General features: G+C 48.3%; 213 protein-coding genes, 2 pseudogenes and 1 riboswitch (1 of these 216 cut by a window edge). Of the genes and pseudogenes, 157 read left to right on the top strand and 58 right to left on the bottom strand.

Annotated features, from left to right (window positions below; translation table 11 throughout):
• Nucleotides 1–122: 122 nt before the first annotated feature.
• Together ACFRAM_RS13280 and ACFRAM_RS13275 are read left to right on the top strand one after the other, a co-directional pair.
• A complete protein-coding gene (locus tag ACFRAM_RS13280; RefSeq protein ID WP_379466246.1) occupies nt 123–629 on the top strand; it encodes an RNA polymerase sigma factor in 507 nt (168 codons plus the stop codon).
• 1 nt (nt 630) lies between these two features.
• Nucleotides 631–2,052, top strand: a complete 1,422-nt coding sequence (locus ACFRAM_RS13275; protein WP_379466245.1) for a DUF4179 domain-containing protein — start codon at nt 631–633, stop codon at nt 2,050–2,052.
• Nucleotides 2,053–2,143: 91 nt separating this feature from the next.
• On the opposite strand, the gene ACFRAM_RS13270 is transcribed toward ACFRAM_RS13275, so the two are convergent.
• Nucleotides 2,144–2,671, bottom strand: coding sequence for a type 1 glutamine amidotransferase domain-containing protein (locus tag ACFRAM_RS13270; RefSeq protein WP_379466380.1), 528 nt, complete (start codon nt 2,669–2,671; stop codon nt 2,144–2,146).
• Nucleotides 2,672–2,877: 206 nt separating this feature from the next.
• Here ACFRAM_RS13270 and ACFRAM_RS13265 point away from each other — a divergent pair, with 206 nt between their 5' ends.
• The 3 genes from ACFRAM_RS13265 (at nt 2,878) to ACFRAM_RS13255 (ending at nt 5,713) form a co-directional block, all read left to right on the top strand.
• On the top strand, nt 2,878–3,330 hold the full coding sequence (locus ACFRAM_RS13265; protein ID WP_379466244.1) for a hypothetical protein: 453 nt from the start codon (nt 2,878–2,880) through the stop codon (nt 3,328–3,330).
• A 295-nt stretch (nt 3,331–3,625) separates the two neighbouring features.
• Nucleotides 3,626–4,636, top strand: coding sequence for a catabolite control protein A (gene ccpA / locus ACFRAM_RS13260; protein WP_066370851.1), 1,011 nt, complete (start codon nt 3,626–3,628; stop codon nt 4,634–4,636).
• Nucleotides 4,637–5,017: 381 nt separating this feature from the next.
• Nucleotides 5,018–5,713: a 5'-methylthioadenosine/adenosylhomocysteine nucleosidase gene (locus ACFRAM_RS13255; protein ID WP_379466243.1), complete on the top strand. Its 696-nt coding sequence runs from the start codon at nt 5,018–5,020 to the stop codon at nt 5,711–5,713.
• A 13-nt stretch (nt 5,714–5,726) separates the two neighbouring features.
• Here ACFRAM_RS13255 and ACFRAM_RS13250 read toward each other — a convergent pair whose 3' ends face one another.
• Nucleotides 5,727–6,359, bottom strand: coding sequence for a GNAT family N-acetyltransferase (locus tag ACFRAM_RS13250; RefSeq protein ID WP_379466242.1), 633 nt, complete (start codon nt 6,357–6,359; stop codon nt 5,727–5,729).
• A 163-nt stretch (nt 6,360–6,522) separates the two neighbouring features.
• Here ACFRAM_RS13250 and acsA point away from each other — a divergent pair, with 163 nt between their 5' ends.
• On the top strand, nt 6,523–8,247 hold the full coding sequence (gene acsA, locus ACFRAM_RS13245) for an acetate--CoA ligase (protein WP_379466241.1): 1,725 nt from the start codon (nt 6,523–6,525) through the stop codon (nt 8,245–8,247).
• A 111-nt stretch (nt 8,248–8,358) separates the two neighbouring features.
• On the opposite strand, the gene ACFRAM_RS13240 is transcribed toward acsA, so the two are convergent.
• Both ACFRAM_RS13240 and rpsD read right to left on the bottom strand, forming a co-directional pair.
• Entirely contained in the window at nt 8,359–11,334 is a 2,976-nt protein-coding gene (locus ACFRAM_RS13240; protein ID WP_379466240.1) for a transglycosylase domain-containing protein, read from the bottom strand.
• A 376-nt stretch (nt 11,335–11,710) separates the two neighbouring features.
• A complete protein-coding gene (gene rpsD / locus ACFRAM_RS13235; protein ID WP_066370830.1) occupies nt 11,711–12,310 on the bottom strand; it encodes a 30S ribosomal protein S4 in 600 nt (199 codons plus the stop codon).
• 395 nt (nt 12,311–12,705) lie between these two features.
• On the opposite strand from rpsD, the gene ACFRAM_RS13230 reads away from it, so the two are divergent.
• The 5 genes from ACFRAM_RS13230 (at nt 12,706) to ACFRAM_RS13210 (ending at nt 18,133) form a co-directional block, all read left to right on the top strand.
• A complete protein-coding gene (locus ACFRAM_RS13230) occupies nt 12,706–14,700 on the top strand; it encodes a sensor domain-containing diguanylate cyclase (RefSeq protein WP_379466239.1) in 1,995 nt (664 codons plus the stop codon).
• 337 nt (nt 14,701–15,037) lie between these two features.
• The gene (locus ACFRAM_RS13225) at nt 15,038–15,910 is read left to right on the top strand and encodes a hypothetical protein (RefSeq protein ID WP_379466238.1); all 873 of its coding nucleotides are present in this window, start codon (nt 15,038–15,040) and stop codon (nt 15,908–15,910) included.
• Between the two features lie 97 nt (nt 15,911–16,007).
• On the top strand, nt 16,008–17,123 hold the full coding sequence (locus ACFRAM_RS13220; protein ID WP_379466237.1) for an aminopeptidase: 1,116 nt from the start codon (nt 16,008–16,010) through the stop codon (nt 17,121–17,123).
• 102 nt (nt 17,124–17,225) lie between these two features.
• Nucleotides 17,226–17,471 (top strand): HPr family phosphocarrier protein, encoded by a 246-nt coding sequence (locus ACFRAM_RS13215; RefSeq protein ID WP_175374537.1) that lies wholly within the window; start codon nt 17,226–17,228, stop codon nt 17,469–17,471.
• 371 nt (nt 17,472–17,842) lie between these two features.
• On the top strand, nt 17,843–18,133 hold the full coding sequence (locus ACFRAM_RS13210; RefSeq protein ID WP_066370804.1) for an Fpa/YlaN family protein: 291 nt from the start codon (nt 17,843–17,845) through the stop codon (nt 18,131–18,133).
• A 126-nt stretch (nt 18,134–18,259) separates the two neighbouring features.
• On the opposite strand, the gene cax is transcribed toward ACFRAM_RS13210, so the two are convergent.
• Nucleotides 18,260–19,330: a calcium/proton exchanger gene (gene cax, locus ACFRAM_RS13205; protein WP_175374538.1), complete on the bottom strand. Its 1,071-nt coding sequence runs from the start codon at nt 19,328–19,330 to the stop codon at nt 18,260–18,262.
• 153 nt (nt 19,331–19,483) lie between these two features.
• Between cax and ACFRAM_RS13200 the strand changes: the two genes are divergently transcribed.
• A complete protein-coding gene (locus ACFRAM_RS13200) occupies nt 19,484–19,849 on the top strand; it encodes an Asp23/Gls24 family envelope stress response protein (RefSeq protein WP_175374539.1) in 366 nt (121 codons plus the stop codon).
• Nucleotides 19,850–20,062: 213 nt separating this feature from the next.
• On the opposite strand, the gene ftsW is transcribed toward ACFRAM_RS13200, so the two are convergent.
• Together ftsW and ACFRAM_RS13190 are read right to left on the bottom strand one after the other, a co-directional pair.
• Nucleotides 20,063–21,301 (bottom strand): putative lipid II flippase FtsW, encoded by a 1,239-nt coding sequence (ftsW, locus tag ACFRAM_RS13195; RefSeq protein ID WP_379466236.1) that lies wholly within the window; start codon nt 21,299–21,301, stop codon nt 20,063–20,065.
• Nucleotides 21,298–21,645 carry a YugN family protein gene (locus ACFRAM_RS13190; RefSeq protein ID WP_175374540.1) on the bottom strand — a complete coding sequence of 116 codons (348 nt, stop codon included), beginning with the start codon at nt 21,643–21,645 and terminating at the stop codon, nt 21,298–21,300. Before ACFRAM_RS13190 ends, ftsW begins: the two co-directional genes overlap by 4 nt.
• 238 nt (nt 21,646–21,883) lie before the next feature.
• Here ACFRAM_RS13190 and ACFRAM_RS13185 point away from each other — a divergent pair, with 238 nt between their 5' ends.
• The 10 genes from ACFRAM_RS13185 to ACFRAM_RS13140 all read left to right on the top strand — a co-directional run bounded on the left by ACFRAM_RS13185 (nt 21,884) and on the right by ACFRAM_RS13140 (nt 32,090).
• Complete coding sequence (locus ACFRAM_RS13185) at nt 21,884–23,065, top strand: M20 family metallopeptidase (protein ID WP_379466235.1); 1,182 nt, start codon at nt 21,884–21,886, stop codon at nt 23,063–23,065.
• 60 nt (nt 23,066–23,125) lie between these two features.
• Nucleotides 23,126–23,557, top strand: coding sequence for a CBS domain-containing protein (locus ACFRAM_RS13180; protein ID WP_379466234.1), 432 nt, complete (start codon nt 23,126–23,128; stop codon nt 23,555–23,557).
• A gap of 116 nt (nt 23,558–23,673) precedes the next feature.
• Complete coding sequence (locus ACFRAM_RS13175) at nt 23,674–25,365, top strand: DNA repair helicase XPB (RefSeq protein WP_379466233.1); 1,692 nt, start codon at nt 23,674–23,676, stop codon at nt 25,363–25,365.
• Complete coding sequence (locus ACFRAM_RS13170) at nt 25,362–27,644, top strand: helicase-associated domain-containing protein (protein WP_379466232.1); 2,283 nt, start codon at nt 25,362–25,364, stop codon at nt 27,642–27,644. The genes ACFRAM_RS13175 and ACFRAM_RS13170 overlap by 4 nt, the downstream gene beginning before the upstream one ends.
• Nucleotides 27,645–27,654: 10 nt before the next feature.
• Entirely contained in the window at nt 27,655–28,095 is a 441-nt protein-coding gene (locus ACFRAM_RS13165; protein WP_379466231.1) for a YlbF/YmcA family competence regulator, read from the top strand.
• 35 nt (nt 28,096–28,130) lie between these two features.
• Nucleotides 28,131–28,394 carry a YlbG family protein gene (locus ACFRAM_RS13160; RefSeq protein ID WP_066372879.1) on the top strand — a complete coding sequence of 88 codons (264 nt, stop codon included), beginning with the start codon at nt 28,131–28,133 and terminating at the stop codon, nt 28,392–28,394.
• Between the two features lie 206 nt (nt 28,395–28,600).
• Nucleotides 28,601–29,560, top strand: a complete 960-nt coding sequence (locus ACFRAM_RS13155) for a GGDEF domain-containing protein (protein WP_379466230.1) — start codon at nt 28,601–28,603, stop codon at nt 29,558–29,560.
• A 157-nt stretch (nt 29,561–29,717) separates the two neighbouring features.
• The gene (locus ACFRAM_RS13150; RefSeq protein WP_175374825.1) at nt 29,718–30,155 is read left to right on the top strand and encodes a hypothetical protein; all 438 of its coding nucleotides are present in this window, start codon (nt 29,718–29,720) and stop codon (nt 30,153–30,155) included.
• 95 nt (nt 30,156–30,250) lie between these two features.
• Complete coding sequence (locus tag ACFRAM_RS13145) at nt 30,251–31,150, top strand: selenium metabolism-associated LysR family transcriptional regulator (RefSeq protein WP_379466229.1); 900 nt, start codon at nt 30,251–30,253, stop codon at nt 31,148–31,150.
• 49 nt (nt 31,151–31,199) lie between these two features.
• Entirely contained in the window at nt 31,200–32,090 is an 891-nt protein-coding gene (locus tag ACFRAM_RS13140; protein ID WP_379466228.1) for a PHP domain-containing protein, read from the top strand.
• Between the two features lie 174 nt (nt 32,091–32,264).
• Here ACFRAM_RS13140 and ACFRAM_RS13135 read toward each other — a convergent pair whose 3' ends face one another.
• Nucleotides 32,265–34,109 carry an Rqc2 family fibronectin-binding protein gene (locus tag ACFRAM_RS13135; RefSeq protein WP_379466227.1) on the bottom strand — a complete coding sequence of 615 codons (1,845 nt, stop codon included), beginning with the start codon at nt 34,107–34,109 and terminating at the stop codon, nt 32,265–32,267.
• Nucleotides 34,110–34,302: 193 nt separating this feature from the next.
• Between ACFRAM_RS13135 and ACFRAM_RS13130 the strand changes: the two genes are divergently transcribed.
• The 5 genes from ACFRAM_RS13130 to ACFRAM_RS13110 all read left to right on the top strand — a co-directional run bounded on the left by ACFRAM_RS13130 (nt 34,303) and on the right by ACFRAM_RS13110 (nt 42,242).
• Nucleotides 34,303–37,122 (top strand): calcium-translocating P-type ATPase, SERCA-type, encoded by a 2,820-nt coding sequence (locus ACFRAM_RS13130; protein WP_379466226.1) that lies wholly within the window; start codon nt 34,303–34,305, stop codon nt 37,120–37,122.
• A gap of 131 nt (nt 37,123–37,253) precedes the next feature.
• Entirely contained in the window at nt 37,254–38,090 is an 837-nt protein-coding gene (gene dapF / locus ACFRAM_RS13125; protein WP_379466225.1) for a diaminopimelate epimerase, read from the top strand.
• A 153-nt stretch (nt 38,091–38,243) separates the two neighbouring features.
• Complete coding sequence (locus tag ACFRAM_RS13120) at nt 38,244–39,917, top strand: spore germination protein (protein WP_379466224.1); 1,674 nt, start codon at nt 38,244–38,246, stop codon at nt 39,915–39,917.
• Entirely contained in the window at nt 39,910–41,124 is a 1,215-nt protein-coding gene (locus ACFRAM_RS13115) for a Ger(x)C family spore germination protein (protein ID WP_379466223.1), read from the top strand. Before ACFRAM_RS13120 ends, ACFRAM_RS13115 begins: the two co-directional genes overlap by 8 nt.
• An 11-nt stretch (nt 41,125–41,135) precedes the next feature.
• Nucleotides 41,136–42,242, top strand: coding sequence for a GerAB/ArcD/ProY family transporter (locus tag ACFRAM_RS13110; protein ID WP_379466222.1), 1,107 nt, complete (start codon nt 41,136–41,138; stop codon nt 42,240–42,242).
• On the opposite strand, the gene ACFRAM_RS13105 is transcribed toward ACFRAM_RS13110, so the two are convergent.
• The gene (locus tag ACFRAM_RS13105) at nt 42,215–42,472 is read right to left on the bottom strand and encodes a hypothetical protein (RefSeq protein ID WP_175374555.1); all 258 of its coding nucleotides are present in this window, start codon (nt 42,470–42,472) and stop codon (nt 42,215–42,217) included. The two genes, ACFRAM_RS13110 and ACFRAM_RS13105, sit on opposite strands and share 28 nt — an antisense overlap.
• 159 nt (nt 42,473–42,631) lie before the next feature.
• Here ACFRAM_RS13105 and ACFRAM_RS13100 point away from each other — a divergent pair, with 159 nt between their 5' ends.
• The 16 genes from ACFRAM_RS13100 (at nt 42,632) to spoVM (ending at nt 59,986) form a co-directional block, all read left to right on the top strand.
• Nucleotides 42,632–44,503, top strand: a complete 1,872-nt coding sequence (locus ACFRAM_RS13100; protein WP_379466221.1) for a bifunctional homocysteine S-methyltransferase/methylenetetrahydrofolate reductase — start codon at nt 42,632–42,634, stop codon at nt 44,501–44,503.
• Nucleotides 44,504–44,541: 38 nt separating this feature from the next.
• Nucleotides 44,542–45,438, top strand: coding sequence for a YicC/YloC family endoribonuclease (locus ACFRAM_RS13095; protein ID WP_379466379.1), 897 nt, complete (start codon nt 44,542–44,544; stop codon nt 45,436–45,438).
• A 54-nt stretch (nt 45,439–45,492) separates the two neighbouring features.
• Nucleotides 45,493–45,753 (top strand): extracellular matrix/biofilm regulator RemA, encoded by a 261-nt coding sequence (gene remA / locus ACFRAM_RS13090; protein ID WP_006209218.1) that lies wholly within the window; start codon nt 45,493–45,495, stop codon nt 45,751–45,753.
• A gap of 19 nt (nt 45,754–45,772) precedes the next feature.
• A complete protein-coding gene (gene gmk / locus ACFRAM_RS13085; protein ID WP_066370710.1) occupies nt 45,773–46,348 on the top strand; it encodes a guanylate kinase in 576 nt (191 codons plus the stop codon).
• 39 nt (nt 46,349–46,387) lie between these two features.
• Nucleotides 46,388–46,591 (top strand): DNA-directed RNA polymerase subunit omega, encoded by a 204-nt coding sequence (gene rpoZ, locus ACFRAM_RS13080; RefSeq protein ID WP_066370707.1) that lies wholly within the window; start codon nt 46,388–46,390, stop codon nt 46,589–46,591.
• 272 nt (nt 46,592–46,863) lie between these two features.
• Nucleotides 46,864–48,114, top strand: coding sequence for a bifunctional phosphopantothenoylcysteine decarboxylase/phosphopantothenate--cysteine ligase CoaBC (coaBC, locus tag ACFRAM_RS13075; protein ID WP_379466220.1), 1,251 nt, complete (start codon nt 46,864–46,866; stop codon nt 48,112–48,114).
• Nucleotides 48,114–50,669, top strand: coding sequence for a primosomal protein N' (gene priA / locus ACFRAM_RS13070; protein ID WP_379466219.1), 2,556 nt, complete (start codon nt 48,114–48,116; stop codon nt 50,667–50,669). Before coaBC ends, priA begins: the two co-directional genes overlap by 1 nt.
• Before the next feature lie 99 nt (nt 50,670–50,768).
• Nucleotides 50,769–51,254 (top strand): peptide deformylase, encoded by a 486-nt coding sequence (gene def, locus ACFRAM_RS13065; protein ID WP_379201767.1) that lies wholly within the window; start codon nt 50,769–50,771, stop codon nt 51,252–51,254.
• A 4-nt stretch (nt 51,255–51,258) separates the two neighbouring features.
• Nucleotides 51,259–52,203, top strand: a complete 945-nt coding sequence (fmt, locus tag ACFRAM_RS13060) for a methionyl-tRNA formyltransferase (protein ID WP_379466218.1) — start codon at nt 51,259–51,261, stop codon at nt 52,201–52,203.
• Nucleotides 52,200–53,741: a 16S rRNA (cytosine(967)-C(5))-methyltransferase RsmB gene (rsmB, locus tag ACFRAM_RS13055; protein WP_379466217.1), complete on the top strand. Its 1,542-nt coding sequence runs from the start codon at nt 52,200–52,202 to the stop codon at nt 53,739–53,741. The genes fmt and rsmB overlap by 4 nt, the downstream gene beginning before the upstream one ends.
• Before the next feature lie 149 nt (nt 53,742–53,890).
• Nucleotides 53,891–54,931, top strand: coding sequence for a dual-specificity RNA methyltransferase RlmN (rlmN, locus tag ACFRAM_RS13050; protein WP_379466216.1), 1,041 nt, complete (start codon nt 53,891–53,893; stop codon nt 54,929–54,931).
• A 6-nt stretch (nt 54,932–54,937) separates the two neighbouring features.
• The gene (locus ACFRAM_RS13045) at nt 54,938–55,714 is read left to right on the top strand and encodes a Stp1/IreP family PP2C-type Ser/Thr phosphatase (RefSeq protein ID WP_379466215.1); all 777 of its coding nucleotides are present in this window, start codon (nt 54,938–54,940) and stop codon (nt 55,712–55,714) included.
• The gene (gene pknB / locus ACFRAM_RS13040) at nt 55,711–57,990 is read left to right on the top strand and encodes a Stk1 family PASTA domain-containing Ser/Thr kinase (RefSeq protein ID WP_379466214.1); all 2,280 of its coding nucleotides are present in this window, start codon (nt 55,711–55,713) and stop codon (nt 57,988–57,990) included. Before ACFRAM_RS13045 ends, pknB begins: the two co-directional genes overlap by 4 nt.
• 99 nt (nt 57,991–58,089) lie before the next feature.
• Nucleotides 58,090–58,995, top strand: a complete 906-nt coding sequence (rsgA, locus tag ACFRAM_RS13035) for a ribosome small subunit-dependent GTPase A (protein WP_175374566.1) — start codon at nt 58,090–58,092, stop codon at nt 58,993–58,995.
• 2 nt (nt 58,996–58,997) lie between these two features.
• Nucleotides 58,998–59,663, top strand: coding sequence for a ribulose-phosphate 3-epimerase (rpe, locus tag ACFRAM_RS13030; protein WP_379466213.1), 666 nt, complete (start codon nt 58,998–59,000; stop codon nt 59,661–59,663).
• Between the two features lie 242 nt (nt 59,664–59,905).
• A complete protein-coding gene (gene spoVM, locus ACFRAM_RS13025) occupies nt 59,906–59,986 on the top strand; it encodes a stage V sporulation protein SpoVM (RefSeq protein ID WP_006675261.1) in 81 nt (26 codons plus the stop codon).
• A gap of 99 nt (nt 59,987–60,085) precedes the next feature.
• On the opposite strand, the gene rpmB is transcribed toward spoVM, so the two are convergent.
• On the bottom strand, nt 60,086–60,274 hold the full coding sequence (rpmB, locus tag ACFRAM_RS13020) for a 50S ribosomal protein L28 (RefSeq protein WP_066370676.1): 189 nt from the start codon (nt 60,272–60,274) through the stop codon (nt 60,086–60,088).
• Nucleotides 60,275–60,464: 190 nt separating this feature from the next.
• Between rpmB and ACFRAM_RS13015 the strand changes: the two genes are divergently transcribed.
• The 4 genes from ACFRAM_RS13015 (at nt 60,465) to ACFRAM_RS13000 (ending at nt 65,615) form a co-directional block, all read left to right on the top strand.
• Nucleotides 60,465–62,240 carry a DAK2 domain-containing protein gene (locus ACFRAM_RS13015; protein ID WP_379466212.1) on the top strand — a complete coding sequence of 592 codons (1,776 nt, stop codon included), beginning with the start codon at nt 60,465–60,467 and terminating at the stop codon, nt 62,238–62,240.
• A 96-nt stretch (nt 62,241–62,336) separates the two neighbouring features.
• The gene (locus ACFRAM_RS13010; protein WP_379466211.1) at nt 62,337–63,197 is read left to right on the top strand and encodes a DegV family protein; all 861 of its coding nucleotides are present in this window, start codon (nt 62,337–62,339) and stop codon (nt 63,195–63,197) included.
• Nucleotides 63,198–63,209: 12 nt separating this feature from the next.
• On the top strand, nt 63,210–65,261 hold the full coding sequence (gene recG, locus ACFRAM_RS13005) for an ATP-dependent DNA helicase RecG (RefSeq protein WP_379466210.1): 2,052 nt from the start codon (nt 63,210–63,212) through the stop codon (nt 65,259–65,261).
• A 66-nt stretch (nt 65,262–65,327) separates the two neighbouring features.
• Nucleotides 65,328–65,615, top strand: a complete 288-nt coding sequence (locus ACFRAM_RS13000; protein ID WP_175374571.1) for a stage VI sporulation protein F — start codon at nt 65,328–65,330, stop codon at nt 65,613–65,615.
• A gap of 121 nt (nt 65,616–65,736) precedes the next feature.
• Here the strand turns inward: ACFRAM_RS13000 and ACFRAM_RS12995 are convergent, their stop codons facing one another.
• Nucleotides 65,737–66,615, bottom strand: coding sequence for a YitT family protein (locus tag ACFRAM_RS12995; RefSeq protein ID WP_379466209.1), 879 nt, complete (start codon nt 66,613–66,615; stop codon nt 65,737–65,739).
• Nucleotides 66,616–66,671: 56 nt separating this feature from the next.
• Nucleotides 66,672–67,037 (bottom strand): hypothetical protein, encoded by a 366-nt coding sequence (locus ACFRAM_RS12990; RefSeq protein ID WP_379466208.1) that lies wholly within the window; start codon nt 67,035–67,037, stop codon nt 66,672–66,674.
• A 182-nt stretch (nt 67,038–67,219) separates the two neighbouring features.
• Here ACFRAM_RS12990 and ACFRAM_RS12985 point away from each other — a divergent pair, with 182 nt between their 5' ends.
• Nucleotides 67,220–67,633: a DUF2500 domain-containing protein gene (locus ACFRAM_RS12985; RefSeq protein ID WP_379466207.1), complete on the top strand. Its 414-nt coding sequence runs from the start codon at nt 67,220–67,222 to the stop codon at nt 67,631–67,633.
• 168 nt (nt 67,634–67,801) lie between these two features.
• Here ACFRAM_RS12985 and ACFRAM_RS12980 read toward each other — a convergent pair whose 3' ends face one another.
• Entirely contained in the window at nt 67,802–68,728 is a 927-nt protein-coding gene (locus tag ACFRAM_RS12980) for a C40 family peptidase (protein WP_379466206.1), read from the bottom strand.
• A gap of 334 nt (nt 68,729–69,062) precedes the next feature.
• Here ACFRAM_RS12980 and ACFRAM_RS12975 point away from each other — a divergent pair, with 334 nt between their 5' ends.
• From ACFRAM_RS12975 to ACFRAM_RS12935, 9 genes are all read left to right on the top strand, one after another.
• Nucleotides 69,063–70,139 (top strand): ABC transporter substrate-binding protein, encoded by a 1,077-nt coding sequence (locus tag ACFRAM_RS12975; RefSeq protein WP_379466205.1) that lies wholly within the window; start codon nt 69,063–69,065, stop codon nt 70,137–70,139.
• Between the two features lie 59 nt (nt 70,140–70,198).
• On the top strand, nt 70,199–71,119 hold the full coding sequence (locus ACFRAM_RS12970) for an ABC transporter permease (protein WP_379466204.1): 921 nt from the start codon (nt 70,199–70,201) through the stop codon (nt 71,117–71,119).
• On the top strand, nt 71,112–71,906 hold the full coding sequence (locus tag ACFRAM_RS12965; RefSeq protein WP_175374577.1) for an ABC transporter ATP-binding protein: 795 nt from the start codon (nt 71,112–71,114) through the stop codon (nt 71,904–71,906). Before ACFRAM_RS12970 ends, ACFRAM_RS12965 begins: the two co-directional genes overlap by 8 nt.
• A gap of 194 nt (nt 71,907–72,100) precedes the next feature.
• Nucleotides 72,101–72,892 carry an SDR family oxidoreductase gene (locus tag ACFRAM_RS12960; protein WP_379466203.1) on the top strand — a complete coding sequence of 264 codons (792 nt, stop codon included), beginning with the start codon at nt 72,101–72,103 and terminating at the stop codon, nt 72,890–72,892.
• A 193-nt stretch (nt 72,893–73,085) separates the two neighbouring features.
• A complete protein-coding gene (locus ACFRAM_RS12955) occupies nt 73,086–73,802 on the top strand; it encodes an MgtC/SapB family protein (RefSeq protein WP_175374579.1) in 717 nt (238 codons plus the stop codon).
• An 86-nt stretch (nt 73,803–73,888) separates the two neighbouring features.
• Nucleotides 73,889–74,878: an aldose 1-epimerase gene (locus ACFRAM_RS12950; protein WP_379466202.1), complete on the top strand. Its 990-nt coding sequence runs from the start codon at nt 73,889–73,891 to the stop codon at nt 74,876–74,878.
• 339 nt (nt 74,879–75,217) lie between these two features.
• Nucleotides 75,218–75,886 carry a TraX family protein gene (locus tag ACFRAM_RS12945; RefSeq protein ID WP_379466201.1) on the top strand — a complete coding sequence of 223 codons (669 nt, stop codon included), beginning with the start codon at nt 75,218–75,220 and terminating at the stop codon, nt 75,884–75,886.
• Nucleotides 75,887–75,977: 91 nt separating this feature from the next.
• Nucleotides 75,978–77,498: a copper amine oxidase N-terminal domain-containing protein gene (locus tag ACFRAM_RS12940; RefSeq protein WP_379466200.1), complete on the top strand. Its 1,521-nt coding sequence runs from the start codon at nt 75,978–75,980 to the stop codon at nt 77,496–77,498.
• Nucleotides 77,499–77,773: 275 nt separating this feature from the next.
• On the top strand, nt 77,774–78,373 hold the full coding sequence (locus tag ACFRAM_RS12935; RefSeq protein ID WP_379466199.1) for a nitroreductase family protein: 600 nt from the start codon (nt 77,774–77,776) through the stop codon (nt 78,371–78,373).
• 108 nt (nt 78,374–78,481) lie between these two features.
• Here the strand turns inward: ACFRAM_RS12935 and ACFRAM_RS12930 are convergent, their stop codons facing one another.
• Complete coding sequence (locus ACFRAM_RS12930) at nt 78,482–79,648, bottom strand: peptidyl-prolyl cis-trans isomerase (RefSeq protein WP_379466198.1); 1,167 nt, start codon at nt 79,646–79,648, stop codon at nt 78,482–78,484.
• A gap of 196 nt (nt 79,649–79,844) precedes the next feature.
• On the bottom strand, nt 79,845–80,183 hold the full coding sequence (locus ACFRAM_RS12925; RefSeq protein ID WP_066370585.1) for a LytTR family transcriptional regulator DNA-binding domain-containing protein: 339 nt from the start codon (nt 80,181–80,183) through the stop codon (nt 79,845–79,847).
• A gap of 219 nt (nt 80,184–80,402) precedes the next feature.
• Here ACFRAM_RS12925 and ACFRAM_RS12920 point away from each other — a divergent pair, with 219 nt between their 5' ends.
• Nucleotides 80,403–81,524, top strand: a complete 1,122-nt coding sequence (locus ACFRAM_RS12920; RefSeq protein ID WP_379466197.1) for a lactonase family protein — start codon at nt 80,403–80,405, stop codon at nt 81,522–81,524.
• A 118-nt stretch (nt 81,525–81,642) separates the two neighbouring features.
• Here ACFRAM_RS12920 and hfq read toward each other — a convergent pair whose 3' ends face one another.
• Nucleotides 81,643–81,864, bottom strand: coding sequence for an RNA chaperone Hfq (gene hfq / locus ACFRAM_RS12915; RefSeq protein ID WP_217492827.1), 222 nt, complete (start codon nt 81,862–81,864; stop codon nt 81,643–81,645).
• A 77-nt stretch (nt 81,865–81,941) separates the two neighbouring features.
• On the opposite strand from hfq, the gene ACFRAM_RS12910 reads away from it, so the two are divergent.
• The gene (locus tag ACFRAM_RS12910; protein WP_379466196.1) at nt 81,942–82,625 is read left to right on the top strand and encodes a phosphatase PAP2 family protein; all 684 of its coding nucleotides are present in this window, start codon (nt 81,942–81,944) and stop codon (nt 82,623–82,625) included.
• Nucleotides 82,626–82,682: 57 nt separating this feature from the next.
• Here the strand turns inward: ACFRAM_RS12910 and ACFRAM_RS12905 are convergent, their stop codons facing one another.
• Complete coding sequence (locus ACFRAM_RS12905; protein ID WP_379466195.1) at nt 82,683–83,174, bottom strand: hypothetical protein; 492 nt, start codon at nt 83,172–83,174, stop codon at nt 82,683–82,685.
• Between the two features lie 171 nt (nt 83,175–83,345).
• Between ACFRAM_RS12905 and ACFRAM_RS12900 the strand changes: the two genes are divergently transcribed.
• The 4 genes from ACFRAM_RS12900 (at nt 83,346) to bcbE (ending at nt 90,620) form a co-directional block, all read left to right on the top strand.
• On the top strand, nt 83,346–84,374 hold the full coding sequence (locus ACFRAM_RS12900; protein ID WP_175374588.1) for an FUSC family protein: 1,029 nt from the start codon (nt 83,346–83,348) through the stop codon (nt 84,372–84,374).
• A 277-nt stretch (nt 84,375–84,651) separates the two neighbouring features.
• Entirely contained in the window at nt 84,652–85,524 is an 873-nt protein-coding gene (locus ACFRAM_RS12895; RefSeq protein WP_379466194.1) for a stalk domain-containing protein, read from the top strand.
• A 1,293-nt stretch (nt 85,525–86,817) separates the two neighbouring features.
• Nucleotides 86,818–89,166: an RNA polymerase recycling motor HelD gene (gene helD / locus ACFRAM_RS12890; protein WP_379466193.1), complete on the top strand. Its 2,349-nt coding sequence runs from the start codon at nt 86,818–86,820 to the stop codon at nt 89,164–89,166.
• Between the two features lie 173 nt (nt 89,167–89,339).
• Nucleotides 89,340–90,620: a bacillibactin exporter BcbE gene (gene bcbE / locus ACFRAM_RS12885; protein ID WP_379466192.1), complete on the top strand. Its 1,281-nt coding sequence runs from the start codon at nt 89,340–89,342 to the stop codon at nt 90,618–90,620.
• 154 nt (nt 90,621–90,774) lie between these two features.
• Here the strand turns inward: bcbE and fsa are convergent, their stop codons facing one another.
• Nucleotides 90,775–91,422 (bottom strand): fructose-6-phosphate aldolase, encoded by a 648-nt coding sequence (fsa, locus tag ACFRAM_RS12880; RefSeq protein ID WP_379201834.1) that lies wholly within the window; start codon nt 91,420–91,422, stop codon nt 90,775–90,777.
• 278 nt (nt 91,423–91,700) lie between these two features.
• On the opposite strand from fsa, the gene ACFRAM_RS12875 reads away from it, so the two are divergent.
• Nucleotides 91,701–92,150: a hypothetical protein gene (locus ACFRAM_RS12875; protein ID WP_379466191.1), complete on the top strand. Its 450-nt coding sequence runs from the start codon at nt 91,701–91,703 to the stop codon at nt 92,148–92,150.
• A gap of 71 nt (nt 92,151–92,221) precedes the next feature.
• Nucleotides 92,222–92,713: a GNAT family N-acetyltransferase gene (locus ACFRAM_RS12870; RefSeq protein WP_379466190.1), complete on the top strand. Its 492-nt coding sequence runs from the start codon at nt 92,222–92,224 to the stop codon at nt 92,711–92,713.
• A 3-nt stretch (nt 92,714–92,716) separates the two neighbouring features.
• Here ACFRAM_RS12870 and ACFRAM_RS12865 read toward each other — a convergent pair whose 3' ends face one another.
• Nucleotides 92,717–92,914: a hypothetical protein gene (locus ACFRAM_RS12865; protein WP_066370520.1), complete on the bottom strand. Its 198-nt coding sequence runs from the start codon at nt 92,912–92,914 to the stop codon at nt 92,717–92,719.
• Between the two features lie 72 nt (nt 92,915–92,986).
• On the opposite strand from ACFRAM_RS12865, the gene rpiA reads away from it, so the two are divergent.
• From rpiA to ACFRAM_RS12830, 7 genes are all read left to right on the top strand, one after another.
• A complete protein-coding gene (gene rpiA, locus ACFRAM_RS12860; protein ID WP_379466189.1) occupies nt 92,987–93,673 on the top strand; it encodes a ribose-5-phosphate isomerase RpiA in 687 nt (228 codons plus the stop codon).
• On the top strand, nt 93,670–94,131 hold the full coding sequence (locus ACFRAM_RS12855; RefSeq protein WP_286155005.1) for a VanZ family protein: 462 nt from the start codon (nt 93,670–93,672) through the stop codon (nt 94,129–94,131). The genes rpiA and ACFRAM_RS12855 overlap by 4 nt, the downstream gene beginning before the upstream one ends.
• Nucleotides 94,132–94,149: 18 nt before the next feature.
• Nucleotides 94,150–94,590, top strand: coding sequence for a GNAT family N-acetyltransferase (locus tag ACFRAM_RS12850; RefSeq protein ID WP_379466188.1), 441 nt, complete (start codon nt 94,150–94,152; stop codon nt 94,588–94,590).
• A gap of 187 nt (nt 94,591–94,777) precedes the next feature.
• Nucleotides 94,778–95,221 (top strand): MarR family winged helix-turn-helix transcriptional regulator, encoded by a 444-nt coding sequence (locus tag ACFRAM_RS12845; RefSeq protein WP_312876391.1) that lies wholly within the window; start codon nt 94,778–94,780, stop codon nt 95,219–95,221.
• Nucleotides 95,218–98,382 carry an MMPL family transporter gene (locus ACFRAM_RS12840; RefSeq protein ID WP_379466187.1) on the top strand — a complete coding sequence of 1,055 codons (3,165 nt, stop codon included), beginning with the start codon at nt 95,218–95,220 and terminating at the stop codon, nt 98,380–98,382. Before ACFRAM_RS12845 ends, ACFRAM_RS12840 begins: the two co-directional genes overlap by 4 nt.
• Nucleotides 98,383–98,585: 203 nt before the next feature.
• Nucleotides 98,586–99,116, top strand: a complete 531-nt coding sequence (locus tag ACFRAM_RS12835) for a sigma-70 family RNA polymerase sigma factor (RefSeq protein WP_379466186.1) — start codon at nt 98,586–98,588, stop codon at nt 99,114–99,116.
• On the top strand, nt 99,113–100,207 hold the full coding sequence (locus tag ACFRAM_RS12830; RefSeq protein ID WP_379466185.1) for a DUF4179 domain-containing protein: 1,095 nt from the start codon (nt 99,113–99,115) through the stop codon (nt 100,205–100,207). Before ACFRAM_RS12835 ends, ACFRAM_RS12830 begins: the two co-directional genes overlap by 4 nt.
• 91 nt (nt 100,208–100,298) lie before the next feature.
• On the opposite strand, the gene ACFRAM_RS12825 is transcribed toward ACFRAM_RS12830, so the two are convergent.
• Complete coding sequence (locus ACFRAM_RS12825) at nt 100,299–100,970, bottom strand: tetratricopeptide repeat protein (protein WP_175374601.1); 672 nt, start codon at nt 100,968–100,970, stop codon at nt 100,299–100,301.
• Between the two features lie 740 nt (nt 100,971–101,710).
• Here ACFRAM_RS12825 and ACFRAM_RS12820 point away from each other — a divergent pair.
• Both ACFRAM_RS12820 and ACFRAM_RS12815 read left to right on the top strand, forming a co-directional pair.
• Entirely contained in the window at nt 101,711–103,342 is a 1,632-nt protein-coding gene (locus ACFRAM_RS12820; RefSeq protein WP_379466184.1) for a stalk domain-containing protein, read from the top strand.
• 90 nt (nt 103,343–103,432) lie between these two features.
• Nucleotides 103,433–104,431, top strand: a complete 999-nt coding sequence (locus ACFRAM_RS12815; RefSeq protein WP_379466183.1) for an aldo/keto reductase — start codon at nt 103,433–103,435, stop codon at nt 104,429–104,431.
• Nucleotides 104,432–104,512: 81 nt separating this feature from the next.
• Here the strand turns inward: ACFRAM_RS12815 and ACFRAM_RS12810 are convergent, their stop codons facing one another.
• Nucleotides 104,513–106,177 carry a ribonuclease J gene (locus tag ACFRAM_RS12810; protein WP_379466378.1) on the bottom strand — a complete coding sequence of 555 codons (1,665 nt, stop codon included), beginning with the start codon at nt 106,175–106,177 and terminating at the stop codon, nt 104,513–104,515.
• 208 nt (nt 106,178–106,385) lie between these two features.
• Between ACFRAM_RS12810 and ACFRAM_RS12805 the strand changes: the two genes are divergently transcribed.
• The gene (locus ACFRAM_RS12805) at nt 106,386–106,544 is read left to right on the top strand and encodes a hypothetical protein (RefSeq protein WP_175406419.1); all 159 of its coding nucleotides are present in this window, start codon (nt 106,386–106,388) and stop codon (nt 106,542–106,544) included.
• Nucleotides 106,545–106,769: 225 nt separating this feature from the next.
• Here the strand turns inward: ACFRAM_RS12805 and ACFRAM_RS12800 are convergent, their stop codons facing one another.
• Together ACFRAM_RS12800 and ACFRAM_RS12795 are read right to left on the bottom strand one after the other, a co-directional pair.
• Nucleotides 106,770–107,669, bottom strand: a complete 900-nt coding sequence (locus tag ACFRAM_RS12800; RefSeq protein ID WP_379466182.1) for a manganese catalase family protein — start codon at nt 107,667–107,669, stop codon at nt 106,770–106,772.
• 155 nt (nt 107,670–107,824) lie between these two features.
• On the bottom strand, nt 107,825–108,037 hold the full coding sequence (locus ACFRAM_RS12795; protein ID WP_066370491.1) for a hypothetical protein: 213 nt from the start codon (nt 108,035–108,037) through the stop codon (nt 107,825–107,827).
• Between the two features lie 284 nt (nt 108,038–108,321).
• On the opposite strand from ACFRAM_RS12795, the gene desA reads away from it, so the two are divergent.
• From desA to ACFRAM_RS12740, 11 genes are all read left to right on the top strand, one after another.
• Nucleotides 108,322–109,386, top strand: coding sequence for a Delta(5) desaturase DesA (gene desA / locus ACFRAM_RS12790; RefSeq protein WP_066370487.1), 1,065 nt, complete (start codon nt 108,322–108,324; stop codon nt 109,384–109,386).
• A gap of 136 nt (nt 109,387–109,522) precedes the next feature.
• Nucleotides 109,523–110,659, top strand: coding sequence for a sensor histidine kinase (locus tag ACFRAM_RS12785; RefSeq protein ID WP_175374832.1), 1,137 nt, complete (start codon nt 109,523–109,525; stop codon nt 110,657–110,659).
• Nucleotides 110,656–111,258: a response regulator transcription factor gene (locus tag ACFRAM_RS12780; protein WP_175374606.1), complete on the top strand. Its 603-nt coding sequence runs from the start codon at nt 110,656–110,658 to the stop codon at nt 111,256–111,258. The genes ACFRAM_RS12785 and ACFRAM_RS12780 overlap by 4 nt, the downstream gene beginning before the upstream one ends.
• A gap of 457 nt (nt 111,259–111,715) precedes the next feature.
• Complete coding sequence (locus ACFRAM_RS12775) at nt 111,716–113,155, top strand: SWIM zinc finger family protein (protein WP_379466181.1); 1,440 nt, start codon at nt 111,716–111,718, stop codon at nt 113,153–113,155.
• Nucleotides 113,156–113,185: 30 nt separating this feature from the next.
• A complete protein-coding gene (locus tag ACFRAM_RS12770) occupies nt 113,186–115,024 on the top strand; it encodes a HEAT repeat domain-containing protein (protein WP_379466180.1) in 1,839 nt (612 codons plus the stop codon).
• The gene (locus ACFRAM_RS12765) at nt 115,025–116,125 is read left to right on the top strand and encodes an ATP-binding protein (protein ID WP_379466179.1); all 1,101 of its coding nucleotides are present in this window, start codon (nt 115,025–115,027) and stop codon (nt 116,123–116,125) included.
• Nucleotides 116,122–118,506, top strand: a complete 2,385-nt coding sequence (locus ACFRAM_RS12760; RefSeq protein ID WP_379466178.1) for a DUF5682 family protein — start codon at nt 116,122–116,124, stop codon at nt 118,504–118,506. The genes ACFRAM_RS12765 and ACFRAM_RS12760 overlap by 4 nt, the downstream gene beginning before the upstream one ends.
• Nucleotides 118,507–118,508: 2 nt before the next feature.
• Nucleotides 118,509–119,726, top strand: coding sequence for a VWA domain-containing protein (locus tag ACFRAM_RS12755; RefSeq protein WP_379466177.1), 1,218 nt, complete (start codon nt 118,509–118,511; stop codon nt 119,724–119,726).
• Between the two features lie 149 nt (nt 119,727–119,875).
• Entirely contained in the window at nt 119,876–120,964 is a 1,089-nt protein-coding gene (gene asd, locus ACFRAM_RS12750) for an aspartate-semialdehyde dehydrogenase (protein WP_379466176.1), read from the top strand.
• A gap of 141 nt (nt 120,965–121,105) precedes the next feature.
• On the top strand, nt 121,106–121,306 hold the full coding sequence (locus ACFRAM_RS12745; RefSeq protein WP_379466175.1) for a DUF3934 domain-containing protein: 201 nt from the start codon (nt 121,106–121,108) through the stop codon (nt 121,304–121,306).
• Between the two features lie 43 nt (nt 121,307–121,349).
• Nucleotides 121,350–122,054, top strand: coding sequence for a pseudouridine synthase (locus ACFRAM_RS12740; RefSeq protein WP_379466174.1), 705 nt, complete (start codon nt 121,350–121,352; stop codon nt 122,052–122,054).
• Between the two features lie 92 nt (nt 122,055–122,146).
• Here ACFRAM_RS12740 and thiE read toward each other — a convergent pair whose 3' ends face one another.
• The 6 genes from thiE to ACFRAM_RS12710 all read right to left on the bottom strand — a co-directional run bounded on the left by thiE (nt 122,147) and on the right by ACFRAM_RS12710 (nt 127,146).
• A complete protein-coding gene (gene thiE, locus ACFRAM_RS12735; RefSeq protein WP_379466173.1) occupies nt 122,147–122,818 on the bottom strand; it encodes a thiamine phosphate synthase in 672 nt (223 codons plus the stop codon).
• Nucleotides 122,815–123,630, bottom strand: a complete 816-nt coding sequence (thiD, locus tag ACFRAM_RS12730; protein WP_379466172.1) for a bifunctional hydroxymethylpyrimidine kinase/phosphomethylpyrimidine kinase — start codon at nt 123,628–123,630, stop codon at nt 122,815–122,817. The genes thiE and thiD overlap by 4 nt, the downstream gene beginning before the upstream one ends.
• Nucleotides 123,631–123,687: 57 nt before the next feature.
• The gene (gene thiM / locus ACFRAM_RS12725) at nt 123,688–124,479 is read right to left on the bottom strand and encodes a hydroxyethylthiazole kinase (protein ID WP_379466171.1); all 792 of its coding nucleotides are present in this window, start codon (nt 124,477–124,479) and stop codon (nt 123,688–123,690) included.
• 69 nt (nt 124,480–124,548) lie between these two features.
• Nucleotides 124,549–125,583, bottom strand: coding sequence for an ABC transporter substrate-binding protein (locus ACFRAM_RS12720; protein ID WP_379466170.1), 1,035 nt, complete (start codon nt 125,581–125,583; stop codon nt 124,549–124,551).
• Nucleotides 125,580–126,356 carry an ABC transporter permease gene (locus tag ACFRAM_RS12715; protein ID WP_379466169.1) on the bottom strand — a complete coding sequence of 259 codons (777 nt, stop codon included), beginning with the start codon at nt 126,354–126,356 and terminating at the stop codon, nt 125,580–125,582. The genes ACFRAM_RS12720 and ACFRAM_RS12715 overlap by 4 nt, the downstream gene beginning before the upstream one ends.
• Nucleotides 126,337–127,146 (bottom strand): ABC transporter ATP-binding protein, encoded by an 810-nt coding sequence (locus tag ACFRAM_RS12710; protein WP_379466168.1) that lies wholly within the window; start codon nt 127,144–127,146, stop codon nt 126,337–126,339. Before ACFRAM_RS12710 ends, ACFRAM_RS12715 begins: the two co-directional genes overlap by 20 nt.
• Nucleotides 127,147–127,208: 62 nt before the next feature.
• A riboswitch (TPP riboswitch) is annotated at nt 127,209–127,315 on the bottom strand.
• Nucleotides 127,316–127,420: 105 nt separating this feature from the next.
• Between ACFRAM_RS12710 and ACFRAM_RS12705 the strand changes: the two genes are divergently transcribed.
• The 3 genes from ACFRAM_RS12705 to ACFRAM_RS12695 are packed head-to-tail and all read left to right on the top strand — an operon-like array spanning nt 127,421 to nt 128,879.
• Nucleotides 127,421–127,909, top strand: coding sequence for a hypothetical protein (locus ACFRAM_RS12705; RefSeq protein WP_379466167.1), 489 nt, complete (start codon nt 127,421–127,423; stop codon nt 127,907–127,909).
• 48 nt (nt 127,910–127,957) lie between these two features.
• Nucleotides 127,958–128,341, top strand: coding sequence for a hypothetical protein (locus ACFRAM_RS12700; protein WP_379466166.1), 384 nt, complete (start codon nt 127,958–127,960; stop codon nt 128,339–128,341).
• A gap of 40 nt (nt 128,342–128,381) precedes the next feature.
• A complete protein-coding gene (locus tag ACFRAM_RS12695) occupies nt 128,382–128,879 on the top strand; it encodes a hypothetical protein (protein ID WP_379466165.1) in 498 nt (165 codons plus the stop codon).
• Nucleotides 128,880–129,496: 617 nt separating this feature from the next.
• Here ACFRAM_RS12695 and ACFRAM_RS12690 read toward each other — a convergent pair.
• Nucleotides 129,497–130,138: a TetR/AcrR family transcriptional regulator gene (locus ACFRAM_RS12690; RefSeq protein WP_379466164.1), complete on the bottom strand. Its 642-nt coding sequence runs from the start codon at nt 130,136–130,138 to the stop codon at nt 129,497–129,499.
• A 182-nt stretch (nt 130,139–130,320) separates the two neighbouring features.
• Between ACFRAM_RS12690 and ACFRAM_RS12685 the strand changes: the two genes are divergently transcribed.
• Nucleotides 130,321–131,829 (top strand): DHA2 family efflux MFS transporter permease subunit, encoded by a 1,509-nt coding sequence (locus ACFRAM_RS12685; protein WP_379466163.1) that lies wholly within the window; start codon nt 130,321–130,323, stop codon nt 131,827–131,829.
• A 25-nt stretch (nt 131,830–131,854) separates the two neighbouring features.
• Nucleotides 131,855–132,214 carry a DoxX family protein gene (locus tag ACFRAM_RS12680; protein ID WP_379466162.1) on the top strand — a complete coding sequence of 120 codons (360 nt, stop codon included), beginning with the start codon at nt 131,855–131,857 and terminating at the stop codon, nt 132,212–132,214.
• Between the two features lie 93 nt (nt 132,215–132,307).
• On the opposite strand, the gene ACFRAM_RS12675 is transcribed toward ACFRAM_RS12680, so the two are convergent.
• Nucleotides 132,308–132,979 (bottom strand): S-layer homology domain-containing protein, encoded by a 672-nt coding sequence (locus ACFRAM_RS12675; protein WP_379466161.1) that lies wholly within the window; start codon nt 132,977–132,979, stop codon nt 132,308–132,310.
• An 86-nt stretch (nt 132,980–133,065) separates the two neighbouring features.
• Nucleotides 133,066–133,641 carry a hypothetical protein gene (locus ACFRAM_RS12670; RefSeq protein WP_379466160.1) on the bottom strand — a complete coding sequence of 192 codons (576 nt, stop codon included), beginning with the start codon at nt 133,639–133,641 and terminating at the stop codon, nt 133,066–133,068.
• A gap of 284 nt (nt 133,642–133,925) precedes the next feature.
• Here ACFRAM_RS12670 and ACFRAM_RS12665 point away from each other — a divergent pair, with 284 nt between their 5' ends.
• Complete coding sequence (locus ACFRAM_RS12665; RefSeq protein ID WP_175374628.1) at nt 133,926–134,396, top strand: Fur family transcriptional regulator; 471 nt, start codon at nt 133,926–133,928, stop codon at nt 134,394–134,396.
• A 106-nt stretch (nt 134,397–134,502) separates the two neighbouring features.
• Here the strand turns inward: ACFRAM_RS12665 and ACFRAM_RS12660 are convergent, their stop codons facing one another.
• On the bottom strand, nt 134,503–134,922 hold the full coding sequence (locus ACFRAM_RS12660) for a GNAT family N-acetyltransferase (protein WP_379466159.1): 420 nt from the start codon (nt 134,920–134,922) through the stop codon (nt 134,503–134,505).
• A 216-nt stretch (nt 134,923–135,138) separates the two neighbouring features.
• Between ACFRAM_RS12660 and ACFRAM_RS12655 the strand changes: the two genes are divergently transcribed.
• Complete coding sequence (locus ACFRAM_RS12655) at nt 135,139–135,732, top strand: YdeI/OmpD-associated family protein (RefSeq protein ID WP_379466158.1); 594 nt, start codon at nt 135,139–135,141, stop codon at nt 135,730–135,732.
• A 618-nt stretch (nt 135,733–136,350) separates the two neighbouring features.
• Here the strand turns inward: ACFRAM_RS12655 and ACFRAM_RS12650 are convergent.
• A complete protein-coding gene (locus ACFRAM_RS12650; protein ID WP_379466157.1) occupies nt 136,351–136,905 on the bottom strand; it encodes a hypothetical protein in 555 nt (184 codons plus the stop codon).
• Nucleotides 136,906–136,999: 94 nt separating this feature from the next.
• Here ACFRAM_RS12650 and ACFRAM_RS12645 point away from each other — a divergent pair, with 94 nt between their 5' ends.
• A complete protein-coding gene (locus ACFRAM_RS12645; protein WP_379466156.1) occupies nt 137,000–137,587 on the top strand; it encodes a TetR/AcrR family transcriptional regulator in 588 nt (195 codons plus the stop codon).
• Nucleotides 137,588–137,642: 55 nt separating this feature from the next.
• Here ACFRAM_RS12645 and ACFRAM_RS12640 read toward each other — a convergent pair whose 3' ends face one another.
• Nucleotides 137,643–138,323: a TIGR00266 family protein gene (locus tag ACFRAM_RS12640; RefSeq protein WP_379466155.1), complete on the bottom strand. Its 681-nt coding sequence runs from the start codon at nt 138,321–138,323 to the stop codon at nt 137,643–137,645.
• Nucleotides 138,324–138,911: 588 nt separating this feature from the next.
• On the opposite strand from ACFRAM_RS12640, the gene ACFRAM_RS12635 reads away from it, so the two are divergent.
• The 3 genes from ACFRAM_RS12635 to ACFRAM_RS12625 all read left to right on the top strand — a co-directional run bounded on the left by ACFRAM_RS12635 (nt 138,912) and on the right by ACFRAM_RS12625 (nt 141,048).
• Nucleotides 138,912–139,355, top strand: coding sequence for a hypothetical protein (locus ACFRAM_RS12635; protein WP_379466154.1), 444 nt, complete (start codon nt 138,912–138,914; stop codon nt 139,353–139,355).
• Nucleotides 139,356–139,470: 115 nt separating this feature from the next.
• Complete coding sequence (locus ACFRAM_RS12630) at nt 139,471–139,683, top strand: hypothetical protein (RefSeq protein WP_379466153.1); 213 nt, start codon at nt 139,471–139,473, stop codon at nt 139,681–139,683.
• Between the two features lie 468 nt (nt 139,684–140,151).
• Complete coding sequence (locus ACFRAM_RS12625) at nt 140,152–141,048, top strand: DUF6973 domain-containing protein (RefSeq protein WP_379466152.1); 897 nt, start codon at nt 140,152–140,154, stop codon at nt 141,046–141,048.
• Nucleotides 141,049–142,162: 1,114 nt separating this feature from the next.
• Here ACFRAM_RS12625 and ACFRAM_RS12620 read toward each other — a convergent pair.
• Nucleotides 142,163–142,981: a helix-turn-helix domain-containing protein gene (locus ACFRAM_RS12620; protein WP_066370369.1), complete on the bottom strand. Its 819-nt coding sequence runs from the start codon at nt 142,979–142,981 to the stop codon at nt 142,163–142,165.
• A gap of 315 nt (nt 142,982–143,296) precedes the next feature.
• Between ACFRAM_RS12620 and ACFRAM_RS12615 the strand changes: the two genes are divergently transcribed.
• The 5 genes from ACFRAM_RS12615 (at nt 143,297) to ACFRAM_RS12595 (ending at nt 148,404) form a co-directional block, all read left to right on the top strand.
• Nucleotides 143,297–144,064: a sugar phosphate isomerase/epimerase family protein gene (locus ACFRAM_RS12615; protein ID WP_066370361.1), complete on the top strand. Its 768-nt coding sequence runs from the start codon at nt 143,297–143,299 to the stop codon at nt 144,062–144,064.
• Nucleotides 144,057–145,154 carry a Gfo/Idh/MocA family protein gene (locus ACFRAM_RS12610; RefSeq protein WP_066370357.1) on the top strand — a complete coding sequence of 366 codons (1,098 nt, stop codon included), beginning with the start codon at nt 144,057–144,059 and terminating at the stop codon, nt 145,152–145,154. The genes ACFRAM_RS12615 and ACFRAM_RS12610 overlap by 8 nt, the downstream gene beginning before the upstream one ends.
• A gap of 46 nt (nt 145,155–145,200) precedes the next feature.
• Nucleotides 145,201–146,283, top strand: a complete 1,083-nt coding sequence (locus tag ACFRAM_RS12605) for a Gfo/Idh/MocA family protein (protein WP_379466151.1) — start codon at nt 145,201–145,203, stop codon at nt 146,281–146,283.
• Nucleotides 146,284–146,313: 30 nt separating this feature from the next.
• Nucleotides 146,314–147,282 carry a sugar phosphate isomerase/epimerase family protein gene (locus ACFRAM_RS12600; RefSeq protein WP_066370351.1) on the top strand — a complete coding sequence of 323 codons (969 nt, stop codon included), beginning with the start codon at nt 146,314–146,316 and terminating at the stop codon, nt 147,280–147,282.
• Nucleotides 147,283–147,435: 153 nt separating this feature from the next.
• Entirely contained in the window at nt 147,436–148,404 is a 969-nt protein-coding gene (locus ACFRAM_RS12595) for a phosphotransferase family protein (RefSeq protein ID WP_379466150.1), read from the top strand.
• A 116-nt stretch (nt 148,405–148,520) separates the two neighbouring features.
• Here ACFRAM_RS12595 and fabV read toward each other — a convergent pair whose 3' ends face one another.
• Nucleotides 148,521–149,711: an enoyl-ACP reductase FabV gene (gene fabV, locus ACFRAM_RS12590; RefSeq protein WP_379466149.1), complete on the bottom strand. Its 1,191-nt coding sequence runs from the start codon at nt 149,709–149,711 to the stop codon at nt 148,521–148,523.
• Between the two features lie 234 nt (nt 149,712–149,945).
• Between fabV and ACFRAM_RS12585 the strand changes: the two genes are divergently transcribed.
• The 3 genes from ACFRAM_RS12585 (at nt 149,946) to ACFRAM_RS12575 (ending at nt 152,592) form a co-directional block, all read left to right on the top strand.
• Nucleotides 149,946–151,013 (top strand): ABC transporter ATP-binding protein, encoded by a 1,068-nt coding sequence (locus ACFRAM_RS12585; protein WP_066370345.1) that lies wholly within the window; start codon nt 149,946–149,948, stop codon nt 151,011–151,013.
• Nucleotides 151,014–151,500: 487 nt separating this feature from the next.
• A complete protein-coding gene (locus ACFRAM_RS12580) occupies nt 151,501–152,247 on the top strand; it encodes a VOC family protein (protein ID WP_379466148.1) in 747 nt (248 codons plus the stop codon).
• A 75-nt stretch (nt 152,248–152,322) separates the two neighbouring features.
• Entirely contained in the window at nt 152,323–152,592 is a 270-nt protein-coding gene (locus ACFRAM_RS12575) for a NifU N-terminal domain-containing protein (RefSeq protein ID WP_066370325.1), read from the top strand.
• 125 nt (nt 152,593–152,717) lie between these two features.
• Here the strand turns inward: ACFRAM_RS12575 and fabF are convergent, their stop codons facing one another.
• Nucleotides 152,718–153,956 (bottom strand): beta-ketoacyl-ACP synthase II, encoded by a 1,239-nt coding sequence (gene fabF / locus ACFRAM_RS12570; protein ID WP_379466147.1) that lies wholly within the window; start codon nt 153,954–153,956, stop codon nt 152,718–152,720.
• Between the two features lie 123 nt (nt 153,957–154,079).
• Here fabF and ACFRAM_RS12565 point away from each other — a divergent pair, with 123 nt between their 5' ends.
• Entirely contained in the window at nt 154,080–154,931 is an 852-nt protein-coding gene (locus ACFRAM_RS12565; RefSeq protein ID WP_379466146.1) for a helix-turn-helix transcriptional regulator, read from the top strand.
• Nucleotides 154,932–155,301: 370 nt separating this feature from the next.
• Here the strand turns inward: ACFRAM_RS12565 and ACFRAM_RS12560 are convergent, their stop codons facing one another.
• Nucleotides 155,302–156,465: an MFS transporter gene (locus ACFRAM_RS12560; protein ID WP_379466145.1), complete on the bottom strand. Its 1,164-nt coding sequence runs from the start codon at nt 156,463–156,465 to the stop codon at nt 155,302–155,304.
• Between the two features lie 409 nt (nt 156,466–156,874).
• Between ACFRAM_RS12560 and ACFRAM_RS12555 the strand changes: the two genes are divergently transcribed.
• Nucleotides 156,875–157,633 carry an exodeoxyribonuclease III gene (locus ACFRAM_RS12555; RefSeq protein ID WP_379466144.1) on the top strand — a complete coding sequence of 253 codons (759 nt, stop codon included), beginning with the start codon at nt 156,875–156,877 and terminating at the stop codon, nt 157,631–157,633.
• 77 nt (nt 157,634–157,710) lie between these two features.
• Here ACFRAM_RS12555 and ACFRAM_RS12550 read toward each other — a convergent pair whose 3' ends face one another.
• Together ACFRAM_RS12550 and ACFRAM_RS12545 are read right to left on the bottom strand one after the other, a co-directional pair.
• A complete protein-coding gene (locus tag ACFRAM_RS12550; protein WP_379466143.1) occupies nt 157,711–159,147 on the bottom strand; it encodes a serine hydrolase domain-containing protein in 1,437 nt (478 codons plus the stop codon).
• 71 nt (nt 159,148–159,218) lie between these two features.
• Entirely contained in the window at nt 159,219–160,361 is a 1,143-nt protein-coding gene (locus ACFRAM_RS12545) for a VanZ family protein (protein ID WP_379466142.1), read from the bottom strand.
• 82 nt (nt 160,362–160,443) lie between these two features.
• Between ACFRAM_RS12545 and ACFRAM_RS12540 the strand changes: the two genes are divergently transcribed.
• The 5 genes from ACFRAM_RS12540 to ACFRAM_RS12520 all read left to right on the top strand — a co-directional run bounded on the left by ACFRAM_RS12540 (nt 160,444) and on the right by ACFRAM_RS12520 (nt 165,007).
• Nucleotides 160,444–160,791 carry a hypothetical protein gene (locus tag ACFRAM_RS12540; RefSeq protein WP_175374654.1) on the top strand — a complete coding sequence of 116 codons (348 nt, stop codon included), beginning with the start codon at nt 160,444–160,446 and terminating at the stop codon, nt 160,789–160,791.
• 118 nt (nt 160,792–160,909) lie between these two features.
• Nucleotides 160,910–161,500, top strand: a complete 591-nt coding sequence (locus ACFRAM_RS12535; RefSeq protein ID WP_379466141.1) for a hypothetical protein — start codon at nt 160,910–160,912, stop codon at nt 161,498–161,500.
• A gap of 148 nt (nt 161,501–161,648) precedes the next feature.
• The gene (locus ACFRAM_RS12530) at nt 161,649–162,374 is read left to right on the top strand and encodes a response regulator transcription factor (RefSeq protein WP_379466140.1); all 726 of its coding nucleotides are present in this window, start codon (nt 161,649–161,651) and stop codon (nt 162,372–162,374) included.
• A gap of 1 nt (nt 162,375) precedes the next feature.
• On the top strand, nt 162,376–163,716 hold the full coding sequence (locus ACFRAM_RS12525; protein WP_379466139.1) for a sensor histidine kinase: 1,341 nt from the start codon (nt 162,376–162,378) through the stop codon (nt 163,714–163,716).
• 58 nt (nt 163,717–163,774) lie between these two features.
• A complete protein-coding gene (locus ACFRAM_RS12520) occupies nt 163,775–165,007 on the top strand; it encodes an aminopeptidase (protein WP_066370297.1) in 1,233 nt (410 codons plus the stop codon).
• A gap of 43 nt (nt 165,008–165,050) precedes the next feature.
• Here the strand turns inward: ACFRAM_RS12520 and ACFRAM_RS12515 are convergent, their stop codons facing one another.
• From ACFRAM_RS12515 to ACFRAM_RS12505, 3 genes are all read right to left on the bottom strand, one after another.
• Entirely contained in the window at nt 165,051–166,667 is a 1,617-nt protein-coding gene (locus ACFRAM_RS12515; protein ID WP_379466138.1) for a helix-turn-helix domain-containing protein, read from the bottom strand.
• A gap of 108 nt (nt 166,668–166,775) precedes the next feature.
• On the bottom strand, nt 166,776–167,792 hold the full coding sequence (locus ACFRAM_RS12510) for an ABC transporter substrate-binding protein (RefSeq protein WP_379466137.1): 1,017 nt from the start codon (nt 167,790–167,792) through the stop codon (nt 166,776–166,778).
• Between the two features lie 125 nt (nt 167,793–167,917).
• Nucleotides 167,918–168,985 carry a M23 family metallopeptidase gene (locus ACFRAM_RS12505; protein ID WP_379466136.1) on the bottom strand — a complete coding sequence of 356 codons (1,068 nt, stop codon included), beginning with the start codon at nt 168,983–168,985 and terminating at the stop codon, nt 167,918–167,920.
• 473 nt (nt 168,986–169,458) lie between these two features.
• Between ACFRAM_RS12505 and ACFRAM_RS12500 the strand changes: the two genes are divergently transcribed.
• The 4 genes from ACFRAM_RS12500 to ACFRAM_RS12485 all read left to right on the top strand — a co-directional run bounded on the left by ACFRAM_RS12500 (nt 169,459) and on the right by ACFRAM_RS12485 (nt 174,817).
• Entirely contained in the window at nt 169,459–170,211 is a 753-nt protein-coding gene (locus ACFRAM_RS12500) for a response regulator transcription factor (RefSeq protein ID WP_379466135.1), read from the top strand.
• Nucleotides 170,212–170,213: 2 nt separating this feature from the next.
• Nucleotides 170,214–171,962 (top strand): sensor histidine kinase, encoded by a 1,749-nt coding sequence (locus tag ACFRAM_RS12495; RefSeq protein WP_379466134.1) that lies wholly within the window; start codon nt 170,214–170,216, stop codon nt 171,960–171,962.
• A 145-nt stretch (nt 171,963–172,107) separates the two neighbouring features.
• Nucleotides 172,108–174,069, top strand: a complete 1,962-nt coding sequence (locus ACFRAM_RS12490) for an ABC transporter substrate-binding protein (protein WP_379466133.1) — start codon at nt 172,108–172,110, stop codon at nt 174,067–174,069.
• A 73-nt stretch (nt 174,070–174,142) separates the two neighbouring features.
• Nucleotides 174,143–174,817, top strand: a complete 675-nt coding sequence (locus ACFRAM_RS12485; protein ID WP_379466132.1) for a hypothetical protein — start codon at nt 174,143–174,145, stop codon at nt 174,815–174,817.
• A gap of 102 nt (nt 174,818–174,919) precedes the next feature.
• On the opposite strand, the gene ACFRAM_RS12480 is transcribed toward ACFRAM_RS12485, so the two are convergent.
• Complete coding sequence (locus ACFRAM_RS12480) at nt 174,920–176,221, bottom strand: MFS transporter (RefSeq protein WP_379466131.1); 1,302 nt, start codon at nt 176,219–176,221, stop codon at nt 174,920–174,922.
• 198 nt (nt 176,222–176,419) lie between these two features.
• On the opposite strand from ACFRAM_RS12480, the gene ACFRAM_RS12475 reads away from it, so the two are divergent.
• The 5 genes and pseudogenes from ACFRAM_RS12475 (at nt 176,420) to deoD (ending at nt 180,572) form a co-directional block, all read left to right on the top strand.
• Complete coding sequence (locus tag ACFRAM_RS12475) at nt 176,420–177,355, top strand: DNA-binding transcriptional repressor DeoR (protein ID WP_379466130.1); 936 nt, start codon at nt 176,420–176,422, stop codon at nt 177,353–177,355.
• 160 nt (nt 177,356–177,515) lie between these two features.
• Entirely contained in the window at nt 177,516–178,184 is a 669-nt protein-coding gene (gene deoC, locus ACFRAM_RS12470) for a deoxyribose-phosphate aldolase (protein ID WP_175374665.1), read from the top strand.
• Between the two features lie 50 nt (nt 178,185–178,234).
• A pseudogene (locus tag ACFRAM_RS12465) lies at nt 178,235–178,639 on the top strand (cytidine deaminase); the annotation flags it as partial.
• Nucleotides 178,640–178,656: 17 nt separating this feature from the next.
• Entirely contained in the window at nt 178,657–179,838 is a 1,182-nt protein-coding gene (gene deoB, locus ACFRAM_RS12460; RefSeq protein ID WP_379466129.1) for a phosphopentomutase, read from the top strand.
• 26 nt (nt 179,839–179,864) lie between these two features.
• On the top strand, nt 179,865–180,572 hold the full coding sequence (deoD, locus tag ACFRAM_RS12455; RefSeq protein WP_066370252.1) for a purine-nucleoside phosphorylase: 708 nt from the start codon (nt 179,865–179,867) through the stop codon (nt 180,570–180,572).
• Between the two features lie 122 nt (nt 180,573–180,694).
• Here deoD and ACFRAM_RS12450 read toward each other — a convergent pair whose 3' ends face one another.
• Complete coding sequence (locus ACFRAM_RS12450; RefSeq protein ID WP_379466128.1) at nt 180,695–181,618, bottom strand: LysR family transcriptional regulator; 924 nt, start codon at nt 181,616–181,618, stop codon at nt 180,695–180,697.
• A gap of 117 nt (nt 181,619–181,735) precedes the next feature.
• On the opposite strand from ACFRAM_RS12450, the gene ACFRAM_RS12445 reads away from it, so the two are divergent.
• Nucleotides 181,736–182,356 carry a histidine phosphatase family protein gene (locus ACFRAM_RS12445; RefSeq protein ID WP_379466127.1) on the top strand — a complete coding sequence of 207 codons (621 nt, stop codon included), beginning with the start codon at nt 181,736–181,738 and terminating at the stop codon, nt 182,354–182,356.
• A gap of 3 nt (nt 182,357–182,359) precedes the next feature.
• On the opposite strand, the gene ACFRAM_RS12440 is transcribed toward ACFRAM_RS12445, so the two are convergent.
• Nucleotides 182,360–183,343: a phosphotransferase enzyme family protein gene (locus tag ACFRAM_RS12440; protein ID WP_379466126.1), complete on the bottom strand. Its 984-nt coding sequence runs from the start codon at nt 183,341–183,343 to the stop codon at nt 182,360–182,362.
• 127 nt (nt 183,344–183,470) lie between these two features.
• Nucleotides 183,471–183,932, bottom strand: coding sequence for a GNAT family N-acetyltransferase (locus tag ACFRAM_RS12435; protein ID WP_379466125.1), 462 nt, complete (start codon nt 183,930–183,932; stop codon nt 183,471–183,473).
• A 121-nt stretch (nt 183,933–184,053) separates the two neighbouring features.
• Between ACFRAM_RS12435 and ACFRAM_RS12430 the strand changes: the two genes are divergently transcribed.
• The 7 genes from ACFRAM_RS12430 to ACFRAM_RS12400 all read left to right on the top strand — a co-directional run bounded on the left by ACFRAM_RS12430 (nt 184,054) and on the right by ACFRAM_RS12400 (nt 190,773).
• On the top strand, nt 184,054–184,182 hold the full coding sequence (locus ACFRAM_RS12430) for a YjcZ family sporulation protein (protein WP_379466124.1): 129 nt from the start codon (nt 184,054–184,056) through the stop codon (nt 184,180–184,182).
• Between the two features lie 185 nt (nt 184,183–184,367).
• Nucleotides 184,368–184,484 carry a YjcZ family sporulation protein gene (locus ACFRAM_RS12425; protein WP_217622566.1) on the top strand — a complete coding sequence of 39 codons (117 nt, stop codon included), beginning with the start codon at nt 184,368–184,370 and terminating at the stop codon, nt 184,482–184,484.
• 233 nt (nt 184,485–184,717) lie between these two features.
• On the top strand, nt 184,718–186,505 hold the full coding sequence (locus tag ACFRAM_RS12420) for a sensor histidine kinase (protein ID WP_379466123.1): 1,788 nt from the start codon (nt 184,718–184,720) through the stop codon (nt 186,503–186,505).
• On the top strand, nt 186,495–187,580 hold the full coding sequence (locus tag ACFRAM_RS12415) for a response regulator transcription factor (protein ID WP_379466122.1): 1,086 nt from the start codon (nt 186,495–186,497) through the stop codon (nt 187,578–187,580). The genes ACFRAM_RS12420 and ACFRAM_RS12415 overlap by 11 nt, the downstream gene beginning before the upstream one ends.
• Before the next feature lie 91 nt (nt 187,581–187,671).
• A complete protein-coding gene (locus ACFRAM_RS12410) occupies nt 187,672–188,967 on the top strand; it encodes an ABC transporter substrate-binding protein (protein ID WP_379466121.1) in 1,296 nt (431 codons plus the stop codon).
• Nucleotides 188,968–189,064: 97 nt separating this feature from the next.
• On the top strand, nt 189,065–189,946 hold the full coding sequence (locus tag ACFRAM_RS12405) for a carbohydrate ABC transporter permease (protein WP_175374674.1): 882 nt from the start codon (nt 189,065–189,067) through the stop codon (nt 189,944–189,946).
• Nucleotides 189,946–190,773 (top strand): carbohydrate ABC transporter permease, encoded by an 828-nt coding sequence (locus tag ACFRAM_RS12400; RefSeq protein ID WP_379466120.1) that lies wholly within the window; start codon nt 189,946–189,948, stop codon nt 190,771–190,773. The genes ACFRAM_RS12405 and ACFRAM_RS12400 overlap by 1 nt, the downstream gene beginning before the upstream one ends.
• A 456-nt stretch (nt 190,774–191,229) precedes the next feature.
• On the opposite strand, the gene ACFRAM_RS12395 is transcribed toward ACFRAM_RS12400, so the two are convergent.
• The 3 genes from ACFRAM_RS12395 to ACFRAM_RS12385 form a co-directional block, all read right to left on the bottom strand.
• Nucleotides 191,230–192,861 (bottom strand): DUF4179 domain-containing protein, encoded by a 1,632-nt coding sequence (locus ACFRAM_RS12395; RefSeq protein WP_379466119.1) that lies wholly within the window; start codon nt 192,859–192,861, stop codon nt 191,230–191,232.
• Entirely contained in the window at nt 192,830–193,411 is a 582-nt protein-coding gene (locus tag ACFRAM_RS12390) for an RNA polymerase sigma factor (RefSeq protein ID WP_379466118.1), read from the bottom strand. Before ACFRAM_RS12390 ends, ACFRAM_RS12395 begins: the two co-directional genes overlap by 32 nt.
• 156 nt (nt 193,412–193,567) lie before the next feature.
• A complete protein-coding gene (locus tag ACFRAM_RS12385) occupies nt 193,568–193,990 on the bottom strand; it encodes a GNAT family N-acetyltransferase (RefSeq protein ID WP_379466117.1) in 423 nt (140 codons plus the stop codon).
• A 172-nt stretch (nt 193,991–194,162) separates the two neighbouring features.
• Here ACFRAM_RS12385 and ACFRAM_RS12380 point away from each other — a divergent pair, with 172 nt between their 5' ends.
• The 8 genes from ACFRAM_RS12380 (at nt 194,163) to ACFRAM_RS12345 (ending at nt 203,545) form a co-directional block, all read left to right on the top strand.
• Complete coding sequence (locus tag ACFRAM_RS12380; protein WP_379466116.1) at nt 194,163–196,145, top strand: AraC family transcriptional regulator; 1,983 nt, start codon at nt 194,163–194,165, stop codon at nt 196,143–196,145.
• A gap of 429 nt (nt 196,146–196,574) precedes the next feature.
• Complete coding sequence (locus tag ACFRAM_RS12375) at nt 196,575–197,582, top strand: ABC transporter substrate-binding protein (RefSeq protein ID WP_379466115.1); 1,008 nt, start codon at nt 196,575–196,577, stop codon at nt 197,580–197,582.
• 19 nt (nt 197,583–197,601) lie between these two features.
• Nucleotides 197,602–198,525, top strand: a complete 924-nt coding sequence (locus ACFRAM_RS12370) for an ABC transporter substrate-binding protein (RefSeq protein WP_379466114.1) — start codon at nt 197,602–197,604, stop codon at nt 198,523–198,525.
• Nucleotides 198,522–199,682, top strand: coding sequence for a phosphotransferase enzyme family protein (locus ACFRAM_RS12365; protein ID WP_379466113.1), 1,161 nt, complete (start codon nt 198,522–198,524; stop codon nt 199,680–199,682). The genes ACFRAM_RS12370 and ACFRAM_RS12365 overlap by 4 nt, the downstream gene beginning before the upstream one ends.
• A 631-nt stretch (nt 199,683–200,313) precedes the next feature.
• Entirely contained in the window at nt 200,314–201,066 is a 753-nt protein-coding gene (locus ACFRAM_RS12360) for an ABC transporter permease (RefSeq protein WP_066370188.1), read from the top strand.
• 11 nt (nt 201,067–201,077) lie between these two features.
• Entirely contained in the window at nt 201,078–201,839 is a 762-nt protein-coding gene (locus ACFRAM_RS12355) for an ABC transporter ATP-binding protein (RefSeq protein WP_379466112.1), read from the top strand.
• 28 nt (nt 201,840–201,867) lie between these two features.
• Nucleotides 201,868–202,716, top strand: a complete 849-nt coding sequence (locus ACFRAM_RS12350; RefSeq protein ID WP_379466111.1) for a MerR family transcriptional regulator — start codon at nt 201,868–201,870, stop codon at nt 202,714–202,716.
• Entirely contained in the window at nt 202,709–203,545 is an 837-nt protein-coding gene (locus ACFRAM_RS12345; RefSeq protein WP_379466110.1) for a sulfurtransferase, read from the top strand. Before ACFRAM_RS12350 ends, ACFRAM_RS12345 begins: the two co-directional genes overlap by 8 nt.
• 354 nt (nt 203,546–203,899) lie before the next feature.
• On the opposite strand, the gene ACFRAM_RS12340 is transcribed toward ACFRAM_RS12345, so the two are convergent.
• The gene (locus tag ACFRAM_RS12340) at nt 203,900–204,775 is read right to left on the bottom strand and encodes an SDR family NAD(P)-dependent oxidoreductase (protein ID WP_379466109.1); all 876 of its coding nucleotides are present in this window, start codon (nt 204,773–204,775) and stop codon (nt 203,900–203,902) included.
• A 152-nt stretch (nt 204,776–204,927) separates the two neighbouring features.
• Between ACFRAM_RS12340 and ACFRAM_RS12335 the strand changes: the two genes are divergently transcribed.
• From ACFRAM_RS12335 to ACFRAM_RS12320, 4 genes and pseudogenes are all read left to right on the top strand, one after another.
• Nucleotides 204,928–205,380, top strand: coding sequence for a MarR family winged helix-turn-helix transcriptional regulator (locus ACFRAM_RS12335; RefSeq protein ID WP_379466108.1), 453 nt, complete (start codon nt 204,928–204,930; stop codon nt 205,378–205,380).
• An 84-nt stretch (nt 205,381–205,464) separates the two neighbouring features.
• A pseudogene (locus ACFRAM_RS12330) lies at nt 205,465–205,571 on the top strand (sulfurtransferase); the annotation flags it as partial.
• Between the two features lie 242 nt (nt 205,572–205,813).
• On the top strand, nt 205,814–206,317 hold the full coding sequence (locus tag ACFRAM_RS12325; RefSeq protein ID WP_379466107.1) for an SMI1/KNR4 family protein: 504 nt from the start codon (nt 205,814–205,816) through the stop codon (nt 206,315–206,317).
• A 707-nt stretch (nt 206,318–207,024) separates the two neighbouring features.
• Nucleotides 207,025–207,483 (top strand): SMI1/KNR4 family protein, encoded by a 459-nt coding sequence (locus ACFRAM_RS12320; protein WP_379466106.1) that lies wholly within the window; start codon nt 207,025–207,027, stop codon nt 207,481–207,483.
• Between the two features lie 208 nt (nt 207,484–207,691).
• Here ACFRAM_RS12320 and ACFRAM_RS12315 read toward each other — a convergent pair whose 3' ends face one another.
• Both ACFRAM_RS12315 and ACFRAM_RS12310 read right to left on the bottom strand, forming a co-directional pair.
• Nucleotides 207,692–208,732, bottom strand: a complete 1,041-nt coding sequence (locus tag ACFRAM_RS12315) for an NAD(P)/FAD-dependent oxidoreductase (RefSeq protein WP_379466105.1) — start codon at nt 208,730–208,732, stop codon at nt 207,692–207,694.
• 185 nt (nt 208,733–208,917) lie between these two features.
• A complete protein-coding gene (locus ACFRAM_RS12310; protein WP_379466104.1) occupies nt 208,918–210,552 on the bottom strand; it encodes a class I adenylate-forming enzyme family protein in 1,635 nt (544 codons plus the stop codon).
• 219 nt (nt 210,553–210,771) lie between these two features.
• On the opposite strand from ACFRAM_RS12310, the gene ACFRAM_RS12305 reads away from it, so the two are divergent.
• The 7 genes from ACFRAM_RS12305 (at nt 210,772) to ACFRAM_RS12275 (ending at nt 215,865) form a co-directional block, all read left to right on the top strand.
• Nucleotides 210,772–211,212, top strand: coding sequence for a GNAT family N-acetyltransferase (locus tag ACFRAM_RS12305; protein WP_175374691.1), 441 nt, complete (start codon nt 210,772–210,774; stop codon nt 211,210–211,212).
• Between the two features lie 117 nt (nt 211,213–211,329).
• The gene (locus ACFRAM_RS12300; protein WP_379466103.1) at nt 211,330–212,352 is read left to right on the top strand and encodes an ABC transporter ATP-binding protein; all 1,023 of its coding nucleotides are present in this window, start codon (nt 211,330–211,332) and stop codon (nt 212,350–212,352) included.
• The gene (locus tag ACFRAM_RS12295) at nt 212,349–213,158 is read left to right on the top strand and encodes an ABC transporter permease (protein WP_379466102.1); all 810 of its coding nucleotides are present in this window, start codon (nt 212,349–212,351) and stop codon (nt 213,156–213,158) included. Before ACFRAM_RS12300 ends, ACFRAM_RS12295 begins: the two co-directional genes overlap by 4 nt.
• Nucleotide 213,159: 1 nt before the next feature.
• Nucleotides 213,160–213,963: an ABC transporter permease gene (locus ACFRAM_RS12290; protein ID WP_379466101.1), complete on the top strand. Its 804-nt coding sequence runs from the start codon at nt 213,160–213,162 to the stop codon at nt 213,961–213,963.
• Nucleotides 213,964–213,979: 16 nt separating this feature from the next.
• Complete coding sequence (locus tag ACFRAM_RS12285; RefSeq protein WP_379466100.1) at nt 213,980–214,348, top strand: VOC family protein; 369 nt, start codon at nt 213,980–213,982, stop codon at nt 214,346–214,348.
• Between the two features lie 577 nt (nt 214,349–214,925).
• Nucleotides 214,926–215,198, top strand: coding sequence for a hypothetical protein (locus ACFRAM_RS12280; RefSeq protein ID WP_379466099.1), 273 nt, complete (start codon nt 214,926–214,928; stop codon nt 215,196–215,198).
• A gap of 46 nt (nt 215,199–215,244) precedes the next feature.
• A complete protein-coding gene (locus ACFRAM_RS12275; protein ID WP_379466098.1) occupies nt 215,245–215,865 on the top strand; it encodes a C39 family peptidase in 621 nt (206 codons plus the stop codon).
• A 50-nt stretch (nt 215,866–215,915) separates the two neighbouring features.
• Here ACFRAM_RS12275 and ACFRAM_RS12270 read toward each other — a convergent pair whose 3' ends face one another.
• Complete coding sequence (locus ACFRAM_RS12270) at nt 215,916–216,437, bottom strand: dihydrofolate reductase family protein (protein WP_379466097.1); 522 nt, start codon at nt 216,435–216,437, stop codon at nt 215,916–215,918.
• A gap of 92 nt (nt 216,438–216,529) precedes the next feature.
• Nucleotides 216,530–217,555 carry a LacI family DNA-binding transcriptional regulator gene (locus ACFRAM_RS12265; RefSeq protein WP_379466096.1) on the bottom strand — a complete coding sequence of 342 codons (1,026 nt, stop codon included), beginning with the start codon at nt 217,553–217,555 and terminating at the stop codon, nt 216,530–216,532.
• Between the two features lie 349 nt (nt 217,556–217,904).
• Here ACFRAM_RS12265 and ACFRAM_RS12260 point away from each other — a divergent pair, with 349 nt between their 5' ends.
• From ACFRAM_RS12260 to ACFRAM_RS12220, 9 genes are all read left to right on the top strand, one after another.
• Nucleotides 217,905–218,957, top strand: a complete 1,053-nt coding sequence (locus tag ACFRAM_RS12260; RefSeq protein WP_379466095.1) for a 2,3-butanediol dehydrogenase — start codon at nt 217,905–217,907, stop codon at nt 218,955–218,957.
• Nucleotides 218,958–219,256: 299 nt separating this feature from the next.
• Nucleotides 219,257–220,492, top strand: coding sequence for an MFS transporter (locus ACFRAM_RS12255; RefSeq protein WP_379466094.1), 1,236 nt, complete (start codon nt 219,257–219,259; stop codon nt 220,490–220,492).
• A gap of 215 nt (nt 220,493–220,707) precedes the next feature.
• A complete protein-coding gene (locus ACFRAM_RS12250; RefSeq protein ID WP_379466093.1) occupies nt 220,708–221,241 on the top strand; it encodes a CueP family metal-binding protein in 534 nt (177 codons plus the stop codon).
• Nucleotides 221,242–221,531: 290 nt separating this feature from the next.
• Nucleotides 221,532–223,757 (top strand): methyl-accepting chemotaxis protein, encoded by a 2,226-nt coding sequence (locus ACFRAM_RS12245; RefSeq protein WP_379466092.1) that lies wholly within the window; start codon nt 221,532–221,534, stop codon nt 223,755–223,757.
• An 83-nt stretch (nt 223,758–223,840) separates the two neighbouring features.
• Entirely contained in the window at nt 223,841–224,515 is a 675-nt protein-coding gene (locus ACFRAM_RS12240) for a response regulator transcription factor (protein ID WP_379466091.1), read from the top strand.
• Nucleotides 224,512–225,879, top strand: coding sequence for a sensor histidine kinase (locus ACFRAM_RS12235; protein WP_379466090.1), 1,368 nt, complete (start codon nt 224,512–224,514; stop codon nt 225,877–225,879). Before ACFRAM_RS12240 ends, ACFRAM_RS12235 begins: the two co-directional genes overlap by 4 nt.
• 228 nt (nt 225,880–226,107) lie before the next feature.
• A complete protein-coding gene (locus tag ACFRAM_RS12230; RefSeq protein ID WP_379466089.1) occupies nt 226,108–227,091 on the top strand; it encodes an alpha/beta fold hydrolase in 984 nt (327 codons plus the stop codon).
• A 31-nt stretch (nt 227,092–227,122) separates the two neighbouring features.
• Complete coding sequence (locus ACFRAM_RS12225; RefSeq protein WP_379466088.1) at nt 227,123–228,103, top strand: alpha/beta fold hydrolase; 981 nt, start codon at nt 227,123–227,125, stop codon at nt 228,101–228,103.
• A gap of 275 nt (nt 228,104–228,378) precedes the next feature.
• The gene (locus tag ACFRAM_RS12220; RefSeq protein WP_379466087.1) at nt 228,379–229,803 is read left to right on the top strand and encodes a GNAT family N-acetyltransferase; all 1,425 of its coding nucleotides are present in this window, start codon (nt 228,379–228,381) and stop codon (nt 229,801–229,803) included.
• 98 nt (nt 229,804–229,901) lie between these two features.
• Here ACFRAM_RS12220 and ACFRAM_RS12215 read toward each other — a convergent pair whose 3' ends face one another.
• Entirely contained in the window at nt 229,902–230,174 is a 273-nt protein-coding gene (locus ACFRAM_RS12215; protein ID WP_379466086.1) for a barstar family protein, read from the bottom strand.
• Nucleotides 230,171–230,686, bottom strand: the 3' portion of a protein-coding gene (locus ACFRAM_RS12210) for a ribonuclease domain-containing protein (protein ID WP_379466085.1). 60 nt of this gene lie beyond the right edge of the window; 516 of the gene's 576 nt are visible here — the last part of the coding sequence; its start codon lies off the right edge, out of view — the gene reads right to left on this strand; the stop codon is at nt 230,171–230,173. The genes ACFRAM_RS12215 and ACFRAM_RS12210 overlap by 4 nt, the downstream gene beginning before the upstream one ends.

Raw genomic sequence — 230,686 nt, 5'->3', positions numbered from 1 at the left:
TATTTTTCCAAATATCAAAACCGTTTGTGGCCTAAAACAGTCAATATATAGGAGAACACAATGCAGAGGGCTTGGCAAAAATTCTGCACGGAGGGAGGAAAGCTAAAGGGATGGAAAGCATTATGAAAGTCCAAACAGCAAATACGGGTGAAGAGGAAGCATTCATGCAAATGGTGCTGGGGCAACAAAGACTTCTTTACGGGATCGCATATAGTTATTTGCGAAGTGAAGCGGATGCGTTTGAAGTATTGCAAGAGGCTACCTGCCGGGCATGGACTAAACGAAGGAGCCTGAAAGATCCGGCACGGTTCACCCCTTGGCTTATCCGAATTGTCATCAATTGCTGCAATGATGAGCTTAAACGGAGAAAGCGGGTACTGACTGTAAAGCCGGCAGAAACGGTAAGCGACATGATGGAAATGAAAAGTGATCTTAGGCTGGATATGGAGCAGGCACTGGATGGGATGAAGCCTAAGTACCGGCAGGTGATTGTACTTAAGTATTACCGGGACATGACAGTAACCGAGATTGCCGAAATATTGGACAGGCCGGAAGGAACGATCAAAACTTGGCTGAACAAAGGACTAAAACATTTGCGTGGCAAAATGAAAATTAAGGAGGGTGCATGATATGACTCTGAGCGAGGAGAAACTTCTTGAAGATTATTTTCACAAGTTGTCATTGGAAGCAAAACGGGTACCCGAGTCTCGGATTCATGCGAACGTTCATCTTGCCCTAAACAGGAGGTCACAACATGCCAGAAAGTTATGGGAAAAGCGCCTGTGGATAGCAGCAACTGCTGCAGTAATTACTTTGCTTTTGCTGGCTTCTGCGGGATCATGGATGGGGGAGGGTACGGGGCTGCGGAGTGCTCTCAGTTCTTTTTCGAAGACGGATCCATTGGAAAAATATCTTACCTTTTCGACTGAAGATACGACAGTATGGTCGGCTTATGAGGCCGGGTTAATGAAGCAGGTTGGTGTGTCTTCCGTGGAGAAGGAGGGACATGTGCTGACCGTTGACGGCGTGATAGCTGATGCAATGGGAATCATTATTCTGTATTCGGTAGACAACAAAACAGACCACAAAACGCGGGTCGATCATCTATCATTAACAGACAGTACGGGGGCAATAAAAGGTACTGCTCTGATTGGAACGCGGGAGAAATTGGGGTTAGGCAGTATCATGAATATAACGCGCCTGACATGGAGTGGTGAAGCCAAGGATTTGCCAGAAGAGGTGGAGGTTCATCTTGCGATCGCCAAGAGCGCAGATAACGATACGCTGTTTGCAAAACCGGAGGGGCTCATAAATCTATCCGTCCCCATCAGACTAGACAAGAAAGCAATGGGAGAGGCTGGTCAAACCATTACGCTTAATCGATCATTCATGGTTGCAGGGCAAACGATAGATCTCAAGCAGATGTATATCGGTAGTACCGGCATCTATTTGGAAACAGCTTATAATAAAAATAATACACAAGACATTTTCGGAATGCTTAAGCCACGAATTTTGTTAGGAGATGACAGAGATACGGAAGGGTTCTATCTACCGAAGCAAATCCAGAAAGAGGGAAGGACATATAGTGTATTTAATAATGACAACACCAAACCTAAAGCACCGCTGCGCCTGACTGTTGACGGAATCTATGCCTTGGAGCCTTCGAAGAGAGAACTAATCATTGATACAGATAAGCAGCAAATTCTGAAGGCGCCAGATAATGCACTCACAGTTGAAGTAGTACAGGATTCCGCTGAGCAGCAATTAATCGTTTTGAAGCACCATTTTACAGATAGTAACATATTAAGTCGTGAGGGTAATTTAATAATGAACATGTCGTTCAAGGATGGTAAGGGAGAGGTACATAAATATGATCAGTCTCCTCACAACTTCGATCTTACGAATTTGTTTAAATCCAAACAAGAGGAATTGAATAAAAGCGGCCTTAATTTGTATTTGATCGGAAAAGAAAAACTCCCGCAGCCGTTGACCTTTACCCTGGACAGCTATCCTAACGCCCTTAAGGACGTACAGACCATTCCGCTGCGCTGATAGATGCTTAAAAAAACAGCGGGCCCTGTCCCTCAAGACGAGCTTGAGGGCAGGGCCCACTAAGTATTCTTTTAAGGGTTGACGTGCGGCCTTATTCCCCAGCCAGTGCGTCGCAAAAGGCTTTGCCGTATGGCGGCAAATCAGGCGGACGGCGGGCGGAGATAATGTGTCCGTCCGTCACCACAGGCTCGTCTTTCCAGATCGCGCCTGCATTTTCCATATCATCGCGGATTCCTGGAGTGGAAGTAACAGTCACACCCTCCAGAATTTTTGCCGAAATGAGCACCCAGCCGGCGTGGCAAATCTGCCCGATCGGTTTCTTCGCTGCATGGAAATCCTGCACGAGCTTCAGCACTTTGCTGTAGCGGCGGATTTTATCGGGCGCCCAGCCGCCCGGAACGAGAATGCCGTCATAATCGGAGGCATCAAGCTCGTCCCAGGAATATTCGGCTTTGGCAGGAACGCCATATTTACCGATGTAGGTCTTGTCTTTTTCGAGTCCGGCCAGATGAACCTCCGCGCCTTCCTCCCGCACCCGGTAGACAGGGTACCAAAGCTCCAAATCCTCAAATTCGTCATCCACTAACGCAATGACCTTCTTGCCGTCGAGTCTCATTATTGGGGTCTCCTTCCTGTATCCATCTTCTATTCTTCTTTATTCTATCAAATTTAAAATTTTAAGTCACATGAGGAGTGGAGATGTCTAGTTCAATTGCCAAATAAATCATTATATGCAAATGAGAAGGATTCTGGAGAGTGAAGTCGAATATAGAAATAAAAAGTCGGAACCTGCGTGCTTTTTAATTTATGCTTGAGGTGTGGCAGATGTGGAAAGATGACTTATTGGAGAAAGCATGCAGTTGCGGCGGTGACATGACTATACATATGCATACGCTAGTGTACAACACAAAGATCAAAATCACAGATGTCCCTGTGTATAACTGTGAGGGCTGTTCGCGTTACGAACCGTTGCCTGCCATTAAGCTCGCTTTGGGCGAACTTGTGCAGCAATTGGGTAGAGAGGGGACTGCGGGAAGTAAGGTTTCCTTGGCGGACGGCAGTGAGTGGGCCTTTGTATTGAAAGAGACATTTTCTAAATTTAGTGGCGAGAGTTTACCGGAACTTGAAGAGGAGATCCGCAAAGCGGTTCAGAGCCGGATTGATCTTTTGCTGGACATTTATAGGTTCGCGGGGGACTCCGAAGATGTTGAGTGGATGCGGGAAACGGGTGACCGGTTGTCACAATTGACCCTGCAATCGACACAAATTGTCAAATAAGTTACAAGAAAAGGATGCTCAGTGGATGTTTTCTTGTTTTCAAGAAATTTTTCTGCAAAATCAATGAAAATATTTCACGAAAGTTGGATTTTTCATGCGCTTTTTGTTACGATAGAAAGAGGTTACATGATTGCACCAATAGGGATGCAGGTTGTATGCGTTCCGGGGTAATGCTTCCGCTTTGAAAAGATTTTTGAAAGGAAAATGAAGCGTTATCATTGCACAAATGTACAAAGTGTCGTATCATAATTTTAATTAGTCGAACGATAAAATTTATCGCAATGGAGAGAGTAATTTGACGGTAACCATTTACGATGTAGCGCGAGAAGCAGGCGTATCTATGGCTACGGTATCACGGGTTGTGAACAATAACCCCAACGTGAAACCGCAGACCCGGAAGAAAGTGTTTGAAGCGATTGAGCGTTTGGGCTATCGTCCAAATGCCGTGGCAAGAGGACTTGCCAGTAAGAAAACGACAACTGTCGGTGTCGTCATTCCTGATATTTCCAACTCGATATTTGCAGAAATTGCACGCGGGATTGAAGATATTGCCAACATGTATCACTACAACATCATTCTCTGTAATGCGGACAAGCGTAAAGAGAAGGAAATTCGTGTCATTAACACGTTGCTTGAGAAACAAGTGGACGGGCTACTTTTCATGGGCGGTACTGTAACGGATGAGCACATTCAAGCATTCCAGACTTCTGCTGTGCCAATTGTACTCTGCGCAACCCGTGACGAGAAGGGCACGTATCCATCTGTGGATATCGACCACGAAACGGCAGCTTTCGACGCAGTGAACACCTTGATCCGCCACGGACACCGTGAGATTGCTATGATTAGTGGCACTCTGCAGGACCCGGCGAACGGCTATGCTCGATTCCAGGGGTACAAGAAAGCCTTGGAAGCAGCTGGCATTGAGTATCAGGAAGATCTGGTGCGTATCGGTAACTATCGCTACGAATCCGGTGTCGAGGCCATGAAGTACTTCCTCGGACTGAAGAAGAAGCCAACCGCTATTTTTGCCGCAACGGATGAAATGGCGATCGGTGCCATTCATAGTATCCAGGACGAAGGTCTGAAAGTTCCAGATGACTTCTCAATCATCAGCGTCGACAACATTCGGATGGCTTCCATGGTCCGTCCGCTGCTGACAACTGTAGCTCAACCAATGTACGATTTGGGTGCGGTAGCAATGAGACTTTTAACGAAGCTTATGAAGAAAGAGACTGTAGAGAACGCCCGTGTTATTTTGCCGCATGAGACGATTCTCCGGTTGTCTGTTAATCACCTGAATAAGTAATCACGGATTTGGATATGCATAGCATGGAAAGCTCCTTCTGGAGCTTTTTATGCTTTATATACTATAAAAATTTGAATTGGAAAATAAGTTTAATTTATAGAGATGAACAAAAGAAAGTAACATAAAGCGAGAAGGAACGAAGGGGAGGGTTTGGAACTGAAGGAGCGAAAGCGCTCGCCTGAAAGCTTTCCGTAGGAAAGCTCGCGTCGGAAGCATGAGCTGGTTCCCAGATTTCAACCGCTAGAAGCGGTATAATTGAAGAAATCTGGGGACAACAGCGACCGGAAGTCCAAACATTCGCCGTAGTGACGACCGAGTCTTACGTCGGAGCTTTAGTTCGTCTTATACATAAACTTATAGAACCATGGGAGGATTCTACATATGAGTGAAGTAATCGGAATTATCGGGGCTATGGATGAAGAAATTGAGTTGATGCTGAAAGAAATTAAAGACAGTGAAACAGTAGTCAAAGCAGGCATCAGCTACCACGTGGGTACTATTTTCGACAAATCTGTAGTGCTGTGCAGATCCGGAATCGGCAAAGTTAATGCAGCGGTCACCACACAAATCCTGCATGATTCCTTCGGGGTATCCAAGGTCCTGTTCACAGGCGTAGCCGGTGCAGTACACCCTGATCTGAACATTGGAGATATCGTGATCTCCTCGGAATGTATGCAGCATGACATGGATGTCACACCGCTTGGTTATCAAAAAGGGATCATTCCGGATCAGGAAGTATCCTCATTCCCTGCGGATGCTGGCCTGATTGCACTGGCTGAAAAGTCCTGCCGTGAGCTGAACTGTCACTACGAGATCGGGAAAGTATTGTCCGGGGATCAATTTATTGCTAGCAGAGAGGTAGTAGCTTCGCTGAGACAAGAAATGGATGGCGCTTGTGTCGAAATGGAAGGAGCGGCGGTTGCTCAGGTGTGCTTCATGAACAATACACCTTTTGTTGTTATCCGCTCCATGTCTGACCGTGCTGATGGCTCTGCAGAGGTTAACTATAAAGAGTTTACCATTGAAGCTTCCCAGCGCTCCCATGCTATTCTGGCACAAATGCTGCAAGCCCTGTAATTTCTGCTAGCCCTTAATACATGAACCGCTGCCTGAAACGGACGCGGTCAAAGGTTTCCTGTGAGGACATCGGTACCTCCCGGCCAATGCGCACCATGAGGCAATTGGCCGGATGGGAACAAATCTCTGGATCATCCGTCGCATACCATACCATATCTACGGTTTTCATCAGCCTCTCCATCATCTGCCGGTAGCCCCACACATCCAGCCCGCTACCCTTCAAATCCCAATGCCAATAATATTCTGTAGTGAATACAATGCAGTTCTCCAGCTGTTCCCCTTCAAAGGCGGTGGAAATCATCAGCCTGCCAAGACCGGCTCCGCGATATTCGTCGGCAACCTCAATCGCTCCCAGCTCGACAAGATCTTTCATACCGCCCTGAGACCACAATTCCATTTCGTCAGGATAATGAAAAGTTACATAACCTATGATAATTCCTTGATCTACTGCGGCAATAATACGTCCTTCAGGCAGTCCGGCAATCTCGATTAATGCTTCTAGCTGCTCCGAAGGCTTGCGAAAGGCATCCAGATCACGGTGAATGTCCAGCTCTTTGATGTCCTCAGGTGACAAGGGACCGTTAACTGTGAGTGTTCTGCCGTTATAACTGAGGGAATGGCTAACCGGAATCTTGCGGTGCTCCATAACCGACTCCTTTCAAAAACATTATAAAATATGGAATGTAACCGTTTGCTGTGATATACTGATTCAGACATAAAATATTCACAAATGCTGCATTGACATCATTAATTATGAAAGAAGTCTTACCCTTAAAGCTTAATTCAAAGAAGTGAGGGAGGCAAGAGTGATGGGTCAAGTCCACAGCGAAATTTTGCCGGGGCGTGTACAAAGCTCCAATATGCCGGATTATGCCCGGGCAGTAGCCGATTTTCGCTGGGAGGATGTGCACAGACATTTCTCCTGGTTTGAGACCGGCAAGGTCAACATGGCCCATGAAGCGGTGGATCGGCATGTACAGGAAGGACGGGGAAACGCCACAGCGCTGCTCTATAGCGATGCTGTACGCGCGGAAAGGTATACCTTTGCTGATCTACGGGAGCGGTCTAACCGGTTTGGAAATGTGCTACGGAAGTACGGAATTGGCAAAGGGGACAGGGTGTTTATTTTTATGCCGCGCCAGCCTGAGCTGTACTTCAGTTTGCTAGGTATTTTAAAAGTCGGAGCCGTGGTGGGTCCGCTCTTTGAAGCGTTCATGGAGACGGCTGTCAAGGACCGGCTTGAAGACAGTGGAGCCGTAGCGCTGGTAACAACTCCTGGACTGCTTCACCGGGTGAAACGGGAGGAACTTCCAAACTTGCGTCATATTATTCTGGTGGGAGACGGCCCGGATGCTTATGAGGGAATCTTGCGCTATGAGGAAGAAATGTCCCAGGCATCACCGGAGCTGGAACCGGAATGGCTTACGCTGGATGATGGCTTGATTATGCACTATACTTCAGGCTCTACGGGCAAGCCCAAAGGGGTCTATCATGTACAACGAGCAATGATACAACATTATTATACAGGTCAGGTAGTGCTGGATTTGCGTCCGGACGACATCTACTGGTGTACCGCAGATCCTGGATGGGTCACGGGGACGTCGTACGGGATTTTTGCCCCATGGCTAAACGGAGTGACGAATGTGGTCCGGGGCGGCCGCTTCAGTCCGCAGGACTGGTATAAGACGATTGAACGCAATGCTGTCACGGTATGGTACAGTGCGCCAACGGCTTTCCGCATGCTGATGGGAGCTGGTGAGAGCCTCCTGCAGGACATTGATCTAAGCAGTCTGCGCCATGTCCTGTCTGTTGGAGAGCCGCTCAATCCAGAGGTGGTTCGCTGGGGCGACAAGTTCTACAATCAGCGTATTCACGATACCTGGTGGATGACGGAGACCGGCGCACAGCTGATTTGCAACTACCCGGCCATGGACATCAAGCCAGGCTCGATGGGCCGTCCATTGCCAGGTATAGAAGCTGCAATCTTGGATGACAAAGGTAATGTGTTGCCGCCGTATTCCATGGGAAATCTGGCGATCAAGACGTCCTGGCCGTCCATGATGAGTACTATCTGGAACAACCAGGCCAAGTATGAGGAATACTTCCGTATTCCGGGCTGGTACATCTCGGGAGACTCGGCGTACATGGACGAGGAGGGCTATTTCTGGTTTCAGGGCCGGATTGACGATGTCATCAACTCTTCGGGTGAGCGGATCGGCCCGTTCGAAGTGGAGAGCAAACTGGTGGAGCATCCGGCGGTAGCGGAAGCCGGTGTCATCGGCAAGCCGGATGTGACACGAGGCGAGATTATCAAGGCCTTCATCTCCCTGCGCGAGGGCTACGAGCCTACAGCAGCGCTGAAGGAGGAAATCGCGGCTTTCGTTAAAGCAGGGCTCTCAGCCCACGCAGCGCCGCGTGAGATCGAGTTCAGGGAGAAGCTGCCGAAGACTCGTTCCGGCAAAATTATGCGGCGGGTGCTCAAAGCCTGGGAGCTGCATCTTCCTACAGGTGACCTGTCAACGATTGAGGATTAGAACATATCGTTTGCACATAAAAACACCGTTCCTTTGACAATCAGGAACGGTGTTTTTGGTATGCTCTGAAAGGCTTCCGTAATTAAACCAGTTGCATAAGCAGTGAGGTCTTTAGTGGGTAGTTACGCTGCCTGTATTGGCACCGGTTCCGCCCGCGGAGTTGCCGCCGCTGTTATTCCCCGGATTGGCGCCTCCCGCAGGTGGGATGTCTGTACTTCCTGGTTGCTGTAAAATCACACCGGGATCATCCGGACTGCCTACCTCTGGGTTATCAGAGCCTGGAGTAGGCTCACTGCCGCTATCCGTGGGTTCAGGTAAATCTGTCGGTTCCGGTGTAGCGATCGGCCCGCCAGCTATAGTGCCCGAAGCCGTCTCATGTCCGCCTACATCTACTGCAGTGACATAGAAGGTAGCATTGGCGCCAGCCGGTGTGCTTGACTGGAATACGGTGCCTTCACCTACTGACAATACCGCTTGCTTCTGGAAGGAACCGCCGTTCAATGAACGGTACAGGCGATAGCCTACAACATCCGGCGAACCGCTTGGCGTGAAGGAGATTACCGCTTTGCCAGTGCTGTAAGACACATTGACATTACCCGGAGGGGTTGGCGGATTGCCATCATCTACACGTGGATCTACCTCAGTTGGCACATCGCTCTTCGCATCCGCCGGCATGTAATAGGACAGCGATTCATGATCTTTCATTTTTGTGAAAGCGGCTAGCAGTTCTTTAACCAATTCTTGAATTGGCTTTTCGCGTTTCACAACAATTTTTTCTCTCAGGAAATCATCTGGCGTCCCATCATGCGGAATATAGTTGACGCCGTTATAGGTGATATATCTGGCCTTGGAAATGCCGTCATCACTGGTGGTTGGTACATATTTGGCATTGAACAAATCGGTATTAAACCGATCAGTCAGGCTAGTCGGAAGCTTGCCGCTGTAAGCAGACACTGTTTTCTTCACAATGCCTTCCGGCTGTGTGAATTTATCGGTGACGAAGAGATCAGGCTGTTTATCAATGACCGCATTCATGACCTTAGCCCACAAGGATTGCGCCTGGCGTCTCTGAGTGTCGCCTTGCAGTGTGTTGATCTGCTCTTTGTAGCCGACCCACATTCCGAGTGTTACATCAGGCGTGTAGCCCATAAACCAAACATCCGCATAATTTTGCGTGGAGCCGGTTTTGCCGACGATCGGAATATCTTTGAAATGCTTGTATTTGCTTTTGACAGTGCTGGCCGTTCCGTCTGTAATTACAGTACGCAGCATATCCGTCATGAGATAAGCAGTCTGCTCGGAAAATACCTGTTCGGGATTAACCTTGTGCTGATAGACAATTTTTCCCTCCGAATCGACGATTTTATCGATCATGTAGGCATCATTAAAAGCACCCTTGTTGCCGATTGCCGAATAGGCATTAGTCAATTCTTCGACCGATACACCATAGCGTAATCCGCCGAGAACCCCTGTTTTGGCACTGTAATCCTGTTCCTGAATCGTTGTAATACCAAGCTTCTTCGCAAAAGCCCAGGCATTATCAATTCCGACCTTGTCATTGAAGAGCTTTAGAGCCGGCAGGTTGAGTGATTTGTTCAGTGCATATCGGGCGGTGACAAGACCCTGGTAACGATTATTGGAGTTCTTGGGGATGTGGAAGCCTTTCCCGCCATCTTTCAAAATAATCGGAGCATCATCCAGTATCCCCGCTGGCTGAATCAAACCAGCATCCAGGGCCGGCAGATAAGCCGCGATTGGCTTCATGGTGGACCCCGGTTGACGAACCATCTGTGTAGCATAGTTCATCTGCTCAATATTGAAATTGCGTCCTTCGATCATCCCGAGAATGGCCCCGGTCTTGTTATCAATCATCATACCCGCGGTCTGTTCGACTCCCTTGGTTTTACTGTCCTTGGTGAAGTTCGAACTATCCTCGGAGATGCTATGCATCGCGCTATATACCTTCTTGTCAATGGTAGTGTAAACGCGGTACCCACCAGTCATCAGCTGCTGCCTTGCTGCTTCCAGAAGCTGTTTGTTGTCTGTAGGGGTTTTGCTCGTGCTTGTACTTGTAGTTGTACTTGTGCCTGTGCCTGTGTTATCCGTCTTGTTCTGATTTAGTGACAGAAGAATCTCCGAAGCTTTGCGTTCGGTTTCGAGCATCAGGTACGGGTAAGTAGCGTAAGCTTTCTTGGTGTACGGAGCCAGCGAGCCCTTGATGTCAAAGGTCAGCGCTTCATCATACTGGGATTGTGTAATCTTGTTCTCTTCGAGCATCCGGCGCAGTACAAGCCGCTGGCGGTCCATGGCCCGGTTAAATGCAGTTTCATTGAACTCACCGGTGCCGCTGAATGCGGAATAGGCAGAAGGAAGCTGCGGAAGTCCTGCCAAATAAGCTGCCTGAGCTATATTCAGCTTATCCAGATTATCCTGACCGAATATTCCCTTGGCTGCAGCTTTGATCCCGTATACGTTGTATCCGTTGGACCCGTTGCCGAATGGTACCTTATTAAGATAAGCTGTTATAATTTCTTGTTTGGACAGGAAGCGCTCCAAGCGCAGTGAGAGCAGAATTTCCTTAACTTTGCGATCTTCTGTTTTGTCCAGATTAAGGAATACGCGTCTGGCCAGCTGCTGGGTAAGCGTACTGCCCCCGGTCTGAACGGATTCGTTCAGCAGCTTCTGCTTGATGGCACGTAGAGTACCGTTGAGATCTATCCCTTTATGCTGGTAGAAATTATTATCCTCGATCGCGAGGACCGCATCAATCACAATCTGGGGAATATTATTGTACTCAACCAGCCTTCGGTCTTCTTCCGTGCGAAGCTGGCCAATCGGTGAGCCGTCACGGAAATAGGCAAATCCGGTGATGGCGTTCTGGCTGACTTGCTGCTGGATAAACTGTTCGGAGCGAACCGGGTCACTTTTCACGATAGATGTAATATAACCGGCCATTGCACCTCCGGCAAACAGAATACCCAATACGCCGAGAATGAACATCCATTTCACGACAGAACCAAATCTACGAAGCCAGGATCTGCGGGTGGGACGCTTCTTGGCGTTTTTTTTCTTGTTCTCCTCAACCATCGACGATAATCCTCCTTTTAACGGAACTATTATAGCACAAATTGACGATTTTGAATGCGTTCCCGTTGTAACCTGTTTTCGGAAGCTGAACAAAGCGAAGCTACAGGATCCAAAATTTGATGTTACGGTGCAGGAGGGTGGTGTAATACAAGTGGGGAAGATAAAAAATTGCGAAACTGATATTGGTTCAAGGAGAGGAGTGAAGACAGAAGAAAAGACAGAAGAAAAGACAGAAGAAAAGACAGAAGAAAAGACAGAAGATAGGATTACAAAACAAGGTGTGTGCTCAAAATATGGAGGCATCGGGTTCCCTGAGATAACAAAAAGCCCCCGGATAAATCCGGAGGCTTTCAGCATACTCGCCGTAAGCGAAATATTAACGGTTGTAGAACTCGACGATTTGTTTCTCATCGATATCCTGGGACAGTTCAGCACGCTCTGGCAAACGAATGAATTTACCTTCGAAAGAAGCGTCAGAATATTCCAGGTAACCTGGAAGGTGGGAACGGTTAGCAAGAGCTTCCTTGATGGAAGTCAAGCCTTGGCTTCTTTCACGAAGACCGATTACGTCGCCCAGTTCCAAACGGTAAGAAGCGATGTCAACTTTTTTGCCGTTAACAGTTACGTGACCGTGGGATACCAACTGACGTGCACCAGCACGGGAGTTAGCAAAACCAAGACGGTAAACGAGGTTGTCCAGGCGGCTTTCAAGCAAGAACATGAAGTTTTCGCCCGCGATACCTGGAAGCTTTTGTGCTTTGGTGAAAAGAGTCTTAAACTGCTTTTCGCCCAAGCCGTACATGTGACGCAGTTTTTGTTTTTCCAAAAGCTGCATTCCGTAGTTACTTACTTTTCTGCGTTGGTTAGCGCCGTGTTGTCCTGGTGGGAAAGGGCGTTTCAGGTCTTTGCCTGTACCGCTAAGGGAAATGCCCAGACGGCGGCTGAGTTTGAATTTAGGTCCGGTGTAACGTGCCATGTTATAGTAGACTCCTTTATAATTGAAATTTCAGGTTAGGGCCTATTTGCGCCGCTTAACGTATGTAGTGGAGGTTTAATAGGTCCACACTGTCGGGGAAGTTCAGCCGCTGCCCTGACAGTAACGATAAGCGTGAGGGTGACACAACGTTACGCCCAAGTAAAAGACCATTACAGTCTTGTTCAACAATAAATATTATATGAAAATAACAGGTAAAGTCAAGCAGAGATTAAAAGTGAATTTGTCAATCTTTGTCGATAGTTCTTTGGTCCTAAAAAAAATCCCGGAATTATGGAAAATATAATGCATTACCGAGAAAAAGAGAGTAAAATATAACCACTTAGATGTTACCGGAAAGTGCGTATTTTAATTGATTTGCAAAGGGGATCCTCTTTATGTCAGAACAAGAAGCATGCGGCCACCGCAGCAATCGTATGCTCTTACAGGACAATGTGCAATCAGGCGGAGATTCGCAAGATCCTGCCGCCTGGCTGAGGGAAACAGATATCGTATCCCACGATCTCCCTTATGCAGCCGATTTGATTGCCGAAAGCTTCCATGAGTGGCAGGGAGGACAAGCTATCCTGCCATTTGCCGCTGCATGGGAATGGTGTGTCCTGAATTTTGAAGCCAAATGGATAGAACATATAAATGAAGAGCAGGAACGTCTAAGAGCGGTATGGGAGGAGACGGGGAGGCACAGTCTTGCCTCCGGACACCCAGAGGTTCTCTCCATCCAGGAGGATGGGGAAGAAAAGATCATCCTGACGATCCCGGTTGTCACGCGCACTCGAGGGGAGATTTTCGCTCTGCTCGGCTGTATGATGCCGACAGCGCAATATGCAGCCGGGGGCAGACATATAGCTGAAGCCATGGCACAGCATTACCGGACTTGTTTTTACCATCAATTTGAGCATGTATTTGTCTCTGATTTGGCAGGGGTTCACTTGCATGCCGAGCGGGAGAGCAACCGGCGTTCCCTGTTGTTCCAGATCGTCCAGCGGATGCATGACAATATTGATGTGGATGCGGTGCTGAGCGAGGTGATCAACAGTATCTCTGCTATGTACCCGGGTGCACGTCTGGACTTGTTCATGTCACAGGATCACCGGAGCAGCCACCCGCAGGTGAAGCCGCTGCCGCTGCTCTGGACGAGCGATGATGTATGTGCAATCGCTTTTAAAGACGGCAGGGTAGCTATTCATACAAGTGGAGAAGGCGGGCGTTTTGTAGAGATTGGACTTCCACTTGGTGGAAAACAGGGGGTATACGGCGTATTTCATATGGTGCTGGATAACCCGGATTTTCCCGATGTTGACGTACGGTTTCTCTCCATGGTGGCAGATACGGCCGGAACGGCCTTTGAGAATGCGAAGCTGTATGAGCGCTCGAACCAACTCATTCGTGAGCTGCGCATGAGCAATGAGCTTACACAGCGGTTGAACCAGAGTCTGCGGCTAGGAGACATTTTCCAATTTGCATTCGAGGAATTGCTGGAGATGTTCGAGGCGGATTACTGCTGCATCATGCACCTGAATGAAGAGAAAGGCGGTCTTGAGGTGATCGCCTGCAACTATACACCGCTACTGAATGAGATTTTGGAGGTAGGGGGAGGACTCGGCGGCCAAGTGTATGCTACCGGGGAGTCTCTGATCCTGTCGGATTATTTGGAGAATTCAAAGGTAAACTCAAAACTGATGGAGGCCACCGGCTCACAGTCACTTATTGCGACACCGCTGTATGTAGGCGGAGAAATCCGTGGTGCCATCATGCTGGCGCACCGGGAGACTCACTATTTTTCCTATGACAATTACAGACTGCTGCAAGCAATGGCAGGGCATATTGGACTCGCAGTGGGCAATGCCCGGCTGCATGCCGAGGTACGACGTTTAGCGAATCGGGATACCCTGACCGGTCTGTATGCCCGGCATTATTTGGACGAAGTGATTCAGGAGAGGCAAACCACCGACTTCTGCGGAACGCTGATCGTGGTAGATATCGACCAGTTCAAAATGGTGAATGATACTTATGGCCATCAGCAAGGGGACAAGATTTTGAAGCAGGTCAGCGAAATCGTGAAATCCTCGATCCGCCAAGGCGATATAGCTGCAAGGTGGGGCGGTGAAGAGTTGGCGGTCTATCTCCCCCAGCTTGGCGTGCAGCAGGCCGCTTATGTGGCTGAGCGTATCCGTAAACGGGTCCAGGAAGAGACTGGACCAGCCGTCACCGTCTCCTGTGGCATCGCTGAATGGAGCTGGACGGATGACCGTGTCAGTGTGGAGTCTCTGTTCTACCGGGCCGACATGGCCCTGTACGATGCGAAGAACAGTGGTCGTAATCGAGTGGTGACGGACAAGAAGAAATCGGAAGAACGATTGAAGAATCCTTGAGGCGCTGCCTCAAGGATTCTTTTTGCATCAGGAACAATTCCGTATAGATAAGGTGAACAAAAGAAATTAACAAAGAGCGAGGAGGAACGAAGGGGAAGGTTTGGAACTGTAGGAGCGATAGCGAACGCCTTTGTTCCCAGATTTCAACCGCTAGAAGCAGTTTGAAAAAAGAAATCTGGGGACAACAGCGGCCGAAAGTCCAAACATTCACCGTAGTGACGACCGAGCCTTACGTTCAGATCTTAAGTCATCTTATATAGATGGCATAAGTCCGTGGGGCAGAGAGAACCCTAACTACTGATAACAATTAACTTTCAAATATGAAAGGATATAGACCATGAGGAAAAGCATAGCTTATAGCGGAATGATCGCAGTAATGTTAGTTGGTATTCTGGGCAGTGGCTGCACGGAAGTAAACAATAAACCGGCACCAAAGGATTTATCGCTGGCGCTGGCCGGGATGGCAGGAAGTGATGGGGTCAGCTTCGAAGGATCAGCCGCGCTGCTGCGAGAGGGGGAGACGACGCCTGCGCTGAGTCAGTATTATGGAGGCAAGATGGAGAACCATAATCAGCTTAGCCTGTACACACTGCTTCCGGACAAAGGAACTTCCAAAACGGCCGCGACAGAAGGTATTCGGAAGCTGGAGAAGAATGGTGCGACAGCTCGTATTCATTCCGGGGAGAAGTCTTATTCCAGCAAGCTTGAGAAGCGGGAGGGCCAGTGGCAAGAGCTGTCCAAGGCCTCCGGCAACAACGAAGACAATCCGCTCCCCCGATTGAACCCGCTGCTTCAACTGGAGCAGTTGAAGGATGTGGACAAAACGGTTACAGAAGAGACCGGTGCGGCCAGGGGCACCAGGGTTTTGCGCATACAATTGACCCCGGAAGCAGCGCGGGCGCTACTGTCCAGAGAGCTGGAACAGGAAATGAATTCGTTCCGTCCTACTAACAGCAGCGTGAAGGCTAAGAATACGAATCAGGCCAAAGCAGATAAGGCAATTGAGGCTTTATGGCAGAAAAAGAACAACGAGATGAAGCAGCAGCTTACTAAGGCTAACGTAAAGGCTGTGTATCATTTGACCGTGGACAAGAAGCAGAATCTGCCCCGCAAGCTGGACTGGACCAGAACAGTTAGCTATGCGAACGGGAAGAAACCGGGGGACCAAGAGTCTTTGGTAGTACAGGTCAATTTCTACGGGTATCATTAAAGCTGCAAATGACATGAGGCCTTGCGCTCTATAACGGTCGTGCTACAATAGTAAAGCTTGCTTATTTACGCTTCGAAGAGGAAGGAAGAGAGAAAGAATGAAAGATCCTAGAATTCAAAAGCTGGCGGAAAACCTGGTAGGCTATTCCGTGAACGTCCAGCCGGGCGAGAACGTGCTCGTCGAAATGATTGGCAACGAAAGAGATTTGATTAAAGCAGTTGTGGAGGAGGTCGGTAAGGCCGGAGGCAACGCTTTCGTACAATTGACTGACCGTACCGTCCTGCGCAGCATGCTGAAATATGCAACCCGTGAAAGTCTTCAGACTTGGGCCGAGATTGATCTGAATCGCATGAAGCAAATGGACTGCTATATTGGCATTCGTGCCGGCGAGAATGTTAATGACTTGGCGGATGTGCCTGAAGAAAATATGAAGTTGTACAATTCCCTGTATTCGCACCCGGTACATAGCGAGCAGCGCGTCAAGCACACCAAATGGGTGGTTCTGCGTTATCCGAATGCCAGCATGGCTCAGCTTGCCAATACGAGCACAGAAGCATTCGAGGACTTCTATTTCGAAGTGTGCAATCTCGATTATGCCAAGATGGACAGAGCGCAGGATGCACTGGCTGATCTTATGAAAAAAACCGATAAGGTACGCATTGCCGGCCCGGGAACGGATCTTTCCTTCTCCATCAAAGGCATCGGTGGAGAGAAATGCTCCGGACAGAAGAATATTCCGGACGGAGAAGTTTACACAGCCCCGGTTCGCGATTCGGTCAACGGAACAATCAGCTACAATGCAGCTTCCATCTACAATGGAGTTACGTTTGAGAATGTGAAATTCACTTTCCAAAACGGTAAAATTGTAGAAGCCACCAGTAACGATACCGCCCGGTTGAACGAAATTCTGGATTCCGACGAGGGTGCTCGCTATATCGGGGAGTTCGCTATCGGCTTCAATCCGTACATTCTGCACCCGATGAAGGATATTCTGTTCGACGAGAAGATCGCCGGCAGTCTGCACTTCACCCCAGGTCAGGCCTATGATGTAACTGATAACGGCAACCGTTCCTCCATTCATTGGGATCTGGTGCTGATTCAACGTCCGGATTACGGCGGCGGAGAAATTTACTTTGATGATGTTCTGATCCGCAAGGACGGTATCTTTGTAATTCCGGAGCTGGAAGGTCTGAATCCGGAAAACTTGAAATAAAATGTAATAAAAAGAAAATCCCTTGCACAAGTAAGCGGATTCAAGGTATCATGGAATGGATTAGTATCTACTTAGTTTATAATAAGTTTCGGAGGGATTCCTATGTCCAGTAACAATGCTGCAATCGTGGAAATTGCTCAAACGGCGAGCCAATTTAACTCTTCTATCGTTCTTCAAGCGGACAACAAGTACATTGATGTTAAAAGTATCCTTGGTTTGTTCACTACTTTGGTTTCAAGCCAAAGCTATGAGCTTCATGTCCATGGAACGGACGCTGAAGAAGCTAAGAAGGCAATGAGCGAAGTATTCGCGAAGCACGGTCTGAACTTTTCAGTAGTCGCGGAGTAAAATAATGGATGGTTGAGGACGTCCTGCCGTTAGCGGCGGGGCGTTTTTTTATATGTATATAAAATGAACTATAAAATTTAACTAAAGGGAAGCGGAGTGGAGGGGGATTTTGGAATTGTAGGAGCCACAGTGGCCGGAAGCCCAAACATTCTCCGCAATGACGACCTAAACCCAGGTGAGAATCCTAAGTTCAATCTATGTATATCCTTATATTTATAAAACTCAGGCTCCACTTTACGGAGCTATTTTGATATAATAGGGCTGATTTTCGAATATACCAAACTGAATTCTTGTATTGGAATCCGATTTCGACTAATATTAAATAAAATGGCAAAAGCAGCAGTAACTTTTGGACATGGGGGGGAAGAAGCATGACTTCATCAGATTTGCAGGAACAGCTTAACCTTAAAGCGATCACTCTTCTACAAGAAGATGCCGATAAAATTCAGAAGCTCATCGAAGTACAGATGGAGAATTTGGCCACACGGTACTGCCCTCTCTATGAGGAAGTGCTGGATACCCAAATGTATGGTTTCTCCAAAGAGGTCGATTTCGCCGTCCGTGCAGGACTGGTGCCTGAGCTTACTGGCAAGCAGCTGGTGAGCAAACTGGAGCGTAATCTGGCCGTATTGTATGAAGCTCTGAACAACAAGGCTAACTAGGGTCACAGGTTGCAGCCGTTCTATCGGACAAGATCATTTATCCGAAAATGATAAAGCGCACACGAGGGAAAGGGGATTCCTCCTGTGCGCTTTTTTGTTGCATATGTGAAGCTAAAGTGGCTGTGTCTACACCAAATAGAAGGAAACCCCTAGAATCAGGTACACCGCAAGGAGAAGCAATCCCTCATACCAGTTGGTGGCCCCATCCTGCGTAATGGACTTAGCTATGAATACAGCGACTGCGATGGCCACAATCTCAATGGTTGTGAACACAATATCCATGGTGTTGCCCATGAAATAACTCGCGAAAATCAGCACTGGTGCAACAAAAAGTGATATCTGCAGACTGCTGCCGACGGCGATCTCGACAGCCGCGCCGATCTTGTTCTTCATGGCGAGCAGAATGGCTGCGCTATGTTCCGCAGCATTTCCTATAATCGCGACCAGGAAGGCACCTACGAACAGCTCACTGAAGCCGAAGCGCTCGGTCAAGGTCTCCAATGTGCCAACGAGCCACTCACTGACAAAAGCGACCATGACGGTAGCTAGAATCAGATACATAATGGATTTGCGTTTGGACCAAGCAGGAGCATGCTCATTGGGCAGTTCTTCCGCTTTATCTTCGGTGACATCCGCTAAATATTTCTTATGAGTGATCATTGAGAAGAGGAGCCAGGCGATGTAGGAGACAATCAGGATTCCGGCAACCACGAGACTGAGAACATCTGTATCTTTTGCCGTAATCGAGTGTGTGTTGAAGAACATGGCGGGTACGAACAGGGCGATGACGGCGACAATCATCAAGGAGCCGTTCATACCGGCAAGGGTGACATTGAAATTCTGCACCTTGTACTTCATGCCGCCAGCAAAAATGCTCAGGCCTAGCACGAGTAGCAGATTACCAATGATCGAACCCGTGAGGCTTGCCTTAACCATGTCGAACAGGCCTTCCTTCACGAGGAAAAATGCGATGATCAGCTCTGCGGCGTTTCCGAAGGTCGCGTTGAGGAAGCCGCCCAGCCGTTGTCCCGCATAATGGGCTACACTTTCGGTAGCCCGGCCCAGAAAACCGGCCACGAATACGACTGCGACCGCCGACAGAATGAACTGCAGCGTATGGTCCCAGCCCGCATAATGTCCGATGGCGCTGAGGACAAAAGTGACCACCAGCAGCACCGGGGATATCCATTTTTTCAACTTAGGCACTCTCCAGTCTACGTATGTATGTTGATTTCTTAATCAATATACCCAAAATGTTCCACTCTGTAAACGGAGATGCGAGAAAGTCATTTGCTTTTTAGCCTGTTTTGGAATTACAATAATTGATATTGAGTGTAGGGGGGATATGGCATGGCAGAACAACTTCAACTGGAAAATGGGAATATACGGATTTCAAACGACGTCGTCTCGAAAATTGCCGGGCTGGCAGCCTTGGAGACTCCTGGGATTGCAGCCATGTCCGGCGGTTTGTCGGAAGGCTGGGCGAAGCGCCTGAGCGGCAAGAACGTGCAGAAGGGTGTTACCGTTGAAGTCGGACAGCTCGAAGCGGCAGTCGATTTGCGGATTATCGTCCTCTATGAAACTCCGATTCACGAAGTGTGCCGGATGCTGCAGCAGAACGTACGCGAAGCTGTGGAGAGCATGACAGGCCTTCACATTGTTGAAGTAAACGTCAAGGTTGAAGGCGTAGCGTTCAAGAATGACGAAATTTCCTAAGAACGCTGCAAATCATTAATGAAGTAGTGTATTCAGGGCGTAATTGCCCAAGGAAGGAAGAGGGTCTTCCGAGCCGAATGAGGCTTGGGGGACCTTTTTCTTATGTTTATGTCGATGGATGAAAAAAAGTGTCCCGCCAGCTTGTCCTGAGCTGAGGAACACTTTTAGATCCGTTGATGCGTTTGCTTGACGGTTCATACGTAATCAAAGCAATTAGCGACCACGGACTTCTCTGAGTTTTCTTACAGTGGTTACAGACTTGGTGACTTCCTCTTTAGCCGGCCGGTTGGTCTCCCGGGAGATGTTGAGCATGATACCCATAGACATCATGGTCATCAGCAGTGAGGAGCCCCCGTAGCTGATGAAGGGAAGTGTTACACCGGTGAGCGGAATGGCCTTGGTGACCCCTCCGATGTTGATGAAGGCCTGGATCGCAATCATCCCCATGACGCCGATGCCGACAAGCGTCCCGAACGGATCGGTACACCTGAGGGCAATCATAATCCCTCGCCAAATGAAGAAGAGGTAAATAAGCAGGAACACGAGTGTCCCGATAAAACCTAGTTCTTCGCCCATGACGGCAAAGATAAAGTCCGTCTGCGGATTGATAAGGTAATGGAGCTTTTGCACGCCTTTACCTAGTCCAGCTCCGCTAATTCCGCCCTCACCAATAGCTGTAAGGGATTGAATAATGTTATATCCGTCTTTGGTTGGGTCCTGGAACGGATCTAAGAAGGCAGTGATACGGCCCATTTTATAATTCGTCGCCAATTTCGTTTCAGGTGCAGGCGGGGACAACGAATCGATGGCCGCCTTGGCACCGAGTACAATTCCAACACCCAGCACAAGCAGGGCAATCGAGCCCATAATATGCTTCATACTGGCGCCGCCTGCATAAATGACCAGTCCGCTGGTAGCAACGAGGATCATACATGAACCGAAATCAGGCTGCATCATGATCAGACCCGCTACAATTCCAACGATCACCATAACCGGAATGTAACCGGTCCGAAGATCCCGAAGACGTTCTCCTTTTTTGGTAATCAGGGCAGCAAGGTAGAGAATGATCGATATTTTAGCTAGCTCGGTAGGCTGAATTCCTAGTCCCATGATGCTAAGCCAGCTACTTGCGCCATTGATTCGTTCGGTAGAGGCCACGAATAGAAGCAGAACGAGAGTAACCAGGAACATAGGTGCGTACCATTTTTTAAATTTGCTGTAGTGGATATTCATTGTCACGAACATGGCGAATAATCCCAAGACAACCCATATGATCTGACGTTTAACGAAGTAGAGCGGATCATTTTTGAAGAATAGACTGGAGCTTGCGCTGAAGACCATGATCAGTCCGAAGCCGACAAGCAGCAAGGTCAGAATCAATAACAGGAAGTCGGGTGTTCCTCTTTTGGGCAGGTTGACTTTGGCATTCGTCTTTCCCTTACGGTTACTCAAGCCTCAAGCAACTGCTTCAGTTCAAGGATCCGCTCAGCAGCAATGTCCAGCACAGGCTGCGGTACCGGTGATTCGTATTCCAGTCCATGAGGGAAGGTTGCTTTGCCAAGGTATACAGCCTCAATAGCGAGAACCGCATCGGGCTTCTCTAACTTGCCCTCCACTGCGCGTGTGTTGACACGTAGGAAGTATTCTCCGCCGTTATTCCGGTCTTCAATCTTGCAATCGTATGTAGCCCGGTAATATTCCCATTGCCAGCGAATGAAACCTGCCTTTTCTGCACTCTCATCCAGATAAAGAAGGTCGCTTCTTAAGCCTACGAGACCCGTGTTCTCAAATATCATAGCGCACTTTTCCCCCTTATGAAGTATAATGATTAATTCGTTTATCCGCTTACAGACGTTCATTCTCATGATAGTATGTTTCCAGAGGTTCTGCAAGACAGGGTTTAGCCATACATACCCAGTTTTTTTGGTTTCTGCTACAATAGAAGAAATATAGCCGCTTAGGCAAGGTGGCAGCAAGGCAATAGGCTGTCATCCCTTGTCAGGCCCGGTTGTCTAGGAAGGGAATGGAGCAGGCATGAAGCAGCCAACAGTTGAAGCATTGATGAACGATATGGTGAAGTGGCGCCGTCATCTGCACAGCCATCCTGAGCTGTCATATCAGGAGAAGGAAACATCATCTTACGTTGCGGCCAAGCTGGAAGGCTTCGGCATTGAAGTCAGAAGAAGTACCTCAGGTTACGGCTTAACAGGGATTCTAAAAGGGGCTCGGCCCGGTAAGATTGTTGTACTCCGTGCGGATATGGATGCATTGCCAATACAGGAAGAGAACAAAGTGGAATATGCCTCGACTAAGAACGGGGTTATGCATGCCTGTGGTCATGACGGGCATACAGCAATTTTGCTAGGGGCAGCAGCCTACTACAGCAGCAGGCGCAGCGAACTGGAGGGGGAGATCCGCTTTCTTTTCCAGCCTGCCGAGGAAGTGTGTCCCGGCGGCGCGGTTGGTATGATTGCCGAAGGTGTGCTGGAAGGGGCAGATGCTGTTTACGGACTACATCTGTGGACGCCACTGCCTGTAGGAACCGTGGGCAGCGCCCCGGGACCTTTGATGGCGTCAACGGATGAGTTCTTTATCACCATCAACGGTAAAGGCGGTCATGGCGGCATCCCGCACCGTGCGGTAGACAGCATTGTTGCGGCTGCAGCCCTGGTGACACAGCTCCAGAGCATCGTTAGCCGATCTGTTGATCCGCTGCGCCCTGCGGTGGTCACTGTGGGCACCATTCAAGGCGGGACCGCCCAAAATATTATTGCGGAGCAGTGCCGTATAACAGGGACGGTTCGAACCTTTGACGATGAGAGCCGTCAGCTGATTCGGCGCAGAATTGAAGAGATAGCGTTGGCCGTCGCAGCTACATATGGAGCCGAAGCGAAAATTGAGTACATGACGGGTTACCCGCCGCTAGTGAATGACGAACAGGAATTCAGCCGGTTTAAGTCAACAGCACCTGGAGCGCTGGGTGAAGAGGTTCAGGTTGTGACGCTGGAGAAATTGATGCCAGCGGAGGATTTTGCCTACTATTTGCACCATGTGCCTGGCTGCTTTATGTTCGTGGGAGCAGGTAACCCCGGCAAGGATGCCATATATCCGCATCACCACAGCCGATTTGATTTTGACGAGGATGCTATGCTGCACGGCATCAAGCTACTCATTGCCATGACGGATTCCCGGCTTAAAGAAACAACTGGAGAATAATGCTGTCCTCAGCTGGACAACCTAATCGCGAAACATGCGAGATTTTAGGAGGGATTCCAGTTGAAGACAATCAAGGAAGTCATGACGGCGGGACCAGTGACAGTTACGCTGAAGGATAATATTTATGAGGTTGCTGTCAAAATGAGAGACAATGGTACCGGCTTTATTCCTGTAGTCGACTCAGAGGGCAGTAATCAATTGATCGGTGTAGTTACAGACCGTGATCTTGTCATTCGGGGGTATGCAGCTAAGCATTCAGGCTCCACTACTGTAGAGACGGTGATGAGCAAGGAGCTGCGCACGGTGACAGAGGATACTTCGGTAGATGAAGCTGCTGAAATTATGGCTGCGGGACAGGTTCGACGTCTGCCTGTAGTCAGCGGCAAGAAGCTGATCGGCATCGTGTCGATCGGCGACCTAGCCGTACGGAATATCTTTGCCAATGAAGCGGGAGAAGCACTTAGCAGCATCTCGCAGCAGACCTTGCATTAAATACTCATACAGGAAGCTCATGTCCGTGTTCGCGGGGGTGGGCTTTTTCCTGTTAATCAGACAGCAGAGTGTGTACATACTGACCATAGAATAGTGTAATGCGAGGAGGGATGGTTATGAATGAGACAGGGTCCTGTATTGTACGTAGGGACCGAACGGTGCTATTGGATTGCGCTCATCCAAACTCTCAGACGGCGGGACGGAAATTGGGAGTGTTCGCCGAGTTGGTCAAGAGTCCGCCAGCTTATCATACTTACCAAATCACACCTTTGACCCTGTGGAATGCAGCGGCGCTTGGGGCTACCGCCGATAACATTATTGAACAATTGCATAAGCTCTCCAGATGGGATATTCCGGCGGGATTAGAGGAGGAGATCAGGCTTCTTCTGTCCCGGTATGGAAAATTGACGCTACATAGCTCGGCCCGAGATCCGGGGGATATCGTCCTTAGAAGCGAAGAACCTTTGCTGCTTGATGAGCTGATGGGGAGCAAAGGGCTGGAAGGTATGGAGCTGTGTAGGACGGGAGCTCTGGACTTATCCTGCAAGGCGGTGTTTCGGGGAGATTTGAAGCAGGAACTGACCCGGCTCGGATATCCTGTTCTCGATTATGCCGGATACCATGAAGGACAGGCGCTGCAGGTAAAATGGCGGGGTGAGGGAGAGTACGGCATCCCGTTCCGGCTGCGGAATTATCAGCAAGAAGCGGTGAAACAATTCCAGGGTACCGTCGGCAGCGGGGGGAGTGGTGTAGTGGTACTGCCTTGCGGAGCTGGGAAAACGGTCGTTGGCATGGCCGTGCTGGAGGCTCTCCAATGTGAGACGCTGATTCTTACCTCCAATACCACTTCTGTCAGGCAGTGGATAGAGGAGTTAGAACGCTGTACGAATTTGACGGAAGATGAAATTGGTGAATATTCGGGGGAGAAACGTCAGGTTCGCCCGGTAACGGTTGCCACCTATCAAATTCTTACCCACCGCCGTTCCAAAGGCGGACCGTTTCTTCATATGAACCTGTTCAATGAACGGAACTGGGGACTGATTATTTACGACGAGGTTCACCTTTTGCCAGCCCCGGTGTTCCGGGCGACGGCAGATATTCAGGCTACACGTCGTCTGGGTCTGACTGCAACTCTTGTGCGGGAAGATGGGCGGGAGGGGGATGTATTCTCCCTGATCGGGCCGAAGCGTTATGAGCTTCCCTGGAAGGTGCTGGAGCAGCAGGGCTGGATCGCCTCTGTGGAATGTACGGAAATGCTGGTCCCGATGAATCCGGAATGGAGGAGGGAGTACACCTATGCGGGGAAAAGAGAGAAGTTCCGGCTTGCGGCTGTGAATCCAGCCAAGATAGATGCGGCCTCCCGGCTGCTGGAGGCGCATCAAGGGGCGGGTGTTCTGGTCATCGGACAGTATTTGGAGCAGCTGACCCAGCTCTCGGCTGTCCTGGGAGCGCCGCTCATTACCGGGAAGACCCCGCAGCGGGAGCGGGGGGAACTGTACGCGGCATTCAACGAAGGCACCCTCCCTGTGCTGATCGTGTCCAAAGTTGCGAATTTTGCTGTCAATCTGCCGGATGCTTCCGTTGCTATTGAGGTGTCTGGTGCTTTTGGGTCCCGGCAGGAGGAGGCGCAGCGGCTGGGGCGCATTCTGCGGCCAAAGGCAGGGGAGAACAAGGCGTATTTCTATACGCTGGTATCCGGGGACAGCCGGGAGCAGGAATTCGCCCGGCAACGCCGGATGTTCCTGACCGAGCAGGGGTATGAGTATCAGGTGCGGGTCGAACAACCGTCCGGGGAGGAGATGACATGAAGGATTTGACGCCCGACGCGCTGGAGCTCCTGGGCAGACTCTGCGCTGTGTATGGTGGTCAGCCTTTCGAAGAGGGGAAAGAAGAGCAGCTGCGTCCCGCATATCTTAGCCGAGCGGAGCAGCGGCTGGCGCTCTCCGAGCTGCGCCGGGCCGGGCTGCTTATGGTCCGGCAGAAGCTTTGGGGGGAGAAGCTGTACCATATCCCGGCAGAGGTACTGGATGCCGTGTCACTCCACTTCTACCCCTATAGCCCGGCTCCGCTTGCGGCCGGTGATGTAAGCCTGTCGATGGAAGCCAGACCGGGACTGTCCGGGGAGCTGTTCCGGGCGCTGCTGTTCACCGCCCGGGAAGGACTGCCCGTGACAGCCAAGGGCAGTATTCACAAGAAGCAAGTCAGCCGGCTTGCTGCACAGCTGTCATTTGGAGACGGGCATCTGCAAGGCCTGACAGCGCTTAGTCCGGATCTGGGCCAAGGCCTTGGGCATGGACGAGGGCATGAGCAACTGCAACGGCCAGGACAACGGTCAGGATTAGCACGAGAGCAAGGACGAGCATTAGGTCTAGGGCGGGTTGAAGAAAAGAGAGGTGGGCGAGACCAAGGGTTAGGTAAAGACCAAGTAATCAGTCAAGCTATAGACCAAGTCACAGGTCAAGTTAAAGGTCAGGCTACGGGTAAAGCGATAGGCCAAGGCAAAGGCCAGACCGCAGGCCAAACCGCAGGCCAAACCACTGGTACCTATCCTCTTGCTGTGACGGTGATAATGGACCTCATGCTGAGCCTCGGGCTGATCAGCCATCAGGAGCCGGGCTATATACTGGAGCCGGATGTACTGAGGAACTGGCTGCAACTGCCGGAGCCGCAGATGGTCAGCATCCTGTACGAAACGGCAGCTGAACGTTACGGCAGCCGGGAGCCGGTCCAGCAGCATTTCCGGCTGCTGATCTCCCGCCAGGACTTTTTGCCCGGCCAGTGGTATGCTCTGGCCGGGGTGCAGGACTGGCTGGCGGCGATGAATCCCGCCGCCTTGCTTGAACGGCCAGTTCTGGAAGCGGCCTGTCTCGCTTGGCTGCGCGCTCTGGCCGGCTTTGGCTGGGCCGAGCTGGGCAGCTTGCAAAGCGGGGAGCTATGCTTCCGCTGGACGGCCGCCAAGCCCCAGCTACAAGGCGCCCGGCCAGCTCCTGCGGGTGCAGCGGAAGAACAGCCTCCGGCGGCTTCCTCTATTGTCCAGGCCCCGCTACAAGGCACCCGGCCAGCTCCTGCGGGTGCAACGGAAGAACAGCCCCTGGCGGCCGCCTTCATTGTCCAGCCCGACTTCGAGGTGCTGGTTCCCCCCGAAGTTCCATATGCTATGCGCTGGACACTGGCAGCCTGTGCAGAGCTGCTCCAGTGCGATGTGCTCTGGAGCTTCCGCCTGACCCGGGAGATGCTGGAGCATGCCGCGGTTCAGGGGATGCCGCCCGGAGAGGTTATCTCCTGGCTGCAGGGTCATACGCCCGGTGGGCTCCCAGAGCAGGTGGAGTATTCACTGGAGCAGTGGGGCCGGGGGATCGGCCGTACAGTCATAGAGGATGTCCGGCTCCTGTCCTGCCTCAGTGAAGTAGAAGCAGAGATGATCGCCGCCCATCCCCGGCTGCACGACAAGCTCACCCGCCTTGGTCCGCTGCATTTTCTGGTTCAGCGGGAGCAAGAAAAGGATGTGCACCAGGAGCTGGCGGAGGCAGGCCTCGCGCCGCAGGGAACGATCAATGGGCGGGAGCCGGAGCAGGCGGCGGAGATGCCGCTGTATCACCGGGAAAGGGAAAACAGCCCTGCGGCCTATGCTGTGCCACCTTGGGAGCAGGGACTGTTGTCTGCGGTGACGGGAAATACACTTCGCCATTTACCTCTCGCTGATCCAGAGCCGGAGGCGTCATTCCTCATGGATGAGGGGCAGGTGCCATCGATGTGGAGCCGGGAATGGCGGGCCTATCATGGCACGACGGCAGAGAAGGTGATGGAGCAGGGATTGCGCTGGGGCGTGAAGGTGCGTATTTCATTGCAGGGGCAGGAATGTCACTTCATTCCTCACCGTATCCAGCGTAATCCATGGCGCGTGACCGGTCATCTGCTGCGGAATCTGGGCCGTGAAGTGGAAGAAATGGAGTTGACAGCATCAGCGTGGAAGGAAATACAGCTTATTCTACCAGCCGCCGCTAGAAATTCCTCTTCTGCTGGAGCAACCGGTTATGTTATGATAGAAAAGTCTACTGCTGATGGTAGAACATTAACACAGAAGTGAGTTGAAGTTCATGAGCGTAGCGGAGATTAACACGGTTGACATGGCCGAAGTGCTGACATACGCCTATGAATTGGGCGATATGATTAATCAATCCGCCGAAGTGTCGGATTATCTATACTGGAAGGGCCGGGTAGATGCCAACCCGCAGATCCAGGCTATGGTTAGAAAGCTCCAAGGCAAGAAGGATCTATTCGAAGAGACCCAGCGGTTCGGGCATTTCCATCCCAACTATCATTCTGCTAAGGATGAGGTGCTGGCTGTGGAAACAGAGCTGGAACAGTTCGAGGAGGTTGTCCGCTTCAAGACAGCCGAGAAGACGCTGGATGACATGCTGCATTCCATGTCGGAAGCGATTGCTTTTTCCGTATCGGAGAGCATTAAGGTTCCAAGCAATGATCCGGCGCCGAAGGGCGGCGGCTGTGGCAGCGGCGGGAAGTGCTCCTGCGGATAGCGTCAACAGAAGAGTGAGAAAGGTTGGATGAGACTATGTTTCCGGAACGTACAGGATATATTGTTTGGGTCAGCGACGTTAAGGCGGCGCGTAATCTGGAGAAATACGGCACATTGCATTATGTGTCCCGGAAGATGCATTATGCAGTAATGTATGTTAATTCGGATCGGGCCGAGGAAGTGATGAAGAACGTCCGCAGACTTTCCTATGTACGGAAGATCGAACGTTCTTACCGTAACGAGCTGAAGACCGAATATACCAGTAACGGACCGGACAAGAGCCGTTATTACGGGCTGTAACTGATGTGATATGGACAGGCGCTATGCGCCTGTTTTTTTGTACAATGATAGAGGCTTATTAGGGCGTCAGCCAAAGATTTTATGGGAAACAATAACTTGCCAGCTTTAAACGGCGGCGAGCTGTTTCCTTTTTACACAGTTTATCTAGATTTAATATATCCTGTGTATGCTGGGGGAAGTCACCCTAGGGAGGAGGTTTTGAACATATGTTGCTCCAGATAGGGGATATTGCGGAGCATATCACGCAGATTTCTCCTGCCAGTAAATGCGAGACCGTGGATCATATTTTCAAAAGTGATCCCCAGCTTCAGGGAGTGGTCGTGACTGACAACGATTATCCGGTGGCCCTGATTATGAGAATTCGATTCTATCAGCAGATTGGTACCTTATACGGGTATACATTGTATATGGGAAGACCGGTATCCCTGGTGATGGACAGGGACCCGCTGATTGTGGAATATAAGACACCGATCACCGAAGTGAGCAAACTGGCCATGAACCGGCAGGTAGAGAATCTGTACGACTATGTCATCGTTACCCGCGAGGGAAGGATGTTTGGCGCCGTGAGCGTCAGGGATCTGCTGCTGAATTTTGCCGAAATTCAGGCGATGGCGGCGAGTTTTCTTAATCCGTTAACAGGTCTGCCTGGCAACATGAGCATCAATGAATGTCTGGTCAAATGCCTGCATCAGGAGCGGTTTAGTGTGCTCTATATTGACCTTGACCACTTTAAGGCTTATAACGATACATATGGTTTCAAGGAAGGCGATCGGATGATTCAGGCAACCGCCGAGATTGCGAAGCACTGCGCGCTGCGTCTGGAGGGTTTTCTAGGTCATATCGGCGGAGACGATTTTATCGTTATCATAGACAACCATCACTATACCGAGGCTTGTAGAATCCTCATAGAAGAGTTCGATTCAGCGATTAAAGATTTCTATCATTCACAGCATCTGGCTCAGAAATATGTTCTGACAGAGGATCGCTCAGGGGTTGTTGGGGAAATTCCGCTGGTGTCCATATCAGTTGCGGTGGTAACTAACCGGTTCCGGCAGTTTGATTCCATTGAGGATATTGCCGGGGAAGCCGCACGTATCAAGAAAAAATGCAAACTGGTGCCTGGCAGCTGCTATGTCGATGATGCGGAGCCTGTACATTTAAAGTAGCTTTAGAGGTGAGAAGTAACACCGGTCACAGTAAAAGATATATCACAGGGCGTGAGCCATTCTCCACAACAGAGGTCAAGGATGCTTGTACAAGCTGCAGCAAATGAGGTAAGATGACAACAATAAGTGCATGCCTAGACGGTGGAGTGTGATGATGATGCGCGACAAGGGTACGGAACGGTGGGGCACCTATGAGCCCTTCCACATCATGCTGAATGACTACAGGGTCGCAGATATTGTGATCACGAATCATGCAAGAAGCCGCTACCTGGACCGGATTAGTGAAGAGGCTGCCGACCCTGGTCAGATATCTGCCTGGCTATGGCAGTGTCTGAAGCAGAAGCGGATGAGAGCTTATTCCGGCAGTGAGCAGAGCGCGTACCTCATTGATGATGACGTGGTGATCATTGCCGAATTCACGGCACTGGAGGGTGAACGAACCGTCTCCGGTCATCCGTTGTATATCATGAACGTCATTTCGTTTCTCGGCGCTCTTTCGAAAGCTCCGGAGCTGCGGGACTTACAGCAGTACTATTCATGGCTGCGTCATTCCCGCCGCATGCAGCTGGCTCGAAAAAGCCGTAAACGAAAATAGCGGGTACAGAAGCTGGGGGCATGCGGTGTAAGCCGCATGTCCTTTTTATAACCTGCTAGCAGGACAGAATCAGCATGGACGAAGGAGTTGCAAGCATGAATTTTCATCAGCTGCATATTTTTTATACCGTGTCCGAACGGGGCAGCTTCTCAGCGGCTGCACAGACGCTGCATATGACACAGCCTGCGGTCACCATGCAGGTGCAGGCGCTCGAGGACTATTTTGGCACGAAACTGTTCAATCGCTCCACCAAAAAAATAATGCTGACCGAAGCAGGGCAGACGCTCATGCCTTATGCGCTACGTAGCCTTGAACTTATGCGCGAGACCGATCAGGCGATGTCGGCATTCACTCATATGCTGGAGGGACGGCTCCAGCTTGGCGCCAGCCTGACTATCGGGGAGTATGTCCTGCCCCGGTTACTGGGTCCTTTTGCCAAGGAATATCCCCACATCTCCATCATGATGAAAGTGATCAACACCACACAGATCATAGAGGAGATTACGAAGCATCAGTTGAATTTCGGTCTGATTGAAGCCCCGGTGACTCATCCAGATATGGTGATCGAGCCTGTTTTGGGTGATGAGCTGAAGCTGATTGTACATCGTGGTCATCCGCTGGCTGCAAGGGAAGAGGTCACACTAGCGGAAGCGTTGGCCTATCCATTTATATTACGTGAGCAGGGCTCTGGGACACGCCGTGTCATGGAGGAACAGCTTCTGGCCAAAGGCCTCGAACCCTCATCAATGAAAATTGTAATGGAGCTGGGCAGCACTGGAGCTGTGAAGTCAGCAGTGGAAGCCGGACTCGGTATCACGATGATCTCCACCTCCTCGGTGAAGCATGAAGTCACGCTGGGTTTGTTGAAAATTGTGAATATCTCGGATGCGTCTTTCAAAAGGCAGTTTTATGCGATCCATCTTAAATCAACGTTGTTACCGATCTCGGCAGTCACGTTCCTGACTTTTTTGCGGGAGCATGCTGGCGAACAATGACGGGATGATGGATTAGCAGGAACCTATAACCCTGGAACGGAGTGGCAGTATGGAAAATGATATAAAGCATAATGAAGACAAGGCGGCGGAGCGTTCGACCCTTGCGGGTCGATGTGATCTGCATACGCATACACAGGCTTCGGACGGCATGCAGCCGCCGGCAGAGAATGTTAGACTGGCGTGGGAGAAAGGGCTTGGCGCGGTAGCGATTACGGATCACGATACCGTGGCAGGCATTACGGAAGCGCTTCAGGCAGGGAAGGAGTACGGGATCACGGTGGTTCCGGGCGTGGAAATCAGTACTCGTTCCGGTGGCAAGGATATCCACGTATTGGGTTATTATGTTGATCCGGGCGATGAAAGGTTCCTCTCTCGTCTGGCTGGACTTAGAGAGACCCGTGACCTGCGTAATGAACAGATTGTAGGCAAGCTGCGAGAACTGGGCATTGAGATTACTTTGGAAAAGGTAGTGGCGGGAACCCGGCGAGAGCTGCGTCCAGATGAGAGTGTCGGGCGTCCGCATATTGCCGATGAACTGGTAAGGCTGGGCGTTGTGCAGAATATGCGGGAGGCCTTTGACAAGTATTTGGCTGAAGGAGCTCTGGCCTTTGTCTCCCCGCCGCGTATTTCCCCGGAAGAGGCCTGTGCATGGATCGATGAAGCCGGTGGCAAGGCCGTGCTGGCTCATCCGGGACTTTATGGTGATGATGAACTAGTACATAGCATTCTGCAGAAAGGGACTTTTACCGGTATCGAAGTCTATCATTCGGATCATGGACGCCAGGAAGAAGATCGTTATTTGACGATGGCACAGGACTATAGTCTAGCTGTGACCGGGGGTTCGGACTTCCATGGCAAGCGCCAGGGTGTTGTCTTTCACGGTGAACTCGGTAGTGTCAACGTCCCTGTGGATGTACTGGATCAGCTAGGTAGAAGTTAGAACCTGATCATGTCCATGGCAAAAGAATTCCCTGGCTGCTGCTACAGCCAGGGTCATACGCAATAAACAGAAGAGCCTCCCGCCCATCCGTATAATATCGGATGATGGCCGGAGGCTCTATTTTTTATGACATGCGTTGTCTCTTTCAATATTGACATACGCTGTCTCTTACAATTAGCTTCTCAACGTATTCGGCAGACCCTTGATCATGTCTTCCACCGGGGTCACAAAGAGGGTCTTCTGATGATCATAGATGACATACCCTGGCTTGGAGCCACTCGGCTTGCGTACATGGCGGATCAGGGTGCAATCTACGGGGACACTGCTCGATTGCTTGGCCTGGCTAAAGTACGCAGCCAATTGAGCAGCCTCTTCCAGCGTGGCATCCCCAAAGCTCTCGCTGCGGATAACGACGTGCGAACCTGGTATATCCTTGGTGTGCAGCCAAGTATCGTTCGATGAGGCCAACCGGTTCGTGAGGTACTCGTTCTGCAAATTATTTTTGCCGACATAGATATCAATACCCTCTGAAGAAGTAAACACCTGAAGGGTAGGGCGGGTCGCTTTTTTCTTCTTCTTGCCCTTCTTGCTCCGATCCCGCAGATATCCCTGTCCCACCAATTCATCGCGGATCTCTTCGATATCATTCAGCGAGGCGTGGTCGAGCTGCTGCAGCAGGCTCTCCATGTAGGCGATCTCTTCATGTGTTTTGATCAATTGTTCGTCAATGACCAGCAAGCTGTTCTTATACTTGTTGTACTTCTTGAAGAAGCGCTGTGCATTGTCCGAAGGGTTCAGAAGCGGGTCAAGCGGTATTGTAATCTCTGCCTGATCCTCGTCATAGTAGTTGACCAGCACCGCCTGCTTATCACCCTTAGATACTGCATGCAGTGAAGCGAACAGCAGCTCGCCCCAAATCCGGTAGCGATCTGCCTCCTGAGCTTCCTCCAGATCTTCCTGCAGCTTCGCCAGCTTCTTGACATTCTTCGTCCGTTCGTTGCCCAGGAAGCGGATGAGGTCGCTGACCCGCTGTTTGACGGTATCCCGTTCAGCTTTGTCCCCATAATAGTCTTCCATGCACTGGCTGATGGATTCATAGTGCTTCGCCTGCTCATCGGGGAGAGAGAGCGGGATCGCTGAGAAGATCAGCTTACCTCTTGCATTGGCCCCGGAGATTGGAGAGAACGTAAAATTCCGTACCGGTTCCATGACTGAATTAAAGGCGTCCCATAAGCGCTCAGCTTCTGATGTACCCGCTGCTACTGTATCAGTGGCTTGATGATAACGATGCACGATTTCGCCTGCGACAAGGGGGCTGAGGCCGCTAAAGGCATGCACGATCCACCCGATAGGGTCGGCGGAAGGAGCGGGTCCGCCCGAACCGTCTTTTTGCGGAGCTTGCGAGAGTTCGTCAGACCCGGTTTCATCACTATCAGTGACCTGAAGGGCGGCGTCTCTCTCAGCTGAAGCGACCAGCTCCAGAAATTCCTGACGTCCAAGTTCCAGAGGGTTTAGCTTGTGCTGTTGAGGCGGCTCAGTATAAGCGAAGCCCGGCATAATGATCCGGTAGCTGCTGATAGAAGGGGTCACATGATGAATGCCGTCTACAATTGTGCCGTTCATGTCTGTGAGAATGATGTTGCTGTGTCTGCCCATCAGCTCGATGATGATTTTTTTGGCGGAAACATCGCCAAGCTCATCTCTCTGCTTAATGTGGATATGGATAATCCGCTCCATGCCCACTTGGGTGATACTTTCTATAGTCCCGCCCTCGCAATGTTTACGCATTAGCATGCAGAACATTGGCGCTTCGGGTGGATTTATGCTGTTTCTCTCTGTGAGATGCAGACGGGGATAGGTGGGGTTCGCAGATAGAAGCAGCTTTCCGCCGCCTCCCTGTCCTCTCAGAATAAAGATGAGGTCATGAGTGGTGGGTTGATATATTTTGCCTATGCGTGCACCTGTAAAGGCTTGCAATTCCTGCACGATAGCCCGGGTAACGATGCCGTCCAATGCCATGATATAGATCTCCTGTCGCCATAAAATTGAAATTGTTATCCCTCTATGATGCCACACTTCGCGGTCTTCGTGCAAAAGGAGAAGTTCGCAGGGTGATATTTTGGGACGACCCCGAATAGACTTGGTCATGAACAGGTGGAAAAGCTGTGCGCCGCCGGAAGTCAAGAAACGACCGGGAGGGGAAAGAAAAGACATGGAACAAAACAGTTGGCACCGGCTCGGTGCAGAGGAACTGCAGAAAATCTTCGGTGTTCAGCCGCAGACCGGACTCCGAGAGGAGGAGGCTACGGAAAGGCGCAAGGAGAACGGCTACAACGAGCTGACCGAAGGCAAGGCCATATCTCCGCTGACATTGCTGCTGAATCAATTTAAGGACTTCATGGTGCTTGTCCTGATGGGGGCAACGTTTATCTCGGGCCTGCTCGGCGAGTATCTGGATGCGATCACTATTATTGCGATTATTCTGCTTAACGGAGTGCTGGGCTTCGTGCAGGAATTCAGGGCTGAACGCTCCTTGCGGGCGCTGAAGCAATTGTCAGCGCCGACAGCGAAGGTCATTCGCGATGGAAAAAGTCAGACCCTTCCCGCCAAAATGCTGTTGCCGGGTGATATCCTCCTGCTGGAGAGTGGAGACCGGATTCCGGCAGATGTCCGCTGGCTGGAATGCAGCGCGCTCTATGTGGAGGAATCTGCACTTACCGGGGAATCCCTGCCGGTGTCCAAGCATTCGCAGGCGATTCATGCTGAAGAAATTCCGTTAGGCGATCAGAAGAATATCGGCTTCATGGGAACTATGGTCACGCGCGGGACGGGCAAGGCCATCGTGGTACGGACCGGGATGGATACAGAGATGGGCAAGATCGCTGATTTGATCCAGAACACGGACGCCCAGGAAACGCCGCTTCAGCATCGGCTGGAGCAGCTCGGCAAGATTCTCATCTACGTTGCGCTCGGTCTAACCATTGTGGTGGTGCTGGCAGGCATTATGCACGGACAACCTGCCACGGCGATGTTCCTGGCCGGCGTTAGCCTTGCAGTTGCCGCCATTCCCGAAGGCTTGCCGGCTATCGTTACGATTGCGCTGGCGCTGGGCGTTCAGCGTATGATTAAGCGCAAGGCTATTGTGCGTAAGCTGCCATCGGTGGAGACACTGGGCTGCGCCTCAGTGATCTGCTCCGATAAGACCGGTACGCTGACTCAGAACAAGATGACCGTGACCCAGGTCTGGAGTGGTGGACGAAGTCTGGAGGTCACTGGTGAGGGCTATTCACCTACCGGTCAGATTCTGCTGAAGGGCCGTGCTGTTGAGCTTAAAAATGATCAGAGTCTGCGCCGTCTCCTTCAAGTAAGCGCGCTCTGCAATAACGCGGAAATCGTAGAAACTTTCCCAGAAGACCAGGGTAAGCGTAAAAAAGGCAAGGACAGCGAAGGCGATAAGGAACAGCAAGGCCAGGCAGTATGGGAGCTGAAGGGTGATCCGACGGAAGGGGCCTTAGTTGCACTATCCGCGAAGATGGGGTTAACTCCGCAGTTTCTGGCAGGCACATATACCCGCGAGAAGGAGTTTCCATTTGATTCGGAGCGTAAACTGATGTCCGTAGTTGTAGAACATCCAGGTGGACGTATGGTTTGCACCAAAGGTGCGCCTGATGTGCTGCTTAGCCGCTGCTCCTACTTGCTTTGGGAGGGTGCTGTAGTTCCTTGCACACCAACCCTGCGCCAGAAAGTGATGGATGCCAATGAAGCGATGGCTTCAGGCGCACTTCGAGTACTGGCCATGGCGTACCGTGATCTGCGTGCGAATGAGGTCGTGGGCGAGGACAAGGAAGCGGAATCCCAGCTAATTTTCGTCGGACTTGCAGGAATGATCGATCCGCCGCGCCGCGAGGTGCGCGATGCGATCAGTGTTACGCGCCGAGCAGGGATTAAGACGGTTATGATTACCGGTGATCACGGGACGACGGCGGAAGCCATTGCCCATCAGCTCGGTATTCTGCAGCGGGGCGGCACGGTGCTGACTGGCAGCCAGCTCAGCCGGATGGATGATGATGAGCTGGATAAGGTGTCAGATAACGTGTTTGTATACGCCCGCGTATCGCCTGAACACAAGCTGCGGATCGTCAAATCGTTGCAGCGCCGTGGTCACGTCGTAGCCATGACTGGTGACGGCGTCAACGATGCACCTGCTATAAAGGCGGCAGATATCGGAATTTCAATGGGGATTACCGGAACGGATGTGACCAAGGAGGCTTCCTCGCTAATTCTTGGCGATGATAACTTCTCCACGATTGTGGCGGCCATTGAAGAAGGGCGGAATATCTATGAGAACATTCGCAAGTTTATCCGCTATTTGCTGGCTTCCAATGTCGGGGAGATTCTGACAATGTTCTTCGCCATGATGCTGGGACTGCCGCTGCCGCTCGTGCCGATTCAGATCCTGTGGGTCAATCTCGTCACGGACGGATTACCGGCTATGGCACTAGGCGTCGATCAGCCGGAGAAGGATCTTATGGAGCACAAGCCACGCGGCGCCAAGGAAAATATCTTTGCCCGCCGCCTCGGCTGGAAGATTATCAGCCGTGGCTTGCTGATCGGTCTGTGCACGCTGGGAGCGTTCTGGCTGACACTGCGTATCGCGCCGGAGAATCCGGATCAACTGATTCTGGCGCAGTCGGTTGCTTTTGCTACATTGGTTATGGCCCAACTGTTCCACGTGTTCGACTGCCGCAGCTCCCGTTCCGTATTTCATCGGAATCCGTTCCAGAACAAGTACCTTGTGTTGGCCGTATTATCTTCCATTATTCTGATGTTGGCGGTCATGTACTTGCCGGTACTGCAACCGGTGTTCAAGACAGTGCCACTGAACTTCCGCGAATGGTGCCTGGTGCTGGTAGCTGCCGGTATTCCTACCTTCCTCATGGGAGCAGGCAGCGTATGGGGTGGCAGACGCAACCGTCACAGCATGAACAGAGGCGGTCGCTCGGTGATAAAAAGTACAAAAATTTCGGCATAAAGTCAATAGCATAAGCTCATTCCTTACGGTATGCTTGTTGCAGCTAAGGCCTGTATCTTGGTGTGCTGGACAGCGGCACAAGTCTATACGGCCCAATATGACAAGCATATCTCTCAAGGAGTGACTAGAATATGGAATTTACTAAAATGCACGGACTCGGCAACGACTTTATTATCGTCTATGGAGAACAGGAACTGCCTGTCAATGCCTCTGAATTGGCTGTAACGCTCTGCAACCGGTTCTTCGGGATCGGAGCTGACGGACTGGTGTTCATCCTGCCCTCCCAGCGCGGGGATTATATGATGCGTATTATGAACTCGGATGGATCGGAAGCGGAACAGTGCGGCAACGCGATCCGCTGCGTCTCTAAATATGTATATGATCATGGCCTCGTGAACTCAGAGGAAATCGTCATTGAGACTATTGGTGCAGGTGAGCAGAAAGTTACACTTAAGGTTAAGGACGGCATAGTCGAGACTGTAACCGTGGATATGGGCGAGCCGGTACTGTCCGGTCTCCAAATTCCGGTTGCTATCGATGCGGAGCCTGTACTGAACCAGCCGATTGAAACGGAAGGGGCGGCATTCAAATTCACTGCGGTGTCTATGGGCAATCCACACTGTGTAATCTACGTGGAAGATGCGGTGTCCTTTGACCTGGCGGTTTGGGGACCAAAGCTAGAAGTGCATCCCCTCTTTCCGCGAAAAGTCAATGTGGAGTTCGCAACTGTTCTCGATCGGGGCCGCGTAGATATGCGTGTCTGGGAACGTGGTGCCGGACCGACGCTGGCCTGTGGGACCGGAGCCTGTGCGACACTTGTATCGTCTGTGCTGAACGGTCTGACCGACAGATCAGCCTGGATCAGTCTCAAGGGCGGGGATCTCTTTATCGAATGGAATGAAGAAGACAATCATGTATATATGACAGGTCCTGCTGAAGTGGTGTACACAGGGACAGTTGAAGTATAAGGGAACCGCTAAACGACCATATGAGTCAAGCCGTAAGCCAAGCCGTCACGTATTGTGACGGCTTTTTTGTCATGTTACAGCCAGAAATCAGCCGAATAATGGAAGAGCCTCCCGTGAATAATAAGCTCCAGTGTGAGAAAGGGGGGAGACCCGGTGAACAGAAACGGCAGGTTCTGGCGCAGCAATGACGGCGGGAGGAAATCGCCGACAGGTTCTTCGAATGGAGGAAATGGGAATGGCAGTGGCACATCCGGGCTTAGCGCTGTACTTGACGAGACGTTGGAGAATATTAGAAGTGAGCTCGGCAACAGCCCGGATCTCAAAATCCGCCAAGTTATTCTCCCCGGAGCCGAACCAGTCAAGGCCGCGGCTGTTCATTTCAGCGAACTGGCGAATGCGGACAGCGTCAACCAATTTGTGGTCGGATCGCTGCTGGAGGTCTCAGTTGACACTTTCAGGGATGGTGGGGCGGATTATGCGAGTCTACCGGACTTTATACTGAACCGAGCCTTGGAGATTGGACAGGCAGCCAGACATGAGGCGTGGAACGAGGTACTGCTGGCCCTTCTCTCAGGAGAGACTCTGATCCTGCTTGACGGTTGTTCTACAGTGATTTCCTGCGAGACGACAGGCGGAGAATGGCGCGCTGTCGGTGAGCCAAGTACCCAGCTAGTGGTGCGTGGTCCAAAAGACAGTTTTGTAGAGTCGGTTGCCACAAATGTATCGCTCATCCGGCGGAGGATCAAGTCGCCTAAGCTCAGGCTGGAGTATATGAAGATCGGCAGTGTTACTCAAACCTATGTGGCCTTGATGTATATACAGGACACAGTGGATGACAAGCTGCTGGCTGAGGTCAAATTGCGGCTGAACCGGATCAAGATCGACGCAGTGCTGGAATCAGGGTATATCGAAGAGCTAATCCAGGACAAGACCTTCACGCCGTTTCCGACTGTCTATAATACGGAGCGACCTGATTCCGCGGTTGCGAATTTGCTGGAGGGACGTGTGGTGCTGATCGTGGACGGCACGCCATTTATCCTGGTACTACCAGCGGTTTTTACCCAGTTCTTTCAATCCTCTGACGATTATGCCCAGCGGTTTGATATTTCCCTGTTGGTGCGCATTATCCGGTATATCAGTTTTATCGTGCTGATGCTTGGACCGGCCGTATACATCGCCCTTACTACCTATCACTATGAAATGATACCGACCACGCTGCTGATCAGTCTTCTGGCACAGCGAGAGAACGTCCCCTTTCCAGCTTTTGTAGAGGCACTGTTGATGGAAGGAGCCATAGAAATTTTGCGGGAAGCGGGGGTGCGCATGCCTCGTGCAGTAGGGCAGACGGTGTCCGTTGTCGGAGCCTTGATTCTTGGTCAGGCCGTGGTGGAGGCAGGAATCATTACACCGGTAATGGTCATCGTGGTTGCCTTGACCGGGATCGCAAGCTTCGCCATTCCCGCCTACAATATGTCGATTGCGGGTAGACTAATCCGCTTCGTCTTTCTGTTTCTTGCCGGGATGTTCGGTTTCTTCGGGATCACGCTAGGTATGATTGTCCTGGTTGCACATATGAACAGTCTGCGTTCTTTCGGCATTCCTTACCTGTCTCCGATCGTTCCACCTTCATTGAAATCCCGTAAAGACACTATTTTAAGACTTCCACTGTGGGCCAAGGGAGCTAGCAAATCACGGCATACGACGACGGTATCCGTTCCACCGGGCAAGAAGATCACCAGTGGACATGAAGAGAACCTCTCGCCCAAGATTCCGGAGGAACATAACGAGACAACCGGTCCCATGGAAGGAAGGGAGCAGTATGAATAGAAAATTCCTGCGAGGGGCAGTGGCAGCACTATGTTGCATCGCACTGCTTGGGCTGACGGGCTGCTGGGACAGTGTGGAGCTGAACCGGAGGGCTGTAGTCACCGGAGTAGCTATTGACAGGGGGCCATCAGAGGAGGAGAAATACGAGCTTTCTTTCCAGGTTGTTGTTGCGGATGAGATTTCGGGAAAAAACGCCCGGGGCACCTCACCCGTTGCAGTCTATACCGGCAAGGGCCGCTCTATGTTCGAAGCACTTGCCGATGCTTCCCGTCAGACGGCTCGATTCCTGTCACTTGGCCACGTCCGGGTACTGGTCATCTCTGAGAAATTCGGGAGAGAAGGCATCAAAGACATTATGGACGTACTGGAAAGGGAGAGTGAGACGCGCCTGACGAGTTTTATGTTCATCTCCAAAGGGCAGACGGCAAAGGATAGTATGACCACTATGACGGTGTTCAGCAAGATTCCTGCCAATGATCTGGTGGAGAAGCTGGAGACCACCTCCAAGCAGTTTGGCTACAATTTTAAAATGGAAGTGGACGACGTGGTCCGGGGGCTTCAGATCCCGGGCGGAGGTCCGCTGATCAATGGCGTATTGGTTTCCGGAGATGAGAAAAAGTCTGACACCAACGACAATCTAAAAAACATTGCTCCAAACGCAACATTGAAGGTGACGGGTATTGCCGCTTTTAAAGCAGATAAATTAGTGGGTTGGCTGGAAGGCAGCGAAGCTGTCGGTACAGCGTTGATAAAGAATAAAATCACACAGATGCCGCTGCTAGTTAAAAGCGGAAAGGGAAACTACGTGGCGTTTAACGTCTATCTCTCACAGGTCAAGGTGGAGGCAGAGGCAGACAATCCTGAAGACCCGCTGATCACGATTAAAATCACCCAGCAGGCAGGCCTGAAGGAATCTCCCAATAATCTGGATCTCACTAACCCCAAGGTGCTGAATGACCTTTCCAGGCTAGTGGAGCAAGAAACCGAAAAACAACTGACGGCGGCGCTGACAGCAGCCCGTAGGATGAATAGTGATTTTCTGGGCTTTGGGGAAGCTGTGGAGAGAGACAACAAGAAGGGCTGGAAGGTGATCGAAAATCATTGGGAGCAGATATTCAAAAAATGCCGGGTCAAGTATGACATTGATGCAGTGATCAGACATACAGATATGCGCAGCAGTTCTTTTCAGGAAAATAGTCCAGCTTAAGGGGGGAGATTATGAATAAAGGCAGCGTCAAGATTGGATTATTCGAGGTTTTTACCCTGACCCTGCTGTTCGAGCTCGGGACGGCACTGGTAGTGAATCTGGGTATGGAGTCGGGAAAAGATGCCTGGCTCTCTATCCTGATTGGAGACTGCATCGGCCTATTTGTTTTTGTAGGGTACGCTTTTCTCTACAGGCGATATCCCAAGCTGCCCTTGACGGGCTACACCCGCAAGCTGCTTGGAAAATATATCGGCGCGGTGGTATCGGTGCTGTACATTATTCTGTTCATAAACCTGGCGGGGCGCGATTTGCGAGATGGAAGTACAATGCTAGTCATGGCAACCATGCACCGGACACCGTTGTTTATTATTTCGGTGCTCATGATTCTGTCCTGTGCCTATGTGCTGCACAAGGGTGTGGAGGTGCTGGCGCGGACATCGCTGATATTCGGGGTGATCGTCCTGATTATCGGGATTTTTTGCACGATTTTGCTGGTCCTCTCGGGGTCGATCGATATCAACCGCCTGCTGCCGGTGATGGAAAACGGGATTCGGCCTGTCCTGTCTGCGGTTGTGCATCAGAATTTCATGTTTCCGTTCGGGGAAATGATCAGTTTCACCATGCTAATGCCATACTTGAGCAACCGTAAAAAAGGTCCTTGGGTCATTGGTGCAACGGTGTTTTTATCTGGACTGCTGCTCAGTTTTACAATGGCTTTGAACATTTCGGTGCTTGGTGCAGATATCGCGAAACGGTCTCCGCTTCCACTAATGCCTACTATCAGCAAAATTTCCATTTCAGATTTTATCCAGCGGGTCGATATCCTCGTTGTGATGGTGCTTATTATCGGCGTATTCTTTAAAATGGCGGTTTTTTTCGCCGCAGCATTAGTGGGACTCTCCGAGCTGTTCAACTTGCCGTACAGAAAAATGGTCTATCCTGTGTCCTTGATTATCCTGTTCACTTCAATGTTGGACGCCCGCAGCTTTACCGAGCATTTGCAGGAGGGCGGGAAGCTGCTTTATACGGTATATCCCTTCTTTATGCTGCTGTTCCCCGCGATTCTGATCCTTCTCTCCTTCATAAGGGGTCACCGTTCGCCGCCCCGCTCAGGCTGATGTCCTGTGATCCACTGCTTAATATCGGGGATCACCAGGCACAGTAGCATAATGAAAGCTGTCAATTTCTCGGAAGGCGTGTAAAGTAAATAGTTTAGGATATATGAAATATTATCCAGGCCGTAGCCGAACATCCAGTCTCCCAAATACAGATAGAGCAGACTCAGTCCACACAGGAGCAGCAGGATTGCGTATTTCCGCAGCAGAAGCTTTCTTGTTTTATTCATCATAGGTACATCTCCCTTGTTCTGGCTTCAGCTAGTATGGGGCAATTGCCGCAGGGACATGCATCTTCAGCGGCAACGGGAAATTGCTTTACTATGAAAGCTTATCATTCATCCCGAATTATGTTACATTAGTATGAAACTAATGTCAGGGGAGGGCTTGCGGTGAAGCCGGATTTACGTTCCGCATGGGGAAACAAAGTGCTTGTCGGTGATGGCGCGATGGGTACATTTTTATATCAGAAAGGCTTCCCTGTAGGGATCTCTTATGAAGAATTGAACTTGACCTCTCCGGAGGTTATTGAGGAAGTACATCGTAGCTATATTCAAGCGGGAGCGGTACTGCTGGAGAGCAATACCTACTCGGCTAACTATGATAAGCTGTCTAAATTTGGCTTGGAATCCAAGGTCGAAGAAATTAACCGGACAGGTGTGAGGATTGCCCGGCGTGCCGCTGGAGAGACTGGCTATGTTGTTGGGGCCGTTGGCTCTATCCGTGCCGGGAAGCGGGCCAATCTGTCCTCTTCGGAGCTTAAAAAATATTTCACACAGCAGATTACCGCATTGTTGGAAGAGGATGTAGACGGCATTATGCTGGAGACGTTCTACGATGTCGAGGAAATGCATTTGGCACTCAAGACGATCCGCAAACACAGCTCGGTGCCGGTGATCTGCCAGTTCGCCATGGATGATACAGCCCGGACACTGGACGGGCTGACGCTGCCGGAGGCGTTCCGGATTCTGGAGCAGGACGGCGCCGATATTATTGGCTTCAACTGCCGTACCGGCCCGATGGGGATCAAGCGTGCTCTGGGCACACTCCAGGGAAGCCTGACGCTACCGGTCTCCATATACCCGAATGCGGGTATAGCGGATTATGTGGATGGACAGTACAAATATGGGGCGTCGCCGGAGTATTTTGGCCAGATGGCGATGACCTTTGCAGAGATGGGCAGCCGAATTATCGGGGGCTGCTGTGGAACAACTCCGCAGCATATTGCGGAAATCTCGAAGGCGCTGGTGGGTTACGAGCCAGAGGCGCTGCCGGAGCCGACAGTGAAGCCTGTTGAGCGTATTACAATTGCAGAGCATTTGAGCGACGAGACCGGACTGGGCGGAGGAGAGCCGACGCTGGTTGACCTCGTTAAGGAACGCCATACTGTAATAGTTGAGCTTGATCCGCCGCGTGATCTGGATATTAACAAGTTCATGAAAGGCGCAGAAGCGCTGCGCCGCGCGGGTGCTGATGCGCTGACACTGGCGGATAACTCGCTGGCTGTTACCCGCATGAGCAATATGGCGCTTGGCCATCTCGTACAGGCACGTACAGGGCTGCGCCCGCTGGTGCACATTGCCTGCCGGGACCGTAACCTGATCGGCACACAGTCCCATCTGATGGGCTTCGATGCACTGGGCGTCAACCACGTTCTGGCTGTAACCGGCGACCCGGCTCGCTTCGGCGATCTGCCAGGATCAAGTTCGGTGTATGATCTGACCTCATTTGAAATTATAAGAATGATCAAGCAATTGAATGATGGCATTGCATTCTCGGGCAAACCGTTGAAGCAGAAGGCTAATTTCGTGATCGGGGCTGCCTTTAATCCTAACGTTAAGCATCTGGATAAAGCGGTACAACGTCTGGAGAAAAAAATCGCCTCCGGTGCGGATTATATCATGACCCAGCCGGTCTATGATCCAGAGCTGATTGCCAATATAGGTAAAGCTACAGCACATCTCAGCGTGCCTGTATTCCTCGGTATTATGCCACTTGCTAGCGGTCGTAACGCTGAATATCTCCACAATGAGGTACCGGGCATTCAGCTGTCTGAAGAAGTCCGAAACCGCATGAGCGGTCTGGAGGGCGAAGCCGGACGGGCCGAGGGTGTGGCGATTGCCAAGGAGCTGCTGGATGCGGCTACGGAGCATTTTAACGGAATTTACCTGATGACGCCTTTCATGTTCTACGATATGAGCGTACAGCTGCTGGAGTATGTATGGCAGAAGTCCGGGCGCAAATTGTCCCCCTTGTTTCGTTAAGTATAATCAATTACAATAGTGTAATGGATGTGATTCCGTTGTCATTTAGCATGACCGGATACGGTCAATCGTCCCTGCAATTCGGCGGTTACAAGATTACGTTCGAAGTCAAATCGGTGAATCACCGGTACTGCGAAGTTGTGCTGCGGATGCCCCGGGATTGGATGGTTTATGAGGATGTACTGAAGCGCAAGGTGCAGCAGCACATCAAACGGGGACGGGTGGATGTAGTTATTAACAGGGAGCGCGATGAGGAAGCCGCTGCCGGCCTGGTGTTGAACCAGGCCGCAGTGAAGTCCTATCTTCAAGCGGCGGATACGCTGCAAGAGTCGTTCGGACTTAAGGGCGAACTCAGTCTGCGCGACCTGCTCTCATTGCCTGGTGTAATGGAAAGCAGGGAGGGAACTGCGGGTCTTGACCCGGTATCCCCCGAAGCTCTGTCTGAAAGGCTCGAGCAGGGCCTGGATCAGAGCCTGCAATCCCTTATGGAGATGCGTGTCCGTGAGGGCGACTATCTGGGTGCAGATCTGGAACAACGGCTAAGCCATCTGGAGAAACTTCATGAGGATATGGTGAAGCTGGCCCCAACGGTTGTAAGTGAATATCGGGACAAGCTGCGCCAGCGGCTTGGTGAACTGAATGACGGAACTTTCCCTTTCGATGAGCATAAGTTTGGGATGGAAATCGCCATTTTTGCCGACCGCTGTAATATTGATGAAGAGCTGACCCGGCTCCACAGTCATTTCGAACAATGCAGAAGCCTACTAAGAGGGGACGAACCGGTAGGGCGTAAACTGGATTTTCTCATTCAGGAGATGAACCGGGAGACGAATACTATTGGCTCCAAATGTAATCACTTGACACTGGCTGGCTGTGCGCTGGAAATGAAAGCGGAGCTGGAGAAAATTCGGGAACAGGCGGCGAATTTAGAGTAACCAAGCCTTGATCCACAAGCGAAGATGTAACTTATTGGGGGGAACAAACGGAACATGGCCATTAAACTTATCAACATCGGCTTTGGAAATATCGTGTCGGCAAACCGTATCATTTCCATTGTCAGCCCGGAATCGGCGCCGATCAAACGCATCATCCAGGAGGCCAGAGACAGGCATATGCTGATTGATGCCACCTACGGCCGCCGTACCCGTGCCGTCATCATTACGGATAGCGATCATGTCATCCTGTCTGCGGTTCAGCCGGAGACTGTCGCGCACCGCTTGTCCAGCAAAGACGACGATAACGACGAATAACGATTAAATGGAGTGTACTATGTCAAAAGGATTGCTGATCATATTATCCGGCCCATCCGGTGTTGGTAAAGGAACTGTCTGTACTGCGCTGCGGCCAAAGATGCCGGAATTGATTTATTCCGTATCAGCTACAACCCGTAGCCCGCGTGCAGGTGAAGAAGACGGTGTCAATTATTTTTTCAAAAGCAGAGAGCAGTTTTTGTCCATGATCGAAGCTGATCAATTGCTCGAATACGCAGAATACGTGGGTAATTATTATGGTACTCCGCGTGATTTTGTGGAACGGACACTGGAGAGTGGAAAGGATATTATCCTGGAGATCGAGGTGCAAGGTGCCTTGAAGGTAAAGGAGAAGTTCCCGGAAGGCATCTTTGTGTTCCTGCTTCCTCCGTCCATGGATGAGCTCAAGGACCGCATTCGCGGCCGTGGCACCGAGCATCCTGATGTCATCAATCACCGTATGTCGGTGGCAGAGGATGAGATCAGCCTAATGCAGCATTATGATTATGCTGTCGTTAACGATGAGATCGATCTGGCCTGCAAGCGAATAGAAAGTATCATTATCGCCGAACATTGTAAGATCAGAGAACTGTAGGTCGGTTCTATCCACAGTAAATTATAAAGAGGTGCTCACGTGTTATATCCATCCATTGATGAAATGATGAACAAAGTGGACAGCAAGTATTCACTCGTTGTCGCTGCATCCCGCCGTGCCAGACAATTGCGCGAAGGCGGAAAGACTGATATCAAAGCTCCTAAATCCCACAAGTTCGTTGGGGTTGCTCTTGAAGAAGTCTATGAGGACCGTATTATCGTAACAAAAGGGGAAGAAAACTAGTCCCAAACAGCTTCAGCATAAACGGACGCCGCCTTCCCAAGAGGCGGACGCTGCCGTTTTTTTTCTGAGTGGAAAAGCTAAAGGTTGAAGTGACAATTTAGCGATAATAGCCCGGACCGGGCTGTTCCTGACAACCGGAAGGTTGTTATTTTTTTAAATATAAGGATGTATATGTTCTACGCTTATATTTCTCGCAGAAACGGATACCGTCCCTTAAAGGACGGCCAAGCCGTTTCTACTTGCTCACATGATCGTTCAATTGCAGGATGAGTATGAGGAGGAGGATCATTTTGAATAGCTTGAAGGGGAAAAGAATTGTACTTGGCGTAACCGGAGGGATTGCAGCTTTCAAAGCGGCTGCTTTAACTAGCAAGCTGGCCCAGAAAGGGGCCGATGTACATGTTATTATGACGAATTCGGCCAAACAGTTTATCACGGAGCTGACGATGCAGTCATTATCCAAGAACCTGGTGTACAGTGATACGTTTCAGGAGCGGGACCCGTCTCTTTTTGCACATATAGACCTTGCCGGCAGCGCAGATCTGGTGCTGGTTGCGCCAGCCACAGCCAATATTATCGGTAAAATGGCCCATGGCCTGGCAGATGATATGCTGTCTACCACACTTCTGGCTACAACAGCCCCTGTCATGGTGGCTCCGGCTATGAACGTGCACATGTACCAGCATCCTGCTGTTTTGAATAATCTTGATATTCTTGCCCGACGGGGTATTCAGTTTATTGAACCAGGTGAGGGTATGCTGGCTTGCGGTTATGTGGGTAAAGGAAGACTGGAAGAACCGGAAACGATTGTGCAATGTGTTGAACGTTTTTTTGCCCAGCAGGAGACGGTGACGTCAGGACCTCTATCCGGTAAAAAAGTGGTTATCACTGCAGGCGGAACCGTGGAACGGATTGATCCGGTCCGTTATATTTCTAACGATTCATCCGGGAAAATGGGCTTTGCCCTGGCCCGTGCCGCAAGGCTTATGGGTGCTGCAGTCACTCTGATTGCGGCCCGTACAGATGAAGCTCTACCGCAAGAAGCCGGTATTCATGTGGTGCGTGTACAATCTGCTGAGGATATGTATAACGCTGTGATAGCGCACTGGGAAGATTGCGATATTCTAATCAAAGCTGCAGCTGTCTCAGACTATCGTCCAAAGTTCAGCGCGGATACCAAAATCAAGAAGAGCGGAGACACGATGACGCTCGAGCTTGTAAAAACAACGGATATTTTGGAAACACTGGGCAATAAGAAAGAAAAACAGTTTCTGATCGGTTTTGCAGCCGAGACGGGTAACGCGGAGATGTATGCGAAGGACAAGCTGGTCCGCAAGAACTGTGATTTGATTGTAGCTAATGATGTAGCTATACCGGGAGCCGGTTTTGGGACAGATACGAATATAGTATCTATTTATGACCGGGATGGACTGGTGAAAGAGCTGCCGCTGTTGTCCAAGGACGAGGTTGCGAAGCAGCTGCTCATCCTGGCGGCAGAACGAACCTCCGGAGTCTCTTTATAATGGATATAGCCAAGGTCATTGTCGATGTACCTGTACGCAGCACTGACCGGCCTTTTGACTATAGTATCCCGGAATCGCTGAAGCTCTGGATTGAAATCGGCAGCCGTGTTGCTGTTCCCTTTGGGCATCGTACGGTGCAGGGGTTCGTTGTATCCCTGGAATCCGGGGAAACCGGATCAGTGTCAGGACTAAAGCCGATTCAGGAGGTGCTGGATCTTATCCCTCCGCTGTCGCCGGAACTGGTTGAACTGGCAGATTGGATGAGCCGGAAGTATGCGTGCAGAAGAATTTCCTCTCTACAGGCGATGCTGCCCACTGCTTTGAAGGGCAAAGCCGAACGGCTGATCTCGTTGGGCGAGTCTGCAGATGACTTGTCCGCGGCGGATGGGACTGACGGATTTTTCCCTGAAGAAGAATTGTTCGCGATGTTTACCGATACAGAGAGCGAAGAGCGGGAGATTACCGAATTTGTGCGGCGGGCCGGGGAAGTGTCGATGAAGCAGTTGACCCGGTCTTTCCCGGATGCTGCGGAGACGGTGAAGTTCATGCTGCGCCGAGGTGTTCTGTCGGAGAGCCAGAGCATCAAGGACAAGATGGGCAAGAAAAAGATAAAGGTCGTAGACCTGACTATGGATGTTGATTCGGCTCGTGAGGCGCTTGATGGCTTCCCGGCAAGGTCAGCACGTCAGAAGGAAGTATTGACCTTTCTAATTGAGATGGCTGCTATGCTGCCGTTACCTCTCAAGAAAGTATTAGCGGTCTTACAGGTGACAGCAGGTACAGTGAAGGGACTGGAGGAAAAGGGGTATATCGAGATCGGTGAGATTGAGGTGTACCGTGATCCTTACCAGGGGCGTGACTTCAAGCCAAGTAAGCCTTTGCCGCTTACGCTGGAGCAGCAAAGTGTGTACTCGCGTATTGCGGCCACAGTGGATGAACAGCAGCATGAAGTATTCCTCCTGCATGGTGTAACCGGTAGCGGTAAGACAGAAATCTATCTCCAGTGCATACAGCGTTGTCTGGATCAGGGTCGGCAGGCGGTGGTGCTGGTCCCGGAAATTTCCCTGACACCGCAGATGGTGGAGCGGTTCAAGGGTCGTTTTGGCAGCGGTGTGGCAGTGATGCACAGCCGCTTGTCGGCCGGGGAACGTTACGATGAATGGCGCAAGATTCGTGAGGGGAAAGCAACGGTTGCTGTCGGAGCGCGTTCGGCCGTGTTTGCACCGTTTACTAACCTGGGATTGATTATCATGGACGAGGAGCACGAGACTTCCTACAAGCAGGAAGAGAATCCGAAGTACCATGCCCGTGATGTCGCGGTACGCAGGGCGGAGCAATGCGGGGCTGCGGTTATTCTGGGCTCTGCGACACCGTCGCTGGAGAGCTACCATGCCGCACGATCGCAAAGTGACATTCACTTCTCGCCAGTGCTGCTGGAAATGCCTAGCCGTGCACTTGGCAACCCATTGCCGAAAGTGCAGGTCGTGGACATGCGCGAGGAGCTGAAGGATGGCAACCGCTCGATGTTCAGCCGCAGATTGCATGCAGCGCTGGCCGAACGTCTGGAGCGGGGAGAGCAAACGGTGCTGCTGCTGAACCGCCGGGGCTTTTCCACCTTCGTCATGTGCCGGAGCTGCGGGTATGTAGCTACCTGTCCGGAATGCGATATTTCGCTAACCTTTCACAGCCGCAGCAACAACCTGCGCTGTCATTACTGCGGTCACGCCGAGCCGGCGCCGCAGCTCTGCCCGGAATGCGGAAGCGAGCATATTCGTTTCTTCGGGACTGGCACGCAGCGTGTCGAGGAAGAGCTCGGTAAGCTTTTTCCCGGAATCCGGGTGATCCGCATGGACGTGGATACCACCACGGAAAAGGGTTCGCATGAGAAGCTTCTGGGCCAGTTCCGGGATAAAAAAGCCGATGTGCTGCTGGGAACACAGATGGTGGCCAAAGGTCTTGATTTTCCCGACGTAACTCTTGTTGGTGTCATCACAGCGGATTCGGCGCTGAATCTGCCGGACTTCCGCGCAGCCGAGAAAACGTTCCAGTTACTCACACAGGTAGCTGGTCGGGCGGGACGTCATCAGCTTCCGGGTGAAGTGGTTGTTCAGTCGTATACGCCGGAGCATTATTCCATTATCCATGCCAGCGGGCATGATTATCATGCCTTCGTACGCGACGAGTTGAAGCATCGCAGAGGCTTGCATTATCCGCCATACTGTCGCCTTATTCTTGTGACGCTATCCCATGAGCAGCTTCCGCTGCTGTTGCGGCTGGCTGAGAATTATGCGCTGAATATTCAGGGCAAAGCGAGGCAGCTGCGATGGTACGGAAGTCTGGACAAGCTGTCTGCGGATGCACTCGATCTGCTGGGTCCGGTGGCTTCACCGCTGCCGCGCCTGAAGGGCAGATACCGGTTCCAGTGTATGATCAAATGGCGCGGGAGTATTGATGCGGTAGGACTGGCGCGACAGGTAGCGGCAGAGCTGGAAGATTCCGCTCGGGATACAGGACTTCAAATCAGTATTGATGTAGACCCGCAAATGTTGATGTAAGGCGGGATCGTGTTACAATAGGCAAACGAATGATTATTGAGCTATCTTTATTAAATTAAAAATACAAACATGTATCAGAACAGGGATGGTGTTGTTGAGATGGCAATACGTTTGATTGTAAAAGAACCGGATGAAGTGCTTCACAAAATAGCAAAAGAAGTAAAGGCTGTAACGCCAAATGTGCAAAAGTTGCTTGATGATATGGCAGACACCATGTATGACGCGGAAGGCGTAGGTCTTGCTGCGCCGCAGGTCGGCATTCTAAAACGGCTTATTGTGGTTGATGCAGACGAAGAGCATGGCCTGATCAAAATGATCAATCCGGAAATTGTTTCCACTGAAGGCGAGCAACTTGGACCAGAAGGGTGCCTCAGCATCCCTGGCCTTAATGGTGATGTCCGCCGTGCGGAGACAGTGACCGTACGTGGTCTTGACCGTGAAGGCAAAGAAATTACAATTACCGGTAGCGGATTGCTTGCCCGGGCCTTTCAACATGAGATTGACCATCTGAACGGCGTATTGTTCACGGACATTGCCGAGAAGGTATACGAATATACGGCTGAACGCAGCGAATCCGAGGAGTGATCTGATGAAGATAGTATTCATGGGAACCCCGGCTTTTGCCGTGCCCAGTCTACAAATGCTGGTGGAAGAGGGCTACGAGGTTGTAGCTGTTCTTACCCAGCCGGATCGGCCGCAGGGCCGAAAAAAAACGCTGACTCCTTCTCCGGTTAAAGAAGCGGCGCTGGCACTGGGTCTTCCGGTGCTTCAGCCGGAACGTTTGCGTCGACCGGAAGCAGTGGCTGAACTGGCGGCTTATGCGCCGGATTTGATTGTTACCGCGGCTTATGGGCAGATTCTGCCCAAGTCGGTTCTGGATCTGCCGCAGAACGGATGTGTGAACGTTCACGGTTCGCTTTTGCCAAAGTATCGTGGAGGCGCTCCGATCCAGCGTTCGATTATTAATGGTGAAAAGGTTACAGGTGTGACCCTGATGTATATGGCAGAAGGACTGGATACCGGTGATATGATCTCACGTGTCGAGGTACCGATCGAAGACGGGGATACCTCCGGTGATCTGTTCGAGAAGCTGAGCCTGGCTGGGCGTAATCTGCTAAAAGCTGAAATGCCTCGCCTTGCGGCCGGTCGTGTGGACGCTGTGGCACAAGAGGAGAGCGAAGCTACCTACGCGCCGAACCTGAGCCGCGAGGATGAGCGTATAGATTGGAACGTGTCTTCACGTGACATCTATAACCGTATCCGCGGGCTCGTGCCGTTCTCCGGCGCGTTTACCCTCTGGAATGGGGAGACGTTCAAGGTATGGGCAGCGACTACTCCTTCGCTGGCTCCTACCGGGAACGGTGGTCAAGCCGCACCAGGCACGGTGCTGGCGGTGGAAGCACAAGGCGTCGAGGTGAAGACCGGCGACGGCAGCCTGCTTTTGACGACGGTGCAGCCGGCAGGCAAAAAAGCCATGAGCGCCGCTGACTTCAGCCGCGGGGCAGCGATGAAGCCCGGCACGGTGCTAGGATGAGCGGCGGTAATAATGGCGCAGGCCGGAATGGCCAGCGCGGACATTCATCCCGCCAGGACGGAAGCCGTCCGCCGGGCGCAGGGAAAGCCGCCGCAGGGAAAACGGTAGCCGCAGGGAAAGCAGCTATCGCAGGAAGCGCCGCTGCTGGCAAAGCCAGCGGTGCAGGCAGCAGCAAGGGCGGCGGTAAACCAGCCTCGGCCCGCGAAGTGGCCTTGGATGTGCTGGTAAGAGTCGAGCAGCAGGGCGCATACAGCAATTTGCTGCTGAACAGCAGCTTGCAGAAATCTTCACTGAGCCGGGAAGATACGGGACTGGCTACCGAGCTAGTCTACGGAACCATCTCTAGAATGAATACGCTGGATGAAGTGCTTGAAGGGTTTGTCAGTAAGGGAATCGCCAAGCTGCAGCCATGGGTACGTAATCTACTTCGTCTGAGTCTGTACCAGATTATGTATCTTGATCGCGTTCCATCGCATGCAGCCGTGAACGAAGCTGTGAATATCGCCAAGAAGCGTGGACATCAGGGCATCTCCGGGATGGTCAACGGGGTTCTGCGCAGCGTGCTGCGCGCTGGTGACCTCCCTGTGCTGCCGGAGAATCTGGGTCCGGCGAAGCGTATTTCTATTCGGCACTCGCATCCACTGTGGCTAGTACAGCGCTGGATTGCCGAATATGGTGTGGAGACGGCAGAGGCGATGTGTGCCTCCAATAATGAGCCTCCCGCTATCAGCGTTCGTGTCAACACAACGATGATCAGCCGTGAACGTCTGCTGGAGAAGATGGCGGCAGAGGGGCTGGAGGTTTCGCCTTCGAAGGTCAGTCCTTACGGGATTGTCATCAAGGGTGGCGGCAATCCGGCGCTAACCTCATGGTACCGGGACGGCTATCTGTCCGTTCAGGATGAGAGCTCCATGCTGGTGGCTGAGGTCGTGGCTCCGGAACCTGGCATGAAAGTGCTGGACTGCTGTGCCGCTCCAGGGGGTAAAACCTCGCATATGGGCGAACTGATGAAAGACGAAGGCACGATTCACGCCAATGATCTGCATCCGCATAAAGCTGCATTGATTGCGGATCAGGCCCGGCGGCTTGGGCTGGAATGTGTCGTGACAGGAAGTGCCGACGCTCTGGACCTGGAGCAGAAGTTTGAGCCAGGCTCCTTCGACAGAATCCTGCTCGATGCCCCTTGCTCCGGCCTTGGCGTGATTCGCCGCAAGCCGGATCTGAAATGGCGTAAGCAGCCGGAGGATATCGAGAGCGTATCTGCTCTTCAGCGGCAACTGCTCCAGTCGGTCTCCCGGCTGCTTAAACCGGGGGGCGTGCTGGTGTACAGCACCTGCACGACAGAGAAAGCCGAGAACGGGGAAGTCGTGGCCTCCTTCCTGGAACACAACCCTGATTTTGTGTCGTTAACCTTCGCCTCGGACGTCTGGAACCGCCTGGAGGGGACGGCGCTGGCTGCCGGGGAGGGAATTCAGCTACTGCCCCATCATTATGGCAGTGACGGGTTCTATATTGCCCGACTGCAGCGAATCTTGTAATATAGTAAAGGCGAAGGTAAAACCTTTACTACCCCGCCCACCGGGCCCGGTGCGGCGGGTTTTCTTTTACCACCTTTGAAATTTGTGTTAAACTAGAAAGAATGAGAAACAATAAGCATATCCTTATGAAAGAACAGGTGCCAATACGAATGAAACCTTTAATATATGATTTTTCTTTGGAAGAGTTGCAACAATGGGCGAAAGACAACGGAGAGCCTGCTTTTCGGGGCGGACAGATTTTTGATTGGTTGTATGTGAAGCGTGTGAATGATTTTGAATCCATGAGTAATTTGTCCAAGGCTTTGCGGACCAAGCTCAGTGAGCATTTCTCTATTGACGTCTTAACTGAAATTACGAAGCTGGAATCGAAAGATGGTACTGTGAAGTTCCTGTTCGGTCTCCATGATGATCATGCGATCGAGACCGTTATTATGAAGCACAACTACGGTAACAGCGTCTGTGTTACTACACAGGTGGGCTGCCGGGTTGGTTGTACCTTCTGCGCCTCTACACTTGGCGGATTGAAGCGTGACTTGACGGCGGGTGAGATCGTAGCACAGGTTGTTCGCTCTCAGCAGATTCTTGATGCCCGGGGAGAACGTGTCAGCAGTATTGTAATTATGGGCACAGGCGAACCTTTCGAGAATTATGACGCAACCATGAGATTCCTGCGTCTGATGATTCATGAGAAGGGCCTGAACATCGGCCAGCGTCACATCACGGTCTCTACAAGTGGTATTGTGCCAAACATCTACAAGTTTGCCGACGAGGATACGCAGATCAATTTGGCGATCTCCATCCATGCACCGAACGATGCGCTCCGCTCCAAGCTGATGCCGGTTAACCGCCGCTTCCCCTTTGACGATGTGATCGAATCCCTGCGCTACTACCAAGCCAAGACAGGACGTCGTATTAGTTTTGAATACGCGCTGATCGGCGGAGTGAATGACCAGCCAGAGCATGCTGCAGAATTGGCCGGCGTGCTGAAGAACATGCTGTGCCACGTCAACCTGATCCCGATCAACCATGTGCCAGAGCGCAAGTATGTGCGTACATCCCGTAAAGATATCTTTGAGTTTCAACGTGTGTTGTCCGATCATGGTGTGAATGTTACCATTCGTCGTGAACAGGGCCATGATATTGCGGCTGCATGTGGACAATTGCGCGCTAAACATATGGATCTGAGGTGAGGATATTTGATCAGGACAGTTCATGTCAGCGACATTGGCCGGGTGCGCTCTGTCAATGAAGATTCAGTCTGGATCGGCGTTACGCGTTACGGCTACACACTTGGCATCATTGCAGACGGAATGGGGGGGCATTTGGCGGGCGACACGGCAAGCAGGCTCGCTTTGGAATCGATAAAGGACACCCTGGATAATCTGGGACCTGATGTTTCCGGTGAAGAACTGAGTGCGACGCTCTCTTCAGCCATTCTGAAAGCCAATGATGCTGTTTTCAAGGAGGCATCCAGTGACGAGAAGTACCATAATATGGGGACTACAGTCGTTGCTGTCTTGCTGAACGGGTCAAACGGTTTTATTGGCCATATTGGAGACAGCAGAGCCTACATGATAAGAGACGGTAACGCGGTCCAACTAACAGAGGATCACACGCTGGTCAATGAGCTGTTCAAGAACGGCCAGATCAGCCTGGAGGAGCTAGATAACCATCCGCGGAAGAATGTGCTGACCAGAGCGCTGGGCACAGATGCGGAGACCTCCGTCGATTTGGCCCCTATCAAGCTGGAGGCAGGGGAAGTTCTGTTACTGTGCAGTGACGGTCTGAGTAATTTTGTCAGCACAGAGCATTTGGCGAAGGTAGCGGGAATCCAAGAAATCTCGCTGGAAGAACGGGCGGATCGCCTGCTGCAGTTGGCCCTGCTTGCCGGTGGCGGCGATAATATAAGCGTCGCTATGTTAGAACATCAAGGAGAGGCCGCAGTGCCCGAAACAAAGGAGTGGGATAGATGATCGGTCACGAGTTGGGAGGCCGTTACCAAGTCATCGAACGAATCGGTGGAGGCGGCATGGCGCTTGTGTACAGAGCCCATGATATTTTATTGAACCGTAACGTCGCCATCAAAGTGCTGCGCAGTCAGTTTGTGCATGATGAGGAATTTATCCGCCGGTTTAGGCGGGAGGCGCAATCTGCCGCATCGCTGTCTCATCCGAATGTGGTCAGCATTTATGATGTCGGACAGGAAGATGAAATTCATTATATCGTTATGGAGTACGTAGAAGGAAAGAACCTGAATGAAATTATTAAGGAGCGGGCTCCGCTGCAGGTGGACGAGGCCGTTCGCATTGCCTCCCAGATCTGCGATGCGCTTGACCACGCTCATCAGAATCAGATCATACACAGGGACATCAAACCACATAATATCCTTATTGGACGCAACGGGCGTGTCAAGGTTACGGATTTTGGCATCGCACGTGCAGTTACATCTACAACTATCACCCAGACAGGCTCTGTGGTGGGATCGGTGCATTATTTCTCACCAGAACATGCCAAGGGAGTAGCTACAGGGGAAAAGTCGGATCTGTACTCTCTGGGAATTGTACTCTATCAAATGCTGACAGGCAGTCTGCCGTTTTTGGGAGAAAGCCCGATCAGCGTAGCTCTAAAGCATCTTCAGGAGGAATTCGAGGAGCCGAAACTTCTCAACCCGCTGATTCCGCAAAGTGTGGAGAACGTGATCTTGCGGTCCATGCGTAAGAACCCCGAGGAGCGCTACCAGTCAGCCAAACAAATGCTGCAGGATCTGGAGAGCTGTCTGCTGCCTGAACGGCGCAGCGAGCCAAAGGCCGAGTTTCAGGATGATGATGATGAGGATAAGACGCGGATTATTCCTGCCATCAAGCCAATTCAGAGATCACAGGGGAACCGGGGTGGCAACGCAGAGAGAATGCGTCATTCCGACGAGCCGGAGGTTCCGGTATCTAGCGGCAAGAAAAAGTGGGGCCGCCCGGCACTCTGGATCGGATTAACACTTCTGATTCTACTCGCGATGGCGAGTGTAGTATGGTATGTGAATGCGAAGCTGGTTATCCCTGAGGTGGCGGTACCAAACGTCATAAATCTGTCACTGAATGATGCCAAGGCGAAGCTGTCCGAATTGGGAATCGAGGTTGAAGAGCCAGTCACCGAGATTTATAACCCTAACTACGGGGAAGGCATTGTCTACAAGCAGAGCAAACAGGAGAATACGAAGGTTAAGAAGAATACTTCGATTCAACTCACGGTCAGTACGGCCAAGCCGTTGACTAAAATGCCGGATCTCTCGAACAAGACATTTGATGAGGCTGTCAAAGCGTTGCTTGATCTGGGTGTGGCACAGAATCGCATTTCCCAGGATACGCGTACGAGCTCTGATGTGGCAGCTGGCAAGGTTATTACCCAAGATCCGTTGCCTACAAGTGACTTTGACCCGGAGGCGGTGCAGGTTACACTGATTCTCAGTAAAGGTGAGGAAAGCGTCACGATGCCAGATCTCATCAACTTGACGGAGAAGGAAGCCAGAGCGAAGCTTGAAGCAGTGAAGCTTGTTCTGGAGGAAGTCAAGGAAGAGGCGAGTTTCTCTGTTGACAAAGGTAAGGTCGTTAAGCAGTGGCCTTATGATAAGGGGGTTCCAACACCTCCAGGTACGAAGATTACTATTACCTTGAGTTCAGGATATCCGCCGGAGGCCTTGAATTACACGTATAATCTTCCGGTTGCGCCGACCCAGGAGGGTAAGAAGACCAAAATCCGTATTGAGTACGCGGATGCCCGCAACAACGGTGAGAAGCAGGAGTGGGGTACCCGGACGATTACCAAGAATCAAGTACTCTCCATTAACATGTTACTCGCTCCTAACAAAGATGGTGTGGTCTTGATTTATCGCGATGGTGAACTCTATGATACGTATCCAGTGTCCTACGTGGATGCCAAGAACGGAACGGTTCCTGTTCCGACGCTCCCAGAGCCATCCCGCACGCCGGACCCGACCCAGGCGCCTACGGAACCACCGCCATCGGAGCAGCCGACAAGCGATCCGGCTATGGCTCCTGATCAGGGAGGTAACAGTACCGGTAATGGCACCGGAAACAATGGTGGCGATAACGGTGCGAATGGAACCGGGAATGCCGATCAGACGGGCTTCGTACCCGGTAATGGGCAACAGGGAGACAGTGCAAAGCATGTTGCCAGCAACAACGGCAAGAACAAAGATAAGTCTTTGAAACATAAAGATAATAAAGACCATTAGCAGCTGATCAAAGGTCAGTAGCCAATGGCAGAGCGAGATGACCCGGGGATAACTACTTGGGTCATCTTCGTAAATTAAGGAGAGGAAGGCCCACTATGTATGCCTGAAGGTGTAATTGTTAAGGCTTTAAGCGGTTATTATTATGTAAAGCCGCTTTGTGACGGACTTATCGTCTCTGAAGAGACGTCGGTACAGTGTAGAGCTAGAGGAATCTTCAAGAAAAAAGGGGTATCTCCTCTGGTAGGCGATCGTGTGATTTATGGTTTGACGGAGAACGGAGAGGGCATGGTAGATCAAATTCTCCCCCGGGATTCAGAGCTGATTCGGCCGCCAGTGGCCAATGTTAAGCTTGCCGTGCTATTATTCTCTTTGCGTGAGCCGGATATGAACCTCAACTTGCTCGACAAATTCCTGGTGCATATAGAGCATTCTGGATTGGAAACGCTAATTGTGCTGACTAAGCAGGATCTGGCGGCAGGTGACGATGAAGCGACAGCCACGGTGAAGGCCCTGTATGAAGAAATCGGTTATGAAGTACTGGTAACGAGTTCGCTAACAGGTGCGGGCAGCGAAGAGGTTCACAGACGGCTCGCAGGAGGAATCAGCGTGTTCGCCGGACAATCGGGAGTGGGTAAGTCTACCCTGCTCAACCGGATCGTTCCCGGCCTCCTTCTGGAGACAGGAGAGATCAGCCTGCGGCTGGGCCGTGGCCGTCACACCACCCGCCATGTCGAGCTAATGGACATTGGGGACGGAGGCTTTGTAGCCGATACCCCTGGCTTTAGTCAGCTCGATTTCCTGGAGCTTGGTGTAGAGGAGTTGTCCACCTGTTTCCGAGAGTTCGCTCCATATGCGGAAGCTTGCAAGTTCCGCGGCTGCAGTCATCTTCATGAGCCGGGCTGCAAGGTCGTTGAAGCACTGGAGCAAGGGGAGATTGCCCCGAGCCGCTATGAGCATTACAAGCTGTTTTTTAATGAAATGAAAGATAAAAAGCGGAGGTACTGATCATGATTATTTTAGCCCCATCGTTGTTATCCGCGGATTTTGCCGCACTTGGAGCAGAAGTGAAGGAAGTACAGGACAGCGGCGCTGACTGGCTTCACGTAGACGTAATGGACGGACGTTTTGTCCCGAATATCACTTTGGGACCGCCAATTGTCGATGCCGTTTCCAAGCATACTTCATTACCGCTGGATGTACATCTTATGATTGAGAATCCTGAACGTTATATCGGAGATTTTGCCAAAGCCGGAGCCGCTGTTATTACAGTACATGCTGAGGCTTGCGTGCATCTTCATCGTGTAATTCACCAGATCAAGGAGCTAGGTCTCAAAGCAGGCGTAGCTATTAACCCGGGCACACCGGCATCTGCCGTGCGTGAAGTGCTGGAGGATGTGGATTTGGTGCTTGTAATGACTGTGAATCCAGGCTTTGGTGGACAAGCCTTTATACCGAGTACACTACGCAAAATCCGTCAAATTCGCGAATGGGCCAATGAGGTCCATCCAGATCTGCTGATTGAAGTGGATGGAGGCATTGCGGAAGCTACGGCACCACTGGTTGTGGAAGCTGGCGCTAATGTACTGGTCGCAGGCAATGCGGTCTTCGGTAGAAGTGACCGTGCAGCGGCTATCGAGTCGATTCGAAGCGCGGCAACACAGGTCAAGCTATAGAATACACTGTTCAGACTGCTGGTATAGGCCAAGTCTGCAGCGCATAAATATGGTTACATGAGCAGAAATCTCATGTAGCCTTTTTTTTCGTCGTCTCCGGCCGGAACCTGAGGCAAGCTGAAGGAAGGGTCCAGGTAGCGGAGAAATTCTGGCGAATGGGAGAGGTCTGCAAGATGTAACCGTCAGCGAAAGAGAATATAAAGTCTCCTACCGTACGGCACGAATTGATGGGAGGGTAAACCATGAAATTTTACACGTTCAAGCTGCCAAAGTTTTTAGGAGGTTTCGTTAAAGCGATTTTGAATACTTTTCAGAAGAGTTGAGGCTGTAAAAGAAAAAAAGACATGAAAAAAAGCACCTTACATATGTAAAGGGTGCTTTTTGCTTGATATGAGATATCGCTCGATCTAAAATGCTAAAGACTAGACGCGCTCAACTTTACCGGACTTCAAAGCACGGGTGCTGACATAGACGCGTTTCGGCTTGCCGTTCACGAGGATACGGACCTTTTGAACGTTAACTCCCCAAGTGCGACGGTTGTGGTTGTTCGCGTGAGACACGTGGTTACCACTGCCCGGCTTTTTGCCTGTTACGATACATTTACGGGACACAGATTACACCTCCTTGTTACTTACACCTGCATAAAACAATACTTAAATATAATATCACAGTAAAAAATGCTTCGTCAACCGCTCAAAAACATTTATTTCTTTAGTCTCTTATAGTACAATATAAATTAGTGTATTATGTCCAGTTAATCCTAGTGTTGATTAGGCATGAAGTTAGGAAGGGGAATTCTCATTGAGTAAGCGTTCTATCAACGGAACAGATTTTACCGCAATGGTACTCACCGGTGCGGAGAAGCTGCAGCAGCATGCAGAGCACGTCAATTCGTTGAATGTTTTTCCGGTTCCGGATGGAGATACGGGAACAAACATGAATTTGACGATGACCGCAGGCGCGAATGAATTGAAAAGGAATAATACGGCCTCTCTTGGCCAATGTGCAGGTGTACTCTCGAAGGGCTTGTTAATGGGCGCCAGAGGGAACTCAGGCGTTATTCTCTCCCAGTTGTTCAGGGGGTTCAGTCGCTATGCGGCGCAGCTTGATGAGCTGAACACACAACAGTTTGCGGCAGCGCTGCAGAACGGAGTGGATACAGCATACAAGGCAGTTGTAAAACCTGTAGAGGGAACAATACTTACGGTTGCCAAGGAAGCTGCGCGGCATGCGGTTTATTTTGCACGGCGCACCAATGATGTGACAGAGCTGATGACGGAGGTATTGTCCAAAGCCAAGGAAGCGCTGGCGAATACGCCTGAACTTCTGCCTGTGCTCAAGCAAGTCGGAGTAGTCGACTCCGGTGGACAGGGGCTTGTCTATATCTACGAAGGTTTTCATCAGCACCTGACCAGTGGAATCACAGGTATAGCTGCTCAAGGACAGGCTACCATTCCTGCACCGATTGCAGTGACTCCAGGTCCGATCAAACCAGAGCTTAATTTGGCCTCGGTACAGACATCTGCACAATCGCAGCTTTCCACGGAAGATATTGAATTCTTATATGATATGGAATTTTTTATAAACCGTCAGTTGGGCGGTTCCGCGAGAGCAATTTTTGATGAGGATGTATTTAGGAAAGCGCTATCAGTGAACGGGGACTCCATCATCGTTATTTCGGATGACGAAACAATCAAAGTTCATGTTCACTCCAAAGCTCCCGGCGAGGTGTTGAATCTTGCTTTGCTCTATGGGGAGATCACCCAGATTCATATTCTTAACATGCGTGAGCAGCACCGGGATTTGCTGACAGCGGGTATGGACATTGCTCCGATGCCGGATGTGTTCGCCGATATTCCGAAGGAAGAGGTCAGCATACAGGCCCCGGCCGTGCCACCAGCTGATGATCTGGCTCCATATGGATTTATCGCTGTCTCTTCGGGTGCGGGAATTGCTGATATTTTCAAAAGTCTTGGCGTCGATGTTGTGCTCGCAGGCGGACAGACGATGAATCCAAGCACCGAAGATTTCGTAAATGCCATTTCTTCGATTTCTGCGAAGCATGTATATATATTGCCTAACAATTCTAACATTGTACTGGCTGCACAGCAGGCCAAAGAACTGCTCGCTGATGAGCGGGAGATCACTGTGATTCCTAGCAAGAGCATTCCGCAGGGGATTTCTGCAGCATTTGCGTTCCAAGAGGATGATGCGGTGGATAGCAACACAAGCAATATGCTTGAAGCTATCGCACAAGTGAAGTCCGGTCAGGTTACACATGCGGTTCGAGATACACTCTATGATGAGCTGGAGATCAAATCCGGTCAGTTTATAGGAATATCTAATTCCAAAATTGTGGCCGCAGCGGATGATTTGCTGGCAACGAGTCAGGCGCTCCTGACCAACATGCTGGAGAACGGTGACGAGATTGTAACGATCCTGAGCGGTGAAGATGCGCAGGAGGATGTCACTGAAGCGCTCAGCGAGTGGATTAGCTCGGTGTATCCTAATGTAGAAGTTGAAATTCATGAAGGCGGACAGCCGCTATACTATTACCTGTTCTCCGTGGAGCCGTAGGCTGAAACGATCGTGATAGGTAAAGGGTAAAGTGAAATAAGATGTTCTGATTTGTTGCTTTGAGGGTTGACCAACTATAGTTTGGGGAGGAAATTCATGAACCGTACCATAATCGTCACTGACAGCACATCCGATATTCCACCGGCCCTGGCCGAGAAGTATGACATTGAGGTTGTGCCGCTGACATTAATGTTCGGTGATCAATCCTACCGGGACAATGTGGATATGACACCGGAGCAGTTTTATGAACGTCTTCCTAATTCACAGAAGCTGCCCACTACTTCGCAGCCGTCGCCGGTTGAATATATGAATGTTTACCGCAGCATTTTGGACCAATACCCGGGTAGCCCTATTCTGTCTTTTCATATTTCATCCGGTCTCAGCGGTACCTTTCAATCGGCTATGCTGGCAAAATCCATGCTGGAGGAGGACGGGGAAGAAATTACAGTCGTGGATTCCCTATCTGCCTCCTATGGTTTTGGAGTAATGGTAGTACATGCTGCTAGACTGGCGGCAGAGGGGAAAAAGCCGCAGGAGATCCTTGAGGCAGTAGAAACACTACGTCAGTCCCGTAAGCTGTATTTCCTTGTCGATACGCTGGAGTATTTGCAAAAAGGAGGCAGAATCGGCAAAGCGTCAGCCATTCTGGGAACGCTACTTAACATTAAACCGATCCTGTCCATTGATGCTGAAGGTATTATCTACGCAGTAGAGAAAGTACGGGGCCGCAAGAAGGCCGTTGCTCGCATGATCGAGCTGTTCAAGAACGATCTGCCGGGTGTGGACAAAATCAATGTGGCCGTGGGACATACCGCAGAACCGGCTTCTGGTGAAGAGTTCCTGAGTGAACTCGACAAGCATTTTACGCTTGAGGAGAAAGTGCTGACCAACATTGGTCCTGTGGTAGGCAGCCATGTTGGGAACGGAACGTTGGCTGTATTTATTTGGCCCGCATAATGAGGGATGAACATGACACTTTCTTTGAATGAAATTGAAGTGAAAAAAGTAACTGGCGTGAGTGCTCAAAAGCAAGGCGAGCTTCACGCCTTTGGCATCTTTACAGTGAAGGATCTATTGGAGTATTATCCATTCCGTTACGAAGATTACCGGCCGCGCTCACTTAGCGAGGTTAAGCATGGGGACAAGGTCACGGTGGAAGCCAAGGTGATTGGTATTCCGGTACTTCAGCGCTTTGGCGGCAAGTCCAGGCTTAGCTGCAAAATGGTCTCAGAACCGTTTATGTTCACCGCTACCTGGTTCAATCAGCATTATATCCGTGAGCAGCTCACCGCAGGACGTGGTATCGTGCTATCTGGCAAATGGGATCAGAAGCGCAGCCAAATTACTGTGACGGATTATGAATTTCCGGACCGCGGAGAAGGCAAGACGGGAACTTTGCAGCCGGTCTATTCTGTTGGAGGTAAAATTACACAGTCCTGGATACGGAAGTCGATTAGTCAGGGGCTGCAGCAATTTGGAGAGCTGATCCCGGAGATTTTGCCGCGGGTGATTTTACAAAAATATGACTTTATGCCACGTAAACGGGCAATTGCGACCATCCATCAGCCGGAAGACAGCCGGGAAGGGCAGCAGGGACGCCGCCGCATGGTTTATGAGGAGCTTTTTCTGTTCCAATTGAAGGTCCAAGCCTTCCGTGTGCTAAATCGCGGGAGAATGGACGGAGTAGTCCATACGGTGGACAATGCGACGGTTCGGCAATTCGTCCGCAGCCTGCCTTTTGAGCTAACTGACGCTCAGAAGCAGGTCGAGCTGGAGATTTTGCATGATATGCGGTCTGCTTATTGTATGAACCGTCTTCTTCAAGGAGATGTAGGCTCTGGTAAAACGGTGCTTGCAGCTATTTCGCTGTATGCCACGGTAAAGTCCGGTTTTCAGGGTGCGCTAATGGTGCCTACTGAGATTCTCGCGGAGCAGCATATGCGTTCTCTTACGAGAATGTTCGAGCCGTTCGGCCTTACTGTAGCGCTGCTGACAGGAAGTGTGAACGGACGCAAGCGCAAAGATCTGCTGGCTTCCCTGCAAATGGGAATGATTGATGTGGTGGTAGGAACCCATGCACTGATCCAGGAGGATGTTTTCTTCAAAAATCTCGGGATGGTAGTCACAGATGAGCAGCATCGCTTCGGGGTGAACCAGCGCAGTGTATTGCGCCGAAAAGGCTATAACCCGGATGTGCTAACAATGACGGCTACTCCTATACCGCGTACACTGGCCATTACTGTATTTGGCGACATGGATGTGTCCACGCTATCTGAGCGGCCGAAGGGGCGTGTACCGATTACGACTTACTGGGTTAAGCATGATCTGATGGAACGGGTCTTGAATTTGATTCGCCGTGAAATCGACCAGGGCCGTCAGGCGTATTTGATCTGTCCGTTGATTGAGGAGTCGGAAAAGCTGGATGTGCAGAATGCGATCGATCTTCATATCCAAATGTCCCAAGCCTTCCCGGACTATAAGGTCGGGCTGCTGCACGGACGGATGACACCAGGGGAAAAAGATGAAGTGATGCGTGCGTTCTACAGCAATGAGCTGCAGTTGCTCGTGTCCACCACTGTCGTGGAGGTCGGCGTCGATGTGCCGAATGCAACCCTGATGGTCATTATGGATGCGGATCGCTTCGGCCTCTCCCAGCTGCATCAGCTGCGGGGCCGTGTGGGCCGCGGGCAGCACGCTTCGTACTGCGTGTTGGTGGCTGATCCGAAGTCGGAGATTGGCCGCGAGCGGATGACGGCTATGACGGATACCGATGACGGCTTCGAGGTGTCGCGTCGGGATCTTGAACTGCGCGGGCCGGGGGATTTCTTCGGGACTAAGCAAAGTGGACTGCCGGAATTCCGCTTGGCAGATATGACGGCTGATTTTGAAGTGCTGGAGCAAGCCCGTGACGATGCCGCCGAATTGCTGCGGGATGCTTCCTTCTGGACTTCTCCTGACTATGCGCCGCTGCGGAATTATTTGCAGAATGAGCAAATTTTTCAGGGGGATTTAATTGACTAAATAGGCACATGGGGCAAGGCTCCCTCATATACTTTGAAAGATTGGATATGACGGGAGGTGCTGCACTTGGGTTACCAACAATATGGAATCAGTCCCCAACTCGTTGATCGCATCAAGGTCAAGATGAAGAATAAGGCGGTCAAGGAACGCATCAAAACTATGATTGAAGGAGTTTCAAAGAAAGAGCTGCAGGAAACGGCAACTGTCCGCAAGCTGGTACGGAATTCATCTGCTGTGCTCAATGAGAAACTGACCTCTGCGCAGGAAGAACAGATTGTGAGATTTGTGATTGCGCAGAAAATAGACCCGAACAATACGTTTCACCTGATCCGGCTTTGGGGAATGTTCCGTTAAGGAACCCCACAGTCTGGTCAGCCTTCTTCACAGCAAAAAAAGCGTCCCCTGTCGTCTGACGGGGAACGCTTTTTTTGATTTGCAAAATCTGAAATCCAATCAGACTGCTAAAGCACAAGAGCTATTCTTTCTTATCATTTAAAAATAATCTGCGTCTCCGGGCGCTCTCGGAGGATTTGAAAACAATCCGTGAATCCGGATCGGCCTTACGGATCAATTCAGTTAACACTTTCTCCTCTGTCCTGTCTGTGAGGCAGAACAAAGTGCCTGGCTGGCCGTCATGCCCACCTTCGCCAATAAGTGCCGCCTCACGATCCAGCTGCTCCTTTAGGACCCGCTGGATGTCCTCACAGCGGTTGCTGGTAATCCAGGCGGATCTGGAGGGCGAAAGTCCGCGAAGAGTGAGGCGTACGCCTTCAAAGGCGAGCAGGTAGGCGATGATGGAATACATCGCTTGATCCCAGCCAAAGAGTGCCCCTGCTGCAAACAGGATGGCGCAATTCAGCAGCATGATTACAATCTCATAAGATCGGGGCGGCCCGCCGCTCAGCAGAGAGTAACCCTGATCGCTGGCGCTGGCCTCCTGATTCATTCCGCCAAAGCGGACGGAGATGCCGACCCCAAGACCAAGACAGATACCTCCGGCGATGGCCGCGGGCAGCGGGTCGCCGATGATGGCCGGGAACTGGTGTAATGCCAGAGAGCCTATCGTAAGGCAGGCCAGCCCCAGTACTGTATAGAGAGCAAACCGCAAATTGAGTTGTTTGCGGGACATAAAGATAAAGGGCAAATTAAACAAAAACAAAAACAGTCCAAGCCGCATTTCTGTAGTATGAGCAAATAGGGCAGACAGCCCAGTGATACCTCCAACGACCAGGCCGTGGGGCATCAGAAACAATTCGAGGCCAACTGCAGCCAGAAGCGCGCCTGCGATGACAGCGAGAATGCGAAATCCTTTGCTGCCTGGGCGCCTCCGAATGCCGGCGAAGCCGGTCTTCATAAGCATTCCTCCCTTCAGCAGGGAACATTTTATTTTAAATAGTGCGTCATGTAAGTCTAATAAGCTGCTACGAATTTTGAAGTGAATTTTAAAGGGTCCAGCCATTGTCGCAGCAACCATTTATAGATTAGCGGACAGAAAAGTATACAGAGCACAGGCAGAATAACATATTCAGGGGCCGGGACGGTGTTCCCTGATGGCTTTGTTTTTAACACAGGTGTGACCATGTCGTTATGGGGCTTCAGGCGTGCATGAGGCATGCTTCTACGTTCATAACGTTCGGACTCGTAATTCTCTGCTTCCTGTTCGCTGCTGTTAAAAGTCTCGAAAGACCAGGCTGGCGGAAGGGTCAAAGAAAGCACTACACTGAGCGTAATATTCAACAGCCAAACTAATGCAAAACGGCTTGCAGATCGTACCAAGGGAACACCTCCTTTCCTGCATTTATTACTAAAAGCATAACATACGTTCTGAGATTGCTCCAAACCCGATTGCCAAAAAACAGGCCTTTCCAACGATGAACGAACGAAACCGAGCCCCAATAACCGCGTAAGCTGTAGTAAAGAATGCTTTAATGATAATTTTATGAACAGGAGGGATGGATTTGAACGGATGGGACGATTTTGGCGCTTTTCGCAAGCAAAGTTTCTTTGAAGGGTTTCTGGGAGATGTCCCTACATTCTTCAAGATTTTTTTCGTGATCTTTCTGCTTGTTTTTATTTTTATAATTTATAAAATGGTACAGAACTGGTTAGCATATAAAGCCAGCCCGTTGACCGCAGGGTATTATCAAGCCGTTGCTAAACGCAGCGAGGTATGGGGAGGTTCAGGGGACCACAGCGCCAGCACTAGTTACTATGTGACCTTCGAGGATGAGGGCGGTAACCGTGTAGAGCTCCAGGTTCCGAATTCGGTATACGGATATATTATTGAAGGCGATACCGGAGAGCTAACCTACCAGGGTACAAGATTCAAGGATTTCCAACGGCAAGGAAGCAGATCGGGTTCACGGCTATAAAGCGGGACCGATACTTTCGGGGGAAATTGAAAACGATGGATGGCGAAGCCGCATTTGGAAATATCGTGATTGTAGAGAATATGAAGCTGTTCATCTTATTAAGTGGAAAAGGGAAGACCAGAGGGGGATCTCCCCAGGTCTTCCCTTTTTGTGATCTGACGAGAATGGCTACAGCACCCGCTGCATGTGCAAAACGACATTGCTCCAGTAGCCGGTGTCCAGCTCGCTGATCTGAACGCCGGGATCGCCCCAGGTGTGAATGAACTTTCCGTCGCCGATGTAAATACCGACATGACCTGGAATGGCATTGTTTTCGAACCGTCCGGGGACGGTGAAAAAGATCAGATCGCCAGTCTTCAGCTCGTTCCGATTTACACGCGACCCCAGATTGTCCTGATCCTTGGCCAGACGGGGCAGATTTAACCCGAACTTCTTGAAGACATACTGAGTAAAGGAAGAGCAATCGAACTTTTTACTTTCTTCGTATGGGGCAGCGCCGAATTCATAAGGGACACCAAGAAAGGATTTTGCGTATGACACAAGCTCATTGCTCTGAGAAGGAGAAAGACTCTGGATCTTTAATGGCCTGGCTAGTTGGTTCTGACCTTCTTCAATTGCGGTATCATTTACCGTTGGGGTTGCGATATTAATCTCCCCGGTATACGGGTTCCAGGCCACTTTCGTCTGAAGTAGCTTCGAAAGCGCCTTGGGCGTCATATAGATCTGGCCATTACGGAGCTGAGGGGCATCACTTAAGGAAACCTTTTCACCCAATGACAAGACCTCGGTTGAACCAGGACGAAGCTTGTACATCACATCAGTGTAACCAATGCTGGTATATCCGTCCGGCTTCTTCTCGTCCTTCATTTGGTAGCCGATGGAGGCAATAGCAGGGGAGAGAGGGATCCAGAACTTTCCGTTAGCGTCGGTGATCTTGGCTTTCTCATAATAGCTGGTAGCAGGCGACCCATCAGGAGTCAGTGATCTTACTTTTGCGGTTTCCTTGGGCTGATAATAGCTGCAGGCTGTACAAGCCAAGACAGTGCACAATAAAAGGGCTGCTGCAGCGCTATTTTTTTTGGAATATTTCATCATATCACACGCTCCATATCGTAAGCTTTAATGTTAAGTTTGCACAGGTAGCACTTTTTTATGTGAGCTTAAGATAGTTAATCCATTCCAACCTGTTGATTGTGTCAGTTATTCTCCATAATGGAGGGAATTTTGTTAGGATATTGTTAAATGTGAGCGTGTTATATGTGATTGACGGATATACGACCTCCATATAATATAAGTTTAATAGATTCGCATGTGCTTCTGTGAGATTCGTGTAAGCTTTCGCTTTAGTGCATTCATCTATAAAAGCAATAATGCTTTACCACTACTTCTGATGCACGCGCTGATACTGTACAAGAAAAGGGGTTATCAAATGAAGAAAAAGAATATTTTGCTAAGTTTGAGCATGTGTATGTTGCTGCTTGTGGCAGCGGGCTGCGGTTCCAACAGCAACAATGCGGCTGTTAATTCGGGAGCTGGGAATTCGAAGGAAAGTGCTGCAGCTACGGAAAATACGGGTAGCGGGGATGCCAAAACCTACAAGATTGCCATCTCGCAGTATGTTGAGCACCCGTCGCTTGATGCTACTCGTGAAGGTATTCTGGCTGCACTCAAGGATGCAGGAATTGTTGAGGGCGAAAACCTGAAGGTAGATTTTGAAAATGCCCAGGCAGATCAGGCCAATAACCTGTCCATCGCCCAAAAGATTGCAGGGGATAAAAATGATCTTGTACTGGCGATTGCGACACCTTCTGCACAGGCGGTAGTGCAGTCCATCAAGAATGACACACCGATTCTGTTCGCGGCAGTAACGGACCCGCTTGATGCGAAAATTGTCAAGGATCTCGATCATCCGGGCGGAAATGTCTCCGGGGCATCCGATACAAATCCGGCAGCAATCACTGAGCTAATGGATTTCATTGCGGCACAATTTCCGAATGTGAAGAAGCTGGGTCTCGTTATTAATGAAGGAGAGCCTAACGCAGTAACGATGGCGGGAATAGCCAAGAATGCGCTCGACAAGCACGGCATTGAACTGGTTAAAGCAGCGATTACAAATACTTCCGAAGTGAAGCAGGCTGCTGAATCGCTCGTTGGCCGTGTCGATGCATTGTACGTCACACTGGACAACACTGTGGTAGCGGGGATCGAGCCGATCATCCAAACGGCAAATGCCAATAAGCTTCCTTTCTTCTCCAGTGACCGGGATACGGTTGAGAAGGGCGCTTTTGCCACAGTAGGTTTCAAATACTTTGACCATGGTTACCAGGTTGGACAGATGGCTGCTGAAGTGCTGAAGGATGGCAAAAAACCGGGAGACATGAAGGTTAGCATGCAGGAGAAGCTTGATGTTATTTTGAACCTGAAAGCGGCAGCAGCACAGGGCATTGAGGTTACCGACGCGATGAAGAGCGCAGTCAAAGACCCGGCTAACAGCATTATTCAATAAGACATGACACAAGGGGCGATTCTGAAGAACGCCCTTGCCGCTTAGGGAGGAAGTCAGCGATGATGAATTCGATGCTTGGTGCTACGGAACTGGGCTTACTTTATGCTTTTATGGCTTTAGGGGTATACATTACTTTTCGCATTCTTGATTTTCCGGATCTTACGGTGGACGGAAGCTATACTACCGGTGGCGCAATAGCCGCTGTTATGATCTCGCACGGGTACTCGCCTTGGTTGGCAACGCTGGCAGCATTGGCCGGAGGGATGGCCGCAGGCATGTGTACGGGACTGCTGCATACCAAGGGTAAGATTAACGGTCTTCTATCGGGTATCCTCATGATGATTGCCTTATATTCGATTAACCTGCGCATTATGGGCAAACCCAACGTGTCGTTAATGGGTGAGGATCTGATATTTGGCTCCATGAATCCGTTGTATGTCATGCCGTTTGTGGTTCTTGCCGTAAAGCTGCTAATGGACCTGTTCCTGCGCACTGATCTCGGCCTGGCCCTGCGGGCCACCGGAGATAACGCGCGGATGATCCGCAGCTTTGGGGTGAATACAGACAATACTACGATTCTGGGGATTAGCTTATCAAACGGTCTAGTGGCGCTTTCAGGAGCCCTGATCGCTCAGTACTCGACCTTTGCTGACTCCTCTATGGGAATTGGGATGATCGTTATCGGCCTAGCCTCAGTAATTATTGGCGAAGCGATCTTTGGCTCCGGGAGTGTATTCCGGGCAACACTGGCGGTCGTTCTGGGGTCCATCGTCTACCGGATCGTGGTCGCACTGGCCTTGCGGGTGCCGTGGCTGAATGCCTCGGATCTTAAGCTCATTACAGCTGTTATCGTCATCGTTGCGCTGGTATTCCCTTCGATTCAGCGTTACTTAAAGCAGAAAAATGTTGGACGCAAGCGGACAGAAGAATTGGCTGAGCAAGCGCTCCGCAGTAAGAAAGGGGGCGCACTCGATGCTTAAACTGGACAATGTATCGAAGCTGTTCAACCCTGGAACATCTGACGAGAAAATTGCTTTGCTTGGTATCGATTTGGAGCTCCATCCTGGTGATTTTGTTACGATCATCGGGAGTAATGGTGCCGGTAAGTCTACGCTGATGAATATTATTTCCGGGGTAATGAAGCCTGATCTTGGCGAAGTGCTGATTGAGGGCAGTTCTATCAGTGGTCTGCCTGAGTTTCAGCGCAGCCGCTGGGTGGGTCGGGTCTTCCAGGACCCGATGGCAGGTACAGCTCCGCATATGACGATTGAAGAGAATCTGGCAATGGCCTATAAACGAGGCAAGAACAGAGGGCTGAGCTTTGGGGTTAATGCGGCGAGACGGACAATGTTCCGCGAGCAGCTAGAGCGTCTGGGCATTGGCCTGGAGAATCGGCTACGGGCCAAGGTAGGGCTGCTGTCGGGCGGGGAGCGGCAGGCGCTCAGCCTGCTGATGGCGACCTTCACGCAGCCGCAGATTCTGCTGCTGGACGAGCATACGGCAGCGCTTGATCCTTCCCGTGCGGAGCTGATCACGAAGCTGACGGAGTCCATTGTCCGCGAAATGAAGCTGACCACCTTGATGGTCACCCATAACATGGAGCAGGCGATTCGCCTGGGGAACCGGCTGATTATGATGGATAAAGGATCGATTATTCTCGATATCGATGCCAGCCGGAAGCAGGATTTGACTGTGGAACGCCTGCTGGGAGAATTCGAGGCTATTAGCGGGCACAAGCTGGCAGATGACCGGATCGTGCTTGGTTAATGGTAAAGCCCGTATATCATAAGTAATTAACAGCAGGCAAAGAGGCAGGGATATAAGGTCCGTTGAGGACTTTATATTCAGGCCTTTTTGTTGTACAGAAGATACGCTGCCGATTCATGCACTCGTATGCGAGGTAAAGGTTAGGGAAAGAACTGATCTTGAAGCATGCAATATGATAAGGAGGATGGACATCCATGGCAGAGAACCAGTTGAAAGGTAAAGTAGCGATAGTGACAGGTGGAGGATCAGGTATAGGCCGAGCGGCAGTGCTTGAATTCGCCAGACAAGGAGCAAAGGTGGCTTTATTGGACCGGACAGTGGATAAGGCGGAAAAGGTGAAACGACAGGTGGAACAGGAGGGTGGCCAGGTTCTGGTCATCGGATGCGACATTGCCGATCCCGGGCAGGTGGAGGCAGCAGTTAGACAAGCGGCTGAGGCTTGGGGACAACTGGATATTGTCTTCGCCAATGCCGGTATCAATGGCGCTCTGGCCCCGATTGAGACGATGGATATCGAGAGCTGGGATCAGACTATTCAAATTAACCTACGCGGAACGTTTGCTACCGTGAAATATGCGATTCCTTATTTGAAAGAAAAGGGTGGCAGCATCGTCATTACCAGTTCGATCAACGGAAACAGGGTCTTTTCCAATATTGGATTTTCCGCATATAGCACGACGAAAGCTGGTCAGGTGGCCTTTATGAAGATGGCAGCGCTGGAGCTGGCTCAATTCAAGATTCGCGTGAATGCAATTTGCCCGGGAGCCATCAAAACCAACATTGATAAGAATACCTTTCCTTCAGATGATTTAGGTGAGGTGCAAATTCCTGTGGAGTTCCCCGAAGGGGATCAGCCGCTGGAAGAGGGTCCAGGAAGTTCGGAGCAAGTCGCCAAGCTCGCACTGTTTCTGGCCTCTGACAACTCAGATCATATCACGGGTACAGAAATCTACTGTGACGGGGCAGAGTCGCTGCTGCATGGCTAGTTCCGACTAATTCGATCCGACCTTGCATATGATGAACTGAACGTTTTTTCTACCTAAAACGGATTTCCGCCCCGCAGCAGATTTACGGTGTATCAGGCCGTGCCTCTCAGGGGTTGAAATTCCGTTTTTGCTTATAGAAAGGGGCAGGGCTTTCAGTTATAATGGATTATCTGTGAGGAGAGGAGAATACAGGATGGAATTACATTTTGAATCGATTATCAAACTCTGTGTGGCCATGCTGTTCGGGCTGTTCATCGGTATCGACAGACAGATTAAGCAGAAACCGCTGGGGATTCGGACCAGTATGGTCATCAGTATTGCGAGCTGTCTCGTTACGCTCGTATCTATTCATGCGTTCGACAAGTTCGCTGGACCGGATCATCCCAATATGGACCCGATGCGGCTAGCTGCGCAAATTGTGAGCGGGATCGGTTTTCTGGGAGCAGGTGTGATTCTGCGTAGAGGAGGCGATGCGATCTCCGGATTGACCTCTGCAGCGTTGATCTGGACGGCTTCTGGCATCGGGATCGCGGTGGGCGCAGGATTCTATGAGGAAGCGGCTTATGCAGTTGCATTGCTGATGTTTGCTGTGAACGCTGTTCCGCACCTGATTAAGGCGATCGGACCGCAGGTGCTTAATAAGCATGAGGTTTCCGTCAAAATCATTATGGAACCCAATTACGTATTGACAGACGTCATTCTTAAAATTGAGAAGCCTGAAGCCATCTCGCAGAAGCGGCCGAAAGGCTATGTCAGAACCATTCGCCGCATAAAAATTAAGGATTTGGATGACGGCAGGCAATTGATTGATATGGTCCTGTCTACGCCAGACCGGGATTATGCCACGGAAATCTATTATGATATCAAGAAGATTGAGCATGTTATGAGTGTGGAAGTAGAGCAGTTATAAGAGGTCATGTTAACGCTTGCGAAGATGTGGTAATCTAACAAGTGGAGAGTATTTCTGAAGGTACTGAAGGGAGACTGTACACAATCATGTCGATTACAGCATTTGAAGGGCAATATGAAGGCGAAGCTGCCATCTGGCTTAAAGCCGGGCGTTATGAAGCGGCTCTACTACCGGGGATCGGCGGCAACTTGATTTGCTTCCGTGATACGGAAAACGGTTACCGTTTCCTGCACGAGCCAGGAGCGGAAGAGATGGAAGACTTTAAAGCCAGTCCTGGCATTCATGGTATTCCGGTACTATTTCCACCGAACCGTTACGAGGATGGTAAATTTCCTTGGAAGGGACATACCTATCAGTTTCCTGTGAATGAGGCGGCAACCGGCAATCACTTGCACGGGTTCCTTCATACGACAGCCTGGGAGGTTGAGGAGTTCGGCAGCAGCAAGACAGAAAGCTTTGTTACCGTCAAAATAAAAGTGGATGAGAATCACTCCTCTTATCAATATTTACCGTTCAACTATACGATCAAGTTGCGCTACAGCCTCGGAGAAGGCGGTTTGTCCCAACAACTGCTGGTACATAATGACGGCCAAGAGGAAATGCCTTGCCTCTTAGCATTCCATACGGCGATCAATGCACCGTTCGCTCCGGGAAGCACCTCACAGGACTACCGGGTGAAGCTTACGCTTGGACAACGTTGGGAACTGAATGAACGGATGCTTCCTACCGGATCTTTCCAGGAACTGCAGCCCGAAGAATTTCAATTACGTGATGAAGGTGTGAATCCGTTCTATGCTTCAATGGATAACCATTACACAGCCGTGGCTCAAAACGGACGCAATCGGATGGAACTGACAGACAGTCAAGCCGGCGTTACGCTAGTCTATGATGTAGGTGCCTCCTACAAGCAATGGATGATTTGGAACAATGGTGCGAAAGAGGGCTTCTTCTGCCCTGAACCGCAGATTAACCTTGTAAATGCTCCAAATGTAGATCTTCCGGCGGAAGAGATTGGTTTGTTCAGTTTAAAGGCGGGCGAATATTGGGAAGAGACCAGCCGTTTATATGTAAAATAAGGTAGGGTGTTTCTTCAAAATTAGTATTTGGTAGATAGGTCTTAAAGTCCTATATCGAACTGGAAACCGCTCTTTTGAAAATGGGAACAGAGACCCTGTACCATGAAGAGAGCGGTTTCTTCTATTTCTATATCCCGCGTATACAAGGCTCTTCAACGCCTTTATATTTCACCGCTTTAAACTGTTATTGTAGCATGTGGTATTTGCGTCTTTATGCAATATCCAGTTAGTATGAATTTTACATATTAGTAGAAGGGACAGGCTTGCGATTGAAGATAAACCATTGGATAATAGGTTGAAAATCAATCTGTCCCTTCCCGAGGCAAAAGGAGGAGTGGAATGCAGATTCTTGCAATGGTGACCATGCTGATCGATCATATCGGCGCCATCTTTTTTCCGGGCGAAATGACCTGGAGATATATAGGAAGAATTGCTTTTCCAATCTATTGCTATGCACTTGTACAGGGGCACATCCATACCTCATCCCGTTCCAAATATGTACTTCGGCTGCTCTTCATCGCCTTGCTTGCCCAGATACCATACAATCTGGCCTTGAATCCGGGTGGATGGAATGTCGTATTTACACTATTGCTTTCGGTGCTTGTGCTGGTCGTACTAGACAAACTGCCCAGTCCTTGGTTGGGTGTACCGGTCGTTGCCGCTGCTGTGCTATTGATGGAATATTACCCGCTGGACTATAACGCTTACGGTCTGCTGCTGGTTCTCATTTTTCGCTATACGAGATCGCATGGGCTGGTGCTGGCACATCTGGCGCTCAACATATTCTATCTATTCTACTACGGCTGGCTGATACAAATGGCGAGTCTTGTTCCGACCCTGGCAATTGTATACGCACCAGCCATATGGACAACTCTGCAGCGTCGTCGTGTGCCGCGCTGGGTGTGGTGGTCTTTCTATCCGGTTCATCTTGCAGTGTTAGCTTTGGTACGAGGGCTAGTGAATGATCATTGGATGCCTATAGGCTGGATGCAACTGCTTAAGCTGTAGTGGAACATCATCGACAAGAATAGCGTTTACAAATCTTGGCTTGGTTGAGATAATGAATTGATTTCACAAAATTCGGAAGAGGAGACATGCTATGAGAAAAATCAAATCGAGAGCCCTATGGTTTATGCCTTTCATTGCGCTTGTGCTGGTTCTGGCAGGTTGTCAATCAGTTGGTGGATTCGATGTTAACAAGGCGCTGCTTGGAGATTTGGATGTAAAGTCGTCCGAATACAGCACGAAGTTATCCTTGGCTGCTGTGCCGTCTAGTGACAAACTTAGTGAAGAGGATCAACAGATTGTAGATCTTATTAATTCTTTATCTTTGAATGTAAGCAACTTGAAGCTGCAGGATAATGGTGATATTTCCGCAAAAGGAACTGTGGGCTACAAGAAGTTGAACTTGCCGTTCGCATTCTTTATGGATAAGGAAGCGATCGTACTTAATGTAGAGGGTGCGAAACAGCCGTTCTATTTCCCAATTGCTTCTTACGAGAAGGAGTTTGGTGTCGCAGGTCTGGATCCAGCCAAAGCGGAAGATCTGTCCAAGCTGATTACGCAATTTGTTGTTAAAAATCTGCCGAACCCGGGTGTAATTAACGTCTCGAGCGTTAGTGAGGCAGTCTATGGCGAGCAGCTTAATCTGACTAAGCTGCATGCAGAGGTGACAGGCCAAGAATTGCCTGCACTTCTGAAAACATTCCTAAAATCGATATCTAAGGATACCGAGGGCTTCACTACTTTGATCAGCGGTCTTTATGACTATCTGTATCCAATTGTTAAGGCCTCGGGTGTTAATGCAGACGACTACCTCAATCTTGGTCTCGGCGATCTTCCGCTGGATGATAAAGAGGGTGTTGTAACCGTTCTGCATGACGCGGCGAAGCTAGCTGTAGATTCCTTGCTGCTTGTTTATGACAAGGAGCTTGATAATCTGTATGAATACGAACCTGAATTGAAAACAGTGCTGAGTAAGGATACAAAACTTCAAGTTGACCTCTATGTCGACAGTAGCTTCCATATCCGCAAGCAGAATATCGATCTGAATATCGCGCTTCCGCAAGTGGATGGCATTCCGCTGAAAAGTATTTCTCTGAAGGCAGAGTCGCAAGCCTGGAACATTGGGGGCAAAGTAACGGCTGATCACCTCAGCACAGAGGGTGCTCTGGATGTTAATAAGGTGAACTTGACTCCAGGAGAGACGCTGAGAAGCTTTGAACCAGGGTCCGATGTGTACCGTCTGCTCAAGGACGAAATCGGCATCACCAAAAAGTCGCTTGTGATTGCTCCAGATGATGATTATTACTATCCGGTTGTGATTGATAATACGACTTATGTACCGCTGCGCTACTTGGCAGAGGATTTGGATGCAACCATTAAGTGGGATGGAGCAACGAGAACGATTACTGTCACTGATGATTTACAGGGTGACCAGTTAGTGTTCAAAGTCGGTTCTGCTCAAGCTACGCTGAATGGAACCAAGATTAATCTTGGTAAGGCTGTATTTATTGATGAGTACGGCGATGCCAATGTGCCACTCCGCGTTCTGGCGGAAGCCCTGCATGGCAAGGTAACCAGAGACGAAGAGGGCTGGATTTACATTAATCGTAATTAGTACACGTAAACAATTATAGGCAAGAGTAAGGCCGCTTTCTCTGCGCAAAGAACTTGCGTGGAGGGCGGCTTTTTATGTGTCGGGGTGGCTCTTGTCCATGCGGTTTATAAGCTATCTTCCTAATGGTGAATAATAAAGCACGAGGACAGCGAAAATAAGCAATGAAAAACATTCATATCCGACAATAAAAGTAGAGTATTAGTGTTGCAAATCTCGAAAAAAAGTGCTAAGATGTAAAAAAGTAAGCAACTAAAATTAATGGAGGTAGTTATTTTATGTCCAAGAATTTTTTTGAAGCCGTTAAAGGTAGACGTTCCGTATATGCCATCAGCAAAGAGTCCACGATTTCCGACGATAGAATCAAGGAAATTGTTGAAGAGGCTGTATTACATAGCCCATCTTCTTTCAACTCCCAAAGTGCCAGAGCTGTAGTTCTGCTCGGTGAAAATCATGATAAACTTTGGAATATTGCGGAAGACGCCCTTCGTAAAATCGTTCCAGCGGATCAGTTCGAAGCGACTGCACAAAGACTAGGTGCTTTCAAAGCCGGTTATGGTTCCGTCTTGTTCTTTGAAGACCAAAATGTTATTAAACAACTTCAAGAAAAATTTGCAACCTATGCTGACAACTTCCCGCTCTGGTCTAACCAATCTTCCGGTATTCTGCAATTCGTAGTATGGACTGCATTTGCTGAAGAAGGTTTGGGTGCATCCTTGCAGCACTACAACCCGCTGATCGATGATGAAGTGAAGAAAGAATGGGGCATTCCGCAAGAGTGGAAGCTGATCGCTCAATTGCCGTTCGGCAAGACAGTAGCTGCGCCTGGACCGAAAGAATTCCAACCGATTGAAGAACGCGTGAAATTCGTTAAATAAGAATGATTCAGTAACAAGAAAGCCTCCATTCCCTAACATAAGGGACTGGAGGCTTCTTATAATTGCAGGCATGTTGTAAACAAGTAATACCCGCACAGCTATTGATACTTATTTTTTCGGAGCTTCTGTTGCTGCCGGTGCTTCAGATGGAGTAGCTGCTTTCTTGGCATCGGTCAAAGTGTTGGTAATTTTAGCTTTCTCAGTTTGTTCTTGCAGCCAAGTTGAGGACAGTTCAGAGATCTTCTGAGAAACGAGAATTTTGCGAATCTCATCCTTCTTCTCGTCCAGGGTATAATGCTTGGCTTCCTTGCGGTCGGTTACCTTGATGATGTGATATCCGTATTGGGATTTCACTGCACCACTTGTTTCCCCAACCTTCAGCTTAAATGCTGCATCGGCGAACTCAGGCACCATATCGCCGCGTTTGAAGAAGTTCAGGTCTCCACCGTTATCCTTGGAACCTGTGTCCGTGGACTTTTCTTTGGCAACCGTTGCGAAATCTTTACCATCTTTCAATTCTTTCAGGACGGCATCCGCTTCTTCTTTAGTTTTCACCAGAATATGGGAGGCGCGTACTTCTTCTTCGGTATCGAAGTGCGCTTTATTGTCATCAAAATATTTCTTAATTTCATCATCAGTAATCTTCACTTGTGGCTCAAGGATTTTACGCAGCTCTACCTGGAGTGGCATTTGCTTCTTGAGGTCATCCAGGGTCATTCCACTTTGGGCCAAAGCGCTGTTAAATGCCTCTTCGCCTCCGAATTGGGCCTTCAGATCTGTAAGCTCTTCAGCAATATCAGCATCGGTTACAGTGATGTTGGCTTTTTTAGCTTCCTGTGATACCAGTGTAGTGGTGATCAAAGATTGCAGAGTAGATGGGCCACCGGCTTCCACCATCTTGTCGTAAAGCTGGGATTTTGTAATATTCTCACCGTTAACCGTTGCTACAGCTGTACTGTCGTCTCCCTTTTGGAAGGGGGGCTTGATCAGAACAATAATGAGCGCGGCAGCCAATACGATAGAGGCGATCATCCAGCCTTTTCCGTTTTTAGGAGCTGCAGGAGCTGGCGGAACGTTTTCGCCGACTTTGTTCATGACGGGAACGCTTTCTTCATTTTCCAGTCCGACCGGTTCAGCAAGCTTGTCCTCTTGTACGGTCTCAGAAGGGGTGCTGCCCTCGATAACTGTCTCGTTTACAGCTTCGGGAGAATCCGGTTCTTCCGTCTTACCGTTGTTGTCCAGGTGTTCATTTTCATTCAAATCTTTTTTGTCCATTAGAATTAATGACTCCCTTCAATATAGGTGTTGCCTGTCTTTCTACAACTTTACCAGAAATCGTGTTCCCAAACCTTAAGAAAGTATAAAAATGCACAATTTCTTTTTAAGTTTTCATTAAGATATGGAAAAAAGCCGGAAGACTCATGTAATCATGAGCTTCCGGCTTTTTGGGAAAAGACAGATCAATGTCTCCCTAGGCGTGACGTTTGTTAAGCAAATGGCGGATGCTTTCCTGTTTGCGTCTAGGTACACGGACATTTTTGGCGTATGCTCCCATTTCTCCGAAGTAGATGCAATCATCTGTGATGGAGCTAATCTTGTTAAGATTGACGTAACAGCCTCCATAGACCTGATAATAATTCGGATTGGATAACAAGCGTTTTAATTGCTCGGCAGTCATTCTTTTTTTAATGTTATAGTTTCTGCCGTGAAAGATGACCAAATCATGGTCTCCGACCTTAAAGAACAGAATGTCCGTCTCCACCTCGAAGTCCTCATATACGTTTCTGGCTTCCAGCAGGATGCTACTCATTCATGTTCCCCCTTTATAAGGATTAAAAATTAGATGTTAGCGCTTTCATTATATCATAACAATTTACCCGTGGAAAGCCTTATTTTTAAAATAATTTACGACATTTTTAACGTTGTATTTGTCATGGACGCTGAAAAACTGTAAATTAATAAGGATAGCTGCTTGGCCATCCACGGACAAAAAGCCCTAAAGAGAACTACTATGGAGGAGGAACATGAAATGAGTGAACATAACAGACTTTTATTGTATACAGGTGCCTATGCCAGCGCAGAGGAGAGCGGCGTTCAGGTGTTTGAGTTTGACGGCGAGGCTGGAGGGACGCTTAAGCTACTGGATAGGGCTCAAGGTATTACCAACCCAACGTTTGTCAATGTAGACCCGGTTAGGTCACGACTATATGCTATCGGTGAGCAGCCAGACGGAAAAGGCAGTAAAGAAGGGGAGATCGTGACTTTTGCGATAGATCCGCAGACTGGTGGGTTGAAGCGTCTGGGTGTTATCCCTACTATGCCTGCAGAAGGTGGGAAGCAAGCGACAACCTGCCATATTAACCGTGAGCCGCAGAACGAATTCTTGGTGGTATGCAGTTATCATGGAGGGACTGTTGGATTGATCTCGCTGGATGAACAAGGAGTGCCAGTTGCCTTAACGGACACAGCTGTACATAGCGGGCATGGAGCTCATCCGGAGCGTCAGGATCGCCCACATCCGCATTCGGCTATTTTCAGCCCTGACGGTCGTTTCCTGTTCGTATGTGATCTCGGACTTGATCTTATCCGCACTTATGTCATCAATCGTGAGAAGAAGACTCTGGAAGCGCAAAGCGATACTGTGCTGCATCCTGGATCGGGTCCACGTCACCTGGCCTTCCATCCAGACGGTAAATCCGCTTATGTGATCAACGAAGTGGATTCTACCATCACCTCGTTTACATATGACAGTGAGACAGGCACACTGACGGCGGTTGTTACAGTTCCTACGCTGCCTGCAGATTTCACGGAAGAGAATACTTGCGCCGAAATCGCCTTGACGCCGGATGGCCGTTATTTGTACGGTTCCAACCGTGGACACGACAGCCTTGTGGTATTTGCGGTTGATGCTGCAACAGCAGGTCTGACACTGGTAGAGCATGTTTCTACACACGGCGGCCATCCTCGCCATTTCACGTTAACTCCTGACGGCGCTTATCTGATTGCCGCTAACCGGGACGGAAACAATCTTGTCGTTTTCTCCGTGGATAGCGGCAGTGGCAAGCTGACCTTCACAGGGAACACAGCGGAGCTGTCCAAGCCGGTTTGTGTGAAGCCCGCTTTTCTTCCATCTGTGACTGCTGCGCTGTAGTGCTGGATTGAACCCTTTACATCCCAGGGAAAAACAAAGGGAACACCGGATAATAACGGTGTTCCCTTTGAATTAAATAGGGTGAAACATTGGATGGAGATTACTTTTAATGGAGACCTTATTTAAGAGAGACAGGCTTGAGCGGAACAATGGTGGAAATCGCCGATTTGAAGAGGATATTCTGCCTGCCATCACCCTGGCCTTGCAAGGAAATGGTGTAAGCGTCATATGCGGTAACAAGACCCTGCATTTTGACCCCGTTAGTTGTAAAAATCGTTACCGGCACTTTTGTTGAGATCACCTGGTTCAACAAACGTTCCTGCAGTTTTAGACTTTCCACTTTGGCAGCACTCCATCTTCTTTAGATTCAATTTCTCTAGCAAGTATACCACGGGAAGACCTCCATGAAAATGTGGTTTGCTGCTTCATGTACAGACAGGGGGATTCACACTGAATTACCGACAATGGCCCAGAGGGTATCGTCTTTTTATATGGTTTGCGTTAGTTTTCGGACTGATCGCCGCATGGGTGACACTTGGAAATGTATCTTCTTTTGACAATCCTATCATTCATACCGTGCAATCTATGGAATCACCAACATTAACAGCCTTAGCGAAAATGCTATCTCTGGTGGGTTCCTCCAGACTAGCAATTGGCATATCTGTGCTGACTATAATTCTGCTCTACTTCCTGCTCAAGCACCGGATGGAGCTGCTTTTGTTCATATGGGTTGGCCTAGGCTCACAACTGCTCAACTCGTTAATGAAGCAATGGTTTCACAGAGAGCGGCCCAACATCCACCGAATTATTCAGGAAGTAGGTTACAGCTTTCCAAGCGGACACTCTATGGCGGCTTTCTCTTTATATGGAGTAATTGCTTATCTGCTCTGGAGGCACTTGCCGAGACGCCGAGAACGGGCTATACTGGTTATTCTTGCCGTATTAATGACGGGAGGCATTGGCTGGAGCCGCATTTATCTCGGGGTACATTATCCTAGTGATGTTATCGGCGGATATGCAGCAAGCGGGGCTTGGCTGATGTTGTCCATCGGGTGGTTTGAATCTTATCGTTCCAGAAGAAAGCATACAACCGCAGCATGACAGACGACAGGCGGGTGACCCTGAGAATGAGAACAGGGTACCCGCCTGTAGATATTCCTAGATGTTGTTACGGTGAGGATTAACCGAACGATCCTGGAATTGTCCGACTTGGCCGATTCGTTGTTTGAGGATAGCGGGCAAGCCGGCTTTCAGCTTCTGAGCTTCGGCATCCGTGATCCGGCCTTCCGTAACAGCTTTATCCAGCCGCTTGCCGGCTGCTTCACATAGCTTCTGCACATATTGATCTTTGTTCCAGCCCTTTTTTTCCTGGGCGAGAGCATACAGTGTTTTGCCGCCCTTCAGGCTCTGGACAAGATCGGACCGATCCATCTCCAGCAGCTTGGCAGTTTCGTTAATAATGAAGTGGCCGCTGCCAGTACGGAATTTCCCTTCCCTGCCCTGGTGGTGATGAGGCTCACGTTGAATTTGAGGGGCATGGGACGGTGTCGCACTCTCAGCTTGGACGCTGTTTGGGAGCGTTAGTGCCGAGGCAGCGGTGAACAGTAGCACAGCGGCGTAAGCCGCTATTTTTGAGACAGAGTTGTTCATGGAATCACCTCTTGTAGATTTTTAAATGGTCAGGCTCTTGAACTAGTATCCCCGAAAAGCTGAAACGATCCTGAATAGAGGCTTAAAAGAGTCTAAATTTCGTCACCTTGCCTCAGGGGTAATAATGTTTGTACTATAATGAGAATGAAGACTAATAAAGGAGGGATGGATTTGGCTTTTGGAGCCCGCATTCTTAAAACAGGGATGGCAGTTACCCTGGCCTTGTACCTGTCTGTGTTGCTGCAATTTTCATCTCCAGTCGGCGCGGCGATTGCTGCTATTTTCGCCATGCAGCCTTCCATTTACCGATCTTGGCGCTATTTCCTGGACCAGATTCAGACGAGTACGATGGGGGCGGTACTGGCCTTACTGGGCGGCATGCTGCTGTCCAATGAACCGATTGCCGTAGGACTGGTATGTATTCTGGTGATTATGATAAGCATGAAAATGAAACGGGCCGACACCATTGGCCTGACGCTGGTTACTGTAATTTCCGTCATGGAAGCATCGGGGCAATGGGAATTTGCCCTGACCCGTTTTCTGCTTACGCTGACGGGGATTGTCTCGGCCTTCTTAATTAATATAACTGTATTTCCGCCTAAGCCTCGTAAGCAGTATATCCAGCAAATTGAGAGTGTCTTCGCGAGTCTGTCCCTGTTACTAAGGACTTGCGTGTCGCATGAGATGAAGGAAAGCGTGTTCCGTGATGAGAAACAGGCGCTGGAAGGCTCGATCAAATCGCTGTCGGACAAATACAGCCTGTTCGAAGAGGAGCAGAAGCAGCTCAGACGGGCCAAGTATAGCCAGACCAGGCAAATGGTCGTGTACAAGAACCTGCTGGCTTCCCTGCTGAAGGGGTATGCGGTACTGGAGGCAGTGGATCGCCATTATTTTCAGGCAGAGCGTACAGAGGAGACGGATCAGTTGTTTGACCGTCACCTGGAACTGCTGATCAAATATCATGAGCATATTTTGCTTAAATTTGAAGACAAGCTGAAGCCCGGAGCAGCCGAGTGCAGGACGCTTTCCGAAGAGAACGACAAGTTCCTGGAGGCTGCGATTGAGGGGTACAATGGTGAGAAATTTGGGCAACTGCGTCTTTCTGTCGTGGCCGGAGCCATTTACGATTACGGATATCAGCTGGAGCGTCTCGATAAAGTGGCGGATCAGATCCACCGAATGTCGGAGGAGAAGGAATAGCTTTTAAGGGAAACATGGATATGATTTAATAAGGACCAGTCTGACTCTGAGAAGGAGCGGACTGGTTTTTTATTACATTAAGAGACGGGAAAAGTATTAATTTCATTAATGGTAAATATTGTTTTGAAAGTTCAATAAAGCATTGTTATCATGAAAAATATGACATTTCAATTGATTAAAGGTAATACTTTTAAATAATTTATCTTTAGTGAATGGCAGGAATATTTATAAAAGCTGTCTCAGGATTTGTCTGAATTGATATGGGGGGAAACATTCAATGCAAATCAAAAAATCAGTATTTGTAAGTTCGTTAGTAGTGAGTGGATTGGTCTTTGGTGCAATCGGAGTAGGGGCTTCGAATGGTATCCAGAAAATTCAGGCTGCGCTAAACTCAAACATCAAGTTTGTTCTAAACGGTTCTTCCTGGACTCCCAAAGATAATAATGGCCAGAAGCTCTCTGCACTCGTCTATAACGGTACGACTTATCTGCCACTAAGATCAACGGCAGAAGCACTTGGCGTAGAACTGGGCTGGAACAATGCAACCCAAACCATTACGCTGACGAGCGGTGACGGGGGCAATGATGGAATCCCTTATAATGATGCGTTGGGCTCGTCATCAGCGCCTTCAGGGTCGACATCAACACCAGCACCAGCGGCTTCAAGTTCCTCTTCATCAGGGGCTGCAACATCGGCCGGCGTCATCAAGTATAGTGGAACCACAGAGCAAATGACGGCTGCCATGAAAGAACAGGCTGTTCTTTTAGTAAAGGCTTATGGAGATGCGCTAAAAACCGGGAAAATGGACAAGTATAATGAATATTTGGACAAATATACCTCCGAGAAAGATAATACTTCAACCGGCCGCACTTATTATAAAGATAAATTCAAGAAATTGGTTAACTCCACAGTGTCCGCCAATAAGCCAGATGTCATTAATGAATATGCTAACGTATTGCTGAATGTTAAGGCATCTGACATCGAGAAAAGTTGGGTTAGCGACAAGGACGAATACGGGCAGGCCTTCGACTATTCGTATTACCCTGATGGCTGGAATGCTTTGGGATCAGGTGTCCATATCTACTTTAACTTTGCTCCATTGCAAAAAGGTAGCTCCAATTTAGTTTTGGTTGAGGCTTACATAAGCTAAAACTGAATTTCAATTCTGCATGTATTCTTGAAGCAACACGAAAGAGACTGTCCCAAACGTAGTTTTTCTAACGATCGGGCACAGCTTCTTTCATTCTAACGACAAAAAAGTAAGCAGAGCAGCGATTCTTCCGCTATTGAAGAATCGCTGCTCTGCTTTTTTGCTCCTCTGTGGCTTGCTTCAACACGTTATGGGCAAGTGAAAGCCATCCGACCGGGGTGTCACTTTCTCTATGCCGTGAAGCAGAAATCGCTGGAAACCACGTCGCACTTCCATTTTACCAAAAGAGAGAATTTTTTTGTTTTTTAAAGTTTGAAGATATTCTCCCACTTAAACTGTTCGTTCGCGGAGCGTCCACCCAAGCTAAAACATATATCTTCCTGAAAACCAAGGGGTGTCCCAAGCAGCTATTTCATAGCTATTGGGACACCTCTTCATCATCAGTGCTTGCCAAAACGATTGCGTCAGAAGGTTGAAACTCATGTATGGGGGCTAACGGACCCTATCGTCGTTATTTGCATATGAATCAGCATGTGGGACATCTAACGGACTCAGGGGACGCTATTTCCTCCCAAACCATGGATTTTAAACGGGATTTCTATTCATAACGTCATTGGAGTCCGTTATTTTCTAGAATGGACAGTGGTTAGGAAATAACGTCTCTGGGGTCCGTTACCAGACGGAATAAGAAGCGAGTACTGAGCTCGTGCTAGATCCATAAATCTAATGATGGATGTTCTCAAAAAACTACGTTCTCAACAGTCTGACATTTCCCAGCAAAAACAGAGCCCAGCTTCCCAAATTAGGGCGTGAAGACCTGAACCGGGCCCTGACTTGTTCACTATACAGGGTGACCTGAGCGCAGTGTGCAAGGTCCCATTTTGTTTATAGTTACTGCAATACTGCACTTTATTTATAATTTCTGAGCTTCACGCATGCGTTTGAAATGAAGCCTAGTATGATAAAGCTCTCCTGGTCTTAGCAGGGTTTATGATAATTTCTTTCTTCATGAAGGGGACCGTTTACTTTCGAGGAAAACCCCTTTTTGCTATCTTCCCACTTGAGCGCACTCAACAAAAAAATCCAGTCCCAAGGGGACCGGATTAATTATAATGTATTTGTTATTGCTGCATGTAAGAGAATAAAGTTACTATTCAACTTGAAAAAAAGAAATGAAATTGATACAATATAAAAACGCCAGATAAGAAGAATTTGTGAGAAAACACAATTATTCAATATGAATTTTATCATGAACAGTTTGAAATGTCAACCTTCAAAAGGGGATGAAATGTAGTGGAAAATCAGCAAGAGGAATGGAAAGAAGAGCAGGAGCGGGTAACTCAGGTAACCCAGATCTTGTCGGGGCATATCCGGCAGTTATCTGAGGAGCTGGGGCTGCACCGGACCGATGTGGTGGATATGCGTAAAGAATTTTGGGAAGAGGTAACTGTCAACTTCAGTAGCCCCGACGATTTGGGGGAGACCTCAACCAGTTTGCGCCAGCAAGCACAGATTCTTAACGAACGGGAACGCCATCATCTGCAGTCCAGCAAAGCTCTTAAAAAATATAAAAAGTTGGTCGTCTCCCCCTATTTTGGCCGTATAGATTTCTCAGAGGGTCCAAATGGTGAAACGGAGCAGATTTATCTAGGGATTGGATCACTTATGGAGGATGACGGCCATTTCCTGATTTATGACTGGCGTGCGCCGATCTCAAGTCTTTACTATGACGGAGCGCCCGGACCGGCTACCTATGATACCCCTGGAGGGATCATTTCCGGAAATATGGAGCTGAAACGCCAGTTTGTGATTGATAGCGGGACAATCGAAGTCATGTTCGACACCGGGGTGACCATCGGGGATGAACTGCTGCAACAAGTGCTCAGCCACAGTGCGGATGACAAAATGAAGAGCATTGTCGCGACAATCCAGAAGGAGCAGAATGCCATTATCCGCAATGATAAAAGCCGTATGCTGGTCGTTCAGGGAGCGGCCGGTAGCGGTAAGACTTCGGCAGCGCTTCAGCGGGTGGCGTACTTGCTCTACAAATACAGAGCGGTGCTGCAGGCAGACCAAATGCTGCTGTTCTCGCCCAACCCGCTGTTTAACAGCTATGTGTCCACCGTTCTACCTGAATTGGGCGAGGAGAATATGCAGCAAACCACGTTCCAGATGTATTTGGAGCATCGGTTATCCCAAGAGTTTCAACTTGAAGATGTCTTTAGCCAGACGGAAAGCCTGCTGAACGCGCCGGACGGTCCCGAAGCCCGTGTCCGCAGAGACGGTATTCAGTATAAGTCCTCGGTAGCCTTCCTGGATGCTATTCGCCGTTATGCCACCATGCTGGAGAAGGAAGGTATTCAGTTCAAGCCGGTCGTATTCATGGGCCGTATCGTGGTTACCAAGGAAGAGATGGCGGCTCAATTCTATAGTTACGATTCGGCGATCCGGCTGGCAAACCGCGTGGAGCTGATGACTGGATGGCTGCTCAAGAAGCTGGCGGCCTACAGCCACGAGGAGCGGGGCTCAGAATGGGTAGAGAGCCAGATTGAGCTGCTGGATTCCAGCGATTATCACCGGGCTTACCAGATGATGCGGCGTAAGAAGCGGGGGACTGAGAGCAGCTTTGATGATTTTGACACGGAAAAAGAGGTGCTGGCCCGCTATGTGGTGAGTCAGCGTCTCAAGCCGCTTCGCGGCTGGATCAAGCGCGGGCGCTTTGTGGATGTTAAAGCGCTATACAGCAAGCTGTTTAGCGATCGCAAGCTGATGGCAAGCTTGAACGACAGTCCTCTTCCAGCTGAATGGGATGAGATTAGTCAACAAACCGTGTCTGCTCTCGCAGAGAATCATCTTTATTACGAGGATGCCACGCCATTCCTTTATCTGAAGGAACTTAGCCAGGGATTCCGGACCAATACCCTGATTCGGCATGTCATTGTCGATGAAGTTCAGGATTATTCACCGTTCCAGCTGGAATTCCTGCGGAGGCTGTTCCCGCGGGCGAAAATGACGGTGCTTGGCGACCTAAACCAGGCAATTTATGCCCAAGGTGAGGTACTTGGTGAGCTGGGTAATCTTGTGAGCATTTATGGGGAAGAGAATACGGAAGTTATCTCGCTAACGCGAAGCTATCGCTCAACGTATGAGATTGTCGAGTTCACGAGATCGATGATTCCCGGCGGAGAGCGGATCACACCGTTCAACCGGCGCGGCGAGGAACCGCAGATACAAGTCGTATCAACTGGTGGGGAGCTGCTGGACGCAGTGGAGAGGGATATTTTGCAGCTGCATGCCCAGGGCTATCATTATGTGGCGGTGATCTGCAAAACAGCCGAAGAGAGCGCACGTGTTCATGCCGCACTTGAGAACAAATTACCAGCCAGGCTGGTGACGAAGGATACGCCAAACTTCCAAAAGGGCACGTTGGTGCTGCCGGCTTACTTGGCGAAGGGTGTGGAATTCGATGCCGTTATTATTTATGATGGCTCGGATCAGCAGTATAACCGGGAGAGCGAACGCAAGCTGTTCTATACGGCTTGTACCCGGGCGATGCATTTGCTGCATATTTATTGTCTGGGACGTCCCAGCCGGTTTATGCCGACATCTAAGACTGAGTCACTCACAGTTGGCAGTGTATAATGTAAAGTAATTCAATTTTAAAAAATCCTTAAAAACCGTCTTCGCCCCGCGAAGTACGGTTTTACTTTTTTTCACAGTCTACAAACGGCTATTTATTTACATCATGGTGTATAAAGAGAGGGGAACAAACCACAATAAGGGGTAATGTCAACTAAGATAAAGGTGGTCAGTCCATGAAGGATAAAAAATGGGATCTGGTTGCACTGGCTTCCATTCCGCTGATAATGACGCTAGGCAACTCCATGCTACTACCAACTTTACCGCAGATTGAGCATGCCCTGGGAATCAATTCTTTTCAGGTCAGCATGATCATCACGGTTTACGGTCTGATTGCCATTTTAATGATTCCAGTTGCCGGTTTTTTCTCCGACCGTTATGGACGGAAGATTGTGATACTTCCCAGCCTTATGTTAGCCGCTATAGGCGGGGTTGTTTGTGTAATCGCCGCCTGGTTCATGAAAGGGTACAGCGCATATTGGGTGATTCTTGCCGGGCGACTGCTTCAGGGAATCGGTGCTGCCGGCGCTTTTCCAATCGTGCTACCGTTCGTGGGGGATCTGTTCAAAGATGAGAAGGAGGTCAGCAAAAGTCTAGGGCTGATTGAGACCTCCAATACCTTCGGCAAGGTGCTTAGCCCGATTTTAGGCGCATACCTGGGGACGCTGCTCTGGTACGCTCCATTTATCGCGATTCCGTTTCTCTGCATTCTTTCATTTGTGCTGGTACTGTTTCTGGTCAAGCCGCCGAAAAAGGAAGATCAGGCTGCAGAGGAGAAACCGACACTGCGCAAGTTTTTATCCGATATTAAGGACATTCTGCATAAAAGAGGGCGCTGGCTCTATGCGATATTTGCGATCGGTGGCATTTGCATGTTTGTGACCTTTGGAGTACTTTTTTATCTATCCGAGATCCTGGAAACTAAACATAAGCTGCATGGGGCAATGAAAGGGCTGGTGCTGGCGATCCCGTTGGCACTGCTATGTCTCGCATCCTACGGCTGCGGGAAGATCATCGGTCAGAACAAGGCCCTAATGAAATGGCTGGGCTTTGGCGGAATGGTATTGCTGACGGGGGCGATGGTGGTTACTGGCTTCAACAAAGGGATTTATATGATGGTAGCGTTCCTGACGGTGAGCGGTATCGGTATTGGGGTGGTCCTGCCCTGTATGGATGCGCTGATCACTGAGGCTTTTGAAAAGGAGAACCGTGGAACGATTACTTCGCTATATAGTAGTATGAGGTTCATCGGGGTGGCGCTAGGGCCTCCTGTCGTCTCGCTGCTAATGACCCGGGGTCATTGGGTGCTATTCGGAACTATGACTGTATTGGGAGCTGTGGGTGGTTTGTTGAGTTTGTTTGCTGTAACGCCAAGCAAAGAAGAAGGTGGAGAGGATGGAGTCAAAAAGACAGCGAAATCGTTCTCGATCCGGACTCAGCGGGCCCGGGTCCGCTGAACTACCGAAAAGAGCCGGGCTAGCACACTCTTTTGCATTTATTTTAGGCTCTGTCTTTATGGATGAATGCCAAGTAATTAACTAACGATACTAAAAAGCCCTTGTCCGGATACTCGGACAAGGGCTTGGTGTTCACCATCAATTAAAACTATATTTAAGCTTTTGGAACGGTCTCCCAGTCCTTAAGAAAACGCTCGATACCATTATCGGTCAGAGGGTGCTTCCAGAGTGAAGGCAGGAGGGAACCAGGAATTGTAGCGATATGTGCACCTGCTAAGGCGGCTTGCTCCACATGAGCAATGTTACGGATGCTGGCTGCGATAATTTCGGAAGTCAGGCCGTAGTTGGTCAGGATAGTCTTAAGATCTCTGATCAGCTTCAACCCGTCCACGCCGATATCATCCAGACGTCCTACGAATGGGCTGATATAGGTGGCGCCGGCCTTGGCGGCCATCAGGCCTTGGGCGGCGGAGAAGATAAGCGTCACATTGGTTTTGATGCCTTTTTTCGTGAGCTCGTAACAGGCTTCCAGACCATCCTCGGTCATAGGCAGCTTAATTACCACATTCGGTGCCCACTCAGCGATTTCATACGCTTCCTTCAGCATTTCGTCAGCCTTCAGGCCGATGACCTCAGCGCTGACAGGCCCTGGCACGATCTCGACGATTTCTTTGATAACGTCTTTAAAGAGTCGGCCTTCTTTGGCGATCAGTGAAGGATTTGTCGTTACGCCATCCACCAAACCGAGGCGGGTGATACGTTTGATCTCTTCAATATTCCCTGTGTCCAAGAAAAATTTCATTGCTGATATCCTCCCTTGATTTCCTAATGGATTGGCTAGCCGCTTTCATTTTTTATTATGGGACATGTCCAAAAAAGTTTCAACTGTTATTTTGAATATTTTAAAATGACTTTATAGGATGTATCCCGTAGTCCCTGTTATTATGGTTCACTGGAAGGCGAGACATACAGAAGGTGGATTACAAAATCATATGTCTGCAAAATCCCCACTCCCGTCTGTCTTGCTGCCGTGATAAGATAAAGGAAGTGTTGTTAATTAGGAATGGACGGTGAGGATGGATGATCCTGGCGGTATTGGCTGCTGCACTCCTGTTGCTGCTGGCTTCGGGATGGCTTGCTTATCAGAACAGCCGGCTGATTGCCGGGCGCAAGGCGAACGGAGCAGCAGTGCATCTGCCGTCCCCGCGTTATTCTGTATTTAGCCAAGCTACACCGAGACAGATGGGGGATTCTGGAGGGGAATCTTTATTCAGCTTGAGGTTGCCTCTGGAATCAGCTGCATCAGTGACTGAAGGGCAGGAATACGCCTGGGTTACATTATGCAGGGATGACACAGGGCAAGGAGAAATGTTATTGCCGGATGCACAGCGCTATATGCTGAGCAGGATCAGGCAATTGGCCGGTGAGAAACAGCCGATCGAATTTGTTGCCTATGTGGAGGAGGGCGTCAGTGATCTTGAGCAGGAACTGATCCTGAATCTGGAGAAGGCGGTAAAAGAAGCAGTCTAGCTAGCCGAGCAGCCTTGATGGAATGCAGTAGATTATGAGAAATTACAGAAAATGCATGGAGGGAGTAACATATGCTGCCTGTTACAGATGTGGAATTTGTAGTTGTAGCTCCGGATAACAAAGATTTGCGGGAGCTTATTGTCACTCTGGATGAGGAACTGCTGGAGCGATATCCGCATGAGACGATTTATGTAGTGGATTTTAGCGATCCCAAGGTTCAGGAGATGACATTCGTAGTAGCTTATGTGAATGGACAGGCCGTGGGTTGCGGTGGATTGCGTCCCCTGGATTATCTGGATCCTGGGAGAAGGGCAATGGAGTTGAAACGCTTCTATGTAGATTCCAGCTGCCGCAAAATGGGGATCGCGACTAAAATGCTACTCTTCCTTGAAGGTAAGGCCTTGGCCGCCGGGTACCGGGAAATCCTGCTGGAGACCGGGATCAAGCAGCCGGAAGCCATTGGCCTGTATGTCAAGCACGGCTACCGGCCGATAGATCTGTTTGGTCCTTATGTTGGAGATCCTGACAGTCTATGCTACGGCAAAACGTTAATAGAAGAATAAGCGTCAGGCGTGATATTTACCGACGGGTGCGTTAAGTACCCATTCCAGCATTAGAATCATATCTTCGAGTCGTACAAGCTGGGCCTGCAATGAACTGCGCTGGGTATCTTCCTCTGCCAAGGGGGCGAGGCGTGATTCCAGCGATCTGCGCTGCAGGGTTAGTTCATTAATTTTGGATTGGATTTGGTTTTCAGTTCTCATCTTGCTCCTCCTGGAGTTTGGTTAGTCTTCATTTGCATCATAATATTATATCGGAAATGTGGAGGGAATAAAATGAGTGTTAATGTAAAGCAGTTAGCCGCTGAGAAAGCAGTAGAATATGTGCAGGATGGTATGAAGGTAGGTCTTGGTACCGGTTCGACGGCTTATTGGGCGATCCGCAAGCTTGGCGAACGGGTGGCTGAAGGGTTGAAGATTACGGCTGTTGCCACGTCACAGGCTTCTGAGGATCAGGCACGTGAGCTGGGAATTCCGCTCGTGGGCTTCGGTGACATTGACCGCCTGGACCTCACGATTGACGGCGCGGACGAGCTGGATGGCAAGCTGCAATTAGTGAAGGGTGGCGGGGGCGCCCTGCTGCGCGAGAAGATTGTCGCTATGGGGAGCGAGCGCATGATCGTAGTTGCTGATGAGAGTAAAGCAGTGGAGACACTGGGCAAGTTTCCGTTGCCTGTAGAGATTGTTCCATTCGCTTGTGAATGGACGCTTAGTGATCTCGCCAAGCTCGGTTGTGAGCCGGTACTGCGCCGTACTGGTGATGACCTGTACAAGAGCGATAATGGCAATTACATTGCTGACTGCCATTTTGGAGCAATCCATTCGGCGCCGGAGCTGGCTAAGGCACTGCAAGGCATACCAGGCGTAGTTGAACACGGTCTCTTCATTGGCATTGCAGACTTTGCGATTATCGGCAAAAGCGATGGCAGCATTGAAGTGATCGAAGGGGATAAGCATCGTTGATCTTCCTTCCAGGGTCCGGACCCAGGCGTAGACGCAGGCGCGGGGTGCAGGCCGTTCTTATTTTATACAGTGCGCTGCTGCTCTACTGGATGTTTCTCGGTTTCGGTCGTGAAGCCCATATGGGTGGACCGTGGCAGTATAATCTGGTACCATGGAAGACCGTCTCTCTTTATCTGGACATGGGGAACCGCCTTTCCATTTGGAATCGGGCGGTAAATCTGCTGGGGAATGTGGCTGTATTTGTTCCGTTCGGGTTGTTGTTGCCCCTGATTTGGAACAAGCTGTCTTCTGCGGCAAGACTGGCGCTAGTCATGATCCCTGTTATTCTGCTGCTAGAATGTCTGCAGATGCTTCTGCACGTTGGAAGCTTCGATGTGGACGACCTGCTGCTGAACATGCTGGGGGTATGGGCTGGCTATGCTGTAATTCGGCTGGGGAGAACTGGAAGGAATTCATAAGATGGAGGGATTACATACATGCTGATTGATTTGACACCACGCATCGGAACACCTGAGGTGAATGAACTGCTGGAGTATGCGGTGGTTGAGGAAACCGAGACCCTTCAGCAGACTTCGGAGGAATACCGCAATTCATCCGGACTGCAGTTGTTTGGCTGGGAAGAAGAGGAATTGCTCCTTGGTCTGGTAGGATTCGAGGAAACAGAAGATGGCTCACTGGATATCCGCCACATTGCCGTGCTGCCGGAGAATCGGGGTAAAGGATATGCCCGTGGGATGATTTTGGAGCTGCTTACTGCTAGAGAGCCGCGTTACTTACTGTCAGAGACCGAAGATGAGGTAGCAGCCGATTTCTACCGGGCCCTGGGCTTTATGGTCTATAGTCTCGGCGTGAACGCAGCCGGAATCGAGATGTTTCGCTGTGTATATGAGGTTGAAGAGTTTGAGGATGAGGAATAACCTCACCCTGAACGACATAGAATGGCAGGCCAAGGAGTTTTGTTGGCCTGTCATTTTTTTTCATGCAAATACAAGCACTACGTCATTACATTTGACTTTTGAGTGCTGAAGACATATAGTTCTAAAGTGAAACTATTCTACACATGAACTATTGTGGGGTTGTAAGGAGGATTAAGCTTTGGATGAAGTGGCAGAACAGTGGATAAACCGTTATCTGGATGCCTACCTGGCGGTATCAAGAAATATCAGTGCTCAAATCAGGGATAGTATCGCTGGCGGACTTACGACAGACCAATACCTGATCTTGCGGCTGATCAACGGGAAGGAGCGCTGCACCTCCACATATCTGGCCGAATCGTTCGCTGTAGGTAAAAGCTCGATTACAGCAATCAGCAACCGGCTGGTCGATGCGGGACTTTTGGTGCGTACGCGCGACGAGAATGACCGGAGGCAGGTCTATCTCTCAATGACGGAGCAGGGGCGTGAGGTATTTGAAGTGGCGGGTAAGCATGTCATGGATACGGTGTCGCCGTACTTCTCCCATTTTGGAGACAAAGAGATCGAGAATTTCATTATGATGTTCGAAAGGCTGGCAAGAATGATGCAGGACTCAGGAGGGAAAGAGGATTGAAGACCATACTTAAGGCCAGATGGGCCATCATTGTGATCTGGATTGCAGCGGCTGTTGTATTGATGTTGACAGCACCTGGAATGTCCGATCTAGTCCGCGAGAAGGGACAGATTGCGGTTCCGGCCGGATATCCTTCATCCAGAGCAGCCGAGATTATGAAAGAAGCTGCTGAGGCCAAAGGCGGGGAGACGCTCCATCAAGTTGCACTTGTGTTCAACAAGCCGCAAGGCATTGGGGCCAAGGAAATGGAGAGTATTAAGCAAGGCGTTGAGAAGCTGAACCAGAATAAAGCCGATCTCAAGCTGGACTCCATTACCGACCCGTTCTCGCAAAGTGAGCTGAAAGACACGTTGATTGCCAAAGATGGCAAAACGATTATGGTGGCGTTGTTTGTCGCTGGTAGTGATGAAGACGTCAAGGTGCTTCCAGGTAAAGTAGACGCGCTACTGAAAGATGTGGACGCTGATCATTATCTGACGAGTGAAGGTTTGATTACCGAAGACACGATTGCCAGCTCCGAAGCGGGGCTGAAGAAATCGGAATATATAACCGTAGTATTCATTCTTCTAATTCTATTCTTAGTGTTCCGGTCGTTCGTAGCTCCATTTGTTCCGCTGCTGACTGTGGGACTGAGTTATGTGGTGGCCCAGTCAGTGGTAGCGTTTCTGGTCGATCGTTATGATTTCCCGCTATCCACGTTCACCCAGATCTTTATGGTGGCCGTATTGTTCGGGATCGGGACGGATTACTGTATCCTGCTGATTAGCCGATTCAAGGAAGAGCTGGCTGCTTCGGCGGATACCAAAACTGCAATTATTGAGACTTATCGTAAAGCAGGCGGTACGGTGTTCTACTCCGGCCTTGCTGTATTTGTAGGCTTTGTAGCCATCGGCTTCTCCAAGTTCATGCTGTATCGCTCGGCGGTGGCCGTGGCTGTCGGCATTGCGGTGATGCTACTTGCACTAGTGACAGTTGTACCTTTCTTTATGGCTGTCCTGGGCAAAAAGATGTTCTGGCCGTCGCGCGGCAAGCTGGAACACAGCGAAAGCCGAATCTGGGGGGCGGCAGGCTCCTTCTCCCTGAAAAGACCATGGGCGGCGCTGCTAATCGTAGCAGCCATCGTTGTGCCTTTCCTGGTCACCTACGATGGGAAGCTGTCCTATAACAGCATGGATGAGATTGGTTCGAACTATGCCTCGGTTAAAGGCTTTAATATTATATCCGAAAGCTTTGGCCCTGGTGAATCTATGCCAGGCAAGATCGTGATCAAGAATGACGATCGAATGGACAATTCGGAGTATATCGGGCTTGCGGAGAAGATCAGCCGTGAGCTGGAGAAGGTGGAAGGGATCAAGACCGTTCGCAGTATGTCGCGTCCGGCAGGCGAGGCGATCAATGACTTCCTGATTCCTACACAAGTCAAGACACTATCAGAGGGTCTGGACAAGACAAATGACGGATTGTCCAAGATTCAGAGCGGCTTGTCCGAAGCCAGCAAGCAGCTTAGTGACAATGCGCCCAAGCTGGCTGAAGCCGTGTCCGGCAGCGAGAAGCTGACGGAGGGAACGGCCGATTTGAAAGCGGGGATTGTCGCTCTTGGCGACGGTCTATCCCGGATTGAGAGCGGCATTAAGAGCGGCTCTGCCGGGGCAGGCCAGATCAAAGCCGGACTTCAGCAGGCAGCGACAAGTGCACAGCAGTTGGCGGATGCCAATCAGGCGCTGCTTGCCGGCTACAAAAAAATCGGCGCAGGTCTGACGGCGCTAGATGGCGGGCTAGGCCAGATTCAAGGCCAGCTGCAAGGCGTAGCAACAGCCTTGAACGGCCTGGGCACTTCCTTCGCTGGGCTTGAGACCAGCTATCCGGATCTGCTGCAGGATGTCAATTACCAGACCATTAAAGGCACAGTGACTCAGTCCGGTACCGGTGCTGCTGGACTGGCGGCAGGCCTCGGCCAGATTTCCCAGAACTTGAAGGGTGCGGCTGGCGGCCTGACGGAAGCCAATGCCGGTTATGCCAAAGCTGCGGCCGGACAGACTGCACTGGCACAGGGCTTGCAGAAGCTTGTGGCGGGGATTGGTCAGCTTCAATCGGGACTTAACCAGGCTGCTGACGGTCAAGGTCAGATCGTTGGAAAAATCCCATCGATTACGGGCGGTCTGGATCAGCTGCAAGGTGGACAGAAGCAACTGGCGGACGGCTTCGGTCAGCTAACCGGCCAGATCGGTCAGTTAACTGCCGGTCTAAGCGATAGTGCGGATGGGCTGAAGCAGATCTCCGGTGGCCTCGGCTCAGCACAGGATTTCCTGAACCAGATTCATAACGCTAAGGATGATGAACTGAGCGGATTCTTTGTGCCGGATGAGGCTCTCAAAGCCGACGGCATCCAACAGGTGTTCGACAACTACCTGACACATGACCGCAAGATTATGACCCTTGATATTGTGTTCGCACAGAACCCTTACAGCAAGGAAGCCATCGACAGTGTTAGCAATATTCAATCTGCTGTTGAACGTGCGGTGAAAGGAACGAAGCTGGAGAATGCGGAAATTGCCATCAGTGGCGTTACCAGCACCTACAATGACTTGCAGAACATCTCCAATGCGGACTATAGCCGGACAGTAATCTTGATGCTGGGCGGTATATTCATCATCCTGGTCTTACTGCTCCGTTCCTTCATCATGCCGCTTTACCTGATTCTGTCGCTCGTGATTACTTACTTTACGGCGCTGGCGATGACGGAAGCGATCTTCGTGAACATGCTCGGCTATTCCGGAATCACCTGGTCCACGCCATTCTTCAGCTTCGTTATGCTGGTAGCGCTTGGCGTTGACTATAGTATCTTCCTTATGGCCCGGTTCAACGAGAACAAGTCATGGGATGTGAAAGAAGCTATCCTGCATGCCATGCGCAACATGGGGACTGTTATTTTGTCAGCTGTAGTTATTCTGGGCGGTACCTTTGCCTCGATGTATCCATCGGGCGTGCTCTCGATGATGCAGATCGCTACAGTAGTGCTTGCCGGCTTGGCGTTGTATGCCTTCATCTTCCTGCCGTTCTTCGTGCCGGTGATGGTGAAGATGTTCGGGCGGGCCAACTGGTGGCCATTCCCTGACAGCTCTAGTGCTGCTGAGGAGAAATCAAATACACTAGATGTGTAGAGTATTGTCACTTAAGGTCCAGATCGTAGCCTTGTGAGAAGACTACACTTCCTTGCAAAGAGAGTGTCCCGCAGCAATTGCTGTTTACTGGGACACACTCTTTTTTTCTTTTTTACAAATAAAGAGAAACCTTTTTCCCTTCCCGGGCATCTAATCAGCATAAAGAGCAGGAAATGAGTGGAAAAGGAATGGGGGCTTTACAGTTGGAAACAGATGTGACAGAAGAGGTCAGACGTGCCCAAGCCGGGGATAAAGATGCTTTCATCCATCTTGTGAAAGAGCTGGAGCTGCAAATGTATACAGTGGCGAAAGCTATTGTGAAAAAGGATGAGGACTGTGCGGACGCCATGCAGGAGACGGTGCTCAAGGCCTATCAGTCGATTGGCGGTCTGAAGGAACCGTTATTTTTCAAAACATGGCTGCTACGCATACTGATTAATGAATGCAATCTACTCTTGCGCAAGAGTGCAAAAAGTGTCGTGATGGCTGAGCTGCCCAGCCTGCATAGAGAGAGTCCTGACTATGAACATATCGATCTGCGCGAAGCCGTGTATCAATTAGAGGAGATCTCGCGGAATATTATTATCCTGCATTATTTTCAGGATCTGCCACTTAGCCAAATTGCGGACATCCTGGAGCTGTCTGAAGGTGCAATCAAGACAAGGCTGCATAGGGCTAGAAAGTCATTATACCAGTGGCTGGCAGATCCAGCAGAAAGGAAGGTCAACGTATGAACAACCCTGATTTCGAGGCAGAACTGGTTGGTTTGAAGATGGCTTCCATCGAAGAAGTGCCAGAGCCTGTGCGTAGCAGAATGGACATCACCTATCAAATGCTAGACAGTAGTACCCAAAACCACAGTCTAGCAAGGAAGAAGCGACGGTGGTTGCACCGCATGATCATTACAACAGGTAGTGTGGCTGTAGCGGGCTTGCTCTTTATTGTTCTGGGATTCTTCTCGCCAGCTATGGCGGAGACCCTTAAGCAAATTCCTTTTGTGAAGAGTGTGTTCCAGTTGGCGGGAGATCTTGGTCTTCGTAATGCATCAGAGCGTGGATTGATTCACAGCGTGGATCAGAGTGTTACTCACCAAGGCGTGACGCTGGGGGTATCAGAACTGATGTATGATGGCAGTCGCTTGTCCCTGGTTCTTAGCCGTGAGTCACCTGATACCTCTGGTGCAACATTTATGGAGACGTGGCGGGGGATTATTGGAAGCGTAGTGAATAATATCGACTTTTATGTGAATGGGGAGCTCGTGAATACAGCATGGGGATTGTCCCCCGGCGGCGACGAGTCTCCGAATTCGGTGATCGTGACCACCTTTGAAGAAGTGCAAGTTCCGGATCAATTTGAGTTCAAGATGGTGGTTCGATTGGCTGAGCTTAAGCAGGACTTTACGTTCACGATTCCTGTTACAAAGAATACTGCGGATAGTATTGTACTCACCCCGGCCGAAGTTAAAAGTGATGATCCTATTCATATGAGCATCAAGCGGTTAGAGCTAAGCCAGACGACTACCCTATTGGTGGTAGAGTTCAAGAATGAGCCGGAAGAAGTTAAGGGTGACACAATAAGAAGAATGCGGGAGAAATATAAAATTCACGGGCTCTTTAATATTAATTTTGAGCTTATCGATGAGCAGGGGCGAAGTCCCTTCTATATCGGGGCGAGTCTATACGGACATGAAGGCCTGACAACGTATACCACTACATTCGAACCTTTTGACTCGATGCCCAGAACGCTCATAGTGAAGCCTTTCATATGGCGGGAAGAACAGAAAGAGTATATCTCCGAGCTTGAATTTATAATACCTGTGAAATAACGATATCAGCAAAGAACCTCCGGGGGCCACGTGAAATGTGGATTCCGGAGGTTTTCTTTTTTTACGCTTAAGGATGTAAGAGGATCGTCATCTATCTCATTTTGGCAAAAAAGCTGCGCAGCGCCCAGCCGCGTTCCTGGCGTTTCTTATATTTCGGAAGCGAGCGGTAAATGGCTGTTGACTCTGCAAAAGCACTTTTCGCTTCTTCTTCCCTTCCCAGCGCCCGGTACATCGAGCCAGCCAGATAATAAGCTTCACTGGAGGAAGATTGAATCTCTTGGAACTCGCTGACATAGTGAAGCGCCTTGTCGCGGTCTGTATGACGGAAAATCTCAGCCAGTCGCAGATAGGGTTGACCGTATTGGGCTCTGCGGTTAATATCTAGTCCCTTCAGTACCTGAGCCTCGCCTTCTTCCATCTGTCCCAGCTTCAAATTCACGTGTCCAAGCTCGACCCAATATTCGGCGGATTGTTCATAGCGGTCTTCAATTTCCTGTAGTAATTTCTTTGCTTCATTAAATTTTTTGCGTTCAGACAAATACCGGGCCAGTTCAAATTTGGATGATACATCATTGGGATTAAGCGAAATAGTAGTTCTCAGTTTGGAGATTTGCCGCGATCTGCGGAAGGGTTTTGCTATGCTGGGCAAGATGCCGACAAAGCGGCGATCTAATACATACAGAATAATTAACAGAATTAGCAGAGCAAGAAAAGGATTGCCGATAAATCGAAATAACAGGATGAATCCGAGAATTTTGAACATATTGTCCTCCTAGATGAGTGAAATTAAGATTATGAAAAGTAGTTCTACCTCCCTAACTAACCGCATTTTGTATCTTATATTTTTAAAATAGAGACAAACAAGGGGAATAAGAGAGCTAAGAAGGATCGAAGTGTAATTAACGGCATTTTCGTACCTTAATTCCTCTGCCGCTACCGGCTATTAGAGATTAAGTGCAATATTGTACCTTAAATCTTCCAGAATATCCATCGAGTATGGTTTTTTCGGAAAATAAGATACAATAATGCCCTTATTTGCCTCATTTACCTATATTAAAGTAAAATAAGGTACAAAAATGCTCTTATATAAAGTGAACTTAAGAATAGCACCTTGCCTAATTCTTAAGTTCAGCTTATATAGTTGGGGAGGATGCCCCTCTTTCGCACTGTTAAGACGACTGTTGAAGGGGAAGGGGACTATACGGGAATGTACCGCTTCTAGTGCTGAAATCTGTCGACAGACTATGTTACGGTGCTAGCTTCTCTATGGAAAGCAGTCAGGCGAGCGCTTTGCGTCTACAGTTCCAAACTTCCCCGTTCACTCATCTTTGTTTTTGTGAATTTCTTTTGTCCGGCTTATTTAGGATAAGCTATATTTGTTATTTTAATGTGTTCTAGATCATTTGTCTTGTTATGTATTACGTTGCTGCGGTCTTTCGTTATAATAGGAGGTGTTCAGCCAGGATAATTATACCATAATCTGAATAAGAAGGAGATCAGGTGATGAAGTTATCTCGATCCAAGTCCCTTATGCTTAGTGTTGTATTATGCGTAGCTTTACTGTGGGTGCCCATACCTCAAGCTGTTGGGGCAGCGGAAGTACCCTCTACGGCCAAACTTTCAAATATCAAGAAGATAGTCGCCTCTCCAGGCTTCTGGGGCGGGAACGCCTTCGCGCTTGGCCAAGACGGTACCGTGTGGGCTTGGGGCAGCAATGTCTATGGACAATTTGCTAACGGAGTCGCCAGCCCTGAGGGTTGGACGATCACGCCTCATCGTCTAGCATTCTTGGATCATACCAAAGACCTTGTCCTCGGAAGAGGATATTACTTGGCACTGAAGCAAGATGGAACCGTTACGGCTTGGGGCCGGTTTAAAAAGAAGGACAGCGCTACTCTGACAGGAAAATCTGTAGAGGTACTGTTACCCCAGAACGTATCAGGCTTGACGGATGTGGTCGCTCTGAGTAGTGGAACAGATAGCGCGCTGGCGGTGAAAAAAGACGGGACTGTCTGGGAATGGAACTCCCCGGCTGATTCTGAAACCGGATATACCTCTCTGCCTGCCGCAGTGAAGGTGCCGGGCTTAAGTGGAGTCAAATGGGTTGGCAGTGAAAGATACCACGCCGCGCTCAAGGATAATGGTACCTTATGGGTGTGGGGAACCGGGGCACAGGATGATAACACAGGTCTCCCCAAAGCCCCGACTCCGGTCAGCGGTCTTTACAATGTCAAGTCAGCGGTATTTAACGGTGACAGCCTAGTCGTCCTGACGGCTAGTGGAGCAGTATGGTCATCGGTCGGCGGCTGGAACAGCAGTAACTTCGGGATTCCCAGCTATCCAATCAAGTTTCAGAAGATGTCTTCGCTTTCTGGCATAACTTCTATAGACACGAATGGCTTCATCAACCTCGTGCAGAACCAGAAGGGGGAATATTGGATATGGGGAGCAGGGAGTAATCAGAAGTCGCTTCAGAAAATCACATCACCCAGCAATATCGCCAGATTGGAGCTGAATCTGAACGGTTTTGCCGCTGTCCGGAAGGATGGTACAGTCTGGACGTGGGGTCATATGTATGCTGCCGACGGACAGCTTAGTTTTACACAGCCGAGGCAGATTAAAGGGCTGCAAGCGCCGGTGTCTTTTGCCACAGGAGAAAACAGTAAGTATGCGGTTATGAAAGATGGAACGGTTGCTGCCTGGGGCACGAATATGTTCGGTCAATTGGGCATCAGTGCCCTGGATTCCCGTCCTTTTACGGTTTCCCCCCTATTGAAGCCCGTAACGCTGATTATCGACGGTCAGATGCTGGAACCTCTCCAGCCGCCAATTTTTCGGGAGGGCAGAGTACTGGTACCGCTGCGAGATGTGGCCCAAAGTTTGGGTTATACCATCGGGTCTGTGGGCGGCATCATGACATTGACCAAGGATGGCAAAGAAGTTGTGCTTCAGGATGGGAATTACAAGCTGGGAAATGGCAGAACTATCCCCATGGGCGAGAGCATATTGGTGAGCTACACCTCGATGGTTCCCGCAGCTCAGCTTGCACAGGCGCTGGGTTTTACAGCAAAGTGGGAGGGCAGTTCATACACGCTCACCTTGCAGGAGAATTTCCTCAAACTGATCCAGCAATAAAGTTGTCTTCTAATTACAGGAAATAAATGATATGTTAGGCGTAATCATACTAATGGTTTTTATTTCATAGCGGGGAAAGAAGGATGAGTGATGGAGCAGAACTTGACAGCGGTGAAGCTGCGCCCCCTGGGTCAGTCTTCGCTTTCCGTCTCGCCACTGGGCCTGGGCTGCTGGCAGTTTAGCCGGGGAAAGGGACTGGTGGGCAGCTATTGGAGCAACCTGAATGAAGGCGATATTCTCGAGATTGTGCGGGTCAGTCTTGAAGGCGGCATGAACTGGGTGGATACGGCAGAGGTCTACGGTGGAGGCAAATCAGAGGAAGCGCTGGCACAGGTCCTCGACCAGTTGCGGCAGGAGGGAAGTCCTCAATCGGCTCCGCTGATCGCGACCAAGTGGTGGCCACTTTTCCGTACCGCGGGTTCGATTACCTCCACGATTGAGGAGCGGATTCGATGCCTGGGTGGACGAACCATTGACCTGTACCAGATTCACCAGCCATTCTCCTTGTCCACGATTGCTCAGGAGATGAAGGCGATGGCTGGCTTGGTTAAAGCGGGAAAAATCCGTTATGTCGGTGTCAGCAATTATTCGGCGAAGCAGATGGTCGCGGCTCACCGCTTGTTGCAGCAGCATGGACTGTCGTTGGTCTCCAATCAGGTTAAATACAATCTGCTCGACCGGGCGATTGACCGCAACGGAATTCTGGAGACTGCGAAGGAGCATGGCATTTCAATCATTGCTTATTCTCCACTGCAGCAGGGACTGCTCACGGGTCGTTTCCATCATGATCCGGCGCAGATTCAAGCCCTGACCCGCAGCCGCCGGTTAATGTCCGGTTTAAATGAAAAGAGCCTGACCCGCAGTCGGCCATTAATAGAGGCTTTGGATGCCCTAGGTCGAAAATACAATGCGACCTCAGGGCAGATCGCGCTGAATTGGCTGATTCATTATCACGGCGATACGGTCGTGGCGATTCCGGGTGCATCGAAGGTGCGGCATGCCCAGGAAAACATCGGTGCGATGACCTTCCAGCTTACGGTCGATGAATTGGAACAGCTCAATGAAGCTTCCTGGTTCGCGGTCAAATAACATACCAAGCTATATACAAAGAGCCTCCGAAGGACCCTTGGTCACTTGGAGGCTCTTGTCTGTCTACCCACGCTGAAGCCGTTACACCTCAATAATGATCGGCAGGATCATCGGTCGCCGTTTGGTTTTCTCATACAGGAATTTACCCAGGACATCCTTGATCGTCTGCTTCATGATATTCCATTGGCCAAGATCGGCTTTGTGCATTTTATGCAGCGTATCCGTGACCAATTGATTGATTTCGTCCATTAGCGTTTCCGAGTTGCGGATATAGATGAACCCTCTGGAAATGGTATCGGGACTGTTCAGCAGCCGTCCATCGGTTTGGTTAAGTGTAATGACTGTGATCAGGATACCGTCAGCTGAGAGCTGTCGCCGGTCGCGTAGCACCACATTGCCAATATCCCCGATGCCCAGACCGTCGACGAGGATCTGCCCCGCGGTTAGTTTTTTGCCGGACTGTCTGACAGTCCCCCCCGCAGCTTCAACAATGTCGCCGTTTTTGAGAATGAAAATATTCTCAGGATTTACACCTACCGCCTCGGCCAACAGGCTGTGATGATGAAGCATACGGTACTCTCCGTGCACCGGAATAAAGTATTCCGGTTTCATAAGGGTCAGCATCAGTTTCAGTTCTTCCTGGCTGCCATGCCCGGATACATGAAGCTCGCTGCGGGAGCCGTAGATGACTCGTGCACCCAGAATATACAAGTTGTCTACAATTCGGGCGACATTTCGTTCATTACCGGGGATTGGATTGGCCGCGATCAGTACAGTGTCCCCAGCGTGAATCTCCATTAGCCGATTGCTGGAGTTCGCCAGACGGGATAAGGCGGCCATAGGTTCACCCTGACTGCCTGTACATAACACGGCACATTGTTCAGGCGGTAGGTCGGCAGCCTCCGCAGGCTCTATCAACATGTCATCCGGAATATCCAGATACCCTAATTCCTGGGCTACGCCGACCACAGCCACCATGCTCCTGCCCAGCAGAGCGAGCTTACGCCCAGTATGATGAGCAGCATCCACAACCTGTTGCAGACGGTGCACATTGGAAGCAAAGGTGGAGACAAAGATTCTTTGTTCAGCATTCTTAAACGCTTCTTCCATATGTGATCCTACCAGTCGTTCGGACGGAGTGAAGCCAGGGCGCTCAGCATTGGTGCTTTCTGAAAGTAGGATTTTAACACCTTTTTTGCCGATTTCAGCCATTCTGTGCAGATCAGGGTATTGTTTGTTGACCGGTGTCATATCAAATTTGAAGTCCCCTGTATGTACGACGGTTCCTTCGGGAGTATCGAATACAACCCCGAGGCAATCCGGGATGCTGTGATTGGTGTTGAAAAAGGTGGTGGTGATGGTGCCAAAGTCTAGTGTCGAATCCGCATCAATGCAGTGCAGGCTCGTTTGCCGCAGAAGGCCATGCTCCTTCAGCTTGTTTTCTATCAGGCCTAGTGTCAAGCGGGAAGCATATATCGGAATGTTCAGTTGTTTCAGCAGATAAGGGATGCCGCCAATATGATCTTCATGTCCGTGAGTCACGACCAGTCCGCGTACCTTATCGATATTGTTCAGCAAGTAGCTGACATCGGGAATGATCAGGTCGATGCCTAGCAGACTTTCATCGGGAAATTTGGCACCGCAATCGATAACAATAATATCATCGGCATACTGCACGAGGTACATGTTCTTGCCGATCTCATTGACGCCGCCTAATGCAGCGATCCAGAGCTGTGCTCCTGACATTTTCACAGGCAGTTCCCCCCAACTGAATTTACCTATATTATGGATGAAAATCATGGGGATTATCCTGCTATGAAAAAAAACATCTTTTTAGCATGAAAATGAACTTCAGCTGTTTAAGAGTACGGCATACGGGTTAATAAAGAAGAAAGCAGTCAATGCATGGACATGTTGACAGGGAAAAGATTACGGAAGGGAGGATGAATCCAGCATGAATATGACAGTACATAGTATTATGGCTTTCAATCATCAGTATTTCAGGCCTCAACCCGTGGCCAATTCCAAGCAGAAGAGAGCGGACGAGAAGATGGTCGTCTTCCGTGATGTACTGAAGGAGAAGATGAGATCGGGCAGCGGTCTCAAAAAGTGACATTCAGGCAACTCAACATAGCACTACATAGAAAAGCCGGACGAAGACCCTCTGAGGTCCTGTCGCCCGGCTTTTTAAACTTTTTATAAAGTGGAATCAATTTCTTAATACGGATTTCAATCCGAATAGGTACAATATCAAGTTATACCTAAACCATGTACAACTTGATATTGATGATTAGACGCTCACTTATGGATTTATGAAATTGATTCAGTGGTCAGCGTCTTATCGAATATTGGCAGCCTGCTGCAACCTGGCGGCAATCGCTTTGAAATCTTCTTCTGAGATGCCAGGCGCAAATTCTTCCGGCACTTCAGGTGCCTCAGCAATCGGATACCCCTTAGGTGAGCCTTCTATAACTTCAAGCGGTTGTCCATCTTCGGGATGAGTTCCCTTCCAGATCTGCTTGATCGCTGTGAAATCCCCGTCGCTGTTCGTATATAGCTTGGTATGAAGGCTTTTCTCCTCATACTTTCGTGTTTCGTTGAATGCCTTGTTGCTGAGGGAGGGGATCGGCACCAGCTTGCTGACATCCACACCGGTTGCTACCTCCAGTGCTTTGGCATAGGCCACGACATGCACCCCGCCGCGGACGAGCAAGTATCCGACAACTTCCCGTGCAGCAGGGTGATCGGTCATTTCATAGACCTTCATTTTGTGAGTACGTGCTCCGCACTCCAGGAAGAAGTTATGCAGCAGATCGAGAATCAGATTCCCGCTATTGAAGACATTTTCTCCACTCCAGGGTCGGCCCATGGAATCAATGGGAAGCGCGGACTGTGCGCCGGCTAATCCAAAGTAAGTATTGCGAATATCTTTCAACGGATTAAGCGGCGTTTGATCCGGTTCTTTATATTGCGTGGAGCCACGCAGACATTTATTAACCGCATGGGCAACCAGTTCGACATGGCCCAGTTCTTCTGCAGTGATGCTCGTAACCAAATCGTAGAAGGGTTTAAGCTTTTTTTTACTGCGGAAGTTGAAGGATTGGAACAGGTAGTTGTTCAAGGTCGACATTTCGCCGAATTTCCCGCCCATCAGTTCCTGAACCGCAGCAGCGGCATTGGGATCGGGGCGTTCTACTTCCGGAATCTCAATGGCAATCTCGTCAAAACGTTTGAACATAGGCTAGCACCTCATTATCGGTTGAATTTGCCAAAAGCGGCATTCATCGCTCTTAGTGTCTCCAACCGCGGGGAACTATACCCAGCTTCTCTCCGAATAAGCGCCTTGCACCACTGTTGCCCAATTCTTATTCCAGACGTAATTGCAGTCAGTCTCTAAGGTCTGACCTCAAAGAACTGGCAGTTCGAACGGGAATAATAGGTCAAGTCGCTGACCCGGGATTGAATGACTACATCGGAATCCGTGAAGCGGACAATGAAGCCGCCGGAATTCACCAGATGATCATCTTGGAAGACGCGCACAGGGTACTGCCGATCTACGGCTTCCTGCAGGTCAATATCCGTAAATAGAGGACGATTAATAGGCATGTTGAAACTCTCCTTTATTGATAAACATAAATATAATTTTATACCCTTTATAGAAGTAAAAATAGTATACCTGTCCTCTGGCCATAAATCCAATAGAACACCACCATCGGTTAATGATTTGAGCTTAGTGTGTTGGGTTGGCCGCGTAACGTCCCGGGCTAGAGTATGACATATGTCATACTGCCTACTTGATGTTTGTGTCTTAAAGGATGACATTGTCTTCTCTATACTTAGTAGCAGAAGAGTGTTTCCCCAGCGGGATACATCAAGGAGGAACGACGACCATGCGCAAAGATCAGTCAGCCCAGCTCGCCAGCCTAAAAAAAAGTGTAGCTCCTTATGAGAAAACGGATCGTACACGAAGTATAAAGCAGCTTATAAATACGCTGTTGCCGCTTGTAGTATTATGGTGCAGCGCCTACTTTAGCCTGTCCGTATCCTATTGGCTTACACTGTTGTTTGCAATTCCAGCCGCAGGCTTCGTGATTCGAACATTTATCATTTTTCATGACTGCTGCCATGGCTCGTTCTTCAAAAGCCGCCGGGCCAACGATATCGTGGGCACCATTACCGGCATTCTGACACTGGTTCCTTACCGGCAGTGGAAGCATAGCCATTCTATCCACCATGCAACCAGCAGCAATCTCGACAAAAGAGGGATTGGCGACATCTGGATCATGACCGTGAATGAATATACGGAGGCCTCTTCATGGAAGCGGCTGTATTACCGGATTTACCGTAACCCGATTGTTATGTTCGGCATTGGACCGATCGCTGTGTTCTTGCTCCAATACCGGTTTAACGCCAAGGGAGCCAAGCGCAAAGAGCGGATGAACACGTACCTCACTAATGTCTCGCTTGTTGTGCTGTACGGTGTGCTTATTTGGGCCATTGGCTGGCCGGCATTCCTGCTGGTGCAACTGCCTATCGTCTTTGTATCCGGCTTCCTCGGAATCTGGCTGTTCTATGTACAGCACCAGTTCGAAGACTCCTACTTCGAGAACGAAGACGAGTGGAGCTATGTGAAAGCTGCGGTAGAAGGAAGTTCTTACTACAAGCTGCCGAAACTGCTGCAATGGATTACCGGCAATATCGGCTTCCATCATGTACATCATTTAAGCCCGAAGGTGCCTAACTATAATCTGGAACAAGTGCATAACTCAACTCCACCATTGCAAAAGGCGACTACGATTACGATCGGCACCAGTCTCAAAGCCATTCATTTCCGTCTGTGGGATGAGGAGAATAAAGGCTTCGTGAGCTTCAAGGAGATGAAGGCCCGACTGCGTAATCCCAAGCGTGTCGCAGAAGTGTTAACTGTGCATAAACCGACTCTTCAGGGAGATTGAACACTATACCCAAGGAAGTACAGAGCCGAAGATCATTGTTCGGTGCTGTTCTTCCTTTTGTTTTCCCTTTGAAGCGATACTTGTCAAGTTTGTGCTAATATAAGGATGAACAACTTTGATCAAAAGGATGGCAGATATGCAGAAATGGTATTCTATTTTTCATAAAAGCACCGGACTCAGCCCTTATGTGTGGGTCGTCTTTTACATTCTTCCGTTCTATTTCATTTTCCGGTCTTCTTCCACCTATCAAGTGGTATCCGGCATCGTCATGATCATGCTGTTCTTTGTGTGCTATGTACTATCCTTTATTTCAAAAGGCTGGCTGGTGTACTTCTGGACAAGCGTGCAAATAGTGGTTTCAATTACGATGACGCTATTGTTTGGCTATGTGTATTTTGCGCTGTTTCTGGCGTTCTTTATCGGAAATATCCAGAACAGGGTCGGATTCTTCACGCTATATTCCATTCATCTGTTAACCACCATCGTGTCCATCAATTACGTGCTGCTCTCGCGCAATCCCGTATTTATCAGCCAATTGCCATTTGTGCTGGTTAGTATGATTGCGGTTGTGCTGCTGCCCGTTACCACCTATAACCGCAATAATCAGGACAAGCTGCAGGGCCAATTGGAGGACGCCAACAAACGTATCTCCGAACTGGTGAAGCTTGAGGAGCGGCAGCGGATTGCCCGTGATCTGCATGACACCTTGGGACAAAAGCTTTCCCTGATCGGGCTCAAGAGCGATCTCGCCAGCAAGCTGATTCACAAGAATCCTGCGCAGGCGGTTGTTGAAATAGGTGATGTGCGCCGAACGGCACGGAGTGCCCTGAAGGAAGTGCGGGAGATGGTGACAGAGATGCGGGGGATTCGGCTGGAGGAAGAGTTAATACGTATCCGGCAGTTTCTTCAGGCGGCAGAGATCGATTTTCTGCTGGAGGGTAATCCGAAGCTAACCAATACTTCCCTCATTACGGAAAATGTACTCAGCATGTGCATTAAAGAAGCGGTCACCAATGTGGTGAAGCACAGTAATGCCATGGCATGCTGGATTATGATCCAGCCCTCCCGGACAGATCTGACAATCACAGTGAAGGACAATGGAACGGGGATTTCGGGGGATAACATTTATTCTAAAGGACACGGCCTGCAGGGCATGAGAGAGCGGCTTGAATTTGTTAACGGTACGATGGATATTGTGAAGGGCGGAGGAACCACCCTTGTGATAAGAGTTCCCAATGCATTTAAACAACCGGTGAAGGAGGAGACGACATGATAAAAATAGTAATTGCCGAGGATCAACGTATGCTGCTCGGAGCGCTGGCTTCGCTGCTGGATCTGGAAGAGGATATGAAGGTGGTGGGGCGAGCGAGCAACGGTGAGGAAGCGGTGTCGCTGGTGCAGCTACATAAACCGGATATTTGTATCATGGACATTGAGATGCCAGCGATGAGCGGCCTGGAAGCAGCAGAAGCGCTGAAGAATTCCGGCTGCAAGACAATGATTCTGACCACCTTTGCCCGGGCAGGTTACTTTGAGCGCGCTGTGAAGGCTGGAGTCCATGCCTATCTGCTTAAGGATAGTCCAAGTGAAGAACTAGCCTCCTCCATTCGAAGTGTGATGGCCGGACGGCGGATGTATGCTCCTGAACTGATGGATCAGGCGTACGGTGGAGAGGTTAATCCCTTGACGGAACGGGAAAAGGAAGTGCTGGGTCTCATCGCTGATGGAAAGAACACCAAAGAAATCGCAAGTCAGCTGTTTATTACAACCGGTACGGTTCGAAATTATATTTCTGTCATTCTGGATAAGCTTGACGTGGGCAACCGGATCGAGGCGATTACCCGTTTTAAGGAAAAAGGCTGGTTCAAATGAAAGAACCGGCATTGCAACTGAGGATCGCTACTGACGCTAGCGAAGCCGTCCGGCCCAGAGAAACATTATATGTAGTCGGAGCACAGCTGCATTTGTCAACGCTGAAAACTCTCAATGAGTAGGAACTTCAAGCTTAACTTAATAATATAAGTAAGTTAAATATGAGGATACCTTCGTAGTATGGTGCTACGAGGGTGTCCTTTTTGCGTTCTGTGTTAGACCAACGCGCCCAATTCCTTCTTGTTGACATAGAGTATATCTTCATTCATCTTTGCACGGCTATCCTTCTCAAATAAGTCTATATACTCAGATTTCCTGAGGCAGATTAACCACCTTAGCTATAGGTCTTCCTGCTCGGATTGGAACATATAATTCTTTTTGATATGATAATATGCAAACATGTGATCTTATCTACTATCATATCTCATATCTGTTCGTAACAGGGAGGAATCATATTTTGCTTGAACTTACTTCGTCCTATGTGGATTCACTGGCCCCTAATGCGGCCGCTATCAAGAATGGGCAAGGGCTTGTGAAGAAGAAAAGCTTTGTGGAGCTGAACCGTTCGGAGAATGGTGAGCTACTGTTCGGCCAATGCTCGGGTAGCGGCAAGTCTAATTATGTCTGTTCGGTCGATTTTGTGGTTCCTGAGAAGCCGGTTGCCCGCTGCACTTGTCCCAGCCGTCAGTTTCCTTGCAAGCATGCCTTGGGACTGATGTATGCCTATTGTGAAGGTCTGGAGTTTCAGATTGCTCCCGTACCGGAGGATATTCTCTCCAAACGCGAAAAAGCGGAAAAACGGGAAGAGACAAAGGCGAAGCAGGCTGAGGAAGGTAGCGAACCGAAGCCTAAGAAGGTCAACAAATCTGCCCTGAAGAAAAAAATCACTGCTCAGCTAGAGGGGCTTGATGTGCTGGAGAAGCTGATCCTTTCGCTAATCCGCGGCGGACTTGCGACGATTGACAGCAAAACGGTCAAGACGATCAATGAGCATGTGAAGCAGATGGGCAATTATTATTTGCCCGGTGCACAGAATGAGCTGCGCCGCTTTGCGTTGCTGCTGTCCAGGGGTCAGGATCATGAGGAGAGCTATACATATGCGGTGGAGCAATTAACCAGGCTGCATGCATTCATCAAGAAGGGCCGGACCTATCTGACAGCCAAGCAGGAGGACCCTGAATTGGCCCGTGACCATGAATCCACCATCGAGGAATGGCTGGGGCATGCCTGGCAGCTCGCGGAGCTGAAGGAAGTTGGACTCGTGACAGAGGGAGCAGAGCTGCTTCAGCTTGCTTTTTATAGTTATGATGACGCAGCCCGGCAGGAATATGTGGATATTGGATACTGGCTGGAGCAGGCTACAGGAGACATCCACAAAACTGTGCAATACCGGCCCTATAAGGCCGCCAAGCATTTGCGGGAGGACGACAGCTTCTTTGAAGTGGCGCAGCTTCCTCTATTGTACCGTTATCCGGGTCAAATGAACGTCCGGGTCCGCTATGATGAAATGTTGCCGAGGGCCGTAACTGGTGCTGACCTGGCCGCTGTCTCGGCCAATGCGCAGCGTTCCTATGCGGAAGCATTGAAGAAAGCTAAGAACGAGCTGAAGAATCCGCTTGGAGAAAAGAACCCTGTCCTGCTGCTGCATGCCGCAAGGCTTGGCCAGACGGAGGGCGGGCAATACACGCTGACGGATGAATCCGGACAGCATCTGGTGTTGGAGAACATTCCGTCCTTGCCGCAGGGCACGACAGAACTGCTGCCGTACCTTGCGTCTGAATGGCATGAGGATATTGCCGTTCTTGTCATGCTCGAACATTTGTCTGACCAAGGGCGCCTCGTTGCCCAGCCGCTCACCGTTATCAACGATGCCGGGATAACCCGTCTTTTATACTAATTATCCAAAATTACAATAGGGGGTTATCCCATGAGTACCGCTTTATTGCAAGAGCTTAACCAGGAGCTTAGAAGATTGTATATTGCCGGGAGTGATCTGGCTGCGGGCGATTTCCGGCTTAAGCGTCTTTTGCCGCAGTTTCAGCAGCTTGGTGAACGGTCACCTGTGTTTAAAAGATTAGGGGAGGGTATCTCCTCTCTAGTAGAACAGGCGGAAGAACAAGGAGCAGCTTCAGCCGTGAAGCTCCAGGATCTGGCACTGCTGCTGGGTTCGATACTGTACACCCAGGGCTCTACAGCCCCCCTTGCCGAACCGGATAAGCTAGCGAGCCGCCCCATACTGCTAAAGACCAATCTCTCCTACCGCAAGCTGGCAGAGGTGCAGCAGGCATTGTCCACAACCGGCAGCGGGCGCTATGAGATTGTGAAGGATGCTTATGAACAAGGTGTTTTTCAGGATTTGCGGCTGCTTCCCGCCGCGATAGCTGCGCTCAGAGATCCTTATTCTGAGCTGGCTGAATTCGCGCGTGATGCTATCCTCCCAGCCTACGGCAAGCCTATAACAGCTTTTTTGCTGAAGGACTTTGATCCTTCCGGGGGGAAAAGCGAGTCCCGCAAGCTGCATGTAATTGAACGAGTTAGCGGGGCAGAACAGATGGACTTCATCTGTCAAGCGGCAGAGAATGGTTCGGATGAAGTGCGGACGACGGCTATCAGGCTGCTGGCTGGATATACCGGTTATGAAGCTGCATTGCTGAATTTCTCGATGGAGAAGAAAAAGCCGATCCGGGAAGCAGCCTTCAGGGCTCTTGCGGCGAGCGAAACGGTTCAGGCTGCCGACCGTCTGTACGAGGCATTCAGCGGCAAGGATATCGAACTGGCGGCGAGCGCTCTAAGTGAGTCTGAACGGCTGGACGCACGAATTGTGCGTGATTTTGCAGCTGATCTGGAGAAGACGCCAGAAATAAAGGGAGACAAGAAGCGGGAAGAAAGTCTGCGGACCCGGTTGAATCATTACCAGCTGGCCGTAGTGGGCAAATACAGTGAAGGTCTGACGGAAATCTACAGCAGCATTTTGCAACAGCATTCCCTGTATACTTCATTAGGCTGGATTGAGCTTGTCGATTGGGCAGCTAATTACATCAGTAGCTTGAATACTCCTGAGGGGCTTGCTTTGATTCAGGAAGTGGAGAAGAAGAACCACCGCTATCTTCCACATGCCTTCCAGCTTGCCTTCCGCCTCTGGTCTCCGGCAGTGTTGTATGAGCAGTATGCCGAGCCGCTGGCGAATCAGCCTGATGCAACACCTGACAAGGGGACCAAACAGCGCGAACAAAAGCTGCTGCAAGTTATCGAAGATATGGTGGTGCAACGAGCGTATCAAATGTATGACGCGGTGTGGAGACCATCCTCCAGCAGGTATTACTCCATCTCTTCCCTGGAGCCGGTCTCTCCAGAGGAAATCGCTGATTGCTGGGACCCGCGCTGGCTGCGCTGGTCGCTGGAGAAGAACAAACCGGAGCTTGTCAGTGCATTTGCCAGACCAGGGGAACCCTTGATACAGAAGTATTTGCTGCGCAAGCTGAACAATAATCCGGAGTTCCGCAATAAATACGCAAGTCTCCTGCTCATGGGACTGGAACGGGTCGGAGCTGAACTTGATGTGCGGCAAGAAGCGCTGATGGCTGCGTTGGAGGATAAGCGCAACAACAATTGCTATGTATTCGATATCTATGTGTTTAACCTGCTCTGCGGGCTGCCTTCGTCGTTCTTGTCACGTCTGGAGGCAGTGCTTCCAATGTACAGATATGAAGCAGGCGAGCAGCTGTCGTACGTGATAAGAACTTTAAGCCAAAGGGGAGAACAATAAATGACAGAGCAAGCTCAGCTTCAGGATTACATGCGCCTTCCAGCGGAGGTTCTATACCGCGAGGAGCTGGAGGCGTTGATCAAAGCGGATAAGGGGAAAATTCCTGCCGGCTGGCAGATGTCTCCACGTTCGGTATTGACATTCATCGTAGGCGGCAAGGCCGGTAAGACAGTTATTACACCCAAGTACATCGGCAATACCCGATTAATTGAAATGGCAATCGCTACACTGGTGACGGACCGGGCCCTGCTTCTGATCGGGGAGCCGGGTACGGCCAAATCGTGGCTTTCCGAGAATTTATCAGCGGCGATCTATGGCAATTCGGGTCTTGTCGTTCAAGGGACGGCGGGAACCAGCGAAGAGCATGTCCGCTATTCCTGGAACTATGCCATGCTGCTGGCGAACGGGCCGACGCCTGAGGCTTTGGTTAAAAGCCCGATTATGCGTGCGATGGAAGAGGGCGGGATTGCCCGCTTTGAAGAAATCTCCCGCTGCGCTTCAGAAGTGCAGGACGCGCTGATCTCGATTTTGTCCGAGAAGACGATCTCGGTTCCTGAACTGGGCAAAGAAACCGGGGCCCGTAAAGGCTTCTCCATCATCGCCACCGCCAATACACGGGACCGTGGGGTCAACGAAATGTCGGCGGCTCTTAAGCGGCGGTTCAACATTATTGTATTGCCCGCACCGTCGGACCTGGAAACCGAGCTGTCCATTGTCAAAAAACGGGTGGGCGAGATTGCGTCATCCTACGAATTGCAGGCTGCGGTGCCTGCCGATGAAGCTTTGTTGAAGGTGGTCACCATCTTCCGTGAGCTGCGCAGCGGCATGACACTCGACAAGAAAGAGAAGGTGAAGTCCCCGGCAGGTGTAATCTCGACAGCCGAGGCGATCTCCCTGCTCACGAACAGTATGGCGCTGGCCGCAAGCTTTGGCGGCGGCGAGCTGACAGACGAAGATCTCGCTGCCGGGCTTCAAGGGGCGATTGTCAAGGATGATGACAAGGATAAGCTGGTCTGGAAAGAATATCTGAATAATGTAATGAAGAAAAGAGGAGCCGAGTGGCGCGGCCTGTATCAAGCCTGTAAGGAGATGAACGAGTGAGACCAACTGCTGAAGCGGCTGTGCATATTTTTGGGGTGCGGCATCTGTCTCCGGGCGGTGCAAAGCATCTGCTGGATTACCTGGATGAGCTTCAGCCGACGGCGGTACTGATTGAAGGCCCGGCAGACGCCACGGCAGAAATTCGCCATTTGACGAATAAAGAAACCAAACCTCCGGTTGCTGTATTGGCATTCACCGCTGATTTGCCGGTACGGACTGCGCTATGGCCATTCGCCGTGTATTCACCCGAGCTGCAAGGCCTGCAATGGGCAGAGGCGAATGGAGCGATGGTATCTTTCATTGATCTGCCATCGTCAATCATTCTGGCGTTGCAGGACACTTCAAGACCTTCAGCAGGGCTGGAGCATGATACAGCGCCGGATTCCGGGAAGGCGGGAGAACCAGCTGCGCTGGAAGCCAATCCGGAAAAGGGGACAGAAGAGCAGAGAGAGTATGGAGATGCATCGCCTTCCCTCTACAGCCGGATTGCCAGCGTCGCGGGTGAGCATGATTACGACATGTACTGGGAACGGAATTATGAGCACAACGCCAGCCCAGGCGCTTACCGGGAAGCCATCCTCTCCTTTTCTGCTGAGATGCGGGATCTCTCAGAAGGACAGGAGCAGCGGGAACAGCCGGTAGAGCATGCCTACAACTATGTACGTGAGTCCTATATGAGACGGCAGATTAGAGACACCATTGCCGCTGGCCATGACCCGGAGCGGATCGTGGTTATCTGCGGGGCCTATCACGCAGCGGCATTGGCTGATGTGACGGATTACATGACTGATGAAGAACTGGCAATGTTGCCTTCACGCAGCACGAAGTTGACACTGATGCCTTATTCTTATTATAAATTGTCCACGATGTCCGGATATGGGGCGGGGAATCGGGCTCCCCATTATTACCAGATGATGTGGGAAGCGATGGTAGCCGGAGCGCCGGAGGATTTGCCTTATCTATATCTGTCTTCCGTTGCCCGGCTTGTACGCAGCGGGGGAACCCACCGTTCCACGGCTGAAGTTATAGAGGCGGTCCGGCTGGCGGAAGCGCTGGCCGCATTGCATAGCGGAAGCGCTCCGACGCTGCGTGATTTGCATGATGCTGCACAGACACTGCTTGGTCACGGAGATCTGTCTGTCATCGCGGAAGCACTCGCCAGAGTGGATGTCGGGACGGCTATCGGCAGCCTTGCCGAAGGGGTTAGCCAGACTCCGATTCAGGATGATCTGAACCGGTTGTTCAAGAGGCTGAAGCTGGAGAAGTACAAAACTACGGTAGCCTCCGATCTGTCGCTGGATCTGCGGGAAAACCGCCGGGTATCTTCCACGGAAGCGGCCTTTCTGGATCTGAACCGTTCGATCCTGTTCCACCGGCTGAGCCTGCTGGGCATTTCCTTCGCGAAAAGCCAGCCGAGCGGCCAGGAAGGGGCGACATGGGCCGAGAACTGGATCATCCAGTGGACTCCGGAGGTCGAAATTCAGGTCGTCGAATCCACGCTGCTGGGCGAGACGATAGAGATCGCCTGTGCCTATGTGCTCCGCGAGAAGCTGAACGAATGCCGTTCCATTGCAGAAGCTTCAGCGCTGATTAAGATTGCCTGTCAATGCGGCATGGCTTCACAGATTGAGGAGGGCCGGCAGGTGCTGCAGACTCTCGCTGTAGACAGCCGCGATGTGGTTGAGATCGCAGCGGCTGCGCGGGAGCTGTCGATCATTATCGGCTACGGAGATATCCGCAGAATCGACACTGTACCATTAGTGCCGCTGCTGGAGCAGCTGTTCCTGCGCGGCTGCCTCTTTCTGACCGATGCTGCGGGCTGTAACGATGAAGCAGCCACGGCAATGACCGCAGCGATGAATGAGCTGAACGCCATTGCTCTTGATCATGACGACACCGTCGATGGGGAGCTATGGCTTCAGGAGCTGCTGCATCTGTCGGAGCGGGACGACCGCAACCCGCGGTTGTCCGGCTTTGCCTGCGCCATTCTGATGGAACGCGGCGCGATTACCGCCGCAGAGTGCGCCGCCGAAGTCTCGCGAAGGCTCTCTCCAGGGATACCTGCCGATCTGGGCGCGGGCTGGTTCGAGGGCCTTTCCATGCGTAACCGCTACGGCTTGTTATCGCGCATGAGCTTATGGGAGCAGCTCAATGATTACATCAACTCGCTGCAGGATGATGAGTTTGTGCGGGCGCTTGTGTTTTTGCGCAGGGCGTTCAGTACCTTCTCACCAAGAGAGAAGACCATGATCGCCGAGCTGTTAGGTGAGCTGTGGGGTGTTAACTCGGAGCAGGCGGCAGAGATTCTGACGGGTGAATTGAAGGAGGAAGAGACGAAAATGCTGGACGATCTGAATGAGTTTGACTTCGAGGACTTTTGACCATGGAAGAGAACAGACAGGAACATACATTGAAAAGATGGCGGCTCATTCTCGGAGAGGGTGCAAATGACCAGCTATCCGGCTACTCGGAGTCGGGTAACGTTGCGCTGACTGCGGAAGAGCAAATCATGGATGCGGCATTAGCCGCGATATACGATGATACTGGAGCGGCCAGCAACGCTGGAGGTTCGGCAGCAGGCGGCAAAGGCAAAGGGGCTGGTACGGGGCATGGGGCTGTGCATCTGTCCAAATGGCTAGGAGATGTGCGGACCTTTTTCCCGGAGGATACCGTGTCGATTATTCAGCATGATGCCATGGAACGCAAGGGCTGGAAGCAGCTGCTGTTCGAGCCGGAAATGCTTGCCACCGTGAAGCCGGATATTCAACTGGTGGGCACATTACTGGCGCTGAAGGGCAAAATTCCCGAGAAGACGAAGGACACAGCCCGTCTGCTGGTAAAAGCGGTGGTGGATGATCTGGTGAAGCTGCTGGAGACGGACATCCGCCGCGCAGTCACCGGAGCGCTCAACAAGCGGCAGCATTCGCCGCTGCCTTCCCTCAGTGGCTTGGACTGGAAGCGGACGATTCAGCGCAACCTGAAGCACTATGACACAGAGAGACGGCAGCTTATTCCCGAGCGGTTCTATTATTTTGACCGTGCCCGCCGTAGTAAGGAGTGGACTGTAATTGTGGATATCGATCAAAGCGGTTCCATGGCGGATTCGATTATTTGGGCTTCGGTCATCGGTTCTATCTTTGCCAGTATTCCTGCGCTGCGTACAAGGGTCGTGGTTTTCGATACTGAAGTTGTCGATTTGACCGAGCAATGCGAGAATGATCCGGTGGATATGCTCTTCGGCATTCAGCTTGGCGGCGGTACGGATATTCATAAATCGGTGAAGTATTGTCAGCAATTTATTGAAGAGCCCCAGAAGACACTCTTTATTATTGTCTCGGACCTTTATGAAGGCGGCAATCAATCCGGACTAGTCCGTCGTATGCGCGAAATGCGGGAGTCCGGGGTGCGAACGATGTGCCTGCTGGCCTTGTCGGATCGAGGAAAGCCTTTCTATGACGAGCGTCTGGCGGGGCAATTGTCCCGTGACGGAACCCCGTGCTTCGCCTGCACGCCTGCACTTCTGCCGGGTCTGGTTGAGGGAGCGCTCAAAGGGCAGGATCTGGCGGAGCTGGCGAAGCGGCTGGGTGCTTTTCAAGGCTAATTATCGGGGAACATAGACAAGTCAGAATGTGTATATAGATAGTAGTGAACGACCGTCTTTCATTTCACATATTGTTAAACTTTCATATATCATTTATAATCGGCCTAATGAATGATAGGGAAGTAACTTAAAAGGAAGTGTATGATTTCATGACAACGAAGCTTAGAGCCGGCATTGTCGGCGGTACAGGAATGGTAGGCCAACGCTTTATCGCTTTACTAGAGAACCACCCTTGGTTTGAAGTGACTGCAATTGCTGCAAGCAGCAGATCTGCAGGCAAGAACTTTGAGGAATCCATTGCCGGCAGATGGAAGCTGGATACTCCACTTCCTGATAGCGTGAAGAATATTATGGTTCAGGATGCATCCCAGGTAGAAGAATTCGCCAAAGATGTGGACCTGATCTTCTGTGCAGTAGATATGAAGAAGGAAGAAATCAAGAAGCTGGAAGAAGACTATGCACGTACTGGAACGCCGGTCATCTCCAACAACTCCGCTCATCGCTGGACGGCGGACGTACCGATGGTGATCCCGGAGATCAACCCGGATCATATTAAGGTGATCGAGCAGCAGCGTAAGCGTCTTGGCACCACAACAGGCTTCATTGCCGTGAAGCCAAACTGTTCTATCCAGAGCTATGTGCCAGCACTGCATGCCTTGGCTGCATTTGAGCCAGAGAAGGTTGTCGTAAGCACATACCAAGCGATCTCCGGAGCAGGCAAGACATTTGCTGATTGGCCAGAGATGATCGACAACGTGATTCCTTACATTGGCGGCGAAGAAGAGAAGAGTGAGCAAGAGCCGCTGCGGATCTGGGGCGAGCTGACCGAAGAGGGTATCGTGAAAGCTTCCACGCCTGTAGTCACTTCCCAGTGTATTCGTGTGCCGGTGGCTGACGGCCATATGGCATCGGTATTCGTGTCCTTCAAGAAGACGCCTTCCAAGGAAGAGATCCTGGAGCTGTGGAAGAACTTTAAGGGCCGTCCGCAGGAGCTTGAGCTGCCAAGCGCGCCGAAGCAATTCATCACCTATTTCGAAGAAGAGAACCGTCCACAGACGAAGCTGGACCGGGATATCGAGAACGGCATGGGTGTTTCCACTGGACGTCTGCGCGAAGATTCGCTGCATGACTTCAAGTTCGTTGGTCTGTCCCACAACACGCTGCGCGGTGCAGCTGGCGGTGCGGTGCTGATCGCCGAACTGCTCAAAGCGGAAGGTTATATTCAGCCTAAAGCGTAATAAATAACACTATAATCACCCGTCTTCCTTCTGGATGGCGGGTGATTTGTGTTTTTTTTCGGATTTTTGGCGAAGGTAATGGTATGATAGTCAGGTGCACAACTGTGAAAAGTGCTAAAGAGATACTAATGGAGTGATCATATGGGTGCAAAGAGTAAGGGCGGCGGCACAGGTCGTGGAACAGGCAGCAAGGGGTGGACACGCTGGAATAAGACAGCAAAGCCAGTAAAGCCCAAGTTCTTGAAGGGCGGTGCCTCCGGTGCTCCTGACGCCAAAGGAGCCGCTGGTGCCAAGAGTGGTGCGGTAAAACCAGGCGCGAATAAGAGCGGAGGAAGCCGGTAAGACGGCTTCTGGCATTGCACATAGCAGGGAGAGCAGGTTTAGTATGAGAATCAATAAGTACATAAGCCTGTCTGGCGTCTATTCCAGAAGGGAGACCAACCGTTTGATTGCCGCTGGGCGGATCAGCATTAACGGTAGGGTCTGCGAAGAAGGTGCGGAAGTAGAGCCTGGCGATACAGTGCTTGTGGACGGTCAAGCCCTTCCGGAAGAGCGTTCTGAACCGGTGTATTTAGCCTTGAACAAGCCCGTCGGCATTACTTGCACGGCAGCTAGAGAGGTTCAGGGCAACATTATAGATTTCGTCAACTATCCCGCGCGGATTTTCGCAGTCGGCAGACTGGACAAGGCGTCGGAGGGACTTATTTTATTGACGAACAACGGGGATATCGTGAATAAAATGATGTCTTCGGAGTATGGGCATGAGAAGGAATATGTAGTGGATGTAGACCATCCAGTTACAGATGAATTTCTGCAAGCCATGGCGAGCGGCGTGGGTATTCTAGGGGTTATCACCAAGCCCTGCCGGATCTACCGGGAGAGTGAATGTAGATTTCGGATTATCCTTACCCAAGGGCTCAATCTCCAGATTCGCAGAATGTGCAAAGCGTTAGGGTACAGGGTATTGAAGCTGGAGCGCATTCGAATCATGAACATTACGCTGGACGGTCTGGAACGTGGGCAATGGCGCCACCTGGCAGATGAAGAGCTCCAGAACCTACTGACAAGGCTGGATGAAGCGGCAAAATAGTATGAAAAAAAGGTGGTGTCTCGCAGATTAGCGGACACCACCTTTTTTATTAGGTTTAGTGTGTGTTGACTCTACCCTTAGTCAATACACAGTTACGGCCTTGTATGCGCACGTTCTATAGCCTGTACAAACTCTATCGCCGCAGCAGTAGCGTCTGCGGCTCCGGCAATAGCGGAGATCACCGAAATGCCGTCCGCGCCGGCAGCAATGACCGGTGCGGTATTGGCTGCCGTAATCCCACCAATACCTACAAGCGGGATGTCTATGCCCTTCTCCCTGATCTCCGTGATGAGTCTGGTGCCTTGAACAGCCCGTGCGTCATCTTTGGAAGGGGTAGGGTAGACCGGGCCAATGCCAAGATAGTCTGCACCATCGGAGATAGCTTGCTGCACTTCCGCTAGATTGTGAGCGGAGACGCCGATGATTTTGCCAGACCCGAGACGCTGCCGGATCGATGCCGCCGGCTCATCCTCCTGGCCGATATGTACCCCGTCAGCATCGAGCTGAATAGCCAGTTCAATATCGTCATTGATGATAAAAGGAACGCCCTCGACCCGGCACAAAGTCTGGAGCGATCCTGCCAACTCGAAAAGGGCTTGCCCGTGGAGGGCGGAAGGACCCTTTTCTCGGAACTGAAACATCGTAGCGCCACCCTTGATCGCTGCCTTCAGCGTCTCTTCTGGTGACTTACGGCAATTAGCGGTACCCATAATAAAGTATAAGCTCAACTGCTCTCGCAGCTTGTGACTGTCCACAACACTCATCCCCGATCACCCCGCATTCTGTTCTGATAGGCAAAATGGTTCGTCGGCCCATGTCCCGCGCCAATGGCCAGCTCATCTTCAATAGCCGCCTGAATAAAGGCTCTGGCCGTATGAATAGCTTCCTGTACAGACTGTCCTTTGGCGAGCTCCGCAGCTAATGCTGCAGAGTACGTGCAGCCCGTTCCATGCGTATGAGGGGTGTTCACGCGTTTATTTTCCATATAAAAGAACGAATGTCCATCGTAGAGCAGATCAATTACTTGCTCTGTCGACTCGTCATGCCCGCCCTTTAGAATCACATAGCGTGAGCCCATGCCAGCAATAATACTTGCGGCTTGCTCGCGGTCCTGCAAGCTGGTGATACTGTGGCCCGTGATTAGCTCTGCTTCCGGGATATTGGGCGTCGTTACGAACGCCAAGGGCAGCAGCCTTGTGATCAGGGCGGCAACTGCTTCCTGCTGAAGCAACGGCGAGCCGCCTTTGGCGACCATCACCGGATCAACGACAAGTCGGTTCCAGCCATACTTTTCCACCTTGTCGGCGACAATACCGATGATTTCGCTGCTGAACAGCATACCGGTCTTAACGGCTCCTGGCTGCAAATCCTCTCCAATGGAATCCAGTTGTCTTGTTACTGCCTCCAGTTCAAGGGGATACACGCCTTGCACACCGAGTGTGTTCTGAGCGGTTATTGCCGTCAGTGCGGACATTCCGTATACGCCCAGCTCCTGAAAGGTTTTCAGATCGGCTTGAATCCCTGCACCGCCACCGCTGTCTGAACCGGCTATCGTCAGAGCTTGATAGACGCTCATATAAATTCTCCTTCCGCAAAAACCTTGCTTGATGTATTTGAAGCTTTAGTTCCAGAATTATACTTTTTTAATCAGCGATCTCTTTTGATAAATTTCTGATGTAACCAGCGAAAGCTGGTTCAGGAATTCGATTTGAAAGCTGCCCGGACCCTGTCCACGCGTCCGCTCCTCGGCGATTTCCGCGGCTACGCCATAGAAAGAAATCGCTTCGGCTACAGCCTCCAGCGGTGAATCTGCGCCGACAGCCAGGAAAGCTCCGGTTACGGCACTGAGCAGGCATCCGGTCCCAGTGACCTTGGTCAGAATGGGGTGACCGTTGGCAGCAATGTAAGTCGTTACGCCATCAGTAATAATGTCCTCTTTGCCGGTGACGATCACGATGCAGCCCAGCTTACGCGCAGCTTTTTGTGCCAGCCCTACCGCATCACCGTCACCTGCGCCAGCATCCACGCCCTTAATGGCCCACTGCTCCCCGGCGACATTAGCCACCTCGGCGACATTGCCGCGCAGCGCCGTCAGGGAGATTGCACCGACTAGCTTCTGGACGATCTCCGTCCGGTAAGACGTAGCCCCGGCGCCGACCGGGTCAAGCACTACAGGCGTACCATGGACATTGGCGGACTGTCCTGCCAGAATCATCGACCGGATAACCTGTTCGTTCAGCGTGCCGATATTCAGTACAACAGAGGCGGCCATTTGGGCCACATCGGCAACTTCTTCTTGGGAGTCCGCCATGAACGGGGATGCGCCGAGAGCCAACAGTCCATTGGCCGTGAAATTGGTTACGACAATATTAGTGATATTGTGAATCAGCGGATTCTGCTCCCTTACCTTGGACAAATAAGTCATTGGATTGCCTCCCGGGAATATTGGATTTGTAACGCGGTACTAAATAATCTACCTATTGTTCATCTGGCCTTACAGATTGATAAATGCTTCTTCCGGCGCTGTTTCAGCTGTCAGCAGACCGTTTTCCTTTAACCATTGTTGTACCTTGTTCCACGAAGCCGGATCCTGATAACCAAACGGTTCTTTTCCCGCATCCATTAGTGGAAGCAGAACTTCCAGACTTTTTTTCTCGATATCTTTGTCAAGCGGGGAGCTCTGATCTTCATGCTTGAACAGAAGGGCCAGCGCTTCCTCCGGATGTTCCTCGACGAACTTTTGACCTTTGGCGGCAGCGGTCAGGAATTTTTTGAAATAAGCCTGAGAATTCTGCATTCCTTGTTGGCTGGCTACCAGTACAAGCTCATAATAATCTGGAACTCCATAATCCGTTGGGTTAAGGGAGGTCACTGGATGTCCCTCTTTTTCCAGAATCAGCTGCTCATGATTGATAAAACCTCCAATGATGGCATCAGTCTGCCCTGTGGAGAGGGCCGGAACGAGGTTGAAGCCAATATCCACGAGCTTTAAGGATTCTGGATCACCGCCGCTGCTACGGACCATCGTTTTCACCATGGCTTCATAGAGCGGGATGGAGGAATAGCCTACGGTTTTGCCAGCCAGGTCAGCAGGCGTCTTCACAGCGGAATCGGCTGGAACCATCAGATGGTTCAAGGGATGTCTAACAATCGCCGCAATGGAGAGGACAGGGATCTGTTCCCCGCGTGCCATCAGCACCTGTGGCTGGTAACTCAGCGCGAGATCAATCTTGTTGGCAGCTACGAGCTTCAACGCATCATTGCTGTCAGCAGGCATTTGAATGTCCACATCAAGCCCCTCTTCGGCAAAATACCCGTTCTCCTGAGCGGCGTAAAGGAAGGAATGAACTGCATTCGGATACCAGTCCAGCATCAACGTAAGCTTATGCGGCTTGCCGGACGCTTCTCCGGTTTGGCTTCCTGAGCTTCCAGACTTTGCTGCTTCGCCGCAACCACTCGCAAGCAACACTGTCATTGCAAGCAACAGCAGCGGAACAATTTTTTTGAATCTGTGATGTCTTGTAATCATTTGTGAAATCCTCTTTTCTTGAAAATAATCTTTTCGATCATAGCGATAATCAGAAATAAGCCAACGCCCATCGCGGACAGCAGGACCACTGCGGCAAACATTTCTTTGCTTTGCAAATTCCCTGCCATCCTGCGGCTAAAATATCCAAGTCCCTTGCTGCCGCCTAGCCATTCGCCAATCGTTGCCCCGATCACGCAGTAGACCATCGACAGCTTGAGGCCGGAGAAGTAAGAGGGCAGAGCCAGCGGAATCCGTGTCTTGAGCAGGATTTGGCGGGTGCTGGCGCCCATGGTGCGGAGCAGGTCCTCATAAGCGTGATTCTTCTGCTGTAGCCCATCATAAGCGCCAACCACGACTGGGAAAAAGGCAGTCAGGAATACCACAGCCACCTTGCTCCACAGCGTGTATCCGAACCACATAATAAAGACAGGAGAAAGCGCGATGAGCGGAATAGTCTGGCTGATGATAATAAAGGGATAAAGTGCCTTTTCCAGCGGACGCCACGCGTGCATGCCAAGTCCCAGCAAGGTGCCACAGGTAACGGACAAGGCGTAACCAAGCAGTACCTCTTGCAACGTAGCGGGCAAATGCAGCCCGAACAATATTTTACTGTTTTCAACCAGAGCGGTTCCTATCGACAGAGGCCCTGGGAGAATGAAAGGTGGAAGGACTCCTATCCGCGCCAGCATCTCCCATAGACCGAGAATAAACAGCAGCAGAACAAGGAAAGGTGCGTAATTCTGCAAGTTTTTTCTAAACAGCCGGGTTATCATACAATTTGCGCTCCAGTTCAGCCCGCAGCTCTATAAACCGCGGTTCATAATTCATTTTGCTATGCCGGGGCCTAGGGAGATCCACGAGTATTTCCTCTACACTTCCTCCAGCGCGTCCAGGTAAGAGATAGATGCGGTCACTAAGCAGCACAGCCTCCTCCAGATCATGCGTAATGAAGAGAATTGTCTTGTCCAGCTCATCCAAAATCTCCAGCAACCAGCTATGCATTTCCCGTTTGGTCATGTGATCGAGTGCCCCAAAAGGTTCGTCTAGCAGCAACAGGTCGCCCCCCGTAATGAGCGTTCGGAGAAAAGCTACCCGCTGCCGCATTCCGCCTGATAGTTCATCGGGGAACGAGTTTTCAATACCGGCCAGACCTAAACGCTCCAGCAATTCAATTACCTGACTAGTAACCTCGGCTTTGCTACGGCTCCGCTTGATTTCCCAAGGAAGCAGGCAATTCTCCAGAACCGTCCTCCAGGGTAGCAGCAGATCCTGCTGAGGCATATAAGCGACCTGGCCCAACCGCTTGGCGGTTGCGGAAATTCCGTGAAGACGCAGATCCCCGCTGCTCGGCTCCAGCAATCCGGCGATAATTTTGAAAAGCGTGCTTTTTCCGCATCCGCTGGTTCCAACAACAGAAACGAACTCACCTTGGTGAACCGCTAAGGATATATCTGACAGCACCGGTGCATCTGCGGATTTGGCATAGGCGTAGGATAAATTGTGTACAGAGATGATTTCCGTAATCCGCGTAACCTCCTTAGCACGATAAAAAGACCCCTTCATCTCCCGGCGGAAATAAAGGGGCCTAAAATTTAAGTTTGCAAAAAGAAGTGCCATGCAATACCCGAATTTCAGTTCCACTTCCCTCCGCTGGTATGATCCAGATCAGGTTCCAAGGGTCCGAAGCTTACCGCTTTCGTCTCAGCCAATTCAGGCTCCCCTAGTGAAAAAATACTTTTATCGCTATCAAGTTTCATAATTCGGTTATAAATATACCATATTTTATAGTATTGTAAATAGCAGGGCATATTAAATTCATTCAACTAGGGTGATCTCATTGGAACTAGACAAAGCAATCTGTAGCAGTATCGGAAATTATGAACATGCGCTAACCAAGGGGAAGAAATATGAAATACTAGCCGAAAAAGAAGAAAAAATTAGAATCGTCGGAGACCACGGAAGAAGCGTTTGGATCAGCAAGTATTACTTTAATTTTACTGACGAAGAAGTGCTTATATTGACTGAATGGAAATTCGATGATGATGTTGAAACATTGGAGTTCATTGAAATTACATTAACATTTAATGATCGGGTAAAACGTTGGTGCATCATTACGACACCGGAAAAATTAAAGCAGCATTTTGCTAGACTAGCAGCACCAGAATTACCAGGGATTCATATAGGACACATGATAATAGTGCAAAGGATAGATGTTGATACTGTGAATGCATTTTTGCGTCAATTGGATAGCCAAGGCGAATTACTTAAAGCATCATTACCACTAGGTGAAGGATCAGAAGACGAAGATATTTCCGGCTCTCTTTAAACTGTTAGTCGTGTCTGATAACAACGCTGTAATGAAAGGAGCGTCAAGATGAAAGAAAGGACTGCGAAGTCAACTTTAAAAGTATTTTTGTTTATCTCGATAGTGTTTATCATAACTTCATCGATACAGTTGTTGCTAAATATTGTGCAAGAGGGCCCAGCTTGGGTGTTAACTTTAGTGTCCCTACCCATACCAATGTTTGTGTTTCTTGCGGTTGTGATAATCTTAGATTTAGCGAAGCAGGACATTATAACATTACAAGGTCGATTGACCACTGTAAATGGTAATAAAGTTGTTTTAAAAATATCAAATGGTAGGGTAAAAAAGTTTAATATAACTAGCAGACAAATGAGAGAACTTGAGAAGGATAAAGATATTGAAATAACGTACTATAAGAGAACAAAAACAGTAATAAATGTAACAAATGTTTAGAGGGAATAAGAGGTGTTTGACCTTCAAAAGGAGTAATAAAGTGCAAAGAGCATCTGAAGCGGAAATGTTAAATATCCTTGATTTATTCGGAAGATTGGATGTTGAAGAGTATGGCAATCCTGGTTCTATTTTTAGATATATAGGATTATTAGATGTACACGCTAAGCGCCTATCTGAAGAGGAAGCGGCATCGATATTAAGCTCGGAGCTTATTAGCAGGAATGAAAATAAATTTGAAAATTACTTTCGGCGATGTGTACAAAGCATCCCAGGCCGGATATTTGTTAAGAGATGTCCAATTATTGGAGGACGGGATAGCCATGAGAACATTTTCAAAATAGAAGAAAGTGATGAATTGATGGATATTATAAAACAGATAGCTCGAGAAGAATGCTTTTATAATATCTATTTTGTTGAAGCGATGACAGTAGTCGTTGGAAACTTTGATTTATCATGGCCGATCTATAGTTTTTCAGAAGACTACAGAACATTTAATCAAATAGCAAGAGAGGTAAACTTATACATAAGAAATAATTAGAGCAGCAAGAAGGACTAATACGCTAGAAGAGCTGAAAAGACTAGAAGCAATGATCGTACGTCGACAAAAAAGATGCTTGTATAAGCAATATTTTTGGTGTTTTAAGATGATTAACCGGTGATACTGTAATAAACCTCCAGCTTCGCGCACATGCGCGGAACCGGAGGTTTTTTCAGCATTAGCGCTTCTGATTCAGCAGTTGCGGCTTCGCAGAACTTCAGGAGATTAAAAAAGCTGCTTACATAGAACGCATTAAAGTAACACACAAAGCTCAGAAATTATTACCGATGTGCAATTAACGGCATTTTTGTACCCTAAGTCTTCCTCAGCTATAGGGTCAACGGTAATTAAGGACAATTTTGTATGTTAATTCTTCCACAATAGGCCGTTTAGTGTACTTTTTTTTAAAATAAGGTACAAAAATGCTCTTATTTACCTAATTTACCTCTATTTAAGAAGAATAAGGTACAAAAATGCTGTTAGTTGAGGAGGCAGATCCATTTTTCTTTGTTAAGAAGTATGGTGCAGAGAATAGGAGAGTTGCGGACTAAACTAAGCCTTAACTTCACTAGAATAACGCCTGATCCCCAGTTTGAATCTTAATTTCACTCCATATATCACCCTTTTTTTCTGACAAGCCCGTCAATGAACAAGGTAAGTATCCCCTGAGTAATATCCTCTTTGGTAGATTGGTGCGCCTTCTGCTGGTAGAGATAAAGATCGGGGCTCAGCACGGACAGGAGCGCAGTCACGGTAAAATGCGGGTCAATGTCCACGATCTCACCATTCCCGGCAGCTTGTGATAGCAATTCTGTGAAGATAACATTTACCCGTCGGAAAAAAGGGTGCTCGAATTGGGTGAGCTGCTTCTTGCCCACAAACTCAGATTTGATCAGGTGCAGCAGCTCCGCATGCTGATCAATGAAATCGACCACCTGCTCGATGCTGTTCTGAAGACGCTGAAGTGCCGGATCGTCTGCGTTTGAGCTCTGTGCTTCCCGCTCTAGTTCAGTCAAGAAACGACCCGTGCTGTCCCGCAGAAGGGCTGAGCAAATCTCACCTTTGTCAGTAAAACGGCGGTAAAGGGAGCCTTGGCCGATGCCGGCCTGCTTGGCAATGCTGTACATGCTGACATTTTCCAGGCCTGACGCTTTGAAAAGTTCTCGGGCTGCATTCAATATGCGTTCATGATAAGGATCAATTGTTTGTTGGTTTGCAGGGTCTATTGGGGCAAGCGAAGCTTTCTCTGTTTTTTTCATACGGGGCTCCTTTTGGTTGCAGCGTATATTTTTTGAAAAATAAAAGTAGGGAATTGACAATGCGGACAATTGTCCGTAGACTAATTAATGCCAATACGGACAATTGTCCGTTCACTAATTATAATTTAGATCCATTTCAAAGGTCAATGATTCCTGAGATGGTGATAGAGGAGGGAGAGAGAATGGAACATACGGTACAACCGGAACGTGAATTTCGTATATCGAGCATCCTGATCCCGCTGATTGCGATTATTGCCGGGGTATTCATGGTAGCGCTAGACTCCACGGCTATGAACGTTGCATTACCCACACTGTTGAAGGACTTCGATACAAACCTGACTACACTGCAATGGGTAGTTACCGGCTATATGCTGGCGCAGGCTTCAGTCATCCCGCTGTCGGGCTGGCTTTCCGACCGGTTCGGGGCTAAGCGAGTGTTCTTAAGTGCTGTTGTTTTGTTTACGATAGGATCCATTTTGTGCGCGCTGCCCAATAGTGCGGAGTGGTTGATTACATTTCGGGTCATTCAGGGACTTGGGGGAGGTAGCGTAATTCCGATAGCTATGGCGTACGTCTACCGACTTAGCCCACCTGGTAAGGTTGGCGTTGTGATGGGTCTTATGGGCATTCCTGTTCTGTTTGCCCCGGCAATTGGCCCTGTACTGTCTGGCTGGCTTGTTGAATTCCATTCCTGGCGTTGGATTTTTCTAATCAATATTCCAATTGGTATCATCTGTCTGATAATCGGCATGCGAAAGTTGCCCAAAGTGGAGCGAACTGAGGTCCCGGGGATGGATAAGTTGGGTATGATTCTTGGTCCGCTGGCTTTTGCCGCATTAACCTACGGAGTTAGCCAGGGAGCTGAGAGCTGGACGTCCAGCAAAACGCTGTTTGGTCTGGGTCTTGGTGCCGCTGCCCTGATTCTGTTTGTTATCGTGGAATTAAGAGCACAAACACCGCTATTAGAACTGCGTGTGATGGGTTCCATAGACTTCAGTCTAGGCATCATCGTCCAATGGATCGGGCAGTTCGGGCTGTACGGCGCGTTGTTCCTGATGCCGCAATTCTTGCAGCAGGCCCGTGGTTTCGGTGCTTTTGATACCGGCTTGACGATGCTACCGCAGGCCATTGCTTCAGGACTGGTGATGCCGATTGCCGGGATGCTCTTTGATAAAATCGGAGTGCGCTGGCTCATCGTTGGCGGTCTCGGTTTAATCTCCGGCGCGCTGTATCAGTACTCCCACGTGGATTTGACCATAACATCACGGGATGTAATCTTGCCGCTGCTGATGTGTGGCGCGGGTATGGGGCTGATGATCATGCCGATGAATACGCATCTCCTTAATAAAGCGCCACGCCATCTGGTGAACCGGGTGACTTCGTTGACCAATTCCATGCAACAGGTGATCAATTCCCTGGCGATCTCGACACTTGTGACGATTCTGACCTCCAGAACAGCAACGCATGCACTTGAAATGAAGGAGGCGGCAGCTGCCGCGGGAGTCAGTTCTGCAGCAACTTCGCCGGAAGCGGTGAAGCTGGCAACACAGAATCTACTTGTAAAAGGCTTTGACGACACCTTCCATATTATGATGTTCGTCGCTATTGGTGGCGCAGTACTGGGTCTTCTGCTCCGCAGAGGCAGCAAAAAGGCGGAGGAAGCGCCACATACCGAGATGATGCACGGCTAAAGGATCGAGGGAGGAGAAGCTCAAAATGACTATCGCATTATGGATTGTCCAGATTTTATTAGCACTTGTCTTTTTTATGGCTGGTGGCCTGAAATTGTTTCAAGAGAACAAGGCAATGGAAATGATGGTCTGGGCTAGAGAGGCTTCAAGAAGCTTTTTAATATTTGTTGGAGTGGCTGAAATATTAGGCGGAATCGGTTTAATTTTACCTGGAGCACTAGGGATTTTACCAGTCTTAACCCTTCTTGCAGCCATTGGCACAGCCATTATTCTGATTTTAGCAGCATTATTACATGCAAGAAGAAAAGAAAAAGGCGTGGGGATTAATATTGTATTTTTATTATTAGCTTTATTTGTGGTCATTGGCCATATCCTTATCAAGTAGACAAATAACGAAGAACCTCTAGCTTCGCATATACCGCGAAAATAGAGGTTCTTTTTCATTATAGAAAGGGAAATACTGCGAATATTGAGCTGATTATTCAGCAGCAGCGGCTTCGCGGGACTTCAGGAAGTCGACTGCGTTGTAGACCATGATGGCGGCTTCAGCACGGGTGATTTCAGCTTTTGGATTGAACTTACCGTTGCTGTCCAGTGTGTTGATCTTGTAGACAAGCGAGCGTTGAACGGCACCTTGGTAGGAAGGGTCAAGCTGGCTGTCATCCGCGATGTCGGCAGGCTTGATATTGATCATTGGCAGATTGCCGATGGCTTCCACACCCTGAACCAGCATGCTGGTGAATTGCTCTCTGGTCAAAATTTGGGAAGGCTTCACATCTTTCGGTATGTCCACCCGATTGTAGTGCGCATTAATGAATGCTTCTGCGTACCAGGCATTGTCTTTCACGTTGGTGAACAGGCCGCTGGCTGTAGGGGCAATATTGAAATCAATCGCGGCCAGGCTGAGCTGAAGTCCTCCAGCAATGAATTGTACGCCTTGGGCTACCGTCACTTTCGAAGCAGGCAGGAAGGAGGTCTCTGTAATTCCCTTGATCAGGCCCTGATCTTTAAGGGAAATAATCTTTTCTTTGCCCGCTACGGAATCTAGATCCTTGAAGCTAGTCTCTGCGGCAAAAACTTGACTCCCGAGGGAGAAGGAGAGAAGAGTTACTGTAGCCATCGCAGCAAATGCGCTTTTTTTCAAATTCATGTTCATTCCACCTTGTCATTGGATTGGCCGCTTGGCCATTGCTTGTTCCCTTTGACGAGGCAATGATTGGAAAGGTTGCAGATCATCTAATAGGATTCACGAAAAAGCAGATTGCGGTAAGGATACTTACTAAATGGCGTCTTGAATAAGAGGGCTATACCGCTGTCTTCGATGATTACAGAGCTCAGGGCAGCACTTGTCACGAACTTTCGAACCAAACACTTCACCGTTCTCTGATCTTTACGGCGGATTGCGTAAGCCAAAGCCTTGGCATAACGGCAGCTCGTGGCCAGCTTTCGATAGAATGGCAGTAAGGCACGGGCAATGAAACGGTGGGCTTTAGTATTAAAAGTAAATTGGACCAGACCCGGTGGGATCGTAGTTCCATTCGTATAGTAGCCGACAGGCGGCGTGAAGGGAAAAGAAATAAAGTAGCCGATGGCATTCGTTCCATAATTCTGATTTCCGACCAGTGAAGGAATTCTTGCCAAGAGCTCGCCCATAAGGTTGAGATTCGCTGTAACCACCGCTTTTGACCACTGGCGGGCGAACTTTTCGTCCTTGGCGATTTTTGTATAGAACGGCAGCATGGCTCTGGCAGTTTTGCGCAAAACAAAAGCGGTGACATGAGGCCGGGATTTCTTTCGTACCAATTGCGACATCTTCACCATCCTCCTTCATATAGATTACACCCGTCTATATAAAGTATGGGGGCTGGGCTTATATCTGATTGGGCGCTTGCTCCATATGCGGAAAATTATTTTTGAACTGGATGACGTTTTGGAACACTGGACAAGGGTGTTATAATAGATTTAGACTCTTTTCAAGTGATGGTAAATTTGTTATGCTCATATCGTAATGATTACTATTTAAGGGTTGATTGTTTGGAACAGTATCGTCGTGAGAAAGTACAGGTGCTGATTCGTTTCGGAAAGGCGGGAGACTTATGAATCCAATTGAAAATATTAGCCAGCAGTTTGCAGCACACAAGTATAAATTAACGCGTCAACGCGAAGCCATAGTTCAGGTCTTGCTGGATAACGAGAAGGAACATCTCAGTGTGGAGGAAGTGTACATGCTGGTCAAGAACAGCTATCCGCATTTGGGGCTGGCAACGGTATATCGTACGCTGGAACTGTTGTCGGAGCTGCATATCGTTGAGAAAATGAACTTCGGTGACGGCGTGGCCCGTTACGATTTGCGTGATGACACGCATGCCCATATGCACCATCATATGATCTGTCATGTCTGCGGAAGGCTCGAAGAGATCAAGGACGATTGGCTCTTGGATCTGGAGAAGAGGCTGGAGCGTGAATACGGCTTCACCGTTACCGATCATCGTCTGGATTTCAAGGGTACGTATGGGACCTGCAAGCATACGGGCTGCAAGCGGGACAAAGAGAAGAAGGCGGTTTAAGGTCAAATTTAAAGCCAGTCCAGCCTGGGTGAGTCCAGACAACAACTGGCTTGATAAGTCAGGAGCGGGGGCGACCCCGCTTTTTTATGTGGATAAAAAAATAGACCTAAATGTCCTTTTTGAGATAATAATGGGTGTGTCTGCCTGCATTTTCAAGGGTGCCGAATACTTCAAATCCTAGTTTTTTGTAAAAATCTAAGGCTTGAAAGCTCAAGGTATCTAATTTTAGGAACTCGCAGTTATTCTCTTTGGCGATTCTTTCAGCTTCTAACATTAGTTTCTTGCCATAACCCGATTTTCTAAGCTCCTCGTTAACAAAAAGATATTCGATTTCTAGCCAATTCCAGCAGATTTCCCCAACCAGTCCCCCACAGATTTGATTATCTTCATCCTTTAGAAATAAATTGACCACTTGATATCTGCCTTTTAAGTCATCGGGAAAATGTAACATATTGAATTCGAACATTTTATTCTCAATATAAGACTGGTGCTCTCTATTCGTTTCACTGTGAATATGAAGATTCATTTAGCTGTCACTCCTGTTTAGTTGTTTTAAGGTGTTTCTGGAGCTGTTCAACTATATTTTATCCGTCATACAAGGTAGATAGAGTGAAGAAAATAACTATAATTAAAATATACTTGAAGGGACAAACTAGGCAAATGGATTTTGGAGACAAGCAGCGATTTGGTTTAAATTCTTATTTTGTAAACACAATATTATGATGATAAAGGGTGTTACTTGATGACAACTAGTAGTACGAATCCTAAGGTAGATGAATTTTTAGGTAAGGCTAAGAAGTGGAAAGAAGAATATGAGACGCTGAGAAATATCGTTCTTGACTGCGGATTGACCGAAGAATATAAGTGGATGCATCCATGTTATACGCATGAGAATAAAAACATAGTTTTAATACATGGATTCAAAGATTACTGTGCACTGCTCTTTCACAAAGGAGCTTTGTTAAAGGATGCTAATGGCATTCTAATCCAACAAACAGAGAATGTACAAGCGGCGCGCCAGATTCGTTTTACCAATATTCAAGAAATAGTTGAACTGGAAGCGATCTTGAAAGCCTATATCAATGAAGCCATTGAAGTTGAAAAGTCTGGTCTGGAAGTGGAGTTGAAAAAGAACACGGAATACACTATTCCTGAAGAGTTGCAAAATAAATTCGATGAAATCCCTGGCTTAAAGGATGCTTTTGAAGCATTGACGCCTGGACGGCAAAGAGCATACATTCTTCATTTCTCTGAAGCTAAACAAGCGAAGACCCGAACGGCTCGGGTTGAAAAATATATGCAGCACATTCTTGATGGTAAGGGATTGAATGACTAGGAAGGTGCGCCGGTAAAATAGGTTACGCTGGGATACAGAGTAAACTGGGGAGTTGATCTTTAGAAGCAGATCGGACAAGGATGTTGATCCTGGTCAATATTGAAAATAACGTCATTTTTGTACCTTAAATTCATCGTTTTACTCTGAAAAAGCAAATTAAGTGCAGAATTGTACCTTATTTTCCTGATTTCACCCCAAAAGCAGCTTTCGCGGAAGAATTAACATACAAAAAAGTCCTTAATTTCCTTCTTAGCCTACTCTCAGCCAAATTAAGGTACAAAAATGCTCTTATTTCCGTATTCGCAAGGCGGGAGCAGACCGGTACAGAGCCAGAGAATCCTCATGTTACTCCAGGGGGGAACATGGGGACGCGGCTGCGAACCGGCTTCGGTCAAGCGCTGCTGCGTAGGATGGTTCGTCTGTAAAATAGGTTAGGCTGATTTTATTTTTAGACCAATGACTCCGGTTATAGGGGTTCATTGGTCTATTTCTTAAAGTCTGTCTGAATAATACGAGACATTACAAAGTCAGAATCGAACTTCGTGATCTTTTTACCCGATTCTTTATTAAAGTTATAAAACTCCATGGTACGCTCCTCTTTTTTGTTTAATCTATCCACTAGAAGTTCTTATCCACGTTGCCTTTGGCCTGCTTTGGCCAGAGTGTATAGCTGAAACTGATGGCAAAATCGATCATCAGCACCATCGCCCAGAAGCGGATTGTGTCTGACAGACTTTCGGTTCGGACTGGATCGCCCACGAAGAGAATCATGAGATATAGCGCTGCACAGCCAATTACGAAGGCGAGCAGGTGCTTGAACCAGCCTTTGCGTTCATTGCGGGCATGCGCGGCTCCGTGTTTCGGTTTTGCTATGGGCTTCGGCCCGCCCGCAAAGCGGTGGGCGAATCGGCTGTCCGCCCAGGCGATCATTGCATGCCCGAAGGCGATGGAAGTCCCGATATACACAGCGGCGAGACTATGTGCGAAGGTGGCAGTGGACCCGGACCGCAGGTCAAGAATCGTAGCCAGGATCAACGCCAGATCCACGATGGGAGTACAAATAAGGAGCGCAGCACCTATTTTTTTCTGCTTCAACACATAACGGAAGACTAAACCGGCCAGCACAAATACCCAAAATGCGATCTCGCAGCCGATGATAAAAGCAGTGATCATGCCCTACTCCTCCTTTTATAATACAAATGTACTAAATTGTGAGTAGAGTTTACCATGTTTTTGTTATTTAATACAACTGTGTTATAATCGGGTCATGCCCAAAATAGTGAATCATGATGAACGTCGGAGGCTGCTTGCAGAAGCTGCCTGGCGGATTATACGCCGGGAAGGTCTAGAAGCCGTGTCTGTGCGGAATGTTGCCAAAGAATCTGGAATGTCGCTGGGGTCTTTGCGGCATTATTTTGTCACCCAGGACGAACTGTTGGCCTTTTCCATGAGGCTGGTGTCGGAGCGGGCAGGTGAGCGTATTCGGAGTATGACTTTTTCAGGTGATCCCCGGTGTAACGCAGAGCTGTTGATTGGTGAACTGTTGCCACTGGATGAGGAGCGACGTGCGGAAGCAGAGGTCTGGCTGGCTTTTGTAGGCGGGTCTGTAGCGGCATCTGCCCGGGAATTGAAATTGAAGGTACACAACGAGTTATATGAGTGTTTTCGGGGACTGGTTCATTATCTCTCCGAGCATAACCTGCTGAAGAAGGGAGTAGACTTGGAGCTGGAGAGCAAACGACTCCATGCTATGGTGGATGGCTTAGTAGTCCACCATATTCTTCATCCGGAAGAATTGACCCCGGAGGAGATGATGCGGCTGGTTACGTATCATCTAGACACCCTGCTGGTTTAAGAAAAAGCTGCCATGATTTCATGACAGCTTTTTGTGTTGCTTTATATTCAGAACATTAACCCCGGGTAGGTACAAAAGATTTGATCCAGTTTCCAAAGCTGCCGGGATTCCGGCTCTGTACGAAAATCACGCCTTCCCCGCGGAAGCGGCAGACGAAGGCCTCCCCACTAGTGATGCTGCTCAGCCAGCCGGACGCGGCTTTTTCAATTTTATAATCCATATAATCCGGCCAGGCGACCAGGTGCCCGTTGTCTATGATCATTTCTTCGCCAGGTCCCAGATGGATGGGATGAATGGCGCCGAAGGAAGAGAGGAAGACGGTGCCCCTGCCGCTGATTTCAACAATAAAAAACCCTTCACCGGAAAAGAGGCCCCGGGTCAGATTTTGCATTTTGGTGCTGACTTGAATACCTTGTGTCCCGGCCAGGAATCCGTCCTTTTGTACGAGCAGCCGGTACGAGCCATCCAGTTCAAAGGCCTGCACATTCCCGATAGACCTTGGCGAGAGCAGCACTTCACTGTGTCCCCGTGTGGCCGTCAGCTCCTGAAAGAAGAACTTTTCTCCGCTCAGCATTCGCCCCAGCCCTTTCATAAGCCCGCCGTCCACGGTCCCCCGCAGCTCCACGTTTGGAGACATCGCCACCATCGCACCCATCTCAGCCTTGACACTTTCACCCGGGTCCAGCTCCACCTTCAGCATAGCGAATGCACCTTCATGCACAACCTCGTATTTCATCTTTGTTCCTCCGATTCTATGGATTAATTGCTGCCTGCCATTTGTTCTAAGTATACCGGAAATCCTGCTGGCACTTATGGCCGCCTACGACAAAGGCTCCCAATACTCAACGTTCTTGCCATGCCGTATGGCGTATTCTATTTCTTTCTGCGTGCTTAAACCAATATAACCCCCATGATTTATAACAAGAATACCGTAAGACATGTCTATTTTTTGAAAATGAAGATTTTCGAATAACTTTATTTGTTCGTCTGTAAGCGTGATTCCTTCACTTTGCTCGAAAAATCCAACACTAAGCACAATATAGCCTTTCAAGGTAAGCGCTGCATTTGCTTCTTCAAATTGACGTTTGAATTTGGTGGAACCGCATAGAGTTATGATTCTAGGAGGGTCTGTATTTTTTATAGTAATTCTCTCCTCAATTTGGTATAAAAGCCAATTCTAAATACTATAATATACTAAGCCGCAGTCACGAGAAAGCTTGTCCCTTCGTTTGAAAAATGGCTATTACGGTTATATGAAAGATACAGTGCACTGAAATTCCTGTTCATCCAAGCTTACAATACGCCATACAGAAGAGGTGCAGCTATGAATCCAAAGAATATTAAGAAGTTTGCCGGAAGCAAGCGCAGTTCAAAACATATTGTGGCTTTCCCGTTGATCCTGTTTACCCTGCTTGTGACCTTGTTAGGTCAATCCGTCTATGCTCATCCGGTTCAGGGTAGCGCATTAGTAAACAGCCAGGAGAAGAGCGCTGCGCGTGAGCGGACGCCTTTGATTAAAAAGACTGTACATGCCATCTATGAAGGGCAGGCAGACGGTCATACGGTTGAAGTTTCGGTATACGGCGAGCCGATAGCTTTGCAGTTCAAGCAAGGTCTGGAGCCGAAGATTAGCTTGCTTGAGTCCGGAGATGCTGTGGTCATCACCTACACCGTACAGAAATTTGTTGATGATCCGGTAGTTCTGCTGTGCAATCTGCTGTCCATCCGGAAACTTGAGTCCGGTGAGGTTAAGTATACAACTTTTTAAACTATTTATTACCATGTTTGTAATCCGCTAGCCTGCTGTGTATTCCCTAACAGTGTGTTAAACTTAAGGAGTACAGGAAATCACATGATTATATTGAACAGGAGAGTGGCGCCGCATGGCACGCACAAAAACAAAAAAAGCATTATTGAAAGCAGAGCGCTCGGGAATCTGGACCAATGTCAACCAACGCAGAACCAATGAAGATTACAGCGCCATTTCACAGCACGAACGGGTGACCCCGACCAAACGTCAGCAATTGAACAAAATAAAACACAAGGAGCGGATCTTCCATGATGGCGCTCCTTTTTTGTTGGGTATATATGCATGAAATTTAAGAACCCTTATAGAACCAGTGTTCTACAAGGGTTTTAAGTGTTTGATCCCATAAAAAGATCACGGAAAAATCACATTCCTTGCAATTATAGGTCATTTAGTATCTTTCCAAAGTGTGTTTTGATGCTCTGGTTGAAATTGCTTTCATAGTCTGAACTAACACAGTAACGCACGGCTGCAGTAATGCAGCATTAACCGGGGCGGACCTACTCTAGCTTTTTTTTTGTATTCAGTTATCAGGAGTTTTCTTACACAATATGACGGAATTATAAGCTGGAAAAAGCCAACAACTTAGATTTAATAAATTATTAAAGATCAGTTATTGATACATCTATTTACACAATAGTGAAATTATTGTAGATATAAGTAACTATTCTTAAAAAAAGTAATTATATGTTATTTTAAAAACATTAAAAGAAGAGGGGCTGTAGATCTGAAAAAACTTGTTGCTGTGACTCTTATTGTGGCTAATGTTATCAGTGTTCCTATTATTGTATCAGCTAAAGAAGAAAATATTAATAACGTGACTGATACTGTTTATCAAGAAAGTTCTCCTAATCATGCTATGAACTCTAATTTTGACTTTAGAAGTGAAGCTATAAACTCAAATGCATTGAAAGCTATGGAAGAGTATAAAGCTTTATATAGTGATATAGTACTGAAGAATTACTCTGAATTAAAGCCAGAGGAAATTGATCAGATGTCGGTACATCTTAATAAGTTGCTTGGTATTATGGATTCAATTAGCGATAATGGGACTCTAATTCAAGCCAAGGGGTATGATGAAAGCAATTTGTCGAAAGGGATTGAACTTGTATACAACGTAAATCTTTCAGGTCTCTCTACTTTACATGTTTTAGAGGGGGCAAATGCAACAACACCAGCTCGTAAGGCTGGAGAAGCATACGCTTTAGCTAATGGATGGGGTGGTACAGTTTGGGATAACCCAGCGGATGCATTGAGACATTTTTCGTGGAATTTTTTGATGGGACAAAGAATTGGGGTTGCTTCCGCGAGAAGTATAGCAGATACTCATGAAGCGGCACTTGTAGCAGCAAAAAGAGCTTATGCCGCGATGCCCGGTTTATCATTGACTGAACAATCAATGTATGGTGCTGGATTGATAAATGATATAATTTATTCTACTAGAGCATCGTACAGTACATTTAACTCCACTTTTGATAATTCGTCAATTATGGATATAAACAATAATTCAGCAGGACGGAGATATTCTTTACGCTCTTATGCTAAGGATGATTATATGACGGCATTTAATGACGCTTATTGGGTTGATATTGAATGGTATGATACAGGTGTAGGAAGTGGTGATAGGGAGCGTGCATGGAGTAATTGGCAATAAATTGATGAAGAAGATAATCTTTATTGTTTCTGATGGCTGCTTGCTTGGTTTATACACATATTTAACGTCGTTGTGGGTTCAAATGAGTAGAGCGGATGCATCTTCCTCATATCCTGGTGATCTCTCTGATAGTGAGAAATTGACGTCCCTAATTATTTATCCGTTAATTTTGCTGTTATTAACAGTAGTACTCTCAACTATGTTAGAGAAGAGTAGTAATCGTTTTAAATGGTCTCTTACAATAGTAGTATTGAATCTGGTAGTGTACATTTCAATACTAAATAATGCTCTTTATTCATAAAATTTTTCTAAATAAGTGAATGAAAGAGGATATTAGAAATTTTGTGGGCAGCGTATTGGCTGCGGATGCGTAGCGGACGCCACCGATCTGGTCCGGCTCCCCATAAAGTAACTATATACATACTCCAAGGTCGCTCATTATTGGGCGGCTTTTTTATTATGCAGAAATGGTGATCCACATGGAGATAGCAGCAGAGCTTAAAGATCTCGAAATAACCTGTGAAGAGGTACCAACATCTTTGGCAAAACCTATAGACTCCCCAAGAAGGAACAGCCCTGCTCACTTATCTGCTGGATGACAGTATGTGCTAGAATATCGGCGATTTCTATAAGGCGCTTAAGACTACAGCCCGGACACTGATTATCTAAGCGTGAAGTAAGCCAATGGATACGGATGTTTTCGAGAGAGGAGGATGTTTGTAGCGAACAAGAAGAACAGAGTCCGAACTCCACTTAAATATCCGCCTTAGCAGTCGCAGAAGTGTAAAGGTTGTATTTGGGATTGGAGTAACACAGGTCCGTAAGTGGAATTCCTAAGATAAATGGGCAGCCGCATTGAAGAGTAACGTTACCAATGATTCGAAAGGTAACGTTACTAATCGTGGTGCACCCAAAGGTAACAAGAACGGCGTCGGCCAACCGAGGCGGTGTTCATTCGCCAACACCATGTAACATGCATAAGATCATTTGGTGTTTTAATATCCACGAGCAACTTTTTTGGCGTTATAAAACATTAAAAAACATCACGAAAAGTATGATCTTTATAGTTGAGTAAAATCCGCATACGAACCTGCCAAGACGCTGCAGCTCTAGCTTAAATCTGAGATCTGCTGTGAGCCCGGTACTCTTTCGGCGACATCCCGAATCGGCTTCGGAAAATCCGGTGAAAATAAGTATAGTTGGCAAAACCACAGGTCTCCGCCACATGCTCCAGTGGCATCGGACTGAACGTAATGCGCTCCCGCGCCATTTCCAGTCTGACGTCGTTCAGGTATTTGACAATACTCGTCCCGAAGGCTTCCTTGAACAGGTGGACGGCCCTGGAGACGGAGATATCGACATGACTGGCTACATCTTCTAGTTTGAACGGCAAGGCGGCATGCTCTTCTACATATTGCTTCATACGGTACGCCAGAAACCCCTTGGGGCTAACGGCCGGCTGCTCGGTTGTCAGCCTGTCAATTTCCATACATACGATTTGCAGATAGCAAGATGAGATTTCCGGTGAAAAGTCCGATTGGCGGCGTTGCTCCAGCACGAGCTGGCGGAATAACCCCAGGAAGTTGTCGCTCAGCGGCACACTGACCTTATCCGGACGTTTTCTGCTGTACCACCATTCCTCAATCCAACTCCCTCCGCAATAAATGTGATAATCCCCACTTTCGATACGCGGTTTGCCCGGAGAAAATTCCTCTTCGTCGATGATGAGATTGTAGGGGGCGGTAGGCGTGAACAGCATAATATCGCCCGGCTCCACCGGAGAGATTACTCCATCGATCAAAGCACGGCACCGGCCTTCGCTCTGAAGACGAATAAGGTAATACTGAATCCCCTGGCTTAACGACATACGGAATGGTTTACGGTGAAAAGAAAATCCCGCGGATAGTACATGACAGTCAGCTGCTTGTATCATTAGTCCTCCAATGTTTTTTAAATGATAACCAAATTGTTCATGTTCAAATCATATTATTCATTTTATTATAAACGCTCTCATATTACCATGTAGCTAGGTTCAAGAGAAAGAAATTGAACACAGAAGGCTGAATTAGGGCGCTGTAGCCTGAAAAAGGGCATTTCGTATTTTTAGTTCAAAAATATGGTAATAATGTCCTCATTTTATACATGACCCTATTGTTCATGTCGTTAATTCGGATACTCTCCATAATTTGGTATCCTGAATGAAGATTGCAGCAGAAGTTAACCCTAACCCAATTGGAGTGATTAGACTATGTTGAAGATTGGTCTTCAGCTGTACACGCTGAGAGAAGAACTGGAGCAGGATTTCGAAGGTACCGTTCGTAAAGTGGCAGCCCTGGGCTACCGTGGCGTGGAGTTTTACAATTACTTTGGACGTACGGCTGAACAAGTGAAGCAACTGCTGGATGAGACCGGACTGGTTGCATTAGGGGCACATCGCCCATACGATGCCATGATTAAGGATGCTAAAGAGGAAGTAGCTTTCAATCTGCATATCGGTAATCCGAACCTCATTGTTCCGTACCTTAATGAAGAAGACCGGAAGTGGGAAGATGTTGCGGCTAACCTGCGGGTGATCGGTGAGCAATGCAAAGAACACGGCGCTGTTCTTTCTTATCATAACCATGATTTTGAATTTACCGAGCAAGTGGGAGGCCGTACGGCTTGGGATTATCTATTTGATGAAGTTCCGGCTGATCTGCTTCAGGCTGAACTCGATACTTGTTGGGTGCATTTTGCCGGCTACGATCCGGTAGAGTACATTAACAAATATGCAGGTCGTCTGCCGATCATCCATCTCAAGGATGTGAAGAAACGCGAAGACGGTTCACCGGAAACGGTTGTACTGGGCGAGGGCGAAGTGAACCTGACTGCGATCTTGAAAGCAGCAGAGCAAGCGGGTGTGGAATGGGCCGTTGTAGAACAGGATTACTGCAGCCGTCCAGCGTTTGAAAGTGTAACTGACAGTTTGAACTGGGTAAAAGCATACGCAAATCAAGGGGGAAATATAAATGTCTAACAAGTTGAAAATTGCAATTATCGGGTGCGGAGGCATCTCGAACGGTAAACATATGCCAAGCTTGTCGCGTCAGGCTGACGCTGAAATGGTAGCTTTTTGCGATATTATTGAAGAACGTGCTCAGGAAGCTGCTACCAAGTACGGTGCCGAAGGTGCTGCTGTTTATACCGATTTCCGTGAAATGCTGAAGGACGGCGGGTTCGATGTTGTTCATGTTTGTACACCAAATGATAGCCACTCCGAAATTACGGTAGCTGCCCTGGAAGCTGGCAACCACGTTATGTGTGAAAAGCCTATGGCCAAGACTACTGCCCAAGCGCAGGAAATGCTGGATGCAGCCAAACGTACAGGCAAGAAGCTGTCTATTGCTTACCAGAACCGTTACCGCTCTGATAGCGAATATCTGAAGGCGATGTGTGAGAACGGTGAACTGGGCGATATTTATTTCGCCAAAGCGATCGCGCTGCGTCGTCGTGCGGTTCCAACATGGGGCGTATTCCTTGATGAAGAGAAGCAAGGTGGCGGACCTCTTATTGACATCGGTACCCATGCCCTTGACCTTACGCTATGGATGATGGATAACTACAAACCACGCAGCGTAGTTGGCTCGACCTTCCATAAGCTGGGTGACCGTAAGAATGCCGGGAACGCTTTTGGCGAGTGGGACCCTGAAGAATTCAAGGTTGAAGACTCAGCCTTTGGTTTCATTACGATGGAGAATGGTGCAACCATTGTACTGGAGTCCAGCTGGGCACTGAATGTTGCCGAGTACGGAGAGGCTAAGACTTTGCTGGCCGGTACAGAAGCTGGTGCGGATATGACGAATGGATTGCGTATCAACGGCGACCGTGGCGGACGTCTGTACGAGACCAAGGTAGACTTATCCTCTGGCGGCGTTGCTTTTTACAGTGGTGGTCAAGAGGATGCATCCGACCGTGAAGCGCGTCTGTGGCTGGAAGCGATTAGAGAAGATAAAGAGCCAGTGGTGAAACCAGAGCAGGCATTTGTAGTTACGCAAATTCTGGAGGCTGTTTATGAATCGGCCCGTACTGGCCGTGCGGTATATTTTGACGGAACATCCGATAACTAATAAATATTAATAGTAACACTACTTCAAATAAAAGCAGGTGGAAACGATGAGCGCAAACAAACATTCTCTGGTTATTGTTGGCTTCGGGGGCATGGGCAGTTATCACAGTAAATTGATCAAGGACAACAGCCGTCTGGAAGTTACGGGAACTTTCGATCTGCTGGAAGATCGCCGCAAAGCCTCCGTTGAAGCAGGCTATACCTCTTATTCGAGCTTTGATCAAGTACTGGCCGATCCGTCGGTTGAGGTGATCTTGATTGCTACACCTAACGACGTACACAAAGACATTGCTGTCTCTGCATTGCGGGCAGGCAAGCATGTCATCTGTGAGAAGCCGGTGGCGATGAACAGTCAGGAATTTGAGGAAATGATCGCGGTTTCCAAGGAAACCGGACGTACACTGATGGTGAATCAGAACAGACGCTGGGATGAAGACTTCCTGGTTATTAAGGAAATGCATGCCAAGGGCACAATTGGGGAGCTGTTCCAGATCGAATCCCGTGTTCATGGAGCCAACGGTATTCCGGGCGACTGGCGTCATCTGGAAGCTCACGGCGGTGGAATGCTGCTGGACTGGGGTGTGCATTTGCTGGACCAGCTGCTCTATCTTATCGATAGTAAAATCAGTAGTGTATCCAGCCGCTTGAGCTTTATCCTCGGCGACGAGGTGGATGATGGCTTTGAAGCGTACCTGCATTTCGAGAACGGCGTAACTGCAACGGTAGAAGTGGGGACGACGAACTTCATCCAGCTGCCAAGATGGTATGTTAAAGGAATTGAAGGAACCGCCATCATCGAGGATTGGTCATTGGCTGGAAAAGTCGTGACCAGAAACCATGATTCGGTTAAAGTTGAACCTAAGCCTATTAAGGCAGGCGTAGGTCTGACCAAGACGATGGCACCTCCTTCCGAAGGTGCGACCATAACCGAAGCATTGCCGGCACCATACAAGATGTCATCTGGCTTCTACGATAACTTTGCAGATGTTATTGAAGGAACTGCAGAGCCAATCGTCAAGAATACGGAAGCGCTGCGTGTGTTGAAGCTGATTGAAGCGATTTTTGAATCCAGCCGGAGTAAGCAAGCGGTGACGGATTTTGATACGTATGAATCTTTGGTACTAAACTAAAATTTCTCCCAAATAGAGAGGTGGCATATCATGAAACTTGGCGTATTTATGGTTCTTTTCGGCGGCCGTAAGCTGGAAGACGCATTGGATTACGTAGCATCCAAAGGATTGAAGGCTGTGGAAATTGGTACCGGGGGTAACCCGGGTAAAAGCCACTGCGATCCGGCACTGCTGCTTGAGAACGAGACAGCTTTAAAAGAATTTAAGCACGCGGTAGAGTCACGCGGACTGACGATCAGCGCTCTGAGCTGTCACGGCAACCCGCTGCACCCGCAAAAAGAACTGGCTCGTAAGGATCACGAGGATTTCGTGAACTCTGTGAAGCTGGCTCAAAAGCTGGGCGTTCCAGTGGTTAACACTTTCTCCGGCTGTCCTGGCGACCATGAGGATGCAAAATATCCGAACTGGCCGGTAGCACCATGGCCGAACGACTATCAGGAGATTCTGACTTGGCAGTGGGAGAACAAGGTAATCCCTTACTGGAAAGAAACGGGCGCTTTTGCTGCTCAGCATGATGTGAAGATCGGTCTGGAGCTGCACGGCGGATTCTCCGTACATACTCCGGCTACGCTGCTTCGTCTTAGAGAAGCGGCAGGCGAAGTTATCGGAGCCAATCTGGACCCAAGCCATATGTGGTGGCAGGGCATCGACCCTGTACAAGCGATTCACATTCTTGGACGTCAAGGGGCGATTCATCACTTCCACGCCAAGGATACCGTCATTGATCCGGTGAATGTGAATATGCACGGACTAACCGACATGCAGCCATACACCAATATGCTTGACCGCGCTTGGCAATTCCGTTCCGTTGGATTCGGTCATGATGTGAAGACTTGGGCAGATATCATCAGCGCGCTGCGTCTTGTAGGTTACGATTATGTCGTGAGTATTGAACACGAAGACGGTCTGATGTCGGTAGAAGAAGGCTTCTCTAAAGCCGTTGACAACCTTCGTCAAGTTCTGATCGAGGAACCATTGGCTGATATGTGGTGGGTATAATCACCAATAACTGTAGTATATAGAAAGCTGTAGTATATAAAAGATAGCAAGTTTCCTTCAAGAAGCCGCCAGTAGCTGGCGGCTTTCTGCTGTAGCCGAAAGCATTTTTCCGTAGATGTCTGCAGTATGATCGATAATAAGGGTGGTTATTTCATGGAGAGTGTAATCAAGCCTAAATTAAGTGATGTGCAGCTGGATCTGCTCGTCAAGTCAGCATTTGGTACGGCGATAGTAATCACCCGGTGTACAGAGCTGACCGCAGGTATGTTCAATACAGGATATGATCTGGAACTAAACGACGGCAGAACCGTTATTCTGAAGGTTGCGCCTGCGGCAGAAGTAGAGACTTTAAGCTGTGAAAAAGATATTATGCGCACCGAAGTTGAAGCCCTCAGGCTGATCCGTGCCACTGGACTTGTGCCGGTGCCTGAGGTGTTCAGCTATGATCTGAGTCTGAATCTTATCCCTTATCCTTATTTTTTTATGGAGAAGGTTGAGGGTCATCCTTACAATGAGATCAAGGAAGGTCTCTCTCCGCAGGAGAGGGAGGCGATAGAAACACAGATTGGGCGATATAACAGACTCATTAACGAGGTCAAGGGAGAACACTTTGGCTATTTTCATCAAGAGAAGAGCAGTCTGACATCCTCATGGCGTGCAACTTTTGGAGTGATGATGGAGAATCTACTGCAAGATGGCGAGCGAATAGGGGTGGGGCTACCGGTTGCTTACGCAGAGATTAGGGAGAGAATAGATACACAGCTTCCGGCTCTTGATGAAGTAACTCAGCCCAGGCTCGTGCACTGGGATCTGTGGAACGGCAATGTCTTCGTAAAAGACGGGATGATTACAGCGATCATTGACTGGGAGCGGGCATTGTGGGGGGATGAACTGATGGAGTACTACTTCAGACATCACGAGAATTCTCCAGCCTTTTATCAAGGGTATGGGATGACAACGGATAGTGCAAACCAACGGGCACGCAAAAAGCTCTATGATCTCTACTTTGATCTCATTATGGTCATCGAATGCTATTCACGGAAATATGAGGATCAAGGCCATGTGAAATGGACACATGATAATTTCATTCAGGGTTGGGGAAGGTTTTGCGGTGAAGATTAGGCGGATTCAGTGGTCTAGGGCGCATAGTAGTATATGGTGACCCCAGATAAGCCGGAACCCTCAGAGGTGAGGATTCCGGCCTGTTTGATGTGTTTTAAAGGGAACTTGTGCAAAGATTAGCGGACATTGGGAACACTGACAATAGGATTAGATTCAGCTTCATAATCTATGCCCTCTGTCTCGAAACCGAACAACTGGAAGAATTCACGCCGGTACCCTTGAAGATCTGACAGTTCGTAGATATTCTCTGTAGTGATCTCGTCCCAGAGCTTGGCTATGGTCTCCTGGACCGCAGGAAGCATCTCCAGGTCGTCCAAGCGGATACGGCCTTCTGTATCCACTGGTGTACCTTCCGGAGCATACAGACGTTCTGAGAGCAGTCGATACGCCTGCTGAATGCAGCCTTCGTGTAGGCCTTGTTCTTTCATAACCTTATAAAGTAAGGAAATGTACAGCGGGACGATTGGAATTGCGGAGCTAGACTGAGTGACCAATGCTTTGGTAATGGCTACATAAGCTCTTCCACCGCGCGTAGATAGACGGGCATTCAGTTCTTTGGCTGTCGCTTCCAGGTGATCCTTGGCTTTTCCGATAGAGCCGGCGCGGTAAATTTCCGGGGTCAGCTCTGATCCAATGGAAGAAAAAGCAACCGTAACGGTATGGTCTGCCAGCACGCCAGCTTCGTCAAGGGCATCGATCCACAGCTTCCAATCCTCGCCGCCCATCACTTTTACAGTAGCGTCAATTTCTTCCTCAGTAGCGGGGTCTAAGGTAACATAGTTGACTTCTCCGGTGTGAAAATTGACTGTTTTGTTGGTATATACATTGCCAATAGGTTTGATAACGGAAGTATAGCTGATACCAGTTGCCGGATCAGTTCGGCGTGCCGTGGCTACACTATATACGACAAGATCAACCTCACCCAGTTCGCTGCGGATCAGCTCGATCGTACGAGCCTTTGTCTCATCGGTAAAGGCATCCCCGGTAATACTATAGGATTGCAGGCCCGCTTCTGTGGCAAGTTTCTCAAAAGCTGCGGAGTTATACCAGCCGGTGGATGCTGTGCGGCTATCACTGGCCGTGCTGGGGCGGTAGACGCCGATTGTAGCTGCTTGTGACCCGAAAGCTGCAGCAATGCGTGAAGCAAGCCCGTATCCGGCTGAGGCTCCAATCACAAGGACTTTTTTCGGTCCGCTGATCGGCGGCTGTGAGGTGATATATTCCACTTGCTCCGCCACCTGGGCGGCGCAGCCTTCGGGATGGGCCGTTGTACAAATAAAGCCGCGCGTTCTCGGTTTGATCATCATTATGACGTTACCTCATTTCAATGATAGAATTGGGGAATAGCTATTGACATAGCTCGTTCTTATCTTAACAAGGACTTCTCCAAAGGAGAAGCTGAAATAAAAATTGAACACCTGTTAATTTCAGAAAACGCTTGACGTAGAGCTATAAAACTAGATAAAATTATACTTATTGCTCATCGTGGAATGAGATTTTTTATTATAATTTTCGGGAAATTGAGAGGGTGACGTGATAAGATGGAGCGCCTATTAGAGGTTAAAGACTTAGCGATTTCATTCAACACACGTGGTGGAGAAGTACAAGCCATCCGGGGTGTTAGCTTCCATGTAGATAAAGGTGAGACACTTGCGATTGTTGGTGAATCCGGTTCCGGTAAGAGTGTAACTTCACAAGCGGTAATGAAGCTCGTACCTGAACCACAAGGTACTTATAAGCGCGGACAAATTCTGTTTGAAGGACAGGATTTAATCGGCAAGACTCAGAAGCAAATGCAGAAGATTCGCGGTAAGGAGATCGGTATGATCTTCCAGGACCCGATGACCTCGCTGAACCCGATGATGAAGGTCGGTAAGCAGATTACAGAAGTGCTGTTCAAGCACGAGGAAATCACCAAGGAAGCCGCCGTCAAACGTGGTATTGAACTGCTCTCACTTGTGGGAATTCCTTCTCCTGAGAAACGGTTCCAGCAGTATCCACATGAATTCAGTGGCGGGATGCGTCAACGTGTCGTTATTGCGATGGCACTGGCAGCTAACCCGAAATTGCTGATTGCGGACGAGCCAACGACTGCACTCGACGTAACGATCCAGGCGCAAATTCTGGATTTGATGAAGGATTTGCAGAAGAAGATCGGTACTTCGATTATCTTTATCACCCATGATCTCGGGGTTGTTGCCAGAATGGCTGACCGGGTTGCCGTAATGTATGCTGGACAGATTGTTGAGACCGGTACCGCGGAAGAGATTTTCTATGATCCGAGACATCCGTACACTTGGGGTCTGCTGGCTTCCATGCCAAGTCTGGAGAGCAAAGGCTCCCTGCTTACCGCAATTCCAGGAACGCCTCCCGATCTGATCAAACCGCCTAAGGGCGATGCATTTGCCCTGCGTAGTACGTATGCTATGCAGATTGACATGGAGAAAGAGCCACCACTTTACAAAGTATCAGATACGCATTTCGTGAAGTCCTGGTTGCTGCACCCGATGGCGCCTGCTGTAGAACCGCCTGAAGTGGTAAAGAAGAGACAACGCGTTCTGAAGAACACGTATGAGCAGCCTGTCTTGGTCGAAGGCGTAGTCCTGTAACAATAGATGTACAAGTTAACTTTAATAGCAATGCTTAAGTCCTGCAAGGGGCTTATATAGTAATCGGGTCGCAGCAGCGGCCCGGTTTTTTGTGTTTTATAGAAAATTATCTCAACATCAAAATCAGTGCTTGCCAAAAGGGATTGTTAAATCTGCTTCATGAAAACAATTCTTTTAGCTGGTTGAAATTCAATAATAGGTCTAACGGACTGTATATCCGTTATTTCCAATATGAAGTTGTCCTGTGATAAGGAGCCGACTCAGATGACGTTATTTCCTACCAACAAAGGTTTCATGAGTCCGCTACTTGACGGAGCAAGCACTGATTTTGAGGTAGGCCCATCAAAATTTTATGTTTTTAGAATGAAATTCTGTGTGGTTAAGGATGCAGTTAGCTTTAGTCCTGTAGTTCTCTATAGTGGCAGCCTGTGGTACACTTTATTTATAAAATTTTACCAATAGAATTTATTCTAGGTGAGGTGATTCTTTGAAGATTGATCACTTGGTCGTGAATATAGACGCTTACATACAAGAAGATAAAGAGAGAATAGCCGATATCGAGTCTATAGGATTGCCTTACATGCCCAAATGGGGCAAGGGGACAAAAGGGTTCAAAGTATCCAATCTCTGGATTGGGCAGGAATACTTCGAGTTCGTCAGAATTAAAGCTAAGGACGGTGGGGGATGGGTTCAGGAATGGACTACAAAATATCTTGCCGGGCATAGAGGGCTGATTGGTTTCGCCTTGGAAGTCGAGAACATTGAAGACATCTATCATAAGCTTCGCAGCCAGAGCGTTGATGCAACCCCGCCAGAGCCGCTTAGGTTCCGCTGGTTCTTCAATCTTTTAACCAAGACGATGCCTTGGCGTAACGCATACCTGCCTGAATTCACCGGCGTGCCTTTTCAATTCTTTCTCCAGCAGATGAATGATGAGAAAGCTCGAAAGTTTATGGAGCAATATATGGTGCCGAACAGTCGGGATCAAGGGGTTGAGGGGATTGCAGAGGTAATCATTCACGGTGAACTAACTGTAGATGACATTCGGATCATATGCGCATTATTCGATGATTACGAGCAGAAGGATGGTACCATAACCATTCATTTGGGTGCGCAGCGGATTTGTTTTGTAAATGCAGGTGACTATAAAGTAGAAGTTCTTCTGGCATGCAGCAATCCGCTTTATGCTGGCAAGGAGATAGATATGCATAATCTCCATATACGCAACACTTAGACACTTTAGAAAAACGTACAAATTGGGCAATTCAGGACAGCCGTGCTACAATGGCTTGTGAAGGAGAGTGGTACCATGTCTATTCAAATCAATGTTCAGAACACACCTAATCCCAATGCGGTCAAAATCAACACCAACCAAACTATCTTTGAGGGACCCTCAAGCACATCCCTAAAAAGCGGAGATGCGACAGAGCATCCTTTGGCACAAGCGCTGCTGGCCATTGAAGGTATCGATAACATCTTTGGTATCCGTGATTTCGTAACGGTGAGTAAACTCCCGGATGCGGAGTGGGATCAAATCTTGCCTCAAGTGGAGCAAGCCTTTACAACAGTATACGAATAGGACAACAAAAGCAAAACCCCCAGTTATCGCGAGTACGCGAATCTGGGGGTTTTTATATAAGACGAATTTAAGATTCTCCCATTTAAGGCTCGCTCGTCTCTACGATCAAAGGTTCATCTGACCAGTTACTCTTCGTACTTACGAACCACAATGACGGCGTTGTGACCGCCAAATCCAAAGGAGTTCGAGATACCGATGTTAAGATCCGCTTTGCGGGCTGTATTTGGTACATAATCTAGATCGCACACTTCATCAGGTGTTTCCTGATTAATGGTGGGAGGGATGATTCCATCCTGAAGGCTCTTGATCAGAGCGATCGCTTCCAGGCCACCCGCGGCCCCCAGAGCATGTCCAGTCATGGATTTGTTCGCCGTGATCGGGATACGGTAAGCGGCCTCGCCGAACAGCTTCTTGATCGCCATGGTCTCGGAGCGGTCGCCGACAAGGGTGCTGGTGGCATGTGCACTAATCACGTCCACCTCCTCCGGCTGTACCCCTGCTTCGGTAAGGGCCAGCTTCATGGCTTGGTAGGCGCCGATGCCTTCTGGATGGGTCGCGACCATATGATAGGCATCCGAGCTAGCACCGTAGCCAATGACCTCGCCGTAGATGACGGCGTTTCTGCGCAGGGCGTGCGAGAGAGATTCCAGAATGACTATCGCTCCGCCTTCACCGATGACAAAGCCATCCCGGCTGCCATCAAAGGGGCGACTGGCCTTGGCCGGTTCGTCATTGCGCGTGGAGAGCGAAGTGGCATTGCCGAAGCTTGCCAGTGCGATTTCTGTAATCGCGGCCTCGGAACCTCCGGAAATGACGACATCGGCGCCGCCATAACGAATCAGGCGGAACGCCTCTCCGATCGCGGTATTGCCGATAGAGCATGCTGTGACCGGGGATAATGTAGGTCCCAATGCACCGAGCTTGATGCTGATCGTTGCTGCCGCCATATTAGAGATCAGCATCGGAATCAGTGTTGGGCTGACCTTTTGCGGGCCGCGTGTTTTCAGCACAGCTTCCTGCTCCATCAGGGTCTGGATGCCTCCGACACCTGAGCCGACATACACGCCGAGCCGTTCGCGGTCAATCTCTTCAAGATTAAGACCGGAATGCTTCCAGGCATCCTCTGCGGCGGCCAGCGCAAATTGAGTGAATCGATCCATTCGCCGGGCTTCCTTACGGCCGAATCTGGTTTCTGCATCGAAGTCATGTACCACCCCCGCGATTTTGCTCTTAAATGCTGATGTATCAAAAGAAGTAATCTGCGTGATGCCAGATTGCCCCTGAATCAATCCATTCCAGAATTCCTCCACCGAATTTCCCAGCGGCGAGATTAATCCCATGCCTGTTATAACTACGCGTTCCATAATGCAACCTCCCAAATAAGTGTAGGTTTATTTTTTCATTTTCAATATCCTATTACAAGTTGTAGTTTATCCTAGTATAATCAGTGATATAATAAATTCAGCGTTAAGGAGGGGATTAACAGTATGTCCAATCAGACGAGACTTCAGGCGTTGTCCGATTTTCTAAAGGCACGCCGGGCGGCCATTTCGCCGTCTTCCGTGGGATTACCAGAGGGATCAAGGCGGCGTACGCCGGGCCTGCGGAGAGAAGAGGTCGCGCAACTGGCAGGCGTCAGCAGTACCTGGTATACCTGGCTGGAGCAAGGGAGGGATATCAAGGTCTCTTCGTCCGTCCTGGACTGTATAGCGGCAGCACTACAGATGACCAAGGATGAACGAAAGTATCTGTTCGCGCTGGCTTTGGAGACAGGCGCCGGAAACCCCGTGCTACCGCAAGAGGAGCCTTCGGCCATCAGCCCGTCCCTACAGAAGATTTTGCAGGAGCTGAAGTATTGCCCGACGATTATTTCGGACCGGCGTTGCGGGATTGTCGGCTGGAATGAGGCAGCGGCGCATGTATTTCTCAATTTTTCCAAGCTGCCTGTTGAAGAAAGAAACATGATCCGACTGTTGTTTGTACGCAAGGAGTTCCAGCGTCTCGCTGTGAATTGGGAGCAATTCGTGAGCGGTTACTTGTCCATTTTCCGTGCCTATTACGGTCAGTACGTTGAGGACCAATGGTACGATGATTTTATTGCGGAGATGAGAGGAACCCATCCTGATTTTAATGAGCTTTGGGAGCAGAGCCGTGTCAGCACAGCGCCGGATGTGGTGCTTGAATTCAGGCATGCCAAGGCCGGGAAAATGCTTTTTCATCTCACCTCGCTTCAAGTGCACGGCACTACGGATCTACGTTGCAGTATCTATACGCCAGCAGGAGATTCTAATACAGAAGCGAAGCTGAAGCAATTACTAGAGCAGCACGAGTTGAATTAGAGGGGATAGCCCGGGGTGTTTAAGGATCAGATCTTCATACTTAAAAGCATCACCAACCAAAGTGCGGTCAGTGATGCCAAGAAGGGGAATTAAATGGGTGAGTATGGGCGGATACTCGGTAAATGCGTTAGAAATCGGAGGTAGCGATTTCAATCGTGCCGGATACGGCTCCGGCCAGATTCTCGTAATAGGATTTGCCGAAGACAGGGTGCAGAAAAAAAAGATTGCTGCGGTAATAAGATTGCTATTCCGATGACCTCCTTTTCGCTTTGATAGAATATGATATGCTGGAAATCTATCAATGCCTTCTTAAATGACTTAGGAGATCAGCACATTTTAATAGGGCTAAGCGAAAGTGTCTCGTCTTCAGCTACGCAGCATCCTCTCCCCGGAGAGGCCGCTTACCGTACACCCGGTACAGCAGGAATCCAACGGTCATGCCCAGGAAGGACATGATGGAAATCGTCAAGTATAGCGTTTGACCACCAAAGCTATTGTACATGGCTCCGCCTGCATAAGAGGCGAGAATACCCGATACGCCGAAGAACAGCAGGGCAAGTACGGTCTGACCTGTAGCCCGCCATTCCACGGGGACAATTCGGTACAGATATTGGATCGCGGCAGAATAGAAAACCGGGAATGTCAGGAGCTGTAGAATTTGCAGGTAGGCCAGCCAGTGCGGATCGGTAATCCACGCTGAGAGAAGAAAGCGAACACAATAAAAAGCAGCCGAGAAGGTGATAATAATCAGTTCCTTCCCCTTGCGCAGCCACCAGAAGCTGAGGGCGAACACCGCGATTTCACTGGATGCCGCCAAGAACCATGCCTGTCCAACCAACTCCGGGCTACCTCCCAGTTCTTTGATGTATACGCCCAGGAAGATGTCGTTCATTCGAGCGGGAACGGAGCAGATGAAGACCAGCACCAGGAACAGCAAAGTCTCTTTATTGCTTAGGAATTGCTTGAGACTGCTCAGCGTGACAGGCTTGCTGGCGACTGGCGCATCAGGCATAATCCAGCTTATAGCAAAGCTGGCTACGCCAATGGCTGCAAACAGCCAGGCGATGCTGTGCGCCCCCCAATAAGACATCACATATCCGGTAACCAGAGCGGTCACTCCATATCCCAGCGCACCATATGTACGGATGGACCCGTAACTGACCCCGGAAGCCTCAGCGATGCTGAAATTAAGGCTTTCAGTCAGCGGGTCAATCGGCATGAGGAAGAAGTATAATAACATAGCGAACAAGACGAGCAGGATGTAGCTGGTAGAATCGTATAGCAGATATCCGATAATGCTTGAGAACAGCAGCAGAAGCAGCAGCACCTTGCGGATTGTTTTTGTTTTATCGCTGATCATCCCCCACAACGGTTGAGCGATAAGCGTGACGAAGCCCCCGGTTCCGACTATAAATCCGATCTGGGCCGGGTTCAGCCCCTGTTCGCCCAAATAGACGGGAAGAAAGGGAATAAACATCGCCAGTAATGCAAAATACAAAAAATTAAAGCCTCTTAAAAGTCTTGGTGCGTTCATAGAAGTTCTGATCCCTCACGTATTCCATAGATTATGTTGACTCGTCCTTATATTGTAACATGATTTTCCAGTAGGTTATGAGTAAAACGAAAATAATGAATCTATATAAACCGAACAAAAAAAGAAACTAAAAGGGAGAAGGAACGAAGGGGGAAGTTTGGAACTGTAGGAGCGAAAGCGACCGCCTGAAAGCTTTCCGCAGGAAAGCTCGCATCGGAAGCATAGACTGTCTCCAGATTTCACCGCAACCAACGGAAAAATTGAAAGAAATCTGGAGACAACAGCGGCCGGAAGTCCAAACATTCCACCGTAGTGACGACCGAGTCTTAAGTTCGGATCTTAAGTTCGGCTTATATAAGTTAGAATCAGTGGTTGAACCCAAAACAACAGAGATGGAGAAAATGAGATTATGAAGCTAGTATCATGGAATGTGAATGGCCTGAGGGCCTGTGTGACCAAAGGTTTTAATGATTTCTTTAAAGAGATGGATGCCGATATCTTCTGTGTCCAGGAAACCAAGCTGCAGGCGGGGCAAATCTCGTTGGAACAGCATGAGGAATATCACCAATATTGGAATTATGCGCAGAAGAAGGGCTATTCGGGGACGGCGGTATTCAGCAAGGTCGAGCCGCTTAGCGTGCGATATGGACTGGAGAGCGATGAAGAGGCAGAAGGGCGGATCCTTACCCTGGAATACGGGGGCTTTTATCTGGTAAATGTATATACGCCTAACGCCAAGCGAGACCTTGCCCGGCTGGATTACCGGTTAGAGTGGGAGGATCGCTTCCGCAGCTATTTGCAGGGACTGGATGCCATCAAGCCGGTCATTGTGTGCGGAGACCTCAATGTCGCTCATGAGGATATCGATCTTAAAAATGCTAAGGCTAATCGGGGTAATTCCGGGTTCACGGATGAGGAACGAGGCAAGATGACAGAACTGCTAGACACCGGCTTTATAGACACGTTCAGAACCTTTTATCCTGAGCTTGAGGGGGCTTACACCTGGTGGTCCTATATGCCAAAAGTGAGAGAACGGAATGTCGGCTGGCGCATCGACTACTTCCTGGCTTCGTCCAGATTGGCCCCACAGCTGGTATCCGCAGGCATTGAATGTCATGTGCTGGGCAGTGATCATTGTCCGATTACACTGGTTGTTGAGGGGTTATAACAAAAAGGGCGTTCCGGCAGCCATGTACAATGGTGCGGAGCGCCCTGTCTGTAATTAAAAGATTGGAGGTTGGAGAACTATATTCTTCCGATTATAGCATCACGGTTATCTGTATCAGGAACCACGTTAACTTTTTCCTTCAGCGCAATGGTTTGTTCATCCACTTTTACTTCCACTGTGATGAGGACAGCTGTTTCAATAAACCGGATCGTGTATTCAAACGTATCTGCGTCTTTCCAGGTGAAGGAACTGACTACTTTAAGATCTTTTTCCTCTATTAAACTGCTTCTTCCCGCCAGCCAAGCACTCCGGCCGGCTCTAGTAATATATGAATTTTCCTTGTGGATCATAGTAATCACGGCTTCATTCCCGGTGAAGGTTACAGAAAATGATTGCCAACCATGTGGATCCTCCAGTTTATAAATTTGTCCGTTCATCACTTCCTCATTTTCCGAACAATCGAGACCATGGGGCGGAAGAATCGCCAGCTCCCTTAATTGAACAGCCACCCGTTCTGCTTCGGCCTCATTTGAAGCTAACGGCTCAGGTTCCATCGCTGGGAGCAGATGATCCCAGATCGTGTTCAGAACAATCTGCATATCGCCTTGTGCGCCTGTAATGGCGATTACGGCTTGTTGCTCCGGCATAACCAGACAAAACTGGCCGAAGAAGCCGTCACCACGGTAAGCTTGATGGCGACACTGCCAGAATTGATAGCCATAACCTTGGTTCCAGTCGCTGTCTGGGTTATCACCATTGTCAATTTGCTTCGTGGTTGCAGCTTGTATCCAATCTTCGTCCAGAAGGCGTTCTCCGTTCCATACTCCTTGTTGCAGGTATAGCAGTCCCAGCTTAGCGATGTCTTCTGTTATCAGACTAAGGCCAAACGCACCTGCACTGATTCCGCGTGGACAAGTGTCCCAAACCGGGTTAACAATGCCGAGCGGGGCGAACAGTCTGGGCTTCAGATAGTCCAGCAGACTCTGACCGCTCACCTTCTGGATAATGGCGGACAATATATAGGTAGCTCCGTTATTATAAAGAAAATGAGTGCCAGGTTCTTTCTCCAAAGGGACCCCGAAAAAAGCTTTGGCCCAGTTGCCATCAGGCTGTTGGCTCATGGTCTCCGTAATGTCTTGCGTATGTCCGGAGGCCATCATGAGTAAGTGCTTAATCGCCAGTCGTTCCAAATAAGGGGAGACCTTCTCTGGCAAGTCTTCAGGGAAGAATGAAATAACGAGATCATCTATCGTAAGAAGCTTCTCTTTTACAGCAAAACCTACAGCCGTTGAGGTGAAGCTCTTACTGACCGAATACAGGGCGTGTGGAAGATCTGCACTGTAGGGATTCCACCAACCCTCGGCGGCAACCTGGCCGTGCCGGAGCAACATAAAGCTATGTAGTTCCACTCCGTTGCTGCTTATAGCGGCAAGAAAACGTTCAATCGCCCTAGAGTCTATACCAAGTGCTTCAGGAAGACTTCTTGGCAGGCTTACATTTATGCTAGATGTCATTCTATTCTCTCCTCTGCTCTGATTACGTTGCTTCTTCTATTGTAATCAATTTCCATTGCTATGAACAATCCCTAATTCACAGAAACTGGGGGTATATCCTCTGTTTGGGCCCCTATTTTCTCCGGCCAGGAAATGGCATGTATGGTTCCACTGATGTTCTCATAGAACAGCATGGAGTCTTTCTTGAAGACTTTGATCATCAGATGAATAAAGAATAGAAGATCAACCAGCAGAAACAACCCTTGCAACCGTAGATACCATGCAGAAGATAAGACATCTACTACCTTTGGTTCAAGGAGCAGTACTTGCAAACCAAAGAATACCCAATAAAGTACCCCGTACCGCTTAAGTAGCCCCCAGAGGGAGATTTTTGCTCCATTTAATCCTTGCAGATGAATTCGTACAACCCATTTGCCAACGGTTCGCCCGTTAGTCAACCACGGCAGCAGGATATAGTAGAGCCCTGTTGCAATCCAATAGGCACCTGGTACGTAAAGGAAGCGAAGTGCCAGATAGAAAAGGAAGACTATGCAAATGTCCATCATAAACGCAATACTGCGACGTAGGGAAGTCACCCGTTTATCTACAAGATTGGCCTGCGCATCCAGCTGTTCAATCTTTGGAAGTAATCCAGCTATCCAGGAGGCTGCCCGGAAGCCTAGGATCCCGCCCAGCGTATTGGCCATGAGATCATCCACATCAAAGACACGGTAAGGGTGGTCGTAGATCCCATAAATCCCTGTAATTTGTGTGACCTCGAAGAAGAGGGACAGGCTAAAGGACAGCATGAGACATACCACCCAGCGGGTACGGAAATAATAATTCAAGAACATGCCGAAGGGTACGGTCAGAAGAACATTGAACAGAACCTGAAGAAAGGCTGGTTCACTCAGTATGGACCAGTAGGACTTCGGAGCATCCGCAGATCCCGCACGGAAACTTTGCATGATATCCTGAATAAACTGGAAAGGAATACTCTGGATCGAGTTGCCGGTGGGCGGCAGATTATGCCGGGAAGCCGGAAGTGGGAGAAGGACCAGATAGAAGGCGTTCATCAAGTAGAGCAGGAGCAGATACAGTATTAACGCCCTAACCTTATGGATATAGCCATGTCTACGGTACTGGACGATCATAAACGGCAGCGTAAAGAACAGTGCTGCAATTGGAAACGTCATAAAAGCATAAGAAATAGGAAACAGATACGATTGAAACATGATACACCTACCGTTTGATTATTTTGCATACTTATTTAATCGGCTCTTCAGGCATAGATATGTCATAGAGGAGCGTGATGCAATGGAGAAGAAGGTACAGCAGTACTATAAACTCAAGCAGAAGCAGAAAGAGATTGAGAAGGAACTGGCCGGACTTCGGGAAGAGATAATCGCCTATTGTAGCAGCCAGGATTCCAGTGATGCCGAGCTTGGGAGTTATAAGGTCAAGCTTGTTGTCCAGAACCGTAAGGAATATGATGATGCCAAACTCTATGAGACGCTGTCTGACCCCGAGGTATGGCGTTTGCTGTCCAGAGCAGACCCGGCCAAAGTGGCAAGTCTTGTGAAGCTGAACGTGATCTCAGATGAGCGTATCCATCATACCTATACGTTAAAGACAGTAACTTTGCTTCAAGTGGATAAAAAATAGCTTAGAAAGGTCGCAGACTGCTGCGGCCTTTTTTCATATACTTTTCTCATATTTTTCCCACAGAAATGCCGTAACCGCCTGCTAAGATGAAGATACTTTAAAGAAAGAGGTGTTCAAGATGAACAAATGGACAAAAAAAGTAATCTCGGTGATGGCAGTAGTAAGTGTACTGGGTGGAGCGACTAGCGCGTTTGCAGCAGCAGGACCGGTTAAACCGGCTACCCCAATTGTAAAAACTGTAACGCCTGCAACAACTTCTACCAAGCCAGTTTCAAGTGTTAAAGTCACTCCGCCCCAAACGACTGCTGTCAAACCAGAAACAACCAAGACTGCTACTGCACCAAAAACCACATCACCTGAGAAATCTACACCAGCAACAACACCTGTCAAAGCTACACCAGCCAAAACTACAACAACTAAAGCAACACCTGCAAAAGCTAAGACAACTAAAGCAGCTCCAGCTAAGGCTAAAGCAAAGACTGTGAAAACAGCTGCTGCAAAATCTAAAACTACCAAAAAAGCTCCTGTGAAGAAAACTGTTGCTAAAAAACCAGTAGCTAAGAAACCAGTAGCTAAGAAACCTGTAGTGAAAAAAACAGTGGCCAAAAAACCAATAGTGAAAAAACCAGTGGCGAAAGCTCCGGTAAAAAGCACGCCTAAAAAGGAAACTGCCGCGAATCCGGTAATTGTTCAACCTAAAAAGAAATAAGATTAGCAACTAGGTCACAGTTGTAAAATAAATAATAGTGCAATATTAGGCAATAGACGGGACCGTAAAAGGATACCCGTCTATTGTCATTTATGATAACCTGAAAGAACAGATTTTTGAACAACGAACGGTGAAGGGGCTAGGTATTATGAGCAAAATAGTAGTCGTGGACGACGATCTTTTCATTCTGCAGTTGCTCTCCGAGTATTTACGTAAGGAAACCTACGATGTAACCTCCTTTTCCAGCGGCCACAATTTGGTGGAACATGTCCGTGCCAACACCCCGGACTGTCTCATTCTGGATATTATGATGCCTGGAATTAACGGGCTAAGTCTGTTAACGGAACTACGCAGCTTTACCGAAATGCCGATTATTATGATCTCGGCGCGGGGTGAAGAGAATGATCGTATTCAGGGGCTGGAGCTAGGTTGCAGTGATTTTCTAAGCAAGCCCTTCAATCCCCGTGAATTGGTAGGTCGTGTCAAAGCGATGCTTCGTCTGGCCAAGTCAGGAGGGTCAGGGGGCATTGCTGCTGCAGAAGAAGCTTCTGTACATGAGAATAGTGAAAGTATTTACAAATTCGGTAATGTTGAGATTCAACCGGAGTTTCGCAAAATAACTGTGGGTAACATCTCACTTAGCCTGACTTCGCGGGAGTTCGAGCTGCTGATGTTTCTGGCTATGCATATTGAACGTCCCTTTGAACGTGAGCATCTGATTCAACAGGTGTGGAAATATGATTTTTTTGGCGATGTAAGAGTGGTGGATGATCTAGTGAAGCGAATCCGCAAAAAGCTGGGTGAGCTGGATTCCATGTTACAGATCGATACAGTATGGGGCTTTGGTTACAAAGCCATTGTACGGAAGGTGTAGCATGAGGACGATCCGGGCTAAAATGCTGCTCTCTCTCTTCATTGCCATGCTGGTTACAGTTGGGATCACCGTGTTACTGTTTGTACGCCTGATTGATGATATTCTAGTGAACCAGGTGAAGTCCCAATTGCATATTCAAGCACTGAAGGCAGCCAGGATTCTGCACGAAGGGGATATTGATGGCCTGAGCAGCACTGAATTTCGCTTTGTCGTGAAGGGCCTGATGATGAATGCCGACTATCTTCTGCTCGACAGTCATAACAAGATTATCGACGCCAGCGATACCAGACAGGAAGGGAAGACGCTACATGATTCGGTGGCGGCCAGCGAAGGAATCACTACGCTCCACGGCAAAAAAGTGCTTTACAATGAGGAATCGGTAAGAGGGCTGCCTTATCGTATTTTTGTTTATTCTCCGCTCTCCTCGCTAAGAGCTTTGTATGGATCGCTGATGCGGACCACGCTGCTGTCGATTGCCGCGAGCTTTTTTGGTATACTGGTCATCGGACTTCTGACCGTATCACGGGTCGTTCGTCCGTTGAACCGCTTGAAAGAGGCGGTAAGAAGCTATGAGCCGAATCGCGCCCAGATCCAGGATTTCCCTGAAGGAGATCGGACCGAGATTGGCGAACTGATCACAACCTTTCATTCCATGTCCGGCCGTATCCGGCTGCATCAACGCAACCAGATTGAATTTTTGCAGAATGTGTCCCATGAACTGAAGACACCGCTGATGTCCATTCACGGCTTTGTATATGCTATTCAAGATCAGGTAGTTTCCCAGGAAGAGGGGCTGAACATCATTACCGTGCAGTCCCAACGGCTCATGGATATGGTCGACAAGCTGCTCCAGCTCTCGCGGCTGGAAGCAGTCGACGAGCACTGGCCCGCCGAAGCACTGGACCTTAGAAGTATTGCGGAGGAAGCGGTACAGCTTCTCCTGCCTGCTGCTGCAGAGCGGAATGTCAGGCTGGAACTCGCAGGGGCAGGACTACAGGTAATGATTCCCGGCGAGCAGCTATTCCGCATTCTGCTCAACCTGCTGCAGAATGCTGTCAGACATACTTCGAGTCGGGTTAAAGTGCGGATTGAAGGTCCTGGAACTGGAACCGCCTGGGCTATCCATGTTGAAGATGACGGCCCTGGTTTGAACGACGAGGAGCAAGAAGTTGTTTTTCAACGCTTCTATACCGGTTCCAATGGTGTGACTGGACTGGGGTTGGCGATAAGCCGGGGAATCGCGGCTAGATTAAACGGGGAATTGAGCTATACCCGTTCATCACTTGGAGGGGCTTGCTTTAGCTTTTTAAAATATGAGGATGAGTTTTCTAAAAGCGGGTAGATTCGGCATAGCATTTGACAGTTAGAGTTCGAAGATTAGAGAGATGGAGGAAAATACGATGGATAACTTTGAGCACATGCTAAACAAATATGCAGAGCTAGTAGTAAAGGTTGGGGTAAATGTACAGCCCGGACAGGTGCTGATGGTGCATGCTCCAATGGAAACGGTAGAGCTGACCCGCCTGATTGTAGGCAAGGCCTATGAAGCAGGAGCGAAATATGTAATTGTGGATTGGGAAGATGAGGCAACAACACGTATTCGTTACGAGAAAGCGTCAGAGGATTCCTTCGATTATTATCCGCAGTGGCAGGCCGATATGATGGAGAAGTTTGCTGAAGAGAACGGCGCCATTCTACATATTAAAGTGCCTGATCCGGAATTGTTCAACGGAATTGATTCTTCCAAGGTATCCAGGGCTGTTAAAGCGGCTGCTGTTGCACGTAAGAACTATTCTAAATATACACGTAATAGTAAGATTAGCTGGTCACTTGTTAAAGCTCCAACCCGTGCTTGGGCGAATAAAGTATTTGCTGATCTCCCTGAAGAAGAGCGGATTAATGCAATGTGGGAAGCCGTATTCCAGATGACCCGCGTGGGCAGCGATGATCCTGTAGCAGCATGGAGAGAGCATATTGCTGGGCTGAAAGAAAGTCAGGATAGAATGAATGCTAAACGTTATAAAAGCCTGCACTACCGCGCTCCGGGAACGGATCTGCGTGTAGAGCTTCCAGAAGGGCATCTGTGGCGTGGAGGTGGCGGTGAGAACGATAATGGCGTATATTTTGTTGCGAATATGCCAACCGAAGAGATTTATTCCATGCCGCATCGTACAGGAGTAAATGGTACGGTTGCTAGTACACTTCCTTTGAATCTGAATGGGCGTTTGGTTGAAGGACTTTCGTTCACGTTTAAGGATGGTAAGGTTGTGGCCTATGAAGCTGAATCAGGTCGTGAGCATTTGACGTCATTGCTTGAGACAGATGAAGGTGCGTCTTATCTTGGAGAAGTGGCACTGGTGCAGCATGATTCTCCAATTTCTCGATTGAACCGAATCTTCTATAATACAGGGATTGATGAAAATGCCTCATGTCATTTTGCGCTCGGTAGCGCCTATCCGGTGAATATCGAAGGGGGCACGAAGCTTAGCAACGAAGAACTGCTGGCTAGAGGTGCGAACGTCAGCTTGACGCATGTCGACTTCATGATCGGCTCCGCAGAGCTGGACATTGATGGTGAACTAGCGGATGGAACAGTTGAACCTGTATTCCGTAAAGGGAATTGGGTACTGTAAGTTGGTTAGAAAATAAACGTTAAAAAAGATATGGCCGTAAACCTCACCAGTAAATTGGGTTTACGGCCTTTTTGCTCTTGAGCAGGGCATGCATACCGTCCAGCTGCCATTCCAGGGCAATAGTGCTGTCCAGTGTCCAATGCTCATTGACATAGTATGCATGTCCTGATCGAACCGCCTCCAGAGCCTGCCATGCTTTACTGTGCACGATCTGCTGGAAAGTTTCGCGGGCTCCGGGCATATGGCCGCAGACGATAAAAATCCGATCGGCTTCGTAGTGCGCAAAGCGGTCTGCCGGGATGAACATCCTTGAAGGGGAGACTGCGATCAACTGCTGAAGCGGGAAGGGAACCTCCAGTCCTAGCACGTCATACAGCACGGGGCATTCCTCTGGTCGGTACAAATAGATATTGTCATGAACGACATGGAAAAAAACAGCACTTTCCCCTCTGCGGATACTTGTCCGCGTGCGCTCCTTGAGTTGTCTAGCCTTCAGCCTGTACCGGGCCAGCCAAGCCCGGGCCTCCGACTGCCTTCCCAAAAGCTCGGAGACATCCCTTAATCCAGCAAAGATATCTACGCGCCGGGTATTTAATTGGACAGTGGGTGCAATCTGCTCCAGACCATCCTTAAACCGGGGATCGGTGTAGTCATTGACAAGAATTAGATCCGGCTGAAGCCGGGCGATTTCTTCCAGACCTGAGGAGGAGGTATCAATGCCTTGAATCCCCTCGGTGCAACCATTATCCAGCCATTCTAGCAGGTGCTTTTCTACAGCTAGCGGCTTGGTACCCAGGGAGAGAATGTCACCCAAATGGGTAAAAGCAACGGTTTTCAATTTTGACTTGCGGCTGCGTATGTACTGGCGGGGGGAGGTGCCGACAATTTCTTTGAATCGACGATTGAAATAGTACTCGTCCTTGTAGCCCACACTATGAGCTACATCGGTTAGCGGAGCATCGGACACTAACAAAATTTCCTTGGCCCGGTTGATTCTGAGCTGTGTAATATATTCGTTTGGATTAAGGCCTGTCAGCTGCTTGAACAATTGCCGATATTGCCAGATACCGATATTGGCTTTCTGCGCCAGCTGTTCTACTGTGATATCATCGCCGTAATCTTGCAGCAGCTGATCAATGGTTTCTTGAACGGCCAGTAAAGAGTTTGGCACGCGCTGAACGTTGTCGTTCTGTTTGAACAGGAAATATAATAGTTCCTGAAAATCCAGATGAGCGCGAAGGGCGTTCAGACCACTGCGGCTGGTTTGAAGCCCTGATATTTTGTGGAGATAATCCAATAATTGAAAGAACGGAGACGCATTAAGCTTCCCTTCGTAAGGAAGCAGAGCAGAGGATTTCTGTCCTTGAATTTCCACACTAAGAGGAGTGAAGATTAATTCATAATAGCTTAATTGCGCATTAGTATCATTGGTGATGCTGGCCACCGTATTCGGGAGAAGTAAATAACAATCGCTCCTCTGGAGCTTACGGTGCTGCCCTTTGAGCTGAAGACTACCCGTACCCTCGGTAACGGCAATTAGCGTATAGGTGTTGTCTGAGCAGGTGCTGATGGACGTCCAGTTAGCATCACGCTGCTGTAAGATCAGTGACTGCTGAATAAACAGCAGGTCATTCAGAGGGAAGGATTCGGAAGCGCTCATGCAGCAGCCTTCTTTCTAATTGAGAATAATTATCACAATAGTAAAGCAAAAAAAGAAATCCTTCAACCATCCGGTTGAAAGATTTCTTCACGGTAATGCTATATTTGTTTATTTTACAATTTGCGCCTGTGCTTCTTCCAACTGGGCATATAGAGAAGTAGCGTCACCGAGACCCCATTTGTTGGAGACGGTATACACTTTGTTATTTTTTACAGCATTCAAAGATTTCCAGACACCACTTTCTTTCAATTGTTCAAAGGTAGACTGGGTTAGCTCGCTGTCGTCATCCATCTCCACGAACAAGTGGTCAGGGCTATACTTGGGCAGAACTTCAAGTGATAGGGTCTCAAAGCCGAAGTTCTCGTTCTTATCCAACAGGGGCTTCATTTCTGGAGTTGGCGTGAAGCCTAACTGGCGGTAAAGAGTATACCCGCCGTTGCGGATGCCGGATATACCCAAATCTTTGCCGGAGATAATGAGCAGCAGCGCCGTTTCACCTTCTTTTACCTTTGGTCCAATAGCTTGCTTCACCTCGCTGGCTTTGGCGTGATACTGTTCCAGCCAGCTTTGCGCTTCCGCTTGTTTGCCCAAAATCTCTGCAAGCTGATTAAAATGAAGGAAAGGGTCTTCGGTCCAGAATGGCAGGGTGATTGTTGGTCCAACTTTAGCTAACTGCTCTCCCTCACTGGCATCGCCTGTATCATCGGTCAAGATTAAGTCAGGCGCAGCGGCCAGGACATTCTCAAGGCTCACAGGGCGGTTGCCAACACTTTTAACTCCGTCCAAGGCCGCGCCGTAAGTATGCTTAGCATAGTCCGTCACATAGGCGGGTTTTACGCCAAGCGCTAACAAATCGCCGGCATATTGGATCGCTACGATATTTTTGGGCGCGACAGGGATGGTAATCTGTTTGCCGCTATAATCCGTATACTGGCGGGTAGCACCGGCAGTCTCGGCGGGAGCCTGGGGTGGTGTTGCAGTCTGGGCAGAGGCCGTTGGCGCGGCGGTTGCTGCCACCTCTTGTGTTTCTGCTGCGTTGTTGCCCCGCTGGCAAGCTGTTGCAAGCATAGTAAGAAGAAGGAGCCCGGCAAGCAGGGCCATTCTTGATTTTCTGAATATTCTCATCGTTTTTTACCCTCCAGTAATGATAATCATTCTCACGAATGACTCTGAATAACTATATTACATCATTACACAGAGGGAAATGGATAGAAATGAGTTTATTTTGGGATTAAAGTGTGGCGCCATGTCTATGGATTAACGGTGACGGTCATTCCTTTTATCGGATCTAGATTATTTTTCCATTGAATATTGATGGCTTGGGATTTGAAAAGATCTGCGCCGTCCGATACCTGGAAGTGCAGATGAGGTTCACTGGAATTGCCTGAGTTGCCGAGCAGTCCGATGACATCACCTGTTTTGACCTTGTCGCCGGGCTTTACGGTAGCTGAGTCCTTTTTGAGATGGGCCAAATAACTGTATTCGCCACCGTGATTAATGACTACCACATTGCCTTCAGGATGCTTTTCGTTCATTACTCCGACAGGTACATTGTCGGCGATATCATTCACTACGGAGACTACAGTTCCGTCGGCTGGAGCCAGTACATTTTGTCCAAAAGCGTGGTAGCTTTCATTCTTTAGCGGATCGCCTTGGAAGGAGTAATGGTCAACTGCCCGGATAATGTCATAGGCGTAACGCTGGGCGGCAAAGGAGTAGTGTGCATTCTCCATTTCATTGTTACCGCCCCAGAAGATGTACCAGTCCCCGTGCAGGGGCAACTCATAGGCAATCTTGGTTTTGATCTTGTCGGTATCCGGATGAGTCTCCAGGTGGGTGATGGCCATCTGAAAGATAGTCCCGTTTGGATCGAAAAGGGCCGTAATTCCTTTGTCTCCGGCATCGCTTTTCCAGAAGCGCTGATCTCCGCCATTTAGAAGGCTAACGTAGCCGGGAGTGAAGGACTTAACGCCTGCTATGAAGGAGGCGGACATCTCGCTGAATTCTTTTTCCGTAATATCTTCTTTAAAAGGGTCGCTGAAACGCTGGTAGATACCGCTGAAATTACCATTCAACATTTCCTGTGCCAGTGCCTCGGGTTGAACCTTGGATGTGGCTGTACTTTCTGGCTGCTGCTCTGCAGAAGTGTTCATACTCGCCGTTGCCTGTTGTTGACCCGTTGCAGTTGTTGTCTCCTTATTCTCCACTGCCTTTCCTCCTCCACAAGCGGTGAGCAGAACGGCTAACGCTGCTGTTCCCGCTATCATTTTGGTATACCCTATCGTTCGCCTGCCATATGTCTTGTGCTTTTTGTTCATTTCTGTTCCTCCTTGGCTTGTTGCTTGCCATCTGTTCTTCTCACATCTTTATTGTAACAACGTAACTTTTCGGCTTATGTAACGGGGGCTTATCAGTAGCTTAATTTTTAGCAGAGTAGGCCTGTATAAAACGAATAAAAGAAAATAACAAATAGCGAGAGAGAATGAAGGGGAAGGTTTGGAACTGTAGGAGCGGAAGCATCCGCCTGAAAGCTTTCCGTAGGAAAGCTCCCTTCGGAAGCATACCCTCACCGGATTTCAACCGCTAGAAGCGGTTTCTAAAGAAGAAATCTGGGGACAACAGCGGCCGAAAGTCCAAACATTTACCGTAGTGACGATCGAGTCTTACGTTCGAATCTTAAATTCGTCTTATCTAGAAGAATTAAGCTTCTGTTAAGGTGCGAGTCAACACTTCTATGGAATGAATTCATGTTAAGATGAGGGAAGACAAGAAGTGTGGAGGAGGACCCGGGATGAAAGATGCTTCCATTCTGCTCGTGGATGATGAGGATTCCATTATAGAGCTGATGAAGACCGTATTACGTAAGGAAGGATATACCCACGTTGATTCTGCCGGAAGCGGAGAAGAGGCCATTGCGGCCTGTTCCGTGACTACATATGATTTGATCGTGCTGGATGTGATGCTGCCGGGACGAAGCGGGATTGAGATCTGTCCTTTTCTTAGGCAAAAGACGAATGCACCGATCTTATTCCTATCAGCCCGCGTATCCGACTTTGACAAGCTGACCGGCTTCGCGGTTGGGGGCGATGATTACATAACAAAACCATTCAATCCGTTGGAACTGGTTGCGAGGATCAGATCGCAATTGCGTCGTTATCTGGAAAAAGAAGCCACTACCGGTAGACCAATAGAGCCAGGCAAGGACAGCAACAGCCAGTCGGCTAACGTGTATGATTTCGGAAGATTTCAGGTTGATGAGGTCGCCGGGGAGCTGAGGGTAGAGGGGCAAACGGTTGCCTGTCCCGCGTTAGTGTTTCAACTATTGCTGTTTATGTGCAAGCATCCCAACCGGTTATTCACCAAAACGGAGCTGTACGAAAGTGTATGGGGCGAGGAAGCCTTTTGCGATGACAATACGGTTATGGTTCATATCCACAGAATCAGAGAACGCATTGAACGGGAGCCATCCAACCCGGTCTTTCTGGTGAATGTAAGAGGAATGGGATACAAGCTCGTACAGGAAAACCAGAGGAGATCTTTGTAGACATGAACATCAAGCGACAATTAACATTGAGATTCGTTCTGCATGCCGTCATTGCCGGCCTGGTCGTGCTTATGATCGCCGCTTGCACCATTTGGTGGGTGATGGGGCGCGTGAATGATGTTAGACTGCAGAACAATTTTTACTCAGTAGGGCTGGAGCGACTTGTGGAGTCTTCCCAGTTCGGGGAGGATGGTGTTATCTTCGATCCCGAACTGCTGGAGCAGGTGAAGAAGAATCACGGCTGGCTGCAAAGCCTCAACGAAGAGGGAGAGGTAGAGAAATCCTACAATACGCCAAGCGATGTGCCCAAACAATATGCGCCGGGAGAGCTGATTGCTTACTGGCAAGGACAAAAGGAGTTTCCTTATGGCCTGTATTTGTGGATTCAGGAGAAAAACGGTGTTCTCTACACATTGCTATATGGCGTTCCCAAAACCTTGGAGCCTTTGCTGAAAACGCTCACGGAAAGCAGTCCATCATATTCAGAGGGCAGGTTACTGCTCCCGGAAGGCGTAGCTGATCGTATGTATGCCAAAAAAGGATATGTGCAGCTAATTGATAGTTCAGGCGCGGAACTAGCCTCCTTCAATCGTCCCTCATCGGTCCCGGACCATTATAATGTTCAAGAACTAGCGCTGCGCTCAGAGTATGGTGACAGATACGGTTATGACATCTCATCTGCTTATGATGAAGATACTAGCTTGACCTGGGTGATTGGATTACCCCTTAACGCCAACATTTATTCGGCACAAGAGTTTTTTATTTCGGCAGAGACTCGCATCATTTGGACAGGCGCAGCAATTATGCTTATCGCAACCCTGATCATCTTTGCTCTACTTTCCCTTCTGAACGCTCACCGATTTGGCGGCCCTATGCTGCATATGCTGGCCTGGCTGGATTCGCTCGGCAAATCGTCCTTTAAAGAACCGGCTGACCGGAAAGGGCAGCCGCGCAGCCGGATGAAGTCAGGCAAATGGAGACGACGTTATCGCGTGTTCGGAGATGTCATGTTATCTATCGATAAATTGTCGGACAGCCTGCAGCGCGAGCAGGAGACCCGCCGCCAGACGGAAATCTTGCGTGAGGAATGGATCAGCGGGATTACCCATGATTTGAAGACGCCACTGTCCTCTATCAAGGGTTACGCCCATTTGCTGGCGGAAGAGGAATATGAATGGTCACCACTTGAAGTACGCAAGTTCTCCGCGATAATGCTGGAGAAATCTGCGCATATAGATACATTGATCAGTGATCTGGCGATCTCCTACCGTATCCGAAATGGTATCACGCCGCCGCTGACTGAAGAGATCGAGCTGAACGGCTGGTTGGCCAATGCGCTGGATCAAGCCGCAGCGAATCCCGCATACGGCGAGGGAAGGATCATCTATCAAGCTGCACCCAAAGAGATTAGGGTACATCTATATACGCCTTGGCTGGAGCGGATTGTCAATAATCTGACAGCCAATGCTTTGCTCCACAATTCTCCCGACACGAAGCTTACAGTTACCCTTACCGGTGATATGGGAAAGGGAATGATGATACATTTTAGCGACAATGGGCAGGGGATGGATCAGCGAACGGTCAGCAATCTGTTCGAGCGTTACTACCGTGGAGGCAATACCAGTGCTTCAACCGATGGATCTGGGCTGGGATTAGCCGTCTCCAAAGGACTCACTGAGGCGATGGGCGGCCGGATTGTTGTGAAGTCGGGTCTTGGTAAAGGGACGTCGATTTGGTTAATTTGGAGTTGAAGGTGAGAACGATTATCACTTATAATGAAGCAGGCATGAATGGGAATTTACTATTAGGGGCAATTATAGGGGATTTTGAATAACTAGGTCGAATAGAGACTCTTCATTAAAGAGCGAAAAGGGCTGGAATGGAGATGATTGCGTATTGAATCTGGATGAGCATATTACGCTATGGAACCAAGCTGCTGTGAAAATATTGGACATCAGGCATAACGTGATGAATCCTAGCGAGCTGTTGGAAGCCTATTTGCTACCTGCAAGCGGGTTCCTTTATAGCATCCGCGGCTCAGCCAGCCTAAAGCTGGATGGTATGGTGCATGAAGTGAGGCAATTTCATGTGCTGCACGGGGGGAAGGGGATGCGCCTGGATATAGTAGTGAAGGAGGAGTTTGAATATTACTTATTGTTCTACCGGGCAGTAAATGCTCTTCCAAGGGGGAAAAAGCTTGCACTGCTTATGGAGCTGAACAAGCCGTTTTCGCTTCAATATGGCTTTAAACCGCAGGAACCATTGTCACTGCTTCGCTACCTCGCAGGGATGGAGAAGGTGTGGATGCATGCGAGAGAGCTGGAGCGCTTTAAGGTCAAGGGACTCTTTTACCAATTCGTCCACGAGCTACTGTGGCAGTTGGATTCACAGGGTGTAGAGACACACAAGCCGAATCTCGTCTCCCAGGCGATTCGTTATATCCAACAGCATTATCAGGAAAGCATATCACTGGATTCCATCGCAGAACAGCTGAACTACAGTCCCCGCCATCTATCGATGACTTTCAAGGCGCAGACTGGGGCAAGCCCGATTGACTATTTAATTCAAGTCAGGTTGAGCCATGCTAAGGAACTATTGCTCACAACTGACGCAACCTTACGGGATATTGCGGCAGAAGTAGGATATTCGGATGTGTATTATTTTAGTCGAGTATTCAAAAAGCACACCAGTCTATCACCAGTTCGTTTCCGGACGCTGGGAAGGCAGCGCGGCTTAGCAGAAGATCGTCCATTTATTTTATCGGGATTATCTATTGGAACCGGTAGGCGGCCACGTTATATTGTTAATGATGATGATAATCATTATCGATTAAAACGTGGAGGGTCTATACAAATGAAAAGAAATTCCAAATCAAGCATGGCCTTGGTCTTGTTGTTCACCTTGACGCTGTTGCTGAGCGCGTGCTCGACAGGTGCAGGGAATACAGTGGTTGGAGGAGCTGGTTCAGCATCAGGAAATACAGGATCGACCACGTCCTCTAATGCGACTGACAACAGTGGTACAGTGGCCAAGACGAGAACGGTATCAACGATCAATGGAGAGATTGAAATTCCGGCTGAGTCCAAGCGTATTATAGTTGATTTGTATTTGGGAAGCATGATTGCTCTCGGAATAACGCCGGTCGGGACGCCGGAACTGAATTTGAAAAATCCCTATTACAAAGAATTTCTTCAAGGTGTAGAGAATATTGGGGAATATGAAGCTATCTCGCTAGAGAAAGTACTGGCATTGGATCCGGATCTGATTATTACCGGCAATGATCAACTGTACGAGTCATTTAGCAAGATTGCCCCTACAGTCGTTGTTCCATTCGGAGAGTTAAAGAATGCGCATGAAGAAATCACTTATTTTGGTAAGGCGCTTGGTAAAGAGGCTGAGGCGAAAAAGTGGCTTGATGAGTATGATCGGCGCATTTCAAGTGCCAAAGAACGTGTAGCTAAGGCGATTCCTGCCAACAGTGAATTTTCAATTATGCAATACAATAAAAAAGGCACATTAGCTTTTGGAGACAATTTTGGCCGCGGAGGACAAGCTGTTTACACTGCGCTTGGACTGAACCCTCCTGCAGCTAAGAAAGATCTGCTCATGAAGGAGCAGCTGGTGGAGATATCAGAGGAGGCGCTGCCTGATTTTGCAGGAGATTATATTGTAATTACAACGAATGAGCGTACTATAGAAGATTTCAAGGCTGATCCTGTATGGGGATCACTGGAAGCGGTTAAAAATGATCGAATATATGTCTGGAGTCAGGATAAATCCTGGTACTTTGATCCCATCGCAACGCTCTCTCAGACGGAGGAGCTAGCTGACTGGTTAGCGGGTAAAGATTCCAACTAAATGAGGTTCTTAGCTGTAAATGCCTCGATTAAATTGTCTACCTGATATAACAACATCGGTTGGAGGGTTATCCATGAGTCTAAGCCACAAATTGAATCAGATTAGAGGCGTGAACCCATCAACCACGAAAGAAAAGGTATTTTCAATAGTTAAGGCAGTGATTCTTGGAGTTATCTTGGGTCTGGCAGCAAAACTTGTGGATACACCGAATATGAACCCCATCTTTGACAATATCGGTGGGCGGCTTGGAATCTGGGTGTTTGTGGCCACACTGTTGTCGGTGTTTAGTTCCTCGCCCAAGTTAGCCTCTGTCAAAATATTTTCTTTTTTTGCTTCAATGCTTGCCGTTTATTATGTGTATACAGTGCTTGTTCTGCACTTTTTCCCGCGGAAAGAAATTATGTTTTGGGGGATATGTGCGCTGGTGTCTCCGGTTTGTGCCTATTGGATGTGGTATGCGCGTGGAAAAGGATGGTTGTCTTCTTTTATTATGGCTCTACCAATCACAGCCTTGCTGATAGAAGGGGTCCAATTACGTCATGCGTTCTTACCTATTCACACGCATTATTACCTAATTCCATATCTAATGGGGATTTATCTAGGCATGATCCTTATTTTGCTATTTAACATTCCGAAAAAGAAAATGCAATTTATATACGTTCTGCCGATAGCCCTAATACTGTCAATTATCATGAGCTATTTTAATGTCTTTGGACTGATTTTTGGTGGAATGAACGGTTTTTTGTAGGAGCACTTCAACGTGAGTTGAGTGCTCCTTTTTCTCTGTTCGACGAAAAATTTTAGCCGGAAGTATGACGCTGCCTGGCTGCTTTGACGCAGAATCTGTTACCTATGATCTTTGGGAACGAGGCCACAGCAATACAGGCACAAGCAGCAGGGCAAGAATTCCCCCAGCTAAGGAAAGGATGCTATAGCTGGAGTGGGCTACTACCATTCCGGATAAGGCTCCGCCAGAGGCACCAGCCAGGGCGATTAAGACATCCACAGAACCTTGGACTTTGGCCCGATTGGATGGAGTGGTGGCATCAACTACGAAAGCTGTTCCGCTGATTAAGCCGAAGTTCCAGCCCAGTCCAAGCAAGGCTAGAGCAATGATCAGTAAGATCATAGATTGTGCTGGTGCTATAGCTGCCAAGATCCCGGCTAGAAGCAGGGTAACACCCGCGGCAATCGCCATTGCCCTGCGGCCAATTTTATCGACTAGCAAGCCTGTTACGAGCGAAGGCAGGTACATAGCTCCTACATGAATGCCAATAACAAGTCCTATTTGCCCTAACGCATGCCCATGATGCTTCATATGTACAGGCGTCATGGTCATAACCGCAACCATCACGATTTGCGTTAGGATCATGATGATTGCCCCAATAGCGATCCCGTGTTTATTTACGGATGTAGCACTCAGCTTTTCTTGAGACTGCTGCAGCTTATTTACACTTTGATGCTCAGCAATGGCTTTGGCTACCAGTAATGGATCAGGACGCAGGAATATTAAAAATACCAATCCGGCTACAATATAAGCCGCAGCAGCAAGAATGAACGGACCGGCGAGAGCAGGGACTCCCAGCATTGCAGCAAACCGGCCCATAGGTTCAACCAGGTTGGGACCTGCAACCGCACCAAAGGTGGTAGCGACCATGGCTATACTTACCGCTGTAGCCCGTTTCTTGGAATCGGCCAAATCGGTCCCTGCATAGCGAGCCTGCAAATTCGTAGCTGTTCCGGCACCATAGATGAATAAGGAAATAAAAAGTAGTGGAAGATTAGTGGTTAGAGCTGCCAGCACAACGCCAATGGCACCCAGTCCGCCAGTCAGAAAACCTGCAGCCAGTCCGAGCCGCCGTCCAAAGCGTTGCGAAAGTCTGCCAACGATCCAAGCCGCAGCGGCAGAACCGAATGTAAAGAGAGCCGTAGGGACGCCTGTGAAGCTATCTGCACCCAGCATTTCCTGCGCCAGCAGTGCTCCGACGGTAATACCAGCAGCGAGCCCCGCGCCCCCGAACATTTGTGATAGTACTACAACGAACAATGACCTTCGATATAATCGTTGCTGCTCTTCCGGAGACTGAACATATTGTTCCAGCCTGGATGAGGTTCCTTTAGTTGATGCGTTAGCATCTATTTCTGTATTCATTGTAACGCTTTCCCCCTGCATCTAATGGAATAGAGAATCACTATCTTTGAATATTCAATTAAATAATTGAATTAAAATCATTATAGGATTGACACTTTTTGTTGTCAATTTATTTTCCTCTATTTTCATCCTTCATTATAGTTTAAAATCGCTATAGGATCTTGCGGGACAAAACATACTAAGGTAGTTGGGGTGACCATGGACATTGAAAAGCAACGTTTGAGCATACAAGCAGCGAGACTCTATTATCAGTCTGACTATAGCCAGCAGCAGATTGCCGTCAAAATGGGCTTATCCCGCCCGACTGTCTCCAGACTGCTGCAATATGCCAAGGACCAGGGCTACGTGAATATTACGATCATTGATCCCAGTGAGGATCTGGACCTTCTCGCCAGCGATTTGAAACGAAAATATGGACTGGATACCGTTGTTTTGTGCAATTCGCCCACCAATGACGCGGAAGAGATCAAGAAGCATATCAGTAAAAAAGCAGCGGACTATATCCACGAGACTGTGCAGGACGGTGATATTATCGGTGTGACCTGGGGCACTACAATGCATGCGGTAGCGCTTCAACTGCAATCCAAGCCCGTAAAGGGTGTGGAAGTGGTTCAACTGAAGGGTGGCGTTAGCCATTCTCAAGTTAATACTTATGCGGCGGAGATTGTCAATCTGTTCGCGGAAGCTTTTCGGACCATTGCGCGTTATTTGCCGTTGCCTGTGATATTTGACAGTGTTGCGGTGAAGACCATGGTGGAAGAGGACCGGCATATTCGGCGGATTATCGAGCTTGGCCGGCAAGCGAACATCGCAGCCTTTACAGTAGGAACGGTGGAGGAGGATACGCTGCTGTTTCGCCTCGGGTATTTCAATAAGGAAGAGCAGGAATTGCTGCGCCGGACAGGAGCGGGGGACATTTGCTCACGCTTTTTCGATAAAGATGGGACCATTTGCAGTGAAGAGTTAAACAATCGCACGGTTGGCATTGATCTTGCTGAATTGGGAAAAAAAGAGAAGTCCATTCTGGTTGCCGGCGGTCAGCGGAAAACCGAAGCGATCCGCGCTGCGCTTAAGGGCAGATATGCCAATATTCTGATCACGGACCAGTTCACCGCACAAGCGTTATTGCGTTAAGGGGACTTTGTTTTTTAGCAAAAGGATAAAGGGGCTATACTTTACATGTACGTGTAAATCGACTCGTGAACGTAATTTCATACGTGTGTTTACAAGTGTTCAAACGCGTGATATGGTAGCATAGACTCAAGAATTGTTCACGGGAAAGGTGATGGAATAAATGTCGAATTTAGCAGGAATGATTGATCATACGCTTCTGCGTGCTGACGCAACGAAAGCGGAGATTTCGAAGTTAATAGAGGAAGCGAAGAAATATGAATTTGCATCTGTGTGTGTTAACCCTACATGGGTAAGCTATGCTGCTGAAGGGCTGGCTGGTACCAAAGTCAAAGTCTGTACCGTAATCGGATTCCCGCTGGGAGCGAGCACTAGCGCCACGAAGGCTTTTGAAGCGCAAAATGCGATTGCTGCCGGAGCCACTGAGGTGGATATGGTCATCAATATCGGTGCATTGAAAGATGGCGACCATGCTTATGTGGAGCAGGACATCAAGGCTGTAGTCGATGCAGCAGCTGGCAAAGCTATTGTAAAGGTTATTATTGAAACCAGCCTGCTGACGAATGAAGAAAAAGTGATCGCTTCTCAATTGTCAGTTAAGGCAGGCGCAGATTTCGTGAAGACATCGACTGGCTTCTCTACTGGTGGTGCTACTGCAGAGGACGTTGCGTTGATGCGTAAAACTGTCGGCGAGAATGTTGGTGTTAAGGCATCCGGCGGCGTACGTAACCTTCAGGACATGCAGAACATGATCGAAGCGGGCGCTTCCAGAATCGGAGCCAGCTCCGGCGTGAAAATCATGGAAGGCGAGCAGTCCAACTCTTCCTACTAAAACGTTGTAATCTCAGGTCTGTTCCTACAAGGGACAGGCCTTCTCAGGAGGGAATCATGATGAAAGAACAGTTAATCAAGGAAGCCATAGAAGCACGGAATGCTGCCTATGTACCCTATTCTAAATTTGCAGTCGGAGCGGCGATACTCACCGGGGGCAAGAAGATTTACAAAGGGTGCAATATTGAGAACGCATCCTATGGGCTGACCAATTGTGCTGAACGTACTGCCATCTTTAAAGCGGTCTCCGAAGGAGAGCATGTAATTGAAGCCATTGCTGTCGTAGCGGACACTGAAGGACCAGTGTCGCCATGTGGGGCCTGTCGTCAAGTGCTGGCCGAATTCTGCGACGAGAATACCAAGATTTATCTGACCAATCTAACCGGAAATACCGAGGAGTGGACTATGGCCAAGCTTTTGCCGGGTGCTTTCCAAGCGGATGATATGAGTAAATAGAGAAGGGGTCTTCACGAATGAAGCCATTTGAACGAATCCATCTAATTGTTATGGACTCTGTAGGGATAGGAGAGGCGCCTGACGCTGCCGAGTTTGATGATTACGATGTAGATACACTGGGACATATTGCCCGTGAACGCGGGGGGCTGAACATGCCGAATCTCGCAGCACTCGGTTTATCCAACATCGAAGAAATTCAGGGCGTACCTGTTGCTGACCAGCCATTGGCCTATTATACGAAAATGCAGGAGGCTTCACGCGGTAAGGATACAATGACCGGTCACTGGGAAATCATGGGGCTGTATATTGATACGCCTTTCCGTGTCTTTGAGCATGGCTTCCCGGAGGCGCTGATTACCCAAATCGAGCAAAAGACCGGGCGCAAAATCATCGGTAACAAGCCGGCTAGCGGAACAGAAATTATAGACGAGCTGGGTGAGGAGCATGTGAAGACAGGGGCGCTCATCGTATACACCTCTGCGGATTCCGTGCTGCAAATCGCAGCCCATGAGGACATTGTGCCGTTAAAAGAGCTGTATGAGATTTGTGAGTACTGCCGGGAAATTACGCTCGCAGATCCTTACATGCTGGGTAGAATTATTGCCAGACCGTTCGTTGGTGAGGCGGGTAACTTCAAACGTACCGCGAACCGTCATGATTATGCGCTGAAGCCATTTAACCCGACGGTGATGAATGCCTTGAAGGACGCTAACTATGATGTCATTGCCTTGGGGAAAATATCGGATATTTACGATGGTGAAGGTGTTACACGGAGTATCCGTACAGTGTCCAATTCAGATGGGATGGATAAAATCATTGCCACGCTGGATGAACCTTTCCATGGACTCAGCTTCTTAAATCTGGTAGACTTTGATGCGTTGTACGGCCACCGCCGGGACCCGCAGGGCTACGCCGATGCTCTGGAGGATTTCGATACCAGGCTGCCTGAAGTGTTCGCCAAAATGACCAGTGACGATCTTCTGATCATCACCGCGGATCACGGAAATGATCCAACCTACCGCGGAACGGATCACACCCGTGAGTATGTGCCGCTTCTGGTCTATTCGCCGCGCTTTGCGGGAGGCGGACAAGCCTTGCCAATCCGGAAAACCTTTGCAGATATCGGAGCAACCGTGGCTGAGAACTTTAACGTCACCATGCCGGAGTATGGTAAGAGCTTTTTAGCGGATCTGAAATAATTAACCAGCCTAAAGGAGAAATGACCATGAGTGTTCATATTGGAGCCAAAGCAGGAGAGATTGCCGAAACGGTACTATTGCCGGGAGATCCGCTTCGTGCGAAGTTTATCGCCGAGACTTATCTTGAGGATGTTACCTGCTATAACCAGGTCCGCGGTATGCTCGGATTTACCGGAACCTATAAAGGCCAGAAGATTTCTGTACAAGGTACAGGAATGGGTGTACCTTCCATCAGTATCTATGTTAATGAATTGATCCGCGAGTATGGCGTGAAGAACCTGGTTCGCGTCGGTACCTGTGGTGCCATGCAGGAAAGTGTTCGTGTTCGCGAGGTCATTCTCGCCCAAGCTTCCTGTACGGATTCCAGTGTGAACCGTCACGTATTCGGGGGTTATGACTTCTCGCCGATCGCGAATTTCCAAATGCTAAAGTCTGCCTATGAGCGTGGTACTGCTAAAGGTCTGAAAATGCATGTCGGTAACGTCTTCTGCTCGGACACGTTCTACCGTGATGACAAAGCCATTGTGCAAAAGCTGATGGATCATGGTGTGCTGGGTGTAGAGATGGAGAGCACTGCTCTTTACACACTGGCTGCAAAATACGGCGTGAACGCTCTTACGATCCTGACTGTAAGCGACCATCTATTGACTGGAGAAGAAACAACCTCCGAAGAACGTCAAAGCACGTTCAACGACATGATGGAAGTAGCACTGGATACAGTGCATTCCCTGTAATAGCATAAGCAAGTAAAGACATCCTTGTACCGGAAACGGTCGGCAGGGATGTCTTTTTTATGCAGAATACATTAATCGTATGGGTACACTGAGGCTGTAGTAAGCTCTTTATTCATGTCTTTTCATAAAATATGTTCACTACTCATGGAGTTTTTATTGTGGATGGCGATCGCTACGAATTTCTCGACAAGCGGCTCGACATGCTCCTGTTGCCTTGTGCACATGACTATAGTGTTCTTCAAATTCACACCAGTTACATTCACTTTGGCAAGCTTCCCATGGGTTACATAAGAGTTGGCGACTAGTAATGAAATGAAGCTCGCTCCATAGCCGGCACTAACCGCATGAATGGACCCGCTCATTCCAGTGAATTGCAGTTCAATATTAGGAGGGGGGAGGTGGTGCTCCTCACATAACTGTGTGAGCCGCTCCCTGGCTACACTGCCTGCCTCCCGCATGATAAAGGGTTCAGCCATCATGTCACGCAGCGAGATTACCTGGTTGGCATATTTATGCTCTGGAGACACCACGAACCAGAACTCGTCATCATACAATTCTGTCCAGTGGAGCCCTTGCGCAATTGGCAGGGGCATGTCCCCAAGGCCGTAGATCGCGACATCTGCTTCGAAATTCATTAATTTCTCAAGGGCTTCCCGGGAATTGGCTGTGCTGATCTGCACCTCCACCTCCGCGTACTTCTTCTTGAACAAAGCGGCCCAGGACGGAATCAGAATACTGGTAGCCAGGTAATTGCCGACAATCCGCAGCTTGCCTTTGGGATGGCTGTGATGATCCTCGATGCGCAGCTGCACTTGTTCTTCAAGTGCAAACAGCTTTTGAAGCGGTTGAATCAACTGCTCTCCAAGAGGTGTAAGTACAAGCTGTCTGCCCTGTATCTCAAACAATACAATATTGTGTTCCTTCTCAAACTTATGGATTTGGGCCGAAATGGCAGGTTGGCTGATATTCAGCTTCTGCGAGGCCCGAGTTACGCTGCCTGTAGTGGCAACTGTATAGAACAGCCTCAAGACATGAAGATTTAACATAGATTACGCCGCACCTCTTTATATACTGAAGTTATATATTATAGATATTATATAATTTTAATCTATAGATATACATAGTATACTCCAATTACATTCACAGTGAGGGAGAGATACAGCATGACTGAGACTACATTGTATTTGACGAGACATGGCCAGACCGAGTGGAATTTGCAGGGACGGATGCAGGGACATCAGGATTCTCCGTTAACCATTACAGGGAAAGAGCAGGCCGAATGGCTTCAAGAACGATTGCAGAAGGTGCCATTTGAGGCCATCTACAGCAGTACTAGTCCAAGGGCGATAAGCACGGCCCATATTATTCAGGGCGACAGATCTGGGGAACTGCGGACCAAAGCTGAGTTAAGAGAGATCAACATGGGTCTGTGGGAAGGACAGCTTATTGAAGACATTCAGGAGAAAGATGCGGAGCAGTTTCATAGTTTCTGGGAGGCTCCACACCTGTATCAGCCATCCGGCAAGGGAGAGAGCTACGCGGCACTGCTGGAACGGGTGATTCCTGCGGTGGAGGATATCATGGGCAGACATACTGGAGGCAATGTACTTTTGGTGACGCACCGTATTACCTTGAAGGTCATTATGGGATATTATCTGGGCAAAAAGCTGCACGAGCTAAGAGAGCTGCCCGACATTTTGTCGACCAGCCTTAGCAAAATCGTACTGTGCAACGGTGATGTTCACGTAGAACTCTATGGTGACACCTCACATTATAAAGAATAGGAATTACTCCCAATAGGGTGTTCCGGTAAACAGGAAGGACTCTTCATTGATATAGTGTCTGAATTCTCTATGTGCTAACTTGCTAATATGATCGGGGAACCATTCCATTACAACGGGCAGTCCGAGCCAGAAATTCATGGTTTCAAGCTGTGTAGCGACGAAAAAGCCTTCTAGTAGTAGGATATGATCCTCGGGTAGTGGAAAATGCTTCGCATAGGCCGCAATCATTGGCTGTCTGAACGCCGGATGAATATAAGAGAACGCCCAGCCAAGGTCGCTCAGGAAATATCCAAACCCGCATGCTCCAAAGTCGATCGGGCAGGCTTCACCGTTATTAAATATAAAATTACTTGGGATCAGGTCGGCGTGAATCATCCCCCAGTTGTCCTTATTTCTCTCTAAACGATCCTTCATCAGTATTGCTTTATTGCCAGCTTCAAGCAACACAGCCGTGTCTGCTGGATCGAGTGTACCACTTGCCGCCAAAGTTTTGATTTTATCAAGAGCTTGCAAAATGCGGTTTCGGTCAAAAGAAGGACGGGTGAATGAGGCAGGAACGTTCCATGCTGCTGACTGCTTATGCAGCCTACCGATCATATGCCCAACCTGTTCAGCATCTTCTACGGTAGGGATAAAAGGCTTTTGTTCACCTTCTATCCAGCTGATTAATGTACAACTGATACCATTCACATCGGATACGAAATGTCCCTGTGTATTCCTGTACGGCCTTGGAGTGATTAGATCTTCCTTTTCAGCTAGAGCTTCCAGCCATACCATTTCTGATGCGAGAACATTCGGTTCAGTCCAGATATCCTCCATAGTCGCACTATTGGACTGGTGAAATCGCAGGCTATAGCTATTATTGTGAATATCAGTAACCTTATAAATCAAATTTGCACTTTGACCGATAAGCTGAACGGAATCTGCCTGGATATGATATTGCTGTAGTGCTGAAGCGGCTTTACCTAAGATCTGATCCAAAATCATGCCCCCATCAATGAATTATTTGTTCCATTGTATCAAAGGAGTAGCGGGGAGCTTAAGTGAAAAATTGGTTATAAACGAATTATGCCGGAATACAGGGTTGTTGTACGCAGACTGGCTTTCCGAGTAATCACCCTGCTGGATGAACATATATCTTCGTGCGCTCACCATTGAAAATAAAACCCTCAGATAAATAGCTCCAGCCATATTTCTCGTAATAGTGCTCAAGATCGGTACAGAGATAGAGAGAATTATGTCCCATTTTATGGGTCTCATCAAGAGCATGTTGAAGTAACGCTGCGCCGAAGCTATTGCCTCTCAACTCAGGAGCAACATACAAGCAGGCAAGCCAAGGGAATAGATCCTGACGGCTAATAAGATCATTCCTGAGTAAAGCATATGTACCCACTATGGATGAATCTTGTTGCAGCGCCAAATAAAATTTCGGCAGACTCTGATCCGGCTGACAAGAGTGCTTCATGCAATCATAATAAAATGGGTAATTGGTCTCACTGCCCCATTCTTCCCAGAACAACTTTACAGCTTGTTCAAATAAATCCATTCGTTCATTTAACGCTACAATTTCATACAAAATACTCTCTCCATTCCATAAACTATTGTGTTTCCGCGCATGCCCAAGCAAGAGGCGAATGAACTACATATGTTGTGGTGTATTCAATTATGAGGGTTCATAACGAAGGAGGAAGAAAATTATGAGTGACAAAGTCGCAGGAGCAGCGTGGGGCCACCATCATCACCCTCACGTAGGTTTTACATCCACAGGTGCCATTCTTGTACTGTACATCTTGTTGGTCATTATTCTTAGTGCATGCTTTATCTAGATAATACTTTATTTTGTAAAGGAATATAAGTATTCCAGTGATGACCTCCGCTTGTTGGGGGTCATCTTTCATTGATTTTTCATTGAAAAGGGTTATTTATTTTTGCTTTATTTCTCATTCACCCAAGCGGAAAGGTCAGATATGCATATTCTAAGCTGTACTCAAAAATAAAGGAGGAATTACAAATGAGTGAAGTTGGCGGAGTTGGCGGAGTTGGCGGATACGGTGGTTTTACATCTACAACAGCAATTCTTGTTTTGTTTATTTTGCTGGTCATCATCTCTAAAGCATTCGTTATCTAATCTCTAATTTTTTCTTGTTTTAGGCTTTGCACCCATGTGACACATCGCCAGTATTCGTACTGGCGATTTTTGATGTACATACAACCCTTTAGGGAATCAAATGCTCTGAGGCTTAAGAAAGATTGACAATCCGGCGACGCTTGATGTAACCTACCTAAACCCATACAGCCGAAGGCTGAAGCGTTAAAGTATCATTTGAACTTATGGATAAGAGTGAAGACAGAGGGGAAGAGATGCTTTTGAAATGGCCAGGCTCTATCTATCGATGGCTGTCAGAGCCGTTTAAACGGACGATTCGCAGCAAGCTTATCTTGATTATGCTTTGTATTTCGGTCATTCCAATAATTGTGGTGACATGGCTGGCGACTGAGAATACCCGAAAAGTAATGGAACAAGAGGTAATCCAGTCCAATCTCTCCAAAATCGCCTGGTCTGGTGAGGCGGTAGATAAGAATTTTACCCAACTCAACAATATGATTTACACGATCCTTATCAGCCCGACACTAAATGAGTACACGAAGGAAGAGGACGGAAGTGTGTCAGACCAATTTACCGTCCAGCGCAATGTTATTAATAACATTACGTCGATCTTCTACTCCGGTTATAACAGTCTCGTGGAGATTCAGCTATATCTCAAGGAGAAGAACAAGCTGTTTACCATTAACGATATGCGGGACACTATTCAGTCTCCTGTAGTGGATACTCCAATCTGGCGTGATATTGTGGAGCAGCAAGCGGATTATATTATTAAAGATAGCGACGGGTCATCAGCGAACTTTAACCTGATCCGGAGCATCAATCGTTTTGAGAATAAAGACAAGCTGGGAAGCATCAGGTTCGAAGTGAAATGGAAAATGATGGATAATGCGTTGGGCCTATTGAACTCAGAGCAGGAAGCAGGGGTATATATCGTTAACTCCGGCGGGAAGGTGATGTATCAGCTCAAAGAAGGCACCATGCCAGCTACGAAAGACGTAGATTGGTCCGCTCAGGGAACTGGATATGTGCGTACTCCTGACCACTATATCTTTTATAATTACTTGGAGCCGTGGGGGCTGACGGTAGTTAAGGTGCTGCCTGTAAGTTATGTTATGCAAAGTGGCTCTGTCACTCAAACTTATGGTTTGATTATCGGAGTTATATCTGCTTTACTATCGGCATTGATTGCCGCATTTGTAGCCTACAGAGTGTCGGGGCCTATTATCCGTCTGGCCAGATCCATGAGCGGATTGAATTGGCTTAAGGGTGAGGGGGTTCCCCATTCCAACCGTGAAGACGAAATCGGGATGCTGGAGAAGAGATTCCAGACCATGTCCAGCCGGATTCGTGAGCATATCCGCAACGAATATACCATCAATCTGGAGAGGCAGACAGCCCAATTGAAAGCGCTGCAAGCACAGATCAATCCGCATTTTCTGCAAAACACACTGCAGATGATCGGTAGTATGGCCTATTCCAAGAAACCGAGTGATATCTACAGCATCATTCAATCACTCAGTGATATGTTCCGCTATACGATACGTGATCCGGGAGAGCTGACTACCCTGGGTATGGAAATCAAACATCTGAACAATTATATGAACATTCAACAGCAGCGTTATGCCGATAAGCTGAATTATGAAGTGGAGATACCTCCGCTGTGGGAGGATATTCTCGTTCCGAAGCTGTCGCTTCATCCCTTGGTGGAGAATGCGTTCATGCACGGTTTTGATCGTAAAAAAGGGGTATGGAAGCTCAGCCTCCGTCTGGTCCCACATCATAACGGTCTGCTGATTCAGGTCGAGGATAATGGGATGGGGATCTCTCCGGCCCGATTAGAAGAAGTTCGTGCCCGGTTGGCTGAGCCGCTCGACCCTTACTGGACCAGCGGGAATTCGATAGGTCTGTATAATGTAAGTGCCCGGATCAAGCTCTATTTTGGCGAAAAGTACGGAGTGATAATTAACAATCAACCTGATGGCGGTGCCCGGGTGAGTATGTATATCCCTATAGTGAAGGTTGGTGATCAGCATGAATATTAACGCCATGATCGTGGATGATGAGCAATGGAACCGAGAAATTATTAAAACCTTTGGAAATTGGGAACAGTATGGTATACACCTTGCAGCTGAGGCAGAGGATGGGGAGGAAGCGATCAAGGCAATAGAGACGGGAGATATTCATATCGTCATCACAGACATGAACATGCCCGGTGTAGATGGAGTCAGGCTGCTGCAATATTTGAATGATCACCATCCAGACATTCGGATCATTGTGATCAGCGGGTATGATGATTTCATGTATACACGCCAAGCGATTCGCTGCAGAGCGGACGAATATTTGTTGAAGCCCGTCGATCCCCAGGAACTGAATCAGGTGCTGCTGCAGTGCCGGCAAAAGGCAGAAGATACGCTGCTTAAGAAGTCTGGTGATGGTATGGGTCTAAGATTGGATCTCCTTCAGGCTATCCTAACATTCAGGCCAGCATTGGCCGCTCATTATAATGACTTGAATGCGGAGAGTCTGCAGGACAGTCTGAATGAGCTGAAGGACAAGCTGATCCTGCTGGGGGTCACGCCTTCGACGCTCGCACGTATTGGAGAAGAGCTGCTGCTGCTGCTGCGGGATTTGATGCACAGTAATTCTCAAGAGATCGCGAATGAATATGCAGAGGAGAATCTGGCAGCACTCCATACGGTGGATGAGCTGATGCAGCAAGTGTCAGGGATGTATCTTTCTGCGTTGAAGGAACTTGTGCAGCATAGAAAAAATAAGAACCGCTTGAATTTGGAAGAAATTAAGCGTTTTGTGGATCAGAATTTTACAGAGAATATAAAACTGGAAGCCCTGGCGAGATCCTTTTTTGTCAGCAAGGAGTATTTGAGCAAGGTGTTTAAACAGGAATTTGGGCTGAATCTGACGGATTATATGACCAAATTGCGGATGGAGCGTGCACGGCATCTGCTGCTTCATGATCATCTCTCCATCAAGTCTGTGGCTGAGCTGTGCGGCTATGAGGAGCTGGGTTATTTTTACAGAGTGTTCAAGAAGCAATTTGGCCTGGCACCCGGTGAAATGCGAAAAGGAGAAGGTGAGGTTCAAAATAGTACAAGCTAAGAGACTAATTTCGTCTAATTAACCGCTTTCATTTTGGATGTACAATGAAAGCGTAAACAAGAACGAGACAACATTTGAGGGGGTTTACAGAATGAAGAAGTCATGGAAAGTAACGGCAAGCGCAATGATGACAGTATTGCTTCTGGCTGGTTGTGGTTCTAACAGTGGTGCGGGCAACGGAAGCAGTAATGCCGAAACTGGTGGAAAAGGCTCGGAAAAAACAGTTACGCTTAAAATGTTCATCGGATTGCCGCGTTTTAAGGATCAGTTTGATCAATACATCGATAAATTTGTTGCCAAAGAAAAAGCAGAGAAAAACATAGATGTGAAAGTCCAATTGGAAATGCCTAACTCGGACAACGCATCCCAGATCCTTAAAACAAGACTTGCATCCAATGACGCGCCGGACATTTTCTCCATTCACGCGATCAACGAAATTCCATCTTTCTACAAAGCAGGCTATCTTGAAGACCTCACCAGCCAGCCATTTGTAGGCAAGCTGCTGGAAAGCGTGAAGCCTTCGGTAACCATCGACAACAAAGTCGTAGCAGTGCCGCTGGAAAGCGTATCTTGGGGTTACTTGTACAATAAGAAAATTTTCTCTGACCTCAAAGTAACGCCGCCAACTACACTGTCTGAAATGAAGACGCTTGTAGAAACATTGAAGAAAAACAACATCACACCGTTTGAACTTGCTTATAAAGAATCATGGATTCCGCAGTTGTTCCTGCCATTGTCAGTAGGGGCACAAATTGAGACAGGAAATAAAGACTTCATCGAACGGATGAACAAAAACGAAGGTTCCTTCGCAGAAATGAAATCCATGTTCGATATAATTGATCTGGTTAACGCCAACGGCACGAACAAAGCGCTTGAAGTCGGCGGTGACGACGGTGCGGCTGCCTTTGCGAACGGTAAAGCAGCAATGTGGGTACAAGGTCCATGGTATGCTGAAACCATTCAAAAAGCTAACCCGGACATCGACTTTGGCGTAGCACCACTGCCACTCAGCGACAACCCTGCTCAGACACTGATTAACCTGGGTGCTTCCACTTCCCTGGTTGTATCGCCTACAAGCAAGAACAAAGATGTTGCTCTTGATTTCATCAACTTCGTACTGGATGACAAAGAGTCCAGCGGATTCTACGAAAGCATGAAGTTTAACCCTGTAGCAAGTATTCATAACTATAAGAGCTACCCATGGGTTGACGACGCTACAGTGTATGTAAAAGAAGGAAAAGCTTACCGCGATCCATCCATCCCGCAAGCTGTAAAAGATGAAGTGGGTAAAGGGCTGCAAAGCTACTTCTCGAAACAATTGTCACAGGATGATGTTATTAAGGCACTCGACAAAGCTTGGAAAGACTACAATAAAGTAAACAAATAAAGACTAAAAATAATGGATAGGGAGGGCGGAAAGGCCATTTCAACCGAAATTGCCTTTCTCCCTCTGGTATTTTAAACCTAAAGAGGTGAGTGCCATCATGTTAAAGAAATCCCGCAACCTGCGCTCGATGTTATACTTCGTGGGCCCAGCCTTACTGTTCTATACTCTGTTTATGCTCATTCCAACTATTGGCGGGATGTTCTACAGTATTACAGACTGGAACGGGCTGAACCGAAATTATAGTTTTGTCGGCTTTGCCAACTTTGTCGAAGCGCTGACTGATGACCCTGATTTTATCAATGCTTTACTGTTTACCCTGAAGTACGTTGTAGTAATGGTAATTCTGCAAAACGTGCTGGCTTTGCTGCTAGCTGTGTTTATTGAATCACGGACACGTTTCAAAGGCTTCTTCCGAACCATCTTCTTCATGCCAAATATGATCAGTTTGATCATTAGTGCATTCATGTGGACGTTCGTCTTCACTCAGGTGCTCCCACAGCTTGCTGAAAAAACAGCCTTGCTGTTCCTGGATCAATCCTGGATCGGCGATCCTAAATTCTCCTTCTTCTCGATTGTCATCGTGTCGTTATGGAATGGTGTAGGATACATGATGATCATTTACTTAGCCGGCCTGCAAGGTGTTCCACAAAGCTTGAAGGAAGCGGCAGTTATTGACGGTGCCAATCCGGTGCAAACCTTTAGACATATTACACTGCCAATGATTTCTCATGCGATTACAATCTGTTTCTTCCTCACCCTAAACGGCGCGTTTAAAGTATTTGAAGTTGTATTCGGTTTGACAGGCGGCGGTCCTGGCCGCAGCACACAGGTTATTACGATGAATATTTATGAAGAAGCATTCTCCAATAACTTCCGTTATGGATATGCGAGTGCGAAATCGGTCATTCTGTTCATCATTATCCTGCTTGTCACCTTGATCCAAATTCGTGTAACGAAAAGAAATGAGGTGGAGGCATAATGAAAAGCAGCAAACTGTCCTCTACAATCATCCTGATTGTCCTGATCATCGGAGCTGCGCTAGCGTTTTTCCCGATCTATATGGCGATCATCAACTCCTTCAAGACGCAAGGAGAGATCTTCAAAAACATTTTGTCCTTACCTACCCAGCTTCATTTTGAGAACTACAGTCAGGCCTTCGCCAAGATTCACTTGTTCAATAGCGTGAAGAACTCTGTAATCGTCTCGATTGTCGGTATTGGGGGCATCCTGTTGTTCGCTTCCATGGCCGGATACAAACTGTCCAGAACACCAGGCAAGCTTAGCAGTGCGTTGTTCTTCCTGTTCATCGCTTCGATGCTGGTACCATTCCACTCGATCATGATCTCGTTGTCCCGTGTCACCAGAACGCTGGATGTACAAGGTAGCGTGTTTGGTCTGGGACTGATCTATATCGGACTTGGCGTGAACATGGCCGTGTTCCTCTATCATGGATTTGTAAAAGGAATTCCTAAGGAGCTTGAAGAGTCGGCTCACATGGACGGATGTGGTGAGTTCCAGACCTTCTTCCGGATCATTCTGCCGCTGCTGCTTCCGATCACTGTTACCATTGGTATTCTTGACTTCCTGTGGATCTGGAATGACTTCCTGCTTCCACTGCTTATGCTGACAGACGTGAACAAGTACACCTTGATCTTGTCCACAAACATGCTGTTCGGTGAGTACAACAAAGAATGGTCGCTGATTCTGGCCGCTCTGGTACTGACCGCGATTCCAGTTGTTATCATCTACGCTTTCTTCCAACGCTTTATCATGGAAGGAATCACAGAAGGTGCGGTTAAGGGTTAATACGCGTTATACTGAAGCGACAACTATACTTAATGGAAAACAAGCCGGCAAACACTCGAAAGAGAGGTTGCCGGCTTGTTCTTTATTTGAATAAGGTATCATTAATTGAACAAATTACAGAGGTGGACAGTCGCTTGTTTCAGCCCCGGTTTGCTTCCATCCGCGCGGATACGTAAATAAGCGCATTTTTGTACCTTAATTCCGCGGCAACGAAGGAGAAATGGTGATTAAGCGCATTTTTGTATGTTAATTCTTTGGGAAGGCCGTATTTTTTAGGATATGTAGGAAAATAAGGTACAATAATGCTCTTAATTCCCTTTTTCACGCTAAAATCATCAATTTAAGGTACAAAAATGCCTTTATATAAACACTGAGTAGATTTTGGGAAACTATGCAGACCGGAGAACTCTAAGTGAAGAGCCCCGATCTGTTCATTAATTACTGATCGGAATCATTCTAAGGAATGGAAATGGATTTCAGGGCTTCGTTGCGTTCGATTTTAGGTAGATCAAAGCTCCAGTCCACATCGGTATACCGTTTGTCTGTGATGGTGCGTACCAGTGTCAGCTCCTTAGGTAAGGCAGTGAGTCCTTTGGCGATAAAGTAAGAAGGGCTAGTGCCTGTATTCGGTTTACTAATGGTGGCCTTTTCTCCATCAGTATATGAGCCTCTGAAAACAACCCTGTATTCTTTGCCATCTGGATCGTGGGCTACCCATTGATCGGCTTTGAATTGGTTGGCAAAGCTACCACTGACCATCATCCACGCGGAAATACCGGGTTCATCTTTTATTTCAGTTATTTTCATATCATGGATTTCCAGATGGTCGCCTTGTTTATTAAAAATGACAGGCTGCTGCTTCAGTTCCTCCGGCCGAAACGTTATGCTATCGTTGGATTTCACTGGAATAGAATAGCCATCCATAACAAAACGAACGTTCATGCTGTCATACGGAAGGTAAGAGAAGTAGTAGTTCCAATGCAGTGTAGCGGTACCTTCTTCCTCTTTCATTGTGTAGGCGAAGGATCTGTCAACGTATCCTCCATCCTTGGAACTGTTAATTCGAGACAGCTCCTGTCCTTCCGCGTTCTCCAGATGGAACATCACCGTCAGCTTATTCCTCAGCTCCATTGGAGAGAGGGCAGCTGTAGCTTCGGAGAGCGAGGTCGTGAACTTTAGCTGCACACCTGCAGGAGAGTGTATTAGCTGGTCCATCTTCACATGAAGTCCTTCCGGAGTGGTGTAGGACTGGTTCAGGTCTGACGTCACAACCAGGCTGTTCGCTTTTTTCATGTCTGCGGTGTAGCTGAAGCTCCAGTTTCCCTTAAGTGTTTTATTGCCGTCCTTGCCAGTCTTTAGTTCTTTTACATCGCTCTGTATAAGCACAGTGTCTTTGGGCTCTTTATCTGGGAAATTGTAGGTTAACATAATATACTTCTGTATGGAATTGTCTGAACCATTGCGGGTTTCCATAGGCATAATTCCCCTGAGCTGTCCGATATCTTCGCCTTGCTGATCCTTGAGATGCAGTTGCGCAAAATCAAAACGGTCCATTTCCCGTTCTGCAGGCTGTCCCTTCTCGTCAACAATCTGCAAAGACAGAACCATTCGCGTAGGATCTGCCACAACATCACGTAACATAAGTGTATAGCCCTTGTCAGTCGCCTGAACATTAGCCTGTTGTACCACCCCAAGCGCTTGCGCCTCCATCAGACCGATATCGAAATCCGGTTTGTTGTCACCAAACATCAGGCTGGGCAGTGGTGCTGAGTAAGTGTAAGTCTGAACGATTTGTAGAGAATTTCGTACATAAGCCGAGTAAGATGAGACCAGCACAAAGGCCATAAAGGCCGTTCCAATGGTGACAGCACTGCCCCATTGCAGCTTTTTAATGACTCTGTTTCTGCGCATTCCGGATAATTTCCTTAAGTTCATTCCGGTTGGGGCATCCATTTCTGTGTGACGTACTTGTTCCATGACCTGTTCTGTGAAAAAATCAGGAAGCGTTGCCGGTATTCGCTGCATTTGGCGTGACATCAGCTCATCCGCATCACGATCATCGCGATTGGTAAAGCTCCATTTGCTCACTGGAATCCTCCTTTGCTTGAGACCATTGTTTCTTCAACTTCTGCCGGGAACGATGAAGACGGTTCTTGACCTGATGCATGGACAATCCTGTAATCTCGCAAATTTCCTCGTAGGTTAATTCATTGGCATAACGAAGCAGGAGTATGATGCGATAACGCTCCGGCAGCCGGACTAATCTTCCCTGCCATTCCAGTTCCTCTTCCTTACGCATATACTGTTCCTCTGGTGTAAGGGGGGGACTTGCCTCTCTCAGCAAGGGGAGGGCTGCAAGGCTGACTTTTTTACGCCGTTTCAAATCTCTTAAACGATTGATGGCAATCGCGTATAACCAGGCGGCAAAGCTGCTCTGGCTGTTGTGGTCCGGGAGCTTCTGGTAGGCTTTAATAAAAGATTCCTGTGCCAGATCCTGCGCATCTTGAGCATTCGCGCCCATGCCTAGCAGCAGGCGGTATAAACCGGATTTGTATTTGTCCACCAGTAGCGCAAAGGCTTCCCGATTTCCGTCCAGTACCTCCCTGATCACCAGCTTGTCGTCTATCCCTTCATTCACTTGGATGCCTCCAGACAAAATCGATTTATATATAAGACGTTGCAGACCTGAAAACTTCTCACTTTATGGAAATAATAAAAGCCTGCGACATGCGCAGACCAAGAGAGGGAGAGTATTTTATTTGTGTAATCTCTTTCTATGTACACTTAAATTTGTTTATTGCTGTCTGCTTTGAGGTTGCCTTCTCATGAATTTACCGTCTTCCTTCTCGAATCCGTACTGACTATACAGTCCATGAGCGTCTTTGGTAGCCAGGATACCGGACATCCATTCCAGCTCAGGTGCATTCGTGATCACTTCGATCAGTTTCTTCGAGATGCCTTGCCCGCGGTAGGCTTCCAGCACGAACACATCGCACAAATAATAGGTTGTAGCCCCATCCGTGATCAGTCTTGCGAAAGCAATCATTTGATCCCCATCATACACACCATAGCAGACAGAGTTTTGAATCGATTTCTTGATCTTCTCAGGAGAGCGTTTATTGGCCCAGTAGCTGGTAGCCAAAAAATCGATTACTGTGGGGACGTGAACACGCTCTTGATCATCACTAATCACATATTCTTTGAATGGATACTCCATAAGACACCTCCGGCACACTATCTGCAGTTCTTATTTGTATTATTGAGGTATCTGGTATAAAAATCAATAACGGATGGAGGAAGTATATTCTCTTTTTCCTTTACGATGAGAATGGTTATCAATATAATGATAGGACAGAGTCGTCATAGTGTTGGGAGGATTGAAAAGGGCGATGAAGCTATACGATCACATTGCGTTATGGAATCATGCTTCCCTAAAAGTGCTGGATATCCGCCATGGCCTGCTGGAGACAGGCATGGAGATGCAGAGCTACCGTCTGCCGGTCAGTGCTTTTTTGTATGTTCAACGTGGGAATGCAAGCGTACGGATGGACGATGTGCTGCACACTATGAGCCGTAACCATGTACTGCATGGTGGTCGCGGTGCGCGTCTGAATATTTTAGCAGAGGAAGCCTTTGAATATTATCTGGTCTTGTACAAGGCTGTTCTGATGCTGCCTGCATCTAAGAAATTAATGCTGCAATTGGAGAGAGATAATCCGTTTCTTCATCAATATAGCTTCGTTCCGCTGTATCCACTTCCTCTGCGGGGGAAGCTGGAGGAGATGATGGCGAATTGGATGGGGCAGGATCTGCTGAATTCTTTTCATGCACGGTCGTTATTTTATCAATTTGTACATGAGCTTTTAAGTCAGATCAACACCCAAGGGATTCACCCTGTTCATCCAGATCTGCTGGCGCAGGTCGTTCGTTACCTTCAGGATCACTACATGGAGCCTATAACACTAGACATTCTGGCCGAAGAGTTTGACTGCAGTGTTAGTTACTTAAGCAAGCTTTTTAAACAGCGAATGAACGAAAGTCCGATCAAGTTTCTGACACGTATTCGTATGGGGCGGACTGTGAATGATCTGCTTCAAACTGACCTCTCACTACAAGAGATTGCCGAACGGGCCGGATATCCAGATGCCCATACGTTAAGCCGCAGCTTTAAGAAAATCTATGGATTACCTCCAATGCAATTCAGAACGAGAGTCCAAGCTGGGTCTCCTGTACCGGAATTGCCCGTGTCTAATACGAAATCTGCCCTTGTTGCTGTTGAGTCCCGATGCTATAGTTTCAATGGTTACGAGAATGATTATCATTTAGACAAAAGAGGGGGATATCCATTGTACAAAGTCACCAAGTCAACTTCTATGGCTACAGCGGCGCTGTTGTTATGCTTCATGCTGTTCATTAGTGCTTGCTCCAGCACATCAAATACCGTAAATAACAATACCGCTGCAAATCGTACGCAATCCACAGAGACAAGCCAGGAAACAGCCAAAGAGAATTCGAGTACAGGGAATGCAGTTGCAACAACAAAAACTTATACGGATGCTAAGGGGACAGTTACGATCCCCACTGATCCGAAACGGATTGTGGACTTAACTGGAAGTGCGATTGGTAATTTACTGACGCTGGGCGTTAAGCCTGTGGCTGCGACCCAAGATTCGTTAGCTAACCCTTATCACGAAGGAAAGCTGGACGGTATCATTAATATAGGTGAAGAGCCTAATATAGAAGCAATCCTCGCATTAGAACCGGACCTTATTATTGCATTTGATTACATTGAAGAAGCGCAATATGAACAACTCGCACAAGTTGCCCCGGTGATTAGACTTAAATATGGAGCGGGAACCCCGTCAGAACTCTTGATGGAGTTTGGGAAAATCACAGGCAAGGAAGATCTAGCGCAGGAATGGGCAAAGAAGTGGAAAGCCAAAATTGCTGAGGTGAAGCCGAAGATTACGGAAGTTGTTGGAGACAAAACGGTATCGATCCTCCAGCCGTTCGCCAAAGGCATCTACGCTTGGGGAAATAAGGGCGGCCGAGGCGGCGAGATTTTATATGATGATCTTGGTCTAAAAGCTCCGGAAGTGATCCAGAAAGTGCTCATCGACGGTCCTGAATTCGGAACGGATTTATCACTTGAATTACTGCCCCAGTATGCTGGCGACTACATTTTTACAAGCAATTGGGGATGGGACGACGGTAATGCGAATGTTGTGTACGACAGCAAGCTGTGGAAATCACTCCCTGCGGTGAAGAATAACCGGGTATATTTTATTAGTGAAAAGGGTTCCTATTACAACGATCCGATCTCATTGGAAGCGCAGCTGGATTTGATTGTTACGAGCTTTTTGGGCAAATAAGGGAGGGGCGGTATCCATTCCGTTCTTTAATCAAATACGATATACAAAAACGGCCACCTTTTAGAGGTAGCCGTTTTTGTATATGAGCCCCTTCCCCTAAGGAGCAAACCAAACATGCTGAATAATATATCTAACCACAAAGAAAGTTATGATGATCGAAAAGGCTGTTCCGAGCAGGACCGAAACAATAGCTTTATCAGAGCGTGTAGATTTACTCATATCATCACCTCATGGATTTTCCTAAATTATACAATAAAGAATGGGATTTGTTCATCGTAAAAGTAAATAAAACGGAAGTAACCTAAAGAAGTGAAGAAAATGCTTGACCCTCCAGTTACATGGAGGGTTATTATTTTCTCTATACCATTGTAAATACATCGGAATAGGATTTATTTACTTGAGAGAGCTATTGGAGAGGAATGATTCTATATGAAATCAAGTTTATTCACCATACTGGGTATTACCGCTTTGTCGGCCACGCTCTTGTCTGGATGTGCGAGTAGTGGAAAAGAGCAGGCACAAGGTACTAAGCTGGAACCTACCAGCGTTATTCTGGACTGGACGCCCAATACGAATCATACAGGTTTATATGTTGCTTTAGAGAAGGGCTATTACAAGGATGAAGGATTAGACGTACAAATTGTGCAGCCGTCAGAAGGAACGACTTCGACTTTGATCGCTGCTGGAAAAGGTGACTTTGGCGTCAGCTACCAGGAAGATGTAACTTATGCGCTAACCGGCAAGGAACCGCTGCCGATCAAGGCAGTCGCTACGATCATCCAGCATAATACCTCAGGGTTTGCTGCACCGAAGAGCAAGAACATTCAAGGTGTGAAGGATTTTGAGGGAAAAGTATATGGCGGCTGGGGTTCCCCATCGGAGGAAGCGATTCTTCAAGCGGTTATGGAGAAGAATGGAGCCGACTTCAACAAGCTGAAGCTTGTGGATATCGGTAATGATGATTTCTTCGCGGCTACCCAGAAAAACGTTGATTTTGCCTGGATTTTTGAAGGCTGGACCGGCGTACAAGCCAAACTCAAAGGTGTTGAACTGAATTATATTCCGGCAAGAGAACTTGATCCGGCTTTGGATTATTACACACCGATTCTGATCACTGGAACCAAAACGATCGCCGAGAATCCTGACAAGGTACGCAAGTTCTTAAAGGCAACCGAAGAGGGCTACCAATATGCCATCGATCATCCAGAGGAAAGTGCGGAGCTTTTATTGAAGCATGCACCGGAAATTGATAAAACGCTCGCTGTGGAAAGTCAGAAATTTTTGGCGACTCAATATATTGCTGACGCACTGGCATGGGGGCAGATGAAGACCGAGATATGGAGCGGTTATGCGAAATTTCTCAAGGATAAAGGGCTAATTCCAACCGATTTGAAACCGGAAGAAGCTTTTACTAACGAATTCCTCCCGAAAAAATAATGAAAAGGATGTTGACTCCATGAAACACTTAAAGGTTATGCTTGAATATTTCTACCCTTGGACTAATTCAGCCGGGTTCTATTATGCGCGTGAGCAGGGTTGGTATAAGGATGCCGGACTCGATGTGGAGTTTACGGTGTACGATCCGCAGCGGGGCGACACCTTAGCCTATCTGGCGAGAGGAGAAGCGGATTTTGGTATTTTCCCTAGTAATCGGCTATTGGTACAAAGGGAGACACAGCCGGTGGTTGTGGGCGTAGCAGCCATTAACCATAGGGGAATGGAAACTGTACAGACGGTGCGAAGTACCGGAATTCGTCGCCCGGCAGATCTCAGCGGTAAACGGGTGGCCTTGAATCCTACTCCACGGGGAATGGCTATGATTCGGCAGCTGGTTAGCGCGGATGGTGGGGACCCGGATGACATTATCGTTGTAGATAGTGGTTCAAGAGAGTTAACCCCTGATGATATTGCCGCCGGTGAGGCAGATGCAACCTTCGGAAGCTATTGGGCCTGGGAGATCCTTATGGACACCACAGTTCCGGAAGAAGAGAGAATCGTATGGCCTGTGGATGAGATCGGTGCGCCGCCTTATCACAGTTATCTACTAGGGACACAGGTGGAAAAGACTATTCAAGATCCTGAGACTGTCCGCGCTTTTTTGGCGGCTACGGAGAGAGGTTACCAGGCCTTGGTTGCTGATCCGCTGCTGGCCGCGCCAATCTATGAACGGATTATTCCATTTTTCCCTGCCCACCTTGTGGAGCGTTCATTGCCGCTGATTGCTGGTACCTGGCTGCATAACGGAATTTGGGGCGTACAACGTACGGAATTGATCGAACCTTATTCCGAGTGGCTTGCTGATCATGGCATTTTGCAGGATCGGAATGGCTGGAAGACGGCTTACAGCAATGATTTTCTCCCTAAGGAGAATGAGCGATGAGCCGGGAAGGCAACGGTCCGGATCTACTGTCACATGGCATGGGAACAACCCTTGTCCGGCCGGATTGGGCACCGATTACCCTTGAGGAAGTCAATCAATTGTTAAGCTACTATCCAGAGTTAGAGGAAGCTTCGGAGCTGACTTGGCACAGCCCAAGGCCATTCTCCAGTGCGACGATAGTTATCACCGCTACGGAGCGCCTGTTTGTTAAAAGGCATCATCATACGGTTCGTGATGTAGCGGGACTTCTGGAGGAGCATCGTTTTATCCGCCACTTGCGAACCCAGGGAATTCCGGTTAGTAATATCGTCGCAGGAAGAGATGATCTAACGGCCTTTGCGCTCCAAGAATGGACGTATGAGGTGCATCGCTTGGCAAAAGGGGACGATTTGTACCGGGATGCGGTTTCGTGGAGTCCTTTTCTGACAGAGGGTCACGCTTATGCAGCAGGTGAAGCGCTGGCCCGGCTGCATGATGCGGCGGAGAGCTTTGAAGCCCCGGCAAGACCAGTACGTGCCCTGGTATCAAGCTTCTCAATCTTTGGTTCAGCCGACCCGCGCCAGGAAATGGCGGCTTATATTGCACCACGCGAAGCCTTGGGCAAGTATCTGGAGAGCCGATCCTGGGAGCAGGATTTGGAAACGGTCTTCATGCCTTTTTACGACAAACTTGCGCCTCTACTCAACGAGTTGAACCCGCTCTGGACACATAATGACTGGCATGCCTCCAATCTACTGTGGAGTGACAGTGATGAACGGTCGGGTGTCGAGTCGATTCTGGATTTCGGCCTCGCAGACCGTACGAATGCTATCTATGATCTGGCTACGGCAATTGAGCGCAATACGATAGAATGGCTGGCTTTAGATGATCAAGAAAAGGTTGACATTGTACATTACGCCCAACTTGAGGCCTTGCTGTCAGGATATGAGTCGATTCGGCCCTTGAGCAGTAAGGAGACCGCTGCACTTGTGGCCATCCTTCCCCTGGTTCATGCGGAGTTTGCACTGAGCGAGATGGATTACTTTATGGGGATTGTGAAGTCAAAGTCCAACACAGATTTGGCCTACGACAGCTTCTGGCTTGGTCATGCGAAGTGGTTTCTTGGACAGCAGGGCCAAGACTTACTGACCTATCTGGAACAGAGGGCTACTGAGTGACTGGGCGGTACTGTATATAGAAGTATAGAAGTATAGAAGTATAGAAGTGTAATTAGTGGCATTTTTGTACCTTAAATTCTCTGCAAATAGGAGTTAGTGGAGATTAAGTGCAAAATTGTACCTTAAATCTTCCAGAGGACCCCATCAGGCGTGCTTTTTCGGAAAATAAGATACAATAATGCCCTTATTTCCTTTATTTATCTATATTGAAGAAAAATAAGGTACAAAAATGCTGTTAGTTGCGGAGAAGGTCCCTTTTTCTCACATTAAGACGACGGGTGAAGGGGAATATATCTCTTCTAGTGACATCGCTTCGCTGATTTGAACAGCCATGAATTATAGGTCTTGCTGTCGACAGTCTATGTTCCGGTGCCAGCATTCCTGTGGAAAGCTTTCAAGCGAGCGCTTTATGCTGACAAAGCTGAAACTTCCCGTTCACTCAACTTCGCTTTTTGTTAATTTCTTTTGTTCGTCTTATATAGTTAAAGTTTAACATTGACAGAATGTTATGTGGTTGTTAATTTATAATAAACACATAGGAATTATATGAATTTAAAAAATAGCGATAAAGGACCATACTGCCCATGATCCCGGGATATGGTCTCTTTACTAATCGCGGGAGATAACTACCATGGACAAACTTAAAAAGATAGACGAACGGATCTATCCAATTGCTACCCTTCTCATTGCCGTCATTGTGTGGCAGCTAATCGTGACATTGAACCACGTTCCACTCTATATTCTGCCCTCGCCTTTGGCTACGGTCAGTGCCTTGATCAGCGACTTTGGCACCATTGCGGGTCATGTCGGAACAACGCTGTATGAATCTGTGCTCGGATTTGCATTATCGATCGCATTAGCTTTCGTTCTAGGGATATTGATGGACAGTTTTGTCGTTATCAAAAAATCGCTCTATCCCATCCTGATCGTCTCACAGACCATTCCGACCATTGCGCTAACACCGTTGTTAATCGTCTGGTTCGGTTTTGGCATACTGCCGAAAATCCTCATTATTGTGATGGTCTGCTTTTTCCCGATTTGTATTAGTCTGGTGGACGGATTTGAAAAGGTGGACAAAGATTATTTGAACCTTTTCCATTCCTACAAGGCCTCCAAGCTGCAAACCTTCATCCATTTGAAGTTGCCCTATGCGATGGTGAATTTTTTCTCCGGACTCAAAATTGCAGCGACGTATATGATTATGGCGGCGATTATCGGGGAATGGCAAGGCGGGACGAAGGGGATCGGGGTGTATATGGTTCGCACCAAGAATGCTTATGCGCTCGATAAAGTGTTTGCCTCGATTCTGGTTATCGTAATCATCAGTGTGGGCTTTATTTATCTTATCAATTATATATCTAAAAAAACGACGCATTGGAAATAGTGGAGGTTACGATGCAAAATAAAGCACTATTGGAGAAGACTGTCCCTAATTCCGGCGAGAACAATACCTTAATTACACTTGATGGTATCAGCAAATCATATGGTTCTGCGGAGATATTGAAAGATGTCTCTCTGCATATCCGCAAGGGTGAATTCGTATCGATCCTGGGACCGAGCGGTTCCGGAAAAAGCACCTTGTTTAACATCATTACCGGCCTATTGCCGGCAGATAGAGGAACGCTGGACGTTCATGGAGAGATCGGCTATATGCAGCAGAAGGACCTGCTTTTGCCGTGGAAGACGGTTCTGGACAATATTGTTTTGCCGCTGGATCTGAAAGGCTCTAATAAGGAAGCTTCACGTTCAAAGGCGGTATCATTAATGGACCGGATCGGGTTAAAAGGCTATGAGCATCGCTATCCGAGTGAGCTGTCCGGGGGAATGAAGCAGCGCGCGAGCTTTCTTCGCACTTTTCTGGCCTCTGGAGAGATTATGCTGCTAGACGAGCCCTTTGGTGCTCTGGATTCCATTACGAAAGGCAGTATGCAGGCTTGGCTGCTGGAAGTTCAGGAAGCTTTTAATGTTACCATCCTGTTCATTACCCATGACATAGAAGAAGCGATCTTTCTGTCAGACCGGATCTACGTGCTGTCTTCGAGACCAGGAGTAGTGAAAGAAAAACTCACTGTTAGTTTTAACCAGCAGAATAAGAGAGATCGGCTCATTAATCCTGAGCTATTAGTATTGAAGGAAACCATTAAAGGTCTTTTGTAAGAGTAAGCTCTGAAAAGGGGGAGACGAATTGGAATGGTACACCATTGGAGAAGTGGCAAAGACATGCAATGTTCCGATTCGGACACTTCGTTATTACGACGATATCGGCTTGCTGACACCCGACCGCATCGCTCCTGAAAGTAACTATCGGTATTATTCGGTGGAAAGCATACGGAAGATTCCGCTGATTAAATATTACAAGCAACTGGGCTTTAAGCTCGATGATATTCGTCAGATGCTGGAGCGCTCCAACTTTGAAGTGCTGGAAGACTATATGACTAAAGAACTGCTGATCGTTGAGCAGCAAATGGCGGAGCTGCAGAAGAAACATTTTGCGATTAAGGAATGGCAGCGGCTGCTGAAGCAAGGGGAGACGCTGCTGGCGACACCGCGGAAGGATAAGGATATCGAGATTGCCCCTTTTCCACAATATCGTACGTTGAAGTTCCATTATGAGATTTCAGACCCTCAAGCCGCCAATATTGAAGTGCTTTATAGCAACGTGCTCGTCGGGCTCTGCAACCAGCATAATGTATTCGCGTATGGGCCTTTTATGCTGTTCTTCGAAGATTTTGATCAGCGTATCAATCATACCTTCACATCCGTAGATTGCTACACAGCGGTGATTGAGGATGAAGCCAATGCGGCGTTGACGACAGGGGTGGGAGGATTTCAGGCCATAAGTGTAGTTCACAAAGGAGATTACAGCACCCTCTCTGATACGTACCGGAAAGTGCAGCATTGGGCACAAGAGCAGGACATTCCGCTTCAAGGGGCTTCCTACGAAAGATACATCATTGATCCTTGGAGTACCGCGGTCAGCGATAACTATGTAACTGAACTGATTTTGCCTATTGGAGGAACTGATTATGTCTAATTTAATTCATTCATCTGAGGCTGTATTGCGGCTGAATGATCCTAACACGGTATTTGCGGACGTTCGTTTTGTATTGGGTGAGCCATCAGCCGGTTATGAAGCCTATTTGCAGGGGCATATTCCCTGTGCTGTATTCTTTGATCTGAATACCGATCTTTCGGGTCCAAAAGAGATTCATGGAGGCGGCCACCCGCTCCCCGATTCTGCTGTGTTTGCGGAGAAGCTGGGGCAAGCCGGGATTGATGAGGAAAAAGAAGTGATTGTGTATGACGATCAGGGAGGCAGTATTGCGTCACGGCTGTGGTGGATGCTAAAGCATGCCGGCCATGAGAAGGTGAAACTACTATCTGACGGTTTTTCTAGTTGGAGCCAAGCAGGCTATCCGGTAACGGATGAGCCATCACATCCTGTGGGTACCAAGTTTTCACCCCGGTTTAACGACAGCCTACAGGCGACGATTACTGAGGTTAAGACTGGTATCGGTCAGGAACAAAGAGTATTAATTGATTCACGGATACATGATCGCTATACCGGTGAGGATACATCGAAATACCAGAAGGCAGGTCATATTCCTGGTGCCATTAATCATTACTGGGAAGAAGGATCTCCGAGCGGGGTGTTCCTTGATGGCATACAGCAACGTGAACGCTTTAAGGCCATCCCGGCTGACCGGGAAATTATCGTGTACTGTGGAGCAGGGGTAACGGCTTGCCCCAACGTGCTGGCATTAACCGAAGCAGGATACACAGATGTGAAGCTGTATGTGGGAAGCTGGAGCGATTGGGTTAGTTATGATGAGAACCCGATTGCGACTGGGGAAGAAAAGTAGGGTGAAGCAGATATCCAGGTTATGACTTAGAGTACATCGTTTATGTGGCGATGTACTTTTTGCGTTGCCCTTATAGATTTCGAAGTCAACAGAAGATAAACGTGTACTCCGTGTAACCATTTTCTTTGAGTCCCGAAGTCCTGCCACTGATGGTCATACCAAGACTACACACCTCCCTGAGAAGGGCGGCTGAAGAGCCGCCTTCCCTCCGGGTGTTTATGTTGCTATCTTAAAAGTCAGCAAGTGTTCGGAATAGTCAACGGGAAGTCAACGAAGTGCTGTCTGAAGGTTGTTTGCCGAATAAAAAGGTGGGATTGGCTTCATAGATGGATTTATCGTTTGGTTGAGCAGTATTTATTTTAGAAAACCTCTTTGAATAAGCAAATCTTGGGTATACTTCCATAACCTCTTTTGCATGGTGCCATCTCGGCCAGGCTGTACAGGAGTAATAGGCTTTCCAGTTCCTACATTGAAATACCCTCCAGTCTCCACTTGATATTTTGGGTCTAGGATTAATCTAGTTATAATTTCAGCACCTTTTTGAGGATTACCGATATTAAAAAATTTCAAAATTCTTTCTAGAATAGCTGCAAATTTAAGTTCACGCCCAAGACCTGTCACATTGAATCCTGGGTTCAGGGCATTCACATTTATACTTGTATCGGAGCATTGTCGAGCTAACTCAATTGTAAACATAATGTTCATTAACTTGGTTTTTCCATAAATAGGAGATGAGCCTCGTGCTGTAAAAGGCGCAGTATCAGTTAAATCTTCGGGCAATTTTAACACGCCATGGTTGCGTGAGGCTTCTGATGCTACATTAACTACGGTAGCTTTTCCCGCGTTCTGTAAGGACGGTTTTAAGATGTGTGTCAACAGCCATGGTGCTAAATAGTTGACAGCAACCATTTCAGGAAATCCTTCAGATGTGACGCGAGGTTTAAACGCGTGAATTCCTGCATTATTTAGAAGTACATTGATGATAGGATACGCAGCTATAATTTCTTGACCAATTCGAATAACTTCACTCATTAAAGATAAATCTCCGTAAAAAAAATCTATTTTTGCTGAAGATGTAGTATCTTGAATAATCTTTTTCGTAGCTGCGGCCCGTTCCTTACTTCTAGCCGTTAAAACCAGGTGAAAGCCTTGTTTTGCTAATTCAATGGCTACTATCTGACCTAGACCACTTGTAGCTCCGGTTATGACAACTACTGGACTTTTCTGCATGGCTCATTCTCCTTTATGTGATACAATATTTTCAAAATGAAACAAAAAAATAAACGAGTAATTTAGTTGATATATATCCACTATATTTATTTGATGGATATATGTCAATTAAATTTAGAATTATTTTGTATATACAAGAAAGGTGAAGAAGAATGGAGCATCAACAACATCGTAATAAACCAAGAGAAGAATTAGAACTGGAGTTAGGTATACAAATTAATGCCCTGATTAGTTCTGCACATGCACTAAATGTAAGGGCTGCTAATCTCTTCGATTCGTCTATTCAACCTGCGGCTTTCCATATTATTCGTTGGCTATACTCCTATGGGGCTACAAGTGCCGCGGGCTTGGCAGAGTCAACAGCTATGGACCGTAGTTCTGTAAGTCGCTTAATCAAACAGTTGGAATCACTTGGGTATATAAGAAGGGAACCATCTCCTAATGATGGCCGAGCCATTCTTCTTTCCCTTACAGAATACGGTTATCAACAAACAACTCATGCTCTAAAAGAAAAAGAAACCGCTTTTTATGAACGAATTTCAAAATGGAATGATGTGCAAATACAAGATTTTATCCAAATGCTCAAAGAATTTAATGCAAAATAATAAAAATATGCATCTACAAAAATAAGCGGCGAACCTTATGATCTTGATATACAACATGAAATACTTGTTGATCAGCAATATGCCGTTTTTGCACTGCAAGAAGCTGGATTACAAATGTGAAGCTATATGCTGGCAGCTGGAGGGATTGGGTTAGTTATAACGAGACCCCTATTGCGATGGGAGAAGAATAGATGCGTAAAAATGCATAGCAGTATGTAAAGTTTAAATACATCGCCAAGCGGTTTGTATATCTTGGTGGTGTATTTTTAATGTCAACACGGAGATAAAATGAAGCAACAAATGAAGTAGGCGCAAACGGGTTTATGCGACGAAAAACCGGACTCTTCTTTTCGTAAATAGGTCCGGTTTTTTGCTACAATGTACCAAATAGTAAAAATTGAAGATGTTAGAAAACGATTAGAAGGAGATGAATATGAATAAAAAAATTGGCGAGTTTATTATTTGGGCTACTGAAAACCGTTGGGATATAACCGAAAAATCCGGGTCTCAATTAAATTTGGATAGTAGCATTACATCAAGATTTAAAGAAATCCCAAATGAATATTTAGATTTTTTAAGTATGGTTGAAAAATGTATTACACCAAATGAGAAGACCTGGTTTATTTGTGAGGATGAGTTCAATGATAGCTCAGCTAGTGCATTTAAATGGAATGAATATGAATCGCTTAGTTTAGAAGCAGCAATGGATGATTACATTTGGAAATCCGAAATAACGTCCTGGTGGGATAATTACTTGCCAATTGTGATGTCAGTTGATGGTGGATATTCCTTCTATGCAATTGATTTAACAAATGATAAAGGGGTTATTGTGCGTGGATGTGAGCCCGAATTTGAAGAAATTGAAAAAGTAGCCAATACGCTTGAACAATTTTTTGATTTAATAATGTCAAATTCAGTAGAGTTCAGTGTAACATAAATAGTGAATAACAAAAATATGACCGGAGCGCAGTACACTAAATCGGTCGTATTTTTGTTACAATCATTCAGTTAATGGGCATCATAGTTGAGCTGAGAGAATACTTAAATAAGCGATAGGCATACAAAACAATGTTACTAGTCATTCAACGAAAACAAGGATTAGGCAACTTCCATTATCAAGTGCTGTGGTAATAATTGATATTTTATCGTTTACAACATGTGTTGAAGTTGCGAGTTTTCATATCCCTCCTGAAAATAAAAATGACCCCTCGAAAAGCGGTCTTGGTAATAGTCACAACTATAATGTATTTAAGTGATCATTATAAAAAAAGAAACAACCATCCGGCGAAAGATGCCTTAAGACTTGCCTTTACAGATATCGCGGTGGATCATATCCTATGTTATATCTTTAGCACTGTACTCAGGAGTATCGAGGTCAACAGAGAGAACATCCCTAGAGCGGTCCTAAAATCGCGAAAGTCCACAAGGGTCAATGGAAGGCGACGACGTTACCGCCACGGGACAACCTAAAGTTTTACAAAGTTAAGGTATGCCTGTACCTGTGGTTAATACCAAGACATCCGACTCCAGAAAAATATAGTGAATTAACAATAGGAATGTAGGCACTGTACCCGTTATTTTGTTGTGCTACAATATACAAAAAGTATAGCAACTGGAAATGAAAAAGGAGAGAGGATAACAGCCATGTACGAGCGTTTAGCAGATAAACTGAAGACAACCTCTGCATTGAAATGGTTTTCCGGTCATGGGGCAGAAGAGAGCTGGATAGCGGAAGTAGAAGAGGAATTAGGATTCAGCCTGCCTCCGTCCTACCGCTGGTGGCTGATTCATTACGGTAATGCGCGGTTGAATGGCGGAAATATTCTAACGGTTGGCGATCCAGAACATAGAGATTATGACGATAGTGACCTGCTCTATATCCATAGACTGAATAAAGCTGAGGAGTGGTGGGTAAGTCGGTTTCCGGACAGACTGGACTTGTTCGTTCCAGATAGTGACGAGCTTTACTTTTTTGATATATCTTTGCGAAACGAACAGGGTGAGTTTCCGGTTATGTGTTACGATCTAATGAATGATTTGATCGACACGTATGCCTCGACATTTGTGGAATTTCTAGAGCGGCTGATCGATGAGCATTCATAACTAAAAACCAAAGACAGGAATGGGCACCGCCTATTCCTTAGCTTTTGCCTAAGGGGTAACATGAAGCAAGTTTCTTTATATTATCCACTGACGTATTTGAGGTTGATACAGTATTTAATTTGGAGTACATCGCTCATGTGGCGATGTACTCTTTTGCGTTGTGCTTAGGAGCATCGAGGTCAACAGCGAGAACATCCCTCGAGCGGTCCTAAAATCGTGAGAGTCGACAAGGGTTTAATTCACTTCTTGATTCCCGATCAATTATTTCACTTGCAGCCAGTTGTGCAATCAGCGGAGCCAGTGTAATCGCAGAATGCATCACCGCCAGATAAAGTCCCTTTATGTGATCTTGGAAGCCCACGATCGGATAACCGTCTTCAGGCATTGGTCTCATCCCGACCTGTATGCTTTCCAGTTCCATTTGGTTCCCGTCCTTCAGACTGCGCCGCAACGTGTCGAACGCCCGCATACCGACCGCTTCTGGTCCGTTTTCCTCCGACTCGTCGATATAATCTTCCGCCGCCAGCAGCGTATGATCTGTCAGTTGACGCGCTTCAAACTGCGCATTTGAGATTAATGTGCGTATTAGTTTATTCGGTGTCCTCATCCGGATCAGAATGGAAGGCGAAGAGGTTACCGGCACGGGACAACCTAACGGGTTGCAAAGTTCGGGTAGTCCTGTACCTGCTGCCAATACCACGACATCCGACTCTATAAAACCCTTGGACGTATGGACGCCGATCAGCCGGGAATTTTCTTGCTGCAGCTGTGTAACGTTGGTACCGAACAGAACCTTTGCTCCGTACTCCTGCGCTTTGCTTAACAACAGCTCCGTAATCTCTATAGGGTCCACCGCACCTTCTTCGCTGACAAACATCGCTTCATCCGGATATTCCTGCAGATTCGGCTCCAATAACTCAAGCTGCTCCCGGTTTAATTTTTGAAAGTGGGGTTGCTCTCTTAAGGGCGGAGTCCCCCAAGTCAGCGCTCCATGCCAATGAATTTTCAGTTCGGGCAGCTCCTGCTGAAGCGCATGATATTCTTCCAAAGCCGCATCGTACAAATGCCAGTACTCGGGAGCCACCTTATGAGTCGTATGTATCCAGGCAAAAGATTTTTCCGTGACTTCACGCGCCGCAGCGGGGTGTCGTTCAATAACGGTTACATCTTGATTCCGTTTGGCTAGATGATAGGCCATGGACGCCCCGACAATTCCTGCGCCAATAATCACGATTTTTTGTTTGTTCAATAATGACTCCTCCTTTTGTCGCCCCATTGTAACATGGGCTTTATGATAATCAGACGTTATAACATATGAGGGTAGCTGGAGTGATGGGGTTAGTTAGGTCGAAAACCGATTGCGACGGGGAGTGAGTAAGATCTGAGAGCAGTAACATAGGTTAGAGCGAGTAACTTAGGTCCATCTCGCAAGTTTTACGACTTGAGCGGTGTATTTTTTTGTTTGCGGTCAGAGGTGGCAATCAGCTGTGATATCAGTTTTCTAATTTCTGTTTTGTTCAATTTCCCTACGGAAGTTCTAGCAATGGTCTCAACGATCTTCAAACGGGTAGGAATCTTATACTCAGCGATTTGTGGGAGGCAAAATTGCTGAATTTCTCCCAGGGTGAGCACAGATCCTTGTCTAAGGATGACCACTGCGGTAATTTCTTCACCCTCATCTGGCAACGGTGTTCCGATCACGGCCGTCTCAAGGATTAAGGGATGCTTACTCAATACTTCCTCGACTTCAGAGCAGTACACATTGGAACCACCCACTATAATCATGTCTTTCTTTCGATCCAAAAGATATAAATAGCCGTCCTCATCAAATTTGCCCAAATCCCCGGTATGGAGCCATCCGTCTCGTATCGCTTTGTTCGTCTCTTCAGGGTTGTTCCAGTAGCCGAGCATCACTTGTTCACTTTTACAAACAATTTCACCAACGCTTCCATATTCCACATCATTTCCTGAGTCATCGATTAAACGTATTTCAAATGGTGTTTGACCCCAATTTATGATATGAGATGGATTACCGACCGATAAAAGGCGATGGAGCTTGCCCTCAGCAAAGCATTGGTTTACCGATAGAAAACTGATGAATTGACCGCTCTCTGTTTGTGAATATACCTCGGTTAATTGTGCGTTTGGAAAAACTTCACGTGCTCTGTAAAAGGTGCTTTCGCTGATGGGAGCTCCGCCGCATGATATGCTTTCAATAGATTGTATATTTCGAGTATGTATATCCTCCAAGTTGATGATATCTCTGAATAGAAGTCCGACAGTACCTAAGGTTTTTAGTTGCTCACATTCAATAATATCTACCACCTCTTGAGCTTGCAGAGGATAGGACCCAGGATAGATGAGGCAGCCGCCTTCAAACAGTGTGGTCCAAAGTATAAATTGACCCGTCAGATGAGCCTGATTGGGAACAAGGGATTTCTTCGTGGGATTGTGCCCTCCGCCTCTATCCTGGTTCATGAAAGACCAATAACTGATATTACGGTGAGAATGCATCACACCTTTAGAGCGGCCCGTCGTGCCTCCTGTATAAATAATAAGTGCAATCTCATCGGGGTCTGCTACATACCACTCCGTCAGAGGAGGGGACATGGCAATAAAGCTTTCTATTGAATTGGGGCGCTGCCCCGATTTGCAGGGAATGGAGTATGTAATATTCAGTGACGAGACACATTGGGATATTTTTAAGTCATCAGAGTCGTATACTACTGCAACAGGAGTGGCATCCTGGATGATCTGATTCATTTCCTTAGGAGCTAAACCAGGGAAAATCGTAACCGGAATCGCACCGATAGCGATCGCAGCGCACTCCGCAATAGCAAGATAAGGGCAAGGATCGCTTAGGAGAGCAACCCGGTCGCCAGGTTTTATACCGAGGCTATTTAATCCATGAGCAACCCGGCTCACTTGATTCAATAATTGATCGTAAGTTAAGTATTCGTTTCTATACTTCATAGCATAATTGGTTGGGTGCATCTGAGCAACGTGGGGTAGTATTTTTGAAAGCAGTATTATTTTTTCCTCCTCAAGTTTATATCTGATAATATACATATATTTACCATACTATAAAACTATAGCATTATAAAATCCAAGTGACAAATAGCTATGTATTAAGTAATTAGATTATTCTGCTGAATAGTTACTGCGATAAATATCGCTAATCTGGAGACAGGATTCTTTAGCTTTAATTATTTTCTACGCCTGGAGCGAAACTTGATTATGGTATAATTTCCTAATTATTATGTGCAGATTTCTACTGGGGGTAGGCATATGCTAGAGATTACTTTAGACGATATCAAGATTACAACAGATGGCAAAGACACGGATTATGACCAGATGTGTAACAACCTCTATGAGTACAATGTTCGTGCAACTAACGGGCTGCTCAAAAAGCCGGGGAAGGATATTAATTTATATCTCAAAGATGACTCAGGCAACGTCGTCGGAGGGTTGTTTTGCGAAACCTGGTTATGTGGTCTGTATTTAGATGTTTTTTGGATTGCCGATGAATACCGGGGCAAAGGTTATGGAAAGATCATGATCGCTGAAGCTGAGCGGCTAGGAAAAGAGTTGGGCTGCATATTCGCTCATACCTGCACATTTACTTATCAAGCACCGGAGTTTTATAAGCGCATGGGCTATGAGGTTTTCGCCGTGAACGATGAATATCCAGAAGGGATAAAGCAATTTTTCTTAAAGAAAAAATTATAGATCTCCTGTAGCGTAAAAATGATAATTAATACCACACTGAAAAAGATTGGAATACCATCTATCTATATCTTTTTCCATCTTTTATGATGAAGGGAGATTTTGTAGAGGAGGTCAGCCATGCCACTGATTCAAGTAGATCATCTGCGTAAGGAATTCAAACGGCAAAAGCGCAAGGACGGGTTTTGGCCATTGATGAAAAGCCTTGTATACCGAGAATACGAGCAGAAGGTTGCGGTCGAGGACATTTCATTTACGATTGATCAGGGTGAGATTGTCGGTTATATCGGTCCGAATGGTGCAGGAAAATCGACAACGATCAAAATGATGGTAGGCATCCTCGTCCCGACCAGCGGCAATGTGCGTGTGAACGGACTCGTACCGTTTGAAAATCGCATTGAAAATGCGCGGAGAATCGGCGCTGTATTCGGCCAGAAAAGCCAGCTATGGTGGGATACTCCGGTGATTGAATCCCTTCGGCTGACGAAGTATATGTATGATATCCCGGAGGATCGTTATGTACAGAATATGGCGCTGTTTAGCGATATTCTCGGACTGGAAGAATTCAAAAATGTTGCTGTTCGTTCGCTAAGCCTTGGTCAGCGGATGCGCGCAGATCTGTGTGCGGCGCTGCTGCATGATCCGCAAATCGTCTATCTCGACGAACCCACGATTGGGCTCGATGTTGTGGTAAAGGAACGCATCCGCGAATTCATCCGGCAGATTAACCGGGAACGAGGAACCACCGTCATCTTAACGACCCATGATATGGCTGATATCGAGAAGCTCTGCAGTCGCGTGATGGTCGTCGATCACGGCCGGCTAATGTATGACGGCAATCTGCATACGCTCAAGAACGATTACGGCAACATGGAGAGCATGGAGCTGGATACGGAAGAGGATTTTGTCATGGATGATGCCCTCTTGCGAATGGGAATTTCGTTCAACCGGACTGAAGAGGCCAAGACCCAGCTTGTCTATGATAAGAATAATATTAATTCGTCCGCGGTGATTAAATGGATTATGGATCGCTATTCCGTTCGTGATTTCAAGGTCAAGGAAACGGAGATCGAAGAGATCATTCGAAATCTGTATGCCGGCTTTAGTCAGGAAGAGCCCAAGCGGCAGGAAGTGACCGTATGAGAATTGCACTTTATCGGGAAATGACGCTGAACGCCTTCCGTTCATTGCTTGCTTTTCGCGCTGAGGTACTGCTCTACCTGTTTGGGCAGCTATTTAAAGTCCTCGTGCAAATCTATATTTGGTACGCTTTGTTTGGAGATAATAATCTGTTGAGCTCACAAGCCGGTACAGTTAGTCTACAGGAAATGATCACCTATGTTGTGGTCAGCTCAGTGATCTCGGTGTTTGCCACAAATGACGTGATTTTTAGTGTAAGCTCGAAAGTATCGTCGGGCGAAATTGCAATGGATCTCATTAAGCCGATGAGCTTTCGCTCCGTCATTTTCTGTCAGGCTTTGGGCACGAACATATACCGTATCTTATTTGAATTAATACCGTTAGTCATTATCAGCATGTCATTCTTCCACGTACAGCTCCCCTCGCTGGCTAACGGCCTCATCTTTCTAATTCTCGTCTTCAATGGCTTGATTCTTAATTTCCTGATTACGTATACGATTGGGCTAATCGCTTTCTGGTATATTCTCGTTTGGCAGGTGAACACGGTGCTGGGCGGACTAATCCGGCTATTTTCGGGCGCTTTTATTCCAATCTGGTTTTTCTCGGATTCGCTTGTGCAGATTTCTTACATCCTTCCGTTTCGTCTCATCTACTATGAACCAATCTCTGTATACTTGGGAAAAGTCACAGGCTGGTACGATCTGCTTGCCATCGTTCTACAGCAATTAGCCTGGATGGCCGGTTTTTTGTTGTTGCAAAAATGGATGTGGTCGCGAGCTGTTCACAAGCTTGTCGTCCAGGGAGGCTAAGATGAGATACTTGAAACTCTACGCGCGGTTTATCCCTATTTATTTCAAAAGCAAAACAGAGCACGGCTTCGGCTTTTACATGGACTTTATCGGATTTGCGCTCACGCATGTGGTCAGCTATACCGTGATTTGGGCGTTAATGAGCCGGTTTCAGACCATAAACGGTTGGAATATGTATGAGGTCATGCTGCTGTACACCCTTAATATGCTGACCTATGCGGTAGCAGCGGTCTTTTTCTTTTTTCAAATGAATGATGTTGAAGATGATGTGCATAAAGGCTCTTTTGATAGCCTGCTAGTCAAACCGATCAATCCTTTCATCCATATGATCATTCGCAGTTTTGGTCATTTCTTTCTCGGTGACATTGCCATCGCGGTAATCATGCTGGGTGTCTGCTTCAGCCACCTGAATATCCATCTTCATTGGAGTTCTTATCTTAGCTTTGTCGTCATGCTGCTGGGAGCGGTACTCGTTCAAGCTTCTTTTATTATCATTACTGGTTCGATGTGCTTCTGGATTGTTCGCGCGAGGTCGGTTAAGAATATTGTGATTTTCGGAATTCGCGGCTTTGTCGATTATCCCATTTCAATCTATAGCAAGATTATGCGGATCCTATTAACTTTTGTCATTCCTTATGGCTTCGTCAATTTCTATCCATCCCATCTAATCCTGAATAAGGAGGGAGGCTCGCTGTTCGCATCATGGCTTCCGTATACCACTCCGATCATCGGTCTTCTCCTGTTCTTCATCGCTTATCGGGTATGGAATGCGGGGCTGAACCAATATCAGGGCACGGGGAGTTGAGAGGGGCGGATAAATCATGTTAACGTCATTAGAACATGTGCAGATTCCAGTCCGGCAGTTGGACCGGGCCATCCTGTGGTACACTGAAAACTTAGGGTTTCAATTGAGCAGCCGGGACGGGGAACGTATCGCGTTCCTGACCTTGCCGGAAGGGCCACTTCTGATGCTATGGCAGACCGAAGATGATTCAACATTTGCGCACTTTACAGTGGACGGGACAGATTTCCCCGTGTTGTTATATCGAACAACGAAGATTCATGAGCTGCATGAACATTTGGTAACACTCAATACCCGCATCCAGCTATATCAAAATGACGGTTTTGCCTGGGTACTCAAATTTTATGATCCAGAGGGAAATCTATGGGGTGCTTTACAGTATAATTAATAGATTATTAATACGGGGTGTTTGCGAGACAACGAGTGCACAAAAACAAAAAAAACGCCACACGAAGATTGAAACTTATGCCTGGGGCTGACGGACCCTATCGTCGTTATTTGCACAACAAGCAGCTTCTAGAACATGTAACGGACTCAGATGCCGCTATTTCCTCCAAAACAGTGGATTTCACACAGGATTTCTGCTCATAACGTCTCTGGAGTCCGTTATTTTCTGGAACGGTCGGTGGTTAGGAAATAACGTCTCTGGAGTCCGTTACCAGATGCAACAAGAAGCAATTAATACTGATTTCGAGATAGGTCCATTAATCAAGGGTTAAATGGATTTTCTCGAAACCACTACTTTCTCAACAGTCTGGCGCCACTCCTTCAGAGGAGTGGCGTTATTTGTATTGTTGCATCAGACTCATCCGCCAAATCCATGCTATTCTTCAAAAGTAGCAATGAGTAATATCGATTTACATAATGTTACATTTGTAATACGATATGATAATGTTCAGCCTATTGGTGCTTGTTTCTTTCAGAGAATAGCCAATAAGAGTTCTTTTACATGAGGGGGTTTGATAATGAAACGCTGGTCAAAGCGTGGAGTGTTGGCCCTGCTCTTGCTGCTGTTCTTAGGTTCAGCCTATCTTTACTGTCAAAATAATTGGCTACAAGAAACAACGTACACTGTCACTTCTGAGAAAATTCCAGCCGAGTTTGAAGGCTTTCGTATCATCCAGTTGTCTGATTTGCACAGCAAAATGCTCGTCAACCGCGGTCTGGGCAGTACCGAATTTGGCTGGCGGCTTAACAATCGTCCGGAAATCTCAGTAGTGACACTGCGTGCGAAGTAGGCTGGAGCACTTATCAAACTATAATTTATTTTGGAGGGCCAATCTAGTGAAAGCTAACGAGCGAAAAGAGATCATAAAAGTTACTTATCCTATTCCATTTTACACGCAGCTAGTTGATTTTAATGATGTTAATCTACAAGGATTCAAAAGTAAACAGGATGCTGAACACTGGCAAGTACGTGGTTGCGGGATTGCATCTATTAAAATGATCATCGACGGATTTCAGATTTATCGAGGTAATAAACTAAGTGAGACCTATGGGGAATTCGTATATAGGGGAGTAGAAATCGGAGCGCATTGTGAACGGGGATGGATACATAAAGGATTAGTTGAGCTTGCAAAAGAATATAACGTTTCGGGTCAGACATTTAGACAAAGCAATGTTAATGATGTGCTTTCTGAGATAGAAAAGAATAGGCCTTGTATTACATCCGTAACTGCCGGTTTTAATGGCGGAAAAATGGACAGTAACGGCGAGATCATCAAAGCGGGCGGTCATTTGATAGTTGTTGTCGGAGCTGTGAGAGAAAATGGGGAGCTGCACGGTTTTATTGTAAATCACCCATCATCTAGTACAGAGCTAAATTGGGAAAATCATTTTATACCCATTGATGATTTTAAAAGATCATTTTCTGGTGCCTTTATGTCATTTTGGATGAACGAATAATACGCAAGAACCGCCCAACCCGCAAAGGGAGAGGCGGTTTTTCGCATCCGCTATTTTACAACATAATGAAGCTCAACGAATTGCCCTAGTGATTTCGACCCTTTAAGCGTGAGTTTCTGTTCCGGGTTATCACCTTTGAAGAGTGGAATGCCACTGCCGAGCACAATGGGAGTGATGGTGACTATGAATTCATCTACGAGCTTGTCTTTCATAAGTACATCGAGCACCTCAGCTCCGCCAACGATCCAAATCTTGGCACCGTCCTGTTCTTTTAGCGTGCGCACGAAGCCGGCCACATCTTCATGAATGAAGGTGACATGCGGGCTAGGCGGTTGCTCGGAACGGGAGAATACGTAACATTTTTTATCAGCATAGGGGAATTCATCTGCTAACTCAAAGGTTTGATCATAGGTTTTTTTGCCAATCAGGACCGAATCAATGGTGTTATAAAAATCACTATATCCATTGTCGCCTTCCCCCTCGACATCATTGAGCCAATCCACTCCGCCATCTTCTCTCGCAATGTAACCGTCCAGTGAAGCTGCGATGTATAGTACAACTGGTCGTTTCATAAATTTCATTTCTCCCCTCAGACATTAGATTCAACTTAATCATAGCAGTGATATACGTCATCTTCTGTCATATTAAAAAGAGTGAAAGGAGATTAACTGGAAGTATAGTAATTCGCTGTTACGCTGGATTCCCTGACTATGATTCGTGGTTCAAATTCGACCCGCTCATATTCCGTCACGCTTGCGGATTGAATCCGCTTCAGCAGCAGTTCTGCTGCCAGCCGCCCCACTTCACTCCCCATAATAGAAACCGAGGTGATTTGCGGTGTGGTCACTGTCGCCCACAGGTTATTGTCGATCCCGGCAATGGCCACATCCTCAGGTACTCGAACACCCAACTCTTTGAACCGATTAACAATTCCGATAGCGATCATATCATTGACAGCATAAATCGCATCCGGCATGTGTTTAAGGCTGTAAAAATAATTCGCCGCCATTCTACCTGTCTCAAATGAAAAATCCTCACCAAAATAGACAAGAGAAGCATCCAACTGCGGTAAAGACTGTTCATAGGCAAAATAACGCTCTTCTATTTTGTCCTTCGGTGCGCCGGCGTAAGCAATCCTTGTTCTCCCGATCCCCTTCAAATGCTCCATGACCAGGCGACCTTCCTGACGAGATAGACCAACTACATCAGCCTTCAAGTCTGGACTGAGTTTTTTACTATAATTGATTACAGATATCGGCAGATTGGCATGATTAATTAGGCTCTCCAGCTGTTTAGGATAGGCCAGGGGCATAATGACTAATCCATCTACATGAAGCTTCTTAATCTCGCGCAGCGTCTCTAGCTCCAGTCTTGCATTACCAAGGGTATTAATCTGCACTACCCGGTACCCATGCTGCTTGGCAGCTTGTTCTACGGCCCACGCTATATCCGGAATGATTGCGTTGCGGATATCCGGAACAGCCAGTGCGATCTGAGAGGTCTGACGGATTTTGAGACTTTGGGCTGAGGTGTTCGGACTAAACCCCATCTCTTTAATAAGCTCAAGAATCCGTTCCTTCGTCGCGGCACTGATTCCTTCCTGATTGTTAAGTGCGCGGGAGACGGTGGCAATGCCTACGCCTGCTTTTTTCGCGACATCTGCGATCGTCACTTTTTTTGGATCAGTCATATTTATTCCTTCCAACTCGGAATCGTTTCCGAATCTATATTGATTATTTCATTTCTTATTTTTATTATAGCATAGCTGGCAGTACCGAGGATTATGACTTGTATACAGAAATTTCAATTACAGTATAAGACGAATAAAAGAAATTAACAAAAAGGCGACAACAGTGACCAGAAGTCCAAATATCGCCGCAATGACGATCGGGATTTACGTTCGGATATTTAGTTTGTCTTATATGGATAGGTTGACACTTTGAACAATTTGTGACATGATATTTATCGGAAACGTTTCCGGTTTTGTTAAGAATTTTACTTAACTCATTCATTAAACAAGTGTATAGGAGATGACTCACATGCAAGCGCTCAGATGGCATGGTGTGAAGGACTTACGCGTAGAAACGATTCGTGAGCCCGAGGTTCAGAAAGGTCAAGTTAAAATCAAAGTGGAAGCCTGCGGCATTTGCGGTAGTGATTTGCATGAATACGCGGCAGGGCCGATCTTCATCCCGGAAGGAGCGCCTCATCCGTTAACGAATGAACAAGCTCCAATCGTCATGGGACATGAGTTTTCGGGTCAGATTGTCGAAGTTGGAGAAGGGGTATCATCCTTACAGATCGGTGATCGGGTAGTGGTTGAGCCTATCTTTGCGTGCGGCAAATGTGCTGCCTGCAAACAGGGTAAATACAATCTGTGCGATAAAATGGGATTCCTCGGTCTGGCCGGTGGAGGTGGAGGTTTCTCTGAATACGTGGCTGTTGATGTAAATATGGTGCACAAGATTCCGAGTAGCTTATCCTATGAACAGGGCGCGCTAGTCGAACCTTCTGCTGTTGCGCTGTACGCTGTTCGTTCCAGTCAATTCAAAGTTGGAGATCGTGCAGCCGTATTTGGTACAGGACCAATCGGACTGCTTGTTATAGAGGCACTTAAGGCATCAGGCGCTTCCGAGATTTATGCTGTCGAGCTGTCGGAAGAACGCCGGAATAAGGCAGAGGAGCTTGGTGCCATAGGTATTAACCCTGCTGAGAAGGATGCTGTTCAGGAAATTATCAAGCTGACTAACGGTGGAGTAGATGTGGCTTATGAGGTTACAGGGGTTCCGGTCGTACTGACACAAGCGATTCAATCTACCGGTATCGGTGGACAAATTATGATTGTCAGTATCTTCGAACGGGAAGCATCCATTCATCCGAACCAGATCGTCATGCAGGAGAGAAACATTGCGGGCATTATCGGATACCGGGATGTATTCCCGGCGGTGATCAGCTTGATGGGCCAAGGCTATTTCCCAGCGGAAAAGCTGATTACCAAACGTATTGCGCTGGGTGATATTGTGGAGGAAGGTTTTGAGACCTTGTTAAAAGAGAAAAACCAAGTGAAAATCATGGTTTCTCCGAGACCTTAACGGAAAGTTATCCTATAACAAAACGCCGCCTTAGTGAGACTAAGGGCGGCGTTTTTGCGTGGGCAGCTCGTACTTTGAGAAACGTTGATCCGAAGTGGATGATCCGGGCCACCAATAATTTAAAGGAAAGAAATCTAAATGGATTTTAAATAATGAATATGAAACCACAGGCAGCCAGCCTCTAGTAGGGGTGGGCTGCATTTTTTATCAACACTTATTTGTTGACAAGGAAACAAAAGTGAAATAAGATATAAATGTTTCCGAGGAATCAAACTCACAACTCTTGAGGAGAGAATTACATGTTCAAATCTAGATCACACAATGAGCAGAATGCAGTACTAACCGTTGATAAACACGCTTTAATATTCGGTCTTATCTCTGTATTTCTTTGCGGGGTAGGCTTCAGTATCATAGCGCCTGTCGTTCCATTCTTAGTGCAACCTTATACTAGTAATCCGGGTCAACAAGCTATAGTTGTTACGTTGCTGACCTCTGCTTATGCATTTTGCGTGTTTTTTGCGGCCCCTGTACTTGGAGCTTTAAGCGATAGATATGGCCGCCGTCCATTACTTTTACTATGCCTATTGGGTTCCGCAATCGGGTACATCGTTTTTGGTATAGGAGGAGCTCTATGGGTGCTATTTGTCGGGCGCATCATAGAGGGGATAACAGGCGGGAGCATAAGCACAATCTTCGCCTATTTTGCAGACATCATTCCTCCGCAGCAGAGAACCAAATATTTTGGATGGGTAAGTGCGGTTGTAGGTGTAGGTACCGTCATTGGCCCAACGCTAGGCGGCTTTCTGGCCAAGTTTGGTTATTCTGTACCCATGTATTTTGGGGCAGTCATCACTTTATTGAATGTTGCTTATGGATTCTTTTTTATGCCTGAGAGCCTTGATAAGCGTAATAGACTGAAAAAGATAACCTTTGTAAGACTGAATCCATTTGCACAGCTTGCAAACCTGCTTTCCATGAAAAACTTAAACAGACTACTTATCTCAGCGTTTTTACTTTGGATCCCTAACGGATCTCTACAGGCAGTTTTTTCACAATTTTCAATGGATACATTCAGTTGGAAGCCTGCAATAATCGGTCTTATGTTCTCAATTATGGGCGTTCAAGACATCGTTTCACAAGGCCTGGTAATGCCGCAGCTTTTGAAGAAATTTAATGATAAACAGATAGCCATTCTTGGAATGGTTTCGGAGATTATAGGCTACTGTCTAATTGCAGCATCTGCCTTGTTCTCATTCTATCCTCTCTTTATCGTTGGAATGTTTATATTCGGATTTGGTGATTCGATCTTTGGGCCTTCGTTCAATGGGATGCTCTCCAAGTCTGTCGATTCTAGTGAGCAAGGAAGGGTTCAAGGAGGCAGCCAATCTATTCAGGCTTTAGCAAGAATGATTGGGCCGATCATTGGAGGTCAAATCTACGTGTTACTTGGTCATGCCGCACCTGCTTTTATGGGTATCATCCTAATAGCAGCAGCAATACCGGTTTTATATAAGAGAACGCAAGTAAGTGTGTAAACTACCTACTCTGATTGGTGTCTATGCTAAAAGTTCGCGTCTTCCGATGCGGACTTTTTTGATTGTACATCCGCTCCTGAAGGATAAGCCTTCTTCTGATGATGCCATATACTGAAGAAAATTATGATAATACGGTGTCTAAAGGGGTTTCAACCTGTCCATAAGCAGAGGATCTAGATTATAATGGTAAAAACAGACAAGGGGATGAATTCAAGATGAGATGGAAAACCTTGGCGGTCGCTGGTGTGGCTGTTATCGCATTGGGGACGTATCTATTTGCGAGTAATGCCGGGAACAAAAGTAATCATGAAACTGCAGATATTAAGCAAATGGTGCAAGAACTCAGCACGCGCAAAGTAACGGCGACGTCGGCATCAATCACTTCGAAGCAACTGATCGTAACAGGCGAAGACGCTAAGGAAGTAGCCTATGATCTGCCGGATAACGAATTCTTTCTATCGATTGCCCCCTACATAGAACAAACGCATCCTTGTGCGATCCATAGCTTGACCGGCTGCCAAGGTGAATTGACGGATCAAGAGTTCAATGTGACGATCAACGACTCAGAGGGGAATTCAGTGATTGAGAAGACTGCAATGAAATCCCAGTCTAACGGATTTATTGATCTGTGGCTGCCGCGTGATAAATCATACCATATCATAGTGGAGCGTAAGGGGAAGACTGCAGAGTCGGTAATTTCCACATTTGAGAACGATAATACTTGTGTTACAACGCTGCAATTAAGTTAAAGGCGATCATTTTAAAAGCGACATGAACTTTGCTTCATCGAGATAAGTTAATATCTTGCTCAGGACACATTGCGAATACTGCAATGTGTCTCTTTTTTATTCATATAGTTAAAAATATACAAAATTCACGTATGAATTATTACGTCATTATGTTACTATTGACTACACGAACGCATTAATTCATTAAAGCGGGAAATTTAAGCTTCCTTATTCTTTGTTTTACAAAAAAATAAAGAGTCAAAGTGATGAAAACTCACATTGGAAGCGGTGATTTAAGAGGAGGGGATGTCATGTTTAGTTGGCTGGGATGGAAAACAGGTTTACCGCTATGGTGGTCAAATCGGCTGAACCGGAACTTGGAGTCTGATATTGCCGATATCTTTGAAGGAATTGCAGAAACAAGGAAAGAGATATTACATAATTGGGCTGAATTGTATTGGGGTTACTTAAGCCGGTTGCATGAGCAGTTACGGATGCTTCAAGGAGAGTCTCGTTTTCCTGAGGGGCATGACTATTCGACATGGGAATCCTTATTTGTTGCTACGCGTGGCAGAGCGGCAGACTTTTCGGAGATTTTTGTACTGAGCAAAGAGGGCATGGTAATCTCGACCACCTTTCCCGCACATCGCGGAATGCAGTATGGAGAAGAGAGTGTAATTCGTAAGGGGTTGCAATATGCTTCCGAGGGTGTGGAGGGACAAAAATGCTTATTCGGGCCGTATGCTGATCCAGTTACCCTGCAAGCTGGACCAAGCACCTCATCCTTTTTTGATGAAATGACGTTATTATTTATTTTACCAATTGAAAGACAGGGGCAAATCGAAGGTTTCTTGTGTGGACGTGTGCCTAATGATGTGATTGGGGATCTGATTCAGCGGGAGTCGGGACATATTTATCCTGATTCAGGCGACCATTATCTTTTTATGGCTGGGCCACGCCTACAAACGGAGATTAAACCAGGTACTGCGTTATCCCGCAGCCGATTTGAGGACCGCACCTTCACACATGGCGAGAATCTGAAGGATGGCGTGACGACCCGCTGGGGTACGGTCAAGGTGGACAAGCATACGGAATTGGAGCTGGTGTTCACCGATCCCGCTTCAGGCGAGCTTCATCCCGGTGTGGCGAACACGATTGACAGCGGCAGCAATTTATTTGTTTCTTTTCCCGGATATTCGGATTACCGGCACATTCCTGTCATTGGCAAAGGGGTGACGCTTCAGCTTCCTCATTGCCCCGATGTATGGGGGATGATGTGCGAGGCTGACTTTGAGGAGGTCTACCGGACCCGCAGTCTTGGCTGGAATGTCACCAAAACGATGCTGCCACTATTGCTCGGTATGACTGTTCTGGTTGCAGTGATTGCTGGATTTTTGACAGGGAATACAGAAGTTGGTGCGCTGGGTAGTGCTTCAATAATTGGTGCAGCAGTGCTGGTATATGGGTTGATTAGCTGGCAGATTATTCTCCGAAGAAGCCTTCTTCCGGAAACGGGGCGCATACGACAGCTTAATCGCTTCATACGGCGTAGTACTGAAGGCAGCAGTGATCTAACGCAAAGAATCCCGCTGCAAGACTTTGGGAGAGACGAGCTGTTGGATACAGCCAAATGGATTAACAGTATGATTGACTCGCAGGAAGGAATTCTGGTGAAGGTCAAGCATGCGGCAGATGATGTGATGGTGAGCCAGCGGCAGCTGAGCACTTCAACTTCGGAGACAGAACAATCAACTGAACGTGTGAATGAACGGATTGAAATCATGGTGGAAAGCATCCTTCGTCAACTGCAGGATCTTGATGCTGTCAGCGATGCCGTAGGAGATATGCGCGTAACCCTGCAGGAGCTTGAACAACAGGCTGCGGATCAGATCCGGGTAGCCCGTCAAGAGGTGGAGAACATTGGAGACAAGATGGCTAACATCACCCAGCAGGTATCAGCGACGCATGAGACCATGGACTCTTTTGTAGGCACAACGCGCAGCATAGAGGATGTTCTGCAGATTATTGAGAGAATATCTTCACAGACGAATCTGCTCGCCTTGAATGCTTCGATTGAAGCGGCAAGAGTAGGAGAGCATGGAAGAGGGTTTGCAGTTGTGGCTTCGGAAATCCGTAAACTGGCGGAGACAACAGGTCAATCTGTAGCGGAGATCCAGGGGACCATAGGTCAAATCTATGCCGGTTCTGAGCGAGCGCAGCAATCCATGGCAGAGGTTACACAGGTCGTGGAGGAGGGCAGTGTCAGGGTTGCGGCAGCAACCGAACTGCTGATTCAGGCTAATGATCGGGAGGCTACCAAATCCGAGGTCGTTGAACGGGTAGTGCGACTGATGGAGGAGATCACGGCCGTCAGCATGGATAACCGGAATATTTCCGCCGAGGTTGAACAGAAGCTGGCAGCGCTTAGGAACGATTATGTACATGTACAGCAAAGCGCTCAATATGTAGAGGTTATCGGTGAATTTTTGCAACAACTCATTGGGCAGTTCAGGTTAAAGGAAATCAGAAGAAATTAGATGATGCAGGGATTGTAATTTAGGCAATGGCAACTGATTTATAGTATAGTGGTTAGGATGGACAACAAGAAAAGAGGGAACGAATGCCTACTATACTGGTTGCTGACGATGATGCGAACATTCGCGAACTTGTCTGTTTATTTCTTCGTAATGACGGATTTGAAACAGCCGAAGCGGCGGACGGTAAGGAGGCACTGAGTGTCTATGCGTCAATGCCTATCGATCTTGTCGTGCTTGATATTATGATGCCGATTATGGATGGTTGGGCGTTATGCAAGGAGCTTCGTAGAGCCAATCCTGACCTTCCGTTACTTATGCTAACTGCACGTGGTGAAACATGGGAGAAAGTGAAAGGCTTCGAGCTTGGGACGGATGATTATTTGACAAAACCCTTCGATCCGCTAGAGCTGACGGTTCGCGTCAGGTCATTGCTGAAACGATACCGGATTGGTTCCACACAGACGATCCAGTTCGGCGACGTCACCCTTGACCGGCAGACTTATAAGGTAATGAAAGGGTCGGAGACGCTTGCGTTGCCGCTCAAGGAGTTCGAATTGCTGTATAAGCTGGCTGGAACACCCGGACAAGTGTATACGCGCGAGCAGTTGATCGATCAAATCTGGGGTCTCGATTACACTGGCGATGATCGAACGATAGATGTACATATTAAACGCCTGCGTGAACGGTTTGCGAATACGCATGAGTTTCGGATCGAGACAGTGCGGGGTCTTGGCTATCGCCTTGAGGTGTATGAATGATCAGATCCATCTATACACGCGTTGTCCTGACATTTCTAGTCTCTGTGGTCGGAGGCTCACTCATTGCTTTGTTGGTGGCAACCTGGGTATTTAAAGGTGAAGTGAACGAAAACGCGCAGATCCCCTTGCGTAACTTCGCGCAGGATATCGTTCGGCTCTACAATACATTTCCGTTACATGAAGCCGACCTTTTTGTAAGTGGAATGAAGCAGCTCAATTCCTATCATATTCGAATTTACGATGACACAGGTCAGTTCAGGTCTTACGGAGCGCGAGAAGGACACAATCCTGTCCATGTGACAAGGGAACAAGTGAAAAAAGTGCTTAATGGAGAAGTGGTTCAACTAAGTTTTTTTGGTGCTACTACTAATCTATTAGGAATGCCATTGCAAACGGAAATAGGAACAAAAGCAATGTTTGTGGAGATGCTCACTCCCCCATCTATTTCTTTTAACAGAAAGCTGATATTGAATTTGTTGACCTATGCTTTGATCGCAGGTAGCCTACTGATTCTGGTTGCTGCCATGTTCCTGGTCAGACCAATCAAGAAGCTGACAAAAGCGACCAGGCGTGTAGCAACCGGAGATTTCAACGTGAAGCTGAAAATTAAGCAGACAGATGAGTTGGGTACCTTGGCTCGCAGCTTTGAAGATATGATGCATGATCTACAGCAGCTTGAGCAGATGCGCAGGGAGTTCGTAACGAACGTCTCGCACGAGGTACAATCGCCGCTCACCTCGATATCCGGCTATGCTATTGCACTCAAGCAAGTTGACATCCCAGAGAACGAGCGACGCCGGTATCTCGATATTATCATCGCTGAGGCTGCCCGAATGTCCAAAATGAGCGATAGCCTGCTAAAGCTGAGTGTGCTTGAATCACAGTCACAGCAACTGCGGCTGTCCACGTTCAGTCTGGATGAACAGATCAGACGGGTTATTGTGGCGATACAGCCCCAATGGTCGGCCCGCAACATCACCTTCGATCTTCAATTGAAGGTAGTGAACCTGTCGGGCGACTATGACCTGTTAAATCAGGTATGGACGAACATACTCGGTAATGGCATCAAATTCTCCGAGGATACCGGTGTTATTCATGTCAGCATTCAAACAGATAGCAATAACGTAACCGTCCGAATATCAGACCATGGTATTGGAATTCCACTGGAGGATCAGCAGCGTATATTCGAGCGATTTTTCAAGGCCGATCGTTCGCATAGCCGTAAGTATGACGGTAGCGGTATGGGGCTTGCCATCGTTAAACAGATCGTAACGCTTCATGATGGCGACATCCGGGTAGAAAGCGAACCTGGTCAAGGAACGACATTCATTGTAACTTTACCAATCACAACCTCAGAAGATTAGTCAGACTTATAGGGGGGACCAACGTATAGTCTAAATAGGTGGTCTCTAGATCCCTCATGCTACGGCATTATGTGCAAGCTTGCTTGCAGATGACGCTGTAGCATTTTTTTGTTTGTTCATGCTCCGTTCATAATGCCGTCACGGAGAGTACATTTTCCAAGTATAAAATCCTCTAAGCGGCAGTTTATGACAACGCGGTATAAGCATAACGAGAAGGAGAGAACGCAAATGGAAAATCCAGAAGGACAGAACGCGAAGGAAAGGTCGAAAACAAGAAAAATACTAGTCCTTCTACTTAAAATAATAGGAGCAGTAATTATAGCAATAATCCTTTTTCTTGCCATTGTTTTTACAGTTAATATTATTAGCAACAAATCGGAGCAAGGGAAAATTGTGCCCTATGGCCAGTTAGTTCCAGTAGATGGAAAACATATGAATGCTTTGATTCAAGGGGAAGGTGAAGAAACCGTCGTGCTGCTACCCGGGTTTGGGACCGCATCACCAGTTCTGGACTTTAAATCGCTAATCGAAGAGCTATCGCCTTTCTACAAAGTCGTTGTACTTGAGCCTTTCGGTTATGGATTAAGTGATCAAACTGAAAAGGAACGAAGCACAGCGAATATTGTAGGTGAAATTCATGAAGCTTTACAGCGTCTTCAAATTGACCGTTACATTCTAATGGGTCACTCCATTTCAGGCATTTACGGATTGGATTATGTGAACAAATATCCAAACGAAGTAAGCGCATTTGTCGGGCTTGATAGTAGTGTTCCATCTCTAAGCGAGAAGGAGATTAGCTCATCAACAATAAGTGTTTTAAAGCTACTCAAAAAATCAGGTGTGATCAGATTGAATAGCAAGCTAGTTGATGACCCTACTGCTGAACTTCCATTTGATGATGCTACAAAAGAACAATTAAGATTGTTTGCGAATAAAAACATGTATAATTCTACCACAATGAATGAAGCCGGAAGTATGTATTCTAATTTTAAGGCAGCTGAAGAATTGACCTTCCCTAAAGAGCTTCCGCTTATTTTCTTTGTACAAGCGCATCATCCGGCAACTGACAGATGGCTCCCGGAGCACGAAAAGCAAGTCAAAGATTCTGTACATGGAAAAGTGATGACATTTGACGGAGGACATTATTTACATCGTATTCATGCTAAAGATATCGTAGAAAACCTGAATGAATTTATGAAAGAAATAAAATAAGAGTTCATATTGTCATAACGGGAAAATTACAGTGAAACAAGGGGAGATAATGAAAATGAAGATGGGTCCGAAAATGAAAAAAGCGCTTAATATTTTTCTTAAAACAGTAGGCGTTATAGCAGTAGCAATTGTGCTTTTTCTAGTTGTTACATCTACAGTTAACGTTATTAGTACAAAGTCGGAGACTGCAAAAATACAATCCTATGGTCAGTTAGTGCCTGTAGACGGGAAAAAGATGAATGTAATGATTCAAGGAGATGGCGAGGAAACAGTTGTACTGCTGCCGGGTTACGGAACAGCATCGCCAGCGCTTGATTTCAAGCTGCTGATCGATGAGCTATCCTCACATTACAGAGTTGTAGCGGTTGAGCCTTTCGGTTATGGATTAAGTGATGGAACTAAAAAAGAGCGGACCACCGAGAACATTATTAGCGAAGTTCATGAAGCGTTGCAGCAGCTTAATATTGACCGCTATGTACTAGGAGGCCATTCTATTGCAGGTATTTACGGGATAGCTTATGTGAACAAGTATCCAAACGAAGTAACTGGATTTGTCGGGGTCGATACCAGTGTTCCAACACAAGCTGGAATGGATGCTAAATTGCCAATTAAAGGGTTCGCATTTCTTGAAAAAGCAGGTCTGGTAAGATTGATCAAGAAAGTAGGCAGTGATCCATATACTGGATTAGCATATGATGAGCAAACCAAAGAACAAATGAGATTGATTTCGAATAAAAACTCGAATAATTCCACTAACTTAGACGAAATGCAGCATATCGCTTCTAACTTTGAAGGAGCTAAGGGTTTAACATTCCCTAAAGAGCTGCCCCTAATCTTCTTTATCGATGCGAATAATACCGCTAACCAAGGCTGGCAACAGCTGCATGAAGATCAAATCAAAGACTCTGTACATGGAAAAGTAGTTCCATTGCCAGGAAGTCATTACTTGCACCATACGAAATATAAGGAAATCGCTGAAGGCTTTAAGGAATTCATGGAACAAGCGAAATAAGCGGAATGAATAGAATATACATCTAGTCAAAAGGGTTCGTGTCCGCACGAATCCTTTTTTGTATAGAATATGTTTATTTATACTATACCTTGATAGCAGATGGGGAATATTCCACAATATTACATGAGGGTGGCTAGATATGATTTTCATGATCCCTACTAGAACTAGAAGGAGTGATGGTGTTTTGAAAACAATGAATCCAACAAAAGAGCCTGTGAGAGGTTATTATTGGTAAAATAAGAACCTCTCGTTAGGCGACGGGAGGCAGATATAATATGATGTTGCTAAAAAATATGGTCCGGGGAACAGCAGATGATTCCGTGGCTACACAATTGATTCAGCACTGGGAACATGATATGGGTACGTTGAAGTTTTGGAGAGCAAGCAGCAATTTTATCTATGAGTTTAAAAGAAACGCTGTAACGTATTTTCTTCGTTTCGTCCATGAAGAGGACAACAATATCGATAATATTCAAGCTGAGCTTGATTTTATGAATTACCTAAGATCTGAAGATTACTCGACGGTTGCTCCAATCCTTTCTGTCAACGGCAACTATATCGAAACGATAACGGTAACTGGTGAGGGTAGCTACTTCGGCGTTGTGTTTGAACAAGCGAGCGGAATCCATCTCCCGCTTGAGCAAATGACGAATCAGCAGGTCGAAGAGTGGGGGAGGTCGCTAGCTACTTTGCATATTTTATCGCAATCCTATTCTTCTAAAGAGGTATCCCGGAGAAGCTGGGACGATGCACTGACATTTGTCTCCGCTGTGTTAGAACGTGATCCCGGGGAACAGGCAGCCCTTCAAGAGCTTGAATATTTGCGCCGTCAGCTCTCGGAGCTTCCAACCGATGCAGAACATATGGGATTAATCCATTATGACTTTGAGACGGATAATATCTTCTACGAGGCCGAGAAATCACGGTACTGTGTCATCGACTTTGATGATGCAATGGTGCACTGGTACGCAATGGATATTGTATCGGCCATTTCAGATCTGCTGGATGAAGAAGATGATGATAGTCAGCGGAAAATAGAGCATTTTCTAACTGGCTATCGTTCCATTAAGCCGTTAGAGGAATCTTTTATACAATCGTTCCCGCTCTTCCAAAAGTTTGCAGATCTTTATAAGTATGCACGGCTCCTCCGCAGTGTAGAGGGAATGGAAGTCCATTCTTTACCAGAGTGGGCTGTAAGTCTCAAGGAGAAGCTAGAGAGCGCGCGCCATGGACTGCGTGACCGATTATACAGTGGAGTGCAACTCAGTCCAATCGATCATAGTAATTGGTATGCCTGCACCCAGCTTGAGGTAACAGCAGAACAGAAGGAAGTGTTTCCAGTACCCGCGGTCTATTGGCTCGCAGAATCAGCTTATTGTGGCTTTACACCGCTGGCTATTTACTCTGACGCACAATTAGTGGGGTTGGCAGTCTATGCTGTCGATCCCGAGGATGGAGCTTATTGGATTATGGCCTATATGATCCATCATAAGTTTCAACACCGGGGGTTGGGAACAGCAGGTATGAGAGCGCTTCTACGAACGATCCAAGAAAAGCACGCTTGTGACAAAATAATTCTGGGTCATCGCGCTGAGAATGAGGTAGCCTCTAGGATGTATGTCTCACTGGGTTTTGCAGAAATAAGCCGTAACGAAGGTGAGGTTATACGTGAATTACGATTTATGGCGGACAGTCGATAGACTGTAGATAGCTTGAGGGTATTGTATATAAAAGAATCCACCGTCAAATGAGGAATCTCATCAAGCGGTGGATTGTTTATTTTTGCATAGAGACATTCTTACTCTTCAGTCACATAGTCGAAGCTTATCTCATCATATTGATCGGCAGCATCCTCGAAAACCTCAATCACCGCGGAATAACGTTCACCGTGCTCGGAATCTGCAATCCATATGATCTTCAGGGGGAAGGGGAGATGTCCGGTGACACAATCCCACAACGCATCTAAATTACGACCGTACCACTCAGGCAGCTCAAGACTTTGCTGTAGCCATTCATGTATGTTCTCGTAACGGTCTCCCTCAGACTGTCGTAGTTCCATAACGTTACTCATTCGGGGACACTGCCTTCCTTGGTAATATCCGTAAACGACTTATAATGATCGGAAGTCATGTAGATCAATCCGTCATTGGAGTAGAGAATACGATCTGCTCCGCGTGAACCCTTCTTATAGTTAATGTCTGCTTCGTACCAAATCCGGTTTTTCGCTTTGGGCAAGAGTCCTTCCCGGTTGCCAAAACGGTCCCCGCCGATGCTTTTACCAGGCGCTATTTGATTCAGATTCCCTTTGGCAGCTACCCAGCCGAGCCCTTCGGCTTCCTTCTTTGTAATAAAATTATCCGGAAGAGCATGATGTTGCCGGATATAATCCGAAACCTCCTTGAAGCCGGTAAGCGGAGCCTGGGACTTGTCCGGTGCCTTGGAAGTATTGGACTCTTTCGGGGCAAGGGTGGATTTGGGCGCTACCGCTTGACTGGATGACGTTGGACTTGGTTCATGGACTGCTGAAGAGTTGTTGTTGCTGGTCTCTCCGCAGCCGGTCAGTGCAATGACCAGAATAACCGC

The organism is Paenibacillus sp. NPDC056722 (assembly GCF_042790635.1).
In the GTDB taxonomy this organism is placed as follows: domain Bacteria; phylum Bacillota; class Bacilli; order Paenibacillales; family Paenibacillaceae; genus Paenibacillus_AQ; species Paenibacillus_AQ agri.
The sequence above is the reverse complement of the archived record's forward strand: the minus strand, read 5'-3'. Positions and strand labels throughout refer to the sequence as shown.

Bases quoted from the DNA above. Each gene is read 5' to 3' on its own strand.
- ACFRAM_RS12230 (WP_379466089.1), top strand. From the start codon at position 226,108: ATGGAAAATCCAGAAGGACAGAACGCGAAGGAAAGGTCGAAAACAAGA.
- ACFRAM_RS12960 (WP_379466203.1), top strand. From the start codon at position 72,101: ATGGCAGAGAACCAGTTGAAAGGTAAAGTAGCGATAGTGACAGGTGGA.
- ACFRAM_RS13165 (WP_379466231.1), top strand. From the start codon at position 27,655: ATGAGCGTAGCGGAGATTAACACGGTTGACATGGCCGAAGTGCTGACA.
- ACFRAM_RS12945 (WP_379466201.1), top strand. From the start codon at position 75,218: ATGCAGATTCTTGCAATGGTGACCATGCTGATCGATCATATCGGCGCC.
- ACFRAM_RS13115 (WP_379466223.1), top strand. From the start codon at position 39,910: ATGAATAGAAAATTCCTGCGAGGGGCAGTGGCAGCACTATGTTGCATC.
- ACFRAM_RS13150 (WP_175374825.1), top strand. From the start codon at position 29,718: ATGCGCGACAAGGGTACGGAACGGTGGGGCACCTATGAGCCCTTCCAC.
- ACFRAM_RS12585 (WP_066370345.1), top strand. From the start codon at position 149,946: ATGGAGCGCCTATTAGAGGTTAAAGACTTAGCGATTTCATTCAACACA.
- ACFRAM_RS13135 (WP_379466227.1), bottom strand. From the start codon at position 34,109: ATGGCATTGGACGGCATCGTTACCCGGGCTATCGTGCAGGAATTGCAA.
- thiM (WP_379466171.1), bottom strand. From the start codon at position 124,479: ATGACTTATTTGTCCAAGGTAAGGGAGCAGAATCCGCTGATTCACAAT.
- ACFRAM_RS12980 (WP_379466206.1), bottom strand. From the start codon at position 68,728: ATGATGAAATATTCCAAAAAAAATAGCGCTGCAGCAGCCCTTTTATTG.
- ACFRAM_RS12865 (WP_066370520.1), bottom strand. From the start codon at position 92,914: ATGAGAACTGAAAACCAAATCCAATCCAAAATTAATGAACTAACCCTG.
- ACFRAM_RS12505 (WP_379466136.1), bottom strand. From the start codon at position 168,985: ATGAACAAAAAGCACAAGACATATGGCAGGCGAACGATAGGGTATACC.
- gmk (WP_066370710.1), top strand. From the start codon at position 45,773: ATGTCAAAAGGATTGCTGATCATATTATCCGGCCCATCCGGTGTTGGT.
- ACFRAM_RS12930 (WP_379466198.1), bottom strand. From the start codon at position 79,648: ATGGACAAAAAAGATTTGAATGAAAATGAACACCTGGACAACAACGGT.
- ACFRAM_RS12215 (WP_379466086.1), bottom strand. From the start codon at position 230,174: ATGAGTAACGTTATGGAACTACGACAGTCTGAGGGAGACCGTTACGAG.
- ACFRAM_RS12640 (WP_379466155.1), bottom strand. From the start codon at position 138,323: ATGAAATACGAGGTTGTGCATGAAGGTGCATTCGCTATGCTGAAGGTG.
- ACFRAM_RS12545 (WP_379466142.1), bottom strand. From the start codon at position 160,361: ATGTTTCAATCGTATCTGTTTCCTATTTCTTATGCTTTTATGACGTTT.
- ACFRAM_RS12575 (WP_066370325.1), top strand. From the start codon at position 152,323: ATGTCTATTCAAATCAATGTTCAGAACACACCTAATCCCAATGCGGTC.
- ACFRAM_RS12795 (WP_066370491.1), bottom strand. From the start codon at position 108,037: ATGCCTATTAATCGTCCTCTATTTACGGATATTGACCTGCAGGAAGCC.
- ACFRAM_RS12295 (WP_379466102.1), top strand. From the start codon at position 212,349: ATGAGAATTGCACTTTATCGGGAAATGACGCTGAACGCCTTCCGTTCA.
- ACFRAM_RS12615 (WP_066370361.1), top strand. From the start codon at position 143,297: ATGTTGAAGATTGGTCTTCAGCTGTACACGCTGAGAGAAGAACTGGAG.
- ACFRAM_RS13155 (WP_379466230.1), top strand. From the start codon at position 28,601: ATGTTGCTCCAGATAGGGGATATTGCGGAGCATATCACGCAGATTTCT.
- ACFRAM_RS12410 (WP_379466121.1), top strand. From the start codon at position 187,672: ATGAAGAAGTCATGGAAAGTAACGGCAAGCGCAATGATGACAGTATTG.
- ACFRAM_RS12850 (WP_379466188.1), top strand. From the start codon at position 94,150: ATGCTGATTGATTTGACACCACGCATCGGAACACCTGAGGTGAATGAA.
- ACFRAM_RS12810 (WP_379466378.1), bottom strand. From the start codon at position 106,177: ATGTCAGGAGCACAGCTCTGGATCGCTGCATTAGGCGGCGTCAATGAG.
- ACFRAM_RS13110 (WP_379466222.1), top strand. From the start codon at position 41,136: ATGAATAAAGGCAGCGTCAAGATTGGATTATTCGAGGTTTTTACCCTG.
- ACFRAM_RS12425 (WP_217622566.1), top strand. From the start codon at position 184,368: ATGAGTGAAGTTGGCGGAGTTGGCGGAGTTGGCGGATACGGTGGTTTT.
- ACFRAM_RS13220 (WP_379466237.1), top strand. From the start codon at position 16,008: ATGAAAGATCCTAGAATTCAAAAGCTGGCGGAAAACCTGGTAGGCTAT.
- fabF (WP_379466147.1), bottom strand. From the start codon at position 153,956: ATGGAACGCGTAGTTATAACAGGCATGGGATTAATCTCGCCGCTGGGA.
- ACFRAM_RS12495 (WP_379466134.1), top strand. From the start codon at position 170,214: ATGAACATCAAGCGACAATTAACATTGAGATTCGTTCTGCATGCCGTC.
- ACFRAM_RS13275 (WP_379466245.1), top strand. From the start codon at position 631: ATGACTCTGAGCGAGGAGAAACTTCTTGAAGATTATTTTCACAAGTTG.
- ACFRAM_RS12770 (WP_379466180.1), top strand. From the start codon at position 113,186: ATGAGTACCGCTTTATTGCAAGAGCTTAACCAGGAGCTTAGAAGATTG.
- ACFRAM_RS13280 (WP_379466246.1), top strand. From the start codon at position 123: ATGAAAGTCCAAACAGCAAATACGGGTGAAGAGGAAGCATTCATGCAA.
- ACFRAM_RS12260 (WP_379466095.1), top strand. From the start codon at position 217,905: ATGCAAGCGCTCAGATGGCATGGTGTGAAGGACTTACGCGTAGAAACG.
- ACFRAM_RS12510 (WP_379466137.1), bottom strand. From the start codon at position 167,792: ATGAGAATATTCAGAAAATCAAGAATGGCCCTGCTTGCCGGGCTCCTT.
- acsA (WP_379466241.1), top strand. From the start codon at position 6,523: ATGGGTCAAGTCCACAGCGAAATTTTGCCGGGGCGTGTACAAAGCTCC.
- ACFRAM_RS12530 (WP_379466140.1), top strand. From the start codon at position 161,649: ATGAGCAAAATAGTAGTCGTGGACGACGATCTTTTCATTCTGCAGTTG.
- ACFRAM_RS12680 (WP_379466162.1), top strand. From the start codon at position 131,855: ATGACTATCGCATTATGGATTGTCCAGATTTTATTAGCACTTGTCTTT.
- ACFRAM_RS12925 (WP_066370585.1), bottom strand. From the start codon at position 80,183: ATGAGTAGCATCCTGCTGGAAGCCAGAAACGTATATGAGGACTTCGAG.
- ACFRAM_RS12420 (WP_379466123.1), top strand. From the start codon at position 184,718: ATGCTTTTGAAATGGCCAGGCTCTATCTATCGATGGCTGTCAGAGCCG.
- ACFRAM_RS12370 (WP_379466114.1), top strand. From the start codon at position 197,602: ATGAAACACTTAAAGGTTATGCTTGAATATTTCTACCCTTGGACTAAT.
- ACFRAM_RS12520 (WP_066370297.1), top strand. From the start codon at position 163,775: ATGGATAACTTTGAGCACATGCTAAACAAATATGCAGAGCTAGTAGTA.
- ACFRAM_RS12440 (WP_379466126.1), bottom strand. From the start codon at position 183,343: ATGATTTTGGATCAGATCTTAGGTAAAGCCGCTTCAGCACTACAGCAA.
- deoD (WP_066370252.1), top strand. From the start codon at position 179,865: ATGAGTGTTCATATTGGAGCCAAAGCAGGAGAGATTGCCGAAACGGTA.
- thiE (WP_379466173.1), bottom strand. From the start codon at position 122,818: ATGAGTGTTGTGGACAGTCACAAGCTGCGAGAGCAGTTGAGCTTATAC.
- ACFRAM_RS12950 (WP_379466202.1), top strand. From the start codon at position 73,889: ATGTCGATTACAGCATTTGAAGGGCAATATGAAGGCGAAGCTGCCATC.
- ACFRAM_RS12895 (WP_379466194.1), top strand. From the start codon at position 84,652: ATGCAAATCAAAAAATCAGTATTTGTAAGTTCGTTAGTAGTGAGTGGA.
- ACFRAM_RS12815 (WP_379466183.1), top strand. From the start codon at position 103,433: ATGGAGCAGAACTTGACAGCGGTGAAGCTGCGCCCCCTGGGTCAGTCT.
- ACFRAM_RS12555 (WP_379466144.1), top strand. From the start codon at position 156,875: ATGAAGCTAGTATCATGGAATGTGAATGGCCTGAGGGCCTGTGTGACC.
- ACFRAM_RS12560 (WP_379466145.1), bottom strand. From the start codon at position 156,465: ATGAACGCACCAAGACTTTTAAGAGGCTTTAATTTTTTGTATTTTGCA.
- ACFRAM_RS12270 (WP_379466097.1), bottom strand. From the start codon at position 216,437: ATGAAACGACCAGTTGTACTATACATCGCAGCTTCACTGGACGGTTAC.
- ACFRAM_RS13175 (WP_379466233.1), top strand. From the start codon at position 23,674: ATGAATGAGACAGGGTCCTGTATTGTACGTAGGGACCGAACGGTGCTA.
- rpe (WP_379466213.1), top strand. From the start codon at position 58,998: ATGATTATTTTAGCCCCATCGTTGTTATCCGCGGATTTTGCCGCACTT.
- ACFRAM_RS12355 (WP_379466112.1), top strand. From the start codon at position 201,078: ATGCAAAATAAAGCACTATTGGAGAAGACTGTCCCTAATTCCGGCGAG.
- ACFRAM_RS12255 (WP_379466094.1), top strand. From the start codon at position 219,257: ATGTTCAAATCTAGATCACACAATGAGCAGAATGCAGTACTAACCGTT.
- rlmN (WP_379466216.1), top strand. From the start codon at position 53,891: ATGAAACCTTTAATATATGATTTTTCTTTGGAAGAGTTGCAACAATGG.
- ACFRAM_RS12265 (WP_379466096.1), bottom strand. From the start codon at position 217,555: ATGACTGATCCAAAAAAAGTGACGATCGCAGATGTCGCGAAAAAAGCA.
- ACFRAM_RS12650 (WP_379466157.1), bottom strand. From the start codon at position 136,905: ATGATCACTGCTTTTATCATCGGCTGCGAGATCGCATTTTGGGTATTT.
- ACFRAM_RS12610 (WP_066370357.1), top strand. From the start codon at position 144,057: ATGTCTAACAAGTTGAAAATTGCAATTATCGGGTGCGGAGGCATCTCG.
- fmt (WP_379466218.1), top strand. From the start codon at position 51,259: ATGAAGATAGTATTCATGGGAACCCCGGCTTTTGCCGTGCCCAGTCTA.
- rpiA (WP_379466189.1), top strand. From the start codon at position 92,987: ATGAGTGTTAATGTAAAGCAGTTAGCCGCTGAGAAAGCAGTAGAATAT.
- ACFRAM_RS12965 (WP_175374577.1), top strand. From the start codon at position 71,112: ATGCTTAAACTGGACAATGTATCGAAGCTGTTCAACCCTGGAACATCT.
- ACFRAM_RS12630 (WP_379466153.1), top strand. From the start codon at position 139,471: ATGGCACGCACAAAAACAAAAAAAGCATTATTGAAAGCAGAGCGCTCG.
- ACFRAM_RS12600 (WP_066370351.1), top strand. From the start codon at position 146,314: ATGAAACTTGGCGTATTTATGGTTCTTTTCGGCGGCCGTAAGCTGGAA.
- ACFRAM_RS12345 (WP_379466110.1), top strand. From the start codon at position 202,709: ATGTCTAATTTAATTCATTCATCTGAGGCTGTATTGCGGCTGAATGAT.
- ACFRAM_RS12235 (WP_379466090.1), top strand. From the start codon at position 224,512: ATGATCAGATCCATCTATACACGCGTTGTCCTGACATTTCTAGTCTCT.
- ACFRAM_RS12875 (WP_379466191.1), top strand. From the start codon at position 91,701: ATGATCCTGGCGGTATTGGCTGCTGCACTCCTGTTGCTGCTGGCTTCG.
- ACFRAM_RS13170 (WP_379466232.1), top strand. From the start codon at position 25,362: ATGAAGGATTTGACGCCCGACGCGCTGGAGCTCCTGGGCAGACTCTGC.
- ACFRAM_RS12595 (WP_379466150.1), top strand. From the start codon at position 147,436: ATGGAGAGTGTAATCAAGCCTAAATTAAGTGATGTGCAGCTGGATCTG.
- ACFRAM_RS13010 (WP_379466211.1), top strand. From the start codon at position 62,337: ATGAACCGTACCATAATCGTCACTGACAGCACATCCGATATTCCACCG.
- ACFRAM_RS12245 (WP_379466092.1), top strand. From the start codon at position 221,532: ATGTTTAGTTGGCTGGGATGGAAAACAGGTTTACCGCTATGGTGGTCA.
- ACFRAM_RS12450 (WP_379466128.1), bottom strand. From the start codon at position 181,618: ATGTTAAATCTTCATGTCTTGAGGCTGTTCTATACAGTTGCCACTACA.
- ACFRAM_RS12660 (WP_379466159.1), bottom strand. From the start codon at position 134,922: ATGAATCTTCATATTCACAGTGAAACGAATAGAGAGCACCAGTCTTAT.
- ACFRAM_RS12820 (WP_379466184.1), top strand. From the start codon at position 101,711: ATGAAGTTATCTCGATCCAAGTCCCTTATGCTTAGTGTTGTATTATGC.
- ACFRAM_RS12280 (WP_379466099.1), top strand. From the start codon at position 214,926: ATGAAACGCTGGTCAAAGCGTGGAGTGTTGGCCCTGCTCTTGCTGCTG.
- ACFRAM_RS12700 (WP_379466166.1), top strand. From the start codon at position 127,958: ATGAAAGAAAGGACTGCGAAGTCAACTTTAAAAGTATTTTTGTTTATC.
- coaBC (WP_379466220.1), top strand. From the start codon at position 46,864: ATGAGGAGGAGGATCATTTTGAATAGCTTGAAGGGGAAAAGAATTGTA.
- ACFRAM_RS12765 (WP_379466179.1), top strand. From the start codon at position 115,025: ATGACAGAGCAAGCTCAGCTTCAGGATTACATGCGCCTTCCAGCGGAG.
- ACFRAM_RS12340 (WP_379466109.1), bottom strand. From the start codon at position 204,775: ATGCAGAAAAGTCCAGTAGTTGTCATAACCGGAGCTACAAGTGGTCTA.
- ACFRAM_RS13255 (WP_379466243.1), top strand. From the start codon at position 5,018: ATGAGTGAAGTAATCGGAATTATCGGGGCTATGGATGAAGAAATTGAG.
- ACFRAM_RS13145 (WP_379466229.1), top strand. From the start codon at position 30,251: ATGAATTTTCATCAGCTGCATATTTTTTATACCGTGTCCGAACGGGGC.
- ACFRAM_RS12920 (WP_379466197.1), top strand. From the start codon at position 80,403: ATGAGTGAACATAACAGACTTTTATTGTATACAGGTGCCTATGCCAGC.
- rpsD (WP_066370830.1), bottom strand. From the start codon at position 12,310: ATGGCACGTTACACCGGACCTAAATTCAAACTCAGCCGCCGTCTGGGC.
- ACFRAM_RS12935 (WP_379466199.1), top strand. From the start codon at position 77,774: ATGTCCAAGAATTTTTTTGAAGCCGTTAAAGGTAGACGTTCCGTATAT.
- ACFRAM_RS12715 (WP_379466169.1), bottom strand. From the start codon at position 126,356: ATGATAACCCGGCTGTTTAGAAAAAACTTGCAGAATTACGCACCTTTC.
- ACFRAM_RS12485 (WP_379466132.1), top strand. From the start codon at position 174,143: ATGAGTCTAAGCCACAAATTGAATCAGATTAGAGGCGTGAACCCATCA.
- ACFRAM_RS12300 (WP_379466103.1), top strand. From the start codon at position 211,330: ATGCCACTGATTCAAGTAGATCATCTGCGTAAGGAATTCAAACGGCAA.
- ACFRAM_RS12685 (WP_379466163.1), top strand. From the start codon at position 130,321: ATGGAACATACGGTACAACCGGAACGTGAATTTCGTATATCGAGCATC.
- bcbE (WP_379466192.1), top strand. From the start codon at position 89,340: ATGAAGGATAAAAAATGGGATCTGGTTGCACTGGCTTCCATTCCGCTG.
- ACFRAM_RS13250 (WP_379466242.1), bottom strand. From the start codon at position 6,359: ATGGAGCACCGCAAGATTCCGGTTAGCCATTCCCTCAGTTATAACGGC.
- ACFRAM_RS12905 (WP_379466195.1), bottom strand. From the start codon at position 83,174: ATGAACAACTCTGTCTCAAAAATAGCGGCTTACGCCGCTGTGCTACTG.
- ACFRAM_RS12605 (WP_379466151.1), top strand. From the start codon at position 145,201: ATGAGCGCAAACAAACATTCTCTGGTTATTGTTGGCTTCGGGGGCATG.
- ACFRAM_RS12665 (WP_175374628.1), top strand. From the start codon at position 133,926: ATGAATCCAATTGAAAATATTAGCCAGCAGTTTGCAGCACACAAGTAT.
- deoB (WP_379466129.1), top strand. From the start codon at position 178,657: ATGAAGCCATTTGAACGAATCCATCTAATTGTTATGGACTCTGTAGGG.
- ACFRAM_RS12335 (WP_379466108.1), top strand. From the start codon at position 204,928: ATGGAGCATCAACAACATCGTAATAAACCAAGAGAAGAATTAGAACTG.
- ACFRAM_RS12805 (WP_175406419.1), top strand. From the start codon at position 106,386: ATGAATATGACAGTACATAGTATTATGGCTTTCAATCATCAGTATTTC.
- ACFRAM_RS13215 (WP_175374537.1), top strand. From the start codon at position 17,226: ATGTCCAGTAACAATGCTGCAATCGTGGAAATTGCTCAAACGGCGAGC.
- desA (WP_066370487.1), top strand. From the start codon at position 108,322: ATGCGCAAAGATCAGTCAGCCCAGCTCGCCAGCCTAAAAAAAAGTGTA.
- ACFRAM_RS12780 (WP_175374606.1), top strand. From the start codon at position 110,656: ATGATAAAAATAGTAATTGCCGAGGATCAACGTATGCTGCTCGGAGCG.
- ACFRAM_RS12870 (WP_379466190.1), top strand. From the start codon at position 92,222: ATGCTGCCTGTTACAGATGTGGAATTTGTAGTTGTAGCTCCGGATAAC.
- ACFRAM_RS12250 (WP_379466093.1), top strand. From the start codon at position 220,708: ATGAGATGGAAAACCTTGGCGGTCGCTGGTGTGGCTGTTATCGCATTG.
- ACFRAM_RS12500 (WP_379466135.1), top strand. From the start codon at position 169,459: ATGAAAGATGCTTCCATTCTGCTCGTGGATGATGAGGATTCCATTATA.
- recG (WP_379466210.1), top strand. From the start codon at position 63,210: ATGACACTTTCTTTGAATGAAATTGAAGTGAAAAAAGTAACTGGCGTG.
- ACFRAM_RS12320 (WP_379466106.1), top strand. From the start codon at position 207,025: ATGTACGAGCGTTTAGCAGATAAACTGAAGACAACCTCTGCATTGAAA.
- ACFRAM_RS12655 (WP_379466158.1), top strand. From the start codon at position 135,139: ATGACAACTAGTAGTACGAATCCTAAGGTAGATGAATTTTTAGGTAAG.
- ACFRAM_RS12690 (WP_379466164.1), bottom strand. From the start codon at position 130,138: ATGAAAAAAACAGAGAAAGCTTCGCTTGCCCCAATAGACCCTGCAAAC.
- ACFRAM_RS12785 (WP_175374832.1), top strand. From the start codon at position 109,523: ATGCAGAAATGGTATTCTATTTTTCATAAAAGCACCGGACTCAGCCCT.
- ACFRAM_RS13240 (WP_379466240.1), bottom strand. From the start codon at position 11,334: ATGGTTGAGGAGAACAAGAAAAAAAACGCCAAGAAGCGTCCCACCCGC.
- ACFRAM_RS12670 (WP_379466160.1), bottom strand. From the start codon at position 133,641: ATGTCGCAATTGGTACGAAAGAAATCCCGGCCTCATGTCACCGCTTTT.
- ACFRAM_RS12360 (WP_066370188.1), top strand. From the start codon at position 200,314: ATGGACAAACTTAAAAAGATAGACGAACGGATCTATCCAATTGCTACC.
- ACFRAM_RS13265 (WP_379466244.1), top strand. From the start codon at position 2,878: ATGTGGAAAGATGACTTATTGGAGAAAGCATGCAGTTGCGGCGGTGAC.
- ACFRAM_RS12720 (WP_379466170.1), bottom strand. From the start codon at position 125,583: ATGATTACAAGACATCACAGATTCAAAAAAATTGTTCCGCTGCTGTTG.
- ACFRAM_RS12365 (WP_379466113.1), top strand. From the start codon at position 198,522: ATGAGCCGGGAAGGCAACGGTCCGGATCTACTGTCACATGGCATGGGA.
- ACFRAM_RS12325 (WP_379466107.1), top strand. From the start codon at position 205,814: ATGAATAAAAAAATTGGCGAGTTTATTATTTGGGCTACTGAAAACCGT.
- ACFRAM_RS12745 (WP_379466175.1), top strand. From the start codon at position 121,106: ATGGGTGCAAAGAGTAAGGGCGGCGGCACAGGTCGTGGAACAGGCAGC.
- ACFRAM_RS12995 (WP_379466209.1), bottom strand. From the start codon at position 66,615: ATGAAGACCGGCTTCGCCGGCATTCGGAGGCGCCCAGGCAGCAAAGGA.
- spoVM (WP_006675261.1), top strand. From the start codon at position 59,906: ATGAAATTTTACACGTTCAAGCTGCCAAAGTTTTTAGGAGGTTTCGTT.
- priA (WP_379466219.1), top strand. From the start codon at position 48,114: ATGGATATAGCCAAGGTCATTGTCGATGTACCTGTACGCAGCACTGAC.
- ACFRAM_RS12400 (WP_379466120.1), top strand. From the start codon at position 189,946: ATGAAAAGCAGCAAACTGTCCTCTACAATCATCCTGATTGTCCTGATC.
- ACFRAM_RS12415 (WP_379466122.1), top strand. From the start codon at position 186,495: ATGAATATTAACGCCATGATCGTGGATGATGAGCAATGGAACCGAGAA.
- ACFRAM_RS12240 (WP_379466091.1), top strand. From the start codon at position 223,841: ATGCCTACTATACTGGTTGCTGACGATGATGCGAACATTCGCGAACTT.
- ACFRAM_RS12380 (WP_379466116.1), top strand. From the start codon at position 194,163: ATGAAGCTATACGATCACATTGCGTTATGGAATCATGCTTCCCTAAAA.
- ACFRAM_RS12445 (WP_379466127.1), top strand. From the start codon at position 181,736: ATGACTGAGACTACATTGTATTTGACGAGACATGGCCAGACCGAGTGG.
- ACFRAM_RS12800 (WP_379466182.1), bottom strand. From the start codon at position 107,669: ATGTTCAAACGTTTTGACGAGATTGCCATTGAGATTCCGGAAGTAGAA.
- ACFRAM_RS12740 (WP_379466174.1), top strand. From the start codon at position 121,350: ATGAGAATCAATAAGTACATAAGCCTGTCTGGCGTCTATTCCAGAAGG.
- ACFRAM_RS13160 (WP_066372879.1), top strand. From the start codon at position 28,131: ATGTTTCCGGAACGTACAGGATATATTGTTTGGGTCAGCGACGTTAAG.
- ACFRAM_RS13225 (WP_379466238.1), top strand. From the start codon at position 15,038: ATGAGGAAAAGCATAGCTTATAGCGGAATGATCGCAGTAATGTTAGTT.
- ACFRAM_RS13190 (WP_175374540.1), bottom strand. From the start codon at position 21,645: ATGATATTTGAGAACACGGGTCTCGTAGGCTTAAGAAGCGACCTTCTT.
- ACFRAM_RS12825 (WP_175374601.1), bottom strand. From the start codon at position 100,970: ATGTTCAAAATTCTCGGATTCATCCTGTTATTTCGATTTATCGGCAAT.
- ACFRAM_RS12535 (WP_379466141.1), top strand. From the start codon at position 160,910: ATGAACAAATGGACAAAAAAAGTAATCTCGGTGATGGCAGTAGTAAGT.
- dapF (WP_379466225.1), top strand. From the start codon at position 37,254: ATGGAATTTACTAAAATGCACGGACTCGGCAACGACTTTATTATCGTC.
- ACFRAM_RS13185 (WP_379466235.1), top strand. From the start codon at position 21,884: ATGAAGCAGCCAACAGTTGAAGCATTGATGAACGATATGGTGAAGTGG.
- ACFRAM_RS12675 (WP_379466161.1), bottom strand. From the start codon at position 132,979: ATGAATTTGAAAAAAAGCGCATTTGCTGCGATGGCTACAGTAACTCTT.
- ACFRAM_RS12620 (WP_066370369.1), bottom strand. From the start codon at position 142,981: ATGATACAAGCAGCTGACTGTCATGTACTATCCGCGGGATTTTCTTTT.
- ACFRAM_RS12385 (WP_379466117.1), bottom strand. From the start codon at position 193,990: ATGGAGTATCCATTCAAAGAATATGTGATTAGTGATGATCAAGAGCGT.
- ACFRAM_RS13130 (WP_379466226.1), top strand. From the start codon at position 34,303: ATGGAACAAAACAGTTGGCACCGGCTCGGTGCAGAGGAACTGCAGAAA.
- ACFRAM_RS12540 (WP_175374654.1), top strand. From the start codon at position 160,444: ATGGAGAAGAAGGTACAGCAGTACTATAAACTCAAGCAGAAGCAGAAA.
- ACFRAM_RS12955 (WP_175374579.1), top strand. From the start codon at position 73,086: ATGGAATTACATTTTGAATCGATTATCAAACTCTGTGTGGCCATGCTG.
- pknB (WP_379466214.1), top strand. From the start codon at position 55,711: ATGATCGGTCACGAGTTGGGAGGCCGTTACCAAGTCATCGAACGAATC.
- fsa (WP_379201834.1), bottom strand. From the start codon at position 91,422: ATGAAATTTTTCTTGGACACAGGGAATATTGAAGAGATCAAACGTATC.
- ACFRAM_RS12375 (WP_379466115.1), top strand. From the start codon at position 196,575: ATGAAATCAAGTTTATTCACCATACTGGGTATTACCGCTTTGTCGGCC.
- ACFRAM_RS12305 (WP_175374691.1), top strand. From the start codon at position 210,772: ATGCTAGAGATTACTTTAGACGATATCAAGATTACAACAGATGGCAAA.
- ACFRAM_RS12550 (WP_379466143.1), bottom strand. From the start codon at position 159,147: ATGACATCTAGCATAAATGTAAGCCTGCCAAGAAGTCTTCCTGAAGCA.
- ACFRAM_RS12565 (WP_379466146.1), top strand. From the start codon at position 154,080: ATGTCCAATCAGACGAGACTTCAGGCGTTGTCCGATTTTCTAAAGGCA.
- ACFRAM_RS12475 (WP_379466130.1), top strand. From the start codon at position 176,420: ATGGACATTGAAAAGCAACGTTTGAGCATACAAGCAGCGAGACTCTAT.
- asd (WP_379466176.1), top strand. From the start codon at position 119,876: ATGACAACGAAGCTTAGAGCCGGCATTGTCGGCGGTACAGGAATGGTA.
- ACFRAM_RS12430 (WP_379466124.1), top strand. From the start codon at position 184,054: ATGAGTGACAAAGTCGCAGGAGCAGCGTGGGGCCACCATCATCACCCT.
- ACFRAM_RS13230 (WP_379466239.1), top strand. From the start codon at position 12,706: ATGTCAGAACAAGAAGCATGCGGCCACCGCAGCAATCGTATGCTCTTA.
- ACFRAM_RS13105 (WP_175374555.1), bottom strand. From the start codon at position 42,472: ATGATGAATAAAACAAGAAAGCTTCTGCTGCGGAAATACGCAATCCTG.
- ACFRAM_RS12940 (WP_379466200.1), top strand. From the start codon at position 75,978: ATGAGAAAAATCAAATCGAGAGCCCTATGGTTTATGCCTTTCATTGCG.
- ACFRAM_RS12645 (WP_379466156.1), top strand. From the start codon at position 137,000: ATGCCCAAAATAGTGAATCATGATGAACGTCGGAGGCTGCTTGCAGAA.
- ACFRAM_RS12525 (WP_379466139.1), top strand. From the start codon at position 162,376: ATGAGGACGATCCGGGCTAAAATGCTGCTCTCTCTCTTCATTGCCATG.
- ACFRAM_RS12405 (WP_175374674.1), top strand. From the start codon at position 189,065: ATGTTAAAGAAATCCCGCAACCTGCGCTCGATGTTATACTTCGTGGGC.
- ACFRAM_RS12830 (WP_379466185.1), top strand. From the start codon at position 99,113: ATGAACAACCCTGATTTCGAGGCAGAACTGGTTGGTTTGAAGATGGCT.
- ACFRAM_RS12310 (WP_379466104.1), bottom strand. From the start codon at position 210,552: ATGTATATTATCAGATATAAACTTGAGGAGGAAAAAATAATACTGCTT.
- ACFRAM_RS13140 (WP_379466228.1), top strand. From the start codon at position 31,200: ATGGAAAATGATATAAAGCATAATGAAGACAAGGCGGCGGAGCGTTCG.
- def (WP_379201767.1), top strand. From the start codon at position 50,769: ATGGCAATACGTTTGATTGTAAAAGAACCGGATGAAGTGCTTCACAAA.
- ACFRAM_RS12290 (WP_379466101.1), top strand. From the start codon at position 213,160: ATGAGATACTTGAAACTCTACGCGCGGTTTATCCCTATTTATTTCAAA.
- ACFRAM_RS12970 (WP_379466204.1), top strand. From the start codon at position 70,199: ATGATGAATTCGATGCTTGGTGCTACGGAACTGGGCTTACTTTATGCT.
- remA (WP_006209218.1), top strand. From the start codon at position 45,493: ATGGCCATTAAACTTATCAACATCGGCTTTGGAAATATCGTGTCGGCA.
- ACFRAM_RS12755 (WP_379466177.1), top strand. From the start codon at position 118,509: ATGGAAGAGAACAGACAGGAACATACATTGAAAAGATGGCGGCTCATT.
- ACFRAM_RS12515 (WP_379466138.1), bottom strand. From the start codon at position 166,667: ATGAGCGCTTCCGAATCCTTCCCTCTGAATGACCTGCTGTTTATTCAG.
- ACFRAM_RS13210 (WP_066370804.1), top strand. From the start codon at position 17,843: ATGACTTCATCAGATTTGCAGGAACAGCTTAACCTTAAAGCGATCACT.
- rsmB (WP_379466217.1), top strand. From the start codon at position 52,200: ATGAGCGGCGGTAATAATGGCGCAGGCCGGAATGGCCAGCGCGGACAT.
- rsgA (WP_175374566.1), top strand. From the start codon at position 58,090: ATGCCTGAAGGTGTAATTGTTAAGGCTTTAAGCGGTTATTATTATGTA.
- thiD (WP_379466172.1), bottom strand. From the start codon at position 123,630: ATGAGCGTCTATCAAGCTCTGACGATAGCCGGTTCAGACAGCGGTGGC.
- ACFRAM_RS12220 (WP_379466087.1), top strand. From the start codon at position 228,379: ATGATGTTGCTAAAAAATATGGTCCGGGGAACAGCAGATGATTCCGTG.
- deoC (WP_175374665.1), top strand. From the start codon at position 177,516: ATGTCGAATTTAGCAGGAATGATTGATCATACGCTTCTGCGTGCTGAC.
- ACFRAM_RS12635 (WP_379466154.1), top strand. From the start codon at position 138,912: ATGAATCCAAAGAATATTAAGAAGTTTGCCGGAAGCAAGCGCAGTTCA.
- fabV (WP_379466149.1), bottom strand. From the start codon at position 149,711: ATGATGATCAAACCGAGAACGCGCGGCTTTATTTGTACAACGGCCCAT.
- ACFRAM_RS12480 (WP_379466131.1), bottom strand. From the start codon at position 176,221: ATGAATACAGAAATAGATGCTAACGCATCAACTAAAGGAACCTCATCC.
- ACFRAM_RS12710 (WP_379466168.1), bottom strand. From the start codon at position 127,146: ATGAAGGGGTCTTTTTATCGTGCTAAGGAGGTTACGCGGATTACGGAA.
- ACFRAM_RS13200 (WP_175374539.1), top strand. From the start codon at position 19,484: ATGGCAGAACAACTTCAACTGGAAAATGGGAATATACGGATTTCAAAC.
- ACFRAM_RS12285 (WP_379466100.1), top strand. From the start codon at position 213,980: ATGTTAACGTCATTAGAACATGTGCAGATTCCAGTCCGGCAGTTGGAC.
- ACFRAM_RS12975 (WP_379466205.1), top strand. From the start codon at position 69,063: ATGAAGAAAAAGAATATTTTGCTAAGTTTGAGCATGTGTATGTTGCTG.